223 protein-coding genes, 5 tRNA genes and 1 pseudogene (2 of these 229 only partly in view) are annotated in these 227041 nt (G+C 56.3%); 89 read left to right on the forward strand and 140 right to left on the reverse strand.

Features of this window, described 5'->3' with window-relative positions; translation table 11 throughout:
- From CU100_RS11335 to CU100_RS11350, 5 genes and pseudogenes are all read left to right on the forward strand, one after another.
- Positions 1-579 carry the 3' portion of a VOC family protein gene (locus tag CU100_RS11335; protein ID WP_106716676.1) on the forward strand. It extends 9 nt beyond the left edge of the window, so 579 of the gene's 588 nt are visible here — the last part of the coding sequence; the start codon falls outside the window, past its left edge; its stop codon occupies positions 577-579.
- 153 nt (positions 580-732) lie between these two features.
- A complete protein-coding gene (locus CU100_RS11340; protein WP_106716677.1) occupies positions 733-1443 on the forward strand; it encodes an SDR family NAD(P)-dependent oxidoreductase in 711 nt (236 codons plus the stop codon).
- 11 nt (positions 1444-1454) lie between these two features.
- Positions 1455-1694: a tautomerase family protein gene (locus CU100_RS11345; RefSeq protein WP_106716678.1), complete on the forward strand. Its 240-nt coding sequence runs from the start codon at positions 1455-1457 to the stop codon at positions 1692-1694.
- Between the two features lie 149 nt (positions 1695-1843).
- Positions 1844-1966, forward strand: a complete 123-nt coding sequence (locus CU100_RS27490; RefSeq protein WP_280951597.1) for a hypothetical protein — start codon at positions 1844-1846, stop codon at positions 1964-1966.
- Positions 1967-2079: 113 nt separating this feature from the next.
- Positions 2080-3874 (forward strand): annotated as a pseudogene (locus CU100_RS11350) (chloride channel protein).
- A gap of 32 nt (positions 3875-3906) precedes the next feature.
- Here CU100_RS11350 and CU100_RS11355 read toward each other — a convergent pair.
- The 5 genes from CU100_RS11355 to CU100_RS11375 all read right to left on the reverse strand — a co-directional run bounded on the left by CU100_RS11355 (position 3907) and on the right by CU100_RS11375 (position 6463).
- The gene (locus tag CU100_RS11355) at positions 3907-4548 is read right to left on the reverse strand and encodes a dihydrofolate reductase family protein (RefSeq protein WP_106717233.1); all 642 of its coding nucleotides are present in this window, start codon (positions 4546-4548) and stop codon (positions 3907-3909) included.
- Between the two features lie 94 nt (positions 4549-4642).
- On the reverse strand, positions 4643-4984 hold the full coding sequence (locus CU100_RS11360; protein WP_245418990.1) for a hypothetical protein: 342 nt from the start codon (positions 4982-4984) through the stop codon (positions 4643-4645).
- A 13-nt stretch (positions 4985-4997) separates the two neighbouring features.
- Positions 4998-5303 (reverse strand): DUF982 domain-containing protein, encoded by a 306-nt coding sequence (locus CU100_RS11365; protein ID WP_106716679.1) that lies wholly within the window; start codon positions 5301-5303, stop codon positions 4998-5000.
- Positions 5304-5409: 106 nt separating this feature from the next.
- Positions 5410-5913 (reverse strand): Hsp20/alpha crystallin family protein, encoded by a 504-nt coding sequence (locus tag CU100_RS11370; RefSeq protein WP_106716680.1) that lies wholly within the window; start codon positions 5911-5913, stop codon positions 5410-5412.
- Between the two features lie 82 nt (positions 5914-5995).
- The gene (locus CU100_RS11375) at positions 5996-6463 is read right to left on the reverse strand and encodes an Hsp20 family protein (protein ID WP_106717234.1); all 468 of its coding nucleotides are present in this window, start codon (positions 6461-6463) and stop codon (positions 5996-5998) included.
- Positions 6464-6736: 273 nt separating this feature from the next.
- On the opposite strand from CU100_RS11375, the gene CU100_RS11380 reads away from it, so the two are divergent.
- Genes CU100_RS11380 through CU100_RS11390 form a run of 3 tightly spaced genes read left to right on the forward strand, consistent with a single transcriptional unit; the run spans position 6737 to position 10361 of the window.
- On the forward strand, positions 6737-7789 hold the full coding sequence (locus CU100_RS11380) for a glycosyltransferase family 4 protein (protein ID WP_106716681.1): 1053 nt from the start codon (positions 6737-6739) through the stop codon (positions 7787-7789).
- 41 nt (positions 7790-7830) lie between these two features.
- Complete coding sequence (locus CU100_RS11385) at positions 7831-10044, forward strand: amylo-alpha-1,6-glucosidase (RefSeq protein WP_106716682.1); 2214 nt, start codon at positions 7831-7833, stop codon at positions 10042-10044.
- A gap of 44 nt (positions 10045-10088) precedes the next feature.
- A complete protein-coding gene (locus CU100_RS11390) occupies positions 10089-10361 on the forward strand; it encodes a DUF982 domain-containing protein (RefSeq protein ID WP_106716683.1) in 273 nt (90 codons plus the stop codon).
- 36 nt (positions 10362-10397) lie between these two features.
- On the opposite strand, the gene CU100_RS11395 is transcribed toward CU100_RS11390, so the two are convergent.
- The gene (locus CU100_RS11395; protein WP_106716684.1) at positions 10398-10922 is read right to left on the reverse strand and encodes a sigma-70 family RNA polymerase sigma factor; all 525 of its coding nucleotides are present in this window, start codon (positions 10920-10922) and stop codon (positions 10398-10400) included.
- A 153-nt stretch (positions 10923-11075) separates the two neighbouring features.
- Between CU100_RS11395 and CU100_RS11400 the strand changes: the two genes are divergently transcribed.
- The 3 genes from CU100_RS11400 to CU100_RS11410 all read left to right on the forward strand — a co-directional run bounded on the left by CU100_RS11400 (position 11076) and on the right by CU100_RS11410 (position 12189).
- Positions 11076-11258 (forward strand): hypothetical protein, encoded by a 183-nt coding sequence (locus tag CU100_RS11400; protein ID WP_106716685.1) that lies wholly within the window; start codon positions 11076-11078, stop codon positions 11256-11258.
- Positions 11259-11303: 45 nt separating this feature from the next.
- Positions 11304-11795, forward strand: a complete 492-nt coding sequence (locus tag CU100_RS11405; RefSeq protein ID WP_106716686.1) for a DUF2243 domain-containing protein — start codon at positions 11304-11306, stop codon at positions 11793-11795.
- Between the two features lie 82 nt (positions 11796-11877).
- Positions 11878-12189, forward strand: coding sequence for a DUF982 domain-containing protein (locus tag CU100_RS11410; protein WP_106716687.1), 312 nt, complete (start codon positions 11878-11880; stop codon positions 12187-12189).
- A 36-nt stretch (positions 12190-12225) separates the two neighbouring features.
- Here CU100_RS11410 and CU100_RS11415 read toward each other — a convergent pair whose 3' ends face one another.
- Entirely contained in the window at positions 12226-12831 is a 606-nt protein-coding gene (locus CU100_RS11415) for a DUF4142 domain-containing protein (protein WP_106716688.1), read from the reverse strand.
- 24 nt (positions 12832-12855) lie between these two features.
- Positions 12856-14253: a cytochrome B6 gene (locus CU100_RS11420; protein WP_106716689.1), complete on the reverse strand. Its 1398-nt coding sequence runs from the start codon at positions 14251-14253 to the stop codon at positions 12856-12858.
- 199 nt (positions 14254-14452) lie between these two features.
- Between CU100_RS11420 and CU100_RS11425 the strand changes: the two genes are divergently transcribed.
- Together CU100_RS11425 and CU100_RS11430 are read left to right on the forward strand one after the other, a co-directional pair.
- A complete protein-coding gene (locus CU100_RS11425; RefSeq protein WP_106716690.1) occupies positions 14453-15742 on the forward strand; it encodes an SDR family oxidoreductase in 1290 nt (429 codons plus the stop codon).
- Positions 15742-16215, forward strand: a complete 474-nt coding sequence (locus CU100_RS11430) for a DUF2269 family protein (RefSeq protein WP_106716691.1) — start codon at positions 15742-15744, stop codon at positions 16213-16215. The genes CU100_RS11425 and CU100_RS11430 overlap by 1 nt, the downstream gene beginning before the upstream one ends.
- Here CU100_RS11430 and msuE read toward each other — a convergent pair.
- From msuE to CU100_RS11475, 9 genes are all read right to left on the reverse strand, one after another.
- Positions 16190-16789, reverse strand: a complete 600-nt coding sequence (gene msuE / locus CU100_RS11435) for an FMN reductase (RefSeq protein ID WP_106716692.1) — start codon at positions 16787-16789, stop codon at positions 16190-16192. The genes CU100_RS11430 and msuE overlap by 26 nt on opposite strands.
- A gap of 183 nt (positions 16790-16972) precedes the next feature.
- Entirely contained in the window at positions 16973-17851 is an 879-nt protein-coding gene (locus CU100_RS11440; RefSeq protein WP_106716693.1) for an SMP-30/gluconolactonase/LRE family protein, read from the reverse strand.
- A gap of 10 nt (positions 17852-17861) precedes the next feature.
- Positions 17862-18734, reverse strand: coding sequence for an SMP-30/gluconolactonase/LRE family protein (locus CU100_RS11445; RefSeq protein WP_245418991.1), 873 nt, complete (start codon positions 18732-18734; stop codon positions 17862-17864).
- A 9-nt stretch (positions 18735-18743) separates the two neighbouring features.
- The gene (locus tag CU100_RS11450) at positions 18744-19706 is read right to left on the reverse strand and encodes a BKACE family enzyme (protein ID WP_106716694.1); all 963 of its coding nucleotides are present in this window, start codon (positions 19704-19706) and stop codon (positions 18744-18746) included.
- Positions 19703-20650 carry a 3-hydroxyacyl-CoA dehydrogenase gene (locus tag CU100_RS11455; protein WP_106716695.1) on the reverse strand — a complete coding sequence of 316 codons (948 nt, stop codon included), beginning with the start codon at positions 20648-20650 and terminating at the stop codon, positions 19703-19705. The genes CU100_RS11450 and CU100_RS11455 overlap by 4 nt, the downstream gene beginning before the upstream one ends.
- Before the next feature lie 7 nt (positions 20651-20657).
- Entirely contained in the window at positions 20658-21464 is an 807-nt protein-coding gene (locus CU100_RS11460) for an SDR family oxidoreductase (protein WP_106716696.1), read from the reverse strand.
- 13 nt (positions 21465-21477) lie between these two features.
- Positions 21478-23538 (reverse strand): ABC transporter permease, encoded by a 2061-nt coding sequence (locus tag CU100_RS11465; protein WP_407070329.1) that lies wholly within the window; start codon positions 23536-23538, stop codon positions 21478-21480.
- A 5-nt stretch (positions 23539-23543) separates the two neighbouring features.
- Positions 23544-25085, reverse strand: a complete 1542-nt coding sequence (locus CU100_RS11470; protein WP_106716698.1) for a sugar ABC transporter ATP-binding protein — start codon at positions 25083-25085, stop codon at positions 23544-23546.
- 72 nt (positions 25086-25157) lie between these two features.
- On the reverse strand, positions 25158-26285 hold the full coding sequence (locus tag CU100_RS11475; RefSeq protein ID WP_106716699.1) for a sugar ABC transporter substrate-binding protein: 1128 nt from the start codon (positions 26283-26285) through the stop codon (positions 25158-25160).
- Positions 26286-26498: 213 nt separating this feature from the next.
- Here CU100_RS11475 and CU100_RS11480 point away from each other — a divergent pair, with 213 nt between their 5' ends.
- Both CU100_RS11480 and CU100_RS11485 read left to right on the forward strand, forming a co-directional pair.
- Positions 26499-27179 carry a GntR family transcriptional regulator gene (locus CU100_RS11480; RefSeq protein WP_106716700.1) on the forward strand — a complete coding sequence of 227 codons (681 nt, stop codon included), beginning with the start codon at positions 26499-26501 and terminating at the stop codon, positions 27177-27179.
- A gap of 131 nt (positions 27180-27310) precedes the next feature.
- Positions 27311-28444, forward strand: coding sequence for an LCP family protein (locus CU100_RS11485; protein WP_210204084.1), 1134 nt, complete (start codon positions 27311-27313; stop codon positions 28442-28444).
- Positions 28445-28464: 20 nt separating this feature from the next.
- Here CU100_RS11485 and CU100_RS11490 read toward each other — a convergent pair whose 3' ends face one another.
- On the reverse strand, positions 28465-29370 hold the full coding sequence (locus CU100_RS11490) for a S1C family serine protease (protein ID WP_106717237.1): 906 nt from the start codon (positions 29368-29370) through the stop codon (positions 28465-28467).
- 587 nt (positions 29371-29957) lie between these two features.
- Between CU100_RS11490 and CU100_RS11495 the strand changes: the two genes are divergently transcribed.
- Positions 29958-30263, forward strand: coding sequence for a hypothetical protein (locus CU100_RS11495; RefSeq protein WP_106716701.1), 306 nt, complete (start codon positions 29958-29960; stop codon positions 30261-30263).
- A gap of 21 nt (positions 30264-30284) precedes the next feature.
- Here CU100_RS11495 and CU100_RS11500 read toward each other — a convergent pair whose 3' ends face one another.
- The 3 genes from CU100_RS11500 to CU100_RS11510 all read right to left on the reverse strand — a co-directional run bounded on the left by CU100_RS11500 (position 30285) and on the right by CU100_RS11510 (position 33624).
- Positions 30285-30956: a pentapeptide repeat-containing protein gene (locus CU100_RS11500; protein ID WP_106716702.1), complete on the reverse strand. Its 672-nt coding sequence runs from the start codon at positions 30954-30956 to the stop codon at positions 30285-30287.
- Positions 30957-31087: 131 nt separating this feature from the next.
- Positions 31088-32023: a dimethylarginine dimethylaminohydrolase family protein gene (locus CU100_RS11505; protein ID WP_106716703.1), complete on the reverse strand. Its 936-nt coding sequence runs from the start codon at positions 32021-32023 to the stop codon at positions 31088-31090.
- 11 nt (positions 32024-32034) lie between these two features.
- A complete protein-coding gene (locus CU100_RS11510) occupies positions 32035-33624 on the reverse strand; it encodes a zinc-binding metallopeptidase family protein (RefSeq protein WP_106716704.1) in 1590 nt (529 codons plus the stop codon).
- Positions 33625-33731: 107 nt separating this feature from the next.
- On the opposite strand from CU100_RS11510, the gene CU100_RS11515 reads away from it, so the two are divergent.
- The 6 genes from CU100_RS11515 to CU100_RS11540 all read left to right on the forward strand — a co-directional run bounded on the left by CU100_RS11515 (position 33732) and on the right by CU100_RS11540 (position 40116).
- Positions 33732-34622, forward strand: coding sequence for a LysR substrate-binding domain-containing protein (locus tag CU100_RS11515; RefSeq protein WP_106716705.1), 891 nt, complete (start codon positions 33732-33734; stop codon positions 34620-34622).
- 122 nt (positions 34623-34744) lie between these two features.
- Entirely contained in the window at positions 34745-35851 is a 1107-nt protein-coding gene (locus CU100_RS11520; protein WP_106716706.1) for an ABC transporter ATP-binding protein, read from the forward strand.
- Positions 35852-35894: 43 nt separating this feature from the next.
- Positions 35895-37010: an ABC transporter substrate-binding protein gene (locus CU100_RS11525; RefSeq protein WP_106716707.1), complete on the forward strand. Its 1116-nt coding sequence runs from the start codon at positions 35895-35897 to the stop codon at positions 37008-37010.
- Between the two features lie 64 nt (positions 37011-37074).
- Entirely contained in the window at positions 37075-37902 is an 828-nt protein-coding gene (locus tag CU100_RS11530; protein ID WP_106716708.1) for an ABC transporter permease, read from the forward strand.
- Position 37903: 1 nt separating this feature from the next.
- Positions 37904-38716 (forward strand): ABC transporter permease, encoded by an 813-nt coding sequence (locus tag CU100_RS11535; RefSeq protein ID WP_106716709.1) that lies wholly within the window; start codon positions 37904-37906, stop codon positions 38714-38716.
- Complete coding sequence (locus CU100_RS11540; protein WP_106716710.1) at positions 38713-40116, forward strand: FAD-binding oxidoreductase; 1404 nt, start codon at positions 38713-38715, stop codon at positions 40114-40116. Before CU100_RS11535 ends, CU100_RS11540 begins: the two co-directional genes overlap by 4 nt.
- On the opposite strand, the gene CU100_RS11545 is transcribed toward CU100_RS11540, so the two are convergent.
- From CU100_RS11545 to CU100_RS11555, 3 genes are all read right to left on the reverse strand, one after another.
- Complete coding sequence (locus tag CU100_RS11545; RefSeq protein WP_106717238.1) at positions 40097-41551, reverse strand: DHA2 family efflux MFS transporter permease subunit; 1455 nt, start codon at positions 41549-41551, stop codon at positions 40097-40099. The two genes, CU100_RS11540 and CU100_RS11545, sit on opposite strands and share 20 nt — an antisense overlap.
- Before the next feature lie 219 nt (positions 41552-41770).
- Complete coding sequence (locus CU100_RS11550; RefSeq protein ID WP_106716711.1) at positions 41771-42196, reverse strand: OsmC family protein; 426 nt, start codon at positions 42194-42196, stop codon at positions 41771-41773.
- Positions 42197-42241: 45 nt separating this feature from the next.
- Positions 42242-42577, reverse strand: coding sequence for a hypothetical protein (locus CU100_RS11555; RefSeq protein ID WP_106716712.1), 336 nt, complete (start codon positions 42575-42577; stop codon positions 42242-42244).
- A 277-nt stretch (positions 42578-42854) separates the two neighbouring features.
- Here CU100_RS11555 and CU100_RS11560 point away from each other — a divergent pair, with 277 nt between their 5' ends.
- From CU100_RS11560 to CU100_RS11570, 3 genes are all read left to right on the forward strand, one after another.
- Entirely contained in the window at positions 42855-43394 is a 540-nt protein-coding gene (locus CU100_RS11560; protein WP_106716713.1) for a tetratricopeptide repeat protein, read from the forward strand.
- A 102-nt stretch (positions 43395-43496) separates the two neighbouring features.
- On the forward strand, positions 43497-44075 hold the full coding sequence (locus tag CU100_RS11565; protein ID WP_245419021.1) for an RNA polymerase sigma factor: 579 nt from the start codon (positions 43497-43499) through the stop codon (positions 44073-44075).
- Entirely contained in the window at positions 44075-44872 is a 798-nt protein-coding gene (locus tag CU100_RS11570) for an anti-sigma factor family protein (RefSeq protein WP_183635452.1), read from the forward strand. The genes CU100_RS11565 and CU100_RS11570 overlap by 1 nt, the downstream gene beginning before the upstream one ends.
- Positions 44873-44904: 32 nt before the next feature.
- On the opposite strand, the gene CU100_RS11575 is transcribed toward CU100_RS11570, so the two are convergent.
- Together CU100_RS11575 and CU100_RS11580 are read right to left on the reverse strand one after the other, a co-directional pair.
- The gene (locus CU100_RS11575; RefSeq protein ID WP_106716715.1) at positions 44905-45753 is read right to left on the reverse strand and encodes an alpha/beta fold hydrolase; all 849 of its coding nucleotides are present in this window, start codon (positions 45751-45753) and stop codon (positions 44905-44907) included.
- Positions 45754-45884: 131 nt separating this feature from the next.
- Positions 45885-46256, reverse strand: a complete 372-nt coding sequence (locus tag CU100_RS11580; RefSeq protein ID WP_106716716.1) for a COG4315 family predicted lipoprotein — start codon at positions 46254-46256, stop codon at positions 45885-45887.
- Positions 46257-46439: 183 nt separating this feature from the next.
- On the opposite strand from CU100_RS11580, the gene CU100_RS11585 reads away from it, so the two are divergent.
- Positions 46440-46880 (forward strand): GFA family protein, encoded by a 441-nt coding sequence (locus tag CU100_RS11585; protein WP_106716717.1) that lies wholly within the window; start codon positions 46440-46442, stop codon positions 46878-46880.
- Here CU100_RS11585 and CU100_RS11590 read toward each other — a convergent pair whose 3' ends face one another.
- Positions 46881-49553 (reverse strand): autotransporter family protein, encoded by a 2673-nt coding sequence (locus tag CU100_RS11590; RefSeq protein ID WP_106716718.1) that lies wholly within the window; start codon positions 49551-49553, stop codon positions 46881-46883.
- A gap of 365 nt (positions 49554-49918) precedes the next feature.
- Here CU100_RS11590 and CU100_RS11595 point away from each other — a divergent pair, with 365 nt between their 5' ends.
- The 3 genes from CU100_RS11595 (at position 49919) to CU100_RS26855 (ending at position 50889) form a co-directional block, all read left to right on the forward strand.
- On the forward strand, positions 49919-50164 hold the full coding sequence (locus CU100_RS11595) for a hypothetical protein (protein ID WP_106716719.1): 246 nt from the start codon (positions 49919-49921) through the stop codon (positions 50162-50164).
- A 200-nt stretch (positions 50165-50364) separates the two neighbouring features.
- Positions 50365-50508, forward strand: coding sequence for a hypothetical protein (locus CU100_RS26850; protein WP_170113802.1), 144 nt, complete (start codon positions 50365-50367; stop codon positions 50506-50508).
- Between the two features lie 222 nt (positions 50509-50730).
- Positions 50731-50889, forward strand: a complete 159-nt coding sequence (locus CU100_RS26855) for a hypothetical protein (RefSeq protein ID WP_170113803.1) — start codon at positions 50731-50733, stop codon at positions 50887-50889.
- Positions 50890-51100: 211 nt separating this feature from the next.
- Here the strand turns inward: CU100_RS26855 and CU100_RS11600 are convergent, their stop codons facing one another.
- Together CU100_RS11600 and CU100_RS11605 are read right to left on the reverse strand one after the other, a co-directional pair.
- Positions 51101-51676, reverse strand: coding sequence for a host attachment family protein (locus tag CU100_RS11600; RefSeq protein WP_342588304.1), 576 nt, complete (start codon positions 51674-51676; stop codon positions 51101-51103).
- 19 nt (positions 51677-51695) lie between these two features.
- Complete coding sequence (locus tag CU100_RS11605; protein WP_245418992.1) at positions 51696-51911, reverse strand: hypothetical protein; 216 nt, start codon at positions 51909-51911, stop codon at positions 51696-51698.
- Positions 51912-52043: 132 nt separating this feature from the next.
- On the opposite strand from CU100_RS11605, the gene CU100_RS11610 reads away from it, so the two are divergent.
- From CU100_RS11610 to bfr, 7 genes are all read left to right on the forward strand, one after another.
- Positions 52044-52409: a putative quinol monooxygenase gene (locus CU100_RS11610; protein ID WP_106716721.1), complete on the forward strand. Its 366-nt coding sequence runs from the start codon at positions 52044-52046 to the stop codon at positions 52407-52409.
- A gap of 43 nt (positions 52410-52452) precedes the next feature.
- Entirely contained in the window at positions 52453-52683 is a 231-nt protein-coding gene (locus CU100_RS11615; RefSeq protein ID WP_106716722.1) for a hypothetical protein, read from the forward strand.
- Between the two features lie 109 nt (positions 52684-52792).
- Positions 52793-53098, forward strand: a complete 306-nt coding sequence (locus tag CU100_RS11620; protein ID WP_106716723.1) for a hypothetical protein — start codon at positions 52793-52795, stop codon at positions 53096-53098.
- A 278-nt stretch (positions 53099-53376) separates the two neighbouring features.
- Positions 53377-53622 carry a hypothetical protein gene (locus CU100_RS11625; RefSeq protein ID WP_106716724.1) on the forward strand — a complete coding sequence of 82 codons (246 nt, stop codon included), beginning with the start codon at positions 53377-53379 and terminating at the stop codon, positions 53620-53622.
- Between the two features lie 144 nt (positions 53623-53766).
- Positions 53767-54228 (forward strand): iron-responsive transcriptional regulator RirA, encoded by a 462-nt coding sequence (gene rirA / locus CU100_RS11630; RefSeq protein ID WP_106716725.1) that lies wholly within the window; start codon positions 53767-53769, stop codon positions 54226-54228.
- A gap of 588 nt (positions 54229-54816) precedes the next feature.
- On the forward strand, positions 54817-55128 hold the full coding sequence (locus CU100_RS11635) for a (2Fe-2S)-binding protein (RefSeq protein WP_106716726.1): 312 nt from the start codon (positions 54817-54819) through the stop codon (positions 55126-55128).
- The gene (bfr, locus tag CU100_RS11640; RefSeq protein ID WP_106716727.1) at positions 55094-55579 is read left to right on the forward strand and encodes a bacterioferritin; all 486 of its coding nucleotides are present in this window, start codon (positions 55094-55096) and stop codon (positions 55577-55579) included. Before CU100_RS11635 ends, bfr begins: the two co-directional genes overlap by 35 nt.
- Before the next feature lie 68 nt (positions 55580-55647).
- Here bfr and CU100_RS11645 read toward each other — a convergent pair whose 3' ends face one another.
- The 6 genes from CU100_RS11645 to pcsA all read right to left on the reverse strand — a co-directional run bounded on the left by CU100_RS11645 (position 55648) and on the right by pcsA (position 62462).
- Positions 55648-56715 (reverse strand): BMP family ABC transporter substrate-binding protein, encoded by a 1068-nt coding sequence (locus tag CU100_RS11645; protein WP_106716728.1) that lies wholly within the window; start codon positions 56713-56715, stop codon positions 55648-55650.
- A gap of 51 nt (positions 56716-56766) precedes the next feature.
- Positions 56767-57687 (reverse strand): ABC transporter permease, encoded by a 921-nt coding sequence (locus tag CU100_RS11650; RefSeq protein ID WP_183635454.1) that lies wholly within the window; start codon positions 57685-57687, stop codon positions 56767-56769.
- Between the two features lie 272 nt (positions 57688-57959).
- Positions 57960-59051, reverse strand: a complete 1092-nt coding sequence (locus CU100_RS11655; protein WP_106716730.1) for an ABC transporter permease — start codon at positions 59049-59051, stop codon at positions 57960-57962.
- A complete protein-coding gene (locus CU100_RS11660) occupies positions 59051-60616 on the reverse strand; it encodes an ABC transporter ATP-binding protein (protein ID WP_106716731.1) in 1566 nt (521 codons plus the stop codon). Before CU100_RS11660 ends, CU100_RS11655 begins: the two co-directional genes overlap by 1 nt.
- Before the next feature lie 116 nt (positions 60617-60732).
- Positions 60733-61710 carry a quinone oxidoreductase family protein gene (locus CU100_RS11665; protein WP_106716732.1) on the reverse strand — a complete coding sequence of 326 codons (978 nt, stop codon included), beginning with the start codon at positions 61708-61710 and terminating at the stop codon, positions 60733-60735.
- Complete coding sequence (gene pcsA / locus CU100_RS11670; RefSeq protein WP_106716733.1) at positions 61707-62462, reverse strand: phosphatidylcholine synthase; 756 nt, start codon at positions 62460-62462, stop codon at positions 61707-61709. The genes CU100_RS11665 and pcsA overlap by 4 nt, the downstream gene beginning before the upstream one ends.
- 152 nt (positions 62463-62614) lie before the next feature.
- Here pcsA and CU100_RS11675 point away from each other — a divergent pair, with 152 nt between their 5' ends.
- Entirely contained in the window at positions 62615-63814 is a 1200-nt protein-coding gene (locus CU100_RS11675; protein ID WP_106716734.1) for a UbiH/UbiF family hydroxylase, read from the forward strand.
- A 1-nt stretch (position 63815) separates the two neighbouring features.
- Here CU100_RS11675 and CU100_RS11680 read toward each other — a convergent pair whose 3' ends face one another.
- Both CU100_RS11680 and CU100_RS11685 read right to left on the reverse strand, forming a co-directional pair.
- Entirely contained in the window at positions 63816-65162 is a 1347-nt protein-coding gene (locus CU100_RS11680; RefSeq protein ID WP_106716735.1) for an Nramp family divalent metal transporter, read from the reverse strand.
- A gap of 137 nt (positions 65163-65299) precedes the next feature.
- A complete protein-coding gene (locus tag CU100_RS11685) occupies positions 65300-66244 on the reverse strand; it encodes an AEC family transporter (protein ID WP_106717241.1) in 945 nt (314 codons plus the stop codon).
- A gap of 98 nt (positions 66245-66342) precedes the next feature.
- Here CU100_RS11685 and hspQ point away from each other — a divergent pair, with 98 nt between their 5' ends.
- On the forward strand, positions 66343-66675 hold the full coding sequence (gene hspQ, locus CU100_RS11690; RefSeq protein ID WP_106717242.1) for a heat shock protein HspQ: 333 nt from the start codon (positions 66343-66345) through the stop codon (positions 66673-66675).
- A gap of 66 nt (positions 66676-66741) precedes the next feature.
- Here hspQ and CU100_RS11695 read toward each other — a convergent pair whose 3' ends face one another.
- Entirely contained in the window at positions 66742-67359 is a 618-nt protein-coding gene (locus tag CU100_RS11695; RefSeq protein ID WP_106716736.1) for an invasion associated locus B family protein, read from the reverse strand.
- 283 nt (positions 67360-67642) lie between these two features.
- Between CU100_RS11695 and CU100_RS11700 the strand changes: the two genes are divergently transcribed.
- Both CU100_RS11700 and CU100_RS11705 read left to right on the forward strand, forming a co-directional pair.
- Positions 67643-69460, forward strand: a complete 1818-nt coding sequence (locus CU100_RS11700) for an extracellular solute-binding protein (protein WP_106716737.1) — start codon at positions 67643-67645, stop codon at positions 69458-69460.
- 10 nt (positions 69461-69470) lie between these two features.
- Positions 69471-70136: a DsbA family oxidoreductase gene (locus tag CU100_RS11705; RefSeq protein ID WP_106716738.1), complete on the forward strand. Its 666-nt coding sequence runs from the start codon at positions 69471-69473 to the stop codon at positions 70134-70136.
- 33 nt (positions 70137-70169) lie between these two features.
- On the opposite strand, the gene mfd is transcribed toward CU100_RS11705, so the two are convergent.
- A complete protein-coding gene (gene mfd, locus CU100_RS11710) occupies positions 70170-73667 on the reverse strand; it encodes a transcription-repair coupling factor (RefSeq protein ID WP_106716739.1) in 3498 nt (1165 codons plus the stop codon).
- Between the two features lie 7 nt (positions 73668-73674).
- Positions 73675-73965: an FAD assembly factor SdhE gene (locus tag CU100_RS11715; protein ID WP_106716740.1), complete on the reverse strand. Its 291-nt coding sequence runs from the start codon at positions 73963-73965 to the stop codon at positions 73675-73677.
- Positions 73966-74080: 115 nt separating this feature from the next.
- Between CU100_RS11715 and recG the strand changes: the two genes are divergently transcribed.
- The gene (gene recG / locus CU100_RS11720; protein ID WP_106716741.1) at positions 74081-76186 is read left to right on the forward strand and encodes an ATP-dependent DNA helicase RecG; all 2106 of its coding nucleotides are present in this window, start codon (positions 74081-74083) and stop codon (positions 76184-76186) included.
- Here recG and glmS read toward each other — a convergent pair whose 3' ends face one another.
- From glmS to CU100_RS11735, 3 genes are all read right to left on the reverse strand, one after another.
- Entirely contained in the window at positions 76187-78010 is a 1824-nt protein-coding gene (gene glmS, locus CU100_RS11725; protein WP_106716742.1) for a glutamine--fructose-6-phosphate transaminase (isomerizing), read from the reverse strand.
- An 89-nt stretch (positions 78011-78099) separates the two neighbouring features.
- Entirely contained in the window at positions 78100-79461 is a 1362-nt protein-coding gene (gene glmU / locus CU100_RS11730; RefSeq protein WP_106716743.1) for a bifunctional UDP-N-acetylglucosamine diphosphorylase/glucosamine-1-phosphate N-acetyltransferase GlmU, read from the reverse strand.
- 87 nt (positions 79462-79548) lie between these two features.
- Positions 79549-80295, reverse strand: a complete 747-nt coding sequence (locus CU100_RS11735) for a cytochrome c biogenesis CcdA family protein (RefSeq protein ID WP_106716744.1) — start codon at positions 80293-80295, stop codon at positions 79549-79551.
- A gap of 279 nt (positions 80296-80574) precedes the next feature.
- Here CU100_RS11735 and CU100_RS11740 point away from each other — a divergent pair.
- The 7 genes from CU100_RS11740 to CU100_RS11770 all read left to right on the forward strand — a co-directional run bounded on the left by CU100_RS11740 (position 80575) and on the right by CU100_RS11770 (position 88215).
- Positions 80575-80650, forward strand: a tRNA-Lys gene (locus CU100_RS11740).
- A 258-nt stretch (positions 80651-80908) separates the two neighbouring features.
- Entirely contained in the window at positions 80909-81556 is a 648-nt protein-coding gene (locus tag CU100_RS11745) for a hypothetical protein (RefSeq protein ID WP_106716745.1), read from the forward strand.
- A gap of 308 nt (positions 81557-81864) precedes the next feature.
- A complete protein-coding gene (locus CU100_RS11750; protein ID WP_146141835.1) occupies positions 81865-82359 on the forward strand; it encodes a hypothetical protein in 495 nt (164 codons plus the stop codon).
- Positions 82360-82487: 128 nt separating this feature from the next.
- The gene (locus tag CU100_RS11755) at positions 82488-84323 is read left to right on the forward strand and encodes a type I secretion system permease/ATPase (RefSeq protein ID WP_106716747.1); all 1836 of its coding nucleotides are present in this window, start codon (positions 82488-82490) and stop codon (positions 84321-84323) included.
- Positions 84320-86038: an HlyD family type I secretion periplasmic adaptor subunit gene (locus CU100_RS11760; protein ID WP_245418993.1), complete on the forward strand. Its 1719-nt coding sequence runs from the start codon at positions 84320-84322 to the stop codon at positions 86036-86038. The genes CU100_RS11755 and CU100_RS11760 overlap by 4 nt, the downstream gene beginning before the upstream one ends.
- A gap of 74 nt (positions 86039-86112) precedes the next feature.
- Positions 86113-87168, forward strand: a complete 1056-nt coding sequence (locus CU100_RS11765) for a hypothetical protein (RefSeq protein ID WP_106716748.1) — start codon at positions 86113-86115, stop codon at positions 87166-87168.
- Positions 87169-87363: 195 nt separating this feature from the next.
- Positions 87364-88215: a response regulator transcription factor gene (locus tag CU100_RS11770; protein WP_106716749.1), complete on the forward strand. Its 852-nt coding sequence runs from the start codon at positions 87364-87366 to the stop codon at positions 88213-88215.
- A 35-nt stretch (positions 88216-88250) separates the two neighbouring features.
- Here the strand turns inward: CU100_RS11770 and CU100_RS11775 are convergent, their stop codons facing one another.
- From CU100_RS11775 to CU100_RS11795, 5 genes are all read right to left on the reverse strand, one after another.
- Complete coding sequence (locus tag CU100_RS11775; RefSeq protein ID WP_106717244.1) at positions 88251-89246, reverse strand: YihY/virulence factor BrkB family protein; 996 nt, start codon at positions 89244-89246, stop codon at positions 88251-88253.
- An 803-nt stretch (positions 89247-90049) separates the two neighbouring features.
- Positions 90050-91144, reverse strand: coding sequence for an alcohol dehydrogenase family protein (locus tag CU100_RS11780; RefSeq protein WP_106716750.1), 1095 nt, complete (start codon positions 91142-91144; stop codon positions 90050-90052).
- Between the two features lie 11 nt (positions 91145-91155).
- Positions 91156-92535, reverse strand: a complete 1380-nt coding sequence (locus CU100_RS11785; protein ID WP_106717245.1) for an aspartate aminotransferase family protein — start codon at positions 92533-92535, stop codon at positions 91156-91158.
- A gap of 17 nt (positions 92536-92552) precedes the next feature.
- Positions 92553-94046, reverse strand: a complete 1494-nt coding sequence (locus CU100_RS11790) for an NAD-dependent succinate-semialdehyde dehydrogenase (protein WP_106716751.1) — start codon at positions 94044-94046, stop codon at positions 92553-92555.
- Between the two features lie 118 nt (positions 94047-94164).
- Positions 94165-94662 (reverse strand): Lrp/AsnC family transcriptional regulator, encoded by a 498-nt coding sequence (locus CU100_RS11795; RefSeq protein WP_106716752.1) that lies wholly within the window; start codon positions 94660-94662, stop codon positions 94165-94167.
- Between the two features lie 83 nt (positions 94663-94745).
- On the opposite strand from CU100_RS11795, the gene ehuR reads away from it, so the two are divergent.
- The 10 genes from ehuR (at position 94746) to doeB (ending at position 104360) form a co-directional block, all read left to right on the forward strand.
- Entirely contained in the window at positions 94746-96131 is a 1386-nt protein-coding gene (gene ehuR / locus CU100_RS11800) for a MocR-like ectoine utilization transcription factor EhuR (protein ID WP_106716753.1), read from the forward strand.
- A 125-nt stretch (positions 96132-96256) separates the two neighbouring features.
- Positions 96257-97054: an ectoine/hydroxyectoine ABC transporter ATP-binding protein EhuA gene (gene ehuA, locus CU100_RS11805; RefSeq protein WP_106716754.1), complete on the forward strand. Its 798-nt coding sequence runs from the start codon at positions 96257-96259 to the stop codon at positions 97052-97054.
- 53 nt (positions 97055-97107) lie between these two features.
- Positions 97108-97956, forward strand: a complete 849-nt coding sequence (ehuB, locus tag CU100_RS11810) for an ectoine/hydroxyectoine ABC transporter substrate-binding protein EhuB (protein WP_106716755.1) — start codon at positions 97108-97110, stop codon at positions 97954-97956.
- 78 nt (positions 97957-98034) lie between these two features.
- Positions 98035-98694 carry an ectoine/hydroxyectoine ABC transporter permease subunit EhuC gene (gene ehuC / locus CU100_RS11815; RefSeq protein WP_106716756.1) on the forward strand — a complete coding sequence of 220 codons (660 nt, stop codon included), beginning with the start codon at positions 98035-98037 and terminating at the stop codon, positions 98692-98694.
- 9 nt (positions 98695-98703) lie between these two features.
- A complete protein-coding gene (ehuD, locus tag CU100_RS11820; protein ID WP_106716757.1) occupies positions 98704-99360 on the forward strand; it encodes an ectoine/hydroxyectoine ABC transporter permease subunit EhuD in 657 nt (218 codons plus the stop codon).
- A 10-nt stretch (positions 99361-99370) separates the two neighbouring features.
- The gene (eutA, locus tag CU100_RS11825; protein ID WP_106717246.1) at positions 99371-100150 is read left to right on the forward strand and encodes an ectoine utilization protein EutA; all 780 of its coding nucleotides are present in this window, start codon (positions 99371-99373) and stop codon (positions 100148-100150) included.
- Between the two features lie 3 nt (positions 100151-100153).
- Positions 100154-101155 (forward strand): hydroxyectoine utilization dehydratase EutB, encoded by a 1002-nt coding sequence (gene eutB, locus CU100_RS11830; RefSeq protein ID WP_106716758.1) that lies wholly within the window; start codon positions 100154-100156, stop codon positions 101153-101155.
- Entirely contained in the window at positions 101143-102135 is a 993-nt protein-coding gene (eutC, locus tag CU100_RS11835) for an ectoine utilization protein EutC (RefSeq protein ID WP_106716759.1), read from the forward strand. The genes eutB and eutC overlap by 13 nt, the downstream gene beginning before the upstream one ends.
- A gap of 31 nt (positions 102136-102166) precedes the next feature.
- Entirely contained in the window at positions 102167-103348 is a 1182-nt protein-coding gene (gene doeA, locus CU100_RS11840) for an ectoine hydrolase DoeA (RefSeq protein ID WP_106716760.1), read from the forward strand.
- 7 nt (positions 103349-103355) lie between these two features.
- On the forward strand, positions 103356-104360 hold the full coding sequence (gene doeB / locus CU100_RS11845) for a N(2)-acetyl-L-2,4-diaminobutanoate deacetylase DoeB (RefSeq protein ID WP_106716761.1): 1005 nt from the start codon (positions 103356-103358) through the stop codon (positions 104358-104360).
- 17 nt (positions 104361-104377) lie between these two features.
- Here doeB and CU100_RS11850 read toward each other — a convergent pair whose 3' ends face one another.
- Together CU100_RS11850 and CU100_RS11855 are read right to left on the reverse strand one after the other, a co-directional pair.
- Complete coding sequence (locus tag CU100_RS11850) at positions 104378-105790, reverse strand: ATP-binding protein (RefSeq protein WP_106716762.1); 1413 nt, start codon at positions 105788-105790, stop codon at positions 104378-104380.
- Positions 105787-106503: a response regulator gene (locus CU100_RS11855; protein ID WP_106716763.1), complete on the reverse strand. Its 717-nt coding sequence runs from the start codon at positions 106501-106503 to the stop codon at positions 105787-105789. The genes CU100_RS11850 and CU100_RS11855 overlap by 4 nt, the downstream gene beginning before the upstream one ends.
- A gap of 282 nt (positions 106504-106785) precedes the next feature.
- On the opposite strand from CU100_RS11855, the gene CU100_RS11860 reads away from it, so the two are divergent.
- The 3 genes from CU100_RS11860 (at position 106786) to CU100_RS11870 (ending at position 107904) form a co-directional block, all read left to right on the forward strand.
- Positions 106786-107085 (forward strand): FKBP-type peptidyl-prolyl cis-trans isomerase N-terminal domain-containing protein, encoded by a 300-nt coding sequence (locus CU100_RS11860; RefSeq protein WP_106716764.1) that lies wholly within the window; start codon positions 106786-106788, stop codon positions 107083-107085.
- A 42-nt stretch (positions 107086-107127) separates the two neighbouring features.
- Complete coding sequence (locus tag CU100_RS11865) at positions 107128-107367, forward strand: hypothetical protein (RefSeq protein ID WP_106716765.1); 240 nt, start codon at positions 107128-107130, stop codon at positions 107365-107367.
- A gap of 282 nt (positions 107368-107649) precedes the next feature.
- Complete coding sequence (locus CU100_RS11870; protein WP_106716766.1) at positions 107650-107904, forward strand: GlsB/YeaQ/YmgE family stress response membrane protein; 255 nt, start codon at positions 107650-107652, stop codon at positions 107902-107904.
- Between the two features lie 68 nt (positions 107905-107972).
- On the opposite strand, the gene CU100_RS11875 is transcribed toward CU100_RS11870, so the two are convergent.
- Positions 107973-111062: an efflux RND transporter permease subunit gene (locus tag CU100_RS11875; protein ID WP_106716767.1), complete on the reverse strand. Its 3090-nt coding sequence runs from the start codon at positions 111060-111062 to the stop codon at positions 107973-107975.
- Positions 111059-112261, reverse strand: a complete 1203-nt coding sequence (locus CU100_RS11880; RefSeq protein WP_106717247.1) for an efflux RND transporter periplasmic adaptor subunit — start codon at positions 112259-112261, stop codon at positions 111059-111061. The genes CU100_RS11875 and CU100_RS11880 overlap by 4 nt, the downstream gene beginning before the upstream one ends.
- A 333-nt stretch (positions 112262-112594) precedes the next feature.
- On the opposite strand from CU100_RS11880, the gene CU100_RS11885 reads away from it, so the two are divergent.
- The gene (locus CU100_RS11885; protein WP_106716768.1) at positions 112595-113173 is read left to right on the forward strand and encodes a TetR/AcrR family transcriptional regulator; all 579 of its coding nucleotides are present in this window, start codon (positions 112595-112597) and stop codon (positions 113171-113173) included.
- On the opposite strand, the gene tgt is transcribed toward CU100_RS11885, so the two are convergent.
- Genes tgt through coaD form a run of 5 tightly spaced genes read right to left on the reverse strand, consistent with a single transcriptional unit; the run spans position 113174 to position 117036 of the window.
- Positions 113174-114307: a tRNA guanosine(34) transglycosylase Tgt gene (tgt, locus tag CU100_RS11890; RefSeq protein WP_106717248.1), complete on the reverse strand. Its 1134-nt coding sequence runs from the start codon at positions 114305-114307 to the stop codon at positions 113174-113176.
- The gene (gene queA, locus CU100_RS11895) at positions 114304-115383 is read right to left on the reverse strand and encodes a tRNA preQ1(34) S-adenosylmethionine ribosyltransferase-isomerase QueA (protein WP_106716769.1); all 1080 of its coding nucleotides are present in this window, start codon (positions 115381-115383) and stop codon (positions 114304-114306) included. The genes tgt and queA overlap by 4 nt, the downstream gene beginning before the upstream one ends.
- 17 nt (positions 115384-115400) lie before the next feature.
- The gene (locus tag CU100_RS11900; RefSeq protein WP_106716770.1) at positions 115401-115910 is read right to left on the reverse strand and encodes a peptidylprolyl isomerase; all 510 of its coding nucleotides are present in this window, start codon (positions 115908-115910) and stop codon (positions 115401-115403) included.
- 32 nt (positions 115911-115942) lie between these two features.
- Positions 115943-116527, reverse strand: a complete 585-nt coding sequence (locus CU100_RS11905; protein WP_106716771.1) for a peptidylprolyl isomerase — start codon at positions 116525-116527, stop codon at positions 115943-115945.
- Between the two features lie 14 nt (positions 116528-116541).
- Positions 116542-117036 carry a pantetheine-phosphate adenylyltransferase gene (gene coaD, locus CU100_RS11910; protein ID WP_106716772.1) on the reverse strand — a complete coding sequence of 165 codons (495 nt, stop codon included), beginning with the start codon at positions 117034-117036 and terminating at the stop codon, positions 116542-116544.
- A 182-nt stretch (positions 117037-117218) separates the two neighbouring features.
- Between coaD and CU100_RS26860 the strand changes: the two genes are divergently transcribed.
- Positions 117219-117362, forward strand: coding sequence for a hypothetical protein (locus CU100_RS26860; protein WP_170113804.1), 144 nt, complete (start codon positions 117219-117221; stop codon positions 117360-117362).
- Between the two features lie 12 nt (positions 117363-117374).
- Here CU100_RS26860 and gyrA read toward each other — a convergent pair whose 3' ends face one another.
- Positions 117375-120170, reverse strand: coding sequence for a DNA gyrase subunit A (gene gyrA / locus CU100_RS11915; protein WP_106716773.1), 2796 nt, complete (start codon positions 120168-120170; stop codon positions 117375-117377).
- 295 nt (positions 120171-120465) lie between these two features.
- Between gyrA and CU100_RS11920 the strand changes: the two genes are divergently transcribed.
- Positions 120466-121053, forward strand: a complete 588-nt coding sequence (locus CU100_RS11920) for a MarC family protein (RefSeq protein ID WP_210280612.1) — start codon at positions 120466-120468, stop codon at positions 121051-121053.
- 7 nt (positions 121054-121060) lie between these two features.
- Here the strand turns inward: CU100_RS11920 and CU100_RS11925 are convergent, their stop codons facing one another.
- From CU100_RS11925 to CU100_RS11935, 3 genes are all read right to left on the reverse strand, one after another.
- Positions 121061-121465, reverse strand: a complete 405-nt coding sequence (locus CU100_RS11925) for a hypothetical protein (protein WP_106716775.1) — start codon at positions 121463-121465, stop codon at positions 121061-121063.
- Complete coding sequence (locus CU100_RS11930) at positions 121462-122769, reverse strand: NAD(P)/FAD-dependent oxidoreductase (protein ID WP_106716776.1); 1308 nt, start codon at positions 122767-122769, stop codon at positions 121462-121464. The genes CU100_RS11925 and CU100_RS11930 overlap by 4 nt, the downstream gene beginning before the upstream one ends.
- A gap of 99 nt (positions 122770-122868) precedes the next feature.
- Positions 122869-123735, reverse strand: a complete 867-nt coding sequence (locus CU100_RS11935; protein WP_245418994.1) for an AraC family transcriptional regulator — start codon at positions 123733-123735, stop codon at positions 122869-122871.
- Between the two features lie 37 nt (positions 123736-123772).
- On the opposite strand from CU100_RS11935, the gene CU100_RS11940 reads away from it, so the two are divergent.
- Positions 123773-124180 carry a DUF2000 family protein gene (locus CU100_RS11940; RefSeq protein ID WP_106716778.1) on the forward strand — a complete coding sequence of 136 codons (408 nt, stop codon included), beginning with the start codon at positions 123773-123775 and terminating at the stop codon, positions 124178-124180.
- A gap of 6 nt (positions 124181-124186) precedes the next feature.
- Here CU100_RS11940 and CU100_RS11945 read toward each other — a convergent pair whose 3' ends face one another.
- Positions 124187-124624 carry a YqaA family protein gene (locus CU100_RS11945; RefSeq protein WP_106716779.1) on the reverse strand — a complete coding sequence of 146 codons (438 nt, stop codon included), beginning with the start codon at positions 124622-124624 and terminating at the stop codon, positions 124187-124189.
- Between the two features lie 27 nt (positions 124625-124651).
- Positions 124652-125170: a single-stranded DNA-binding protein gene (locus tag CU100_RS11950; protein WP_106716780.1), complete on the reverse strand. Its 519-nt coding sequence runs from the start codon at positions 125168-125170 to the stop codon at positions 124652-124654.
- 414 nt (positions 125171-125584) lie between these two features.
- Here CU100_RS11950 and uvrA point away from each other — a divergent pair, with 414 nt between their 5' ends.
- The 4 genes from uvrA (at position 125585) to glnA (ending at position 131404) form a co-directional block, all read left to right on the forward strand.
- The gene (gene uvrA / locus CU100_RS11955) at positions 125585-128506 is read left to right on the forward strand and encodes an excinuclease ABC subunit UvrA (RefSeq protein ID WP_106716781.1); all 2922 of its coding nucleotides are present in this window, start codon (positions 125585-125587) and stop codon (positions 128504-128506) included.
- Positions 128507-128531: 25 nt separating this feature from the next.
- Positions 128532-129335, forward strand: coding sequence for a DUF72 domain-containing protein (locus tag CU100_RS11960; RefSeq protein WP_106717249.1), 804 nt, complete (start codon positions 128532-128534; stop codon positions 129333-129335).
- A gap of 240 nt (positions 129336-129575) precedes the next feature.
- Positions 129576-129914 carry a P-II family nitrogen regulator gene (locus CU100_RS11965; RefSeq protein WP_106716782.1) on the forward strand — a complete coding sequence of 113 codons (339 nt, stop codon included), beginning with the start codon at positions 129576-129578 and terminating at the stop codon, positions 129912-129914.
- Between the two features lie 80 nt (positions 129915-129994).
- Positions 129995-131404 carry a type I glutamate--ammonia ligase gene (gene glnA / locus CU100_RS11970; protein WP_106716783.1) on the forward strand — a complete coding sequence of 470 codons (1410 nt, stop codon included), beginning with the start codon at positions 129995-129997 and terminating at the stop codon, positions 131402-131404.
- A 64-nt stretch (positions 131405-131468) separates the two neighbouring features.
- Here glnA and CU100_RS11975 read toward each other — a convergent pair whose 3' ends face one another.
- The 5 genes from CU100_RS11975 to crcB all read right to left on the reverse strand — a co-directional run bounded on the left by CU100_RS11975 (position 131469) and on the right by crcB (position 136921).
- Positions 131469-133988, reverse strand: coding sequence for a M10 family metallopeptidase C-terminal domain-containing protein (locus CU100_RS11975; RefSeq protein ID WP_170113805.1), 2520 nt, complete (start codon positions 133986-133988; stop codon positions 131469-131471).
- A 75-nt stretch (positions 133989-134063) separates the two neighbouring features.
- A complete protein-coding gene (locus CU100_RS26575) occupies positions 134064-134282 on the reverse strand; it encodes a hypothetical protein (protein WP_146141836.1) in 219 nt (72 codons plus the stop codon).
- A gap of 429 nt (positions 134283-134711) precedes the next feature.
- The gene (locus CU100_RS11980; protein ID WP_106716785.1) at positions 134712-135506 is read right to left on the reverse strand and encodes an ATP12 family chaperone protein; all 795 of its coding nucleotides are present in this window, start codon (positions 135504-135506) and stop codon (positions 134712-134714) included.
- Between the two features lie 16 nt (positions 135507-135522).
- Positions 135523-136509: an RluA family pseudouridine synthase gene (locus CU100_RS11985; protein WP_106717250.1), complete on the reverse strand. Its 987-nt coding sequence runs from the start codon at positions 136507-136509 to the stop codon at positions 135523-135525.
- A gap of 34 nt (positions 136510-136543) precedes the next feature.
- Positions 136544-136921 (reverse strand): fluoride efflux transporter CrcB, encoded by a 378-nt coding sequence (crcB, locus tag CU100_RS11990; RefSeq protein ID WP_106716786.1) that lies wholly within the window; start codon positions 136919-136921, stop codon positions 136544-136546.
- A 201-nt stretch (positions 136922-137122) separates the two neighbouring features.
- Here crcB and CU100_RS11995 point away from each other — a divergent pair, with 201 nt between their 5' ends.
- Positions 137123-138898 carry a glucan ABC transporter ATP-binding protein/ permease gene (locus CU100_RS11995; RefSeq protein WP_106716787.1) on the forward strand — a complete coding sequence of 592 codons (1776 nt, stop codon included), beginning with the start codon at positions 137123-137125 and terminating at the stop codon, positions 138896-138898.
- A 45-nt stretch (positions 138899-138943) separates the two neighbouring features.
- Here the strand turns inward: CU100_RS11995 and CU100_RS12000 are convergent, their stop codons facing one another.
- Both CU100_RS12000 and CU100_RS12005 read right to left on the reverse strand, forming a co-directional pair.
- Entirely contained in the window at positions 138944-140257 is a 1314-nt protein-coding gene (locus CU100_RS12000) for a replication-associated recombination protein A (RefSeq protein WP_106716788.1), read from the reverse strand.
- Between the two features lie 145 nt (positions 140258-140402).
- Positions 140403-141827, reverse strand: coding sequence for a DegQ family serine endoprotease (locus tag CU100_RS12005; protein WP_407070320.1), 1425 nt, complete (start codon positions 141825-141827; stop codon positions 140403-140405).
- Between the two features lie 192 nt (positions 141828-142019).
- Here CU100_RS12005 and CU100_RS12010 point away from each other — a divergent pair, with 192 nt between their 5' ends.
- A complete protein-coding gene (locus CU100_RS12010) occupies positions 142020-142826 on the forward strand; it encodes an AraC family transcriptional regulator (protein ID WP_106716789.1) in 807 nt (268 codons plus the stop codon).
- Between the two features lie 89 nt (positions 142827-142915).
- On the forward strand, positions 142916-143527 hold the full coding sequence (locus CU100_RS12015; RefSeq protein ID WP_106716790.1) for a LysE family translocator: 612 nt from the start codon (positions 142916-142918) through the stop codon (positions 143525-143527).
- Between the two features lie 28 nt (positions 143528-143555).
- Here CU100_RS12015 and CU100_RS12020 read toward each other — a convergent pair whose 3' ends face one another.
- The 32 genes from CU100_RS12020 to rpsL all read right to left on the reverse strand — a co-directional run bounded on the left by CU100_RS12020 (position 143556) and on the right by rpsL (position 163062).
- A complete protein-coding gene (locus CU100_RS12020) occupies positions 143556-143837 on the reverse strand; it encodes a type II toxin-antitoxin system Phd/YefM family antitoxin (protein WP_106716791.1) in 282 nt (93 codons plus the stop codon).
- Positions 143838-143964: 127 nt separating this feature from the next.
- Positions 143965-144393 (reverse strand): 50S ribosomal protein L17, encoded by a 429-nt coding sequence (gene rplQ, locus CU100_RS12025; protein WP_106716792.1) that lies wholly within the window; start codon positions 144391-144393, stop codon positions 143965-143967.
- A gap of 125 nt (positions 144394-144518) precedes the next feature.
- Positions 144519-145532, reverse strand: coding sequence for a DNA-directed RNA polymerase subunit alpha (locus tag CU100_RS12030; RefSeq protein ID WP_106716793.1), 1014 nt, complete (start codon positions 145530-145532; stop codon positions 144519-144521).
- Between the two features lie 126 nt (positions 145533-145658).
- Entirely contained in the window at positions 145659-146048 is a 390-nt protein-coding gene (gene rpsK, locus CU100_RS12035) for a 30S ribosomal protein S11 (protein WP_008124952.1), read from the reverse strand.
- A 132-nt stretch (positions 146049-146180) separates the two neighbouring features.
- Positions 146181-146549 carry a 30S ribosomal protein S13 gene (gene rpsM / locus CU100_RS12040; RefSeq protein WP_008124949.1) on the reverse strand — a complete coding sequence of 123 codons (369 nt, stop codon included), beginning with the start codon at positions 146547-146549 and terminating at the stop codon, positions 146181-146183.
- Positions 146550-146755: 206 nt separating this feature from the next.
- Positions 146756-147412, reverse strand: a complete 657-nt coding sequence (locus CU100_RS12050) for an adenylate kinase (RefSeq protein ID WP_106716795.1) — start codon at positions 147410-147412, stop codon at positions 146756-146758.
- Positions 147409-148749 (reverse strand): preprotein translocase subunit SecY, encoded by a 1341-nt coding sequence (gene secY / locus CU100_RS12055; protein ID WP_106716796.1) that lies wholly within the window; start codon positions 148747-148749, stop codon positions 147409-147411. The genes CU100_RS12050 and secY overlap by 4 nt, the downstream gene beginning before the upstream one ends.
- A gap of 242 nt (positions 148750-148991) precedes the next feature.
- Positions 148992-149468, reverse strand: coding sequence for a 50S ribosomal protein L15 (gene rplO / locus CU100_RS12060; protein ID WP_106716797.1), 477 nt, complete (start codon positions 149466-149468; stop codon positions 148992-148994).
- Positions 149469-149485: 17 nt separating this feature from the next.
- A complete protein-coding gene (gene rpmD, locus CU100_RS12065) occupies positions 149486-149686 on the reverse strand; it encodes a 50S ribosomal protein L30 (RefSeq protein WP_106663217.1) in 201 nt (66 codons plus the stop codon).
- A gap of 67 nt (positions 149687-149753) precedes the next feature.
- Positions 149754-150317 carry a 30S ribosomal protein S5 gene (gene rpsE / locus CU100_RS12070; protein WP_106716798.1) on the reverse strand — a complete coding sequence of 188 codons (564 nt, stop codon included), beginning with the start codon at positions 150315-150317 and terminating at the stop codon, positions 149754-149756.
- A 254-nt stretch (positions 150318-150571) separates the two neighbouring features.
- On the reverse strand, positions 150572-150934 hold the full coding sequence (rplR, locus tag CU100_RS12075; RefSeq protein WP_106716799.1) for a 50S ribosomal protein L18: 363 nt from the start codon (positions 150932-150934) through the stop codon (positions 150572-150574).
- A gap of 12 nt (positions 150935-150946) precedes the next feature.
- Positions 150947-151480 (reverse strand): 50S ribosomal protein L6, encoded by a 534-nt coding sequence (rplF, locus tag CU100_RS12080; RefSeq protein ID WP_106716800.1) that lies wholly within the window; start codon positions 151478-151480, stop codon positions 150947-150949.
- Between the two features lie 25 nt (positions 151481-151505).
- On the reverse strand, positions 151506-151904 hold the full coding sequence (gene rpsH, locus CU100_RS12085; RefSeq protein ID WP_106716801.1) for a 30S ribosomal protein S8: 399 nt from the start codon (positions 151902-151904) through the stop codon (positions 151506-151508).
- A 12-nt stretch (positions 151905-151916) separates the two neighbouring features.
- On the reverse strand, positions 151917-152222 hold the full coding sequence (rpsN, locus tag CU100_RS12090) for a 30S ribosomal protein S14 (RefSeq protein ID WP_106716802.1): 306 nt from the start codon (positions 152220-152222) through the stop codon (positions 151917-151919).
- 25 nt (positions 152223-152247) lie between these two features.
- Positions 152248-152805 carry a 50S ribosomal protein L5 gene (rplE, locus tag CU100_RS12095; protein ID WP_106716803.1) on the reverse strand — a complete coding sequence of 186 codons (558 nt, stop codon included), beginning with the start codon at positions 152803-152805 and terminating at the stop codon, positions 152248-152250.
- On the reverse strand, positions 152798-153109 hold the full coding sequence (gene rplX, locus CU100_RS12100; protein WP_106716804.1) for a 50S ribosomal protein L24: 312 nt from the start codon (positions 153107-153109) through the stop codon (positions 152798-152800). Before rplX ends, rplE begins: the two co-directional genes overlap by 8 nt.
- A gap of 10 nt (positions 153110-153119) precedes the next feature.
- Positions 153120-153488 (reverse strand): 50S ribosomal protein L14, encoded by a 369-nt coding sequence (rplN, locus tag CU100_RS12105; protein WP_008124924.1) that lies wholly within the window; start codon positions 153486-153488, stop codon positions 153120-153122.
- 79 nt (positions 153489-153567) lie between these two features.
- On the reverse strand, positions 153568-153810 hold the full coding sequence (rpsQ, locus tag CU100_RS12110; protein ID WP_106716805.1) for a 30S ribosomal protein S17: 243 nt from the start codon (positions 153808-153810) through the stop codon (positions 153568-153570).
- An 11-nt stretch (positions 153811-153821) separates the two neighbouring features.
- Entirely contained in the window at positions 153822-154022 is a 201-nt protein-coding gene (gene rpmC, locus CU100_RS12115; RefSeq protein ID WP_008124920.1) for a 50S ribosomal protein L29, read from the reverse strand.
- Between the two features lie 12 nt (positions 154023-154034).
- Positions 154035-154448 carry a 50S ribosomal protein L16 gene (gene rplP, locus CU100_RS12120; RefSeq protein WP_106716806.1) on the reverse strand — a complete coding sequence of 138 codons (414 nt, stop codon included), beginning with the start codon at positions 154446-154448 and terminating at the stop codon, positions 154035-154037.
- Positions 154449-154488: 40 nt separating this feature from the next.
- Entirely contained in the window at positions 154489-155199 is a 711-nt protein-coding gene (gene rpsC / locus CU100_RS12125; RefSeq protein WP_099999161.1) for a 30S ribosomal protein S3, read from the reverse strand.
- Positions 155199-155588, reverse strand: a complete 390-nt coding sequence (gene rplV, locus CU100_RS12130; RefSeq protein ID WP_106716807.1) for a 50S ribosomal protein L22 — start codon at positions 155586-155588, stop codon at positions 155199-155201. Before rplV ends, rpsC begins: the two co-directional genes overlap by 1 nt.
- A 2-nt stretch (positions 155589-155590) precedes the next feature.
- Positions 155591-155869 (reverse strand): 30S ribosomal protein S19, encoded by a 279-nt coding sequence (rpsS, locus tag CU100_RS12135; protein ID WP_106716808.1) that lies wholly within the window; start codon positions 155867-155869, stop codon positions 155591-155593.
- Between the two features lie 15 nt (positions 155870-155884).
- The gene (rplB, locus tag CU100_RS12140; protein WP_106716809.1) at positions 155885-156718 is read right to left on the reverse strand and encodes a 50S ribosomal protein L2; all 834 of its coding nucleotides are present in this window, start codon (positions 156716-156718) and stop codon (positions 155885-155887) included.
- Positions 156719-156738: 20 nt separating this feature from the next.
- Positions 156739-157032, reverse strand: a complete 294-nt coding sequence (locus CU100_RS12145) for a 50S ribosomal protein L23 (protein ID WP_106716810.1) — start codon at positions 157030-157032, stop codon at positions 156739-156741.
- Complete coding sequence (gene rplD, locus CU100_RS12150) at positions 157029-157649, reverse strand: 50S ribosomal protein L4 (RefSeq protein ID WP_106716811.1); 621 nt, start codon at positions 157647-157649, stop codon at positions 157029-157031. The genes CU100_RS12145 and rplD overlap by 4 nt, the downstream gene beginning before the upstream one ends.
- Entirely contained in the window at positions 157649-158398 is a 750-nt protein-coding gene (gene rplC, locus CU100_RS12155) for a 50S ribosomal protein L3 (RefSeq protein WP_106716812.1), read from the reverse strand. Before rplC ends, rplD begins: the two co-directional genes overlap by 1 nt.
- Positions 158399-158423: 25 nt before the next feature.
- Positions 158424-158732 (reverse strand): 30S ribosomal protein S10, encoded by a 309-nt coding sequence (gene rpsJ, locus CU100_RS12160; protein ID WP_008124902.1) that lies wholly within the window; start codon positions 158730-158732, stop codon positions 158424-158426.
- Between the two features lie 64 nt (positions 158733-158796).
- Positions 158797-159972 carry an elongation factor Tu gene (gene tuf, locus CU100_RS12165; RefSeq protein ID WP_106716813.1) on the reverse strand — a complete coding sequence of 392 codons (1176 nt, stop codon included), beginning with the start codon at positions 159970-159972 and terminating at the stop codon, positions 158797-158799.
- A 65-nt stretch (positions 159973-160037) separates the two neighbouring features.
- Positions 160038-162125, reverse strand: coding sequence for an elongation factor G (gene fusA, locus CU100_RS12170; protein ID WP_106716814.1), 2088 nt, complete (start codon positions 162123-162125; stop codon positions 160038-160040).
- Positions 162126-162159: 34 nt separating this feature from the next.
- Positions 162160-162630 (reverse strand): 30S ribosomal protein S7, encoded by a 471-nt coding sequence (gene rpsG / locus CU100_RS12175; protein WP_008121762.1) that lies wholly within the window; start codon positions 162628-162630, stop codon positions 162160-162162.
- Positions 162631-162690: 60 nt separating this feature from the next.
- The gene (rpsL, locus tag CU100_RS12180; protein ID WP_008121760.1) at positions 162691-163062 is read right to left on the reverse strand and encodes a 30S ribosomal protein S12; all 372 of its coding nucleotides are present in this window, start codon (positions 163060-163062) and stop codon (positions 162691-162693) included.
- A 500-nt stretch (positions 163063-163562) separates the two neighbouring features.
- Between rpsL and CU100_RS12185 the strand changes: the two genes are divergently transcribed.
- A complete protein-coding gene (locus CU100_RS12185) occupies positions 163563-163844 on the forward strand; it encodes a hypothetical protein (RefSeq protein WP_106716815.1) in 282 nt (93 codons plus the stop codon).
- A 384-nt stretch (positions 163845-164228) separates the two neighbouring features.
- Here the strand turns inward: CU100_RS12185 and rpoC are convergent, their stop codons facing one another.
- The 12 genes from rpoC to CU100_RS12245 form a co-directional block, all read right to left on the reverse strand.
- A complete protein-coding gene (gene rpoC, locus CU100_RS12190) occupies positions 164229-168437 on the reverse strand; it encodes a DNA-directed RNA polymerase subunit beta' (protein WP_106716816.1) in 4209 nt (1402 codons plus the stop codon).
- 141 nt (positions 168438-168578) lie between these two features.
- Positions 168579-172733, reverse strand: a complete 4155-nt coding sequence (rpoB, locus tag CU100_RS12195) for a DNA-directed RNA polymerase subunit beta (RefSeq protein ID WP_106716817.1) — start codon at positions 172731-172733, stop codon at positions 168579-168581.
- A gap of 235 nt (positions 172734-172968) precedes the next feature.
- On the reverse strand, positions 172969-173346 hold the full coding sequence (gene rplL / locus CU100_RS12200) for a 50S ribosomal protein L7/L12 (RefSeq protein ID WP_106716818.1): 378 nt from the start codon (positions 173344-173346) through the stop codon (positions 172969-172971).
- 47 nt (positions 173347-173393) lie between these two features.
- Complete coding sequence (rplJ, locus tag CU100_RS12205; protein ID WP_106716819.1) at positions 173394-173912, reverse strand: 50S ribosomal protein L10; 519 nt, start codon at positions 173910-173912, stop codon at positions 173394-173396.
- A 343-nt stretch (positions 173913-174255) separates the two neighbouring features.
- A complete protein-coding gene (gene rplA, locus CU100_RS12210) occupies positions 174256-174954 on the reverse strand; it encodes a 50S ribosomal protein L1 (RefSeq protein ID WP_106716820.1) in 699 nt (232 codons plus the stop codon).
- Positions 174955-174958: 4 nt separating this feature from the next.
- On the reverse strand, positions 174959-175387 hold the full coding sequence (rplK, locus tag CU100_RS12215) for a 50S ribosomal protein L11 (protein ID WP_106716821.1): 429 nt from the start codon (positions 175385-175387) through the stop codon (positions 174959-174961).
- Positions 175388-175529: 142 nt separating this feature from the next.
- Positions 175530-176060: a transcription termination/antitermination protein NusG gene (nusG, locus tag CU100_RS12220; RefSeq protein WP_008121728.1), complete on the reverse strand. Its 531-nt coding sequence runs from the start codon at positions 176058-176060 to the stop codon at positions 175530-175532.
- A gap of 37 nt (positions 176061-176097) precedes the next feature.
- Complete coding sequence (gene secE, locus CU100_RS12225) at positions 176098-176298, reverse strand: preprotein translocase subunit SecE (protein ID WP_106716822.1); 201 nt, start codon at positions 176296-176298, stop codon at positions 176098-176100.
- Between the two features lie 228 nt (positions 176299-176526).
- Positions 176527-176602 (reverse strand) — tRNA-Trp (locus tag CU100_RS12230).
- A gap of 433 nt (positions 176603-177035) precedes the next feature.
- Positions 177036-178211, reverse strand: a complete 1176-nt coding sequence (gene tuf / locus CU100_RS12235; RefSeq protein WP_106716813.1) for an elongation factor Tu — start codon at positions 178209-178211, stop codon at positions 177036-177038.
- Positions 178212-178455: 244 nt separating this feature from the next.
- Positions 178456-178529, reverse strand: a tRNA-Gly gene (locus tag CU100_RS12240).
- A gap of 114 nt (positions 178530-178643) precedes the next feature.
- Positions 178644-178728 (reverse strand) — tRNA-Tyr (locus tag CU100_RS12245).
- 237 nt (positions 178729-178965) lie between these two features.
- Between CU100_RS12245 and CU100_RS12250 the strand changes: the two genes are divergently transcribed.
- From CU100_RS12250 to CU100_RS12270, 5 genes are all read left to right on the forward strand, one after another.
- Complete coding sequence (locus CU100_RS12250; protein ID WP_106716823.1) at positions 178966-179829, forward strand: TrmH family RNA methyltransferase; 864 nt, start codon at positions 178966-178968, stop codon at positions 179827-179829.
- 91 nt (positions 179830-179920) lie between these two features.
- Positions 179921-180514, forward strand: coding sequence for a cytochrome b (locus CU100_RS12255; protein ID WP_106716824.1), 594 nt, complete (start codon positions 179921-179923; stop codon positions 180512-180514).
- The gene (locus tag CU100_RS12260; RefSeq protein ID WP_170113806.1) at positions 180511-181104 is read left to right on the forward strand and encodes a YceI family protein; all 594 of its coding nucleotides are present in this window, start codon (positions 180511-180513) and stop codon (positions 181102-181104) included. Before CU100_RS12255 ends, CU100_RS12260 begins: the two co-directional genes overlap by 4 nt.
- A 116-nt stretch (positions 181105-181220) precedes the next feature.
- Positions 181221-181499 (forward strand): DUF2277 domain-containing protein, encoded by a 279-nt coding sequence (locus tag CU100_RS12265; RefSeq protein ID WP_106716826.1) that lies wholly within the window; start codon positions 181221-181223, stop codon positions 181497-181499.
- A 36-nt stretch (positions 181500-181535) separates the two neighbouring features.
- Positions 181536-182156 carry a YdeI/OmpD-associated family protein gene (locus tag CU100_RS12270; RefSeq protein ID WP_106717252.1) on the forward strand — a complete coding sequence of 207 codons (621 nt, stop codon included), beginning with the start codon at positions 181536-181538 and terminating at the stop codon, positions 182154-182156.
- Between the two features lie 34 nt (positions 182157-182190).
- Here CU100_RS12270 and CU100_RS12275 read toward each other — a convergent pair whose 3' ends face one another.
- From CU100_RS12275 to CU100_RS12285, 3 genes are all read right to left on the reverse strand, one after another.
- Complete coding sequence (locus CU100_RS12275) at positions 182191-183162, reverse strand: GDP-mannose 4,6-dehydratase (protein ID WP_106716827.1); 972 nt, start codon at positions 183160-183162, stop codon at positions 182191-182193.
- A gap of 28 nt (positions 183163-183190) precedes the next feature.
- On the reverse strand, positions 183191-184165 hold the full coding sequence (gene gmd, locus CU100_RS12280; protein ID WP_106716828.1) for a GDP-mannose 4,6-dehydratase: 975 nt from the start codon (positions 184163-184165) through the stop codon (positions 183191-183193).
- An 83-nt stretch (positions 184166-184248) separates the two neighbouring features.
- Positions 184249-185667, reverse strand: coding sequence for a mannose-1-phosphate guanylyltransferase/mannose-6-phosphate isomerase (locus CU100_RS12285; protein WP_106716829.1), 1419 nt, complete (start codon positions 185665-185667; stop codon positions 184249-184251).
- Between the two features lie 1002 nt (positions 185668-186669).
- Between CU100_RS12285 and CU100_RS12290 the strand changes: the two genes are divergently transcribed.
- Positions 186670-187953: a glycosyltransferase family 4 protein gene (locus CU100_RS12290; RefSeq protein ID WP_106716830.1), complete on the forward strand. Its 1284-nt coding sequence runs from the start codon at positions 186670-186672 to the stop codon at positions 187951-187953.
- A 13-nt stretch (positions 187954-187966) separates the two neighbouring features.
- Here the strand turns inward: CU100_RS12290 and CU100_RS12295 are convergent, their stop codons facing one another.
- The 10 genes from CU100_RS12295 to CU100_RS12340 all read right to left on the reverse strand — a co-directional run bounded on the left by CU100_RS12295 (position 187967) and on the right by CU100_RS12340 (position 202285).
- Positions 187967-190858 (reverse strand): glycosyltransferase family 4 protein, encoded by a 2892-nt coding sequence (locus CU100_RS12295; protein WP_170113807.1) that lies wholly within the window; start codon positions 190856-190858, stop codon positions 187967-187969.
- On the reverse strand, positions 190855-191121 hold the full coding sequence (locus CU100_RS12300; protein WP_106716832.1) for a hypothetical protein: 267 nt from the start codon (positions 191119-191121) through the stop codon (positions 190855-190857). Before CU100_RS12300 ends, CU100_RS12295 begins: the two co-directional genes overlap by 4 nt.
- A gap of 360 nt (positions 191122-191481) precedes the next feature.
- Complete coding sequence (locus CU100_RS12305) at positions 191482-193626, reverse strand: DUF6311 domain-containing protein (RefSeq protein ID WP_106716833.1); 2145 nt, start codon at positions 193624-193626, stop codon at positions 191482-191484.
- Positions 193627-193702: 76 nt separating this feature from the next.
- Positions 193703-195784, reverse strand: coding sequence for a DUF6311 domain-containing protein (locus CU100_RS12310; RefSeq protein ID WP_106716834.1), 2082 nt, complete (start codon positions 195782-195784; stop codon positions 193703-193705).
- Between the two features lie 92 nt (positions 195785-195876).
- Positions 195877-197160 carry a glycosyltransferase family 4 protein gene (locus CU100_RS12315; protein ID WP_106716835.1) on the reverse strand — a complete coding sequence of 428 codons (1284 nt, stop codon included), beginning with the start codon at positions 197158-197160 and terminating at the stop codon, positions 195877-195879.
- Positions 197157-198170: a glycosyltransferase family 4 protein gene (locus tag CU100_RS12320; protein ID WP_210204086.1), complete on the reverse strand. Its 1014-nt coding sequence runs from the start codon at positions 198168-198170 to the stop codon at positions 197157-197159. The genes CU100_RS12315 and CU100_RS12320 overlap by 4 nt, the downstream gene beginning before the upstream one ends.
- A gap of 20 nt (positions 198171-198190) precedes the next feature.
- The gene (locus CU100_RS12325) at positions 198191-199321 is read right to left on the reverse strand and encodes a glycosyltransferase family 4 protein (protein WP_210204087.1); all 1131 of its coding nucleotides are present in this window, start codon (positions 199319-199321) and stop codon (positions 198191-198193) included.
- A complete protein-coding gene (locus tag CU100_RS12330) occupies positions 199219-200325 on the reverse strand; it encodes a DegT/DnrJ/EryC1/StrS family aminotransferase (RefSeq protein ID WP_106716838.1) in 1107 nt (368 codons plus the stop codon). Before CU100_RS12330 ends, CU100_RS12325 begins: the two co-directional genes overlap by 103 nt.
- 17 nt (positions 200326-200342) lie before the next feature.
- The gene (locus CU100_RS12335; protein ID WP_210204088.1) at positions 200343-200948 is read right to left on the reverse strand and encodes an acetyltransferase; all 606 of its coding nucleotides are present in this window, start codon (positions 200946-200948) and stop codon (positions 200343-200345) included.
- Between the two features lie 20 nt (positions 200949-200968).
- Positions 200969-202285 carry an FkbM family methyltransferase gene (locus CU100_RS12340; protein WP_106716840.1) on the reverse strand — a complete coding sequence of 439 codons (1317 nt, stop codon included), beginning with the start codon at positions 202283-202285 and terminating at the stop codon, positions 200969-200971.
- Positions 202286-202804: 519 nt separating this feature from the next.
- On the opposite strand from CU100_RS12340, the gene CU100_RS12345 reads away from it, so the two are divergent.
- On the forward strand, positions 202805-203362 hold the full coding sequence (locus CU100_RS12345) for an NUDIX hydrolase (protein ID WP_245419023.1): 558 nt from the start codon (positions 202805-202807) through the stop codon (positions 203360-203362).
- Between the two features lie 313 nt (positions 203363-203675).
- Positions 203676-205082: a tyrosine-type recombinase/integrase gene (locus tag CU100_RS12350; RefSeq protein WP_106716842.1), complete on the forward strand. Its 1407-nt coding sequence runs from the start codon at positions 203676-203678 to the stop codon at positions 205080-205082.
- Positions 205083-205909: 827 nt separating this feature from the next.
- Here the strand turns inward: CU100_RS12350 and CU100_RS12355 are convergent.
- Entirely contained in the window at positions 205910-209761 is a 3852-nt protein-coding gene (locus CU100_RS12355; protein ID WP_106716843.1) for an NACHT domain-containing protein, read from the reverse strand.
- 577 nt (positions 209762-210338) lie between these two features.
- Between CU100_RS12355 and CU100_RS12360 the strand changes: the two genes are divergently transcribed.
- The gene (locus CU100_RS12360; RefSeq protein WP_106716844.1) at positions 210339-211421 is read left to right on the forward strand and encodes an AAA family ATPase; all 1083 of its coding nucleotides are present in this window, start codon (positions 210339-210341) and stop codon (positions 211419-211421) included.
- Positions 211422-211501: 80 nt separating this feature from the next.
- Here CU100_RS12360 and CU100_RS12365 read toward each other — a convergent pair whose 3' ends face one another.
- Positions 211502-211789, reverse strand: coding sequence for a hypothetical protein (locus CU100_RS12365; RefSeq protein WP_106716845.1), 288 nt, complete (start codon positions 211787-211789; stop codon positions 211502-211504).
- A 433-nt stretch (positions 211790-212222) separates the two neighbouring features.
- Between CU100_RS12365 and CU100_RS26865 the strand changes: the two genes are divergently transcribed.
- Positions 212223-212369, forward strand: a complete 147-nt coding sequence (locus CU100_RS26865; RefSeq protein ID WP_170113809.1) for a hypothetical protein — start codon at positions 212223-212225, stop codon at positions 212367-212369.
- Between the two features lie 210 nt (positions 212370-212579).
- Here the strand turns inward: CU100_RS26865 and CU100_RS12370 are convergent, their stop codons facing one another.
- Positions 212580-213053, reverse strand: coding sequence for a hypothetical protein (locus CU100_RS12370; RefSeq protein ID WP_106716846.1), 474 nt, complete (start codon positions 213051-213053; stop codon positions 212580-212582).
- A gap of 1526 nt (positions 213054-214579) precedes the next feature.
- Here CU100_RS12370 and CU100_RS12380 point away from each other — a divergent pair.
- A complete protein-coding gene (locus tag CU100_RS12380; RefSeq protein WP_106716848.1) occupies positions 214580-214864 on the forward strand; it encodes a helix-turn-helix transcriptional regulator in 285 nt (94 codons plus the stop codon).
- A gap of 132 nt (positions 214865-214996) precedes the next feature.
- Here CU100_RS12380 and CU100_RS12385 read toward each other — a convergent pair.
- Positions 214997-215072: transfer RNA gene (locus tag CU100_RS12385), tRNA-Thr, on the reverse strand.
- A gap of 243 nt (positions 215073-215315) precedes the next feature.
- Here CU100_RS12385 and CU100_RS12390 point away from each other — a divergent pair.
- The 3 genes from CU100_RS12390 (at position 215316) to CU100_RS12400 (ending at position 218261) form a co-directional block, all read left to right on the forward strand.
- Positions 215316-215546, forward strand: coding sequence for a hypothetical protein (locus CU100_RS12390; protein ID WP_146141839.1), 231 nt, complete (start codon positions 215316-215318; stop codon positions 215544-215546).
- 137 nt (positions 215547-215683) lie between these two features.
- Positions 215684-216457: an NAD kinase gene (locus CU100_RS12395; protein ID WP_106716850.1), complete on the forward strand. Its 774-nt coding sequence runs from the start codon at positions 215684-215686 to the stop codon at positions 216455-216457.
- Between the two features lie 292 nt (positions 216458-216749).
- Positions 216750-218261 (forward strand): DEAD/DEAH box helicase, encoded by a 1512-nt coding sequence (locus tag CU100_RS12400; protein ID WP_106716851.1) that lies wholly within the window; start codon positions 216750-216752, stop codon positions 218259-218261.
- A gap of 16 nt (positions 218262-218277) precedes the next feature.
- Here the strand turns inward: CU100_RS12400 and CU100_RS12405 are convergent, their stop codons facing one another.
- A complete protein-coding gene (locus tag CU100_RS12405) occupies positions 218278-218601 on the reverse strand; it encodes a TfoX/Sxy family protein (protein ID WP_106716852.1) in 324 nt (107 codons plus the stop codon).
- A 10-nt stretch (positions 218602-218611) separates the two neighbouring features.
- Positions 218612-218986, reverse strand: coding sequence for a Fe-S cluster assembly scaffold SufA (gene sufA / locus CU100_RS12410; protein WP_106716853.1), 375 nt, complete (start codon positions 218984-218986; stop codon positions 218612-218614).
- A gap of 128 nt (positions 218987-219114) precedes the next feature.
- Between sufA and CU100_RS12415 the strand changes: the two genes are divergently transcribed.
- Positions 219115-219687, forward strand: coding sequence for a hypothetical protein (locus CU100_RS12415; RefSeq protein WP_146141840.1), 573 nt, complete (start codon positions 219115-219117; stop codon positions 219685-219687).
- An 80-nt stretch (positions 219688-219767) separates the two neighbouring features.
- Here the strand turns inward: CU100_RS12415 and CU100_RS12420 are convergent, their stop codons facing one another.
- From CU100_RS12420 to CU100_RS12450, 7 genes are all read right to left on the reverse strand, one after another.
- Positions 219768-220184: an SUF system Fe-S cluster assembly protein gene (locus tag CU100_RS12420; RefSeq protein ID WP_106717253.1), complete on the reverse strand. Its 417-nt coding sequence runs from the start codon at positions 220182-220184 to the stop codon at positions 219768-219770.
- A gap of 5 nt (positions 220185-220189) precedes the next feature.
- The gene (locus CU100_RS12425; RefSeq protein WP_106716855.1) at positions 220190-221431 is read right to left on the reverse strand and encodes a cysteine desulfurase; all 1242 of its coding nucleotides are present in this window, start codon (positions 221429-221431) and stop codon (positions 220190-220192) included.
- 28 nt (positions 221432-221459) lie between these two features.
- Complete coding sequence (sufD, locus tag CU100_RS12430; protein WP_106716856.1) at positions 221460-222731, reverse strand: Fe-S cluster assembly protein SufD; 1272 nt, start codon at positions 222729-222731, stop codon at positions 221460-221462.
- Between the two features lie 11 nt (positions 222732-222742).
- Positions 222743-223498: a Fe-S cluster assembly ATPase SufC gene (gene sufC, locus CU100_RS12435; protein ID WP_106717254.1), complete on the reverse strand. Its 756-nt coding sequence runs from the start codon at positions 223496-223498 to the stop codon at positions 222743-222745.
- Positions 223499-223578: 80 nt separating this feature from the next.
- Entirely contained in the window at positions 223579-223785 is a 207-nt protein-coding gene (locus tag CU100_RS12440) for a hypothetical protein (protein ID WP_106716857.1), read from the reverse strand.
- Positions 223785-225317, reverse strand: coding sequence for a Fe-S cluster assembly protein SufB (gene sufB / locus CU100_RS12445; RefSeq protein WP_106716858.1), 1533 nt, complete (start codon positions 225315-225317; stop codon positions 223785-223787). The genes CU100_RS12440 and sufB overlap by 1 nt, the downstream gene beginning before the upstream one ends.
- Positions 225318-225482: 165 nt before the next feature.
- Positions 225483-226658: a cysteine desulfurase family protein gene (locus tag CU100_RS12450; RefSeq protein ID WP_106716859.1), complete on the reverse strand. Its 1176-nt coding sequence runs from the start codon at positions 226656-226658 to the stop codon at positions 225483-225485.
- Positions 226659-226852: 194 nt separating this feature from the next.
- Between CU100_RS12450 and CU100_RS12455 the strand changes: the two genes are divergently transcribed.
- A protein-coding gene (locus CU100_RS12455) for an alpha/beta hydrolase (protein ID WP_027231414.1) crosses the window boundary here: on the forward strand, positions 226853-227041 show its beginning. It continues 486 nt past the right edge of the window; the window shows 189 of its 675 coding nt (coding positions 1-189); the start codon lies at positions 226853-226855; the stop codon falls past the right edge of the window.

The following is a 227041-nucleotide window of genomic DNA, read 5'->3' on the forward strand; positions in this document are numbered from 1 at the left end:
GCACAAGCAGATCTGAAACTCGAAGTGGCCGTTATCCCCGTTTCGGATGTCGATCGATCCAAGCGTTTTTATGAAAGCCTGGGTTGGAGGTTGGATGCAGATTTCGTCCGGGGCGACGGGTCCCGCGCCGTCCAGCTTACACCCCCGGGCTCGCCTTGCTCGATACATCTTGGTGTCCAGCCGAACTTGTTCCTCGTGGTATCGGACATCGATGCGGCGCGCGCGGAGCTCGTCGAGCGTGGCGTGAACGTTAGTGAAGTGTTCCATCCCGGAGATGGGCCAGACAAGGTCGAGGGTCCCGATCCGCAGCGGCGCAGTTACGCGTCTTACGCTTCCTTCACCGATCCGGACAACAATAGCTGGCTCCTGCAGGAAGTGACCACCAGGTTGCCCGGTCGTGTAGATCCCGGCAGCACTGCGTTCAAATCATCGAGTGACCTTGCATCGGCATTGCGCCGTGCTGCGGCGGCACACGGCGAGCACGAGAAACGCGCTGGCGGTCAGCATGACGAGAACTGGCCTGATTGGTATGCCGAATACATTGTCCGCGAACAGGCCGGCGAGGAATTGCCATCCTGAAAGCTCGCCGGATCAAACGTCAGAGGCGCTGAACGGGAAGTTCGGCAGGGGCAGAAAAATTCATTGAATACCGTGAAGGCAGGGTCATGCCCGCCTTGGTGCTGAACATCGGCAGCAATTCCGCTCGCCCTTGGTTATCATGGAGTGTCTGTTATGAATAACGAACGCAAAGTCGCGATCATCACCGGCGGATCGCAAGGAATTGGTGCCGGACTGGTAGGGGCATACCGCGAGCGCGGCTACCGGGTTGTAGCAACCTCGCGGTCGATAAAGCCCGGTGCTGACGACGATATCATTTCTATTGCAGGCGATATCAGCGACCCTGAAACGGCCGGACGTATCGTGCGCGAGACAATAGCGCGCTATGGCCGGATCGACACGCTCGTCAACAATGCGGGTATTTTCATCGCCAAGCCCTTCACCGAGTACACCGTCGAGGACTTCGCGTCGAAGATTGCGACAAACGTCGCAGGCTTCTTCTACATCACGCAACGCGTCGTACCCGAGATGCTCAAGCAAGGCTCGGGACACGTTGTCAGCATCACGACGAGCTTGACCGATCAGCCTATTGATGGTCTTCCCTCGGTACTCGCCAATCTGACCAAGGGCGGCATCAACTCGGCAACCAAGTCTCTCGCCATAGAGTATGCGACGCGGGGAATACGGGTAAACGCCGTCTCGCCCGGCGTGATCAGTACCCCGATGCATCCTGTCGAGACGCACGCGTTTCTCTCAGGAATTCACCCGGTCAAGCGAATGGGGAACATTCGCGACGTCGTCGAAGCAGTCCTCTATCTGGAGTCCGCACCGTTTGTCACGGGCGAGATCCTGCATGTAGACGGCGGCCAGAGCGCAGGTCATTAAGGAGATATCCAATGCCCATCGTCACAATAAAAATAACACGGGAAGGGTCTGGTTCGGGCCGCGATCGCGCGACGCGCGAGGAGAAAGCATCCTTGATCGCGGGGGTCAGCCAGTTGTTGCTTGACGTCCTCAACAAGCCTCTTGCGTCCACCTTCGTTGTCATCGAGGAGGTTGAACTGGAGAATTGGGGTTGGGGCGGCCTGCCCGTCCCGGAATACCGAAAGAAGATCGCTAAAGGCGGCGATCTCTAATCGGATTGTGGCCGGGGCCCCGGCGTTACTGTCCACCGCCAGACACACCATTGAACGCATTCGGATAAAGTCTTAATGACCTTGTTTAAGTCCTGTTGGTGGCGCCCCTTCGGGGGCACGACGTCAGATCATTCGAGGGAGTTGATCCGATGCAAATTGACTTCGATGACGATCCCGAAGGCCGCCCGAGCAAACTGGCCGTATCGATCTCGATCGCTGTCTTTTTCGGATGGCTTATGCTGGCGGCTCAGGTCGGGGGCTACCTGTGGTGAAATCCCGGTCAGATCAAACGAAAGTTTCCCGGCGAACGTCATAGGATTTTGACGGCATGCGCCGATGCGTATAACTCTTGCTGCATCAAGCAATCCCGCAAGACCAGTGCAGCATGTCCCGCAAATTCATAATACGCCGCCTTGGTGTCTTTTCGATATTTCTTGAGCCATCCCGTCTGAGGGCGTTCGCCCGCAGCAGTGAACTCGGTCTCATATTCGCTGCCGCAGTGGTCGGTGTCGTTTCCGGGTGCGTCGTAACCGGCATGAGCCTGATCTCGCAGGCGATGCATCGAAGCATATTCCAGCTGGACGATGGAGTGCGACTGTCGTCCATAGCGGCAGCAGACTGGACCCTTCTGTTTCTCGCACCCATAGCTGGCGGAGCTGTCCTCGGATTGCTGCTGTTCGTGCTGACGCGTTACCGCAAGAAGCCGATGGTGGATCCGATCGAGGCCAACGCCCTGCATGGCGGCCGATTATCGCTCAATGACAGTTTGATCGTCGCCGCTCAAAATCTCATATCCAATGGGTTTGGCGCATCTGTAGGCCTTGAAGCTGGGTATACCCAGCTCGCTTCAGGTTTCGCATCGAAGATCGGATTGTTGCTGCAACTGCGCAGAGCAGATCTTCGAATTCTTGTGGGATGCGGTGCGTCTGGCGCGATTGCAGCCGCTTTCAATGCGCCACTGACCGGTTCCTTCTATGCGTTCGAGCTTATCATCGGCTCATATGCGATCGTCAGCCTTGCACCTGTTATTGTAGCTGCACTGATATCCAACCTCGTTGCGAGGGCATTCGCAGCCGACAATTTCCTCATCGAAATCGGCAATTTCGGCTCTGTCATTCCAGCAGATTATATTCCCGCTCTGATGCTCGGGTTTTTGTGCGCCGGCGCAGGCATTCTCCTCATGAAGGGTGTCGCCTTCGTTGAGGAGACGGCGCGGAAAAGCTTCATTCCACCCTATTTGCGGCCCCTTATCGGAGGTGCGCTTGTTGGCGGTCTTGCGCTCGTCACTCCGCAGGTCCTTTCCGGTGGTCATGGCGCACTGCATCTCAATCTCGACCAACAGGGCACGATGATGGCGGTGCTTGGCATACTGCTCCTGAAGGCCTTGGCGTCTGCCATATCGATCGGTTCTGGCTTCAGGGGTGGTCTGTTTTTTGGTTCACTTTTCATGGGCGCGCTCCTTGGCAAGCTATTCGCCTTCTTTGCGACTTTGGTATTCGCCCACACAACCTTTACACCGGTTACCTACGCTCTTGTGGGAATGAGTGCGCTCGCCGTATCGGTTATTGGCGGCCCGCTGACGATGACGTTTTTGGCACTTGAGATTACCGGCGACTTTCCGATCATGGTCCTCGTTCTGGCCGCCGTAATCACTGCGTCAGTGACGGTACGCAACACCTTCGGTTATTCATTCGCCACCTGGCGCTTTCACCTCAGGGGTGAAAGCATCCGCAGCGCGCATGACGTTGGCCTGGATACGCAATTTAACCGTCGGAAAACTGATGCGTGCGGATGTGCGGACAGCATCTGTCCACACGTCCGTCAAGCAGTTCCGCCAAGATTTTCCGCTCGGCTCCAGCCAGCGTGTGATCATCCTTGACGACAATGGCAAATATGTCGGAATTGTTCTGGTTCCCGAAGCTCACGCGGGAGTTACGGAGAATTCAGACGAAGATAAATTGATCACGGACCTGATCCGGTACCAGAACGACTTCCTCCAGCCGGAGATGAACGCCAAGCAAGCTGCTCGTCTGTTCGACGAGACGGAAAGCGAAGCCTTGGCCGTAGTCAATGACTTTATCGAACGGCGTGTTGTGGGACTGCTTACCGAGAGTCATACGCTTCGCCGCTACAGCGAAGAGCTTGATCGCCAGCGCCGTAGTGCGGCGGGCGAAATCTGACGTCTAGGTCTGCAACGCCTCTTGCCCCTCTTCTATTTGGCCAACACGACATGGGTTGCAAACTCGGTTGCAACATGTTCGACCACCTGAAAGCCCAGAGCGGGCAGATCGATACCGTCAAACATCGCTTCCCCGCGTCCGAGGATTATCGGTGCCACGGCAAAATGCAGCTCGTCAACCAGTCCCGCCTGCAAATATTGGCGCACGGTACTCACACCCCCGCCAATCCTGATATCCTTACTGCCCGCCACTTTCCTGGCTTTGTCGAGTGCGGCCTCGATGCCATCGGTGACGAAGTAGAAGGTCGTGCCGCCCTCCATGGGAATTGGCTCGCGCGGGTAATGAGTGAGGATGAAAGTCGGTGTATGATAAGGCGGATTATCGCCCCACCAGCCCTTCCACGACTCGTCAGGCCAGTCCCCGCGGATGGGTCCAAACATGTTGCGCCCGAGAATGAATGCGCCCATCCCAGCCATGGCGCGGCTCGCGTAGCTCTCGTCTATGCCCTGCGTTCCTCCGGCTTTGCCCATCATGGCGTTCATCGTCCGCGTGCCGAAAAACCAACGATGCAGTTCCATGCCCCCTTTGCCCAAGGGATCATTCAGGCTCTGGTCTGGCCCAGCGCCGAAACCGTCAATGGAAATCGAAAAACCCGCTACTTTCACCTTCGACACGACAACTCCTCCCGCCTGCGACTTGCGACTTTTAACCGCATAATCGCCGGTAGTGAAGACACGGGCCGCAATCTCACTGTAGATCGCGTTCTGTTCACCGAAGCTGCAAATGTCCAAAGGCTTCCTGGGGCCAGTCTCCCTCCCGTTCGTTTGCCACTACTTCGCCAGCTACGGCGTCCAGATGGCGCAGCGCGTTCATTATGGCGTCGAAGCTGACCGGTTGCGATGTGCCCGGCGGCTGGCGCAACGCCGGCATCGACTCCACAGCACATGCATCTGACGCCCAAGAGGCGAGGATGGCGCGTTTTTCCTGGAGATCCAGCGTGCCATCGCGGAGGATATCCTCAGGACGAGCGAAATGCTGCGATGGATTCAGCAGGCGATCGATGAATGGATTGTCGTTCCGAAAAGCAATCGTCGGAGGCATTAGATCCATGGCGGTCCTCCGTTCAACTTGCCCTTGGTGCATTGCCCGGCGTCTTGAGGGCATTGGACGCAATGGCAGCAGTCACATCGGGTGCCAGAAGGTCATTTTTACGGGCGAAGGCAACGAAGGCATCCCGGGCAGTCTCGGCGTCGATCTCACCCGCAAAGGCCGCCCGGCAAGCGGTCAGCGCCAGTGAATGCAACGCGTTGGGGCGAGGCTGCGTCCAATCGTTGAGAAACGAATAGGCATCCAGGACCGTTGAGATCCGTGCCGGGTACCCGAGTCCGGCAACGATATGAACGGGCTTTCTGAACATATGTACTTTCATTGGTTCTCCTTCCCTGAACTTTAACCAGAAGGCAGCGGCTGCCCCTACACCGAGCACGGAGCGCGCCGAGGGCTGTGCAAATGCACAAGCCCTCGCCCGCGTTCCCTCAGCTGTTGATGGCAATGCGCTTGACCTGCGATTGCGCTCTTTCCGTTTTCGGCAGAGTCACCGTAAGCAAGCCATTGTTGAAGCGGGCATTTACGCCGTTCTCGTCAACCTCGTACCCGAGCGGTATTCTCCGCTCGAATTGGCCATAGTAGCGCTCGGAGAACTTGCGATCTCTGTCCTCGGTTTCGGCGCGCTTTTCACCTCGCAACGTCAGCACGCCGTCGGTAAGAAGAACCTCGATGTCCTTCTGTTCGAGGCCAGGCACCTCGGCAGTGATCTTTAGCTCCTTTTCTCCATCAGACACTTCGACCTTTGGCCAGCCGGCACCCCGGGAGCCAAATCCGCCGAAGGTTGGAAGTTGGCTGTCGAAGCCACGGAAGACGTCGTCGAACAGCCGATTGACTTCCCTGTGCAATGACAGGAACGGGTCTCGTACATCGTCTTTATAGAGGGATGGAGTTTGGTTGCTCCGCCCCCATGGGATCAGATCCTTTACACTCATTGTCCTATCTCCTCTGGATCGTGTGGTAGCACTTCCGGTGCCGATCTACGTCCGGCACCGGAACTCCTGGACGCTCATGGCTTCAGGCGGCGTGCTTTTCCGCCTCGATCTGCGTTGGCTTCCCCTTGCCGGCGCCGGCAATCTCGATCCGGCGTGGCTTCATCTCTTCGGGGATTTCGCGCTTGAGCTCGATCGTCAGCATGCCGTTCTCGAGCTTCGCACCTGCTACCTTGACGTGGTCGGCAAGCTCGAACCGGCGCTGGAACGAACGCCCGGCGATGCCGTGGTGCAGATATTGTCCGCTTTCCTCGCCGGACTTTTGTCCGCTGACCATCAGCATGTTGCGTTCAAGGGTGATGTCGATCTCGTCTTGACCGAAACCCGCCAGCGCCATGCTGATGCGATAGTCGTCCTCGCCCAATTTGGCGATGTCGTAGGGCGGGAAGTTGTCGGCGGCGTCTACGCGGCTTGCGCTTTCAAGCAAGTCGATCATTCGGTCAAAGCCGATACTTGACCGGAACAGGGGAGAGAAATCGAAGTTTGTCCTCATGGCCATATCCTCCTTGTGAGCAATATGAACGCCAGAGAGTGCCAAAGAGCCGGCGCCCCCTGACTGGCCGAATCCTCTATGGGCTTTCGGCAACAAATTATTTGGTTTGTCGATTATCTGCGTCAAGAGTTGCGCCGAAAAATTTTTGGACATGCGTCTTTTGGTTTCGGAACCAAGAAAAGGGCGCCGCAGTTTCGTCCCAAATGCCCGGGGGCTCAATGTAAAACGTTGCGATTGAAGTTTTCGTGGCGAGAGACAAGAGAAGGGTGTCAAATGAAAATTGCTCAAATCGCCCCGCTTGCCGAACGGGTTCCGCCGAAGCTTTACGGGGGAACAGAGCGAATAGTATCTTACCTGACAGAAGAATTCGTCCGGGACGGTCACGACGTGACCTTGTTCGCCAGTGGCGATTCAATGACCAGTGCAAAGCTCGTTGCTTGCTCGGACGTTGCACTGAGGCTAAATCCCGCAGTCCAGGATCCTATTCCGCATCAGGTTCTGATGCTTGAGGAAGTTCGGCAGCGCGCGCACGAATTCGATGTGCTTCATTTTCATGTAGATGTCCTGCATTTTCCGATAATCCGGGACTTCGCCGCAAGAACGGTAACCACCCTGCATGGGCGCCTGGACCTTGCAGATCTCCAGCCGTTCTACAGGGCATTTCCGGATATACCCCTGGTCTCGATCTCGGATAGCCAGCGCCAGCCTATGCCGCCGGTAAACTGGCGCGGAACCGTGTATCATGGTCTTCCGATAAGCTTGCTGCCATTTACAGAAAAGCCGCAGAATCCCTACCTTGCCTTCCTTGGCCGGATCTCACCGGAGAAACGTCCGGATCGGGCCATAGAAATTGCCTTGAGAACCGGTCTTCCACTCAAGATTGCCGCAAAGGTGGACAAGATCGATGAGACATACTGGCTCAACGTCATCAAGCCATTGATAATGAGCAATCAGAACGTCGAGTTCATCGGCGAAATTGCAGAGCACGAGAAGCCGGATTTTCTCGGTAATGCAAGTGCCCTCCTCTTTCCGATAGACTGGCCGGAACCCTTCGGTCTGGCAATGATCGAAGCAATGGCGTGCGGGACACCGACGCTCGCTTTCCGCTGCGGGTCTGCTCCGGAGGTGGTGGATGACGGTATTTCTGGTATCCTCGTCGATAGCATGAGTCAGGCAGTCGCGAGTATCGGAGAGGTGATCGGCCTCGACCGCCGAAAGGTCAGAGCAACCTTCGAGCAGCGGTTCACCGTGCAGCGGATGGCGATGGATTATCTGGATATCTACCGCAGTCTGCCCGACTCCAATGCTCACTGGGCGGCGGAGTAATTGTCCGCCAAGAGTCACCTGATAGCTAAAAGGGGAAACTCATGTCCACTGCCAATGCTGAACCCCGTGTTGAGACGCTTGGCGTGTCGGCTATCGATGCGCCAGCCACCCCGTTTTACATCCCGGCTGCGGAATCTCTCCAGGAGCGGCGTCCGCGAACCTTGAAACATGGCGATACGTTCGGGGTCTTCGATCACAATGGCGATGCCCGCGTTGGTTCTGGTATGCCCGAGGGGCTTTTCCATCGTGATACCCGGCACTTGTCGCATTTATCCCTGAGCATAAACGGCGCGCGGCCAATGCTTCTGTCGTCGACGTTGCGCGATGATAATGCAACGCTTACTTGCGACCTGACCAACCCCGACATTTTTGACGCCGGCAACCGCCTGACGCTTGCGCATGATCTGGTTCATATTCGCCGCTCGCGTTTTCTGTGGAAGGAGAGTTGCTTTGAGCGCCTGACCGTTCGCAATTTCAGCGACGAACCGCAGGACATCACTATCGCGATAGCTTTTGCAGCCGATTTCAGCGATCTGTTTGAAGTACGCGGTACACAAAGGGTCCGCAAAGGCGAGCTTCATGCACCTGAGGTCGGCAAAGGCGACGTCGTGCTGAGCTATACCGGGCTGGACAAGCGGCAATGTACCACGAGACTGTCATTCGATCCGGCGCCCACGCGCCTCGACGGCCGTTCTGCGACATACCGGCTTGCGCTTGGCCCGCATGAAGGCCAGTCGCTATTCATCGCGATCAATTGCAACCACCAGCCATCGGACATTCTAGTCCGGCGTGCATTCTACATCGCATTGCGCGATGCAAGGCGGGCATTGCGTTCATCCTCCTCCCGCGCGGCAGCGATCGTCACCTCCAACGACATCTTCAATGAAGTTGTGCGAAGAAGCATTTCAGATATCTACATGCTTATAACCGATACTCCGGAGGGTCCCTACCCCTATGCCGGCATTCCGTGGTTCAGTGCTGCATTTGGCCGGGACGCGATCATCACAGCTCTTGAGATGTTGTGGGTCGATCCAGCAATTGCCCGCGGCGTGCTCGGTCATCTGGCGGCGAATCAGGCTGAGGTACTGGATCCGTCGGCAGACGCTGAGCCCGGCAAGATATTGCACGAGGTGCGCTATGGCGAGATGGCCGAACTGGGCGAAGTTCCATTCCGGCGTTACTATGGCAGTGTCGATTCAACACCCCTCTTCGTTATGCTTGCGGGGAAGTATCTTGGACGGACGGGTGACCTTGCGTCCATCAGGGAGCTTTGGCCCAGCATTGAAGCCGCGCTGGCGTGGATCGACGCCTATGGAGACCGCGACGGCGATGGTTTTGTCGAGTATGGAAGGCGCACTGGCGAAGGTTTGATCAATCAGGGCTGGAAAGATAGCCACGACTCTATTTTCCACGCTGATGGCTCCCTTGCCCACGGCCCGATCGCGCTGGCTGAAGTTCAGGCCTACGTCTATGGCGCGTGGCAAGCCGCCGCTGACATCCTGCGTCAACTCGGTGAGCCTGGCCGTGCCGTCGCATTCGAGGCGCGGGCGGAGGTGCTGCGGCGCGCATTCGATGTGCAGTTTTTCGATGACGAACTCGGAACCTATGTTCTGGCGCTTGACGGTGACAAGCGCCAATGCCGAGTCCGTTCGTCCAATGCGGGACATGCTCTGTTTGCGGGACTCGCCTATCAGGAACGCGCTGCGTCCATCGTCGAGAGCTTGATGGGGGCTTCCTCTTTCTCCGGGTGGGGCGTTCGGACGATTCCTTCCACAGAAGCCCGTTACAATCCCATGAGCTATCATAATGGTTCGGTTTGGCCGCACGACAACGCGTTGATCGCGATGGGCATGGCGCAATATGGCTATAGACGTGAAGCAGCACGCATTTTCGAAGGTGTTTTTGCTGCCTCGACCTACATTGATCTGCGCAGACTGCCTGAACTGATCTGCGGCTTTCCAAGAAAACGCGCACAGGGCCCGACCTTCTATCCGGTTGCCTGCGCGCCGCAGGCCTGGGCAGCCGCCGCACCTCTGGCGCTGATTCAGGCATGCGTCGGTTTGGAGTTTCATCCTGATGAACAGCAGATCAGCTTTGACGAACCCCTACTTCCGCCATCACTGAATGAAGTTGTTTTCAACCGGCTGACTGCGGGGAAAGGATCTGCCAGTGTGTCACTGCGTCGTTCTGGCCAGCAGACCGTCGTTGATGTGCTCGAGCGGCAGGGCGACATGCGCGTCATGATCAAGGTCTGAGCTGTAGTTGATTGCGATTACTTTGACACCTAAGGAACAGCAGCATGTGCCGCGCGTTGATGCGCATGCGCAAGTTCTCATTCCCTTTTGTCACTGTCACCGACCAATTTGGTGAGGTGAAGAACATAGGGTCTGTCGGGGAAGCTGCGGTCTGGCTCGTGGCCCATTGGCCTATTACCTCAAGCGAAAAACTCACGGCAGCAAAACAGGCTTGCCTCGATGCTCTCGATGGCAAGGTTGCATCCACGACCTGTAGAGACGCTTTCGTCGAAGCTGCGAAGGAGGCTCGCATCTACGTGACCCACAAACAGCATTGAAGGCGAATGCACTCCTGCCCAGGCGAGATCGCCTGACTAGGCTTCCAGTATGGTCGTGTTGCTCGTATCGCCGAGAAATTCCAAAAGATGCTTCTTGCCCCGGTTCAACCTGCTCTTGATTGTGCCTACCGGGCAGCCACAAATTTCAGACGCTTCTTCATACGAAACGCCGGCGACGCAGACGAGCATGATCGGCTCGCGGAACTCCGGTGCGAGCGCATGCAGGGCATCCTCGAGTTCCGATCCCCTCAACGACCACTCCTGGCTGGGGGGCAACCCGACAACGGTGCCGGCTACATCCGCGGTCGCGCCGGTAGGCTCACGCTTTCTTCTCCGGTACGATGTGTTGAAGCTGTTGCGCATGATTGTGAACATCCAGTTCTTCAGGCTAGTGCCGGGCCTGAATGAATGAAGAGCGCCAAGCGCTTTTTGTAAAGTTTCCTGCACGAGATCATCCGCGTCGTCAGGATTACGATGAAACCCTCGGGAAAACGCTCTCAGTGCGGGAAGTAGCATGACCATCTCGTCGTGCAGGCTTGATCTACTATCGTCGTAGAGCATTCCAATCTCCCTTCCGAAGAAAAATGAATGCCGAACTCAAGCGTTCCACCAAAACAGGAAACTGTCCGGTAAAAGACAAACGCAACCATTGGTAGCAGTGGAACGATCGCACTTCAGCATGGTTGGGTCGCGTGTATTGGAAACAGGTGGGACATGAATAACGTGATAAAATTCGAAGAAGCGCTGCGCGGGTATGTTTACCTGATTGCCCAGATGCCCCCCTCACCCTCAACGATACAGATCTGGCGCGACCTCCAGCGCGAACTTCTGAGTTTGGGTGAGGAAATCCGGCCTTGGCAACATGCCAACGACAATATGCGGCCCGGGCATTCCTGATACTCATGAAGTACTACGCGTTGAGTTCATCGGAGACATAGAGTCATGAGCGACAATGTCACGGCCAGGAGAAAGTTTCCCGTTTCGGCAGGAATTCTGCTGGGGCTAGGTCTCGGCGGATTTTTCGACGGGATCGTTCTGCACCAGATTCTGCAGTGGCACCACATGGCAACCAACGCCGGCTACCCCGCCGACAATCTCGGGAACCTTGAATTCAACACGACACTCGACGGTCTTTTCCATGCCGCCACTTACCTGTTTACCGCCTCGGGCCTTGTCCTCTTGTGGAATACCGCACGCAAGCCTCACTTCTGGTGGTCGGCAAGAATGCTCTTTTCTACGATGTTGATCGGCTTCGGCTTGTTCAACGTCGTCGAAGGGATAGTTGATCATCATCTGCTTGAACTCCACCACGTCAACGAGACTGTCGCGCGTGAGTATTGGATTTACTGGGACCTGGGGTTCCTGATCTGGGGCGCTGCGATGCTCATCGTAGGACTGGCACTGTTCCGCCGGGCTCGGCACGCTCATCCCTAGACCCCCTTTCTCCACCTCCAGGCATCATCAAAAACGAGGAACTTTTGAAGGCTTTTCAGGTTCGATCAGCGAAAGGAGTTCAATGATGTTCAAGCCTGTAAAAGTGCGTACGCCCGACGGCGGTTCTCCCAAGCGAATTGTTTCCCTGGCCGAAGCTACCGAATTCATACTACTGGAATGGCCCCCTAGCGACAGCATGACACTGGAACATGCCCGCCAGGCATGCCTCGATGCAATATCGGGCAAGGTTCCCGTTGAGACCGCACGCGCCGCATTCATCGCGGCTGCCAAGGAAAGCGGCATTTATGTTCGCCGGTCGAAGTTGAAGAAACTGGTCCGTCTCGTCACCGATACGGCTACACCTTCAAATGCCGCGGATCCCTCGGCCGCCTGAAAATCAACGCCGCAGTCAGAACGATTCTGCAACGATCTATTTCTTGGTCTGGCTCGCGACAACCTCGCGCGAGCCCTGCCCGGTCAGTTCTGATGCGATATTTTGCGCCATTCGCAGGTGATGCATCACCTTGGGCAACGTCGCCGCTGCATACCGCTGCATCTCGGCGTCCTCGCCTGAATTGAGTTCCCAAGCGAGCAGCTGCGCCATCTTCTGGTGGTCGATGATCTGGCTACGCATATAGGCGATATCGAAAGCCTTGCCTTCCGCCTTCTCCAGGTCTTGCCTGATCACCCTGTGATCAGCATCCAGTGTGTCTGGCAAGGGGATCTTCGCAGCGTCGGCAAGCTCCTTCAGCTTGCTGTTGGCGTCCGTGTGGTCATTGACCATGGCTTGTGCAAACTCTTTGACGCTCGCCGTAGTGGCTTTGGTCGAGGCGAATTTTCCGAACTCAACCTCCGCCAGCCCGCCTGCAGCCGCGAGCTGAGCGAAGAGCCTGTCCTGATTGTTTGTCTGGTGTGGTGCAGGAACGCCTGGCTCCTGCATCTTGGTATCTGGCGCAAGACCGGCAGGATTGCCGATCTGGGCGAAAGCCGGGGAGCCGATCATCAAGGCTAAAGCAACGGGCAGAAATCTGTTCATCTTGTCCTCCTCGATTACCCAACGTCAAAGGGTCAGCATATAGGCAACAAGCGCGTTCTTCTCGTCCTGCGTAAGCTTCACGCCAAGAACAAGATTGAAGTATTCGACCGTATCGGCAAGCGTCAGCAATCGCCCGTCGTGCAGGTAAGGCGGGGTATCCTTGATGCCTCTCAGCGTGAACGTCTTTATCGGCCCGTCAGGAATGGCGACCTGATCGTTGGCGCTATATCCGACGTTGTAGAAGCGCTCTAGCCTCAGATCATGCATGTTGTTATCGAGGAACGACGTCTGCGGGATATGACACTCGCCGCAACGACCCTTCCCGAGGAACACGCGCTCCCCCATCAGCTCCTGTTCGCTCGCCTTGGCGGGGTCCAGCCTACCCAGCGGGTCAAGTTTCGGAGCAGGCGGAAAATCGATGATATTCTGCATCTGCGCCATCATCGCGACCTGGTTTGGCCGATCCGGTAGGTTCACTCCCTTGCGCGTGGCACTGACGTGATCGCCGTTGAAGTAAGCAGTACGTTGTTCGAACTCGGTGAAGTCCTCCACTGAGCGCAGCGAGCGTTTCGATCCATGGATCTGCTGGTTGAACATGCCGCGAAGACTCGTCGTGTCGAGGCGGAAACGTGATGCCTGCGGCCGGACGTCGGGTGTCAGGTGGAACGCCGCATTCGTGTTGAAGTTGGAATGACAGTCAAGGCACGCAACGCCCATGCTCTGCTGTGCGACCTTGCGATCTTCCGTCTGGTTGAATTCCTCCTGGGGAAACGGCGTCAGGAGAAGGCGCAGGCCTTCCATTTGAACCGGTGTGATAATGCCGTTCATGTACTCGTAAAAATTCCTGATTGTCAGGAGTTGCCCGCGTGAGACATCGCCAAGTTCCGGGTGTGTCGTAAGAAAGATCGGTGGGGGAAATTCTGGCGTCAGGTGATCTGGAAGGTCAAAGTCGACGTCGAAGCGCTTCAGATCACGCGCTTCCTGTTTGCCGATTTCGTCGATTTGCTTTTGAGGGAAAACCTGACCGCCAGTAGCCTGCTTCACATGCGGCAAAGGCTTGAAACCGTCAGGCAGAAGGTTCTTGTCGCGGATCTCATCCGGGCTCATGTCAGCCAGGGACTCCCACGTCACGCCATCCGGCAGTTTCACACGCACGCCCTCCTGCACTTTCTTCATGCCGCCCGACATGCTGACGTTGGACATGGCCTTGTCGGAGAGATCGTAGCGCTGGTTAAGAAGGGTTTGCTGGCGTTCCATGACCTTGGGCTTTTGCGCCTCGTCATTTGCCTTCACGCTGGAGAAAGGTTGCGTAGGCAGCGGCCGGTAGGTCAGGTCGGGAGGAAGCGGATCCGAAAAAGCCGCCAGGCTGACGGCACTGGCGGTGACCAGACAGGAAAGAGCGATCAGTTTCAACGGGGACATTGCCGATCTCCAACAACGCGAGGATGTGTCCGAACCGAGATGAAAACATTTTGTTCCCCATGCGGCTAAATCATATCGCGATCACGAGCTCGCCGCAGAGCCCAGCCAGCTACTTTTCGGAACATTCATCCTGTCTTGGTGTTTCGCTCCAAGATCCAAAGCCGCAAAGGAACGCAACACTTAAGATGCGAGATGCAACATGAAGGTTCTCGTGCTTGGCGCGACTGGTCTTATAGGTTCGGCAGTCTGTGCAAGGCTCACGGCCGATGGTCATCAGGTCGTGGCCGCCGCACGCTCCACGTCAGGTCCACGGCCTCTTTCCCCAAGAGAGTTTGTTGCCATCGACATGGCAAGGCTGGTCACGCCTCAGATGTGGCAGCCGCTTCTCGAGGGAATGGAGATCGTCGTCAACTGTGCAGGAACTCTGCAGGATGGTCCGCGCGAGAATGTCAGGGGCGTACACGCGCAGGGACCCGCAGCGCTTTTCCTCGCCTGTGAACGGGCCGGAGTGCGAAGGGTCATCCACTTTTCCGCGATGGGTGTCGAGAGGATGCAACCATCCGATTTCTCCCGCACCAAGCTCGAAGGCGATCAGTCTCTGATGGCCAGCGAGCTCGACTGGGTGATACTGCGGCCTTCGGTCGTGCTTGGAGAGGGCGCCTTCGGCGCCAGCGCGCTGTTTCGGGCATTGGCGGTCTTTCCGTGGCTACCCGTCATGCCATCGACGGGCAACCTTCAAGTCGTGCAGCTCGATGATGTCGTTACTACTGTCGCGTATTTCGCCTCGCCAGACGCTCCCGGGAAGGTCGCTCTCGATCTTGCCGGTCCGCAGGAATTGACTTTCAACGAGGTGGTAGCGTCTTACCGGAAATGGTTTGGCTGGCCGCCCGCCAGACCGGTGAAGTTGCCCCTGTTCGTCTCCCGCATCCTCTACTGGCTCGGTGATGCGGCGGGTCAACTCGGTTGGCGTCCGCCAATGCGCACCACCGCCGCGAAGGAAATTGTAAGAGGCGCAACCGGCGATCCGCGGGAGTGGATGGAGCGCACTGGAGTCCGGCCCGCCAGTCTCGAGATGGCGCTTTCCTCCCGCCCCGTCACAGTACAGGAGCGATGGTTCGCGAAGCTCTATTTTCTCAAAGCGCTCACTTTCATCGTTCTTCCCCTCTTCTGGATCGCCACGGGTGTTATTTCCCTGACCGTTGGCTATCAGATCGGCATCGACCTCATGCACCGGGGTGGCGCCGGCATTCTTGCCGCCCCCGCGGTGATTGCGGGAGCCTTGGCAGACATTGCCGTAGGTGTTTGCATCGCATATCGCCCCCTGTCGAGATGGGGACTTTGTGGCGCAATATTCCTGTGTCTCTTCTACGCATTGGCCGGAACGATCATCCTGCCTGAATTGTGGAACGAGCCCTTGGGGCCGCTCTTGAAAATATGGCCAATTCTGGTCCTGCATCTGATCGCCCTCGCGATCCTGAAGGAACGGTGATGGAATATTTCATACTGAAATATCTCCACATCATGGGTGCATCCGTGCTGCTCGGCACCGGGGCGGGTATTGCGTTCTTCCTGCTCGTCGCTCACCGCACCGGCAATTCGGCGAGTGTTGCGGCTGTTGCACGCATCGTCGTCATCGCGGATTTTGTATTCACGGCTACCGCTGTCGTCGTCCAGCCGATTACCGGAATAGCGCTCGCCTGGAACGCAGGCTATTCACTCTCCGAAGGATGGATCCTGTTGTCGATAGCTCTCTATCTCGTGACAGGCGCGTTCTGGCTGCCCGTCGTGTGGATGCAAATGGAGATGCGAAACCTTGCGATCATCGCGGCCAAGGACAATAGACCCCTGCCTCCACGTTATCACCGGCTCTTCAGGTTGTGGTTTGCGTTCGGATTCCCGGCATTCGGTGCGGTTCTGGCGATCTTCTGGCTGATGATCACGAGACCGGCGTTGCAATTTTGAGTGCCGGCGCTGGCCTCGGTGACATCGCCGCGGGGATTTGATCCACCTGTACAAATTGCCCGACGTCACCCACAGCCTGGGAAATACGCGCGTGGAGATGGTCGCTCGATACTTCATACTCGCGAAAGTCACGATCGACAGCGAAAACTCCGGTTGGCAACGTATGGGCCATGAAGAAGCCGAACAGCGGCCGAAGCTGGTGCTCGATGATCAACGCATGCCGGTCACTGCCCCCCGTTGCAGTTAGAAGAATGGGCTTGCTCTGCAGCGCCAATGGATCAAGCAAATCGATGAAGTGCTTGAATAGTCCGGTGTAACTGCCTTTGTAGGTTGGGGTTCCCACGACAATGACGTCCGCCGCGAGGAACTTTTCGGCAATTTGCCTTGAACGATCGTTCAAGTCCCTGAAAGATCGGGCTGCGCCAAGGCTTTCACCAAAATCCTCCAGGTCGAAGACGTCGGAATCAAGTCCATACTGATGGCTGATGCGGCTGACGATATTGGCAACGAGCGATCTGGTTTTCGACGGGCGGTGGAAATTGCCGGAAAGGCCGACGACGGTCCGATTGGACATGGAGGATCCTTTGAAACATAGCGGCGACCATGCCGCCGCGTAGGAACACTAGCAAGAGCGGTCGGATTGAGAAGAAAATCAAACCCCATCTTCCACGCGATTCCGACAAATTATTCTCAATGCGTACACTCTTGTGCAATCAGCGGTGGAGGCCGACGTGTTATCTCCCGATGCGATCCGGCTTCAACCTGCAAAGCGCGGCTCCGGAACTCCCTTGATACCAAGTCCCGTGATTGCAAAGAGACTGCCGCGTAAAACTCCGTCACCCGGGAATCTGGGAAGGGGCGGCTTTGCCATCGAAGTCACGTAGATGATGTCGAGTTCCGGGCCGCCGAACATGACACTCGTGACCTTTTTCACCGGCATATCAATGACGCGGTCCACCGTTCCATCGGGCCTGTAGCGGACAAGCTGGCCATCATAGACTTGTGCATTCCAGAGGCAGCCCTCCGCGTCCACTGTCGAGCCGTCGGCAGCACCGCCTCTTGACGTATCGATCTTGGTAAACGTCCGGCGATTTGCAACATTTCCCGTCGCCTGATCATAGTCATAGACCCAGATTTCGCCTGACCATGAATCGGCGAAATAGAACAGGCTGCCATCCGGGCTCCAGCATGGACCATTGGAAACAATGATCCCATCATCAAGTTTATGAACGCTGAGGTCAGGATCAACGCGATAAAGTGCGCCGTTCGGACCGCTCTCCATCGTGTCCATCGAGCCTGCGATGAACCTCCCCTGCTTGTCGACCTTGCCGTCATTGATGCGGTTTTCAGCTTGGTCCGGTTCGGGATCGTGGATAAGCTCGACATCGCCGGTCTTGAAATCCAGCAGATGAAATCCGCGTGCCAGGGATACGATGGCACCATTTCCGCCCTTGCGCAGCGCCATCGAGCCGATCTTCATCGGAACGTCCCAGGAGCGGATCTCACGCCCATCGGCGGTGGCGCGAAATACGCGGCCGTCGAAACTGTCGATCCAGTAGAGCCGCTGCTGTTCGACGTCCCAAAGCGGACCCTCGCCAAGCGTCGTCTTTACATCCACCACCACATCGATTTTCATGTTTCCTCCCTCATCCCTTGAAACGCGGTTCCGGCAGACCACGCACGCCGAGTCCATAGATCGCAAACATGCAGCCCGCCTCGCGTTCGCGGTGATATTCATTGTTGAATGGCCGCGCCATTGATGTAACGAACGCGATGTCGAGATCAGGGCCGCCGAAGGTGATGCTCGTTGTCGATTGCACAGGCAGGCCGACAATCCGGTCAATCACACCATTTGGATCGAAGCGGATAAGCCGTCCGGAATAGACCTCGACACTCCAGACATATCCGTCCGCATCGACGGTCGCCCCGTCGGGATAGCCGCGCAATCCCTCAAAACTTGTGAACACGCGCCGCGACCCAACCGTGCCGGAACTGGTGTCATAGCTATACGCGTAGATCGCCTTCTTATGGCTGTCGGCAAAATAGAGCGTCGAACCATCGGGGCTGAAACATGGTCCATTCGAGCAGATTATGCCCGTATCCAGCGTGTGCAGAGAAAGGTCCGGGTCAAGACGAAAGAGCCTGCCTACCGGATCGCGCTCTTCGAAATCCATCGAACCGGCAATGAAGCGGCCTTGTCGGTCCACCTTTCCGTCATTGAGACGCGGGCGGAGCTCGCCCGGGTGGGTCTCATGCAAAAGTTCGACGCGGCCCGTTTCGAAATCCAGGGTATGAAATCCATTTCTCAACGAGACGATGGCGCCTCCTTTTTCGCGCAACGCCAGCGAACCGACAGGCTCCGGCAATTTCCAGCTTTTGCGGTCGCCGCCTCTTGCATCGCAGGAATAGACCGCAGGCGCATAGGAATCGATCCAGTATAGCCGTTGCTCCTCAACGTCCCAGAGCGGTCCCTCACCGAGCTGATTTCGATCTTCGCTGAAAACCTCTATGCGCAGCATTTCGCCCTCCTAGAACGCGACCTTGTCGCCGCCCTTGAGTTGCAGGATCGCGCGTGCCTCATCTGGGGTAGCCACTTCCATGCCGAGCCCCTCGATGATCTTGCGTGCAAGCAGGACCTGATCCGCGTTCGACTTTGCCAGCTTGCCCTTACCTGCCCACAGACTGTCTTCGAGGCCAACACGGATATTGCCGCCGAGTGCCGCTGCCTGAGCGGCAATGCGAAGCTGGCTCGATCCGGCGCCGAGCACCGACCAGCGATAACTGTCACCGAAAAGCCGGTCGGCCGTGCGCTTCATATGCGCGACGTCTTCGGGGTGCGTGCCGATTGCGCCGAGAAGCCCGAAAACCGACTGCACGAAGAATGGCGGCTTTACCAGACCACGCTCGGCGAAATGCGCGAGGTTATAGAGATGCGCGATGTCGTAGCACTCGAACTCGAATCGCGTACCGTTGTCGTAGCAGGTCGCAAGAATATACTCGATGTCCTTGAAACTGTTGCGGAATACCAGATCGCGGGTAGCTTCGAGATGAGGTTTCTCCCAATCGAACTTGAACTCCTTGTATTTGTCGACAAGGTGATAGAGCCCGAAATTGATCGAACCCATGTTGAGGGAAGCAACTTCCGGCTTGAATGTTGCTGCAGGCTTCACCCGTTCCTCGACCTTCATGTAAGGGCTGCCGCCGGTGGTGATGTTGATCGCCGCATTCGTGTTCTGCTTGATCCGCGGCAAAAACTTCGCGAATGCCTCCGGCGTTTGGTCCGGCTTGCCGGTTTCCGGATCGCGCGCGTGAAGATGCAGGATCGCAGCGCCAGCCTCGGCTGCGGCGAGCGCTTCCTTCGCAATCTCATCGGGCGTAATCGGCAGATAGGGCGACATGGTCGGCGTATGGATCGCACCGGTAATTGCGCACGTTATGATGACCTTGCCCTTTGTGCTCGAACCGCTTGTCACCCGTGTCGTCTCGCTCATTGTCCGAACTCCTGCGTTGATTTCTTCTTGTGCGCCGCAAGCGCCATGAGGCGGCGATCACGCCAGACCTGACGCTCGACAAGCTTGTCTTCGGGCAGCCTTTCGCGCCGCCCGGCCTCCACGGTTTCGAGCACCTCGCCTGCCCAGTCGACGCGGTGCTGCATCTGCGGAAACAGCCGCTCGTAGATGATCTGATAGCGCTCGACATAGTCGCGCACCCCGCCCGGCGCATTGAGGTCGATTGTCTCGAACGGCCCCATGAACGACCAGCGGAGCGCAAGCCCGTCACGGATGCCGATATCGACATCTTCGACCGTCGCATACCCTTCCGCCACCAGCCGGAACGCTTCCTCCAGAAGAGCGCCCTGCATGCGGTTCATGATGAATCCGTCGAGTTCGCGCTTCATGACCAGCGGCGCGTGGCCTGCAGCAACCAAAAACGCGCGGGTGCGTTCGACGACCTCGCCCGAGGTCCATGGCGCCGGAACAATCTCGGCGGCAGGAATGAGATACGGGGGATTGATCGGGTGAACGACGAGACAACGCTGCCGGTTTTTCAGATGCTCGGTGAATTTCGATGGCAGCAAGGCTGAAGTCGAACTGGCGATAACGGCCGAAGCATCCGCTGCCTCATCGAGGAGCGAGAACACCTTGATCTTGGTGTCGAGATTTTCGGGCGTATTCTCCTGGATATGAAGCGCACCTTCCAGCGCCTTTGCGAGGTCCGTTTCGGCAACAATGCGCGACAATACGGTTTCGGGAGAATTGCCGTTGAGCAGGTCGTTCCGCTCAAGATCGGCGAGTACATCGGCAATATAGCCGCGCGCTTTTGCGACTGCGTCTGGTGCCTGATCCCACAGGCTCACCTGATAGCCCGCGCGGGCAAAACTGATGGCCCAAGCCCTGCCGATGAAACCACTGCCGATGATCGCTGTCTTTTGCATCGCTACCTCACAGGGTTTCTACATTGCCATCGACGCCAAGCGACTGGCCCGAGACATTGATACCGGCATTCGAAAGCAGGAAGGCCACCATCGTCGCGACGTCGTAGGGGCTGACCATCCGTCGCAGCGAAACGTTCTCCAGATAGCGCTCTGTCATTTCCTCGTGCGAAATGCCCAATTGCTTGGCCCGGTTGCTAATGACGTTTTCAATGCGCGGCCCCTCGACAATGCCCGGTAGTATGGCGTTGACCCGGATCGCATGCGGCCCAAGCTCCTTGGCGAGGCTCTGGGTAAAGCCAATCACCCCAAACTTGGCCGCAGAATACGGCGTTCGAAAAGCATAACCGTGCTTGCCGGCGGCAGATGACATATTGACGATCGAGCCGCCTCCGGAAGCCTTGAGCATGGGTACGGCGCGCCGCGCGCAAAGGAACTGCCCGGTCAGGCAGATGTCGATGCAACGGCGCCAATCCTCGGTACTGATCTCATCCACGCCGCCCGTCGGACCGGCTATGCCTGCATTGTTGATGAGCGCGTCGAGACCGCCAAGCGACGAGGCAAGTTCGTCGAACATGCGGTCGACATCGTCTTCACGCGATACGTCGGCCAGCGTCGCGTGGGCCGGTGAGATGGCGTTTGCCGCTTCGTCCAGCAGTGATTGGGATATATCGCAAATCGCAACGCGGGCGCCGAGCCGCGACAGCGTCGCGGCAATTGCGTAGCCGATGCCTGAGGCCCCTGCGGTAACCAGTACCCTCTGGTCGCGCAGACCGCCCAGGAACTCTTCTGCAGATGCCGGAGCCATCCTGTTCATAATTCACCCTTTCCTAAGCTCGCTTCTCACGAAGCGCCATAACCGCACCAAGCACCACAAGACCAAAGAGGATCGCGCGGGTTGCATAGGGCAACGTCGTTCCCGCCAGGAACATCTGCAGCGCGGTGAGCAGCAGGACCCCGCCCAACATGCCGAGATAGTGACCGCGTCCGCCGGTGATGAGCGCTCCACCGACCACGACCACGGCGATAGACGGCAGCAGATAATCGTCGCCCATGCCGAGACTTGCTTGTCCCGAGAACCCGGTGAGCAAGACCCCGACAAGCCCGGCGCAAAGGCCGGAAAGCACATAGACGAGAATGAGCGTTCGCCCGACGGCGATGCCTGAGAGCTGCGCCGCGCGTAGTCCATTGCCGATGCCGTAGACCCTGCGGCCGAAGGCTGTCCTGCCGAGCAACAACACGGCAGCGACGACGAACAGCACCATGAATGGGACGACGGGCGTTACAGTCCAGAGCTTGCCCGTCATGAACCAGCGAAGCATCGGCGAAGCAAATCCGGCTGGCGTTCCCTGCGAATAAACGAGGGCGAAACCCTGAAGAATGCCATTCATTGCCAGCGTCATCACGATGGGCGATATGCCGAGAACGACGATTCCTATGCCGTTGATAAGACCGATCACGCAGGCGATCAGAAGAACAGCGGGCAGCGCATAGATGAGAGCCGCGTCCGAACCGTTGACGATACCTGCGAGCAGGATGCCCGATATGCCGATGGTCCAGGGAACCGAGAGATCAAGGCCACCGGTCAGGATCACAGTACCCTGCCCCAGTGCCAGAATGGCGAGAAAAGTCGACAGGACAGCCAGCGAATTCCAGTAGGTTGGATTGAGGATTGCCCGGCCTAGCCAGAATTGGGTTACGACGATGACGGCAATCAGGCACAGATAGGCCGGCAGTGCGTAGCGAATGGTTTCGCTGTTGCGGGACAGGAACGATGCTGCCACTGCCGGCTTGCCTGCGGCAAGCGATGGCATCTTCATCCGCCGGTCAGTGCGGTCAAGCTGCGAGGGAAGCAGGCCCTGGCGCCATGCGCTGAACTGAGCCTGCGCGCCGCGCAATTGCCTGGCAAACGTCGAACTGTACGAAATGGATCCCGCCAGGACAGCAAGGATCAGGATGGTTCCTTCGGCGATGGTCGAATAATAGGCCGAGACATTCAAGACCAGCAGAATGTTCACCACCATCATCAGAATGTACGCACCGAAGACGGTGCCAAGCGGACCACCGCGTCCGCCGCCGAGACGCGTACCGCCAACGACCACGGCCGCGAACATTGACAGGAGCAGCGGATTGCCGACCAGTGGATCGGCGCTGCCGGTCTGTGCGCTGATGAAGACGCCAGCGAGGCCATAGCAGCCACCTGCGATGACATAGACCAGGAATTTGGTGATCTTGACCCTGACGCCAATGGCGGCAGCCGCGTCCGGATCGCTTCCGACCGCATAGATCGCCGTACCGAACCGCGTATTCTTCAGCCAGAGCCAGGCGAGAAGTACGACACCTATCACCACCAGCGGCATCGGCAGCCAGCCGGGTATCGCGTCACCGAGATAAAACGTTCCAAGGTCGGGAGCGACGAAACCGCCGGGCTTGTCCATCACCAGCAATGTCAGACCCTGGATGATGAACATCGTGGACAACGTGACCACGATGGGCTGCAACCGGAAGAAAGCGATGAAAACGCCGTTGAAAGCGCCGGTCAGCATGCCGACACCGATGCCTACGCACGTCCAGTAGAGCACGCTCGTCTGCGCCGCAGCCGGGTCCATGCCCTGCGCGAGAACGACGTTGACCAGAGAAATCACCGCGCCTGCCGACAGGTCGAACCCGCCAGAGAGAATGACGATCGTTTGGCCGATTGCCGCAATTGCCGACGTTGCGCCGCCGCTCGACAGGAAGGAAATATCGAAATAGCTGAGCGGTCCGCTGCTGATGAAGTCCACCACGGCAAGCAGGCCAAGAAAAACGCCGATGGCGATAAGAACGCTGCGCCGCTCGGGTGACATGCTGAACAGTGAAGTCCAATGGCGGCTTGTTGCGCTTGAGGTCATCATTGTCATTCGGCAGCCTCTTTCGCTGCACTGTCATGGCCCAGTGCTGGCCGCATGATCGCCGCTTCCGTCAGTTGATCGCGCGAAAGCTGTGCGGCGATGCGCCCGTCATAGAGAACGAGAACCCTGTCGCACAGGTGAACGAGTTCGGGAATCTCGGTCGAGTGCAACAGTATCGATCCGCCCGCATCCGTGAAATTGCGCATCATGACGTAGAGTTCATGCTTTGTGCCGACATCGATGCCGCGAGTGGGATCGAACAACAGGAGAATGCGGCTTTCGGCGACGAGCCATTTGGCTATGGCTATTTTCTGCTGGTTTCCGCCCGAAAAGGCTCCTGCCCTCGTCCACAGCGCTCGCTGGTCAATCTCGACGGTGCCGAAGGCGGCGCGTACGGCTTGGCGTTCAAGGTCGTTCTGGATCAATCCAAATCGTGAAAACCTGTCGATTACCGGCAGGGACGCATTGTGCGTTCCGCTCAGCTTGAGGAACAGGCCCTCCGTCTTTCGATCCTCCGGTACCAAGCCGATGGCGATATTGGGCTTGAGTGCATCGGAAGGCGAAGCAAAGCGAACCCTGCGTCCATCGACAAGGACATCGCCCCGGATCACCTGCGTCATGCCGAAACAAGTCAGGAACAGATCGAGCTGGCCCATGCCCTGCAAGCCGGCAACGCCCAGGATCTCACCTTTTCGCAAATCGAAACTCGCGTCCCGCAGCTTGTGACCCGCTTGCAAGTTGCGGACACCCAGCACCGGAGCACCGAAGGCGGCTTCGCTTTTTGGCCTCGCGGGAAAAGTCTGGGCAATCGACCGTCCAACAATACTTTCAATGACTTGCGCGTCAGTGATGGAGGCAACCGAACAGGTGGTGATGTGCCGGCCGTTGCGCAAAATGGTCAGCGTGTCGCAGAAGGCGCGCACTTCACGCATGCGGTGCGTGATGAAAACGATGGTCGTCCCCGCCGCTTTGAGTTTCGCAATGATGCTACCGAGCCATTCGACATCGCTGCCAGCAAGCGTCGACGTCGGCTCATCCAGCAGAAGAACCCGTGGTTTGCGATAAAGAGCCCGGGCGATCTCGATCTTCTGCTGAATGGCAAGGTCCAATGTGCCGACTTCGGCATCGAGATCCACTGAAAATTCGATATCCTGCAAATGCTGCTCGATAGCACGGCGCGCCGAAGCGCGGCGGACCAGTCCGGTGATCCCCATCGGCGCATAGGGCATCAGCATATTGTCGAGCACCGTCAAATCCTTGACCAGTGTCATTTCCTGGAACGCGGTCTGGACACCAAGCGTGTGCGCTGCCCGTGGTGCGTTCAGCGCCGCTCTTTGGCCGAATACCGTTATGTGTCCGTCGTCGGGACGCAGGAGTCCCGATAGTAATTTGACGATCGTCGACTTGCCGGCACCGTTTTCCCCCAGCAAGGCGTGGGTGCTTCCGGGCTGGATGCGGAAGGATACGCCATCCACGGCAACCGTGGCGCCAAACGCCTTGCGAATATCGGTTACTTCAATGGCGGATTGTTCGAATGGAGAATTCATGCCACCGGCCCTGCTCAATTCAACGAAATAGCCGATTGCGCGGAGCGGCTATCGCTCCACGCACTCCGACCCTCAGTTTTCGGGTTGGCCGACCAATGCTGCGTTGAGACCGATCTCGGGTGTCTTGTCCGAGAAGATCGAGGCAAACCAGCCCGGATTGGAGACAATGGAGGGTTTGAACGCGTTGCAGCCATCCTTCATTTCCTGCCATGTCCCTTCCTGGCAGAGCTTGATGGTTTCGTTCGTAACCAGAGGCAGCGGCAACACCGTCTTCTTCGCCACGTCCTTGCCTTCGATCGCATCGACTGCGAGCTTCAGCGCGAGGGCGCCGGAATATGGCGGAGACGCATAGGAAATGCGTGGCGCGCCTAGCGGGGCATAGGGTGAAGTTGCGCCCTCGGCTTCGGTACCAGCGGGCAGCATCTGGATACGGCCTCCGTTCGAACCTTCGCCTGCGCATGGGAGAAGCTGTTCCGGCTTCTTTCCTGCTTCAAGTTGCATGGAATTGGCTGTAAAGCAGCCGACCTGCATCCAAAGCCCGTTGATATCGTCCCAATTGCGGGTCGCCAGTATTTTCGAGAGTTCTGTGCGCGCGACCGCCTGGCTCCACATGCCTACCGCTTCACCGACAATCTTTATGTCGGGATGTTTGGCGAATACTTCCTTCGCAGCCTTGGTGCGCAAATTGTCGACGGACGTGCCGGGCACGCCGGTTATCGCGATGATATTGCCCTTGCCATTGAGCTTCTTGACCAGCCATTCCGCGGTCACGCGGCCGGCTTCTTCCTGATCGATCGCTATGTTGTAGGCGCATGGTTCGGTGATCTCGCCATCATAGGCGAAAACCTTGACGCCCTTGTCACAGGCGTTTTTGACAACCTGGTTGAGCGCGGTCGGTGAAATCGGAAAAATGACTATGGCTTCCGCCCCGGCTTGCACCATGGCGTTGATCTGCTGGATCTGGCGCTGCGCATTGGGTCCGGCAACCTGTACCTGCAGGTCGATCTTGTCCGCGTAGTTCTTGTGAGCGGCCATTGCCTTGACCATGTTGGCGGCTTCGGCCTGCCAGTCATTGCCGATGAAGCTCATGCTGAGAAAAATCTTGTGCTTTTCCGCTGCGTCGGCGTGGCTGATCATAGCCATGCTTGACGCAAGACAAGCGAAGGCGGTTGCGCGCCGGATGGTCGTTGCAATTCCCATTATAGTTCCTCCCTCACACAGGAAAACATCTCCGAGCGGGCTCCTCTTCCCTCTCGTCGTTCCTTGGCATCAACCGTACCAGCATTTGATCAAAGATCAATGATGAAACAGCATTGATCGCACTTAAAATTTGTAAGATAAGGAGATGGTCTTGACGCGCTGCAGTGGAGTCTGCATTCCACGCTCGATGTTGCGATGCTGAAAAGGTGAACAATGGCTGAAGCCGGGTACAGGAGACCAGGTGTTGAGATTCTCCCGCTTTCCAAGGAGACGCTGCAGGACCGTGTCTATCGCCAGATCGCGAGCCTGATCCTCGAGGGAGGCATCGTCCCGGGCGAAATGGTCCCGGTGCAAAGTCTTGCGGATGCCTTTGGTGTAAGCGCGATGCCGGTCCGGGAAGCCTTGCGGCGCCTGACGGCGGCCAATGCTTTGACAGTGGTATCCGGGCGCTCCATCGGGATACCACGCTTGAGCCGTGCCAAACTGACTGATCTGCGGAACGTGCGCATCGAAATCGAAGCGCTTGCCGGCAAATGGGCTGCCGAGCGCATCGAGGAGAAGGAAATAGAGGAGCTTCGTTCACTTCTCAAAGACCTCGAGGAGGCAAACGCGTCGGGCGACATCAAGTCATATCTTCGTGCAAACTACGCGTTCCATTTCTCGATCTATCGGGCAGCAGGGTCGGAAAGCATACTCAATATAATAGAGAACCTTTGGCTGCAGGTCAGTCCATACTTCAATATGCTGCATGATTCAGGCAATTACACAAAGGCGAACGAACACCATCAGTCGATGCTGGCTGCACTTTGCGCGCACGATGGCAAGGCGATAGAAAAAGCCGTAAAGGCGGATATTGATGCCGCTTATGATGTACTTGTGGAGTTGGTCACCTGAGCCTCGCGATTTCGCGCATGTAGTCTCTTGCGCTTTGCACGGGTACGATTACGCTCCTGATTTGGCAGGATTTCTTGCGGTTGCAAGCCCCCTGCAAGGGTTCGTCTATACAGCCGTTCGTGGAGCAATATTTGACTGAGTTGATCGATGAGCCAAAGGCTGCCGGTGACAAGCCGCCACCGTGGTGGCGGCGGCACAACCGGCTCTTCTGGATTCTCATCAGCGTAACCGCAGCGGCAGTGATACTGTGCTGCACGTACATCTATCTGATCGGCAATGTCAGGCAAATCGAAGTTACCCCCGAATATCTTGGCGGCGCGCGCCCTCCGAAAGGATCAACCGGCGCTCTCAACATTCTGCTGGTCGGGTCGGACCAGCAGGAGATCAAGAACGGCGGCAATGCCGGAGAACGCACGGACACGATCATGCTTGTGCACCTGTCTGCGGACAGGAACGAGGCAGCCATTGTCAGTTTTCCCCGCGATTCGATGGTTCGGCTTCCCGCTTGCCGCTCGCGCGAGGGGTTCCCGGGGCAGCGGCCGCATGTTGGAATGATAAACTCGTCGTTCAATTACGGCATCGGCTGCACCTGGAAGACCATCGAATCTCTTACTGGCATTCATATCGACCATTTCGTCCAACTCGACTTCGGCGGATTCAGGGGAATCGTGGACGCCATAGGCGGCGTGGACATCTGCATCCCCGAGCCGATCCAGGACAGGTACGCCCAGTTGAACGTTCCGGCAGGCTGGCAGACACTGCACGGGGAACAGGCCCTCGCCTACGTCCGGGCCCGCCACAGCATAGGCGACGGGACTGACATCGGACGTATCCAGCGCCAGCAATACTTTATCTCCGCAATGGCAAGGAAAGCCGTGGGTCGTGAGATATTGCTCCACCCCGCGCGGCTGCTCGGCCTGCTGAACGCCGCCACCAGATCATTCACCACTGATGCCGGCCTGACCCCGGCCGTCATGCGAGACCTGGCGCTCGCCGCCATTCGCCTGTCATTTGACGATATTCGCTTCTTTACCACGCCCTGGCGCTATTCGATCACCAGCCCGGGCCGGGTCGAGTGGCGCCAGGGATCGGCACGCAAGCTCTTCCGGTTGATCGCAGCCGACCAGCCGCTCACGGATTTTGATGTTGGTTCCGTGGAGCCGGTTGCGCTCGGCCCTGCCGTTTCGGACAAGCCGGGCGGCACAACTTCACAGGTCCAAACCGCCACTTGTAGCGTCGGCGTCCAGGTCGGCGCAAACCAATGACCTGTCGTCGGTCCCCCAGCTTATTGAAGGTGCGGTTTCTTGAGAAAGCTGTTCCGGTCGCCCGACTTCACGCGCAGCCAAGCTTCACGGCCATTGCGAATGACCCGCATCGGGATTTCGGCTCCGGCCGGTCCGCTTGCCCATACTTTCCGGTAGAAATCGGCCAGCCCTTCGATTTCCTTGCCTCGGACCTCTGAAATGACATCGCCCGGCCGGAGGCCGGCCTGGACGGCCGGGCTCCCTTCCGCAACGCTCATCACGATCACCTTGCCGTTGTTCTCGGCGGAGAACGCGCCCAGCCAGGGCCGCGGCGGCTTGTTGACACGTCCGCGGCTGACGAGATCGGCAAGGATCGGCGTGAGCAGATCGATCGGTACGACCATGTTCACGTCTGCAATCGCTCCACTCCTGTTCATTTGCAGATGGAGGGAGCCTATACCCAGAAGCTTGCCATCCGATCCGATCAGTGCGGCGCCGCCCCATGCCGGATGGGCGGGCGCTACGAAAATCGCTTCATCCAGCGCATATTCCCAGTAGCCCGCAAACTCCTGCTTGGCGACGATATTTGCCCGGACCGCCCGGCCGGAACCGTCGGCCAAGACTACGGGATCGCCGATTTTGGCGTGGGCGGCCTTGCCGAAGCTCAAGGCCGGGAGGTCAAGCGAGCCAAGCGCCTGTACGAGACCGAAACCGGTCTCCTGGTCGTATGCGAGCGCATGACCGGCAAGCACTTGCCCGTCATGGCGTGTCAGCCAGACCTCCTCCGCCTCTGTGATAAGATAACCGATCGTAAGCACCAGCCCGTCTTCCCGGATCACGACGCCGCTGCCTTCCCTCAAGGTGCCGAGCGCCGTTGCCGTGAACGCATCATCCGGAATTACGGACCGTACGGCTACGATTGATTGAGATGCCTTGTCGATATTCATGACCATTTATCCTGCGAGCAACACACCTGCATTCGGGCAGAGTTCAAGCTATAGCTATGAAGGCGACCGGCTTTGCGCAAGGGCAGGACAGGATTGCGCGTCGCCTATTCGCAGCGCACTCTGCGGCGCGACGGATTAGCTAAGAGTGATTATTTGACAGTCGGTCGGTGCAGGAGCAATTTGAAGTCTGTTGTATGTCTGGAACCTTGCAACAGAGGCCCGGCGCCCCGGCCACCCTTCGAAAAAGTTGTCGCTGCCGGGCCTCCCCAGTTCCAAGGTTCAAACCAGTCGCCTTGGCAATTTTCGCACGCGCGACCACACAAAAATCCTCGCAAAGTTGCAGTGTTTTTCCTCGCGCCAGCTTTGGAACTATCGGGCACATGGCGCGTTCCCTTAGTGCGAGGATGGCATTGAACAGGTTTCAAAAAGTATCCTGGCAGGAGGCCCAGTATAGTCCAGCAAACCGGACTATCTGGGCCTCACCTGCATCCGGGGCCGCCACGCTTCACGAAGGTTAATGCCGGCGGGTGATATCCGGCCCTACCGGCCCGGAAATTTGAGCGAAATCGAACAGGAGGACACCAGCTATGAATGCGGCCAACCTGCAAATTGAAGGTCTCTGTCTCGCCCTTGCATCGATAAACCGGCTGCTCGTGGCCAAGGGGCTCGTTTCGCAAGAAGAACTGGACGTGGCATTTCAAAAGGCCGAAGCGACGGCGCACGGCGACAATCGTTTTGCGGAGGACCTGTCGCCTTCCAACAGGGATGCCGTATGTTTCCCCATCAGGGTCCTGCAGGTGGCAAATGACACCGGAGCCGAGAAACCGTGGTCGTTTTCGGAACTCGCCAAGCTCGTCGGCGAGACGAAAGAGCCGTATAACGACCAGCGCTGACTCGGATCATCCGCAACGCCCCTAATCGGACGCGCAGGGCCAGTTCTTTGGTGGGGTCAACCCGGCCGGCAGCTTCGTCGACCCGTCACCGCAGGCCAGGTCAATCTGCGGCTGTATCAATCCTTGGGCGGCAGATAGGTCGACCCCTTCGATCCGGGTCCGAAACATGAACGCACGGTCAAACACCGGCTTGCCGTCAAGCATGGCACCCGTAAGGTCGGCGCGCGAAAGATTGGCGAGCGAAAATCGCGCGTCAGTCAGCAGCGATTTCTGGAAATTCACCCGTCCGAGTTCTGCCTTTTCAAAATTGGCCTTTTTCAGGCTTGCACCACTTAGATCGGCGCGCTGCAATTCTGCGCTCGCGAAAATGGCGCCATCGGCGGAAATCGTGGCGAAGTTTGCCCTATATGCCTCGATCCTCGAAAAGTTCGCGCCTGCGGCTTTGGCTCCGGCGAGAGATGCCCGCATCAAACCTGCTTTTTCCAGGTTTGCGGACTGCAGGACGGAATTTCCGAGATCTGTCCCGGTAAAATCGGTTCCCGCAAGGTTGGCTCCCTCGAGATTGCTTCCCGGAATGATGATGCTCTTCTTGGAGCACTCACTCCAGTCCAGTCCCGGTTGAGCCATGCTGTCACAATCGCCAGCGATTGCCGCGCCGCCTGTCAACGCGGAGACGGAAATGGGAAAAGCCATAAAAAGGGCCAGGGTTAATCGTCGTCGCATTGCATGAGAACTCCTTCAAACAGGAGAATGGCTCCTTACTGACGCAATTTCAATTCAGATAAATCGCGGCCTCGATTTTGTGCGTGTGGGTTGCTGCCAATCTATTCCGGTGAACGTAATAGCGCTTGCGCCATGCAATGAATGCCGCCTCCCGTTTTGGAGATTTCGCTCATATCGACCGCCGCAACATCAAACCCGGTTGCCTTCAGCTTATCGATGAGTGTCTTGCTCGATGTGGGTGCAATGATGCGATCTTTGCCAAGTGACATGAAGTTGCATCCGAGATTCATCGTGTCCTGAAATGGCACATCGATAATTTCGTGACCTTTGCCTTTCAGCCAGTCGACGATGGCCGGTTCGGTGCAGGCAAGACATACGGCCGTCAGTTTCGGCGCAATCGGGACCACCATCAGGTCGATATGGACATAATACTCGTCGATGAAGGCGAGTCGCGTCTCCCAGCCCTCCTTGCGGAACCATTCTTCCACCTGGCGTGCGCCCTCTTCCTGCGTACGTGCGCCGCCGCAGCCGATCAGCACGCAACCTTCTTCAATCACATTGAAGTCGCCGCCCTCGAAGGTTCCCGCGGTCACCATGTCATAGATCGGGATGCCCAGCCGCTCGTAAGTGCGGATGGCAGCATAGTTTTCGCCCCGCCGCCACCAGTTCGCCATAGCGGTGATGATTGCGCCATAGGGCGTCATGACGCTGGAATCACGGGAATAGACCTGCATCGGCAGCTCGGGCGATGGCTCGTGCCAGTGGATGTTCACGCCAAAATGCTCGTAAGCCGCGACCAGCTCCTTATGCTGGGCCTGAGCCGTCTGAATATTGCATGGCGCCTCCCGCAAATGTTTGCGCGAGAGCGAACTTGTCGCCATATGCCTCAAAAAGGCAGGCGAGCCGAGAAGCACATCGGTAAGGGGATCGGTTTCGTTGCGAAACCCCCAGCCGTTCAGCGGCTTGGTGCCGCCGTTCGGGTTTCGCCGCTTCAGCGTGAATGCATTCGCCTCAAAGCCCTGTTCATGACGTGTCATCGGACTGTCTCCTATTGTGGCGCGTTTGGTATCCACCACTCGCGACCGCGCGCAGTTGTTATATATTCCGGCCAGCGGAAATGGATCGGTGGCTCGTAGTCGCAAAGCGGCGCAATCCATTTTGCGCCGCCGATACCGCCGCCTGTCCGCTCGATGAATTCTTGCCTGGCCTTGCCTCGCGCGGCCTCGTCCTCGAAGAGCCGCAGAGCTGTAAGAGCGATAGTCCTGGCGGCGCAGTTGACCATCGGATCGATCGTTTCAGGAAGGCCGCCAAGCGCATTCATCACCCAGCCCGGGTAAGCGAAGCCCTTTGGAGCCTTCAGAGCCGGCCGCGCCACGTAGAAACGGACTGTCGGCGCATGCCAGGTCATGTCGGTATAGTCATCCGAGGTGGAATTGATCTGCGACGGCGGCAGGTCGCGGCGCAAGATTGCCTCGGCCTCGTGCGGCGATATCAATCGCTCGCATTCGTCGATGAATGGGTGCTCCATTGCTTCAATGTCCGCATTCAGCTGTATCTCTCGTGCAATTGTCTTGGCCCCGTCGCTCCAATGCGGCGGGCCGACGATGTTGAGTGCGTCCCATGTGATTTCAGCCATGGCGTGATTGGCGAGCCCCGGGCGGGACTTGCAGACCCAATGCCGTTCGACCCTGCAGCCCGTCATTGCCGCAGCGTGCTCGGCATTTCGGTCCAGCGCTTCGGTCACCTGCTCGGCCATGGCAATCGTCGGCACCCGCATCATGTACTGGATTTCGGCCAGTCCTGCTGGAAGATTGTCGGCAGTCGCCTGCCCCGCCGTGAGTATGGCCTCGCTGATCGACCAGCCGCCTTGATGGGGCAGCATGGAATCGCGCAATGCTTTCGATGCCATGTACATCATCATCAACGCATCGTTGGCGCCGGGTGCACGAACCGCTGAGTGCGACTGCGGGATAGGCGCGCCGTCACTCAGACCCCAGCGCTCCGGCTGGTCGCAGATGAACCGGTAAATCATCGAATAGGCTGCACCGCAATGCGTATCCCAGCGCACGGTGTTGCACAGCGGCAGCATGTAGAACGGATGGAACGATATCATCCCATCCAGCCCGTCATAGTAACCCTTGGCGGCATGGATCGGCTTCGAGCCGCGCACTTTTTCGGCCGGCTCGCCTGTAAAGCGCAATGTACCGGCGATACCATGCTTCTCCATGGCGGCCTTGGTCGCGAGCAATCCGCCCAGACTTGATATGCCGAGACCGGAATGCGGATCAGTGTGGCCGCCAGCGTGCTCGTTCAATCCGGGTCGCGGCCGTTTGACTGTCGATGCGTCCTGGCAGTTGCCGGGCACGGCGTCATATTCCGCATACATGCCGACGACAGGCGAATTGCCGCTCATACCAGCCTTGTTCGTCCAGTGAGCACAGAACGCCGTCGGCATCCCACCTGAGCCGGTCTCGACGTCGAAACCTTCCTGCCGCAGCCGCGTCACATACCAATCCGCCGATTGATATTCCCGCCATGCCGTTTCACCGAAATCAAAAATCGTGCGGGTCCAGGAAGACAGATCCGCCCTGTGCGCTTCAATGAATCCGAGTGCCGAGGTTGCAGCTGCCGTAACCAAATTCTGTCTCCCGCTGTGGGCAGATAATCATCTGGAAGACAATACAAAAAGTGATATGTTTTTTCAAAACGTGCAAATTCTATTCACCCCTCTTTCAAGGATCAGGCATGCGAATACCGTCCACCCAGGCACTTCGCGCGCTGGAGAGCTTTGCGAGACATGGTAGCGTCTGGCGGTCGGCCGAGGAGCTGAACCTGACGCGTAGCGCTGTCAGTCACCAGTTGCGCTTGCTCGAACGGGATCTGGGTTTCGAATTGCTGCAACGGGACGGCAAGGGGGTTACGCTGACACCGCGCGGGCGAAAATACGCCAATGACGTTCGTAACGCCCTCATTGTCATCGACGATGCCGGCGGGCGGCAAACCCCTGCAGGCACTGGCGGATCCTTGTGCATCAGCTGCACAGCCGGTTTCGCGTCTCTCTGGTTATGCACCCATATCGCCGAGTTTCAGGAAAAATACCCGGACGTTGCATTGCGCATTCTAACGCCTCGCAGATTAGATGACGTGAGCGATGCCAGCGTCGATCTTTTCATCGCGTTCGGCGACGGCAACTGGCCCAATCGATCCGTCGAGCTTCTATGCGAGGTGGAATTTACGCCATTGTGCAGTCCGGTCCTGCTCAACAATCTCGGCGGTATCGCCGAGCCCAAGGATATCTTGCGCGCGCCGTTGCTGCACCTCGGGGATTTTGACGACTGGACCCGCTGGCTCGCTCTCGCCAACGTGCATAATCCGGATTCAGAGCGCGGAATCGTGTTTTCCGACATGAATCTCGTATACTCGGCGGCAATTACTGCTCAAGGTATTGCCATGGGTGATGAACTCACCTGCCGCAAGGCCATGAGGGCGGGACAACTGATCCGGCCGTTCGATCTCAGCATCAAATCTCCAAAATCATACTTCCTCGTCACCGATTTTGCGAGAATGGATCATCCCGCCCAGCTTGCATTCACGGAATGGCTGAAGTCCCGACTGTCGCAAACCCGCAATGCCTGAGCCGCAGGAGGGCGTCCGGGCGATGGCGTGAATTTCATTCACGTGTCGCGGCAATATAATTCAATTGTCGTGACGGCGGATTGTGCCTAGGCTTTCTGTAAAAGCAGGGGAAAGAGGTCTCAATGCCTCAAAGCATGCAACCGGGCGATGCGAAAGCCGCCGAGATCAAGGCCGTGTCGATCGGTAAGACATTCGGTGCGTTTCATGCGCTGAAGAACCTTTCGCTCGATATAGGCCGAGGCGAGTTTCTCACGCTTCTCGGGCCGTCTGGATCTGGCAAGACAACATTCCTCATGATCCTCGCCGGTTTTACGGCCCCGACCACCGGCCGCCTGATGATGGACGGCAGGGATATTACCGATGTCCCGGCCGAAGATCGCTCGTACGGAATGGTGTTTCAGGGCTACGCGCTGTTTCCACACCTTACCGTTGAGCAGAACATCGCCTTCCCCTTGAAGGTTCGCGGACGCTCGTCTGCGGACATCAAGCGAAAAGTGGGCGACATGATAACTCGGGTCGGGCTCGGCGGACACGAGAAGAAGCTTCCTGCAAAACTCTCGGGCGGCCAGCAACAGCGCGTCGCCCTCGCCCGCGCTCTGGTGTTCGAACCCTCGGTTCTCCTGCTCGATGAACCATTTTCCGCACTCGACAAGAACCTGCGTGAAATGATGCAGCAGGAAGTCAAGCGTTTGCACGAAGAGACCGGCACGACATTCGTCTTCGTCACCCATGACCAATCGGAAGCGCTTGCCCTATCCTCGCGTGTCGCCATTTTCAACCAGGGCGAACTGTTGCAGGTCGGCAAGCCTCAGGACGTCTATGAGCGGCCCACGAACCGTTTCGTTGCCGAATTTCTGGGTGAAATCAATCTTCTCCCGCTCGAAAAAGTGGAAGTGAATGGCGAACGGGCTGCCGGCAAGTTTGAGGATCGGACGATCATCGTCAACCAGTCCATTGCTCTTGCGGGCAAGACAGCTGTCGCCGCGGTACGTCCCGAGCACATGTTCATTTCGGCAGCGCCGCAAGCCTCGGACTGCAACGCAATCACCTGCCGCGTCGAAGGCGCCACATATTTCGGCGCGTCGACCAAATATCACTTGCGCACGCGCAGTGGCATGAGTCTTGCCGTCTCGATGCCGACGGCACTGGCGTCGCCCATCGCGCACCAATCCGACGTGTGGGTATCGTGGCCGGTGCACCAGGGCTTTTTGTTGCCTGACGCGGGTTAGGCGGCATCAGGAATGTAACCATAATAATCCAGAGGGAAACAAAATGGATAATGCATTTCAAAAGGACTGCCTCGAAATACTTGCCGCCAAAGTCGAGAATGGCGAGATAAGCCGCCGCAGGTTTACCCAGATGGCAGCCATGCTGCTCGCGGGTGCACCGGCGCTGCTGCGTTCAACCGGTTCCTACGCTCAGGCCAAGGAGCTCGTTCTGGTCAATTGGGGCGGCGATGCGGTCACGGCCTATGACAAGGCTTACGGTCAGCCTTTCACCAAGGAAACGGGCGTGACCGTCAAGATGGACGGCTCGGGGCCAACGGAAGGCGCCATCACCGCACAGTTCAAGAGCGGCAAGCCCACCTGGGATCTGGTGGATATCGACCCGTTCTCCGGTATTTCTCTCGGCAAGCAGGGCATGCTCGAGGAGATCGATTACAATATCGTCGACAAGAACAAGATGCGGCCCGGCTTCGGATGGGATCATGCTGCGTCCACCTATTTCTTCTCCTATATCATCGCCTATGACTCGTCGAAGTTCGGCGATCAGGCGCCAACCGGCATGGCCGATTTCTTCGACGTCAAGAAATTCCCCGGCAAACGCTCGCTGTACAAGTGGGGCTCGGCCATGTGGGAAGCGGCTCTGCTCGCCGATGGCGTTGCACCCGAGAAACTATATCCGCTCGATCTCAAGCGCGCTCATGACAAGATCGCCGCGTTCAAGGAAAATGTCGTCGCATACTGGGGGGGTGGGGCGGAAAGCCAGTCGGTCCTGATGGACGGCGAAGCGTCGATGGCTCTTATCTGGTCGACGCGCGCCTCATTGCTCGAGCAGGATTCCGGCGGCAATATCAAGTTCATCTGGGATCAGGGGCTGATTTCGCCCGGCGCGCTCGGTGTCATGAAAGGCAATCCCGGCGGCAAGGACAACGCGATGAAGTTCATCGCCAGCGCGCAGACGCCCGAGCGCCAGCTTGAGATGTTCAACATGCTTGGCCAGGGCCCGGCAAATCCCGCCACCGACGCACTGATCCCGGCCGACAAGAAGCGTATCAATCCGGTCGACCCGGCCAATATGTCGAAGCAGGTCCCGCTTGACATGGAGTGGTATGCGGAAAACTACGGCAAGGCGTTCGACGAGTATACCAAGGTCATCTCGGCCTGATTGCCCTTGGCGCGGAAGTTGAACCTTCCGCGCCAAGCAATTGATCTGTAAGCAGGAAGAGTGAATGCAGTCAGCCACATCAAGAAAACTTCTGCTGCTGGCGCCGCTCCTGCTGTTCCTTGGGCTTGCCTATGTCGTTCCGTTCCTCGGGGTCGTCCGCTGGAGTTTTACCATGCCGGAAGTTGGCCTCGGCCAATATCGGGCGCTTTTGACGGACCCGCTTGTTCAGTCTGTCTTCACGCGTACGCTGCGGATCTGCCTCATCGTAACTGCGGCGGTGCTCGTGACAGCCTATGCGATCGCCTATGTGTGGGTGCGGGGCAGTTCGGTTCAACGCATGCTTGCGGAGTTCTGCATACTGGTCCCATTCTGGATATCGGTGCTGACGCGCGCCTTTGGCTGGCTCGCGATGCTGTCCAATCGCGGCCTGATCAACACCTGGTTGCAATCGGCCGGGATCATAAGCGAGCCGCTGGCGCTGGCGCGCAACGAACTTGGCGTCATCATCGGCATGACGCACTTCCTCATTCCCTTCGCAGTCTTCCCGATCGCCTCGGCAATGCGCAGCATCGATGAGCGTGTCCTGCTCGCCGCCCGTGGCATGGGTGCCTCGCGTACGCGCACTTTCTGGACCGTATTCGTGCCGCTTACCTATGGCGGCCTGGCTGGCGCGGCACTGATCGTCTTCGTTTTTGCACTTGGTTTCTTCGTGACCCCGGCAATCCTCGGCGGCGGTCGCAGCGTCATGGTGGCTGAACTGGTTTACCTGCGCATCTTCCAAAGCCCGGACTGGGGCCTGGGTTCGGCGATCAGCGTCGTGCTCGTGCTGTTCATCGGTATCCTTCTTGCGCTCATGCGGCGCTTTATCAAACCCGCGCATCTGGTTGGATAACATGACTTCATCCCGCCCCGGTCCCGTCATACTGATCGTTGCGACAGCGGTAGCTCTCTTCCTGCTGATGCCTTTGATCGCAGTCGTTCCGGTGTCGTTCACGCCGGCGCGCTTTCTCTCGATGCCCTCCGACACGCTGTCCCTGCGGCACTATCAGGCGCTGTTGGACAATCCGGCCTGGGGACAGAGTATCCTGCTCAGCCTGCGCATCGGCGTCTTGTCCAGCGCTATCGCAACCGTACTTGCCACCATGTTCGGGCTTGGCATCTGGATGTTCCAGCCTCGCTTCTCGGCGTTGCTGATCGGCTTCGTCCTTTTGCCATTGGTGGTGCCACCCGTCGTTTCGGCCATGACCCTCTATTTCCTAATGACTACCCTGTCAGGTTTCAACAACTGGATTGGCTACGACACCTGGCTCGGGGTCGCGCTCGCCCATGCGGTGATGATCACGCCCTTCGCGGTTGTGCTCATTCTCGTCGCGCTATTTCAGGTCGACCGGCGCATTGATCTTGCCGCACGCGGACTTGGTGCCAATCTGGCCACGCGCGCCTTCAAGATCATCATTCCGAACATCAAGTTTGGCATCGCGACCGCTGCGCTCCTTTCTTTCGTGCTGTCCTGGGAGGAAATCGGCGTCACGCTGTTCATCACCAGCGTCAATGCGATTACCCTGCCCCGCCTCATGTGGATGGGACTGCGTGACAATATCGATCCGGCGATCGCCGCGATCTCGGTTCTGCTGATCGCTATCACGGCGCTCATCCTCGCCTTCAGAATTTACATCGACCGGCGCAGGACGACGGATCCGCAATGATTGAGCATGGCATCCTCGACGAATTGCGCTCGATCGTCGGCATAGGCGGCGTCAGGACCGGCGAGGCATTGAGCCTCATTCATCCCGGGTCCGACGAACGCAACCTCCATGCGGGCGTCCTGGTGACGCCTGGAACTACCGAAGAGGTCGCCGCCGTGCTTCGCCTCTGCAACGAGCGCGGTATTGCCGTCGTGCCGCATGGCGGTCGAACCGGACTGGTGGGAGGCGGCGTCTCCAGCTCTGGGCAGATCGTCCTTTCACTTGGCGCCATGAACCGTATCCTGTCCCTGTCTGCCGATGGCGCGATTGCCACGGTCGAAGGCGGCGTGACGCTCCAGTCTCTCCAGGAAGCTGCAGCACGGGTAAACCTTTCTACCGGCATCGATATTGCCTCGCGTGGGAGTGCCAGCATCGCCGGCATGATCTCCACCAATGCCGGCGGCATGGAAGCCTTCCGCTACGGCGTCATGCGCCACCGGGTCCTTGGTCTCGAAGTCGCACTACCCGATGGCAGGATCATGAGCGACATGGCGCAGGTGACGAAATCCAACGAGGGTTACGACCTGAAGCAATTGTTCATCGGAGCGGAAGGCACTCTCGGCATCGTCACCCGGGCAGTTATCAGGCTGGCACCGGCTGACCCGTTCACCGCCACCGCTCTCGTCGCCTGCCCCGCGGCAACCGATGCCATCGCGCTTTTTCGTCTCTTGCACGGCAGCCTCGATCTTCTTCGTGCGGAGTTCATGGCGCGCAATTATTTCGCGCTCGCTTCGGCAAACCTCGGCCCGGCCGCTCTTGCGGCTTTCACCGAAGCACCTTGTTACCTGATCGTCGAGACCGGCGCCGCCGACCAGCGATCCGCCCGGTCAGCCTTGGAAGATGCGTTGGCGCGCGCCATAGAACAAGGGCTTGTCGTCGACGCAATCCTTGCTCAGAGCGAAAAGGAGCGGAGCGAAATCTGGAACATCCGTGAGGACAGCAGCATCGTCGACCGTGTTCATCCTGACGGCCACTGGTTCGACATCTCCGTTCCGCTGCAGGCACTCGAAACGTGGTTGGCACAGTTTAATGAAGGCATTGCCGCATTTGGCCCCGACGTTCGAGGCTTTGTGTTCGGACATTTGGGCGATGGCAACCTGCACGTGGGCGTCGCTGGTCTGAAAGTGAACAAGGATGCCGCCAAGGCAATCGTCTACGCGAACCTGCGTGAACTTGGGGGGTCGTTCTCGGCAGAACATGGGGTCGGACTCGACAAGCGCCAGGAACTCGACGCCTTTGCTGATCCCGTCAAACTCGAGCTCATGCACTCTATCAAGAACCTGCTCGACCCGAATGGCATCATGAATCCGGGCAAATTGCTCGGCCGAAAAGGTGCAACGCCTATCCCTGGTGCCCACTGATGTCGGAACCCGCCGAGGGAGAGAACCGCATGTTCCAGATCGTAGCGGTCAGGGAGATCGCCGTGACGACGAGGAACGCCACCGAAAAGTCACCAAGCCTGGGGTTTGCGTGATCCTGTGCAACCATTGAAATATTCAGCGCAAGTGCTCCAACACAGATGCCGAGCGATAGCATCAACTGTTGAAAGGTCGTGTAAAAGCTTGTTGCCGAACTCATGCGATCCCGTTCGATCTTGTCGAAAGCGACGATGTTGTATGCGGTGAATTGAAACGACATGAAGAACCCGCAGAAGAACAGGATCGTAAAGATAAGCCAGATCGGCCATTCCGGGCGGAAGAATGCGCACAAGGCATAGCCCAGCGTCGAGATCCACCCGATGACGACGAGGCTGTTGCGGAAACCGTATCGCTTGAGGATCTTGCCCGCCGTCGCCTTCATCGTCATGGATCCGAGCGCCGTCGCGACGACAATCCCGCCGGCGGCGGCGGCCGACAGACCGAACTCAAGCTGGAGCATCAGAGGCAACAGAAATGGTTGCGCTCCCTGCGTGATTCTCGTCAGCGATCCGGCCATGACGGACTCGTTGAAGCTCGGTACCCGCATCAGGGAAAAATCGAGTATCGGCGACGGATGGCCCCGGGCATGACGCAGATAGGCCGCACCAAAGACCAGCCCGACGCCAATCAGAAGAATGGAGGTTACCGCCTCGCCGCTTCGGCTCGACATCTCGAAGCCGAACAGGAAGGAACCAAGCGAGACGCCTGAAAGAACCAACCCTATCGTGTCGAACCGGCCCCTCGTTTCACCCTTGAACTCTTCGATGAACATGGAGACGAGAATGAAGCCAAGGATGCCGATCGGGACATTGATGTAAAAAATCCAGCGCCAGTCGAGATATGTGACGATCAGGCCGCCGACGGGCGGGCCGAGGATCGGACCGATGAGTGCGGGCACGAGCAGCCACGACATGGCCGCAACGAAGTCCTTGCGCTGGACGCTGCGCATGAGAACCAGACGCCCGACCGGCATCATCATTGCGCCGCCCAGCCCCTGGATCAGACGTGCGAGCACCAGGAATGTCAGGTTGGGCGCTTGCGCACAGAGAATCGAGCCGAGCGTGAATACTGCGATGGCCGTGCGGAATACGGTGCGGGACCCGAACCGGTCGGCCACCCAGCCGCTGGCCGGGATGAAGATCGCCAGGCTCAGTAGATACGAGGTAAGCGCGATGCTCATCGAAGGTGCATTCACGCCGAAATCCCGCGCCATCGTCGGCAGAGCAGTCGCCAGCACGGTCGCGTCCAGTTGCTCCATGAACATGGCGCTTGCGATAATCAGGGCGATGAGGCGAAAATTCGGTGCAGTTGGTTTGAGCGTCACGTCTTCAGGCGCACTGGGTTCGCCTGCTTCGACCTGACAAGTCTGGTCTGACATCGCTGACATAGCTCTCGATGGCACGGCTGAGGTCGAAAGGACAGGAACCGCAGATTTGACAAGCGTCGCCGCTTGGGATTGAGGCGGATATAGTCCCCGGCGCTCGCGATAGCCATACGTTAGGTCGAGTTTTTGCGTCGCGCGGCTAAAATGCCTCAGGTTGGCTCAAACAAGGTCCACGATCCCGGCCTTGCGTGCGCCAAAAATCCGGTCAGCTTATTAATCCGCCAGGTTCGTGACAAAGTCCGCGTTGCCGCGCAATGTATTGCTGACCGTGCAGATTTCCTCGGCAGCTTCGACAATCTGCCGCTTCGTCGCGATATCGAGGTTGCCGTCGATCTCGATGGAAATGTCGAAGCGTGCAATCCGGGAAGGTCCGTCATGTGCCTTCTCGCCCGTCACATGGACCCTGACCTCACCAAGTTCGCCGGCAACGCCAAGACGGCTGGCGGCAATGCGGGCGCTCAATACGATGCAGGCTGAAAGTGAGCTATAGAGCAAATCAAGGGGATTGAAACCCGGCTCGGACACCGAGGTAACGATGCCGATCGTACCACCCGTCTCGGACGTCACCTGCGGCAACTCCTTCGGCCGCATGACGGAAGTAGCGCCTACGGCGCGGGTCCTGATCTTGAGTTCAGACATTCGGACGTTTCCTGGTGTTGATGGGTGCCTGGAATCGTAGGCTAATCAGCGCAACCGTGAATGGCTACTGCTTTGTAGGGCTTCAAGCGCCCGCATGGCCTCGAACAGCCTCTCCCTGTCGCGCTGGTGCGCGTCAAACAGCGCGACGAAGGCCGGGTTGGTGATCTCGTGCGGCTTCGGAGCTGCCTTTGCACGGTCAAGGCTGTTGTCCGCGGCCAGCCTCGCAGCGGCGATCCGCTGTTTTGCGGCTTCGACCGGCGAGACGATCGACTGACGCCTGCCGCCTGCCGACGCGGTTGATCCCGCTTCGGTTCCTGCAACGATTGATTGCAAAAACTGTCCGCTGGCCTCATCCGCCCGTTCGACTGGTCTACCGTTCATGTCATGTGCTTTTCGTTCGCAAGGTCACCTTGTGAAGCATAAATCCTTGCTCCCCCTGACAGAACGCACCGGGGCTCAAAATACTTCAGGATATGAGAAAACAATTCCGCTTTCCGGCCGCTTCTGGAATATCGATTGCAGCATGTCGTCCCACTGCCCGTGGCAGCGCGACTCCTTCCACGGCTGTAGACGCTTCGAAATATTCGGTCAGCCGCCGAATAAATCGGTGCGCGGCGTGTTCTCAACCCGTCAGATTGTCATTCGGAGAGAGAAACCCATGAAACATTCGATCGCGTCGGCCCTGTTCGGGGCAAGCTTCGCCCTGGCTGCTTTTTCCGTGCCGGCCTTTGCTGCCGGCGGTGGCAACAGCGATGATGCCGCCACCACTCCGACCTGCCCCAAGGGCCAGGTTTGGGATTCAAAGTCCAGGAAATGCGTCAAGAAAACTAGCAGCGCCGTCCCCGACAAGGATCGCACCGAATATGCCTATACACTAGCCAAGGCCGGCCGCTACCAAGAGGCGCTGGAAATGCTCGATACGTTGAAGAACCCGAATACCAAGGAAGCTCTGAACTACCGTGGGTACGCTACCCGCAAGCTTGGTCGCACGGATGAGGGTATCTCCTGGTACAAGAAGTCAGTCGCGCTCGATCCAAAATACGCGAAGGTTCGCGAGTATCTTGGCGAGGCCTATGTCATCAAGGGCCAGCTCGATCTCGCCAGGGATCAGTTGATGACAATCAAGTCGATCTGCGGGACCACCTGCGAGGAATACCGCGATCTCCACGAAGCAATCGAGAAGCCATCGAAGATTTGACGCCGCTTGGGTTTGGACGCGAGGCGATGGTGACTTGTTCACGAAGAAGGGATGAAAGTGGCCATCGCTCGCCTCCAACTTTCTGTCTATAGTCAGACGACGCTGTCGTCAGCGCCGGATGTCCGCAGTGGACTTGTCCGTACGGAGGCAACGACCATCGCGAGCGAACACGAAATCCGGGCTAGTCTTGCCCAGTACCTGGGCCGGCTGTGGCGATACGGCGTCGTACTGTCCCATCAGCGGGATGTAGCCGATGACCTTGTTCAGGCTACCTGCGTTCGCGCACTGGAGCGCGCAAGCCAGTTTACGAGCGGAACGAGGCTTGACCGCTGGCTCTTCTCCATCCTGCATTCCATCTGGCTCAATGAGGTGCGTTCGCGCCGTATCCGCATGGGCAATGGGTTCGTCGATGCCGATGTCACGCTCTCGTTCGACGGGGAACATGAGACTGAAACGCATGTCATGGCAAACCAGGTCTTGCGCCAGGTGCATGAATTGCCGGAGGCGCAGCGGATTGCGGTGTTTCTCGCCTATGTCGAGGGTCTTTCCTACCAGGAGGTAGCGCAAGTGCTCGACGTGCCTATAGGCACTGTCATGAGCCGCCTTGCCGCAGCGCGAGCCAAACTGGCTGAAAATGCCGGAGCGGATATGCCGGTAAAACAGATGAAGGGAGGGATATGATGAGCGATTCGAAATTCGCGGAAATGCCCTCCGACGAACTGCTGGTGGCATATCTGGATGGTGAGCTTGCAGGCACGGAGCGCGCGCGCATCGAAAGCCTGATCGAGACCGATGATGCAGTCGCTGCGCGATACGAATTTCTCTCGCGCAGTGAAATGGCTTTTTACGATGCGTTCGAACCACTCCTGGCAAATGCGCCCACGGCGAAGCTCGAAGCTATCTTGAGCGGCCTCGATAGTCCGGTCGCCGCGGAACCCGCCTCGCGAGGCTGGAGCCGCCGCGGTTTCATGGCGGCAGCCGTCGGGCTGTTCTTTGTCGGCGTCGCTGCCGATCGGGGCTTCTTGGCACTCAAGCAAGCGTCGGGGGACCATGCTGGTGACTGGCGGGCTGTCGTCGCCGAGTATCTTTCGCTTTACACGCCCGATACGCTTGCCAACCTCGCCAGCGACGAACAATCGCAAAGCGCGCAACTGAAAACCGTCGGCGACAGGCTTGGCATCTCCCTGCCCCTGGAGGCCGTATCTCTGCCGGGCATCGCACTCAAGCGCGCGCAGGTGCTCCAGTACGACGACAAGCCTTTGGGTCAGATTGCCTATCTCGATCCAGAACATGGTCCCATGGCGCTTTGCATAGTCCAATCATCGAGCGGCCCCCATTCCCCCGAGACCGAGCGGCGGCACGGGATGAATGTGGTCTATTGGTCGGACGAAGCGCATGGATATATGTTGATCGGGCGAAATCCCACTGATCGTTTGAAGGATCTGGCCGAAGGAGTTCGCGCTGCACTCGCTGCCTAGAGCAAGCCTTGTGTCTTCCGAGCCGGTCTGGATCAATTGTCGATGAAGTCCCGAACGGCTTTGTTATAGCCCTCCGGATCCTGCAACATGGCGAAATGGCTCGTGTCCTTGAGAATAATGAGTTCGGCGCCTGGTATCGTCTTTGCCATATATTCCGTATGCGCCCGGGTAATCGCCTCATCATGATCGCCGAGGACGATCGCCACGGGCGTCTTGATCTTCTTCAGGTCCTCGTCGCTCCAGTTGGGCTGACTTGCCCACATTCCGCTGATCTGCTCGACGAAGGCGTCATACTGGTCAGGTGTGGGTGAGATATTCTTGTAGACCTCTCCTGATTTATCAATGTAAGCGGAGAACACCTTGTTTTTCATGACGTTTGGATCAACACCCTCGACTTTGGTGTTGGCGGCGTGGGCGAAAACCTTCGTCAGCCTTTCCGGATGCTTCATTGCAATGTCGAGCCCGATTATGCCGCCATCGCTCCAGCCCACGAGAGCGGTCTTGTCGACCTTCAGGTAGTCGAGGAGCGCCAGATAGTCGGAGGCCATGAGATCATAGCTGAATGGTTCGGCGTTACGCGTCGAGCGGCCGTGGCCGCGGCTGTCTGCGACGATGACCATGTGATCCTTCGCAAGGTCGGTCACCTGCGCGCCCCAGATATCGGCGTAGCCGAGCCCGCCATGGATAAGCAGCACCGGTGGTCCTTCCCCGTAGACCGCATAGTACATTTCGATGCCATTGACCGAAGCCATGCCGCCTTTTGCGGCTGCGGGCAAGGGTGACGGCGGAGGAAGTGTCTCCCACCGCTCGGCGGCCCCCGCGTTCGAAACAGCCAATGCAAACAAGAGCACGAGCGAACAGGCAAGGGACTTCAGGATCATGACGTCTTCCTCCGCGATTAAACTGGATGCGCTATACCGTATCCTAGCGAAGATCGTTCCCTTTGGCGAATGTTTGCGCGTCCGCCACATGGCTAGGCCGCCCGCCAGGAGCCGGCTCGGCTTGACGTTGCCTATTTCACAACGTGCCAGACGCCGCCGACATTGTCGCCGGTCGTATCGCCTTCCTTCTTGTCCTTGACGAACGTATAGAGAGGCTTGCCCTTATAGGCCCACATGTCCTTTCCGGCACTGTCCTTCACGAGCGTCCACTCGCCTTCCGGCTTGGCACCTTGGCTTGCATGAAACGCAGGCCAGTTCTTCAGGCATTTCTCGTCACAATTGGACTTGCCATCCTGATCCTTGTCGAAAGTGTAAAGCGTCATGCCCTCTTCCGTCGCAAGGACCTTCCCCATCTTCGTATCCACCATTTTCGCCGGTTCTGCGGCGAAGGCGGACAGGCTGGTCGCGGCGAATATTCCCATTGCAATCAACATCGTTCTCATGGATTTCACTCCCTTTTTTGGGATTGCCAGCGCTGGTCTGACAGTGCCCGTTATCTGGAACGCGAACTACTGCATTCGCATCGATGAACATTGCGCTACATTCTGATCCGAATTGAGGCAACCACCGGTTGATATCTGGCGTTTGTAAGGTGCATGCTCATGGACAGGCCGACAGGAGAAACCATGAATCTCGATATCGAGGAAGCCGATGGCGCTTGCCACTGCGGGTCAGTGCGTTTTCATGTCAGGCTGATGGATGGCTTGCGGACGGCACGGCGCTGCGACTGCAGCTTTTGCCGGATGCGCGGGGCTGTTGCCGTCTCGGCGAAGGTCGGCGACCTGAACATGCTCGCCGGTGAAGACAAGCTCAGCACCTACCAGTTCAATACGCGCACCGCGAAGCACTATTTCTGTTCCGTATGCGGGATCTATACCCATCACCGGCGCCGCTCCAATCCGGAGGAATACGGCGTCAACGCCGCGTGCCTCGAAGGGATCAGCCCCTTCGACTTCGACGAAGTTCCCGTGAGCGACGGTGTTCACCATCCCTCGGACGATGAGAGCGCCAGCAAGGACGGTCCGGTCGGCTATCTCCGATTTGTCCGTGCTGATCCTGGCGCCTGATCACCATTTTACGCTCAAGCCGATATTGCCTTCGAATATTTTCTGGTTGGCGCCGTCGACATCGAATGTGTAGTCCGCAACCGCATAGGCGCTGAGCTTGTCCGTAAAATCATGCACGACGCCTGCCCCGAGTTCCAGCGAGGTGGACTCGCCCTCGGTCGTGATGGCGTCGGGGCCGAAGAGCACTGAATCCGTCGTGCTGAACCCATGCCAAAGATTGGCTTTGACATAGGGCTGGAACAGGCCGGCAGAGGTCTGATATTTGCCCTGTACCCTCACGCCCAGCCTGCCCGTAAAGCCGTCATCATTGTCGAACGCCACGTCAGAAAATGCGTCCGATTGGTCGTCCAGCGATATGTTCTGCCAGATCAGTTGCGCCTGAGGTTCGATGCTCCAGCTTTCGGAAAGCGCAATCGGATACCCGCCCTCCAGCGATGCGGTGATCCCTGTGCCGTCCACATCGATACCGACGCCGCGATCGGAGGTCGCATCGCCGCCAAACCACGACCCCATGAGCACAGCATCAACGTACCAGCCACCCGGGCCGACATGCGTCCAGTAACCGCCGAAGCTGGTCGTATCCAGATTCAAGGTGCCGACATCCAGACCGTTCCACCCGAGCGCCTGCCCCTTTATGTCGGCGTCGAGATTGGAATAGCCGAAGAACAGACCGGCTATGTCGCGGTGGCCATTGTCGTGTTCCCAGCCCAGCACGTCGAGACCGGCCTGTATCCCGTAGAGATTGCCGTCGATGGAAGGATCCACCGTTCCGTCCCAGCTTTGCTCCGTCGACTGGCCGAAGGCCCTGCCCCATGCTGCCGAGAAATTCTCACCCGGGTTGACGATACCCTGTATGCCGCGCCTCTCGTGAAACGTGCCGAGCGTCGCCAGCGCGGTTTGACGCGCCGCCGGCCCCACAACCGAATAGGTGGGAACCTCGATGCGATACAGTGCCACATTATCCCCCTCGACAGGTGTCGCTCCCCGGTTTGGCGGTGCCGAATAGCCCGGGAGCGGTGGCGCAACAAGGCTGCCAAATTCAGGATTGTCCGGCGCATCGGCTGCTGCGGCTTGGGGTGGCGCAGGAGGGCCAACTGGTGCGGGAGCGCCTGCCAATACTGGCGGCTCGACGATGCCCGACCCCTCCGGCGGGGTTTCAGGCGGCGGCGTCCCTCCGGGAGGAGGCGCAGGAGGTTCCGCCTCCGGCGCTTCGGGCTGCACGACTGGATTCGAATCGGCCTGTTCGGCCGCTGCGGTTGCTCCCGATGATGTGTTGATCGTCGAGCGCAGATACCAGTTCTGCGCTGTTCCCGCCGTAACGCCGCCCTTGAAGAGAAAGTACTCGTAAGCGCCCGCTGCGACAGGGTCGTTGAGCGAAAAGGTGCCCGACCCGGTATTGGCGCCATTGATCCCCTCAACCACAAGAATACCGTTCTGCGTTGTAAGGTCGCCCGTGCCGCCCTGATTAATAATGCTGACACCCGTAGTGCCGCTGGCCGTACCGCCGGAAATGACAAGCTTGTCGGAGGCGGACGCGTCGTCACCGAGCACCGTATCGAGGAAGAGCAGCCCGTTATTGCCGCTATAATTGCCGGCGATGGTGAAACTGTCGGCTTCACTGTCATTGCCGTTGGATAGATCGATACGGCCGGAATTGACGACATTCACCAATTGTCCAGCTGTAAACGCGTGAACGCCGGTATCTGTGCTGCCGGCAAAAACCGTGCTCGTTGCATCGATGCTGAACGTTCCCGTGCCGGTCCCGGCATCGCCGAGCGCGAGATTACCTTCGAATCTCAGTTCCGTGTCGTTTGTTGCTGCAACGGATTCCCAATTGTCGAACCGTGTTACACTGTCGATGGACACGTTGCTGAAAGTCAGGCGATCTGTCCCGGTTCCACCGGAAAGCAGCGTCATCGCGCCCATATTGCCGTTGGTGAGGTTTGTCAGCGTCGCGGTGTCATTACCACCCTCGAGCTGAATGGCGTTGTAGATGATGCCGCCACTCCAGGCGAAGGTATCATTACCCTCACCCGTCTTGACACCATTGCCGATGCTGCCGCCGCTGACTGTGACACTGTCCACGCCGCTGCTGGTGCTGATGTTGCCGCCGATAGTCCCACCCGAGATTATAATCGTATCGCGGCCAAGGCCGGTTACGACATTCCGGTCAACCGTCCCGCCGGACATGTTGTAGTAGTTATCATCGAGTTTCATGTTGACGCGGCCGATACGGCCTCCCGTCATTACAGCGTTGTCACCATCCTCGAAGAAATCGATTATGTGACCGCTCGACATGGTGAATGTATCGAGTCCGTCGCCCTGGCTTAGCGAACCGATGGTCCCGCCCGTCATCCTGTAATCGTCTATTCCGCCGCCTTGCTGGACTGTCCCGCCAATTGTGCCGGATTGCACGACGACGCTGTCCGTTCCCGCGCCAAACGTGACATTGCCGGTGATCTGCCCGGTCCCGCCGGCAGGTAGCGACAGCGAGTTGTTTCCGCTCGCGTCGGTCAAGGATGCGGCTGTTCCGCTGTCGCAGACATATGAATCGTCACCGGCAGTCGGTGCGAAACTGCAAGCTGCGGATGCGAATTGGGCGGTGGTGAGAAGGGAAATCAAAGAAACAGAAGAAAGGCACACGATGCGTGCAAAGCCAATGGTCGACTTCATGCAGTACCCCCTACGGCATAAACGGGTGAGGAATTGCCTTGGAAATCTTCGCAATTCCGCGATCAGGCTAGAGATATTGGCGAAAGGGAGGCTAAATTGTGTTTCTGACTTACGCAACCGAAGGTTTAACTTATACATCATCAAATTTACTGGTGTGGTAAATCTGTCGCAGTAACATACGTCGGCTTATTTTAATCTTATCGCTCGTCAAGGAAACACGCGTGGTAAGTCGCGGCAGATGCCCCCGGCGGTAGAGGCGTTAGTCAGTCTTTGGGTGCTTTTTGTCGTTCATTCTTCCTGAACAGCATTTGACTGGTCGTGGAATTCCGTTGTAATCGAAAATCACGACTGCCGGAGAGTGCAAGATGGACCGTTATGAGACATTCGCTACCTGGATATTTATAGTCTTTGGCGCGCTTATCATTGCTGGCCTGATGGCGTTTGCGATCACTACCGTCGACAAGCCAGCTTTTCTTTTCTCGTTTGCGTCCGCATGTGCTGCATTTTTTCTTGGCTTTGCAGTTATCTTCGATCAGCCGCGCCTATATGGCCTTATCCTGTTCGCATCGGTGGCATTGATCGCAGCCTCTATCACAGCGATCGTTACCTGAGAGCCTGGGGCTGCGATCCCCGAACAAACCTCGCCGGGTGACATGCTTCGGGTTCCACCAGTTTCGGGAATATCATTCCATATGATGATGGAGCGACGCAAAACATTACCCGCTGGACGCGGGTAATTGTAATCTCTATCGTTTTAATCGTGTATGGAATATCAGAAGATCAAGCCACTGGAAACGAGAGACAGAACCTGATGGCTTCAACCGACTGCACGAACGACCGCAGCCCTGCCCGGAGTCTGAACCGCGCCGTCAAAGGCCGTGTCCTAGGAGCCGCGCTGTTTGTCACTGCCTTCGCGTTTCACGTCGCACTTCTCTTCGACCTCCTGCCATCCTGATGCCGTCTCGGATTTAGAATGTAACGTCGAACGGGCTCCCGCCGCCTCGGCAGAAAATTTGCCTTCTCATCCGGAACCATTTGGCGCCAGAAACATTGTAGTGTCACTGGTTCCCCCAAACCAGTTCTGGCTAACCCACAAGCCAACAATGACCCAATCCTCATGCCCCTTGAGGATTGGGTTTTCCGTATTGGCGACTAGCAATTGTGAGTGGAGAGAACGATGTCGATTGAAGATGCCAAACACGCGATCGAAGCAGCCATTCATAGCGGAGATTTCAAGAGCATGGGCGTTGCTGTCTTCAAGGCGATCAATGCCTTGGAAGCACGTATCAAACGACTTGAAGAAGATAACGAGCGCGCGAAACCAAAGTTGAAGTAGACTTTCGCTCGACGAACCTTGAATTCGAGGCTGGTTGTGGTAGCATTCCGCCAGGTTGAGTGTAGCGGTTTCTTGAGCCTGAGCCGCACTGAAACGATGCGCGATATTCTTATCCAGAGTCCAGTTTGCTAGAGCCAAATCAAGCCTCAACTCGCGAAACCCCTACCGGTCCGGCAGGGGTTTTGCTTGTGTAGTCAACCTTGGCCGGCCATCAGCTTTCCTCGACAATCGCCTGGATGTCGCTCATCGAATGGTTGGTTAGAGTCTTCGGTATCTCGCTGACGATTTTATCCAGTACTTCCTTGTGAAGTTCCTGGCGCAGTTCGCCCAGAATTGTCGGCGGCGCGACTAAGACAAGCCGCTCGAACTTGCGTTTGTGCGCATGAACATAGAGCTCGTCCGCAATTTCTTTTGCAAAACGGCGTTTTGAGATCTCGTGCCAGTCCGTGTCGTCCATGGCGCTTCTATGCGCCCCTACCCCATCGGAAAAGCGCCCGGGCTTGTCGCTCCCTTGCTCACGCGTTGCCGGGTTCTGCTGATGCATTTGGTGAATGGTACTGAGTTGCGCATGCGTCGCGCTGTTTTCGTTGCGTAGAAACAAAGCCTTTTCTCCATCGGCAACAACGACCCAGGTATGGCGATTGAGTACAGTATTAGGCATTGCCAGCTCCCCTGCCAGAGCAAGTATGATGGGCTTTTTCCATGGGAATTCCTTCCGTTTTTTACCTTGGGGGCGATCACCGGGACGAGGGTCATCGCTACGGATACGGTAAAAAAACGTCGTCAATACAGAGAGGTTCCGAGATTTATGACCGGCGCTGCTTTCGGGCGTAGTAGAGGAGTGCCGCCCCGACGGCCATAGTCAACATGCCAATGGCGATCCATTGCGTCTGGCCGACCATGAAGCTCCCGCCGATGAGGCTCAGCCCCTGGAGCACCCATACTGCGCCCATGATGACAAGAAGCACAGCGACGATAGACAGAATGAGTTTCATGTTGAACTGTCCCGTTTGTTTGTTCATCAAAAGCATTCTTGCACCTTCTTGACGCGGATGGAAACAAACCAGGAAGTACGTGGTTTCGTTCATGATTATGTGGATTTGTCCCATGGGGGCTGATAGACCTCGCTGACCCAAGAGGGAGATTGCCTATTCATGACCGCTTTGACGATTATTGTTGAGTTCGAGACCCACGAAGGGCGCGAGGAAGAGTTTACCGCGCTTATCCGGGAGCACGCGCGCAAAACTTTGGAAGAAGAGCCAGGGTGCCTCCGATTTGAGGTTATCAAGCCCATCGAGCGCGATGGCACGCCCATTCCCAACAAGGTGATGGTCAACGAACTTTATGCGAACGAAGCTGCTGTTACCGCTCATGAGAACAATCCGCGCCTGACGAGGGTGCGCGCTGCCAATGCACCACTGCTCAAATCCAGCCGGCTGATCCTCGCCCGATCGTTGTCGGCGAAAACCACCGATCAAGGCTTGACGCCGCAGCAGTTAAACGCCAGCAATGATGATTAAGGCGAGATCCGACCGGTGGCGATTAACTGAAAGGCCAGCAGCGATGAAGATATGGGCCGTGGCTTTTCTGCTGCCTTGCATACTCGGCACGTCGGGCTGCGGTTCAATGCGCTGGATGAGTGAAAAAACGGCTCATACGTCCAGTTGTGCTGGCTGGAACAAGATCCGGATCCGGCCGGAAACTGCTCTATACCTTGCGAAGAACGACTTCTCCGCTGGTATCGACATCGACTCCCACAATCTCAATGGCCAGAATAATGGCTGCTGGAAGTAGATTGAGTGGCCTTGCACTCAACCGCCACCGGCCCGGACAGGCCGTGAATCGGAACCAAACCGCGTAGTTGACGTTCCCTCTTTCTCTACATGTGGAAAGGATTAGTGGGATGGCAACGACAACCAAGGTTCAAGATATGGCGGAAACCGATCTGGAAAATCAGATCGCCGAACTTCGCGAACAGCTGACGACGATCAGCAGATCGCTGTCGGAGCAGGGTTACGAACTTTTCGAGAATGGCGGATCTGCATTCGACTCCATGAGGCGGAGCACCCGGAGAGCTGCACGCTTCGTTGGCGAAGAAGCTCAACTGGTCACCGAGAAAGCTCGTGAAAATCCAATGACCGCAGTTGCGATCGTTTCTGCTGTGGCTGGTCTCGGCCTTTTGGCTGGATTGAGTGCCTATCGGCGCTGACACTTGAAAACAGCTTGAGCACTGTCTATATCAGTCGCATAAATTCCTCTCCGCCTTTGACCACGGATGTACTGGCAGTGGCGTCGAGGGGAGTTGAGAAGGTCGGGAACTCCCCGGCCTTTTTTGTTGCCTATTGCACACATGACCGGGTCCAAGTGGCTCGGTGCCGCGTCTCAGGTTGCTTTCCCCGCCGCGAACAGTCTATGTAAGTCCTGCCAGCCTGATCGTTGATCGGGCCGCGGACTTTCGCATGTGGGTTCTGAGAGTGAGCTGTCTGAATGGACAATTTTGAAAAGTACGCCCTGGCTTTGATGGTCGTATTTGGCGCCCTTATCATTGGCGGTCTGATGGCCGTCAATATTGCATGGGCGCACAAGGCGGGTTTCCTCTATGCACTTGGCGCTGCGGTGGTCGTATGGTCCGCCGGCTTTGCCGTGCTCTTTGACAAACCGAGGGTATATGGCCTGCTTCTCCTATGCGCGATCGCGTTGATAACAGCCTCTGTGGTTGTTATCGTTAGATAATTTTTCGTTGTTGATAGGTTCATGCGCAGCTGCGGAAATATGAAACCAGCTTTCATATTATCATTTACTTTATCAAGAATAATTCTAAACTGCGGCCAGATTTGAATGCAGAACCTGTTTTCAGGTTGAGAAGAGATATTTCCCATGCGACTGACAAGACAGACGAACTACGCCATCCGTATCCTAATGTATTGCGCCGCCAATGAAGGCAATCTCAGCAGAATCGGCGAGATCGCCCAGGCCTACACGGTATCCGAACTTTTCCTTTTCAAGATCCTTCAACCCTTGGTCGAGAATGGTTTCATCGAAACCGTGCGCGGCCGGAACGGCGGCGTGAAGCTCGGCAAGCCGGCAGCCGATATCACCCTGTTCGACGTGGTCCGCGTGACTGAAGAAAATTTCGCCATGGCGGAATGTTTCGAAAACGATGCAGCCGATTGCCCGTTGATTGACAGTTGTGGTTTGAACGCAGCTCTGCGCAAGGCTCTCAACGCGTTCTTCGAAGTTCTAGCCCAGTACTCGATCGAGGATATTGTCGACAAGCGCGACGTGCGGATTTTGCTCGGCATTGACGTTCTCACGCCGCGCCTCGCAACAGCCGGCTGACAGCGGCCTTCGTTCGAAATTCCGCTGAACGAACCGAGGTGGCAAGGGTAATTGGGACGTTCGAAATCAAAAAATCCCGTTCCCGCACGAAAAAGGCCATTTTTGGTGCCGTAATTTAAACTGCGCGTTGCATATTAGTTGTAGGCGATTGCAGCGTCGCGGCTGCCTGACCCTTCGATCTTCCATCTGGGACGTTTTGACACACGCTAAATTTCAGCGAAATTATTGGCAATCCAAACCCCGAAATACCAAACCTGATTGAATTGGTTATATTATTTGGCTAGTTTAGAATTATTCTAACTAATTGAAATCACGACATAATATCACCATATCCGTTTGACAGGTTCACAACAACACGGCTTTATAGCCGAAGCGTTGATGAGCGCATGACCTTTAATGTTTGGGCCTTGAACCCTTGCGATTGGAGGAACCATTGTCTGGTTCGGAAATAATACCCGTTTGCGGGATAGTATCTTGCGGCTTTTGCGCACCGGTTTTCGCCGGATCATCAGTTGGTCCAAGTCAAATTGCATTTATGGCAAAAGATGTTTCGCTGTCCTGTTCTCGTAGATGCGGCGATGACATCAAATGCTAGTTTGTCATTGCAACATCATTACTCAGAAAGAGATCGAGAATTCTATCATTGAACTTCTCGATGCTGATCCTTGGCAGCTGGTTGTCCCGGCCAAGGTTTACCATGCGATGAAAAAGCGCGGCCGCTGCTGTGGTTGCTTCCCAAATGTCGTTGAAACCATCATAAGAGTGACGGAAGAATATCACCTCCGGAACGGCTCGAGCGATTCTGAAGCAGTTTCGTTCATAGACCGCGTCCGGGCATTGCGTCACGAATACGGGAGTTCACGACATGAAGGGCGAACCAAAGGTCATCGAGCGGCTTAACGAGGCATTGTTTCTCGAATTAGGCGCCGTCAATCAATATTGGCTGCATTATCGCCTTCTGGACGATTGGGGCTTCACGAAGCTGGCCAAGAAGGAACGCGCCGAATCCATCGAAGAGATGCATCACGCCGACAAGATCATCCAGCGCATCATCTTCCTCGAAGGTCATCCAAATCTGCAGTCCGTCGGTGCCTTGCGCATTGGTCAGAACGTCAAGGAAGTGCTCGAAGCGGATCTCGCCGGCGAATATGATGCGGTGAAATCCTACAAGCTTTCCCGTGAGATTTGCGACCAGCTTGGTGATTACGTCTCCAAGGAATTGTTCGACGAACTGCTCAAGGACGAGGAGGGTCATGTCGACTTCCTCGAGACGCAGATTGATCTGCTCAATTCCATCGGCGCAGAGCGCTATGGTCTGTTGAATGCCGGGTCTGCTGACGAAGCGGACTGATCCTCCCGATCCATACAACAAAAAGGGCGCCGTTTTGGCGCCCTTTCTTGTTCAAGGCAGTCTTGTGCTCATTTCGGCAGCTTGTCGTCCACGCCGGCGACGTAGAAGTTCATGCTGAGGATGGTCTTGTCGTCAGCTGTCTCGCCGGCTTTCAGCCATTCGGAACCATCCTGCTTCTTGATGGGGCCAGTGAAAGGTTTCAGCTCGCCTGAGGTGATCTTGGCCTGCGTTTCTTCGGCTAGCTTCTTCACATCATCCGGCATGTTCGTGTAAGGCGCCATCACGACGAGCCCTTCCTTCATGCCTTCGAACACATTGTGCGACTTCCAGGTGCCATCGAGTACAGCCTTGGCGCGCTCGATATAGTACGGACCCCAATTATCGACAATCGATGTCAGCTGTGTCTCCGGGCCGAACTTGATCATGTCCGAGGCCTGACCGAAGGCCTTGATCTTGCGCTCGGCTGCGACTTGCATGGGAGCCGTCGAATCCGTGTGCTGGGTGATGATGTCTACGCCCTGATCGATCAAGGCCTTTGCGGCATCAGCCTCCTTGGCGGGGTCAAACCAGGAATTGGCCCATATGACCTTCACCTTGAAGGCGGGATTGACGGATTGCGCGCCGAGCATGAAGGAGTTGATGCCCTGGACCACCTCTGGGATCGGGAACGAGCCGATATATCCAGCGACGCCGGCCTTCGACATCTTCGCCGCGATGACGCCCTGTATATAGCGGCCTTCGTAGAAGCGGGAATTGTAGACAGCAACGTTCTCCGCCGTCTTGTAGCCTGTCGCGTGTTCGAACTTCACATCGGGAAATTTCTGCGCAACCTTGATCGTCGCATCCATATAGCCGAACGACGTGGTGAAGATGAGCTTGTTGCCAGCTCGAGCAAGTCGCTCGATCGAGCGTTCCGCGTCGGCTCCCTCCGGCACGTTTTCAAGGAATGTCGTTTCTACCTTGTCACCAAGAGCCTTCTCGAGCTCCTTGCGTCCCTGGTCATGCTGGTATGTCCATCCGAAATCACCGGGCGGTCCGATATAGATGAAGCCGACCTTCAGCTTGTCCGCAGCGTAGGCGGGGCCGGCGACGGCAAAGCTGGCAGCTATCGTTAGCGCCATCATCAGTTTTTTCATTAGGTTCACCTCTCTGTTAAGTATCTGCTTTTCGTTCAGCCGGAGTCTGGTTCAGCGGTCAGGCACGAAGGGTTTGCCGAGAGACGTCGGCGTATTCATCAATGTCAGGCGCTTGTTGCGCGAAATCAGCACGAGCACGATGATCGTTGCAAGATAGGGCAGCGAAGACATGAATTGTGACGGAACTCCGATACCAAGTGCCTGTGCATGAAGCTGCCCGATCGTCACGGCGCCGAAGAGGTAAGCGCCGGCAAGGATACGCCATGGACGCCAGGAAGCAAAAACAACGAGAGCCAGGGCGATCCAGCCGCGTCCGGACGTCATATTCTCCACCCATTGCGGCACGTAAACGAGCGAAAGCTGAGCACCTGCCAGGCCGGCGCAGGCACCGCCGAAGATCACGGCAAGATAGCGAATGCGGACGACGGGCACGCCCAAAGCGTGTGCCGATGTATGGTTGTCACCGACTGCGCGCAGCGTCAAACCCGCACGTGTCCTGAAGAGAAACCATGCGACACCAATGGTCAAAAGGATGGAAATATAGAAGATGGGATCTTGGCCAAACAAGACCCTGCCGACATAGGGCATGTCCGTAAGCCCCTGAATGTGCAGGGAATCCATTCTCACTCCCGGGAGACCGACGAAGCTTTCGCCGATCATGGCCGAAGCGCCGAGGCCGAGCAGCGTGAGCGCGAGGCCTGTCGCCACCTGGTTGGTGATCAGCGTCAGCGTCAGGAAGCCGAACAGCAATGAAAAGCCAGCGCCCGCGAGTATGGCCGCAAACATGCCAAGCCAGGCTGAACCGGTATATTGCGCAACCGCGAACCCGGTGACGGCGCCCATAAGCATCATGCCTTCGACGCCAAGATTGAGGACGCCGGACCGCTCGACGACCAGTTCCCCAAGGGCAGCAATCAGCAACGGCGTCGCCGCTGTAGCCACTGTCAGGAGTATCGCCTCGAACATCGTCATTTCATGCGCCCCAGAGCGTGGTAAGGCCATATGGAATCCGTTCTGTTTCCCGGATGGCGAGACAATCCATTAGGAAGGTGGCGAGGTCGATGTGGTTCATCGGACGAAGCCTCCTGACAAAGTGGTTGGCCGCTAGCCGGAAACCCGAAGGGCCGGGACAATTCGGAACAAATTCTTCGGGCTTCGGCTTCGTCCGATGGGCAAACATCGGCCTCGCCAAACCCCTCGACCTTATCCGCGAATTCCCTCCGGCAGAACGCTTCCATATGGCCTTACCTCGCTCTATACGCTGCGTCACCCAAGCGCGACACAATCCGGATGCGATAATAGATCAGGCTGTCACAGGCGAGGACAAAAAACAGGATGATGCCTTGGAAGATACGAGCTGATTTCTCCGAAATACCCAATGAAATCTGTGCTGCCTCGCCTCCCAAATAAGAAAGGGCAAGCACCAGCCCCGCAGCAATTATCCCCATCGGATTTAGCCTTCCCAGGAAGGCGACGATAATTGCGGTGAAGCCGTAGCCCGGCGAAATACTCGTCCGGAGTTGTCCAACAGCACCGGAGACCTCGGCGATTCCGGCCAGTCCGGCGAGCGCACCTGACACCATGAACGCGAAAAACGTCAGCCTTCCAGCACTGAAACCGGCGAAGCGCCCTGCCCTTGAACTGCGGCCAAGTACCTTGATTTCAAAGCCATTCAACGTGCGCGACAACATGAACCAGACCACCATGGCAGCGATCAGTGCAAGGATAAATCCCCAGTGCGCCCGGCCTGAGTCCGGGAATATCGCCGGAAGGATCGCGCTATTGCTGAACTGCACCGTTTCGGGAAAGTTGTAGCCCTGCGGGTTGCGCCAGGGACCCCGAACCAGCCAATCGAGAAAAAGCTGAGCGATATAGACCAGCATCAGACTCGTCAGGATCTCGTTGGTATTGAACCGCACCTTCAGATATGCCGGGATTGTCGCATATGCCATGCCCCCGACCATTCCCAGAAGAAGCATGATTGGCAGCACGTACCATCCTTGGAATTCCGGAAACACGACGGGCAGTATCGATCCGAAAATTCCACCGATGATGAACTGTCCCTCGGCCCCGATATTCCAGTTGTTTGACAAAAAACAAACAGAAAGCCCGACCGCGATGAGGATCAGCGGTGCCGCCTTCACCAGCAGTTCGTGGATCGACCAAACTTCGGTCAGCGGCTCGACGAAATAGGAATATAGCGCGGAGATCGGGTTCTTGCCGAGGATGGAAAAGAGGATGGCTCCCGCGATCAATGTCAGGAGCAGCGCGATAAATGGCGACAGCGCACTGAACAATGCCGAATGCTGCGGGCGTTTGATGATTTCGACGCGCATCAAGCCGCCCCTGAGGTGGCGTCGGCGCCACCCATCATCAATCCGATGCGCTCCATCGACATTGCCTCGATGGGCACGGATTCCGACAAACGGCCATGTACCATCGCTGCGACGCGGTCGGAGATTTCAAACAACTCGTCAAGATCCTGACTGATGACGATCACCGCGGAACCGCTCCGCGCAAGATCAACCAGAGCCTGGCGGATATGCGCAGCCGCCCCGGCATCGACGCCCCAGGTGGGCTGGTTGACGACTATTACAGAAGGATTGCGATCGAGTTCTCGCCCGATGAGAAACTTCTGGAGGTTTCCCCCGGAAAGCGCGGATGCGTCGGGGTTTTCAGAGCTTTTACGAACATCCATCTGCGTGATGATGCGTTTTGACGCTGATGCAAGGCTGGCGTTCGATACAAGCCGCAAGGCGCCGCCCTTCAGGAAGACCTTGCGATCCGTTGAATGGCGGGACAGGAGCAGATTGTGGGTCAGGGACATGTCGGGAACTGCGCCGTGACCAAGCCTCTCCTCGGGCACGAAGGCGGCACCGAGTTTGCGCCGGGCGGATATGCCCATCCGGCCAGCATCCGTGCCGCGTATACGGACGATTTCGGGACGCTCCTGCAGTACTTCGCCGGAGATTGCCTCGAAAAGCTCACCCTGTCCGTTACCGGCAACCCCTGCGATGCCAAGGATTTCCCCGCCGTTTATCGACAGGCGAATATCATGCAGCGATACCGAGAAAGGACCACGCGGCCTCTGTGACAGCCCGTTTACTACAATGAGCGGTATCTGCTCCGCCTCCTGCGCCGGGAGCCTTTCGATGACGTGGATGTCGCTGCCCACCATCATCCGAGCCAATGAAGCGGCAGTTTGAACGCGCGGGTCACAATGACCGACAACCTTGCCGTGCCTGAGTACCGTTGCGCGGTCGCATAGCCTGCGCACCTCTTCCAGCCGGTGACTGATGTAAAGAATGGATTTTCCTTCCGAGCGCAAACGCTCCAGCGTCACAAAGAGCAAATCCGCCTCTTGCGGCGTCAACACCGAAGTCGGTTCGTCCAATATGATCAGATCGGGGTTCTGCAAAAGACATCGAATTATCTCGATGCGCTGGCGCTCGCCCACGGAAAGGTCGCCGACGAGTGCGTCCGGGTCCACGGGGAGTCCATACGCCTGGCCGATTTCGCGCGCACGAGTTGCAATCGCATCGATGCGAGTCTTCTGGTCCAGAGATAGCGCAATATTCTCGGCTGCCGTCAGGGCGTCGAATAGCGAAAAATGCTGGAAGACCATCCCGATACCGAGCGATCTTCCCATTGCAGGGCTGGCGACAGTGACGGCTTCACCCTTCCACACCATGCCTCCGGATGTTGGCTGCAATGCGCCAAACAACATCTTCACCAATGTGGATTTGCCCGCGCCGTTTTCTCCGAGGATCGCGTGAATCTCGCCGCGCCCAATCTTCAAATCGATGCCGTCGCAGGCTCTTAGTGTACCGAAAACCTTGGTGAGCTTTTCAGCTTCCAGTAGCGGTTGCTCAGTGCCGTCTTTTGTTGTTGTGCCTGTCATATTTCCCCGCGGCCAAGACCGTTTTCGATCCTATGTCAGGCTCATCAAACTTGGAAAGCGTAAAACGCCAGGTTGCGGCCATTTGCGCACAATAATCAAGCATCGGTTGAGACGGCTCAAGGAATGAGCACCGTCGTGCCGGTCGTTTTCCGCGCTTCCAGATCACGATGCGCAGTAGCTGCGTCCTTCAGCGCATAGGTTTGCCCGATTTTTATCGACACCGCACCAGTGGCAACGATGTCGAATAGTTCATTCGCCGACCGTTCGAGCGCCTCACGTCCTGCGATATAGGTGAAAAGCGTCGGCCGGGTCAGGTAAAGCGAACCTTTTCGCGACAGAACGCCGAGGTCAAATGGCGGAACCGGCCCGGAAGACTGGCCGAAACAGACGATCATTCCCCGGGGCCGCAAGCAGTTGAGCGACCCTTCAAACGTGTCCTTGCCAACGGAATCATAAACCACGTCGACGCCCTTGCCGCCGGTGAGGTCCTTCACCCGTTCAACGAAGTTCTCTTTGTTGTAGTTGATGACGTGATGGAACCCATGTTCAAGCGCCAGGCTGACCTTCTCGTCCGAACCTGCAGTACCAATGATCGTCGCACCGATATGCTTGGCCCATTGACCGGCAATGAGCCCGACACCACCGGCGGCAGCGTGGAAAAGAATCGTGTCGCCCTTCTTCACTGCAAAGGTTTGGCGCAACAAATATTGTGCGGTCATGCCTTTCAGCATCATGGACGCCGCTTGCTGCAACGGAATTGCGTCAGGGACCTTGACGAGACGGTCCGCGGGTATAAGCCGCTCCTCCGCGTATGCGCCTATAGGATCGGCATAGGCGACCCGGTCGCCTACGTTTAATCCCCTGACCCCGGGTCCAAGCGCCAATACAACACCCGCGCCCTCGTGGCCGGGTGTAAGCGGCAGTCCGTTCGGCGCCGGATAGAGACCTGTACGAAAATAAACGTCAAGGAAATTCAAACCGATAGCCTCGTTCCGGATATGAACTTCGCCGCGGCCAGGTGTGCCGATTGAGACATCCTCATATGTCAGAACTTCCGGTCCGCCGTGTTGAAGAACCCGAACAGCCTTGGTCATTGTGCTTTCTCCGTTCGTCCTAGATTGGGAAATGCCTGCATCACAGCACCAATGCAGAAGAGGTAAACGCCGGTGACGGAAATGCCGACACGCACCCAGAGTGGCGAGTCCAATTCCTGAAACAATGAAAATGCACCGAAAGCACACCACAGGAAGAAGATAGCGAGATTGAGTGGCCGCAATCGCTCCACGCGCACAGGGTGCAGGAAATAGATCGGCAGGAAAGAGACGATGGCCGAGACGAGAACGATGGCAAACGCCACCCACTCTCCGGGGCGCACGATGAACAACGTGAAGACAATCATGTTCCAGACGACCGGAAAGCCTTTGAAAAAGTTTTCCTTGGTCTTCATCCCCGTGTCGGCATAGTAGATTGCGCTTGAAACAACGATGATCGCAGCTGCAAGAAACGACAAGCCCTCGCCCATGAAGCCGCGCTGGTAGAGCGCAAATGCCGGTATCAGCACGTAGGTCATGTAGTCGATGATGTTGTCGAGAAGTTCGCCGGACCAGTTTGGCAGAACGTATTTCACGTCAAGCTTGCGTGCGATCGGTCCGTCAATTCCGTCGACGAAAAGCGCCAGTCCGAGCCACCAGAACATTGCTGTCCAGCTTTCCTCGCTCGCAGCAACCACAGAGAGAAATGCCAGGAAGGAACCCGAGGCCGTGAGCAGATGAACGGAAAACGCCTTGGCTTGAGGAGCCGTTACTTTCTTGGGCGTGATGCCCTTGGGCAATGTCGGTTTTTTCAAGGTCCGTGCCAATCTGCTGCATGATGATAGCTCGTTCGCTGTTGTATCCTATCAATGGCGAACGATTTATGAGCAGCTTTTCTTGAAAACGACCCAAAGCGCAAGCAATTAGAGTGATATAAGCTGTTGAAAGCTCGAAGCGGAGACAAACTATGACCAGCACCAGAACCGATCCTATTATTGTTGCCGGTGCCGGTCACGTCGGGTTGATTGCGGCAATCGCCCTTTCCCGGAACTTTGAGAACGTCATCAGTCTCGGTGTCGTTCCGGGCCCTTCCGACAGCCGGACGACCGCTCTAATGGTGCCGGCGATCAAGTTTCTCAGGCAGATCGGCCTTTGGGGAAGCATAGAACCCCACGCGGCTCCTCTCGCCACAATGCGTATTCTGGACGGTACAAATCGGCTGATCCGCAGCCCGGCAGTAACCTTCGATGCCTTCGAGATCGATGAAACTGCTTTTGGCTATAACATTCCCAACGTTACGCTGACATCCGTTCTGGTCGCCGCTTTGCAACAGTCGACGGCCAGGCATGTTCCTGCGTCTGCGGTCCATTACACGCCGGGTAATGATGCCATCAGCGTAGAGGCCAACGACGGAACGACATTCAATGGCAATATCGTTGTTGCCGCTGATGGCCGTTCTTCGCTGGCACGCGAGGCGGCAGGTATTTCCGCGCGGACCTGGAGCTACAATCAGACGGCTATCGTCCTGAGCTTCGGCCACACGCGCGATCACAATGATATTTCGACGGAATTTCATACCGAACATGGGCCGTTCACCCAAGTCCCCCTGCCTGGCAAGCGATCAAGTCTGGTCTGGGTAACCACACCGGCCAAGGCCGCGGAATTGTTGGATCTCACCCGGGATCAGCTCTCGATGCGGGTCGAAGAACGCATGCAGTCCTTGCTTGGTGCAGTGACCGTTGACACAGAGCCCCAAAGCTGGCCGCTGTCGGGACTCGTACCCACCTCGTTTGCCCGCAACCGCGTCTATCTTGCCGGCGAGTCGGCCCACGTGTTTCCTCCGATCGGTGCACAGGGTCTCAACCTCGGCGTTCGCGACGTCGAAACCTTGCTGGAAACTCTGCCAAGAGACGGCATGGACCTTGGAGCGGCCAGCGTCATAGCCACTTATAACCGCAGGCGTAGTCCGGACATCATCGCACGCACGGGCGCTGTCGATGCGCTTAACCGCTCCCTGCTGTCGGATTTTCTCCCCGTGCAAATGGTTCGCAGCGGTGGCCTTGAACTCCTGAGGACGTTCTCGCCTTTGCGGAGCTTCCTGATGCGCGAAGGCTTGCGACCCGGCAGCAGCTTTGGTTTTCCACGCAAGCCGGCCGGGCACGCGTAAGTTACGCCAGGACGAAATCGCTCAGCAATTTCACGTTCAACAGGGCTATGACCACAGCGATGAACATCGCAAATGCTGAAAGCCATCTAGGCGACACAAGACCACCCATTTTCGCCTTGCTCATGGTAAACATCACCAGCGGGAACACGGCGAAAGACAGCTGAAGGCTCAAGACCACTTGCGTCAAGACAAGCAGCTTGGCCGTACCGCTTTCGCCGTACCAGATGGTAACGATCGAAGCTGGAATGATAGCGATACCACGTGTGATCAGCCGGCGCAGCCAAGGCGCAAGCTTGATGTGAAGGAACCCTTCCATCACAATCTGCCCGGCAAGCGTCGCTGTGACGGTAGAATTGATTCCGCAACAGAGCAACGCGATGCCGAACAACGTTGGGGCTATTGCCAGCCCGAGCAGCGGTGCAAGCAGAGAATGCGCTTCGCCAAGTTCCGCAACCTCGGTTTGGCCGGTCTTGTGAAAGGTCGCTGCAGCGAGAATGAGGATCGACGCGTTGATAAGAAGCGCAAACATCAATGCGACCGTGGAATCGATGGTCGCGTATTTCAGCGCCTGCCGCTTCTCCGGCAACGTGTGACCATAGTCGCGCGTTTGGACGATGCCGGAGTGCAGATAGAGATTGTGCGGCATAACCGTTGCGCCGAGAATGCCAAGTGCGAGATAGAGCATTTCCGGGTTAGTCACAATTTCCGTTGTCGGTGCAAACCCTTTGATCACCGCGCCCCATTCCGGATCTGCCATGAAAATCTGGATAGCGAAACAGACCGCAATGACACCTAGCAGCGTGATAATGAGCGCCTCGACCCAGCGGAACCCCAGTTTTTGCAGATACAGGATGAGGAATACGTCGAGTGCGGTAATCAGCACGCCGATTTCGAGAGGTATTCCGAAGATGAGATTGAGGCCAATCGCAGTGCCGATAACCTCGGCAATGTCAGTGGCGATAATGGCGATTTCCGCCAGCAGCCATAATATGTAGGCAACTGGCTTTGGAAAGGCATCGCGGCAGGCCTGCGCCAGGTCCCTGCCCGAGCCGATGGCGAGACGCGCGCATAACGACTGGAGTACGATTGCCATGATGTTGGAGACAAGCGCCACAACCAGCAGTGTATAGCCGAACTTCGACCCGCCTGCGAGCGATGTCGCCCAGTTGCCCGGGTCCATATAGCCCACGGCCACCAGGTATCCCGGACCAACGAAGGCCGCGGCGCGACGCCAGCCCGCCGCACCAGTCCGCACGGCAATGGTTCGATGAACGTCCGATAGCGATGCCTCACCTCTCGCACGCCGCCAACCCTTAGTCGTCTCTGTCGCCTGTCGCAACTGATCCATCAGGTTCCCTTATTCGCAATTGCAAATCATTCGCAACTATATATGGAAAAGGACTTGTCGCAATAGCCCTCGCCGTATCAAACGCGCAAAGACCACGGGTTGTGGGTAACAAACCCGTGCAACCGGCTGAGCTCAAGTCAGGGAACGAGGTCATGCGTCATCAGATAAAGCCACATTGTCAGCGTCGCGATTGAAAAGACTGTTGTTGCCAGGACACTGCTTGATGCCCGCTCGACCCACACCCCATATTGCTGGGCGATAACAAAAACATTGGTGGCGGTTGGCAGAGCGGCCATAAGCATAGCCGTATAAATCCACACGGGCGGGAAGGTTCCTGCCATATTGAGGACACCATAGATCAGCAGGGGCTCAATCAGCAGCTTGACTGGAACGATCAGGTAAAGCTCCTTCGGCACCCGCCGCAACGGGCGCAAGGCCAGCGTCGCTCCCATGGCGAAGAGCGCGCATGGTGCTGCCGCCTTGGCCAGAAGGTCGATCATGCGTTCGATGGCCACGGGAGGTTCGATCCCGAAGATCGCGGCACCAACGCCAAGGATTGTTGCGATAATGAACGGGTGGCCGAATATCCGGCGAAGCACGCTAAATGCCAGATCAAGCGGCTCGCGCTTGTCATTGCCGGAAACCGCCATCAGAAACGGCGTCATGACGAAATGCAGCGTATTGTCGAAACAGAATATCAGTGCAACCGGCACGGCCGCAGGCGCGCCAAAGGCGAGGATTGCGAGCGCCGGGCCCATATACCCGATGTTTCCATACGCTGCCGCAAGTCCCTGGATGGTGCTTTCGTCGATTCTTCGCGTCCGGCTGAACGCTATGAAAAACATCGACGCAAAAACAAGGAAAGTCGAGGCTGTGCAGCCAATGATAAAACCCCATTGCGTAAGTTCCGCGACTGGCGTTTTCGAAAGTATCTGGAAAAATAGAGCGGGCAGCGCCACATAGATGATGAATGTGTTCATCCATCCCAGTGCTTCCAATGGCTGGCGGTTTATACGTGCCACGAAAAAGCCCAGGAAAATCAGTCCAAAGAATGGAAGTACAAGATTCAAGACACTGAGCATGACGGACTTTATGAATTTATGGCGGGATTGAGTGATCGCCGGAACCATTTAGGCTCGCGAGCTTTGACGGAAACAGACAGCTACAACGAATGACAGTGATGACACAGATACGCCATGCAAAATTTCAGATCGGCCAAGTGGTCAGCCACCGAATCTTTGCATTCCGGGGTGTTATCTTCGATGTGGACCCGGAATTCAGCAATACCGAAGAATGGTACAGGTCGATTCCGGAGGACATAAGGCCGCGTCGTGACCAGCCCTTTTATCACCTGTTTGCCGAGAACTCCGAAAGTGAATATGTCGCCTACGTATCGGAACAGAACCTTGTTCCCGATACGACTGGCGTGCCGTTGAGACACCCACAGATCAAGAACATGTTCGAGACGCAGGAAAACGGCGTCTATCGGGTGAAAAAACCGCACGTCAACTAAGGCACTCAGCAATACCGCAATAAAAAAGGACGCCTGAAGCGTCCTTTTTCTTCAATTGTGAGCCGATCAGTTGCCTGTCTTGGCCTTCTGCTGTTCCGCCTTCATCTTTTCCTCGAACTCCTTTTGACGCTTCTGCACTTCTTCCTGAAGTGTCTTCTGGCGCTGTTCAAGTTCATTCTGTTGCAGACCAGGACCTTCATAGGCCTGAGTGAAGCCTGTCAGGGCGACATTTATCGGATTCGGCTTGTTCTGGAAGTTGACAGAAGTCATCGTCAGCTGATTGCCCTTCTTGAAGGCAGCAAGCAGTTCGTCGGACAAGGCGACTTCAGAAATGCAACGATCCGGGAAACAAATGGCGTAATCGACCTTCTGCGTCTTTCCACCGTTGATCTGCAGGCCAACACCCGGAGCGATCAGTCGGCCCGTCGGTACCGAGACCTGGAATATCTTGCGGTTGATCTTGCCTTTGATCTCGATAAGGTTGACTGCCGTCAAAAGCTGTCCGCTATCGGCCGTGACAATGTTCTGCGTGTTGCAGATGTCGTTGTCTTCCTGCTTGGAGCAAACCTTGAACCAGCCCTGCGGCGCTCTCTGCTGGGCTGAAGCTGGCATTGCCGCGGCGGCAAGTAGTGCAACAGCACCTGCGATGGATGCGGTTGCAGCGAAAGTCTTTGGGGTGGACATTGTCAACTTTGTTCCTTTCAGCGCACTTAACCGAAGTGTGGCTTGATCACTTTAACTGTTGTCTGGCTTTGGTCACTAAATGCGGCAACAGAGTGACCCCGGAGCGAGATGCGGTTTTCGAACGCCGTGTTACACTGCATGCACCAGCAAATCCAGACTACTTTTGGCCATATAGAGAAATCCCTCTCATCTTAGCACGTCTTCCGCCGCAGAATCGTCTTCAAATGGTAGTCTGTGACACGAATCAGGGTGAATCGCGCCCGAAAGGCGCAGGGTTGGGTCTATGTTGAAGAGAAGTTTGCAGATTTTGGCGCTGCTCCTGGCGACATGTTCGGCAACGGGTACTTCCCACGCGGAGCCCACATACGGGCTTGCGATGCATGGTGAGCCGGCGCTGGCGGCAGACTACAAGGCATTTCCATACGTCAATCCCGACGCACCGAAAGAGGGCTCAATCACCTATGGCGTGGTCGGTACGTTCGAAAGTCTCAATCCCTTCCTGATCAAAAGCATGCGGACGACAGCCCGCGGCATGTTCGGCGATTCGGAGTTCGGCAATCTCGTCTACGAATCTCTCATGCAGCGCACTGCCGATGAACCCTTCACAGTTTACGGCCTCCTGGCCGAGAAGGTTGAAACCAACGACGAGCGCACCTGGGTCGAATTCACGCTGAATCCAAAGGCCAGATGGTCAGACGGCCAGCCGGTGACGCCGGATGACGTGATCTTCACCTTCGATCTGCTGACGAAAAAAGGTCGGCCGCCTTTTAGCAACCGCATGAAACTCATCTCCAAGATCGAGAAAATCGGCGAGCGAGGAATAAGATTCACGTTCAACGAGCAGGCCAACAGGGAGTTTCCCCTTGTGCTGGCCCTGATGCCGGTCCTTCCAAAACATGCCATCGACAGCGATAAGTTTGACGCCTCTCCGCTTGCCATTCCAGTTGGCAGCGGACCTTACATCGTCTCAAAAGTGCAACCGGGGCAGCGAATCATCCTCAAGCGAAATCCTGACTATTGGGCGTCGGAGCTGCCGAGCAGAGTCGGTTTCAACAATTTCGATACGATAACAGTTGAGTATTTTCGCAACGATCAGGCGCAATTCGAAGCGTTCAAGAAGGGCGTATTCGACGTCTTCATGGAAGGAGATCCAAACAAATGGGCAACCTCCTATGACTTTCCAGCGGTCAAAGATGGCCGTGTGATCAAGGAATCCTTTCGATCAAGGTCGCCTGCGAACATGTTCGGATTTGTTTTCAACACGAGGCGTCCCTTGTTCCAAAACAAGGATGTGCGGGAAGCACTCGCGCTCATGTTTGATTTCGAATGGACGAACCGCAATCTATATGCCGGCCGCTACCAGCGCTTGGGCAGCTATTGGCAAGGCTCGGAACTGTCGGCACTCGGCAAACCGGCTGATGCGACCGAGCGCGCATTATTGTCTCCCTACCCCGGCTCCGTGCCTCCGGATGTAATGGACGGCACGTATGAGCCTGCCAGGACCGACGGCACAGGACGCGACCGCAAGGAAATGAAACGCGCCTATGACATTCTTGTCAGTCAAGGTTACAGGATTCAGAACGAGCAATTGCTTGATCCACGCGGGATACCCTTGGCTTTTGAGATCCTGACCCGTTCGGTCGGAGAGGAGCGCCTCGGTCTCGCCTATAAGCGCACTCTCGAGCGCTTGGGTATAGCCGTCAACATCCGCACTGTTGACGACGCGCAATATCAAAAACGCCTGCAGACGTTTGATTACGACGTTATCCTCGGGGCTTATTCCAGCTCGCTTTCCCCCGGCTACGAACAGTTCAGCCGCTGGGGCAGCCAATCGAAGGAAGTCGAAGGCAGCTTCAATTTCGCCGGGGTAGCCGATCCCGTGATCGACATGCTTCTGGACAAGATGCTGTCGGCACGCGGAAATGAGGAATTTACCAGCGTCGTTCGTGCCCTCGACAGGGTGCTGATCTCCGGTCATTATATGGTTCCGATCTATTACCAGCCCGAGCAATGGGTTGCCCGATGGGCGCATTTACAACATCCGGACAAGACTTCGCTGATCGGAAACCAGCTCAACACCTGGTGGTCCGGCAAACGGTAGGTTCTGAGCAATGACTGACAAGAAATTCACGATCGACGTAGTGTCGGATGTCGTTTGTCCCTGGTGTTTCCTCGGACGCAAGCGCCTGGAAAGCGCACTCGCCCTCAATCCCGACCTCGAGGTAATCGTGAATTGGCGGCCTTTCCAGCTGGATCCGACAATTCCACCCGGCGGTAAGGATCGCAATCGCTATATGCAGGAGAAGTTCGGCAGCTCTGACAAGATCTTCGAGATTCACCAGCAGCTTATCGAGCTTGGCAAGGAAGCCGGCATTGAATTTGACTTTGAGGCAATCGAAGTTAGCCCCAATACGTTGGATGCGCATCGACTTATCCGCTGGGCATCACAGGCCTCGCCCAACGTGCAGGACGAAATGGTAGGCATACTTTTCTCCTACTATTTCGAGCAGGGGAAGAATATCGGCGATCATCAAATTCTGTTGGAGGCCGCCCAGGAAGCAGGGATGGACGTAGCTATCGTCGCAAGCTTGTTGCCAACCGATGCCGACACGTTAGGCGTGCGCCAGGAAATCGATACTGCCAATCAAATTGGCGTGCGCGGCGTTCCCTGCTTTATTCTGGATCAGAAATACGCCGTTATGGGTGCGCAGTCGGCAGAGGCTTTGGCAGATGCCATCCGCCAGGCTGCGGATGGCTTTGAGCCCCGTCCGGTTTAAGTCAAGCCACACGCCGGAAGATTGCCGCGGGTTCTATGCGGCTTCCGCCAGTTTGGCCAGTTGGGTCATGACAGACGCTGCGCCGTTTAACCGTTTCTCAGGTGTTGGCCAGTCGCGCACCAGAACAATGCTCTGATCCGGCCGAATCTTCGCCATGGAGCCCTGTTCGCCGATCATTCTGACCAAAGCTGCCGGATTGTTGAATGTCTTGTTGCGGAACTGAATGACAATGCCCTTCGGACCGGCGTCGAGCTTGTCTACATTGGCGCGGCGGCACAGCGCCTTGATATAAACGATCTTCAAGAGGTGCTGAACTTCCTCTGGCAATGGACCGAAACGATCGATCAGCTCGGCGCCAAAACCGTCGATCTCCTGCAAATCTTCCAGATCGGCCAGCCTGCGATAAAGGCCGAGACGCAATTGCAGGTCTGGAACATAGGACTCGGGGATCATGACCGCTGTTCCGATCGCAATCTGCGGCGACCAGTGACCATCTTCGATCTCGCCGGTGCCCTTGATCTCTGCAACTGCCTCTTCCAGCATCTGCTGATAGAGTTCGAAACCGACTTCGCGAATGTGCCCCGACTGTTCCTCGCCCAGAAGGTTGCCGGCACCACGGATATCCATGTCGTGGCTTGCCAATTGGAAACCGGCCCCAAGTGTATCCAGGGACTGGAGCACCTTAAGCCTGCGCTCGGCCGTCTGCGTCAGAAGTTTGTTGGCGGGAAGCGTGAATAATGCATATGCGCGCTGCTTGGATCTCCCAACGCGTCCGCGCAACTGATAGAGCTGCGATAGGCCGAACATATCGGCGCGATGGATGATGAGTGTGTTGGCAGTCGGAATATCAAGGCCGGACTCGACGATGGTGGTGGAAAGCAAAACGTCGTACTGGCCGTCGTAGAATGCGTTCATGATGTCATCGAGTTCACCCGGCGCCATCTGGCCATGCGCTACCGCGACCTTGAGCTCCGGCACCTGAGCGTCGAGAAATTCCTTGATGTCGCTCAAGTCGGAAATGCGCGGGCAAACATAAAAGCTCTGCCCACCGCGATAACGCTCACGCAGCAGCGTTTCGCGGATCACAAGCGCATCGAACGGTGAGACGAAGGTGCGTACGGCCATTCGGTCGACCGGCGGGGTCGTGATCAGCGACAACTCGCGCACGCCCGTCAAGGCAAGTTGCAAGGTCCGCGGGATCGGCGTGGCTGACAGAGTCAGGACGTGAACATCGGACTTCAGCTCCTTTAGACGTTCCTTGTGCTTGACGCCGAAATGCTGCTCTTCGTCGATGATCAGCAAGCCGAGGTTCTTGAACGTTATGCCTTGCCCGAGAAGGGCGTGCGTGCCGATGGCGATGTCCACCTGCCCCTCGGCGATGCCCTTCTTGTTCTCGGCGAGTTCCTTCGAACCGACAAGACGTGAGGCCTGTGCCACGTTGACGGGCAAGCCCTGAAACCGTTGGCTGAATGTTTTGAAGTGTTGGCGGGACAAGAGTGTCGTCGGCACGACGACGGCGACCTGCACGCCATTGAGCGCCGCAACAAAGGCAGCCCGCAAGGCCACTTCAGTCTTGCCAAAGCCAACGTCGCCGCAGATCAACCGGTCCATTGGCTTGCCGAGTGCGAGGTCGTCGATGACCGCGCCGATGGCACGATCCTGATCTTCGGTCTCGTCATAGGGAAAACGCGCGGCGAATTCGCCATATAGACCTTCCGGTGGCAACAGGATGGGAGCGCCGCGCATCTGGCGTTCAGCAGCGATACGGATAAGATGCCCGGCAATATCAAGCAGGCGCTTCTTGAGCTTGGCCTTACGAGCCTGCCAGGCACCGCCGCCGAGCTTGTCTAACACAGCAGTTGAGGTTTCCGATCCAAACCGCGATAAAAGCTCGATATTTTCGACCGGAAGGAACAGACGGTCATCGCCTGCGTAGTGCAGTTCCAGACAGTCATGCGGCGCACCTGCCGCGGTGATTGTGCGCAGCCCGATGAACCGGCCAATGCCGTGATCCACGTGGACGACAATATCACCCGCATTCAGCGCAGCAACTTCGCTGATGAAATCACGATCACGTTTTCGCCGCTTCGAATGACGTATTAGCCGGTCGCCAAGAATATCCTGTTCGGCGACAACGACGAGATCCCCGGCATCAAAGCCAGTCTCAAGCGAAAGCACGCCTGCAGTAATCTTGTCTCGAGCGAGTGCCTTGACCGTGCGCAGGTCCTCTACGAGTTCAATCTTTTCAAGGCCGTGTTCGTTCAGAACCTGCACCAGCCGATCGCGTGTTCCCTCACTCCACGCCGCCAGCAGCACCTTCTTGCCCGCAGCGCGCTCATCGGAAATGTGTTTGACTACACTGTCGAAAACATTGGCGTCCTTGGCAGTCCGTTCCTCGACGAATGTACGTCCTCGACGAACACCCGCGTGAATAGTCGCTCGTCCGGTGACGAATGGAGCATCGAACGGCGTGAAATCGATGCGCATGCCTGAATTCAGCGCGGCCGCTTCGACCTGCTCGGGCGTCAGATAGAGCGAACCGGGCTCCACAGGCTTGTATGGAATGGTGTCGCCGGGCTCCTTGCCATCTGATTGCCGCCGGCGCGCCTCGTAATGATCGAGCACCATTTTGTGTCGCTCGGCCATGGACTCGTGCGCAAGGTGATCGAACACCACGGGCATGTTTCCGGCGTGCTCGAATACCGTTTCCAACCGGTCGTAGAAGAGCGGCAGCCAATGCTCCATGCCGGCAAATCGGCGTCCTTCGGAGATTGACTGGTAAAGAGCATCATCGCGCGAGGGAGCCCCGAATTTCAGCACGTATTGTGAACGGAAGTGGCTGATGATCCCAGGTGAGAGCGTGATCTCGCTCATCGGCTGCATCGAGAATTCTTTTTTCTGGCTCGACGTGCGCTGTGACGCAGGGTCAAAGGTGCGGATCGTTTCCAGTGTGTCCCCAAAGAAGTCGAGGCGGAGCGGTTCCTCGGCACCAGGGGCGAAGAGATCAAGAATACCGCCGCGAACTGCATATTCGCCAACGTCGCGCACTGTTGGAACTCGCTCGAACCCATTGCTTTCAAGACGTTGCACCAGTGCGTTCATGTCAATGCGATTGCCGGGCCTCGCCATGAATAACTGTTCTGCCAAGACACTGCTTGGAGGTAGTTTCTGGAGCACGGCATTGGCTGTCGCCAGAATTACACCCGGATGTCTTCGCTCTCGCAGGGAGGCGAGACCCGCCAGCGCAGCCAGACGGCGCGCGGCTGTGTCTGCGCCCGGAGATACGCGATCATAGGGAAGGCAATCCCAGGCCGGCAGTTGCAGCACAGGCAAATCCGGCTGAACGAAGTTTAAGACCTGTTCTATATCGGCCAGCCGATTGCCGTCCCGCGCTATAAACAGGACGGGACCACCTGCCCCTGCCTCTGACACCACTTTTGCCAAAGCAAATGCTTCATAGCCATCGACAACGCCATCAATTACAACGTGGCCAAAGTCAGATTTTAGTCCAAGTTTCGTGAAGGCAGTCATTTCGTTTTCAAGATTTATTCGTTTGCTGGCGGGACGCGACGACCTTGTGGAAGATCGGCGTGTCGAATTCGGGAGGAACGGCAGACTCTCCCGTAACCCACTTCAACAGGTCGCGGTCCAGAGCCTCCATGAGTGCTTCATATTGGTCAAGTTCGCTGCCGGACAAGGTGTCAATGTAAGTGTCGGCGAACTGCCCCAGAATCAGATCCATTTCGCGCATGCCGCGATGCCAGGAGCGAAACAGGATTTTTCGCTGTCTAATCGGCAGATCGGCAGTGGTGCGACTGCTTCCGGTCATGGAATAACTCCGTCTTGTCAATGGAACGTAGTAGCTTTGATATGCGGCTGGGTATAGCCTGCCTTGTGCCGCGTGTCAGCCTTGCAACGCACATCGAACGCGTTAAACGTTATGCATGCGCCCGTCATTGCTTGACCCCCTCTTCGCCTCCGTTCGCTCGCTTTCCGGCATAGGACCGAAAGTGACGGGCCTGCTTGGCACGCTGCTGGGAGCCCAACCGGGTGTCGAGCCCAGGGTTGGCAATCTGATTTATTTGCCGCCGCACAGTGTGATCGATCGGCGCAATCGCCCGGGCATAGCGTACGCGCCGGAAGGCGCGATCGTCACGTTGGAGGTTCGTGTGGACCGCCACCAGCCATCGCCCGGTGGACGGAGCAACGTTCCCCATCGTGTTTTCGCTCATGACGATACCGGAGAAATCGGCCTCACCTTCTTCCATGCCAAGCAGGCGTGGCTGGAAAAAGTCATGCCGGTCGGGGAGACAGTCATTATCTCTGGAACCATGGAATGGTTCAACGGAAGGCCGACTATGGTTCATCCAGATCATATCGCCAGCCTGGAAGATGCGTCTGCCTTGCCGCTGGTCGAGCCCGTCTATCCCCTTACGGCCGGTCTTTCGCCGAAAGTCCTCGCGCGGGGTGTTCAGGAGGCACTCGCCAAAGCGCCTGACTTTCCGGAATGGATTGATTTGCCAGTACTCGAAAAATATGGGCTGCCGTCCCATCGTCAGGCGCTTGACATCCTGCACAATCCGAAAGACCCGGGCGATATCGCTCTCGATCACCCTGCCCGTCAGCGACTCGCCTACGACGAATTCCTTGCGGGACAATTGGCTTTGGCGCTCGTCCGCCTGAAAACGCGCCGCCTCTCTGGTCGCGGCCTTGAAGGTGACGGCAGCTTGAAGAAGAAAATCATAGCGGCACTGCCCTATTCGCTGACGGCAAGCCAGACCCAGGCAATCAAGGAAATCATCGCCGACCTGCGCAAGGCCGACCGGATGCTGCGACTGCTGCAGGGCGACGTTGGTTCCGGCAAGACCGTAGTCGGGCTGCTGGCGATGGCGCACGCCGCCGAGGCCGGCGGTCAATCTGCGCTGATGGTTCCGACAGAAGTGCTGGCGCGCCAGCATTTTGCTACTATCGCCCCCTTGGCCGAGAAGGCAGGGCTGCGCACCGCCCTGCTCACCGGACGTGAGAAAGGCCGTGAACGCGAGGATATTCTTGACGGCCTGAGGACCGGCGCTATCCACATTATCATCGGCACGCATGCGCTCTTCCAGGAGAAGGTCAGTTACCGGGATCTTGTTCTCGTTATCGTCGACGAGCAACACCGTTTCGGTGTCCATCAACGGCTACTCCTGACCTCGAAAGGCGCAGCGCCCGACATGCTAGTGATGACCGCCACGCCCATCCCTCGGACACTGGTCTTGACGGCGTTTGGTGACATGGACGTTTCGAAACTGACGGAAAAGCCCGCGGGCCGGCGCCCTATCACCACCGCCATTCTACCAATGGAAAGGCTGAGCGGACTGGTCGACCGGATGCGAACCGCCATCGATGAGGGGCAGAAAGTCTATTGGATTTGCCCATTGGTGGAAGAATCCGAACTGGTCGATCTCGTTTCGGCGGAAGAGCGCTTCGAATCATTGAGCCCAATGTTTGATAACCGGATAGGCCTTGTCCATGGACGCATGAGCGGGCCTGAAAAGGACGCAGCCATGCTCGCGTTCAAGACCGGCGAGACAAGGCTGTTGGTGGCGACCACGGTCATTGAAGTCGGGGTCGACGTTCCCGATGCGACGATAATCGTCATCGAGCACGCTGAACGTTTCGGCCTGGCTCAGTTGCATCAGCTACGTGGCCGGGTCGGACGTGGTGACAGGCAATCCACTTGTCTGTTGGTCTACAAGGGTCCGCTGGGCGAAGTGGCGCAGGCACGTCTCAAGATCATGCGAGAAACCGAAGACGGTTTCCGCATCGCCGAAGAGGACCTGAAACTGCGGGGAGAAGGCGAACTTCTCGGCACACGCCAGTCCGGCACCCCGGGCTTTCGCCTCGCTAATATCGAGGCTCACCAGGAGTTTCTGGAAGTAGCCCGGCAGGACGCGCGCTACATTCTGGGACGTGATCCCGAGCTACAAAGCCCGCGCGGGGAAGCATTGCGAATCCTGCTCTATCTTTTCGAGCGGGATGAAGCTGTGCGCCTGCTTCGTGCCGGCTGACTATTCCACAGTCACAGACTTTGCGAGATTGCGTGGCTGATCCACGTCGGTGCCCATGAACACCGCGGTATGATATGCCAGCATCTGGATCGGCAAGGTGTAGACGATCGGCGTAATTATCTCGGGCATATCAGGCAGGAGGATCGTATGCCAGGTTTTCAGCGTGCTGGCTGCCGCACCTTTTTCGTCAGTGATAAGGATGATCTTGCCGCCTCGAGCCGCAGCCTCCTGCATGTTCGATATGGTTTTTTCGAACCAGCGGTCATGCGGAGCGATGACGATCACCGGCATCGATTCATCAATCAACGCAATCGGCCCGTGCTTCAACTCACCGGCCGCGTAGCCTTCCGCGTGTATGTAGGAGATTTCCTTGAGTTTCAGCGCTCCTTCGAGAGCGAGCGGGTAACTCGTCCCGCGTCCCAGATAAAGGACATGCTTCACCTGGCTCAGCTCCCGGCTTATCGCCTCGATCTGGGCTTCGAGCTTCAGCGCTTGCGTGGCGTAGCGTGGAATTTCCGATAGCTCACGGACGAGTTGGCGCTCTTCTTCCTCGTTGATGGTACCGCGCATCTTGCCCGCTGAGACGGCCAGCGACGCAAGAACGGATAATTGACAGGTAAAGGCTTTCGTTGAAGCCACACCGACTTCAGGACCTGCAAGCGTAGGAAACACGGTGTTCGACTCCCGCGCCATGGTGGATTCCCGGACGTTGACGATAGTGCCAATGCTGAGCCCCTGCTGTTTGCAGTAGCGCAACGACGCCAGCGTATCGGCAGTCTCCCCTGACTGTGACACGAAGAGGGCCAGACTGTCCTTGGACAGAGGCATTTCGCGATACCGGAACTCCGACGCAACGTCGATATCGACCGGCAGCCGCGCAATGTGCTCGAACCAATACTTTCCCACCAGCCCCGCATAAAACGCAGTGCCGCAGGCAGAAGCGGCGATACGGTCAACTTTGGCGAAATCTACCGGGGCTGCATCAGGACGTACCCTGCCCTTGGAAAAGTCGAGATAATTGGCGAGCGTGTGCGAGATGACTTCTGGCTGTTCATGGATTTCCTTCTCCATGAAATGCCGATGATTGCCTTTGCTCACCAGAAAAGCCGTGCCCGCCGATTTCTGCACAGGGCGGTCCACGACCGCGCCGGTTTCATCATATATGATGACACCGCCTCGCGTGAGCACGGCCCAATCACCATCCTCAAGGTAAGACAGATTATCGGTGAAAGGTGCCAGTGCGATTGCATCGGAGCCCAGGTACATCTCGCCTTCGCCGTAACCAACAGCAAGCGGCGGTCCGTTGCGGGCAGCGATCAAGAGATTGTCTTCGCCCTTGAACATGATTGCGATGGCAAAGGCGCCTCGCAGTTGCGGCAAAGTCTGACGTACAGCCTCTACGGGCGCGAGACCCCTGTCGAGAGCGCGCGTGACAAGATGTGCGACTGTTTCCGTGTCTGTCTCCGTCTCGAAAACGTAACCATCCTTTTCCAGCATGGCGCGCAATTCAGCGAAATTCTCGATGATTCCGTTGTGAATTACTGCCAGCCGTGGCGTCGTGTGCGGGTGCGCGTTGCGAACGGTGGGTGCACCATGGGTCGCCCAGCGCGTATGGCCGAGCCCGATGGTTCCACCAAGCGGATAATCCTTGAGGAGCTTGTCGAGATTGCCGAGTTTACCCTCAGCGCGGCGCCGGTCGAGAACACCATCGTCCAAAGTTGCAACACCGGCGGAATCGTAGCCGCGATATTCAAGTCGCTTCAATGCATCCACGAGCAGCGGCGCCACCTGTTCGCGTCCGATAATTCCGACAATCCCGCACATAAATAATTCCAATCCCCGCTTCTCTGCTCGTGACTCAAATACAAAACACCACTTTTCCGTTCAAAATCCTATACGAACAAAAGGCGTGCCTATTCAGCCTTCTTGGCTAGTTTCTGCGCAGCGTAGCGTGCCCGCAATTGCACCGCCCGTCCCTCTTTCACTTCCTGCCGTGCTCTGCCGAATGCAAGAGAATCGGCAGGAACATCGGCTGTAATCACACTTCCGGAAGCGATATATGCGTTATCACCGATGGAGACCGGCGCTACTAGTGAACTGTTCGAGCCGATGAATACGTTGGCACCGATTTCAGTCAAATGCTTGTTATAGCCATCGTAGTTGCAGGTGATGGCGCCGGCTCCAATGTTGGCCGCCGCACCCACCGTCGCATCCCCGATATAGGTCAGGTGATTTACTTTCGCGCCGACACCCACCTTGGCGTTCTTCACCTCGACGAAGTTTCCGACCTTGGATTTGGCCGCCAGTTCCGCACCGGGTCGCAGCCGAGCGAAGGGCCCGACATTGGCGTTCGGACCAACCTTCGCTCCTTCGAAGTAAGAGAAGGCATGTATCACTGCGCCCCCGGCTATCGAAACGCCAGGGCCAAAGATGATGTTCGGTTCGAGGATGGCATCGGCCTCGACGACCGTATCGTGCGCGAAAAACACGGTTTCCGGCGCCTGCATGGTGACGCCGGCGAGCATCATGTCACGGCGCTTGCGCGTCTGCCAGATTGCCTCGGCCTCGGCAAGCTCGACGCGAGTGTTGATACCGATCACATTGTCGGCTGAAATTTCGATGGCCACGACAGATCTGCCATCGGCGTTGGCTATCTCGACGACATCGGTGAGATAGAACTCCCGGTTGGCATTGTCATTGGTGATCTTGTCCAGCAGCGCGAGCGCATTGTTGCCTCGGAGCGCCATCAATCCCCCATTGCAGAACCCGATCCTGCGCTCAGCCTCGCTGGCATCCTTTTCCTCACGAATGGCGATCAGACGGCCCTCGCGCTCGATAAGTCGACCGTAACCGTTTGGCGAGGCCGGGCGGAAGCCCATGACCACAACGTCCGCCCCCTCGGCGAGCCGGTCGCGCGCCTCGTCAAGTGCAGCCGTTTCGATCAAGGGAGTGTCACCGAAAACGACAAGAACATCATCATAGCCGCGGGCGATGCTGGCACGCGCTGCAAGCACAGCGTGGGCTGTTCCAAGCCGCTCCGTCTGTTCGTGCACGGTGACGCTGGAAACGATGGAACGTACGGCAGCCTCGACTTGGTCGCCTCCTTTGCCCACGACCAATGCGATATCGCTGACGCCGGCGCCATGCACGGCCTTGGCCACGTGGGCCACGATAGGCAGGCCCGCGATGGTGTGGAGTACTTTCGGCAGGGCGGATTTCATCCGCGTGCCCTCACCGGCAGCGAGGATAACCGTGAGGCAGGAACGTGATGTCATGTCGGACTTCCAGATGATTTGGACTAAAGTCAATATCGTGGCGGATCATGACACGCTATTGGTTTCCAACATGGAAACTCCGTCTGTTTAACCGAGTTGTCCGAGGATGGGAAATGTTTCGAGGAGCCAGAACGAGAATGTCTGCAAGCCGCCGGTAAGAAACAGGATGCCGGTCAAGACCAGCAGGCCACCCATCACCTTTTCCACTTTGCCAAGGTGTATGCGGAACCGCGCCAGGAACCTCATGAAAACGCCGGAAAATAATGCGGCAATGATGAACGGTATGCCGAGGCCAAGCGAATATACCGCCAGTAGCAGCGCGCCGTCGGCAACCGTGTCACGGGCTCCGGCAAGCGCCAGTATTGGTCCTAGCACCGGGCCGATGCATGGCGTCCATCCAAATGCGAAGGCGAGGCCCATTACATAAGCGGCATAGGGATTGGCCGGGCGACCTTGCGCCTGAAATCTGGCCTCCCGCGAAAGGAAGGCAAGGCGAAATATTCCGAGAAAGTTCAACCCCATCAGAATGATGACGATGCCCGCGATAATTGCGATCTCCTGCTGCCACATGCGCAGGAAACCGCCGATCGTTGACGCCCCTGCACCGAGCAGCACGAATACAGTTGAGAAGCCAAGCACAAAGCACAGTGATGACAAGAGCAGTGCCTGCCGTACCGGCGATATGCGCGCGATTGCGGTGTCCGAACGAAAATCCTCAACCGTGACGCCAGCCATGTAGCAGAGATACGGGGGCACCAGTGGCAGGACGCAGGGAGAAAGGAACGACAGGGCGCCGGCGCCGGCAGCAGTCAGGTATGAAACGTCAAGCGCCATTCGCGCTCCTTCGCAGGCATTTAGGTTGTGTTGATGAGCTAAGCCGAATCTCTTTCAAACACCAATCACCTTTTCGCAAGTCTGATCAATAACGTTCCAATTCCATCCGAATTCTTTCTGCCGCTACCAGGAGACGACCAACTGCCGCAACAAAAATGACGTGAACAATGGAAAACCACGTATTTGTTGCAAATACACAGCACATTAGTTGTTGACCCATCGGCAAGTCGCACCTATGTTCCGCCGCACTTCCCGAGGCCACCAAGTTGGCTTCGTTGGGAGCGCGTAGCTCAGCCGGTAGAGCAACTGACTTTTAATCAGTAGGTCCGGGGTTCGAACCCCCGCGCGCTCACCACGAACTCCCAGCCTACGTCCAGTTTTGCTTTCAGCCGCATGCGGGCAAGCAGGCTGGAACAGCCGCGGCCACCGGATAATCTCGCCCGATAAGCAGTCGATGCCAATGAGTTGCACGATTTAACCCATCTCGACTAATTCGCGGCGGTTCAGCCCAGCGGTTTGCGGCACCCGTCATCGCCCGTCTTGGCGTCTATGTTTGTCCTTCGAAAGATGAAATTCTGCTCGCAAGGCTGATGGCCAGCGAGGGAGACGCACGATGGAACCCCAAGACGCAGATACCGACACTGAAACCGAGATCGAGAGCAAGGAACTCGAAATTGACGTGGAGCAAAACTCGGACATCGATGATGATGTAGATACGTCAGTGACCGTCGTTGGTTCGGGACCCGTCATAGTGGAGCTCGACGAGGAGATCGATCAGGATGGCGAACTTGATCAGGATGCCGACGTCGAGACCGATACGGCTGGCTCTGGCGGGCGCGAAATCGACGTCGGCATCGCTCAAAGGCCAGAAGTGGACGAGCGGATCGACCTTGATGTCGAAATCAGCAAGGCAGACAACGGAACCATCCTCGTCGAGATCGGTCTGGACGTGGAAGACGATATCGAAATCGAGAGCGATGCCGATATCGATGTGGACGATGCCGACGAAGATAGTATTGACACTGCAATCGAGCAGGACATGGAGAACGACAGCAATATCGACGTCGACGTGGAAATCCGGGATGATATCGAGGCCGAGGTCGATGTCGACATCGCCTCGCTTGTCGCGACATTGGTAGCAGGTATCGTTGACCTTGAGGATAGTGCGGACCTGGCCAGGCTGGCCGTAGACCTCGACGAAGCAGCCACGATCGATAGCGATATCGATGTGATCGTGGACCTTGGCGAACTGATCGCCTGATCTTCATCCATACGGCAGGGCAGATTAGGCGCCGCATCCTGAAGGAGCGCGCTTGACCATGCTCGTAGCAGACACCCGAACCGGTGAACCAGTTCGGGTTAAACGTCACCCATTTAGATAAGCCCAAGCGGCAGAGATCATCGCCTGTTCCGGTTGCATGCCAATTGGCAGCTATTTTCCGCAATCCCGAACGGACATGCTTTGAACATCGATGGGAACGCCGGAAACGCATGGAAGGGCGAGCCATCGATCCGTTCCACGTGATGGATCGCTGGGGCGGCTTTCCTCTAATGTGGGAGTGTAAGCTCATGGACGAATTCGAAGACAACGACTTTGACATAGACATAACTGCCGACATCGACCAGGACCTCGATCAAGATCAGGACCAGGACGTCGATGTAGATACCGATCAGGATTCCGACGTCGGTATCGACAATGACAATGACTCGGATATCGACAACGATTCCGATCAGGACGCTGACACGGACAATGACGCCGATGCCGATGCTGACTCAGATGCAGACACCGACAACGACGCCGATGCTGACGCGGATGCGGACGATGACGGCGATGCGGATGCCGATGCTGACGCCGATGGCGATGCTGATTCAGATGCCACTGCTGATGCGGACGCCGATGGTGATGCCGACAATGACAATGACACTGACAATACCGTCGCGCAAACCAATGACAATGACGTGGATGTTGATCAGGAACAGGACGTCGACGTAGACGTCGATCAAGTCCAGGACGCTGAGCAAAACGCAGATATCGACATCGATTTCGACTTCGACTTCGGTTGATGCTTTTTCTCGTCGAAGCTGCGCCCGGCGCGCCCGGGCGCAGCTTCTCACGTTGCCCTTCAGCGAACTATACAGCGATCGGCGGATGCCTCCTTTATCGCTGCAAACCACATGGAGACATTTAGCTCATGGCTCTCACCTGGATGAAAACACGCGCGACCACGGAGATAGAGCGCGCATTCAATCTGTGCAAACCGTCGCTGTTCTTGGTGTTTATACTAAGCTTTTTCGTCAACCTTCTGGCGCTCACCGTACCGCTATATCTCCTGCAGATTTATGATCATGTCCTGTCGAGCCGCAGCCTTGATACACTGACAATGCTGACGATGATCGTGATCGTGGCTTTGGCAGTGAATGCCACGCTCGATGCGCTCCGCCGCTCGATGCTTAGCCGGATAGGATCATGGCTGGATGATCGTCTTCAGGCTCCCGTGCTCATCGCTGCCGTACAATCCGCTCTTCGAGGAGATTCAGCGGCCGCCGCTCAAGCATGGCGTGACATCGGCGGGCTGCGCGGTTTTTTTGCAGGCACGGCGTGTACCGCCTTGTTCGATCTTCCATGGACACCGATTTTCATCCTCGCGATGCTCCTCGTGCATCCCCTCCTCGGCATAATCGGACTTGCAGCCTCTGTTGTCCTGATCGGATTGGCGCTGCTCAATGAAATGATGACCCGCAAACTCTTTGCGCGATCGAGCGCGACATGGGTGGAAAGCCAGCACCGGTTTGGTTCGCTCTTGCGCAATGTGGAGGCGATTAGTGCGATGGGGATGTTGCCGGGCATCGCCCGCCTTTTGCACGACGAGCAGACCCAGGCGAAGGAGGCTCAACTCGCCGCGACCGCGCGCGCCACAGTGATCCAGGCAATTGCCCGGTTCGTGCGGCTCCTCGCCCAGGTCATTGTCATGGCTTGTGCCGCCTGGCTTGTTATCTTGCATGACATCAGCCCGGCAGCAATTTTCGCGACTTCCATTCTTCTTGGCCGTTCGCTCGGACCGGTTGAAGGCGCAATCAACACCTGGAAGGCAGTCACGAGTGCACGCCTGAGTTTTGATCGACTCAGGAGGATATTGGCATCCGCACCGAAATCGAGAAAGACAATGCAACTGCCCCGGCCAAATGGGCAGCTATCGGTCGAGCAGCTCACATTCATGCCTCAGGGTGCAGAAGCTCCAGCGTTGCGCCGGCTGACATTCGTGATCAATCCCGGCGAAGTCCTCGGCGTCGTCGGCTCGTCCGGGGCGGGAAAATCGACGCTCGGACGTCTCATAGCAGGGACAATTGCACCCACCGCGGGGCATGTCCGGCTGGACAATGCCGATGTCGGGATTTGGCTTGCCTCCGGTGGTCACCGGTACTTCGGCTACCTTCCGCAAGACATCGAACTGATTGGTGGCACTGTGCGCGAGAATATTTCCCGCCTTCAGGAAGCCCAGCCCGACGAGGTCATCGCGGCTGCATCGCTGGTCGGAATGCATGACATGATAATGAGACTTCCTCGCGGTTATGAAACAGACATCGGCGATGGCGGCGTTCGGTTGTCAGGAGGGCTTCGGCAGCGCCTTGGCCTGGCACGGGCCTTTTTCGGACACCCGCGCCTGATCGTGCTCGACGAGCCCAATGCCAGCCTCGATGCCGAAGGCGAGGATGCTCTGCGGCAGGCAATCCAGGAAATGCGCAACCGCGGTTCCACGGTCATCGTCATCGCTCAGCGCCTGGGCATACTCAACATGGCGGACAAGGTGCTGGTGCTCGATAACGGTAGCATCAATGCCTTCGGCAATCGCCGGGACATTGCAGAAAAGATCAGAAACGGCCGAACCAGCATCCCGGTCAGACGGCAGCGGCTTACAACTGCTGCACGCAGCATCAAGCGGCTGAGTTCCAAAGCTAGTTCGGAGCAACCTGACGTTGCCGCCAAAAACGCTTCTGTCAAGGAAAAGACCGAGGGGAACGCCTCATGACCAGACTCGACAATCTTGTGGTGAATTCCACTTCAGCAGCCCCCTCGCGACGCCGCGAAAGCGCGCTCCATCGATCATCCACCTGTGCCAGATCCCTATGTTCAGCGGCAGTTGCAATCATATCAGGCGCTGCGACGGCTACCGACCGGGGATTGGCATTCGTGCTCACAAAGCTGCGGCTGGGGCTACTCCAACCCCTTGCGCTTCTCACATCGCATTCTAGGGCTGCGATGATCGGCTTTGTCAGAAAACTCGGGACCGCGATCAGGCGCTGCCAGGCATTGCAGTTCGCGCCGGCGACACGAACACCGACCGCCCGGCGGCACCTTCTGAACGGCGACACGTTCTATAGCGCCGGCACGATCGGGGCCGGCGTGCCACTTGCCGCCCGCCAAGTCTCAGCGAAGCCAAAGCTTAACTCGACGCCGTTTCACCAGTTGCGTTTTCTTGCCGTCGGAGCCTTCGCACTTGTTGGCATATTTGTGGTTGGGTTCGGCGTCTGGTCAGTTTACGCGCCGCTGGAGAGTGCGGCGATCGCGGGCGGCGCGATCGAAGCCGAATCCAGCCGGAAAACCATACAACATCTGGAAGGAGGTATTGTCGGCCGTATCCTCGTGAATGACGGTGACGAGGTCGTTCCGGGTCAGCCGCTCATCCAACTTGACGACATGAGAGCGCAAGCAAATGTCCTGGTGCTGCAAATGCAGCTATGGGAGGCACAAGCGTTGGAGGCACGACTACTGGCCGAACGCGACGGACGCGAGCACATCAAATTCCCTCGTCCCTCTGGACAAGTTACCGAGAGCAATCCGGAATTCGCAACGATCATGGCCGGGCAGACGAAGATCTTCGATACCCGTCGCAACTTCATGGCATCCCAGATCGAGGTGATTGAACAGCGCAAGGCGCAGACAGAGCAGGAAATCGAAGGATTGCGCTCGCAGAAGGCCGCGACCGCCAAACGCGCGGAAATCATCAAGAAGGAAGTTGCCGGAGTCGCACCTCTTGTCGCCAAGGGGCTTCAAACCCGCGGCAGGCTTCTGCGCCTCGAACGGGAGCAAGCCGAAATCGATGGGCGTTCCGGCGATCTCCAGGCCAAGATATCGCAAGCGGAGCAGTCGATCGGTGAATCGCAGGCCATGATTTTCAAGCTGGAGAGCGACCATTATAGCGAGATAGCGCAGAGCATGCGCGAAACACAGGCGCTGATATCTCAACTGACGGAGCGTATCCAGGCTGCCAACGACGTCCTTGCCAGAACAGTCATCCGCGCACCCGAGGCTGGTACGGTGACGGACCTGCGCATTCACACGCCAGGCGGGGTCGTTGCAGCGGGTGAACCTCTGCTCGACCTCGTGCCGCGTCAGGACCGCCTCATCGTCCGGGCACTCGTCAAGCCTGAGGATATAGATCTTGTTCGCTCCGGTCTTGAAGCGCGTGTGCGGCTTCTTTCCTACAAGCATCGCCGGGTACCCCCGGTAGATGGGGTTTTAACCTATGTGTCGGCCGATAGCCTCGTCGACAAGGAAACGCAGAGGCCCTATTACACCGCGCGCGTTCGTATTGACGAGGCGTCACTGAACAATTTGCCGGAGGTGGAGATCATGCCCGGCATGCCTGTAGAAGTGATGATCAAAACCGGGGAGTTCACTGTCGCGCATTACATGTTGCGGCCTGTTCTGGATAGCTTCAACAGGGCGTTTCGCGAGGATTGATGAGAACATGAATTCGCCTCGGGACCATACGTCGACGGACCTCACTCTTTCGCTTGGCCAACAGGAGGGCTCCGATGTTCGCTCCTGACAAGGGTACACGCGACTTGTTGCCGGTCATCGAACCTCATCCGGACGATGCCGCACACCTGATGTCCGGATATGACGGCAACCCTGTACCTCTGGACGAGGTCGAGTTTGCAGTTTCAAAGACCGCCCAACCGCCCTCGTCCAACCAGGCTGCCGCAGAAGAACCCGACGAACCCGCCGAGACACCCTCGCCCGAGGATGAGGTATCCTCGTCTGCAAGCACATCTATCCCGAGCCCAGGCTCCGGTGGCGGCAGCGTCCTTGCGGAGATTGACATACCTCTTGGTCAAAGCTTCTTCGCAGGCGGAGGTTCTGCATCATTCACCTACCGGGGCTCAACGGGCGAACTCGTACGCCAAGACGCCGTTGTTGGTGGTGCGAACGGTCAGACAGGAGAAGCAGTATCTTCTCCTCCGGATGCGGGCCATGCTGTCGTCCCTCCGACAGGGGAACTTGACGATGCTCATAGCATCAATGTCAGCCAGATCGCCGAAGTGGATCAGGATGCCAACATTTTTGTCACCGGCTATGTCGGCGAGGTTGTGGCGCGCCTGTACATCGATCAGGACCTATTCATGGAACAGGACGTCGATATTGCTTTTACCATCGATGGCGACGGCCATTTTATGGTTCAACTCGACCAGGAGACGCGTATCGACCAGGATATCTGGGTCGATCTTAAAATATATGATGAGGACGGAACACTTTACGTGGACGTTTACTTGCGAGACTCCATAGATATCGAGCAAGACACTTCCATTCAGTTGCAGATCGGAGATGGGCGGCTCGGCGGCTCCGTTGATGTGAACCAGATCATTGAGCTTTCCCAGGATGTCGATGTTCAAATCGACATCGAAGACGAGCTTGAGCAACGGTATATCGTCAACGCCGGCGTCGAGATCCGCCAGACCGCAGTCGTGGACCACGACGCGATCGTGGGAATTTTGGACCGCAATGGAGAAATCGATTTGGACATTGATGCCGCGCAGATTGCGCAGATCGATCAGGAAACCACGGTGCATGCCGATTTTGTCCTGATTTAGAACGGGGCAGAAGGAGAACGATTGTAGCTCCTTCGGATTATAAACAGCGAAAATCGACCAAAAATGGCCTAAAATTGGCATGTTATCGCGATTTTCGGCAACTCTAAGTAGCGCATCACGTGCAAATTGTTTATGATCTAATCAAAACTATAAGCAGTGTATTTTGTAAGGAGTAGTCTGGGTTAGGGGGAACCAATGTCAGTCTCATTTGCCGCCGAAGTGCACGGCTTCAATGACGTGCATAGCATTGCCAACGACCATACTTCCATTGTCATCATCGATTGCCAGACGCTGTCCCGAAGTTGCCTTATCAGGATCTTGCGCGGGGAACTTCCTGAGGTCGCCATCTACGATATACCGACATCCGATGGTCTGGTCGGCATCATGGAAAAAAACATTCGCCTCGCGGTTCTGAACATCGAAAACAGCAACCTGACCGACGATTGGGTGTCGATGAACCTTGCCTGCATCCGCCAATTGAGGCCCGAGACATCACTGATGCTATTGACCCAGCTCGACGAGGCCTCGATTACGGACGTTACAGCTTCGGAGGTCGCCACCTGGGGCGTTCAGGGCTATACGACCAATTCGGCTCCCGTGGAAGTTGTCCTGGCTGCGATACGGCTGATTCTGGCGGGAGGAACTTACTATCCGCGGTCCATGGTTGCCAGTGAAGGAAGCGCACCCAAACCGGTTCCCGGGCCGATCGATGCGGTTCCCTCAACACCATTGTTGGCTAATGGCAGATCCGACCACTCGTTTGAGCCCAGTGAGACATCGCGCATTGCCTTTACTGAACGCGAGAGACAGGTTCTCGCAACTCTGCGGCGGGGCCTACCTAACAAGATCATCGCCAGCGAACTCGATCTGTCGGAAAATACGATCAAGGTTCACATCTCTCATATCATGCGAAAGCTCAATGCCACGAACCGAACCGAAGCGGTGGTTTTCTCACAACAGTTTGCGTCAGGTGGCCCGAAAACGAATGGCGCGGCCTTGCGTGCGGTGCCGAAGCCTAGTCCGACTGGAGCCTATTTCGCGTCCTGACACTGGCAGCCTTTCTGAATTGAAACTTGCAGCGTTCAATCGGAGGATTCGCCTAGAGTATCAGCGACGACCGCACTTCGGTGCCCCATGGGACGAGCTCGCCCTGTCGTCGTATCGACAGTCGTCTGATGCTCGAGCTCGGCATTCAGCTCGGCCCCTAAAATAAGTATCGTGACGGAGATCCACATCCAGATCATCAGTCCCGCAACTGCGCCCAAAGCTCCATAAGTAGCATTATAGTCGCTGAAGTTGCTCAGGTAGAAAGTGAAGGCCGCCGATGCTATGACCCATGCCAGAATGGCGAAGGCGGCTCCCCAAGACACCCATCGCCATTGGGCTGCTTCGCGGTCCGGACCGATCCTGTACGCTATCGAGATCCCTGCGCCTACAAGCAACAGCATCACGGGCCATCGCAATATCCTTATCGAAGTCGTGAGCCACCCACCTGCCCCCATTCTGTCAAGCAGCGGTGGAAGGCCGGCCAGCACGCTCAACAGGATAGCACCCGCAAGCATCACCCCCAACGTAAAAGCTAGAGATACGAGGTTGAGCTTTATGAAGCTCCGTTTCTCAGTCTCTCCGTAAGCAACATTCAACGCTTCGAATATTGCCTTGGATCCATTGTTGGCGCTCCACAAAGCAATGGCAAGTCCAACGACAAAGCTCACGCTGAGTGCTTTCGTGTCTTGCGTGGCGAGCGATTCAAGCTGAGTACGAATCAAGTTGATCGAATCGTCTGGCAAGACGCCCGCCAGCGAAGACATGTTTGCCGCCACCGATGCGCGGTCGGCAAAAAAGCCGTAGATTGAGACAAAAGCTGCGAGACCGGGAAACAGCGCAAGCAGAAGATAGAACGAGGCGCCGGCTGCAATCAGCGTGACACGGTCTTGCTGCACCGAGAGATAAACGCGGTAAAGAATATCCTTCCAGCCCTTGGCTGGCATCTCGGACGGTGCATGTGCTTTGCGCCCGCGGGGGTCAGCCCCCGTTCTATCCTGTTCAGAGTAGCCGTTCGTTTCACTCGTCGTCATAAAAATCAGAACCCAGAATATTGCATTTGCCGCAGGAAACATCGGCGACCCGCAATTGTTCCTGGGTGCGCGAGGTTCTTCTGCCTGACAAGGTCGCGTCTATACCGGAAGACAACCCTCGCGCAGTCCTGAAAGCCAAGGAAAAAGATATGAAATCGGAGTGACACCCATGCAGGGTCCTAGGACACAAGGAGCACTTTATGCCCTATAAATCACGTGCCTTTGGTCCATAGTTAGACCTCGAAAATTGGCGTATGTTGAATCGTGTCGGCAGCCCCCGCGCCGGCAGGGTCGAGCAAAGAATGCTTCTTTTTCACAGCAGGCCCAATGAGGCTCGAACCTCCGCAATCAGCATTTCGGGGGCTCGAGCTTTGGCGTTGATAGTCGTCCCTCGTTCAAGTGACCGAAGGCGCTGTCGACGCCAATTTCGTATGCTTTTTTCGCCAGCTTCTTCTTGAAAAATTTTCTGTAGAAACCAAATATCCGGCACATTTTTTCAGAGCTGCCTTCGCGACACGAAGGTCGGATTTCTTTTTCTTGAGGAGCGGGACGATGAGGGAGACAGTCGTATTCAGACACACGCCGAACAATGTGGCACCGGGGGAGCTTTTGCGGAGGTTGCGTGAGCAGGAGCAAAGGGAAAGGAGCGACAGACCTCTTGCGATCAATGAGATTCTACGACGGTCGAAGGGAGGCTTCCTACGCCGTCGCTTCAAAGCGGGCGATTAGCAACGGCGCTTGATTGCAAATCGAAGCACACGATCGACAACAGAGACGGCCTCGCCTTCCGATTGTCCCGCACCCTATGCTTCTGAAAATCTTGAATCCGGCACTACCACGAGCTTGCCGACGAAGTGCTTATCCATGAATGCGGTCTGCGCCTTCAGGAATTCAGACAGGCGATAGACGCCGCCGACCAGTGGTTTGATTTTGCCCTCTTCGATGTAGCTAACGATGCGAAGGAAATCTCCTCTCGTACCCTGCGAAGAGCCATGCAAAGCCAGTTGCTTCAGATACATCGTGCGCAAGTCGAGCTGCACCACCGGACCGCCGATGGCCCCCGCAGTCGTATAGCGGCCTTCCGGCCGCAAAATGCGCAGTAGATCGTTGAACATCGAACCACCAACAAGATCGGCCACGACGTCGATAGGCTTGCCTCCCGTGGCAGCACCCACGGCCGCGACGAGGTCCTTCGTGCCCCGCGTAACCACGGCTTCCGCTCCGATATCGAGTAGTGCCTGTTCCTTGCCCTTGCCGACAAGCGCATAGGGTATCGCGCCACGCGCCCGTGCGAGCTGAACAATGCCGGACCCGACTCCCCCGGACGCGCCTGTGACGAGTATTCGCTCGCCACTTTTCAGTCCTGCGCGCTCCAGCATCTGTTCGCCGGTCAGGTATGCACAACAGAACGTAGCGAGTTCGATATCGCTCATATCGGTGTTCACCACGTGGGCATTCTCGGCGGGTACCGCAACATATTCCGCATACCCACCATCGCGGCCATGGCCAATGTAGTCGATGTCAGCGAGACTATCATCCTCGCGATTATAGATGGAGAAATCCACCATGACGCGCTGGCCGATGCGGTCCGGTGAAACACCTTCGCCAACCGCAGCGACACTGCCGACGATGTCGGTTCCCTGGATACGCGGGAAGGTCAATGTCGGCTCTTGCCTGCGCCACGTCGATACGGCACCCGCATCTTCCTCTGTACCGTAAGCGCCTTCCCGAACCCATACATCGGTATTGTTCATCCCGCAGGCCGTGACTGCAACCAGCACTTCGCCCTCTGCGGGCACCGGAACAGCTACGTTTTCGCTATAGACCAGCTTGTCGAGCCCGCCGTGTCCGACGAGTTGGACTGCGGCCATGGTTTTGGGAAAATCTTCATGCTTCATGGCGGAAATCCTCAGAGGGTCTTGGCTACTGCTTCGACGGCACCGGCTGCAGCTTTGACAACTATGTCGGCCTCGTCGCGTGTCAGGCAAAGTGGTGGTGCGAATCCGAGAATGTCGCCCTGTGGCATGGCGCGGCCGATAACACCGCGCTCTGCCAACGCGGTTGCAATGCGCGGCCCTACTTTTAGTGCCGGATCGAAGAATTTGCGGTCGTCCTTGTTCGCGACGAACTCCACTGCAGCCAACATGCCGTCGCCGCGCACATCGCCGACTATTGGATGACTTCCCAGCGCCTGGGCCAATTGTGCGCGGAAATAAGCACCCGTCTGACCTGCATTCGTAACGAGATCGAGCTTGTCGATCAATTCGAGGTTGGCAACGCCGGCAGCCGTGCAAATCGGATGGGCCGAATAGGTCCAGCCATGACCAAGCGCGCCCAGCATATCCGAACCTTGCACCAGCACCTGCCAGACCTTGTCGGAGACGATGACGCCCGATAGCGGCGCATAGGCGGAGGTCAGACCCTTGGCAATGGTGATCAGGTCCGGTTTGATCCCGTAATGATCGGAACCAAACATGCTGCCCAGACGGCCAAAGCCCGTCACGACCTCATCGGCGATCAAGAGGATGTCGTATTTACTGAGGACAGCCTGGATTTTTTGCCAGTATTGCTCCGGCGGCGGGACAATTCCGCCTGTTCCAAGAATTGGCTCGCCGATGAAGGCGGCAATTGTCTCCGGACCTTCGGCCAATATCATCTCCTCCAGCTTGTCGGCGCAATGCTGGGAGAACTGCTCTTCGCTCATCGAACGATCTTCGCGCCGGAAGTAGTACGGCGCTTCCGTGTGCAGTATTGGCGCGCGCGGCAGGTCGAAGGCATTGTGGAACAGTTCGAGGCCGGTCAGACTGCCGGTCATAACACCGGAGCCGTGATAACCGCGCCAGCGCGAGATGATCTTCTTCTTTTCCGGCCGGCCGAGCACATTGTTATAGTACCAGACCAGTTTGATGTTGGTCTCGTTTGCGTCCGAACCCGACAGTCCGAAATACACGCGGCTCATACCTGCCGGCGCGCGATCGATGATCATCTTGGCCAAAGTGATCGAAGCATCCGTCCCGTGACCGACATAGGCATGATAATAGGCGAGTTCCTTGGCCTGCTTGGCAATCGCGTCGGCGATTTCCGTCCGTCCGTAGCCGACATTGACGCAGTAAAGCCCCGCAAATGCGTCGATGCTGCTTCGGCCGGTACTGTCGGTAATATGTACGCCCTCACCGCCCCTGATCACGCGGGTTGGTGTTTCGCCGCGTGCATGAGTCCCCATATGCGTCGAGGGGTGAAAGAAATGGTCCCGGTCCCACGCGTTCAGTTCATTCGAGCGATCAAGCATGATGATATCCTTTGAATTCACTGTGTATCTATGCAGAGATATTTGAGTTCCGTGAAAGCCTCGATCCCGTGGCGTGAACCTTCTCTGCCGAGACCCGACTGTTTGATGCCGCCGAACGGAATTGGCGCCCCGGTGATCTTGACGCGATTGATCGCGACCATGCCGTACTCGAGTTTACGAGCGAGACGGAGCATACGCGCGCCATCCTTCGTGACGGCATAGGCAACGAGGCCGTATTCAGTCGCATTAGCCCGCGCGATAACCTCCTCCTCGCTGTCGAATGACACGATCGCCGCAACGGGACCGAACGTCTCTTCGCGCATGATCAGTGCGTCGTCAGGAACGTTGGTCAGCAGTGTCGGCTCGTAAAACAACGGACCGGCCTGGTGGCGTTTACCGCCTGCAAGGCAGGTCGAGCCACGCGCCAGGGCATCGGCCACTTGCTCCTCAACCTTATTCACTGCACGCTCGTGCATCAGGGGACCAATGACAGCGCCATCGGTTAGACCAGGCGCGACTTTTAGCGCGGCAATGCGCTTGGCAAAGGCTGAGCTAAAGGCGTCGTGCACGGCCCGCTCCACGTAAATCCGGTTGGCAGCGAGACAATCCTGACCGGACGTCGCGAACTTTGCGTCGATGGCGATGTCAACGGCTCGGTCGATATCGGCATCCGCAAACACGATCAACGGCGCGTGTCCGCCTAATTCCATGATCAGGTTTTTCATTGTCGGGGCGCATTGCGCTGCAATCAAACGCCCAATCTCAGTTGAACCGGTAAAACTCAACGCGCGAACCCGGGTATCTTCACAAAGACGACCGACAATAGTGGCTGCGTCGCCTGTAACAACGTTGAAAACGCCTGCCGGAAGACCCGCACGGTCGGCAAGTTCGGCCAATGCCAGCGCAGAAAACGGCGTCTCGGACGAGGGATGGGCGACAATCGTGCAACCGGCTGCCAATGCTGCGGCGGCCTTTCGCGTCAGCATCGCCGATGGAAAATTCCAGGGTGTCGCGACGCCAACCACGCCCAGAGGCTCCCGGCGAACAAACATTTCGGCATGAGGTAAATGGCTCGTCACGCTCTCGGCGTTCAGCCGTTTAGCCTCCTCCGCGTACCATTCGATGAAGGAAGCCGCATATCGTATTTCACCACGCGACTCGGCTAATGGCTTTCCCTGTTCAAGCGTCATGATCAGGGCCAGATCGTCACTGGCCTCCAATATCAGCTCATACCACCGACGGAGCTTGGCCGAGCGTTCCTGCGGCAGCAGGTCTCGCCACAGCGGAAATGCTTTGGCGGCAGCGTCGATCGCCGTCGAGGTTTGATCAGCACTGAGCTTTGACACCCGGCCGATTGAGGTACCGGACGCCGGGTCGCTGACGTTGAATGTCTGGCCGGCATCGCCAGCGGTCCAATGGCCATCGACATAAGCCAACTCGCGCAGCATGCGGCGGTCTTGCAGGCCCTCAAGGGCGTGATGGCGATCTTGTCGTGCAAAATGGGCGGACATGCGGTTCTCCCAAGAATGTTCACGACAAGGGTCGCACAATCAACTGGAGATACAGACCGTTCCCCGCACATCTGGAAGAGAGATTGTCCTTATCGGGCCCGATATCGAGAGAGAATGACTAGGTCGGCTCACTCGCCGTAACGAGGTCCGCCACTGGCAAAACCGCATTGTCCTTGACAGTCTTGGTGACTATATACGTGAAATACCGGTCAATTCCGATCTCACGCTGCAACAGCCCATCGACCAGCCTTTGATAGGCGTCGATGTCACGCGCCATGACTTTCAGCACGTAGTCCACGCCGCCGCCGACTGACCAGCATGCCACAACTTCCGGTATTGTCTTGATGGCTCGTTCGAACCGGTCGAAATCCGCTTGTCTGTGGGCACCCAAGGTCACTTCCATGAGCACGGTTGACAGGGGCGTCAGCAGCCGCAGTGCGATACGAGCATGATAACCCGTGATAATTCCGGCCTTCTCCAGTCGTCGCAGGCGTGTCCAGCAAGGCGTCGGCGATATCCCGACGCGTTCCGCCAGCGCAAGTTTGGTTATCCGGCCCTCGCGTTGGATCTCATCGAGAATGCGAATATCGATCGGATCGAGCTTGAATGGTGCCATGTCCTGCCTGCTAATGTGTCTAATTACCATGACGTTGTGATTTTTCGATTGTCAATTGCACTGACTTGCATCACTTATAAATCATGACATTGTGGCGCCCCGATCCTACTACTCTCCGCCGCCCGGCCTATCTTTCCCTGGCGGAACAGATTGCACGAGCGATCGCCGATGGCAAACTTGAGAGCGGGGCGCGTCTGCAGACGCATCGCCAAATGGCCGACGACCTGCGCCTTTCAGTACAAACCGTGAGCCGTGCCTATGAGGAACTCATTCGCCGCAACCTGATTTCCGGTGAAACCGGACGCGGCACGTTCGTCCGATCGCTACGCCGGGAGCCGGATCCTCCCTATCTGCCGGAACGTCTCGGAGAAGTGATCGATCTCTCGATCCTGAAGCCGATTTGCGAACCGCTTCACCTCGATCGCATGAAAAAGGCTCTTGGATGGCTCGCCGAAAACCTGCCGGCCAGTTCAGCTCTGTCCTTCCGACCCAATGTTGTATTTCCAAGGCACCGGGCCATTGCAGTCGATTGGCTCCGAACCTGCGGACTCGATGTATCGGCGACGAATGTCAGCCTGACCAACGGAGCTACGGCGGCAATGACCGTTGCTCTCATGAGCGTCGCCCCACCCGGATCGAAGGTCGCCACAGAAGGAATCGGCCATCACACACTGACGCCGCTCGCTTCCTATCTGGGTCTGAATCTTGAAGGTCTGGCGATCGATGATCAGGGGATCATACCTGAAGCACTGGACGCCTGCTGCCGCGAAAGCGGGATTCGAGCGGTCTTCGTGCAGCCATCCGTTATTAATCCCATGGCTACGCTGATGGGCATTGAGAGACGCGCTGCCATCGTCGAGATTGCGCGCCGCCATGACATTGCAATCATCGAGAGCGACATACTGGGGCCACTCGTCGAGGACCGCCCGCCTCCCATTGCATCGTTGGCGCCAGAACGCACGCTCTACTTCACCAGCTTTACCAAGATCGTCGTTCCCGGCTTGCGCATTGGCTATCTCGTCGCGCCAGACCGTTATGTGGCGGCGGTCGCCAATCGCCATCTCGTGTCTAACTGGATGGCAACGCCAATCATTGCGGAAATTGCAACACGCTGGGTTTCCGATGGCACAGCCTTGGAACTGGTGAACTGGCAGCGGGAAGCGCTTCGAACCAGGCACGCTACTGCGGCGGAAGTCCTATCCGGAATCCCGTTTCTGTCGCATCCCCAGAGCCTTCACATATGGTTGCCACTAACTGGAGAAAGAACCGAAGAAGCGTTCGTCGCACATGCAAGGCTGCAAGGTGTGGCAATCGCAACCGGCACTTCGTTTCGCATCTCCAATCACCCATGGCATCCTGCGGTGCGCATTTCACTCGGTTCAACAACTGAGGCTGAATTGCGCTCGGGTCTTGGTGTTGTTGCCAATTTGCTGCGCGGCGACCTTGAACATCTGCTGCTCGCGATTTGATCGCGCTGCTTCAAATTTCAGCACGATCGCCTATATTGTCATGATTTGATTTTTACAATTGACATGATTTCGTAAGTCTCCCATCGTTAGGGGCATGAGGCTGTCTCAACCAGAAGGAGACATGCATGCCCCCAACGAATACCGCGCCCATTATCGAGATCAATGGCATCAACAAAAGCTTTGGCGCGTTCAAAGTTCTGAACGATCTGTCGTTCAGCGTTGCACCACGCGAAAAACTGGCGCTGATCGGTCCATCGGGTTCTGGCAAGACGACGATCCTGCGCATTCTGATGACGCTGGAGGGTATCGACAGCGGCGAGATCATCGTCGATGGCGAGAGCCTCTATCAAATGCAACGCAACGGGAAGTTGCAACCGGCCGACGATACGCATCTGCACAAGATGCGGGAGAAAATCGGCATGGTGTTTCAGCTATTCAATCTCTTCCCTCATAAATGTGTGCTCGACAATGTAACGCTTGCACCGATGCTGACGAAAGGCGTGGCACGCAAGGATGCAGAGCGCCATGCGATGGAATTGCTCGATATGGTAGGGCTCGCCGACAAGGCGAAGTCCATGCCTTCGCAATTGTCCGGCGGACAGAAGCAGCGCGTCGCCATTGCCCGCGCGCTCGCACTCAAACCGAAGATAATGCTCTTCGATGAGGTCACCTCCGCGCTCGATCCTGAATTGGTCGAGGAAGTCCTTAACGTTCTTTGGAAGCTTTGCCGGGAGACCGACATGACAATGCTTCTGGTGACCCACGAAATGGGCTTTGCCCATGATTTTGCCGACCGTGTTCTTTTCTTTGATCGCGGGCGCATCGTCGAGGACGGCAAACCGGACGAAATCTTCCGCCATCCCAAACAGGAAAGGACACAGGCCTTCCTGAAAAAGATCATCGCCGCCGGTCACCGCGTCTGAAGACGGGAACCCTGGCGATTTGCAACACAAGAAAAACCAAAGGAGTTGGGAACATGACTAAACTATTGACCATCAACGCATTGCTTGGGGCGGTGGCACTTTCTGCCGTCGTTTCGTCCTCGCCCGCCAAAGCGGACGAAGCACTCGACAAGCTGAAGGCGCAGGGTTTCGCCCGTATCGCCATTGCCAACGAACCCCCATTCACGGCCGTCAAGGCTGATGGCACCGTTTCGGGTGCTGCTCCCGACGTTGCGCGTGCAGTATTCAAGAAGCTCGGCGTCAACGATGTGGTCGCCTCGATTTCGGAATATGGCGCAATGATCCCGGGCCTTCAGGCCGGGCGTCATGATGTTGTCACTGCCGGTCTCTTCATGAAGCCGGAGCGCTGCAATGCCGTGGCCTATTCCGAGCCGATCCTTTGCGATGCGGAAGCGTTCCTTGTCAAAAAGGGCAACCCGAAGGGCTTCAAGAGCTATGCCGATATAGCCAAGGACGAGAAGGCAACCATCGGCGCACCAGGCGGGGGCACCGAAGAGCGTCTTGCACTCGAGGCCGGTGTGCCGCGTGAGCGCGTGATTGTTGTACCGGACGGTCAAAGCGGCCTGAAGATGCTGCAGGACGGCCGTATCGATACTTATTCGCTGCCTGTGCTTTCGATCAACGACCTCGTCAAGAAAGCCAATGATCCCAATCTTGAGGTCGTTGCTCCCGTTCAGGGTGCTCCGGTCTATTGCGATGGCGCAGCCTTCAGAAAGGGCGACACGGCGCTTCGCGATGAGTTCGACAAGGTTCTCGCCGAAATGAAGACGTCGGGCGAGTTCGCCAAGATCATCGAGCCCTATGGCTTCTCGGCGCAGGCAGCAATGTCGACCACCCGCGAAAAGCTTTGTGCCGCGAAATAGTCGAGCGACGCTTCGACCGCTTCGCATGCCAGCGAAGCGGTCGCATGTTCAGTGAATTCTAGCAAAGGTGGCGTAGCGATGGGCCAATGGGCCGGCTATTTGCAACTCATTCTCGATGGTGCCGTCGTGACCATCAAGCTGACGCTGATGGGTTCGGCGCTGGCGCTCGTGATGGCATTCCTGGCGGGTCTCGGCAGGCTGTCGCATATTGCGCCTGTGCGCTGGCTGGCGACAGCCTATATCGAGTTTTTCCGGGGAACGTCGATTTTCGTCCAGCTCTTCTGGGCTTATTTCGTGCTCCCGCTTTTCGGCTTCACACTGACACCCTTGCAGGCTGGCGTTCTCGCACTCGGCCTCAATGTTGGGGCCTACGCTGCGGAAGTCGTGCGCGGCGCCATCAAATCCATTGGCAAAGAACAATACGAGGCCTGCACTGCGCTCAATTTCAATCGCTGGCAGGGTCTTCGCCACGTTATTCTGCCGCAGGCGTTCGTGCTGATGCTGCCTACCTTTGGCAACAATGCTATCGAACTTCTCAAAGCATCGGCAGTGGTTTCTCTCATCTCGTTATCGGACATGACGTTTCAGGCCCAAGTCGTCCGGGCACAGACTGGCAGCACGCTGTTTCCGTTCCTGACAATTCTCATTCTCTATTTTGCCATCGCCTGCGTCATCTCCTTTGCCATCCGGGGCCTCGAGCGTCGTCTGACGCGCGGCCTTGACGGCATGAGAACATAGGGGGCCGCGATGGAATGGGATTGGGCCTTCGTCATTCAAATACTTCCGACCCTGGTTGAGGGCGTGAAGATCACGATTCTCGCGACGGTACTTGGATATGTACTGGCCGCAATCGTCGGGCTGGCCATCGCCATCATCCGGCGATCGAAGAACAAGCTGATCGCGAGGCCGATGGGCTTCGTCGCTGAATTTATCCGCGGCACGCCCTTGCTCGTCCAGCTCTATTTCATTTTCTACGTGCTACCCGACCTCGGAATCACGCTGTCGCCGCTCGTGGCGGGCGTTATCGGTCTCGGACTTCACTATGGAACCTATACAGCGGAAGTATATCGCGCGGGTATCGACAATGTTGCGCGCGGCCAATGGGAAGCTGCGAGAGCATGCAACCTCAGTTCCACGCAAACATGGACGCAGATCATCCTGCCGCAAGCACTGCCGCCCATGATCCCTGCCCTCGCCAATTACTTCATCGCCATGTTCAAGGAGACACCGCTTCTGTCTGCGATCACGGTGCTTGAATTGATGAATCAGGCGCGAAGCATCGCCAACTACAACTACCGCTACATTGAACCGATCACGCTCGTCGGAGCGTTCTTCCTCGTCATCAGCCTGATCTCCGTCGTTGGGCTGCGCTGGCTGGAACGCCGATACGGCAGGATCGATTGAGGACACAATGATGGATGCTTTTCCTGCGATCCGCCAAACCGCCATGGCACTGGATTTTGATGACCGTCCTTTAGCCAAGCGTGTCGGACTGGTCATTCTCGCCACCGATCACACGACCGAACCGGACTTCCAGCGCATGGTGGCCAGCAAACGCGTCGGCGTTTATACGGCGCGGGTCCCCTATGCGAACCCGACCACACCCGAAAATCTGCGGCGAATGCAGCCTGCTCTCACCGATTGCGCGAGCTTGATCCTGCCGGACGAAGACCTCGATGTCATCTGCTATTCCTGCACGTCGGCTTCGGTGGTCATTGGAGATGACGAGATAGAAGCTGCGATCAACCGCGCCAAGCCTGCCGTCCCTGTCGTGACACCGCCGCTGGCAGCCGTGCGCGGGCTGCAGGCCCTCGATGCGAAGCGCATCAGCATTCTCACACCGTATACAATAGAAACAAGCACGCCTATGGCGAACTACTTCGCAGCCAAGGGTTTCGACATTGCGAGCTTTACCTGTTTTGGCCTCGATGATGATCGGGAGATGGCCCGCATCAGCCCTCAATCGCTGATTTCCGCTGCGAGGGAGGTTACGGCAATCGACGCGGACGCACTGTTCATTTCATGCACGGCGTTGCGGGCAGCGGGCATTGCACTCGCAATCGAACAGGCGATTGGAAAACCGGTTGTCAGTAGCAATCTTGCGACTGCATGGGCGACGTTGCGCATATGCGACGATCTCGCACCTCGTCCGGAATGGGGCAGCCTGATGACCCAGTCAATGGCCGGTTGGTAAGTCATGACTGACCGATTGGTGACCATTGCCGATATAGAGAAGGCACGCCATGCGCTTGAAGGCAAGATCGTGGCAACGCCGATGGTCCACTCATCATCCCTGTCGGAGAAGTTCGGACAACCGGTCTACCTCAAGCTCGAACATCGCCAGACTACGGGCAGTTTCAAGCTGCGCGGCGCGACAAATGCACTAAGCCATCTTTCTGCCGCGGAAAAGCAGCGCGGGGTGATCGCAGCTTCTACTGGAAATCATGGGCGCGCGCTCGCCTACGCCGCTCGTCTGGAAGGAATCCGTGCGGTGATCTGTATGTCGCGCCTCGTTCCGGAAAACAAGATCGCAGAAATAAGCCGCCTTGGCGCCGATATCCGCATCATCGGCAAATCGCAGGATGATGCTCAGGAGGAAGTCGATAGGCTTGTACGGGAAGCCGGGCTGATCATGTTGCCGCCATTTGACGATGCCGCAATCATTGCCGGACAGGGTACCCTTGGCCTTGAGATTATCGAAGACGTCGAGGACCTCGAAGCGGTCCTCGTTCCAGTATCGGGTGGCGGTCTGGCCTCGGGCGTTGCGGCGGCAATCAAGGCCAGACGGCCGGCTACGAAGATCATTGGTGTATCAATGGATCGCGGCGCAGCGATGCGCGCCAGCCTCGACGCGGGTAAGCCTGTAATCGTCGAGGAAAGCGAGAGCCTGGCGGACTCCCTGGGCGGAGGGATCGGTCTCGAAAACCAATTCACTTTCGCGATGGTCCGCGACCTGCTCGACGATGTGATCCTGCTCTCCGAGGACGAAATCGCTGCCGGCATGGCTCACGCCTATATGCAGGAGCGCGAGGTCATCGAAGGTGCCGCGGCCGTTGGCATCGGCGCCCTGCTGGCGGGGAAGGTGCAGGCAAGGGGCCCAGTCGTCGCCGTTCTCAGCGGTCGTAATGTCGATATGAATCAGCACCGGCGCATTGTCTGCGCAGGCATCAACGCAAAGGCCATCCCATGCCCCGCATGACCATTTTGACGGAAGCGGAATTGCGCAGCGTCGTGACCCTCGACCTTGATGCCGTTGCATGCGTCGAGACTGCATTCCACGCACTGGCGACCAAAGCCGTAGCCATGCCACCGATCATGCGGCTCGATATCCCGGAATATCGCGGCGAGGTCGATGTGAAAACCGCCTATGTTCCCGGTATCGACGGCTTTGCCATCAAGATCAGCCCGGGCTTCTTCAATAACCCCAAACTGGGACTGCCGAGTGTCAATGGCATGATGGTTCTGCTCAGCAGTCGTACCGGTCTGGTCGAAGCGTTGCTGCTCGACAATGGCTATCTTACCGATGTTCGGACGGCAGCGGCGGGCGCGGTTGCGGCAAAACATCTGTCGCGACCCTCATCCAGTGTCGCTGCTATATTCGGGGCCGGCGTTCAGGCGCGCCTGCAGCTTGAGGCCTTGACACTCATCCGCCCCATCACGGAAGCCCGCATTTGGGCGCGCGATAGCGACAAAGCTCGAGGGGCAGCGCACGAATTGACGAAGAAGCTCGGCTTCCTGGTGACCCCTGTGGTTGACCCCGAACATGCGGTCCGCGGCGCAGATATCATCGTGACGACCACCCCTTCATCCGAGCCAATCCTGAAATCGACCTGGCTGCAGCCTGGTCAGCATATCACCGCCATGGGTTCAGATGCCGAGCACAAGAACGAGCTCGACCCCGCCATCATCGCCCAAGCTGATCTCTACGTCGCTGACAGTCTGAGCCAAACGCGGAAACTCGGCGAACTGCATCATGCGATCGAATCCGGTCTGGTAAAGACCGACGCGATCTTCTCCGAACTCGGCTTCATCATCGCCGGTTCGGCAAAAGGCAGGCCGTCAGCAGAGGCGATCACGATTGCCGACCTGACCGGAACCGGGGTTCAGGATACCGCCATCGCCACCCTCGCCCGTGATCGCGCTCGAGAAGCGAATGCCGGGACAAATTTCGAAAGTTGATACGGGCGCTGCCCCAGCATGAGGAAACATTATGACTGAGCCGAATCTCAAGTTCACCCGGCAGGAATTTGCCGAAAGATTGTTGAAGACCCGCGCGGCAATGCAGAAGCGTGGCATTGATCTTCTGATTTGCAGCGATCCGTCCAATATGGCCTGGCTGACGGGATATGATGGCTGGTCCTTCTATGTGCACCAGGCCGTGATGATACCGCCGGAAGGCGAACCGATCTGGTATGGCCGCGGCCAGGATGCCAACGGCGCGAAGCGCACGGCTTATCTCTCCAATGACAACATCATCGGTTACCCGGATAATTATGTTCAGTCCACCGAACGCCATCCGATGGACTATCTGTCGAAGATCATTGCCGAGCGCGGTTGGGACAAACTCACCATTGCCGTCGAGATGGATAATTACTGGTTCTCAGCCGCTGCTTTCGCGTCGCTGCAGAAGCATCTGCCGAACGCCCGTTTCGTTGATGGTACAGCCTTGGTAAACTGGCAGCGTGCAGTGAAAAGCCCGACTGAAATCGAGTACATGCGCAAGGCCGCGCGCATCGTCGAGCTCATGCATCAACGTATCGTCGACAAGATCGAGCCGGGCATGCGCAAATGCGATCTGGTTGCCGAGATTTATGACGCAGGAATTCGAGGAACAGAAAATTTTGGCGGCGATTATCCCGCAATCGTGCCGCTTCTTCCATCTGGTGCGGACGCATCAGCCCCACACCTTACGTGGGATGACAAGCCGATGAAGGTCGGTGAAGGCACTTTCTTCGAGATTGCAGGCTGCTACAACCGCTATCACGTTCCACTCTCGCGCACAGTGTTTCTTGGCAAGCCCACTCAGGAATTTCTCGACGCGGAGAAAGCCACTCTCGAAGGCATGGAAGCCGGTCTTGCCGCCGCAAAACCCGGTAATGCCTGCGAGGATATCGCCAACGCCTTCTTCGGCGTTCTCAAAAAATATGGCATCGTAAAGGATAACCGTACGGGCTATCCAATCGGCATCTCCTATCCGCCTGACTGGGGCGAACGCACCATGAGCCTGCGCCCCGGTGACAAGACCGAGCTTAAGCCGGGAATGACCTTCCACTTCATGACGGGCCTCTGGCTTGAAACCATGGGACTGGAAATCACGGAAAGTATTTTGATCACGGACACTGGCGTCGAATGCCTTGCCAACGTGCCGCGCAAGCTGTTCGTCAAGAACTGAGGCCGCCATGCAATCAGATAAACTTCGGCCCTCGCCAATTGTGCCGACTATCGACCTGGACAAACAGGGTGTTCAGCACGGATTTTTGCGCCTGCCCTACAGTCGCGACGATTCTGCCTGGGGTTCTGTGATGATCCCCATCGCGGTCGTCCGCAATGGCACTGGGCCGACTGCGCTTCTCACGGGCGGCAACCACGGCGATGAATACGAGGGCCCGATTGCATTGTTCGACCTTGCCAGGACGCTGGACCCCGGCAATGTCAGCGGCACGGTGATCATTGTGCCGGCGATGAACTATCCGGCATTTCGCGCCGGAACGCGCACATCGCCGATCGACAAGGGCAATATGAATCGCAGCTATCCCGGCAGGCCGGATGGCACGGTAACCGAGAAGATCGCCGACTACTTCACCCGTGAACTGCTACCGCGCGCTGATGTTGTCCTCGATTTCCATTCTGGTGGCAAAACTCTGGATTTCGTGCCCTTTGCCGCGGCCCATATTCTGCCAAACAAGGTGCAGGAGGCGAAGGGCTTCGATGCCGTCAGAGCGTTCTCGGCACCCTGGTCGATGCGCATGCTGGAGATCGATGCAGTTGGCATGTACGACACAACTGTCGAAGAATTGGGCAAGGTCTTCGTCACCACGGAACTAGGCGGCGGCGGTACCGCCCGGGCGGAAACCGTGGCAATCGCAAAGCGCGGCGCAATGAATGTGCTGCGGCATGCCGGAATCGTTGGCGGCCGGATCGAGCACCGCGAAACGCGCTGGCTCGATATGCCGTCAGGCGATTGCTTCTCCTTTGCCGAGGATGAAGGAATGATAGAAACAATGATTGATCTTGGTCAAAGTGTCGCCGAGGGGCAGGTTATCGCCCGAATTCACCCCATAGGCCGCACCGGTATTGCACCCGTTGAAATCCCGGCAAGGATGAACGGGCTCCTCGCCGCACGGCATTTTCCCGGGCTGGTCAAGCCGGGTGACTGCGTGGCAGTCGTCGGTACCGTCGACTGAAGTTTTGCCCACGGGACTCAAGCTGCGAGCGGTATGCGCAATTCTGCTCTCAGCCCACCTTCCGGCTCATTGCAAAGCGTGATGTCTCCTCCACTGCGCCGTGCGATGTTGCGGGCAATTGTCAGTCCGAGGCCAAAGCCTCCCGTCTGACGATTGCGTGAATCATCGACGCGCCGGAACGGCTGGAACACCTGGTTCAGTTTCGCCTGAGGAATCCCTGGCCCTTGGTCACGAATAGTAAGCAAAATGTCGGCACCGCTTTTTTTAAGACTGATATGGGCCCTCTCGCCATAGGTCACCGCGTTGTTTACGAGGTTGGTGACACACCGCCGTAGAGCAATCGGACGACCCACACAGATCAGTCCGCGCAACGCTTGGGCCGTCCCGTCAAACGATGCTTGCGGGAAACCATCGGCAATCGAGTCGACCAACGACCAGAAGTCGATCCTTTCCTGCTCTTCATCAACAATTTCGTACGTGGCGAAATCGATAACGGACCGGGATATGGCTTCGATATCGTTGAGATCATGGGTAAGCGACTGACGCAGCGGGGATTTTCGCAACAGTTCGAGACGCAGGCGAATTCGGGTTAGCGGCGTGCGCAGGTCATGGGCGAGCGCCGCGGCCAGCTGCTCGCGGTCCGCTACATATTCTCTGAGTTGCAATTGCATGGCGTTTACTGCACGCGCGGCCAATCTATATTCGCTGCTGCCGAACTCGGGAAGGAGTGGCGATTTCACATCCTCGCCTATACGCTTGACCGCTCTTTCGAGGGCACGATAAGGCGCCGTCAATCGGCGCGTTGCCCAGATCGACATTGCGATTACCACCAACGCAACCGCGCCAAACAATGGCACCGTCTGCACGGTGAAGATTGGTGGCTCCGGCGCTATAGAAGTCGAGAAGTTCAGCCATTGATTGTCCTTGAACTTGATCGAGGCCGTGAGTCCGGCGCTCTGACTGAAGTTCTCGGCAATGTCAGAAAGCTGCCGCTCTACAATTCCGACATCCGGATCAGGTGCGCTGGGGCTCTTTTCCGGACCGCTGGATATCCGGTTCGACACGCGGCGAATGCGGGCGTCAGTGACACCGAATGCGGACAATCGCGCCACCAGCACATCTTCAAGCTCGGCCAAACTATCGTCGGATGCTATAGCCGATGTTACGGTGGGCTCGTCGGACATGGAAAGTGGATTTGCAGTGTTAGACAGCGCGCTCGCAAGAAGCAGGCGGTCGGATGGCGCTGCCGCATGAAGAACCTTGACGAGCGTATAGGCTCGCTCGCTCAGCCGAAATAATTCGAGTACATCGTTGTTTTCGGTTCGATCGCGAGAGACGATCGATAGTGTCGCGATCTGCGTGGTAAGCAGACCGGCAATCAGGATGAGCAAGATCCAGCTCGGCAGCGACTGAGGCAGCAACCGTTTCATTCGGTGCTGACTTCGGGAAGGAACTGATATCCGCCGCCACGGATCGTCGAGATCAGTTTTGGCGACCTGGAATCATCTTCCATCTTCCGGCGAAGGCGGCTGATCAAAATGTCGATACTTCGATCATAACCATAGGCGGCGCTATTGCCCACGAGTTCCAGCAGTTGGTCGCGGCTCAACATGCGCTGTGTGCTCTTGACCAACGTCTCCAGGAGATTGAACTCGGCCGTTGTCAGTTCGACGCGCACCGCGTCTGGAGATACAAGCCGGCGCCGCGAGCAGTCCATCGTCCAACCGGCGAAATGGTAGACCGAGGGCTCAAGGCGGCGCTCGGCGCTCGATGTATCGAGCCGGCGCAGCACTGCGCGAATACGCGCCAGCAACTCCCTTGGGTCGAAGGGCTTTGACACATAGTCGTCCGCACCCATTTCGAGCCCGACCACCCTATCGGTGGTTTCCGTGACCGCCGTCAGCATGATGATGGGGATGCGGGAGTGCTTTCGAATGTCCCTGCAGATTTCCATCCCGCTCTTTCCCGGAAGCATCACATCCAGGATGAGAAGATCAATGGGCGTGCGAGAAAGAACTTCCTGCATTTCGTCATCGTCGCGCGCGACCGAAACATGCATTCCCCGCTTCTTCAGAAAGTCGTGCAGCAAATCTCGAATCGCTTGGTCGTCGTCGACGATCAGAATATGCGCTTCCGATTTCATGCTCATTCCTGACACCAATCGAAGTGCAGCAAACCAGTCCGCACGTTCTACTGATTGTTCTAATGCATGAACCACCTTGGAAAGCCACGCAATTCTTCGGGATTTGAACGCTGGCCCCACAAAATTCAATGACCCGGCCATGCGGCAAAATTCTGTCGCCCCGGCCTTGTTACAGAGGAGAAACAAAACACCACAAGCCAGAAAAACGCGGGCAACACTCATGCCAGATACATGGGGGGCCAAAGACACTGGCTGGTCTAATCAGGATTTATCGAAACTCAAATGGCTCTCAAGCGAAATATATCGGCCATTTCGGCAATAGTCCTGACGAGCGCAACGCTCGTTATCGCAGCAGTCGAACCGTCGATGGCCGAGGAGACGCTTACCCGCGCAGAACTATGCGGCAAGCTCCAGCAACAGGTTCAACACGCGATTACCGAACACGCCGAGGCGAAACGGGCAGCCAAGGCGAAAGCACTTCAGAAAACGGGAACGAGATTCTGCGCAAGCAACAAACAGGCGCAGGGGATCAGATCGTATGCCCAGGCTTTGAAGCTGCTTGGTGTGCAGCCGGTCGATTGACTGGCGTTATCCGATAGGCCCGCATCGAAAGGAAACTGATCAATGAAAAAGTCCCTCTATACAGCTCTCGGCCTTGCCGTTGCCATGGCTGTCTCGGCTCCAGTTGTCGCTTCCACCGCAAGTGCCGCCCCTGCAGCAACAGCGACCTCCCCCGAAGCGACTGCAACAACCATGAAAAAGTCTCCGAAACATGTGAAGAAGGTGCACAAGATGTCGGCCAAGAAGAAGGCTGTGAAACAGCCGGATACTTCTGCTCCAGCTTCTCCCGCACCTGCAGAATAACTGCAGGACAACTATCATTCATCGAACTATGCCGGCCGTGGGAAACTGCAGCCGGTGTAGTTTTGAACATCGCTAGTCCATAATCCCATTTGCGAACTTTCGTTATTCGAATCCAACATCGCGTCGTAACATCAGTCGGGTGATTCTCTTGGCCAGTGCATCGATCAGCAACCCGGGCCGGTGAAGCATCTACTGCGCCGTGCGTTCTATGAACGCATAAAAGTCGAATGGACATAGTCCACTTGGATATGTTCCAGCAAACCGGTTTGTGGAGAACTAGCTATGGGCGGAGAAAGTCTTATTGTTTTTCTTCTGGTGGGATTGGTAGCGGGATGGCTTGCAAGCCAGCTCGTTCGAGGAGGCGGGTTTGGCCTCGTCGGAGATCTGGTGGTCGGCGTTATCGGTGCCTTCATCGCGGGTTACCTTTTTCCGAGGCTGGGTATCTCGCTCGGCAGCGGCATCCTCGGCGCAATTATTGCCGCAACGATCGGAGCGGTCATTCTTCTTGTTGTGCTTCGCGCCGTCAAACGAGCCTGACTTTGACGTAACAAAAAAGCCCCCGAGCCATCAGGTTCGGGGGCTTTCGTTTGGCTATATGGACCAAGTTATGTGTGGCTCACCTGTGGCGTCGCGCCTCCCGCATCGGGAATCTGCCGCGTCGCTTCGACCATTTCATCCTTCTTGGAGATGAATGTGTAGAACATCGGCACCACAAAGAGGGTAAAGATTGTTCCGACAATGATCCCGGAGAAGATCACCAGTCCGATCGAATAGCGCGCCGCAGCGCCCGCACCAGTTGCCGTAATAAGAGGTATGACACCAAGTGCCATAGCCGCGGTCGTCATCAGGATTGGGCGTAGCCGCGTTTTTGCCGCCAGGATAATCGCGTCATGCCGCGATACTCCGTGCAACTCACGCTGCTGATTGGCAAATTCCACCATCAGGATACCGTGTTTGGTGATCAGCCCCACGAGTGTGATCAGACCAACTTGGGTATAGATGTTGAGAGTCCCCAACCCGAGGTTCAGCGGTACGATCGCACCGAAGATCGACAACGGCACCGACATCATGATGATGAACGGATCGCGAAAGCTTTCGAACTGCGCGGCCAACACCAGGTAGATCACGACAACGGCCAGCATGAATGCGATCAGGATCGTGCTTCCCTGCTCGATTTCCAACCGCGATTGGCCGGAATAGTCCATGAAGAACCCGTCCGGCATCAAGGGACGCGCCGTATCTATGACTGTTTGCAGACCTTGGCCCGTAGTAACGCCGGGCAGCGGCAGGGCCGAAATCGTCGCCGAATTCAGCTGGTTGAACTGCTCGATGGCGGCTGGCGAAGCATTCTGCGTAACCTTGATGACGGCAGACAGCGGAACCATCTCGCCAGATGCACTCTTGACGAAATACTGGCCGAGATTTTCAGGATTTGACCTATAGTCCTGCGGCACTTGGGGAATGATGTCGTAGCTGTTGGAATCTCGATCGAACTTCGAGATCTTGCCCCCGCCGACCAGCAGTCCAAGCGTCTGCCCGATATCGCTGACAGGCACACCCAGCGCCGACGCACGGTCACGATCGATTGTGACAGTTACCTGCGGCGCATTGAACGATAGGGAGTTCTGCACGATGATGAACTGTCCCGAGGCTTGAGCCTTGTTCTTGATCTCTTCCGCAACCTCGAACACCTTGTCGGCTGGTCCAGTCGACTGGATAATGATCGAGATCGGCAGTCCGCCTCCGGTACCCGGCAAGTCAGGAGGCGCGAAAATGAAGGCCTCGACACCGGCAAGCGGTCCGATCATGCCTTGCAGTTCCTCTTTGAGCTGCGCCTGCGACTTGGTGCGTTCCGACCAGTCCTTGAACACCCAGATGGCGAAGGCAGAGTTGGTCGTGCCGAAGCCCAGGATGTTGAAGCGGGTTTTCAGCTCCGGCAAATCCTTGGTCAAGGCATCGATCTGATCCGCATAGAGCTTGGTGTACTGTGATGTCGCGTATTGCGGACCGTTGACGATAGCGAACAAGGCGCCTGAATCTTCTTCAGGAGCAAGCTCGGAGTTTGTCTTCGTAAGCAGGAATCCAGTCAAGGCGACAAGCGCAATCACGGTGAACAATGTTACGAAGCGGAAGTTCAAGGAGCCCGCAACACGCCTTTCGTAAGCGCCTTCCAGCCAGCCGAAGCTCCGGTCGACGATGCGTTGAAAACGGCTGTGACCGCCTGACCGCAGCAACAGCGCGCACATCATGGGTGAGACGGTCAAGGCTGCGACACCGGAGATGATCACCGCGCCGGCAAGCGTGAAAGCGAATTCGCGGAACAGTGAGCCGGTCAAACCACCAGTAAATCCGAGCGGCGCGAACACTGCTGCAAGCGTGATGGTCATGGCCACGATCGGACCGGTGATTTCCCTCATGCCTTTCAGCGCGGCATCAAACGGTTTCAACCCCTCCTCGATATGACGGTGGATATTTTCCAGAACCACGATCGCGTCGTCGACGACGAGACCGATGGCGAGGACCATCGCGAGAAGCGAGAGCAGATTGATTGAATATCCGAGCAGGAACAGGAAGAAGCAGACACCAATCAGAGAGATCGGGATGGTGACGACCGGAATGATAACCGACCTGAAAGACCCGAGGAAGAGCAGGATAACGGCAACGACGATGAGTACCGCCTCGCCGATGGTCTTGAACACTTCCTCGATCGACGAGCTGATCTGTTCGGTCGAGTCGTAAACCATGTAGAGCCGCATGCCTTCGGGGAGGCTTGCCTGAATTGAAGGCAATTCCTTGCGAACTGCAGCGGTCATGTCGATAGGATTGGCGGCAGGCGTCGGGAAGATACCAAGGAATGTACCGCTGGACCCGTTGAAGCTGACGATTGTGTCCTTGTTGACAGCACCGAGCTCAACCCGGGCAACGTCACGCAGACGAATGATGTTGTCGCCATCGGACTTGATTGGCATCGCGCCGAAGGCCTCGGGCGTCTGCAGCGTTGTCTTCAACGTGATTGGAGAGGCATTGTAGAGATTCTCGATCTTGCCGGGCGCCGAAAGGAAATTCGACTGGTTGATCGCCGTGAGAACTTCAGACGCAGTCGTCTTGCGGGCAGCAAGCTTGATCGGATCGATCCACACGCGCATCGAGAACACCTGACCGCCCAATATCTGGGCGTCGGCAACACCTTGGATCGTCGACATGCGCGGTTGAATGACGCGTTCCAGGTATTCGGTAATCTGCTCGCTGGTCATGTTCGGGTTCTGGACAGCCAGGTACATGGTCGCGAAATCCTGCCCCGTGCCCTTGGTGATCACGGGATCGTCGGCTTCTTCAGGGAGATCGCCACGCACCTGGTTGACCTTCGAAATGACCTCGGTCAATGCGGCATCCGGGTTTGCACCCAGCTTCATCTGCACCGTCACCGTGCTCGATGACGGTGCGGAAGAGGACGTCACATAATCGATGTTCTCCGTCGTGGTCACAGCCTTTGCGATCGGGGCAGAAATGAATCCCTGCATCAGGTCGGCGCTGGCCCCCGCATAGGCGGTTTTGATGGTGATGACCGTCTCTTCCACCTTTGGATACTGACGCACGGAAAGGTTCACCAGCCCCTGCGCACCAAGCAAGATGATCATCAGAGCGACAACCGTCGACAGAACAGGACGGCGAATGAATATGTCCGAGAAGTTCATTTTGTTGGCAGTCCTGATTCTGTTTTATTGGCGGGGTTCACGTCATTGGCGATCTTGACCGCTGCACCGGGGCTCAAGCGGTTTTGACCCGCTGTCACGACAATGTCGCCATCCTTGAGGCCCTTGGTTATTTCCACAACCAGACCGGAACGGCGTCCCGGCGTGACGAACACCTGCGCCACTGTGAGCTTCTCTTCCTTTTTGTCGCCATTCGCCGGCTGCTCGGCCGCTTTCGTCTCGGCGGGTTTAGCGGCGTCGGCAGTGTTTGCCGCATCTGCCGGCTTATCCTCGGCGGGAGCAGGACGAACGACAAAGACGTAGTCGCCATAGAGGCTCGAAACGAGCGCCGTTTGCGGCAGCGTGAAGACATTCTCTTCTCTCGGCAGTGTTACCCGCACCTGCGAGAACTGACCTGGGCGAAGCTCCCCTTCGGAATTGTCTACCTGCGCACGAACCGAGACGAGCCGGGTCGCCGGGTCTATTCTGGGTTCGATCGCTGTAATCTTGCCGTCATAGTTGATGTCGCTGTCCGTCAGGCCAAGCTTGATGGGCTGGCCGATCCTGACCTGGTTGAGGACCTGTTCCGTCACGGTAAAGTCGACGCGCATCGTCGTGAGATCCTGCAAGGATACGACCACCGTTCCTATGGGCAGATATTGGCCAAGTTCGATGCGCGGAATGCCGACAGTGCCCCTGAACGGCGCCTTCAACAGTTTCTGGTCCATGACAGCCTGCAACTTGGCGATTTCGGCCTTTTTCGCCAATGATGCAGATTGCGCTTCGTCGACTGCGGATACGGCACCTACACCCCGTGTATTCAGCGTGCGGGCACGTGCCAGCGTCTGATCCATGAGTACATCCTGCGCGCGGGCGGCAACGATGTCCGCCTTCTCGATAGCATCGTCGAGCTGCAGGAGCGGCGCGTCCTTTTCCACGATCTGGTTGGCCTTGAACGGAATGTCCTTGACGATACCGGCAACCTCTACGGACAGTTCGACACCCTGGATCGCGCTTAGCGTACCAATCGCCTCGATCTCAGGCATCCATTCACCCGGCTTGACCGTGTATGTCGAGACGGGCGCTGCAGGCTGCTGCATCGTCGCAAAGAACTGCTTGATCATCGAGTCCCTGAAGAAGTTGAACCACACCAGCCCGCCAGCAACAGCCACGACGAGGATGAGAATGATCGCAGGCATCATGTAGCGCTTGATCTTGGGGAACAGCAGCCAGATCAATCCAACGAACACCAGGATGCCGGCCGCGGTGGGCAGCACGTAACCCTTGAACTCCGGAGCTTTTGTCCACACCAGTCCACCGAGCACAACGACCAGGACCAGAACGATTAGGGGTGCAATGTAGCGCTTAATCATGGAAAGACGGCTCCGAAACAAAACAATGGCCAGCAAAGAAGTCTGCCAGCCTGTCAGATGAAGTTAAATCGTGTGGACTTGATGGCCACGCGCAATGTACTGTACCGTCCGGACGGTAATGTCAATATGGACTGATAGTTCCCTTACACCGAAAGCGCTAGAATGACGACTGATACCCTTTCTACAAAAGACAAGATTTTGCAGGCGGCAGCCGAAATCGCCAAGGAAGTGGGCCCTGTTCACCTCTCCCTTGATGCAGTGGCGCGGCGAGCGGGTCTGTCGAAAGGGGGATTGCTATATACGTTTCCGACCAAGGCCAAATTGCTCGAAGCACTGGTGGAGCAGCATGTTTCGGAATTCGACGAATCGCTTCGCAGAGAGGAAGCGGCTCGTAACCACGGGCCCAATAGCGTCGTTCTTGCCTGTATCGCTGTCTATCGGGCGGAGTTCGTTTGCAATGAACCGGAGCCTTCCGGCATTCTTGCAGCCATCGCGAACGATCCGGGCTTTCTCGAGCCAATCCGCCGGTATAACAAGCAGCTCCTGCAGCGTATGCGCGACAACGCGGAAGACCCGACACTTGCGATGATGGTGTTTCTGACGATCGAAGGACTGCGCAGCTTGAAACTGTTCGAAATGGGTCTGCTCAGCAAGGCCGAGCAGATTGCCGCAATTGACCGGTTGAAGAACCTGTTTGAACCAGCCGATCCAGAAATGGCCGACGTGCCTGTCCCTGCCTGATCAGGCGTAGCGAGCTATGTCTCCCTGCTCCCACGCCGCTTGCGTTTCTCCCGCGAAACCATTGAAATTACCGGCTTCAATCGCGCTGCGAATGCCTTGCATCAGGTGCTGATAGTAAGAAAGGTTGTTCCACGTCAGCAGCATTGCGCCAAGCGATTCTCCTGATTTGACCAGGTGGTGCAGATAGGCCCGGCTGTAATCTCGAGCTGCGGGACAGGTGGACTCTTCGTCGAGCGGACGCGGATCGTCCGCGTGCCGCGCGTTTCGCAGGTTAACCTTGCCGCGGCGCGTGAAGGCAAGTCCGTGCCGCCCTGCCCGCGTCGGCATCACGCAATCGAACATGTCGATGCCCCTCGCCACGGATTTAAGGATATCGTCAGGCGTGCCGACCCCCATGAGGTAGCGCGGTTTGTCGCCGGGAAGCTCTGGACAGGTCGCGTCCAGCATTTCCAGCATGATTTCCTGCGGCTCACCCACCGCGAGCCCGCCAACGGCATAGCCTTTCAGATCCATATTCTTGAGAGCTTGCGCGGAGCGAATACGCAGGTCAGCAATGTCGCCTCCCTGTACGATGCCAAACATGGCCTTGCCCGGCTGGTTGCCGAAGGCCGCTTTGCAGCGTTCCGCCCAGCGCAGCGACAATTCCATTGCGCGTTGAATGTCTGCGGGCGTCGATGGCAAGGCAACGCACTCGTCGAGTTGCATCTGAATATCGGAATCAAGCAGGCCCTGGATTTCGATCGAGCGTTCCGGCGTCATCTCGTAGGCGCGGCCGTCGATATGGGAGCGGAACGTGACACCACTTTCGGTCAGTTTGCGCAGTTGGGCCAGCGACATGACCTGAAATCCGCCGGAATCGGTCAGGATCGGGCCCGGCCAGCGGGCGAAGTCGTGCAAACCGCCCAGTTTCGCTACGCGTTCAGCCCCTGGGCGCAGCATCAGGTGATATGTGTTCCCAAGAATGATGTCGGCGCCGAGGTCACGCACCTGATCCATATACATCGCCTTCACGGTTCCGCCGGTGCCCACCGGCATGAAGGCCGGTGTGCGCACGGTGCCGCGCGGCATCGTGATTTCACCGCGGCGGGCCTTGCCGTCAGTGGCAATCAGTTTGAATTGGAAATTCTCGTTCATGATGTGGATCGCCATAACAGGCTTGCATCGCCGTAGGAATAGAACCTGTAATGATTTTTAACGGCGTATTCGTAAGCCGCGTGCATGCGCTCAAACCCGCTGAAGGCGGAGACAAGCATGAACAGCGTGGAGCGTGGCAGATGAAAATTCGTCATCAGCATATCCACCGCACGAAATTTGTACCCGGGCGTAATGAAAATATCCGTCGCACCCGACCATCGCCGGATCACGCCGCTTTCGTCAGTTGCACTTTCAAGTAGACGCAATGACGTCGTCCCCACAGAAACGATCCGTCCACCGCGCGCTTTCACTTCATTGAGCGCATCTGCGGTGAATTGGTCGACTATGCCGATCTCCGCATGCATCTTGTGATCGGCGGTGTCATCCGCTTTGACGGGAAGAAATGTACCCGCGCCCACATGCAGCGTCACAAAATGCTCTTCGATCCCCCGCTTCTTCAGATCATCCAGCAATTCGGGCGTGAAATGCAGGCCTGCAGTCGGAGCGGCGACAGCCCCCTCTTCCTTCGCGTAGACAGTCTGATAGTCCTCGCGATCACGAACATCATCCGCACGCTTTGAAGCGATGTAAGGCGGAAGTGGAATATGTCCCACGGCAGCAATCGCCTGGTCGAGGTCAGCACCGCTGAAATCGAAGACCAGCAGCGCTTCCCCCGCATCGCCCTTCTCGGCAACCGTCGCCTGCAGAGAGCCGAGAAGGCACGCATTGTTGCCATGGCCAAAATCGATCCGTTCGCCTTCCTTCACGCGCTTTGCCGGGCGCAGGAAGGCTTTCCAGCGGTCCGGTCCCGCCCGCATGTGAAGGGTCGCGCTGATCTGTGCCTTCACCCCATCACGTTCACGAAACCCTTCAAGCTGAGCCGGTATCACTTTGGTATCGTTGAAGACCAACGCGTCGCCTGGTCGCAAAAAATCACCCAGGTTGCGAACTGTGCTGTCCTTGAAATCGGCACCATCCGCGCGCACAAGTAAAAGCCGCGCTGAATCGCGCGGCTCTGCTGGTCTCAATGCGATGTTCTCTTCCGGCAGATCGAAGTCGAAAAGATCAACGCGCATGATGTCTTGTTACGACCCTATTCGGCGTCTGCGGCAACGCGCATAGAAACGATGGAATCCGGGTCCTGGACAGGCTCGCCGCGCTTGATCTTGTCGACGTTGTCCATTCCCTCGATCACCTGTCCCCACACCGTATACTGGCGGTTGAGGAACGCCGCGTCGTCGAAGCAGATGAAAAATTGCGAATTGGCGGAGTTGGGGCTCTGCGAACGCGCCATTGAACAGGCACCGCGGCCATGGTTCGCATTTGAAAATTCGGCCTTGAGATCAGGCTTTTCAGAACCGCCCATTCCGGCGCGAGCCGGATTGAAAGAACTGCCGCCCTGCTTGCCAAACTTGACATCGCCTGTCTGCGCCATAAACCCATCGATCACGCGGTGGAAAACCACGCCATCATAGGCGCCCTCCCGTGCAAGCTCCTTGATACGCTGGACATGGCCGGGCGCCAGATCCGGGTAAAGCTCTATCACGACACTACCCTTTGTCGTTTCAAGCAGGATGGTATTTTCTGGGTCTTTGTAGGCCATTTTCGGCGATCTCCTATTTCCTGAGTGCGTAATTACTTTTTTGCCCCAACGGTGACTTTGAGCATTTTGTCAGGGTTCTCGACCGCGCCATTGTCTGCTTCCGAACCCTTCTTGATCTTGTCGACGATATCCATACCGCTCGTGACCTTGCCAACGACGGTATATTGGCCATTCAGCGAAGGATACTCGGTGAACATGATGAAAAACTGCGAATTGGCAGAATTCGGGCTTTGTGCACGCGCCATGCCAACCGTTCCGCGCACGAAAGGTTCCTTTGAAAACTCGGCGGGCAAATCCGGGCGCGTTGAACCACCCGTTCCTGCAGCCTGCGCATTGAATCCCTTTTCCGTGTTGCCGTACTGAACGTCGCCAGTCTGCGCCATAAACCCAGGAATGACCCGGTGGAACACAACATTGTCGTATGCTCCTTCCTTGGCGAGAGCCTTTATCTGCTCGACATGCTTCGGCGCGAGATCAGGAAGCAATTCGACTTTCACCTCTCCGTCCTTGAGCTTGATCGTCATTGTGTTCGCATCGTCGGCCCAACTCACGTTGAGCGTGGCCAACGACAAGGATGAAACGGCAGCAACCATCAGTGCTGTGCGGAATATGGACATGAGCGTCTCCGGAATCAGGATTTGAATTTGGTTTTGAGCGCATCTGCGACAAGGGCGGGAACGAAATGCCGGACATCGCCGCCCATTGCTGCAATCTGGCGGACCAATGTGGCAGTAATGGTGCGAACCGCGGGATCGGCCGGCAAGAACACCGTCTGGAGCTCTGGCGCCATCTTGCCGTTCATTCCCGCCATCTGCATCTCGTAGTCAAGATCAGTGCCGTCGCGCAGTCCCCGGACCATCAGCGACGCCTCGACCTCGCGCGCAGCGTCTATCAGCAAACCGTCGAACGAGATTACCTTGATCCGCTTGCCATCATTGCCGAAGACCTCGTCGGCAACGCGTTCGATGAGTTCAACGCGTTCTTCGAAGGAAAACAAGGGCGCCTTACCCGGATGCACGCCGATCGCGACGAATACGGTATCGGCAAGCCGGAGCGAGCCCTGCAATACATCGATGTGACCGTTTGTGATGGGATCGAAGGATCCAGCATAGATCGCGATTGTCATGAGCGTGTCCTAGCCCTTTTGCTGCGGGCTTTCAATGGCCGGAAATTCATTCCCTGAACGGCAGATGAACAAGAAGCTCACCAAGCATTCAGGCGCCTTCATCTAATCAGGACATGAAAAAGATGAAACCATTTACAGACTAGCTCGTTGCTGATCATGGAAACTTATAAGCGAAGGGATCAATGATGTTTATCCTTCTAAGCATTGCGATGATGGTTGCCATGATCATTTCAGCCCTGATCATGATCATCGAAGAAAACAAAAAACGGGAATCCCCGTTTGAGGCTTCCCGTTTTGGGGTTTATCACCCGCGCCGCCATCACTGACGGCAGCCACGACTAGTTGCCGTCAGGCGTCGCTACCTCAGGTGAGGCGGTTTCGTCGTCAGGTGAAGCTTCAACTTCATCGGTTTCAGTCTCCGATATCCGCTCGACCGACACGACTTTTTCTCCATCGGCAGTATTGAAGATGGTCACGCCCTTCGTGGAGCGCCCTGCAATACGGATGCCGTTGACCGGCACGCGGATCAATTGTCCCCCATCGGAGACAAGTAGAATCTGATCCGAAGCTTCCACGGGGAAAAGCGAAACGAGCTTGCCGATTTCATCCGTCTTCGATGTATCGGTGGCGCGTATTCCTTTGCCACCACGCCCCGACACGCGGAATTCATACGACGAAGATCGCTTGCCATATCCATATTCGCTAACTGTAAGAACCGTCTGTTCACGTTGGCGTAGTTCAGCATAGCGTTCAGGAGTAAGTTCTGCTGCATCGGTAGCCTCTTCGCCAACGAGTGCGATTTCCTCGACATCGTCAGCGCCCTGGGCGCGCCGTTCTGCGGCAGCTTGCTTGAGATAGGTCGAGCGCTCTGCAGGGCTCGCATCCACGTGGCCAAGAATAGCCATGGAGATAATCCTATCGCCCGGCGCCAAGGTAATGCCGCGGACGCCGATCGAGTTGCGACTGGCGAAGACGCGGACGTCTGTCACAGGGAAACGAATGCACTGACCACCGGCGGCAGTGAGCAAGACGTCATCGAATTCATCGCACGTATCGACGCTGAGAATCTCGTCGCCCTCCTCCTCCAGCTTCATCGCGATTTTACCGTTGCGATTGACCTGAACGAAGTCGGACAGTTTGTTGCGGCGAACTGTTCCGCGCGTCGTGGCAAACATGACATCAAGGTTTGCCCAGCTTGCCTCGTCCTCGGGCAACGGCATGATCGTTGTGATGCGTTCGCCTTGTTCCAGCGGCAGCATGTTGATCAGAGCCTTGCCGCGCGATTGCGGAGTTCCGATCGGCAGGCGCCAGACCTTTTCCTTGTAGACGATACCCCGCGAGGAAAAGAACAACATCGGCGTGTGCGTATTGGCGACAAACAGCCGTGTGACGAAATCCTCGTCTTTCATCGAAACGCCGGAACGGCCCTTGCCGCCGCGCCGTTGCGCCCGATAGGTCGCCAAAGGCACGCGTTTGATATAACCGGCGTGACTTACCGTCACCACCATGTCTTCACGGGCGATGAGGTCTTCATCGTCCATATCCGCACCACCATCGGTAAGCACACTGCGGCGCGGCGTACCAAATTCATCACGAATGGCTGCCAACTCATCTTTGACGATACCCATGATGCGTGTACGGGAAGCGAGAATTTCAAGATAGTCTGCGATCTCAACGCCGATTTTGTTGAGTTCGTCGGCGATCTCATCCCGTCCGAGCGCGGTCAGGCGCTGCAGGCGAAGGTCCAGGATGGCGCGGGCCTGTTCCTCTGAAAGATTGTACGTATTGTCCTCGTTCAGCTTGTGACGAGGATCGGCGATCAACAGGATCAAGGGAGCGACGTCGCTCGCGGGCCAGCGCCGTTCCATCAACTGATCACGTGCCGTCTGCGGATCCGGCGCGCGGCGTATCAAGGCAATGATCTCGTCAATATTCGCGACGGCGATTGCAAGGCCGACCAACACATGGGCGCGGTCACGCGCCTTGCGCAGCAGGAATTTCGTGCGGCGGCTTACGACTTCCTCGCGGAAACTGACGAAGGCCCGCAGGATATCGAGCAGGTTCAAAAGACCTGGCTTACCGCCGTTGAGCGCCACCATGTTGGCTCCGAACGACGACTGCAGTGGCGTGAAACGATAAAGCTGGTTGATAATCACGTCAGCGACGGCATCGCGCTTCAGTTCGACCACGACACGATAACCGTCACGATCGGATTCATCGCGAATATCGGAAATGCCTTCGATGCGCTTGTCACGCACCAGATCGGCCATCTTCTCGATCATCGTCGCCTTGTTGACCTGATACGGCACCTCGGTGATGACGATAGCCTCGCGGTCACCGCGCATGCTTTCGACAGCGACCTTACCGCGCATCAGAATCGAGCCGCGGCCCGTGCTGTAAGCCGAGTAGATACCGGAACGGCCAAGGATCAGGCCCCCGGTCGGGAAATCCGGTCCTGGAATGTGTTCCATCATTTCCGGCAGTTCTATAGCCGGATTGTCGATCAGCGCTATGCAACCGTTGATGACCTCTGCGAGGTTGTGTGGTGGCACGTTTGTCGCCATACCGACGGCAATGCCGCCAGAACCATTGACGAGCAGGTTCGGGAAACCCGCCGGCAAAACCGTAGGCTCCTGCTCGCGGCCGTCGTAATTATCCTGAAAGTCGACCGTTTCCTTGTCGATATCGGCGAGCAAGGATTCCGTGACCTTTTCCAGACGGCATTCGGTGTACCGCATCGCCGCCGGCGAATCGCCGTCGATTGAACCAAAGTTTCCCTGACCGTCAACCAAAGGATCACGCAGCGACCAGTCCTGCGCCATGCGAACCAGCGCATCATAAATCGAAGCGTCTCCGTGCGGGTGGTACTTACCCATCACTTCACCGACGACACCGGCTGACTTGCGGTAGGACCGGTTCCACGACAGGCCCATTTCATTCATCGCGTGCAGGATGCGACGGTGAACGGGTTTCAAGCCATCGCGCACATCGGGCAGAGCACGGCTGACGATGACACTCATCGCATAGTCGAGATAAGAGCGCTGCATTTCCTCGATGATGGAAATCGGCTCAATTCCGAAGGAAGGGCCGGATTTATCGTCTTCGGAGCCAGGAGGTGGAGTTAAATCAGACACGAGGCACTCATCTTTCGCATAGAATCAATCTTTGATCTTATAGAGGCTTTTCAAGTCAAAAGCCAACAAACGGCACGGTAATACACAGCTGAAAACCCTTTTATATCAATGGGATAAAATAGAACTTCTCATGCGGTGAAAAACTTCGCAGCCGAATTGCAGTTTTCTCGACGTTGGGTACCGAATCCGGTAGGTTGGATCAGCTATAACGACAGGGTCGGTGCAGCTTTAAACAGAAAAGAAAAGCAAAATCGTGGCATACTCTGACACCGTCCTCAATGCTTTCGTGACGCTCATGGTCACCATTGATCCGCCGGGTCTTGCACCATTGTTTCTGGCACTTACCACCGGCATGAACCGAGCCGAACGCAGCCAGGTCGCCCTGCGCTCGAGCCTCACGGCATTCATTGTTCTCACCGTTTTTGCAGTTGCCGGTGCGCAAATCCTGGCGCTGTTCGGTATCACGCTGGGCGCTTTCCGCATCGCGGGCGGCCTGCTTCTGTTCTGGATTGCCTTCGAGATGATCTTCGAGAGGCGCAACGAGCGCAAGGAGAAAAGTGCCGAGGTTGCGATTACGAAAGATCACATCCGCAACATTGCCGCCTTCCCCTTGGCAATACCCTTGATAGCCGGTCCTGGCGCGATTTCCGCGACCATCCTGCTTGCAGGGACGCTGGCGGATGCCACCTCGCGCCTCGTGCTGATCGCCATCATCCTGGTCTGCATTGCCTCCTGCTATGCGGTATTCTTTCTCGCGGAACGAATCGATCGCTTTCTTGGCGAAACGGGGCGTTCGATACTGACCAGGCTCCTGGGGGTCATTCTTGCCGCACTCGCTGTTCAGTTCGTGGCAGACGGTATCAGAACCCTGGTAAACGGCTGATCGACCGCTAATATCCCGAACTTATGCGAACATCGACGCCGTCGCTGAAAATCACGGTCAAGGGCTTACCCGCGATGATCTCACCAAGCTCGGGTGAAATGGCCAGGGGGACGGCTTTGTTGACCGTCTCCATGGCTGAAGAAACGAACGCCTCTTTCACCACCCTGTCGCCACCCGGCGTTCTATAGGTCACGCGCGGTGACGCTATGACAGTACCGTCCCGGCGCAAGGCAAAGCGCAGCGTCACGCCCATGTCGTCAGCCCCGTGCGGCCGTAGCCAGCAAGCCAGCAGCGCCTCTCCGATTGCTCGCGTCGAGAATATCGGTTCGCTCTTGCCGCATGTCTCTTCCGCTGCCAAGGCAGGTGAGACGATCAGACAACCGAGTAAAGCAAGACAGCGCAATTGGCTCAATTTGCACTCGCCTCCGCGGTGATTTCCTCTGCAATATCCCTCTGGGTGATCAACCGGGCACTGCGCACACCACTCACGGAAATCCACAACCAACTCAATGCTACGGCCAAACGGTTGCGGACACCTATGAGGAAATAGATATGTGCAAGGCCCCAGAGCCACCAGGCCAGATAGCCTTTGAGCTTGATCCAGCCAAAATCGGTGACCGCCGCGCGCTTGCCGATCGTAGCGAGATCGCCGGCGTGACGATATACAAACGGTCTTGGCGTCTCGTCGCCGTCCAGCCTTGCCTTGATCGTAGTGGCAATATGCTGGCCCTGCTGCTTGGCCGCGGGTGCAATTCCCGGCACGGTTCCCTTGCCGCCGTTCGCAACGGTTGCCGTGTCGCCGATCACGAATATCTCCGGATGATCCGGCGCCGTCAGATCGGCATTGACGACCACGCGGCCAGCTCGATCAGACGGTGCACCTAGCCACTTGGCTGCCGGCGATGCCTGCACGCCAGCCGCCCAGATAATGGTTTTGGCACGCAACGATCGACCTCCGAACTCGACACCATCCGCATGACATTCGGTGACCGGACTGCCGAGATGCACCGTCACACCGAGCCTTTCGAGAGCACTTTTCGCATAGGCGGACAGGTCTTCACTGAAGGCAGCCAGGACCCGAGGTCCCCCCTCGATGAGTACGACACGCGTCGTCGCCGGATCGATCATGCGGAAATCGCCTTTCAACGTGTCGCGAGCAAGGTCGGCAATCGTTCCGGCAATCTCCACTCCGGTCGGACCACCGCCAATGATCACCAGGGTCAGATATTCCTCGCGCTTGGCGGGGTCTGGTTCACGCTCTGCCTTCTCGAACGCGGTCAGAATGCGTCTGCGAATCATTGTGGCGTCTTCCAGCGTCTTGAGACCCGGCGCATACGGCTCCCAGTCGTCATGACCGAAATAGGCGTGGCGTGCGCCGGTCGCCAACACCAGTGTGTCGTAAGGAATGACTTCGCCATCGGTCGTCAAGACGGTGCGGGCGGTCGTATCGACGCCTTCGACAGTGCCGAGTAAGGTCTTGACGTTCTTGTACTTCCGCACGAGGTGCCTGATCGGCCAGGCAATCTCGGATGTGGCCAATGTCGACGTTGCCACCTGATAGAGCAGCGGCTGGAAAAGATGGTGGTTGCGCTGATCGATAATCGTGATGTCGAGGTCGACATTGCGGAGACTGTAAACAGTCTCCAGGCCGCCGAACCCTCCTCCTACGACGACAAGGCGGTGTTTAGCGCGAGGTGTTGTCTGGATTTTTGACATTGCGAGGCTCCGATGCACAGACCAGAACCTGTCTAACAGACCAATCACACTGCTACAATTGCGCCAGTTGCCGCTCCGGGATGACTTGTCGGGGTATCTCTAGAGTTCGACGCCTGTCAGCGCCGCCCAACGCCCCGGGGTTACGCCGAAGGCTTTCTTGAACTGCCGGTTCAAATGGCTTTGATCGGCGAAACCAGTCTCCATGGCAATCCCCGCAAGCGACTCACCCTTCATGATCAACTCTCGTGCGCGTTGCAAACGACGCATCAACAAGAAGCGGTGTGGGCTGGTCGCGTAGAGCCTGCGGAAATGACGGGATAAAGCGTAGCGATCAAGCCCGCTTACAGCTTCGAGTTCGTCCGATCTCACAAGCCGCAGCGCATGTTCTTCCAGATACTCGCGCGCCAATTGTGTTTGCCGCATGGCCGGAGCGTCCAAAGATCTGACGGGTTGCCCGGCATGCCGCGCCAGGCCTTGCGTCAGTTGCGACACGACATCGTCTACCAGCAATTCGTCCAAATGGTCTTCCAAGTTGCCAAGAACTGCCGCCAGGGCACCATATAGCGCCGGGTCTGCAATGACCGGATTGGCAACGAATGGCAGCGCGTCTTGGCGGCGGCCCAGCGACTCCAGCGCCAGAGCCGGTTGCAGATAGAGCATCCGGTACCGCAAGCCATCATCGGTGCCCGCAGCGCCATCATGAATCTCATCGGGATGAATCGCGATGATATTCCCGGGCATGCTATGGCGCCGCTCCCCGCGATACCAGAACGTCTGCACGCCGTGCAATGTCACACCGATTGCATAGGTGTCGTGCCGGTGCAGATCGTAAGCGTTGCCGGCAAATCGCGCTTCGATGCGCTCCAATCCAGGATGGGGCGGCGCCGAGAGTATCGCATCTCGCACAGGACGCTCGCACAAACGTCCAAGACCACGAGCAGCCTCTTCACCTAAAACGTCTTGCATAGGTTCAGTATTCCCTGACAGACGGAGATCCATATCAATGTTCGATACTAAAATTGCAATCGTGTTGCGAGATGACATGGCCACGTGGCAAGCTTTGAACGTGACTGCATTTCTGACAAGCGGCATTGTTGCCCAGTCGCCTGACGTGATCGGCGAGCCTTATCGCGATCGGGCTGAAAACGTTTATAACCCACTTTCCATCCAGCCTGTGATCATGCTGGCTGCCGATCAAGGGACACTTTCCACCATTCATCGCCGTTCCCTCGAACGGGGCGTCAGAACATGCCTCTATATCGAGGAAATGTTTTCAACCGGCCACGACGCTGCCAATCGGGCAGTCTTTGCACAATTCGCACCGGACGATGCAAAGGTCGTAGGCATCGCCATGCGCGCCGATAAAAAGCTCGTCGACAAGATTACCAAGGGTGCAAGAATGCATCCTTGAAAGCAGTCAAAAGCCCGACGTGACGGCAAACACCACGAGGTAGCGGGCAATCTTGGCAATTGCCACAAGTATCACGAAACTGAGCAGCGGCTCCCGCAAGGCACCTGCGATCAATGTCAGCGGATCGCCGATGATCGGTGCCCAGCTCAACAGCAGCGTCCACTTGCCATAGCGGTGATACCAGGATGCGGCGCGATCAAGCTGCGCCTGACTTGCCGGAAACCACCTGCGGTCGCGAAACCTGTCTATGCCGCGGCCGAGAAGCCAATTGACGATGGAACCCAGCACGTTGCCCACGCTGGCGATAGCGATCAGCATGACCGGTGAGTAGGAGCCACTAAGCAGAAGTCCTGCCAGCGCGGCTTCCGACTGCATGGGCAAAATGGTTGCGGCTATAAAAGCAACCATGAAAAGCCCGGCATAGACGCCCAGATCACCCGTCATTACCAGGCGTTGCAATATTCAACGAGGTCAGAACGGAATTTCGTCGTCGAGATCGCGCGAAAAATTGCCGCCTGCACTCGACGAACTGCTCGACGATGCGCTGGACCGGCCGAAGTCGGACCCGTAATCATTGTCGGAGACCTGGCCGCGGCTTGAATTGTTGTCGAATGAACGTCCGCCGCCGGCATTGTCGCCGCGAGAATCGAGCATCTGAAGCTCGCCGCGGAATTTCTGCAGCACGATTTCCGTAGAATAGCGGTCATTACCGGTCTGGTCCTGCCATTTGCGGGTCTGCAACGCACCTTCGATATAAACTTTTGCGCCCTTTTTCAGGTACTGCTCGGCAACTTTGGCCAAGCCGTCGTTGAAGATGACGACGCTATGCCATTCGGTCTTTTCCTTGCGCTCGCCACTATTCTTGTCGCGCCAGCTTTCGGAGGTCGCAATACGAAGATTCACGACCGGGTCACCCGAACCAAGCCGCCGAACTTCCGGATCAGCGCCAAGATTTCCAACTAGAATGACCTTGTTGACACTGCCTGCCATGATCTAAACTCCACAAATCCCGTTCTCAAAATTTTCGCTATCATATAGAAGCCGCAGCCATGTCGGGCAACTGATTGCCCGCTATCCACAATATACACCCCCGACCGTCTTCTGCCCGGGCGAAGTCCAACAACACTCCTGCCAGATTTGTCAGCAGTGTTCTCACGTCTTCTGGACACTGCCGAGTGCAGTTGTACCTGTCTCACGGTGCCTTGCGGTACATCATCGGAGCGCTATATAACCGCGCAATTTGTTCTTTCTTTGTTCTATCACTTGCTCTAGCAATGTCAACATGGCTATGGTGATTCAACACAGCGGTCTCGTAAAACGCACGAAACACACTAAATAGGGAACAGTCTCTCGCGAGAGAGTATTCCCCCTCCCAAACGGCTGCCCTCTCGAAGGCGAATAGTGATGAGCGATCAGAAATACATTTCCATTCGCGGTGCTCGCGAACACAACTTGAAGAATATTGATCTCGACCTGCCCCGGGACAAGCTAATTGTCATGACCGGCCTGTCCGGCTCGGGCAAGTCGTCGCTCGCTTTCGATACGATCTATGCTGAAGGACAAAGGCGCTATGTCGAGAGCCTGTCTGCCTATGCACGGCAGTTTCTCGAGATGATGCAGAAGCCCGACGTTGACCAGATCGACGGTCTTTCGCCGGCAATTTCTATCGAGCAAAAGACAACCAGCCGCAATCCAAGGTCGACTGTCGGCACCGTCACCGAAATATACGATTATCTGCGCCTGCTCTTTGCGCGCGTCGGGGTTCCATATTCTCCCGCCACAGGTCTGCCCATCGAGAGCCAGACGGTGAGCCAGATGGTTGATCGCGTGCTGGCTCTTGAAGAAGGCACCCGGCTTTTCATCCTTGCGCCAATTGTACGTGGCCGGAAAGGCGAATACCGCAAGGAACTCGCCGATCTGCAGAAGCGCGGCTTCCAGCGCGTCAAGGTCGACGGCATTTTTTACGAGATCGCCGATGTTCCGGCGCTCGACAAGAAGTACAAGCATGACATCGATGTTGTGGTCGACCGCATTGTGGTGCGTGCGGATATATCCGCTCGTCTTGCCGACAGTCTGGAGACCTGCCTCAAGCTTGCCGACGGTATCGCGGTTGCGGAATTTGCCGACAAGCCGCTGCCGGGAGATGAAACTGCCAGTGAATCAGCCAACAAGTCCAAGAATGATACTCACGAGCGCCTGATGTTCTCGGAGAAGTTTGCGTGCCCGGTTTCAGGCTTCACCATTTCCGAGATAGAGCCGCGCCTGTTTTCGTTTAACAATCCCTTCGGCGCCTGCCCTACCTGCGATGGTCTCGGCACACAGAAGGCTATCGACCCGACCATGATCGTGCCGGACGAAAGCCTGACGTTGAAAAGTGGCGCTATTGCCCCGTGGGCCAAGTCGAGTTCGCCTTATTATAACCAGACACTGGATGCGCTGGGCGCCGCCTATGGCTTCAAGCTTGCTGACCGCTGGAGCGATCTGAGCGACGAAGCGCGGACAGCCATCCTCTACGGGACGGGCAGCCGTGAGGTGCAGTTCTCCTATGATGACGGCTTGCGTTCCTATCGCACCACGAAGCCATTCGAGGGGGTCATTCCCAATCTGGAGCGCCGCTGGAAAGAAACCGACTCTGCCTGGTCGCGGGAAGAGATAGAACGTTTCATGTCCGGCACGCCCTGCCCGGCCTGCAATGGTTACCGGCTGAAGCCCGAGGCGCTCGCGGTGAAGATTGGCGGCCTCCATGTCGGTCAGGTCACCGAGAAATCCATACGTCACGCGGATGCGTGGTTCCGCGATATCGACCAGTCGTTCAACGAAAAACAAACGGAGATTGCCGCGCGCATTCTCAAGGAAATCCGCGAGCGCCTGCGCTTCCTCAATGATGTGGGGCTCGATTATCTGGCGCTGTCGCGCAATTCCGGGACGCTGTCCGGAGGCGAGAGCCAGCGAATTCGCCTTGCCTCGCAGATCGGTTCCGGCCTTACAGGCGTGCTATACGTTCTGGATGAGCCATCCATCGGCCTGCATCAGCGCGACAATGAGCAATTGCTGAAAACCCTCCGCCACCTGCGTGATCTCGGCAATACCGTCATCGTCGTTGAACACGATGAGGATGCGATTCTGACCGCGGACTATGTCGTCGATATTGGCCCGGCTGCGGGTATCCATGGCGGCGAGATCATCGCTCAGGGAACGCCGGCGGATATCATGGCCAGTCCGAAATCGCTCACCGGCAAGTATCTGTCCGGCGAAATCGAAGTTGCGGTGCCGTCCGAGCGCCGCAAGATCAACAAGAAGCGCATCAAGATCGTCGGTGCGCGCGGCAATAATCTCAAGAATGTATCCGCTGAAATTCCGCTTGGCACTTTCACCGCCGTTACGGGCGTGTCCGGTGGCGGCAAGTCCACGTTCCTGATCGAAACGCTGTTCAAGGCGGCGTCGCGGCGCATCATGGGTTCGCGCGAGCATCCAGCAGATCATGATCGCATCGACGGCCTGGAATTTCTCGACAAGGTCATCGACATAGACCAGTCGCCGATCGGCCGCACGCCTCGATCCAACCCCGCAACTTACACGGGGGCGTTTACCCCGATCCGCGACTGGTTTGCCGGGCTGCCGGAGGCGAAGGCGCGTGGCTATCAGCCGGGACGTTTCTCATTCAACGTGAAGGGTGGACGCTGCGAGGCCTGCCAGGGCGACGGCGTGATCAAGATCGAGATGCACTTCCTGCCGGATGTCTATGTCACCTGCGATGTCTGTCACGGCAAGCGGTACAATCGCGAGACGCTGGAAGTTCTGTTTAAAGGCAAGTCGATTGCGGATGTACTCGACATGACCGTCGAGGAAGGTGCCGAGTTCTTCTCCGCCGTTCCGGCCGTGCGCGACAAGCTGCAAACGCTTGCAAAGGTCGGCCTCGGCTATATCCATGTCGGCCAACAGGCGAATACATTGTCAGGCGGCGAGGCCCAGCGCATCAAGCTCGCCAAAGAGTTGTCCCGCAAGGCAACCGGCCGCACGCTCTATATTCTCGATGAGCCAACAACCGGCTTGCATTTCCACGACGTAGCCAAGCTTCTTGAAGTGCTGCACGAACTCGTCGACCAGGGTAACACGGTGGTTGTGATCGAGCACAATCTTGAGGTCATCAAAACGGCGGACTGGGTGATCGACCTCGGACCCCATGGCGGCGATGGTGGCGGCGAGATCGTGGCTATTGGCCGGCCGGAGGATATTGTCGGGGCCGAGCGCTCCTATACAGGTCAATTCCTCAGGGAACTCCTGCGACGTCGTCCTGGACACAAGGCGCAGGCCGCAGCCGAATAGTCAAAAATCTGGGGAGGAGATGGAGATGACTGGCGGAACCATAAGGGCGGGGATAGGCGGCTGGATTTTCGAAGCCTGGCGCGGAACCTTCTATCCTGAGGGTCTCGCCAAGACCAAGGAGTTGGAGTATGCGGGCCGGCATCTGCAGACGATCGAGATCAACAGTACCTATTACGGCACGCAGAAACCGGCCACGTTCGCCAAATGGGCAAGCCAGGTGCCGGATGGCTTTGTCTTTTCGGTAAAAGGCAATCGCTTCGTCACCAATCGCCGGGTTCTCGCGGAAGCTGCGGAATCGATAGAATACTTCGTCAAGTCCGGTATCGTCGAACTTGGCGATCGCCTCGGCCCGATCGTGTGGCAGTTTGCACCCACCAAGAAATTCGATGCCGAGGATTTCGGCGCTTTTCTGCAGCTTCTCCCGATGAAGCATGAAGGTGTACCGCTCCGCCATGCTGTCGAGGTTCGCAATTCCTCCTTCATTGATCCTGGGTTTGTTGCGCTGGCGCGTAGTAACGGCGTTGCGGTGGTCTATGCGGAGCACTTCGAATATCCCGAGATCGCCGATGTCACCGCCGATTTCATCTATGCCCGGCTTCAGAAGGGTGACGACTCGATCGAAACTGCCTATCCTGCCGAAGCGCTGGATCAGTGGGCGGACCGCACAAGGACTTGGGCCAAGGGGGGTGTACCGGTTGACTTGCCTCTGGCATCTCCCGACGATCAGACCAAGAAACAGCCGCGCGACGTGTTCGTCTATTTCATCCACGAAGGCAAAGTGCACGCTCCGCAGGCAGCGCAGGCACTGGCGCAACGATTGAAGTCATAATCCGAACCACATGTGCACAATAAATGTGCTTTATGCCTAATTTCTGTGCCGCTGTGATGGCGCTTGGATATTGGATATGGCGAAGGAACCCAGGAAGACGGTAAAAAGCACGTCCGCACGCTGGAAAGTTCAGGTGTTGGAAATATTTGATTTCATTCAATGGACTTGGCATGGTTCCTGCTTTTTGCTGTACAAGCGGGCAACAGGTCCGTTTGTTAGGAATAGGGAGATTGTTCTCTGATGAAGAAAATCGAAGCCATCATCAAGCCATTCAAACTGGATGAGGTGAAAGAGGCGCTGCAGGAGGTAGGGCTTCAGGGTATCACGGTAACCGAAGCCAAGGGCTTCGGGCGGCAAAAAGGCCATACGGAACTATACCGCGGCGCCGAATATGTCGTCGACTTCCTGCCAAAGGTCAAGGTCGAGATCGTACTTGGCGACGAGGCTGTCGAGGCAGCCATCGAGGCCATACGCAAAGCCGCGCAGACCGGCCGTATCGGCGACGGAAAAATTTTCGTATCCAACATCGAAGAAGTCGTTCGCATCCGTACTGGCGAGTCGGGTATCGACGCCATCTGACATTCTGATCCGTTCCTTCCTCCACTGGCCATTCGCGCCGGGTAATTGCCCATCATCGTCGCTGAACAAGGAAAATCGATATGACGACCGCAAAAGACATTCTGAAACAGATCAAGGACAACGACGTAAAGTTCCTTGACCTCCGCTTCACCGATCCCAAGGGGAAGTTGCAGCACGTGACGATGGACATTGCCGAAGTTGATGAAGACATGTTCGCCGATGGCGTCATGTTCGACGGATCCTCCATTGCGGGCTGGAAAGCCATCAATGAATCCGACATGGTGCTGATGCCGGACACCGATACAGTACATATGGATCCGTTTTTCGCGCAGTCGACAATGGTCATCCTTTGCGACATTCTCGATCCGATCTCGGGCGAGTCCTACAACCGCGATCCGCGCGGCACAGCCAAGAAAGCCGAAGCCTATATGCGGGCCGAGGGCATTGGCGATACCATTTTCGTCGGTCCGGAAGCCGAGTTCTTCGTATTCGATGACGTCAAGTACAAGGCCGATCCCTACAACACCGGCTTCAAGCTTGACTCGACGGAACTTCCATCCAACGACGACACCGATTATGAAACGGGCAATCTCGGCCATCGCCCTCGCGTCAAAGGCGGCTATTTCCCGGTTCCGCCCATCGATAGCGCGCAGGATATGCGCTCCGAGATGCTCACCGTGCTGACCGAAATGGGCGTGCGCGTGGAGAAGCACCATCACGAGGTGGCCGCCGCCCAGCACGAGCTGGGAATCAAGTTCGACGCCCTCACCCGCAACGCCGACAAGATGCTGATTTACAAGTACGTCGTGCATCAGGTCGCCAATGCCTATGGCAAGACCGCAACCTTCATGCCGAAGCCGATATTTGGCGACAATGGCTCGGGCATGCACGTTCACATGTCGATCTGGAAGGAAGGCAAGCCCACATTCGCCGGCAACGAATATGCCGGTTTGTCGGAAAGCTGCCTCTTCTTCATCGGCGGCATCATCAAGCATGCCAAGGCGATCAACGCCTTCACCAATCCGTCCACCAACTCCTACAAGCGTCTGGTGCCCGGCTACGAAGCTCCGGTGCTTCTCGCCTATTCGGCTCGTAACCGGTCTGCTTCCTGCCGCATTCCTTTCGGCTCATCGCCAAAGTCCAAGCGCGTTGAAATCCGCTTCCCGGATCCGACGGCCAATCCTTATCTTGGCTTCGCCGCCATGCTGATGGCCGGTCTGGATGGTATCAAGAACAAGATCCATCCTGGCCAGCCAATGGACAAGGATCTCTACGACCTGCCTGCCAAGGAGCTCAAGAAGATCCCCACCGTTTGCGGTTCGCTGCGTGAAGCACTGCAGAGCCTCGACAAGGATCGTGGCTTCCTCAAAGCCGGCGGTGTGTTCGACGACGATCAGATCGACAGTTTCATCGAACTGAAGATGGCTGAAGTCATGCGCTACGAAATGACCCCGCATCCAGTCGAATATGACATGTACTATTCGGTCTGATCCTGCGGACAGCTACGAAAAAACCCGGCTCTCGCCGGGTTTTTCTCGTTCTGGGGACATGACATCAGGCGACTTGAAAATTGCCGCTCGTTAGCGACAGTCCACCGTTCAGGCTGGCGAACTGGACAGCCGCATATCCGCCGGCACCGTCCTGGTCGTATGAAAGCGCCCCGGTGCCGCTATTATAGATTATGCGGTCAGAGGTGTCGCCCGCCGCTGCGCCGATGCAGAATGCATCTCCGGACAGTGGGCCTCCGGGGCTGAGCGCCGTGAATATCGAAGCGTCCAGCAGGATACGGTCGGTGGCCGCGCCAAAATCCATGATCGTGTCGACATTGAAGGCTGCGCTCAGCAGGTCCTTGAAGACAAATGTGTCGGCGCCGCCATTGCCGGTAAGGACGTTTCGCACGCTATTGCCGGCCAGGACGTCATCGCCGCTGCCACCGATCGCGTTTTCGATTGTGGCATTGAAGGCAATGGATACATTTCCCGTCAGTCCGCCTATGTCGGAGAATGTGCCGTCATGCAGGTTGATCTTCTGGTTTTGACCAAAGCCGGATGCATTGATCGTATCGCTGCCGCCCGCATCCCAGATACTCAAGGCCGGCGTGGTGTTTACGGCAAAGTCGTAGATCGAACCGGCATTCGTGTTGAATCCATAAACTGTGTCGCCGGAGCGAGTGGACATATTGGCGCCATAGAGCTGCTGCACCGCGAGTATGTCGTACAACATCAACGTGTCTGGATAGCTATTATACGATCCCGTCGTGCTTGACTCATCGAAATAGCTCATCACTGAATATTGGTGATCATCCTGAACGCTTGCGGCGCTGTTTGCATAGTTGAATACAACGCCAGCCGCCGCATTATAGTCTCCCGGATGGGCAAGACCTATTGCATGACCGAGCTCGTGCAGGACGGCAAAATAACTGTAGCTTCCCTGCGGCAGCGAGGTGGTCGAGACACTCATATTGTTCAGGTTGATGTCTCCGGCGGCGGCTGCTGGTCCGGGATATATGGCGTAGGCGCCCGCCCCATCCGCATTGCTGGAATAAGCTCCCGCCAGGATGGTTGCATTGTCGGTCGTTCCGCCGGGATTGACTTGAGTGAACGCTATGTTCGCAACGTCGGAAAACTGGCCGAGGCTTCCCTGAACCGCCGCAATCTGTGCTGCCGTCAACGGGATAAATGCCGTAGGATTGCCGTCAGCATCCGTGGCGTTGGGGTTCGTGGCGCGAACGCCCCATGTCACATTGGCGGCGGTGCCCGGCGCGCTCCATGACGTGCCAGGCCTTGTCAAGGCAGCCGCCCCCATGAGTTCGTCGTAGGAGGCCTTGTTGCCTGCAGTTGCAGAGAGCCCATATTGTCCGGGCGACGTGTTGTTGTACGATCCGGCAGCAAGATAGAACTCGCCGGATGAAGTCGCCGTATAGGTGATCGTGGAATTGCTGCCTGGGCCAGTATCGTCATCGAAAATGATCTCGGCTCCTGTGCTGTTGCGCAGGCTGAGATAGGTATCGTTGACCCTTACGCCGACATTGCCCGTGGCAACCATGGCGAACGTATAGGTTTGTCCTGCAATGAGGTTTATCCTGAACCAGTCCACGTCTCCCGCAGCCGACAGCTGGCCTTGAGCAGTCTTGCCTATGGCGAGTGTATAGCTGGTGGTGACAGCCGCGGCGGCATCTGCAGTTTCGACAAGGCGCGCTGGCGTGAGAGCGACGGCCGGCGGTTCCGGGGCAACAGGTGGCTGCACCGTTCCTGTCTGACCGGAAACGGTCAGGTCGTATTGCCCGGCATAAGCATCGTTGTAGGCGCCTGCATCGAGGTAGTACGTTCCGGATGTGGTTGCGGTAAATATCAAGGTTGAATTGTTGCCGGCACCACTGTCGTCGTCATAGGCTATCTGTGTGCCAGCGCTATCGCGCAATCGCAGATAAGTGTCGTAAATGGCTGCTGCGCCCGTACCCGTCATTGAAAAACTATAGGTCTGACCCGCAACAAGCTCGATCCTTACCCAGTCATGATCACCATTGGAACCAAGAGTACCGCGAAGCGTCTCACCCCCGGCCAGTGCATAGGTTGTGGCCGTGTTCGCCGCTGCGTCTGCAGCCTCGCTCACCGTCGGATCTGTTTGAGAATTTGCCTGCGTGAAAGACAGAGCGTATTGACCTGTTGCCGCATCGTTGTAGGCGCCGGCATTGACGAAGAATACTCCGCTCGCGGCCGCGGTGAAGACCAGGGATGAACTGGCGCCCACGCCACTGTCGTCATCGAAGGCTATCTGATTGCCATTTGCATCATGCAGTCGCAAATAGGTGTCGACGACAGGCGTGTTGCCACTCCCCGCCAGATTGAATGTATAGGTTTGCCCCGCCACCAGGTTGACGCGGTACCAATCGTGATCCCCCAGAACAGAAAGATCTCCCTGTGCAGTTTCACCGGCTCCCAACGCGTATGCGGTGGTCGTATCGGCCGCGGCATCAGGGGCCTCCGTGAACCTTGCCGAAGCGAGGATCGTCGCTGCCGGAGCAACTTCCTCCGCCGGGTTGATTTGATTGATGTATGAGCAATATCTGCACATGGCTTCTCCCATCTTGCGAGAGGTCCCGCAAACTAGATTAAAAATACTGTTGGATTTTTTGCTGAGGTATTGTCTTTAAAGCTTCATCGAACACAGCCGCTCCGCCGTTGCTACGGCTTCGCGAAGGACTCGTTTATTTTCTTCCGGTGAAATTAATGGATTTTCTCTAGCTGCCTCCTCAACACGTGCCAATGCTTCGTCGCACGTAGTGGGGTTTAGCGGTCGTTCTGGGTTGCGGGGCAAAGAAGGCGCAGCTTGCCCCGCCAATTGGGCAGAAATGATCGTCAGGCTCATCAGATTGTCTCGAAGGATCATCAACCAGCTCCACTTCCGGCCAAGTCGTCATTTCTGGCGATGCGGTATGCACAACTAACGTATGATAGACTTTGGTATAAATCAAACGAATTAGTGGTTAGTGGACGAAATAATCTAACAGAATCAACTTATAACCAGAAAAATGCAACTATTAATTGAGCTTGTGAATAGATATACTACTGTCCACAACAGGACACTCTGACTTTCGGTTGCATTCGGTTGTAATGTGAAGCGTGTTGCTTCGCAGACTTGCGCTTTATGAACAGGTCGAGCTATCCGACGCCGCCAATCCTCGACGCCTGCATATCTTCGAGGCGCTGAATGGGCTTGCAATAGACAGCAAGCAGCTGAAGGCTGCTCCTGTCGAGGACAACCGTCAATCGTCGCGAGGCTCTGTGAAGCAACCGACTAAATTGGTGAAACGGCCTTGAGGATGGCAACCGCCGCAAGCATTTCACGCTTCCGGATCAACCTGCGCGCAGATGCTTCTGCGTCTTCTCCCCACTGCTCGATGGTCCAGTCTTCCTCGACATGGCCAAGCTTCCAGGCTTCCTCGCCGGAAATCTCGTCCTTGGCCACCGCGAGCGCCAGAATGGCCGAGCCCGTCAACGTCGTGATCGTGTGGAGTGCCGCGACGGCGAACGGATCCTTGATCTGCCCGAGATGGACACTGAACGCGCTGAGCGCTTCGCGGGGCTGTTCGACGGGCATCACACCTTCGGCCAGTACGAAGCGTGCGCCGAGATCAGATGCGGCCCAATCGATTATCGGATCCCACAATGCGGTTTGCCGGTCGACAAGCCGCTGCGGCGAACCGGCGCGGTAGCACAGCATGTCCGATGAGGCGAAGCGCAACACATCTTCCAACACTGCCTGCGGATCATTTGCAACGCCATCGATTGCGGTATTGGCCAGCCGCGTAGTTGGCATTCGCGCAGGATCGATGTCTTTTTCCTGGGCGGAGAATTCGTCAGCAATCAGCTGTGCCGCCGCTCTCGTGGGCAGTGCAAGGGTCTGCCTTGCGGGCGTCTTGACTACCCTGCCATCCAGTTCGACAGTGAACTTGCCATCGTGCTCGCCGACCGCGGCTTCTTTATAGAAGCGCTTTGGCAAGGGCAGTTTCGATTGGATTTGGGCCCGGCGAACCGGGTCCGGATCAGAAAGATCCTGCTTTGCATCCATATTGAAGAGATCGTTACCCATGGTGACAGTCCATCGCTTAATTGTCTTCGTCGCCGTCGCTTTCATCCAGGCCCAGAAGGTTCCATGTCTGTACCATATGGGGTGGCAAGGGCGCGGTTACATCAATGACACCGCCGGCGGGATTTGGAATACGAATCCGGCGCGCATGGAGATGCAGGCGGTTCTGTATGCCGCCCGGGAAAGACCAGTTGGTATCCGCTTCGAAATATTTGGGATCGCCGATAATCGGGCAGCCCATATAGGCCGCGTGCACGCGTAGCTGATGCGTGCGCCCGGTATATGGCTCCATTTCAAGCCAGGTCAGTACCTGGCCAGCCGATTCAACTACGCGATAATAAGAGACAGCGTGATCTGAATCCGGCTCGCCATGCTGGGCTACACGCATTCGGTCGCCGTCTGGTGTCGTTTCCTTTACCAGCCAGGTGGCGATCTTGTCCTCGCGCTTGCGCGGGATGCCCTTCACCAGCGCCCAATAGGTTTTCTTCGTCTCACGCTCGCGGAATGCGGCAGTCAGCGCCTGGGCTGCGCCACGGGTGCGAGCAACCACAAGCACGCCCGATGTATCGCGGTCAAGCCGGTGAACGAGCCTTGGCTTTTCACCTTTTTTGTTGCGCCAGGCCTCCAGCATGTCGTCGACGTGCCGATTGACGCCGGATCCGCCCTGCACCGCCAGACCGGCCGGCTTGTTGAACACGAAAACCTTCGGATCCTCGTATAGCAGCATTTGCTTCAGGGCGTCTCCGTCCTCGCGCCCGCGGATGCTCTTGCCGGTCAGATGGCCTTCCGCCTTGGAGTCTACCGGCAGCGGGGGTACGCGAACGGTCTGTCCGGCCTGCAGCCTTGTATCTGATTTTGCTCGCGATCCGTCGATCCGGATCTGACCCGAGCGCAGGAGCTTCTGCAGGTGCCCAAAACCCAAACCCGGATAATGTACCTTGAACCAGCGGTCGAGGCGCATTTCTGCCTCACCCGTGTCCACTGTCTTTTGTTCTACTGCCGCCATCAACTCTGCCTTTCGATCAGGCATGCGCATAACACTAAGCGGCAATCCTTGCGAGCCATAATCCAAAAAACAGGGCGCCAATGCTCAATATCACGCTCGCCAGCACATAAAAGAAGGCGGTTGCGAGTTCACCCCGCTCCCACAACACCGCCGCGTCGAGAGAAAAAGAAGAAAATGTGGTGAAACCGCCCAGAATGCCCACCGCCACAAACAATCTGAGATCCATCGATGCGTTGAACCATCGGGCCAATACCTCGATGAAGAACCCCATCAGGAAACCGCCGACGACGTTCACCGTCAGCGTTCCATAAGGAAAGTTCATGCCTAACGCACGCGTCATCGCGAGGCCGACAAGATAGCGGGCAACGGAGCCCATCGCGCCACCTGAAGCCACAAGTAATATCGCGTTCATTTTACATTCAGCCTGTCGAGTTTATGTTGCGAACTCAAATTGTTGAATCATCACGGGACGTTACGCGACGTAGAAAAATGTTCCATACTGGAACAGGGAACTATGAGAACTTTAGAGCATTGAATATTGCGGTGCACAAGAGTCTCATGCAATGTCATTTCTACAGCGTTGAGTAGCGAGCCCCAGCAGCGGAGTGGCGAAGTGTCATTGTTAAGCATCTATTGGAAATCTCTCCAATATCTCGGCGCTGAAAAGCGTGCGACTGTGTTTATCTGTGTCGTCAATGTCGCGTTGGCTCTGACCATGCTTTTCGAGCCTGTACTTGTCGGGCTCGTCATCCAGGCGATCTCAGTCAAATCGGCCATATGGATACCTCTCAGCCAGCTGGCAGCCGTCGGATTGTTCCATATCGGTGCAAACGTCCTCGTCTCCAGAGAAGCTGATCGCCTCGCGCACCGCCGCAAGCTTGCGGTCCTCACCGAATCCTACAACCGCGTGATAAGCATGCCGCTTTCCTGGCACCATCAGCGCGGCACGTCGAACGCCATGCATACGCTGCTGCGCGCGATCGAGACATTGTTCGGTCTTTGGCTGGAGTTCATGCGCACTCACCTTGCCACCGCTGTGGCGCTCATTGGCCTGGTTCCACTTGCCTTGGTTCAGGACTGGCGTCTCGCTTCGGTTCTGGCTGTGCTGGGCGTGATCTACGTCATCGTAAGCCGCGTCGTGACAACAAAAACGAAGGATGGCCAGGCCCAGGTAGAACGCCATCATATCAAGGCCTTCAGCCACGTCACGGACTCCATGGGCAATATCTCGGTGCTCCAGAGCTACAACCGGGTCGAGGAAGAAACTCGCGCGCTGCAGACCTATGCAAAGCAACTCCTCGACTCGCAATATCCGGTTCTTAACTGGTGGGCCTTGGCCAGCGGCATCAATCGTATGGCTGCGACCATTTCGATGATCGTTGTCCTGTTCCTGGGCTCCTATTTCGTCACGCACGGCGAAATGAATGTCGGCCAGGTTGTTGCGTTCACCGGGTTTGCCGCCCTGCTCATCGGTCGCCTGGATCAACTCACCGCGTTCGTGAACCAGATATTTGCGGCACGCGCCAAGCTCGAAGACTTTTTCGAAATGGAAGCGTCTGCTGCATATGAGGTAGAGCCGAAGACCGCCCATGATATCGACAATGTCAGCGGCGATGTCGAGTTCGAGAACGTATCGTTCGAGTTCGCCAATTCGACTCAGGGCCTGAAGAACGTTTCGTTCAAGGCCAAGGCCGGTCAGACTGTCGCCATCGTCGGCCCGACCGGTGCGGGCAAGACGACGCTCATCAACCTCCTGCAACGCGTCTATGATCCGAAGGAAGGCCGCATTCTGGTCGATGGTATCGACACCCGTACCGTGAGCCGCCGCTCGCTGCGCAATGCGATCGCCACCGTGTTCCAGGACGCCGGCATGTTCAACCGCTCGATTGAAGACAATATTCGCGTCGGCCGTCCCAAGGCGAGCGATGAGGATGTCCTTGCTGCGGCCGAAGCTGCCGACGCCAGCGACTTCATTCTCGCTAAGTCCGCCGGATACGGTACAGTTGTCGGCGAACGCGGCTCTCAGCTTTCAGGCGGCGAACGTCAGCGCGTTGCGATCGCCCGCGCTATCCTCAAGGATGCACCGATCCTGGTGCTTGACGAAGCGACGAGCGCTCTCGATGTCGAAACCGAAGCGCGCGTGAAAGTCGCCGTGGACAAGCTATGCCAGAACCGCACGACGTTCATTATCGCCCACCGGCTCTCGACGGTCCGCGATGCCGATATCGTGCTGTTCATGGATCAGGGTGAAATCATCGAGTCCGGCAGCTTCGACGAACTCGCCCGCCAGAATGGCCGCTTCACCTCGCTTCTGAAGGCGGGCGGCCTGAAGCTCGACGATGATACGGCCAATGTTACGCCGTTCCCGCGCAAGCCCGAAGCTGCCTGACGAACGACGATCACGCGAAGAAGGGCCGCTTTTCAGCGGCCCTTCTTATTTCTCCCCGCGCTCGTGGCGCAGCTTGTTCCAGTAGTCGATGCGCTTGCGGATTTCCCGCTCGAAGCCACGATCTGGCGGATCGTAGAACGTCTGCCTGCCCAGCGCTTCCGGAAAATAGTTCTGTCCTGAAAACGCCTCGGGCTCGTCATGATCATACGCATAGCCCTTGCCGTAACCCTCCCCCTTCATCAATTTCGTCGGGGCGTTGAGTATGTGTTTCGGCGGCACGAGCGAACCGTTTTCCTTTGCTGCCCGGGTTGCAGCCTTGAAGGCGGTATAGATCGCGTTGGATTTCGGTGCGGTGGCGAGATAAACGCAGGCCTGTGCCAACGCTAGTTCGCCCTCGGGCGAACCGAGGTAATCATAGGCATCCTTGGCGGCATTGCAGATCACGAGCGCCTGCGGATCGGCCATCCCGATATCCTCGCTTGCCATCCGCACGAGCCGCCGCCCGAGGTAGAGCGGGTCCTCTCCCGCGTCGAACATCCGGCAAAGATAGTAGAGCGCCGCGTCGGGATCCGAACCACGCACCGACTTGTGCAGCGCCGAGATCAGGTTGTAATGGCCGTCCTGCCCCTTGTCATAAATGGGAGCGCGCCGCTGCACGATCTGCTGCACGCGCTCTGCATCGAACACCTCTCCCTCACGCGCCGCGCGCCAGACTTCCTCTGCAAGTGTGAGGATAGCCCGGCCGTCACCATCGGCCATTCTAACGAGGCTCGAGCGCGCCTCGTCGTTTAGCGGCAGAGGCCTGCCCTCATGACCTTCCGCGCGTTCGAGCAACGCAATGAGGCTGGCTTCATCGAGCGGATGGAACACCAGCACCCGTGCACGCGACAGCAAGGCGGCGTTCAGTTCGAATGACGGATTTTCGGTGGTGGCGCCGACGAGGACGATCGTACCATCTTCCATCACGGGCAGAAACGAATCCTGCTGTGCCCGATTGAAGCGGTGTATTTCGTCAACGAACAACAATGTCTGGCGGCCCGACATCTTGCGGGACCGCGCCATCTCGAACACCTTCTTCAGGTCGGCCACGCCGGAAAATATCGCCGATATCTGCTCGAATGCGAGGCTCGTTTCGTGCGCGAGCAATCGCGCCACGGTTGTCTTTCCTGTCCCAGGTGGTCCCCAGAAAATCATGGAGCCCAGCGAGCCGGAGGCGATCATCCTCGTCAAGGCGCCTTCCGGCCCGGTCAGGTGTTCCTGCCCCGCAACTTCCGCGAGCGATTTCGGCCGCAACCGGTCCGCAAGCGGCCGGCTCCTGTCCATTGCTGGATCGTCATTGACCGAAAACAGGTCCGTCATATTCTGTCGCCTCCACCGATGCCGCTTTATCTCCTTTCTCGTGGGAGAGAAACGATTTTCTTGAGACTGGCGGCGTCGCCAGACTTTGGAAAATCCAGGTGAGCGGCTTTGCCTCCGCAGCACCCACTCGAGCGCAAGGCTTATATCAGCGAATGATCTGCCGGATTATGGCACCGCCACGTTCGAAATCGAAGCGCCAAAGCGCAGGATCACTCGACATAGCCTTGCTGAGATCAGCGATCGAAGCGATCTCGGCGCCATTGACACCGCGGATGATGTCTCCGGGCCGCAACCCGATGCGGGCAGCCGGCGAGTTTCGCGTCACCTTGTCGACCGCTACGCCCTCAGTTTCCCGTGGTAGTTGCAGGCGTGCCGCGCTGCTTGGCGTCAGTTCGAGAACAAGTGCACCGGAAAGCGGGTTCCTGCCCTGGATCATCAACTGATTATCCGGCGAGTCGGCGCGTGGCTTTTCCAGGGAGACCGTGATTGTCTTTTCGGTGGATCGGCTAAGAACGCCGAGCTTCACGGCCTTGCCTATCCCTGCTGTCGTCAAGCGGTAACCCAGGCCGTCAGGATTCTCTATCCGCACATCGTCAACGGTGAGAACCACATCGCCAACCTGCAGACCGCCGCGCTCCGCCGGGCTGCCTTTCGTGATGTTGGTAACCAGGGCGCCGTAGGGTTGCTTCATTCCCAGGCCCTCGGCGACATCGGGCGTCACGTTCTGAAAGGAAGCCCCGATATAGGGGCGTTGAAACCTGTCTGCGCCGCCCTTGGCCGTGTCGACAACCGCGCGCACCATATTGGCAGGGATCGCAAAACCGATACCGACCGATCCGCCGGAGCGTGAGAAAATCGCCGTGTTGATCCCGATCAGCCTGCCATCCATGCCGATCAGCGCGCCACCGGAATTGCCCGGGTTGATCGCCGCATCCGTCTGAATGAAGAAGTCAAAATCTGAAATACCCACCCGCGTGCGAGCCTGTGCGGAGACGATGCCACTCGTCACGGTCTGACCAACACCGAACGGGTTGCCGATGGCCAGCACCAGGTCACCCACCTCTACCTTGTCGGAATCACCCAGCGCCAAGGCCGGCAGCGGCTCGCCGGCGTCGATTTTCAGGATCGCAAGATCAGTGGATTCGTCCTTGAGCAGAACCTTCGACTCGAACTCCCGCCCGTCCGACAGTGCAACCTTCACCATGTCGGCATCGCGTATGACGTGGTTGTTGGTCACGATGATCCCAGTTGGATCGATGATGACGCCCGAGCCGAGCGAGGATTGTACGCGCGGAGGTCCGTTGAATTGCCTGCCGCCGAAAAACTGTTCGAAAAACGGGTCGCCTGCAAAGGGCGAGCGGGTTTGCACCTCGTGAGCCGCGTAGACATTGACCACGGCGCCAGAAGTCTGCTTCACCAGTGGTGCAAAGGACAGTTGCAACTCGCTCCGCGTGGCCGGCAATTGTTTCGCATCATTCGCGGTTTGCGCATGTAGCGGCATCACCAATCCGGAAAACATGGCGGTGCAAAGGACGAACGCCCGCGCCGATGCGGCGGCTTTGAAATTCATATCAATCTCCAGGTACGTGATGAATCAATTCGGCTGTCCGGCCCAATGTGGTGATTTTGAACCGAGATACCAGCGAAGAAACAAAGCAAATTTGAGACATAAGGTTCCAGCCGAGATGTGCATGCGACCATCTTCATGCATCGCCATATCTGGGATAAGAATAGAAAGACGGTGTCTTAGGAGACTGAGGACATGCCGAAAGGCCAGTTCAAGATATTTCCATGCGAAGTGGCAGGCATCGAGATCGTCGAGGCCGCAACGGCCCACGCTTTTCCGCGCCACTGGCACGAGCAATATGGAATCGGCGTCATTCATCAAGGCGCACAGAAATCCCATAGCGGCCGCGGGATGGTGGAGGCGGGTGCCGGCGACGTCATCACCGTAAATCCGGGCGAGGTTCATGACGGCATGCCGATCGGCGATGCCGGACGTTCATGGCGCATGCTCTATTTCGATCCATCGATCATCAGCGAAGCCGTTGACGACATGAATGAAGGCACCATCAGGACCCGCGAGTTCATCCGGCCTGTGATGAGCGACGCAAATGTCGCGACTGTTTTCCAGCGCCTCTTCTCGATTATGACAACGGCCAATTCGCCTGAACTCCAACGCGAAGAACTGTTGTTGCAATTGCTCCCGACGATCACCCGCGAACGCCATGAACAAGATGGTTCAAGCCGGGCGTCCGCAGCTATCTACCGCGCTAGGAATTTGATCGATGATGAGCCGACCTTTCCAGTAACGCTTGCCGATCTTGCGCGAACAAGTGGATTGAGCCGATTTCAGGTTCTGCGCGGCTTTGTCAAGGCGACCGGCTTCACACCGCACGCCTATCTCATGCAACGCCGCCTCGATCTCGCCCGGCGTCTCATAGCGAAGGGAACTGCGTTGGCCGATGCGGCCGCTACGAGCGGTTTCGCTGATCAAAGCCACATGACTCGCCTGTTCGTGCGCAAATATGGAATTTCTCCGGGCGCTTACGCCGCCGCCTGTGCCTGACTTTTCTCCTTCGGCTGCAATCCTGTTCAAGACGTATGAATGCGGATCGGCTTCAATCCGGCCACAGAAATATCGTCAGGAGAAACATCATGGGACCCGAATTCCTCTTAACGTCTTTGATCATCGTCGTGTCGCCGGGTACCGGCGTTGTCTATACGCTTGCCACAGGTCTTGCGCGCGGCGCCCGCGCCAGCCTCGCAGCTGCATTCGGCTGCACCATTGGCATTATTCCGCATATGGCCGCTGCTGTCTTCGGATTGGCCGCCATCCTCCACACGAGCGCCCTAGCCTTCCATACTTTTAAATATGCCGGCGTCGTCTATCTGCTTTACATGGCTTGGAATGCCTTGCGGGAGAATGGCTCGCTGAATGTGGATAGCCAGGCGGTCGAAAAGTCGATGGCTCAGGTCACGATCACCGCGATCCTGATCAATATCCTCAATCCGAAATTGTCGATCTTCTTTCTCGCGTTCCTGCCGCAGTTCGTCAGCGCCGACGAAACACACCCGCTGCAACATATGCTCTTGCTAAGTTGCGCCTTCATGCTGATGACATTCGTCGTATTCGCCATCTACGGCTTCTGCGCCGCCGCCGTCCGCGATCAGGTCATATCCCGCCCGCTTGTGTTGACATGGATGCGCCGCGGCTTTGCAGCTGCGTTTGTTGCGCTTGGCGCGAAGCTGGCGCTGACAGACCGGTAATGGGCAGTTTGTAAACTTGCACAGACTGTTATTCTGACGATTGACAACTTGATGCCGAAATCTGCACTCCCTTGAACAAAATACAGCGGGGTCGCAATCGAGGAATTCCTTGGGATTCTGCCTGTACCGGCAACCCCTGTGTCAGTTTACGCAAAGCCTCGATATCGATTGGTTTGCGCGGGGTCTCTGCCGGTACCATCCGGGCGACCAGTTTGCCACGGCGCAGAAAATCCATGGTTTCACCGGCTTCCACCTGCCCGACCAATTCACTCAAATGAGCTTTCGCATCGGCGATATTAACCGTGGCCATTTTCAGCTCCTGACCATTCAACTAGTCATATGGCCTAGGCCGGACCGAAGCTAACGCTCACATCAAGACAAACGAAAAAAGGGAGCGCGAGCTCCCTTTCAATTCTCAGCAGTGGACGAAGCTGTTATTACGCTGCTTCGGCTTCGGTTTCGCGTTCGGCTTCAACGCGGGCCAAATCCTTGGAGCCCTTGGCGCTGACATCGCGGTCGACGAATTCGACAACTGCGAGCGGTGCATTGTCACCGGCGCGGAAGCCCGCCTTCATGATACGGATGTAGCCGCCATTGCGCTGGCCATAGCGCGGCGCAAGCGTATCGAACAGCTTGGCAACGAGCTTGGCATCGCGGATGGCCGAAATGGCCTGACGACGAGCGTGCAGATCACCGCGCTTGCCGAGCGTGACAAGCTTTTCGACGATGGGACGAATTTCCTTGGCCTTGGGCAGCGTTGTCACGATCTGCTCATGCTCGATCAGTGATGCAGCCATATTGGCAAACATCGCCTTGCGATGGCTGGCAGTCCGGTTAAGCTTGCGGCCTGAATTACCGTGGCGCATGAGCCTTCTCCTTAGTTTCTCTTTTTCGGGCTCATGGCCCGGGCTTTAATTTCGGGCAGGGCCCGGGTGGTTTATGTTGTCGCAATTCCTGGCGGAAAACCGGCGTCCAGTCTTCCTGGAATTGCTTAATACTGGTCTTCGTAACGCTTCGCGAGATCTTCGATGTTCTCTGGCGGCCATGAAGGAACTTCCATACCGAGATGGAGACCCATGGAAGCGAGAACTTCCTTGATTTCGTTCAGCGACTTGCGGCCGAAGTTCGGTGTACGCAGCATTTCTGCTTCTGTCTTCTGGATAAGATCGCCGATATAGACGATGTTATCATTCTTCAGGCAGTTTGCCGAACGAACCGAAAGTTCGAGTTCATCGACCTTCTTGAGCAATGCAGGGTTGAACGCGAGTTCCGTAACCTGTTCCTGCTGAACTTCCTTCTGCGGCTCGTCGAAGTTGACGAAGATCGCGAGCTGGTCCTGAAGAATGCGAGCTGCATAGGCAACTGCATCTTCACCGGAGATCGAACCATCGGTCTCGATCGAGAGGATCAGCTTGTCATAATCGAGAACCTGGCCCTCGCGGGTGTTCTCGATCTTGTAGGAAACCTTGCGAACCGGAGAATAGAGGCTATCGACCGGAATCAAGCCGATCGGTGCGTCTTCTGCGCGGTTGCGGTCAGCCGGAACGTAGCCCTTGCCGGTGTTGACGGTGAATTCCATGCGGATTTCAGCGCCTTCATCGAGCGTGCAGATAACGTGATCCGGATTGAGGATCTCGATATCGCCGACCGTCTGGATATCGCCAGCCGTAACGACGCCCGGGCCTTCCTTGCGGACGACCATGCGCTTCGGCCCATCGCTTTCCATGTGGATAGCGATTTCCTTGATGTTGAGGACGATGTCCGTCACATCTTCACGCACGCCGGGGATCGACGAGAATTCATGCAGAACGCCATCGATCTGTACAGCTGTCACGGCAGCGCCGCGCAGCGAGGACAGGAGCACACGGCGCAAGGCGTTGCCGAGCGTCAAGCCATAGCCGCGTTCAAGCGGTTCGGCGACGACGGTTGCCTTGGTCTTCGAGCCGGAGGTCTGGAACTCGACCTTGTTCGGCTTGATCAATTCTTGCCAGTTCTTCTGGATCATCTATTTTTCCTTCATCCTTGCCTTTACCACCATCCAATCGTGGCATTGAGGCGTGGAAACCCCCACTGGGTTTGAAACCGGGGAGCTGAAAGCCAGCTCTTGCGGCCTATGCTTGTCGCACCAAAACTATACGCGGCGACGCTTGCGCGGGCGGCAGCCATTGTGCGGGATCGGCGTTACATCGCGGATCGATGTAATCGTGAAACCGGCAGCCTGCAGTGCGCGCAATGCTGATTCACGGCCGGAACCCGGTCCGCAAACCTCGACTTCGAGCGAACGCATGCCATGTTCCTGCGCCTTCTTGGCGCAATCTTCAGCAGCCATCTGTGCGGCGAACGGCGTGGACTTGCGTGAGCCCTTGAAGCCCTGTGCACCAGCGGAAGACCAGGCAATCGCATTGCCCTGTGCATCCGTGATGGTGATCATTGTATTGTTGAATGTAGAATTGACGTGGGCAACGCCCGACGAAATATTCTTGCGCTCGCGACGGCGAACGCGCGTGGCTTCCTTGGCCATGGTAGTCCTTTCAGTTGATCTCGACGCCTCCGTATTTCCAGAGGCTCCACCGCGGTCTCAGTTAAAGTGCGAGACCAGCACGACCCGCCTCAAAAGGCAGAACCGGCGCAGCGAACCGCGCCGGAAAATTTCTTACTTCTTCTTGCCGGCAATCGCCTTGGCAGGACCCTTGCGGGTGCGCGCATTGGTATGCGTGCGCTGGCCGCGAACCGGCAGCGAGCGGCGATGGCGCAGGCCGCGGTAGCAGCCCAGATCCATCAGACGCTTGATGTTCATGGAAACTTCACGACGCAGATCACCTTCAACATGGTAATCGCGGTCGATCGTCTCACGAATCTGCAAGACTTCCGCATCGGTCAACTGGTTGACGCGACGCTCTGCAGGAATGCCGACTTTCTCGACGATTTCCTGAGCAAACTTTTGACCAATCCCGTGAATGTACTGAAGCGCGATAACCACGCGCTTGTTCGTCGGGATGTTGACGCCAGCGATACGAGCCACGTCTGTTCTCCTTGTTGACCGGCAGAGCTGGATAACCAATGCGGCAGCCAGATGACGGGATGAAAATTATATTCGGGGACAAACACAAACGATCAGCCCCGAACCTCTCTTACCGGATCGGCGCCGACCGCTTTATATTCCCAAGCGAATTTGCGCCGTACTTGAAGGAATCGCTGTCAAAAGTCAACTCCTTCGATAAAATTATGTCAGTCTTGTAATTCCGACAGTATTTTCTCGATCGATGCGGTGACGTCGTCCATGTCAGCCATGCCATCGACCTTCCTCAGCTTGCCCTTGGCATAATAGTAGCCAATCAAGGGAGAGGTCTGCTTGTAATAAGCCTCGAGGCGGGTCCGCACCGTTTCCGCATTGTCGTCGGGACGCCGCTTGAATTCGGTCGAACCGCACTTGTCGCACACACCCGCGACATGCGGCTTCTTGTTGGTATCGTGATAACCGGTTCCGCATTTCGCGCAGGAATAGCGGCCGGATATGCGCTCGACGAGCACATTGTCATCGACTTCGAGTTCGATCACGCAATCGAGCTCAAGGCCCTTGTCGGCCAGCATCTGTTCGACCGCGTCCGCCTGGATCAATGTTCTCGGGTACCCATCGAGAATAAACCCGTTGACCGCATCCGGCTGGTCGATGCGTTCCGAGACGATCGCGTTGACGATCTCGTCCGACACCAGCTTGCCGGCATCCATGACGGCCTTGGCGCGCAAACCGACATCGGTTCCGGCCCTCACCGCGTCACGCAGCATGTCCCCCGTGGAGAGCTGCGGTACGCCAAATTTTTCTACCAAGCGCTGAGACTGAGTTCCCTTACCTGCCCCCGGTGGTCCGAGAAGTATTAATCTCATCTGTTGCGTTTCCCTCCCCGGAGCTTCGACTTCTTGATCAGCCCTTCATACTGGTGCGCAATCAGGTGCCCCTGGATCTGCGCAACCGTATCGAGCGTAACGCTCACGACAATCAACAGCGATGTACCGCCGAGATAGAAGGGAACGCCGGCCCAGGAGATCAGGAACTCCGGCAGCATGCAGATCACGACGAGGTAAATCGCGCCGAGAACGGTGACACGTGTCAGAACGTAGTCGATATACTCGGCCGTGCGTTCGCCAGGGCGAATACCGGGAATGAAGCCGGAATGCTTTTTCAATTGGTCGGCCGTATCCTTCGGATTGAAGACAAGCGCCGTATAGAAGAAGGCAAAGAACACGATCATCGCCGCGTAGAGGAACATATAGGCAGGCTGGCCATGACCGAGCGACGACAGGATAGTCGTTGCCCAGGCTGGCATCTGATGGCTCTGGGCGAACCCGGCGATGGTTGCCGGCAGGAGCAGCAGCGACGAGGCGAAGATCGGCGGAATGACACCGGCCGTATTCAGCTTCAGTGGCAGATGCGATGTGTCGCCCTGGAACATGCGATTGCCGACCTGGCGCTTGGGATACTGGATCAGAAGGCGGCGCTGTGCGCGTTCAACGAAAACGATGATCCCGATGACGACGACCGTCAGAACGATGATTGCGAGGATAATGCCGGTCGACAACGCACCCGTGCGGCCGAGTTCCAGCGTTCCGGAAATAGCCTGCGGCAGGTTGGCCACGATGCCGGAGAAAATGATGAGCGAAATGCCGTTGCCGATGCCGCGCGCGGTGATCTGCTCGCCCAGCCACATCAGGAACATCGTTCCGCCGACCAGGGTAATCACGGTCGAAAACAGGAAGAACGGGCCTGGATCGGTAACGATGCCCTGGCTGCCCTGGAGGCCCACAGCGATCGCGTAGGCCTGAACCGTCGCCAGAAGCACGGTGCCATAGCGCGTATACTGATTGATGACCTTGCGGCCCTGCTCGCCATCCTTCTTCAGCTGTTCAAGCGCCGGAACAACCGACGTCATCAGCTGGACAATGATCGATGCCGAGATATAGGGCATGATTCCAAGCGCAAAGATCGCCATACGCTCGACTGCGCCCCCAGCGAACATGTTGAACATGCCGAGAATGCCCTGCGCCTGATTGTTGAAGGCTTGAGCGAAAGCACCAAGATTGATGCCGGGCAGCGGGATATAGGTGCCAAGCCGGTAAACGAGCAATGCGCCAAGGGTAAACCAGATGCGCTTCTTCAGCTCATCGGCCTTCGAGAAAGCAGAGAAATTGAGATTTGACGCTAGCTGTTCAGCGGCTGAAGCCATTATAGTCTCCGGTCTGTGCCCTTAAGGGCTCCATCATCCACCCGAAGCGGGTATCGACGGTCCTACCCAGATATGTGCACTACTGCGCCATGCGTCCACTTGGGGCGCATAAAGGACGCAGTAGCAATCAAAGCTACGCATCATATCTGACAAAAAAATCGATTAGCTTTTTTTGTTACATATGATGCGGGAAGAAAAGGTACAAGCGGCGATCACGATGAACGCCGCTTGTATGGTCATTTTTACTCGGCGGCTTCAGGAGTAGCAGGAAGCTTGACGCTACCACCGGCCTTTTCGATCTTTTCGATCGCGGCCTTGGATGCGCCGGAAACCTCGAACGTTACGGCTGTCGTGATCTCGCCATCCGAAAGAAGACGGACGCCGTCCTTGGCGCGGCGGATAACCCCGGCTGCCTTGAGGGATTCGATCGTGACCGGTGCCTTGGTATCCAACTTCTTCGCATCGATGGCGGCCTGGATACGGCCAACCGAGACGGTGTTGAAGTTCTTCGAGAAGATGTTGGTAAAACCGCGCTTTGGCAAGCGGCGATAAACCGGCATCTGTCCGCCTTCGAAACCGTTGATAGCAACGCCCGAACGCGACTTCTGTCCCTTGACACCGCGGCCGGCAGTCTTGCCGGAACCGGAACCGATACCACGGCCAACACGCTTGCGTGCCTTGGTGGCGCCTGGATTTTCACTCAGATCATTGAGTTTCATTTGTCTAATCTCCGGTATCAAGCCTCGTCCACGACGCGGACGAGATGTTGAACCTTTGCAATCATGCCGCGAATTGAAGGCGTATCTTCAAGCGTACGGCGACGATGCATCTTATTGAGGCCCAGGCCGATCAGCGTTGCGCGCTGTTCTGCCGGACGGCGGATAGGGCTGCCGATCTGTTCGACCGTAACCGTCTTACCCTTCTTCTTCTCAACCATGACTTTGTCCTTTAGTCTCTACAGTGAGCAGAACCCGGAGGCCCTGCCCTGCTGCGCCATTTATGGCCTATTCTTCCGAACCGACCACATCGCGGCGGCGAGCCTGCAGTGTCGAATACTTGATACCGCGCTGGGCAGCGATGTCCTTCGGGTGCATCTGATGCTTCAAGGCATCGAATGTCGCACGAACCATGTTGTATGGGTTCGACGAACCGAGCGACTTTGCGACAACGTCCTGGACGCCAAGCGTCTCGAAAACGGCGCGCATCGGACCACCGGCGATGATACCTGTACCAGCTGTTGCTGCGCGAAGCAGAACCTTGCCGGCGCCGTGGCGGCCATGAACATCATGGTGAAGCGTACGGCCTGAACGCAGCGGTACGAAAATCATCTCGCGCTTGGCAGCTTCGGTCGCCTTGCGGATGGCTTCCGGAACTTCGCGGGCCTTACCGTGACCAAAACCGACGCGGCCCTTCTGATCGCCAACAACGACGAGAGCAGCAAAGCCGAAACGACGGCCGCCCTTGACGACCTTGGCGACACGGTTGATGTGTACGAGCTTGTCAACGAATTCGCTGTCGCGCTCTTCGTTGCGGCCGCGATCTTCGCGGCTTCTCTTTTCCTGTGCCATGCTCCTAATTCCTTTTTCTTTTCCGGTAGCACGAATGTTTTTACTGCGCCGTGCATCCATTTGGATCCACATAGGCTGCAGTAACGGTCCTTGTTGCGCAGAATTCCCGCGAACCGTCCGGTTCAGGGGGGCTTATGCGCTATCGAAGTCCGGCTTGCAAGAGGCGAGCCCCTGCAGTTCCGGACTTCGAAACTTTTACCCTAAAACCATCTTAGGGTTATGGTAGCGTTTGCAGTCCGCTTGGCGCGAACAGACTAGAAGCTGAGACCTGCTTCGCGGGCAGCTTCAGCAAGCGCCTTGACCCGGCCGTGGTAAATATATGCGCCACGATCGAAGACAACTTCCTTGATGCCGGCTTTGACAGCACGCTCTGCAACGAGCTTGCCGATCAATGCCGCTGCGTCCGAATCTGCACCGGTCTTCAGCTGGCCCTTGAGGTCGGCTTCGAGAGTGGATGCGGATGCGATTGTGTGACCACGCGCATCATCGATGACCTGCGCATAGATATTCTTCGAAGAACGGTGGACGCTGAGCCGCGGACGGTCACCGGCAACCGCCTTGAGTTGGCGGCGAACACGCGAAGCGCGACGCTGAATGATTTCTTTCGGCGATGCCATGACACGAGTTCCTTACTTCTTCTTGCCTTCTTTACGAACGATCTTCTCGCCCGCATATTTCACACCCTTGCCCTTGTAAGGCTCCGGGCTACGATATTCGCGAATCTCAGCTGCGACCTGACCGACCTGCTGCTTGTCGATACCCGTCACGACGATTTCCGTCGGCTTCGGTACAGCAACAGTGATGCCCTCGGGCACCTGGTAGACAACTTCGTGGCTGAAACCGAGCGACAGCTGCAGGTTCTTGCCCTGCATTGCCGCACGATAACCAACGCCGCTGATTTCAAGGCGCTTCTCGAAGCCGTCTTTGACACCCGTGAAGATGTTGACGACCATGGTGCGGCTCATGCCCCACTTCGAGCGAGCAATCTTGGTGTTGTCGCGCGGGTTGACGCTGACGGCGCCATCCTCGAACTTGACCACGACGTCGTCGTTCGCAACGAAGCTGAGTTCACCCTTGGGGCCTTTGGCCTTGATGGTCTGGCCGTCTACGCTGGCTGTTACGCCTTGCGGGACTGCCACTGGTTTTTTACCGATACGAGACATTTTTCAAACCTTTTCAAGCCGGTGCTTAGAATATACGGCAGAGCAGTTCGCCGCCGACATTCTGTTCACGTGCCTCGTGGTCTGCCATAACGCCCTTCGGCGTGGACAGGATCGAAATACCAAGACCGTTCGCAACCTGCGGGATCGACTTGACCGAAACGTAAACGCGACGGCCAGGCTTCGAAATACGGGTAATCTCGCGGATCACCGGTACATTCTCAAAATACTTCAGTTCGATTTCGATCTCGGACTTGCCGTTGTCGAAATCAACCTGGCTATATCCGCGGATGTAGCCTTCTGCCTGAAGGACATCCAGAACGCGGGCGCGCAGCTTGGAGGCAGGCGTGGAAACCTTGCCCTTCTTGCGCATTGTTGCGTTGCGGATGCGTGTCAGCATATCGCCGAGAGGATCTGTCATTGACATCTGTCTTCTCCCTTACCAGCTCGACTTCACGATGCCAGGCACCTGGCCGAGCGAACCCAGCTGGCGCAATGCGATACGCGACATTTTGATCTTGCGGTAATAACCGCGCGGACGGCCCGAAACTTCGCAACGGTTGCGAATACGAACCTTGGCGGAATTGCGTGGCAGCTCTGCCAGCTGGATGGTGGCGCGGAAGCGCTCATCCAGAGGAAGCGACTGATTCATCACGACAGCCTTCAGGCGGGAACGCTTTGCAGCGAAACGCTTTACCAGAAGACCGCGGCGCTTGTTCTTTTCGACTGCGCTCGTCTTTGCCATTTCAAATACCTCGCTACGCTTGCCGTTACTGGCGGAAAGGGAAGTTGAAGGCGCGCAAAAGAGCGCGTGCTTCATCATCCGTTTTTGCAGTCGTACAAACGATGATGTCCATGCCCCAGATCTGATCAACCTTGTCGTAGTTGATTTCCGGGAACACAATGTGCTCCTTGATGCCCATGGCGAAGTTGCCACGACCGTCAAAGCTCTTCGGGTTCAGACCGCGGAAATCTCGAACGCGCGGCAGCGCGATGTTGATCAGGCGATCGATGAATTCATACATGCGCTCTTTACGAAGGGTGACCTTCGTTCCGATCGGCATATTCTCACGTACCTTGAAGGTAGCGATCGAATTGCGCGCACGGGTAATAACCGCCTTCTGGCCGGCAATCAATGCCAGATCTTCAGCTGCGACAGTTGGCTTCTTGGAGTCGGCAGTCGCCTCGCCCACACCCATGTTGAGAACAACCTTGGTGATGCGCGGGATCTGCATCTCGTTGTCATATTTGAACTCCTCGAGAAGCGCTTTACGTACCACTTCCTGGTACTGCTTCTTCAGACGGGGTTCGATCTTTGCATCAGCCATCGATCAGATCTCCTGAACGCTTTGCTACACGTACCTTCTTGCCGTCCTCGAGGATCTTGAAGCCAACGCGGGTCGGCTTTCCATCCTTGTCGGCGATAGCAATGTTCGACAGATGGAGCGGCGCTTCTTTCGAAATGATGCCGGCTTCCTGGGTCTGTGTCTGCTTCTGGTGACGCTTTACAAGATTAACGCCGCGAACGAGCGCCTGCTCATCCTTTGGCAAAACTTTGATTACTTCGCCGGTACGGCCCTTGTCCTTACCAGCAAGAACGACAACGCGGTCGCCTTTACGGATCTTCTGCATCGTCTGCTCCTTACAATACTTCTGGAGCCAGCGAGATGATCTTCATGTGGCTCTTTGCGCGAAGTTCGCGCGGAACCGGTCCGAAGATACGCGTGCCGATAGGCTCTTTCTTGTTGTCGATCAGGACGGCAGCGTTCTTGTCGAAACGAATAACACTGCCATCTGCGCGACGGATATCCTTGGCGGTGCGAACAACCACCGCCTTCATCACGTCGCCTTTTTTCACACGGCCGCGCGGAATTGCTTCCTTGATCGAAACGACAATAATGTCGCCGACCGAAGCATATTTCCGCTTCGAGCCGCCCAGCACCTTGATGCACATGACACGACGTGCGCCGGAATTATCCGCGACGTCGAGGTTTGTTTGCATCTGAATCATGACTAGCCGCCTTCTTCTTGTTCAACCGGACTGGGCTTTCCTTGCCCCTCGCGATTGCTGCGTACTTACCTACAGATTATTAACTTGCGGGGGCGTCGGTTACGACAACCCAGCACTTGTCCTTCGAAATCGGCTTGGATTCCTCGATGGAAACCATATCGCCAACCTTGAACTGGTTGCTCTCATCGTGCGCCTTGTACTTCTTTGACTGGCGCACAGTCTTCTGGAGGAGCGGGTGCGAATAGCGCCGCTCGACCTTGACCACAACAGTCTTGTCGTTTTTGTCGCTCACGACAACGCCCTGCAGAATGCGTTTAGGCATGGTTTTCTTCCTTAAGCCTTGCTCTCGACCGCTTTTTGGCGGGCGACAGTCTTGATGCGCGCAATATCCCGGCGAATCTGCCGGACGCGAGCGGTTTTTTCCAACTGGCCGGTTGCCTTCTGGAAGCGCAGGTTGAACTGCTCTTTCTTCAGGGAACCCAATTCTTCATTCAACTGATCGAGGCTCAAGGCCCGGACTTCTGCGGATTTCATGACATCCACCCCTTATTCTGCGATGCGCTGAATAAAGCGCGTCTTGACCGAAAGCTTGGCCGCTCCGAGACGGAGGGCTTCACGAGCAGTTTCTTCCGAAACGCCGTCGAGCTCGAACATGACACGGCCTGGTGCGACACGGGATGCCCAATAATCGACCGAACCCTTACCTTTACCCATGCGGACTTCGGTAGGCTTCGATGTGACCGGAACATCCGGAAAAATCCGGATCCACACACGACCGGCACGTTTCATGTGACGGGTAATTGCACGGCGAGCGGCTTCGATCTCACGCGCGGTAACGCGGTTCGGCTCGAGGGCCTTCAGGCCGAAAGCACCAAAATTAAGGTCCGTGCCGCCTTTCGATGCGCCGTGGATACGGCCCTTGAACTGCTTGCGGAACTTTGTGCGCTTAGGCTGCAGCATTGTTCTCTACTCCAAAATTCTCGTTTCCGAAAGACGCTATTTAAGCGTTTTCGCGGCGACGGCCCGAACCCTGATGGCTGGCATCACCTTCAACAGCGCGGCGTTCGGAAGCCATTGGATCGTGTTCAAGGATTTCGCCCTTGAAGACCCAGACCTTCACGCCGCAAATGCCGTAGGCAGTGTGTGCTTCAGCAGTTCCGTAATCGATATCGGCACGCAGTGTATGCAACGGCACGCGGCCTTCGCGGTACCACTCCATACGCGCAATTTCCGCGCCGCCAAGACGGCCCGAGCAATTGATGCGAATGCCTTCTGCACCAAGACGCATCGCCGACTGAACGGCGCGCTTCATGGCACGGCGGAATGCAACGCGGCGTTCCAGCTGCTGCGCGATCGACTGCGCAACGAGAACTGCGTCTGTTTCCGGCTTGCGGACTTCGACGATATTGAGCGCGGCGTCCGCATTGGTCATTTCTGACAGCTTGCGGCGCAACTTCTCGATATCGGCGCCCTTCTTGCCGATGATCAGACCCGGACGAGCAGCATGGATCGTGACGCGGCACTTCTTGTGCGGACGCTCGATAACCACTTTGGAGATGGCGGCCTGCTTCAGTTCGTCCATCAGATACTTGCGGATCTTCAGGTCTTCGTGCAGCAGTTTGCCGTACTCACCCGTATTCGCGTACCAACGCGAATCCCAGGTACGATTGATGCCCAGGCGGAAGCCAATCGGATTAATCTTCTGGCCCATTATGCGGCCTCCCCTTTTTCCTCAGCTTCGCGAACGACGATCGTCAGATGCGAGAATGGCTTCTCGATCCGGCTTGCACGACCGCGACCACGAACATGGAAGCGCTTCATCACGATTGACTTGCCTACATAGGCTTCGGCAACAACCAGCGTATCAACATCCAGGTCATGGTTGTTTTCTGCGTTGGCGATAGCCGATTCGAGAGTCTTTTTCACCGTGCCTGCAATGCGCTTGCGCGAAAATTCCAGGTCGGCAAGAGCGGCGTTGACCTTCTTGCCACGGATCAGAGCAGCCACCAGATTTAGCTTCTGAGGGCTGATGCGGAGCGTGCGGGCAACGGCTTTCGCCTCGTTGTCCTTAAGCTGGCGCGGAGCCTTAGCCTTGCCCATCGTTATTTCCTCTTCGCCTTCTTGTCCGCGCCGTGCCCGTAATAGGTACGCGTCGGAGCGAATTCACCAAACTTGTGTCCGATCATCTCTTCGTTGACCGAAACCGGAATGTGCTTGTTACCATTGTACACGCCGAAGGTCAGACCGACGAACTGCGGCAGGATCGTGGAGCGCCGGCTCCAGATCTTGATAACTTCACTGCGACCGCCCTCACGTACCTTCTCAGCCTTCTTGAGAAGATAGCCATCGATGAACGGGCCTTTCCAAACTGAACGAGCCATTTCAGACTACCTCTCTTACTTCTTGCGCTGATGACGCGAACGAGCGATGAACTTGTCCGTCGACTTGTTGGAGCGCGTCTTCTTTCCCTTCGTGGGCTTGCCCCACGGAGTAACCGGATGACGTCCGCCTGACGTACGGCCTTCACCACCACCGTGGGGGTGATCGACCGGGTTCATGGTGACGCCGCGATTGTGCGGACGCTGACCGAGCCAACGGCTGCGGCCTGCCTTGCCAAGGTTGATATTGCCATGGTCAGGGTTCGATACCGCACCGACCGTCGCAAAGCACGAACCGTGGACGAGGCGCTGTTCACCCGAGTTCAGGCGAAGGATCGCCATTCCCTGGTCGCGGCCGACGAGCTGCGCATAGGTACCGGCGGAGCGAGCGATCTGACCGCCCTTGCCCGGCTTCATCTCCACATTGTGGATGATGGTGCCGACCGGCATTGCCTGCAGAGGCATCGCGTTGCCTGGCTTCACGTCCGTCTGCGCGCCAGCAATGACGCTGTCGCCGACTGCCAGACGCTGCGGAGCCAGGATATAGCTCAGTTCGCCGTCCTCATAGCGGATGAGCGCGATGAATGCGGTCCGGTTCGGATCGTATTCAAGCCGCTCGACCTTGGCTGCCACGTCATGCTTGCGACGCTTGAAGTCAACGAAGCGGTATGTACGCTTGTGACCGCCACCCTGGAAGCGCACGGTGATGCGACCGGTGTTGTTGCGACCACCCTTCGACGACAGACCTTCGGTCAAGGCCTTGACAGGCTTGCCCTTGTAAAGCTCCGAGCGGTCCACGATCACCAGCTGACGCTGGCTTGGTGTGGTTGGATTATAATGTTTGAGTGCCATTGTCTTTACTCCACGGCCCCTCAGAGACCAGTCGAAACATCGATCGACTGCCCTTCGGCAAGCGTCACGACTGCTTTCTTGACATCACTCTGGCGCCCGACGATGCCGCGGAACCGCTTCACCTTGCCCTTGCGCACAGCTGTATTGACTGCAGTAACCTTCACGCGAAACAGCGCTTCGACTGCGGCCTTGATTTCCGGCTTCGTTGCCTTCTTGGCCACGTTGAAGACGACCTGGTTATGTTCGGAAACCAGGGTCGACTTCTCGGTGATGACCGGGCTGACGATCACGTCGTAATGGCGAAGATCAGTCATTTGAAACGCTCCTCGAGAGCTTCGACTGCTGCCTTGGAAAGCACGAGCTTGCCCCGGCGCAGGATGTCGTAAACATTGATGCCCTGAATTGGCAGAACATCGATGTTCGGGATGTTCGAAGCGGCACGGCGGAAATTCGCATCGATCTCGGCACCGCCGATGAGAAGCGCATTTTCGAGGCCAAGCTTGGCGAACTGCGAAACGAGTACCTTGGTCTTGGCTTCAGCCGACAGAAGATCATCGATGATGATCAGGTCGGAAGCCTTTACCTTGGCCGACAGGGCATGACGAAGTGCAAGAGCGCGCACCTTCTTCGGCAGGTCATGATCATGGCTGTGAACAACCGGACCGTGAGCCTTGCCGCCGCCGCGGAACTGCGGGGCACGTGCCGAGTGGTGACGGGCGCGGCCCGTACCCTTCTGCTTGTACATCTTGGCGCCGGTCCGGGCGATTTCCGAACGGCCCTTTGCCTTGTGCGTGCCCTGCTGCTTGCGAGCAAGCTGATAACGGACCATGCGCTGAAGGATATCGTCGCGCGGCTCAAGACCGAAAATCTCCTCGGAGAGTTTCACCTTGCCGGCTTCCTTGCCTTCAAGTGTTGTAATCGAAAGGTCCATTATTCGGCTCCCCCGGTTGTCTCTGCAACATCGGCCTGTGCGACTTGTGCATCGGCCACTGCTGCTTCAATGTTTGCCGCCCGGAGACCGGCTGGCTTCGGAGCGTTATCCGGCAGCGCTACCTTCATGGCATCGCGTACGAGGATCCACGCACCCTTGGAACCAGGAACAGCACCGCGAACCAGAATAAGGCCACGATCGAGGTCAGTCGAAACGACTTCGATGTTCTGTGTGGTGATACGGGTCTGACCCATATGACCGGCCATCTTCTTGCCCTTGAACACTTTGCCCGGGTCCTGACGCTGACCGGTAGAACCGTGAGCGCGGTGGGTGACCGAGTTACCGTGCGTCGCGCGGTGGCCGCCGAAGTTATGGCGCTTCATAGAACCGGCAAAACCCTTGCCGATAGAAGTACCGGTCACATCGACCTTCTGGCCGGCAACGTAATGTTCGGCCGTGATCTCGACGCCGACATCGAGAAGATTGTCGGCAGAGACGCGGAACTCCGCGACCTTGGCCTTTGGCTCGACTGAAGCCGCCGCGAAATGACCGCGCAAGCTCTTCGTCGTATTCTTTACCTTGGCAAGGCCTACACCGAGCTGAACGGCAGTGTAGCCATTCTTCTCGACTGTACGCTGAGCCACAACCTGACAATTCTCCATCCGGAGTACTGTCACCGGCACATGCTCACCTGCGTCGTTGTAGACGCGAGTCATGCCCAGCTTCTGTGCAATTACACCTGAACGCATCGGTTCGTCCTTCCGTCCTCAAGCCTTACAGCTTGATCTCGACATCAACACCAGCGGAAAGATCGAGCTTCATCAGCGCGTCAACAGTCTGCGGGGTTGGGTCTACGATATCGAGAAGACGCTTATGAGTGCGCATCTCGAACTGTTCGCGGCTTTTCTTGTCGATATGCGGCGAGCGGTTAACCGTGAACTTCTCGATCCGCGTAGGAAGCGGGATCGGTCCGCGCACATTGGCACCGGTACGCTTGGCAGTCGACACGATCTCCCGCGTCGAATCGTCAAGGATCCGATGATCAAACGCCTTGAGGCGAATGCGGATGTTTTGACCGTTCATTTCATCTTTTCCTTGTTTAGCGGAGACGCCTTATAGCGGGCGTCTTCCGCATAAAACCTTAATATTACTCGATAATCGAAGAAACGATACCGGCACCGACGGTGCGGCCGCCTTCACGGATAGCAAAGCGCAGCTTCTCTTCCATGGCGATCGGCACGATCAGCGTCACATCGACTGCGATGTTGTCGCCGGGCATGACCATCTCCGTGCCTTCCGGCAGCGTTACCACACCCGTCACGTCGGTCGTGCGGAAGTAGAACTGCGGACGGTAGTTGGAGAAGAACGGCGTATGACGGCCACCTTCGTCCTTCGTCAGGATATAGGCTTCCGCCTTGAACTTCGTGTGCGGCTTGACCGAACCCGGCTTGGCCAGGATCTGGCCGCGCTCGACGTCTTCACGGCCGATGCCGCGGATCAGCGCGCCGATATTGTCGCCGGCCTGGCCCTGGTCGAGCAGCTTGCGGAACATCTCGACGCCGGTCACCGTCGTCTTCGTCGTCGGCTTGATGCCGATGATCTCGACTTCCTCGCCAACCTTGACGATACCGCGTTCAACACGGCCCGTCACAACCGTACCACGGCCAGAGATCGAGAAAACGTCTTCGATCGGCATCAGGAACGGCAGGTTGATCGGACGCTCAGGCGTCGGAATGTACTTGTCGACTTCAGCCATCAGCGCGCGCACCGCGTCTTCGCCGATTTCCTTGTTTGAATCTTCAAGCGCAGCCAAAGCCGAACCCTTGACGATCGGAATGTCGTCGCCGGGGAAATCATACTTCGACAAAAGCTCGCGAACCTCGAGCTCGACCAGTTCGAGAAGCTCGGCATCGTCAACCTGGTCGACCTTGTTCAGGAACACGACAATCGCAGGAACGCCAACCTGGCGGGCAAGCAGGATGTGCTCGCGCGTCTGCGGCATCGGGCCGTCGGCAGCCGAAACCACCAGGATCGCGCCGTCCATCTGCGCCGCACCGGTGATCATGTTCTTCACATAATCCGCGTGGCCCGGGCAATCGACATGGGCATAGTGGCGGGCAGGCGTCTCATACTCGACGTGCGCCGTCGAAATCGTGATGCCGCGCGCCTTTTCTTCCGGCGCCGCGTCGATCTGGTCGTACGGCTTGTACTCACCAAAATACTTCGTAATCGCCGCCGTCAAAGACGTCTTGCCATGGTCAACGTGACCAATCGTGCCAATGTTGACGTGCGGCTTGTTACGTTCAAACTTGCTCTTAGCCATCTGAGCTCTCCGTTATATGTTCGCCTGCTCAGGCTTAACTTCAACTGTCACGCGCAACCTTATGGTTACGCAAACTTCTTCTGAATTTCCTGTGCGACTGCTGCCGGTACAGGATCATAGTGGTCGAACTGCATGGTGTACTGCGCGCGGCCCTGGCTCATCGAACGCAGGTTGCTCACGTAACCAAACATGTTGGCCAGTGGCACCAGCGCATTGATGACTGTCGCAATGCCGCGGGCTTCCGTACCCAGGATCTGACCACGACGTGAGTTCAGATCCCCGATCACGTCACCGACGTAATCTTCAGGCGTAACGACTTCGACCTTCATGATCGGCTCGAGCAGCTGGGCACCAGCCTTCTGCGCGCCTTCGCGGAACGCAGCACGTGCCGCGATTTCGAAAGCGAGAACCGACGAGTCGACGTCGTGGTATGCACCGTCTATCAGCGTGGCTTTCACGCCAAGCATCGGGAAGCCTGCGAGCGGACCCGCACCCATGACGCTCTGAATGCCCTTCTCGACACCCGGGATGTATTCCTTCGGAACAGCACCGCCGACGATCTTCGATTCGAAGATGAAGTCGTCGCCATCATGCGGCTCGAAGATAACCTTGATGCGAGCGAACTGGCCCGAACCACCCGACTGCTTCTTGTGCGTGTAGTCGATCTCTGCCTTGCGGGTGATCGATTCACGATAGGCAACCTGCGGGTTACCGACATTCGCCTCAACCTTGAACTCACGGCGCATACGGTCCACGAGAATGTCGAGATGAAGTTCGCCCATGCCTGAGATAATGGTCTGGCCCGATTCTTCGTCCGACTTGACCCGGAACGAAGGGTCTTCAGCAGCAAGACGATTGAGCGCGAGACCCATCTTTTCCTGGTCAGCCTTGGTCTTTGGCTCGATTGCAATCGAGATAACTGGCTCCGGGAACACCATGCGCTCCAGAATGACCGGCTTCAAAGGATCGCAAAGAGTATCACCCGTTGTCGTTTCCTTCAGGCCTGCAAGAGCAACGATGTCGCCAGCGAAGGCTTCTTCGATGTCTTCACGCGAGTTGGAATGCATCTGCAGCATGCGGCCGATGCGCTCGCGCTTTGCCTTGACCGTATTGTCGAGCGAAATGCCTTTTGTAAGCTTGCCCGAATAGATGCGGCAGAAAGTCAGCGAACCAACGAAAGGATCGTTCATGATCTTGAACGCGAGCATGGAAAGCGGCTCTTCGTCGGATGACTTGCGCACGGTTTCCGCGTCGGTCTTCGGATCGATGCCCTTGATGGCGGGAACGTCTACCGGCGACGGCAGGTATTCAACGACACCGTCAAGCAAAGGCTGCACACCCTTGTTCTTGAACGCCGAACCGCAGAATACCGGATGGAAATCAACGCGGCATGTACCAATGCGGATAAGGGCACGCAGAGCATCGTTGTCCGGCATGTTGCCTTCGAGGTAGGATTCGGTCGCAGCCTCGTCGACTTCGACAGCGGTCTCGATCAGCTTTTCGCGGTATTCTTCAGCCTGGTCCTTGAGATCGGCAGGGATTTCAACAACGTCCCACTGCGCACCGAGCTGTTCGTCGCGCCATACAAGCGCCTTCATCTCGATCAGGTCGACAACGCCCTTGAACTCAGTCTCAGCGCCGATCGGCAGCTGCATGACGAGTGCCTTGGCACCGAGACGCGTCTTGACCATGTCGACGCAGCGGTAGAAGTCGGCGCCGGTCTTGTCCATCTTGTTGACGAAGATCATGCGTGGAACATTGTACTTTTCAGCCTGGCGCCAAACGGTCTCGGTCTGAGGCTCAACACCGGCATTTGCATCGAGAAGCGCAATCGCGCCATCGAGAACGCGCAGCGAACGCTCTACTTCAATCGTAAAGTCGACGTGGCCAGGCGTATCGATGATGTTGAAACGGCGCATCTTGCCGTCGCGGCCCTTCCAGAACGTCGTGGTCGCAGCGGACGTGATCGTGATGCCACGCTCCTGCTCCTGCTCCATCCAATCCATGGTTGCAGCACCATCATGGACTTCACCGATCTTGTGCGACTTGCCGGTGTAATAAAGAATACGCTCGGTAGTCGTGGTCTTGCCGGCGTCGATATGCGCCATGATACCGAAATTCCGGTAGTCTTCGATTTTATATTCGCGAGCCATGATATGGTGCCTCTAAGAATAGATGTTTTCGCAATTACCAGCGGTAATGCGAGAATGCGCGGTTGGCTTCAGCCATGCGATGCGTGTCTTCACGCTTCTTGACAGCCGAACCACGGTTGTTTGCCGCATCGAGTAGCTCACCGGACAGGCGATCGACCATCGTCGTCTCATTGCGGCCACGGGCTGCGTTGATCAACCAGCGGATAGCAAGAGCCTGACGACGCTCCGGACGAACATCGACCGGAACCTGATACGTTGCACCGCCGACGCGGCGCGAACGCACTTCGACGTGCGGCGCTACATTGTCGAGAGCCTGATGGAACAGGGCAACCGGCTCCTGCTTGCTTTTGGCTTCGACCGACTCAAGCGCACCGTAAACGATACGTTCGGCAATCGACTTCTTGCCATGATGCATGACTGCATTCATGAACTTCGTCAGAACGAGGTCACCGAACTTTGGATCCGGGTTGATCTCACGCTTTTCTGCACTATGGCGTCTGGACATATTCTTTGTCTCTTATCTGCATCGGGTTGACCTACCTGGTGGCCAAAGTCCCGGAAAATCTTACTTCGGACGCTTCGCACCGTACTTGGAACGGCGCTGCTTGCGGTTCTTGACGCCCTGGGTATCCAGAACACCGCGGATGATGTGGTAACGAACACCCGGCAAATCCTTTACACGGCCGCCGCGGATCATCACGACGGAGTGCTCCTGAAGGTTATGCCCCTCACCCGGAATATATCCGATGACTTCAAATCCGTTCGTCAGACGCACCTTGGCAACCTTACGCAGAGCCGAGTTCGGCTTCTTCGGGGTCGTCGTGTAGACGCGAGTGCAAACGCCGCGCTTCTGCGGGTTTTCCTGCAGAGCTGGTACTTTATTGCGCTTTACCGGCGCAGTGCGCGGCTTGCGGATCAACTGGTTTACGGTAGGCATTCAACCTTCCCTCTTTGTAATGCGGTCGAAGCGGCAAGCACTTCAGCCAAATCTCGTATCTTCGCCCGTCAGGGCCGTTTCAGCGCCATGCTCATGCACGAATTCGGGCAACTAAACCACCCATCTGGGTGGTTGCCCGAATAAAAGCAGAGGAAGCCCAAGTGGCTTCATGCGAGCGGCAAATTGCATTTCGTTCGTAAAACGAACCCTGTTTGAGATGAACTCCAGAGCGTGTCGCTCCGAAACGGCCAATCTCACATCGGCTCAGATGGGCTGCTGATACTTGTGTTCCGGGCTTTCGTCAAGCCTGAACCCCAAATATTATTAAGGTTTGCAGCGTTTGCGGGCACCAGTGGTCCCCGATGCAAGATAGTTTCGCCGAATGCGCTTTAATTCAAGCAATATTTCGCGTCTTGCACAGCGATGTCGCAGAGTTCGGTGACTTGGCATGTGCGTTTGGCTATTCTCCACTTCAAATCGTAGAATCAGGAAACAGTTTCATGTCGAGTTCATCAGGCGCGCCAAAGACAGTTCATCTCATCGTTGCCGATGTCTGGAAGGACAAGGACGAAGAACCGCGCCAGGTTCACCTGCTGCTGATGAATGATGATGCTGACGGGCTGGTAGAACTGGCGTTGAAGATTCTCGCCAATTCCGGTTACGAAGAAGCCGAGTTGCTCGAGATCGGAACCCTCACCGAGGAGCCTGAGGAAGAACCACATCTCTCCGCCTGGAAAACTGCACTGACCGGCCAAGCGGCTCTCATCGAATTCAACGAATAGGATGCGGTCCATCTCGCACACTTTATTTTTCCAAAGTGCGAAGACGAGCAAGCTTCTCGTTTCAAGTTATTTGACGCCTAGTGCCACCCGCGGTTGTGAAAACTGGAATGCGGTGCCCGCCGGCACGACTCCGCGCGTGACGCAATCCATCGCGATGTCGAGTGGTAGGAGCTTTGAATTGAAATAGATGAATCCGGCGTGGCTTGCGAACGCAAATGTTCGGATCCGATGCAAGAAATGCCGTGACCTGCACAAGAATCGGTGATTTTGGCAGAAGAACTTCTACCCTAAGCCGCAAATTGGTTGTACTCGGTTGAGACCGACATGAAAAAGCCGCCCGGGATTGCTCCAGGGCGGCTTTTTTGTTCGGGTTAGGCAGCCGGTTTACTCGGCCGGCTGACCTGTCATGTCTGTCAGCATCGGCCCAGCTTTTGCAGCACTTGCCCCGGCTTCCTTGCGGCGCTCGTCGATGATCAGTTCGTCGCGAGCTCCGGCAATGCGGCGGATCTGCTTGACCGTTCCGCCGGTACCTGCCGGGATCAGACGTCCAACGATGACGTTCTCCTTGAGACCCTGCAGAGCATCCATTTTGCCGGCGACAGCAGCTTCGGTGAGGACGCGTGTCGTCTCCTGGAAGGAGGCCGCGGAGATGAACGACGGCGTCTGCAGCGAGGCTTTGGTGATGCCGAGCAGCACCGGAGTGCCGTAGCCTGGCTTCTTGCCATCCTCTTCCAGACGTTCGTTGATCTCGTCCAGCTCGATCCGGTCGACGTGATCGCCGGGGATGAACCCGGTATCGCCAGACTCGGTGATCTCCACCTTCTGCAGCATCTGACGAACAATCACTTCGATGTGCTTGTCGTTGATCAGAACGCCTTGCAAACGATAGACTTCCTGGATTTCGTTGACGAGGTAGGAAGCCAGAGCCTCCACGCCCTTGATCGCCAGGATGTCGTGCGGCGCAGGATTGCCATCGAGAATATAGTCACCCTTTTCAATGGCATCGCCGTCCTGAAGGTGGAAAGGCTTGCCCTTGGGGATCAGATATTCGACTGGCTCTACAGTTTCGTCGTTCGGTTCGATGACGATGCGGCGCTTGTTCTTGTAGTCGCGGCCAAAACGAACCGTACCATCGATCTCAGCGATAATGGCGTGATCCTTGGGGCGACGCGCTTCGAACAATTCCGCAACGCGCGGCAGACCACCGGTAATATCCTTCGTCTTGGCGCTTTCCATCGGAATACGGGCAAGTACGTCACCCGCCTTCACGTGGGAGCCCGGCTCGACCGAGAGGATCGATTCCACCGACAGCTGGAAGCGGGCATCGCCACCCTTTGCCAGTTTCAGAACCTTGCCGTTCTTGTCCTTGACGACAATCGCAGGCTTCAGATCCGAACCGCGCGGGGTCGAGCGCCAGTCGATGACAACGCGCTTGGTGATACCAGTGGACTCGTCCGTCGTTTCCGTAACCGAAAGACCATCGACCATGTCTTCGAATTCAACATGACCTTCGACTTCCGTCATGACCGGACGGGTATAGGGATCCCACTCGGCAATACGCTGGCCGCGCTTAACATTGTCGCCATCATCGACGTAGATGCGCGAACCGTAGGTGACGCGGTGTGTGGCGCGTTCCTTGCCGGTCGCATCGACGATGACAACGGCCATGTTGCGGCCCATGACGACCAGATGGCCATCCGAGTTGCGCACGACATTGCGGTTGCGGATCTGCACCGTGCCTTCATAGCTGGCTTCGAGGAACGACTGATCGACAACCTGCGCCGTACCGCCAAGGTGGAACGTACGCATCGTCAACTGCGTGCCTGGCTCACCAATCGACTGAGCGGCGATAACGCCGACAGCTTCACCCTGGTTGACCGGGGTACCACGGGCCAGATCGCGGCCGTAGCACTTGGCGCAGATGCCGCCACGGGTCTCGCAGGTGAGAGCCGAACGGATACGGATCGACTGAACGCCAGCCTTTTCGATGGCATCGATATCGAACTCATCGATGATGTTGCCACCCTTGACGAGAACGTCACCCGAGACTGGATGAAGGATGTCTTCAAGTGCCGTACGGCCCAGGACACGCTGACCAATCGTTGCAACGACCTGACCGGCATCGACGATCGGCTGCATTGTGAGACCTGTTGTGGTGCCGCAATCCACCGAGATGACGATGCAATCCTGCGCGACGTCAACGAGACGGCGTGTCAGATAACCGGAGTTGGCCGTCTTCAAGGCGGTGTCGGCAAGACCCTTGCGGGCACCGTGCGTCGAGTTGAAGTACTCGTTCACGGTCAGGCCTTCCTTGAAGTTCGAAATGATCGGCGTTTCGATGATCTCGCCCGAAGGCTTGGCCATCAGACCGCGCATGCCGCCCAGCTGGCGCATCTGGTTCGGAGAACCGCGAGCACCCGAATGGGACATCATGTAGATCGAGTTCATCTGCTTCTGGCGGCCAGTAAGCGGATCGAACTCGACGGCCTTGATGCGCGCCATCATTTCGTCAGCGACCTTCTCGGTGCACTTGCCCCAGGCGTCAACGACCTTGTTGTACTTCTCGCCCTGGGTGATCAGGCCGTCATTGTACTGCTGTTCGTATTCGGTCGCCAATGCTTCGGTCTCGGCAACCAGCTTGGCTTTGGTTTCCGGAATGACCATGTCATCCTTGCCGAACGAAATTCCGGCGCGGCAAGCATGGCCGAAGCCGAGCTGCATGATGCGATCGCAGAAAATCACCGTCTCCTTCTGACCGCAATGGCGATAGACCGTGTCGATCATCTTGGAGATGTTCTTCTTGGTCATTTCCTGATTGCAGATGTCGAAGGGCACATTGTGATGCTTCGGCAGAAGCTCACCGATGATCATGCGGCCAGGTGTCGTCTCGAAAATCTTCGAGGTCGGCTTGCCGTCCGCGTCGATGCTCTTGAAGCGGCCCTTGATCTTTGTATGCAGCGTCACGACACCGCTGCCGATGGCATGGTGCAGTTCACCCATGTCGGCAAAGGCCATGCCTTCGCCAGGCTCCTTCGCCGCAACGATCGACAAATAGTACAGGCCAAGCACCATGTCCTGCGACGGAACGATGACCGGCAGGCCGTTGGCAGGATGCAGGATGTTGTTCGTCGACATCATCAGAACACGGGCTTCAAGCTGCGCTTCCAGGGAAAGCGGAACGTGAACAGCCATCTGGTCACCGTCGAAATCGGCGTTGAACGCGGTACAGACAAGCGGATGCAGCTGGATCGCCTTGCCTTCGATCAGGATCGGCTCGAACGCCTGGATGCCAAGACGGTGCAACGTCGGAGCACGGTTCAACAGGACCGGATGCTCGCGGATGACCTCGTCGAGAATATCCCAGACTTCCGGCTTTTCTTTCTCAACCAGCTTCTTCGCCTGCTTGACGGTGGAGGAATAACCCTTTGCGTCGAGACGGGCATAGATGAACGGCTTGAAAAGCTCGAGCGCCATCTTCTTTGGCAGACCGCACTGATGCAGCTTCAACTCTGGACCGGTCACGATGACCGAACGGCCGGAATAGTCGACGCGCTTGCCGAGCAGGTTCTGCCGGAACCGGCCCTGCTTGCCCTTGAGCATGTCGGACAGCGACTTCAGCGGACGCTTGTTGGCACCGGTGATGACACGGCCACGACGGCCGTTATCAAACAACGCATCAACCGATTCCTGAAGCATGCGCTTTTCGTTGCGGATGATGATGCCAGGAGCGCGCAGTTCGATCAGGCGCTTCAGGCGGTTGTTACGGTTGATGACGCGACGATATAGATCGTTGAGATCGGACGTCGCAAAACGTCCGCCATCCAGCGGAACCAACGGGCGCAGGTCCGGCGGAATGACCGGAACGATCTTCATGATCATCCATTCCGGACGGTTACCCGATTCCAGGAAGTTCTCGACGATCTTCAGACGCTTCATCAGCTTCTTCTGCTTCAGGTCCGACGTGGTCGTCGCCAGCTCTTCGCGAAGATCGCCAGCTATCTTCTCCAGATCCATCGAGGCCAGAAGTTCATGAATAGCCTCGGCGCCGATCAGTGCGGTGAAGGAATCCTCACCATACTCATCGACCGCGATCATATACTCTTCTTCCGAAAGAAGCTGATGCTCCTTCAGCGCGGTTAGCCCGGGCTCGGTCACGATATAGTTCTCAAAATAGAGAACGCGCTCGATACCCTTGAGGGTCATGTCGAGCAATGTACCGATACGGCTTGGCAGGGACTTGAGGAACCAGATATGCGCAACCGGGGCTGCGAGTTCGATATGGCCCATGCGCTCACGGCGAACGCGTGACAGCGTGACTTCCACACCGCACTTCTCGCAGATGATGCCCTTGTACTTCATGCGCTTGTACTTGCCGCACAAGCATTCATAGTCCTTGATCGGCCCGAAGATCCGAGCACAGAAGAGACCATCCCGCTCAGGCTTGAAAGTGCGGTAATTGATCGTCTCCGGCTTCTTGATCTCACCGTATGACCAGGACAGAATCTTCTCAGGGCTGGCGATCGATATCCGGATGGAATCGAATGCCTGCACAGGCACCTGAGGATTGAAAAGATTCATGACCTCTTGGTTCATGCCGTTTCTCCATGGGGCAAAGCGTGCCCTCTACTTGCGATGAATATCCGCCACCGCGGTCCATCTAGATCAAATGCCGCTTCAGCAGCAGCTCGAAACAAACCGGTCGGGTGCGCAGCAAAACCGCGCACCCTTCCCCTTTTACTCTGCAGCGTCAGGCAGGGCCTGTTGCTGCTCCAGCTGTCTTGTATCGTCCAGCTCGACGTTGAGACCCAGCGAACGCATTTCCTTGACGAGAACGTTGAAGCTCTCTGGAATGCCGGCCTCGAACGTGTCGTCACCACGGACGATCGCCTCATAGACCTTCGTACGACCGGCGACATCGTCGGACTTGACCGTAAGCATCTCCTGCAGCGTGTAAGCCGCCCCGTATGCTTCAAGCGCCCAGACCTCCATTTCACCGAAGCGCTGACCGCCGAACTGGGCTTTACCACCCAGAGGCTGCTGCGTAACGAGCGAGTAAGGTCCGATCGAACGGGCGTGGATCTTGTCGTCGACCAGATGGTGCAGCTTCAGCATGTAGATATAGCCGACAGTCACCTGACGATCGAAAGTCTCACCCGTACGTCCGTCATAGAGCGTCGACTGACCCGAAGAATGCAGACCCGCCTGTTCCAGCATCACATTGATGTCCGGTTCATGCGCACCGTCAAACACCGGTGTTGCAATCGACACGCCGCGCTTCATCTGTTCGCCGAGACGAATGATGCTCTCATCGTCATAGTTGCGAACGGGTTCGTTGCGGTCGTTGTCCGGAATGATCGATTCAATCGTCATTCTCAGCGGAGCAATGTCGCCCTGCTCACCCTGTGCGTGCTGTGCCTTGTAGGCGTCGATCAGTTCCCCGATCTTCCTGCCCATTCCGGCGCAAGCCCATCCCAGATGCGTCTCGAGAATCTGCCCGACATTCATGCGGCTCGGCACACCAAGCGGATTGAGCACGATGTCGACATGCGTTCCGTCTTCAAGGAACGGCATATCCTCAACAGCGGCAATACGCGAAACAACGCCCTTGTTGCCATGACGGCCAGCCATCTTGTCGCCTGGCTGGATCTTGCGCTTCACAGCGACGAAGACCTTGACCATCTTCATGACGCCTGGAGGCATCTCGTCGCCGCGCTGGACCTTTTCGACCTTGTCCATGAAGCGCTGCTCGAGCAACTTCTTGCTTTCGTCGTACTGGTTGCGCAGAGCTTCGATTTCGCCCTGGATCTTCTCGTCCTCGACAGCGAACTGCCACCACTGGGAACGTGGGAATTCACCCATGACTTCCTGTGTAACGACGGTACCCTTCTTGAACGCCTTGGGTCCGGCAACGGCTGATTTCCCATTGAGGACGTCAGCCAGACGGCCGTAGACGTTCCGATCGAGGATCGCCTGTTCGTCATCACGATCCTTGGCCAAACGCTCGATTTCCTCGCGTTCGATAGCCATGGCGCGCTCGTCCTTTTCAACGCCGTGGCGATTGAAGACGCGAACTTCCACAACCGTACCGTAGGTCCCGGGCGGCATGCGCATCGAGGTGTCACGTACATCCGAAGCCTTTTCACCGAAGATGGCGCGCAGAAGCTTCTCTTCCGGCGTCATCGGGCTTTCGCCCTTCGGTGTGATCTTGCCGACGAGAATATCACCAGGCTGAACTTCAGCGCCGATATAGACGATGCCGGCTTCGTCCAGGTTCTTCAGCGCCTCTTCCGAAACATTCGGGATGTCACGCGTGATTTCTTCTGGTCCGAGCTTCGTGTCACGGGCCATGACTTCGAACTCCTCGATATGGATCGAGGTGAAGACATCATCCGAAACGATCTTCTCAGACAGCAGGATGGAATCTTCGTAGTTGTAGCCATTCCACGGCATGAAGGCGACGAGCACGTTGCGGCCGAGCGCCAGATCGCCCAGATCCGTTGAAGGACCATCAGCGATGATGTCACCCTTTTCGATCCTGTCGCCGACACGAACCAGCGGACGCTGGTTGATGCAGGTGTTCTGGTTCGAACGCTGGAACTTCATCAGGCGGTAGATGTCGACACCCGACTTGCCCGGTACGAGATCTTCCGTCGCACGGATAACGATACGGGTTGCATCCACCTGATCCACGATGCCCGTACGGCGTGCACCGATGGCAGCACCGCTATCACGAGCAACGACCGGCTCCATACCGGTTCCAACAAACGGCGCTTCGGCACGAACCAGAGGAACGGCCTGACGCTGCATGTTCGAGCCCATCAGAGCGCGGTTGGCGTCGTCGTTTTCCAGGAATGGAATGAGCGCCGCGGCAACCGATACGAGCTGTTTTGGCGATACGTCCATCAGGTCCACGTTTTCGCGCGGAGCCATCAGAACTTCACCGGCATGACGGCAGACGACGAACTCATCCGTGAATGCGCCGGAAGCATCCAGTTCCACATTGGCCTGCGCCACGTGATACTTTGCCTCTTCCATTGCCGACAGATAGACGACTTCGTCCGTAACCTTGCCGTCGATGATCTTGCGGTACGGGCTTTCGATAAAGCCGTACTTGTTGACCCGTGCAAAGGTTGCGAGCGAGTTGATCAGACCGATATTCGGACCTTCCGGCGTTTCAATCGGGCAGATACGGCCGTAGTGCGTCGGATGAACGTCGCGGACTTCGAAGCCGGCGCGCTCGCGGGTCAGACCGCCAGGTCCCAATGCCGAAAGACGACGCTTGTGCGTAATCTCGGACAGCGGGTTGGTCTGATCCATGAACTGCGACAGCTGCGAGGAACCGAAGAACTCGCGAACGGCAGCTGCTGCCGGCTTCGCGTTGATCAGGTCCTGCGGCATGACTGTGTCGATTTCGATGGACGACATGCGTTCCTTGATGGCGCGCTCCATGCGGAGCAGGCCAACACGGTATTGGTTTTCCATCAATTCGCCGACCGAACGCACACGGCGGTTGCCGAGATTGTCGATGTCGTCGATTTCGCCGCGGCCATCACGCAGATCGACCAGCATCTTGACGACAGCCAGGATGTCTTCCTTGCGCAGGATGCGAACAGTATCTTCCGCATCAAGGTCGAGACGCATGTTCATCTTCACGCGACCGACTGCCGAGAGATCATAACGCTCGCTGTCGAAGAACAGCGACTTGAACATCGCCTCGGCCGAATCGATCGTTGGCGGTTCACCCGGACGCATGACGCGGTAGATGTCGAACAGTGCGTCCTGACGGTTCTCGTTCTTGTCGACCGCAAGGGTGTTGCGGATATACGGTCCGATGTTGACATGATCGATATCGAGAATGTTGATCTCGGAAACGCCCGTGTCGAGCAGAACCTTGAGCGTCTTCTCGTCGAGTTCGTCACCGGCTTCGAGATAGACTTCACCCGTCTCCATATTGACGATATCTTCGGCGAGATAAGAGCCGAGCAGATCGTCTTCTGTCGCCTTGATGAACTTCAAGCCCTTTTCGGCGAGCTGCTTGGCACTGCGTGCCGTCAGCTTCTTGCCGGTTTCAAGAACAACCTCGCCCGTGTCGGCGTCCACGACGTCCGTCGTCGCCTTGAAGCCGCGGAAGCGATCCACGGAGAAGGGAATCCGCCAGGTATCGCCATCGCGATTGAATGTGAGCGTGTTGTAGAAAGTCGACAGGATTTCTTCCGAATCCATGCCAAGCGCCATCAGCAGCGACGTCGCAGGGATCTTGCGGCGGCGGTCGATACGCGCATAGACAACGTCCTTGGCATCGAATTCGATATCGAGCCAGGAACCGCGGTAAGGGATGACACGTGCAGCGAACAGAAGCTTGCCGGACGAATGCGTCTTGCCCTTGTCGTGATCGAAGAATACGCCGGGCGAACGATGCATCTGCGATACGATCACGCGCTCGGTGCCGTTCACAATGAACGTGCCGTTATCGGTCATGAGCGGCATGTCGCCCATGTAAACGTCCTGCTCCTTGATGTCCTTGATCGACTTCGCGCCAGTGTCTTCATCAATATCGAACACGATGAGACGCAGCGTCACTTTCAGCGGCGCAGCATAAGTCAAATCGCGCTGACGGCATTCGTCAACGTCGAACTTTGGAGCTTCGAACTCGTACTTGACGAATTCGAGCATGGAAGCACCCGAAAAATCCGAAATCGGGAATACAGACTTGAACACCGCCTGCAGGCCTTCATCCAAACGCCCGCCCTTGGGCTCTTCCACCATCAGAAACTGATCGTAGGAAGCTTTCTGAACCTCGATGAGGTTCGGCATCTCTGCGACTTCCGGAATCTTACCGAAAAACTTGCGTACGCGCCTACGACCATTGAAAGAATGGGTCTGAGCCATCGTCGCTCCTCGTCTTTATGCCAGAATCTGGCCTGTTTCTTAAAACCGCTTATGCGGCCCCGTGAACGGGACAAAACCCGTTTCCTGAGAGCACTGAATTGCCATCAGGAAAAGGGTTGAGTACCGGATCTCCCGAAGGAGGTATTCCTGGTGCTCCAGCGTCCTTGTTCGTCTTGACTGACACGCGGCGCAGGAGTGGCGGACAGGTCACCCTGCCCGCCAAGTATTGCAAGGCTTACTTGAGTTCGACCTTGGCGCCAGCAGCTTCGAGCTGTGCCTTGATCTTGTCGGCTTCGTCCTTGGTCGCACCTTCTTTAACTGCCTTTGGAGCAGCTTCAACGAGGTCCTTGGCTTCCTTGAGGCCGAGACCGGTGATAGCGCGGACTTCCTTGATCACGTTGATCTTGTTAGCACCGGCTTCGGTCAGAACGACGTCGAATTCAGTCTTTTCTTCAACTGCAGCAGCAACTGCACCACCACCGGCAGCGGCAGCAGCAGCAACGGGAGCAGCAGCAGAAACGCCCCACTTCTCTTCCAAAAGCTTCGAAAGTTCAGCAGCTTCAAGAACAGTCAGGTTGGACAGGTCGTCTACGATCTTTGCGAGATCAGTCATTTTTGTATTCCTTTACAAGGTTCGATATATTGACAGCGAGAACGGCCTTATGCCGCTTCGTCCTTCCGGGCATAGGCGCCGAAAACGCGGGCAAGCTGACCTGCCGGTGCGTTGACGATCTGAGCAATGCGGGTAGCCGGTGTCTGGATCATACCAACCAGCTTTGCGCGCAACTCGTCGAGAGACGGAAGTGCGGCAAGAGCCTTTACACCGTCCGGGTCGAGAGTTGTTGCTCCCATCGAGCCACCGAGGATAACGAGCTTTTCGTTACCCTTGGCAAATTCAATGGCGATCTTTGGTGCCGCTATCGGATCGTTGGAATAGGCAACGAGTGTCTGACCTGTGAACAGGTCAGCGATGCCTTCCGAATCCGTGCCCTGAAGAGCGATCTTGGCAAGGCGGTTCTTCGCGACTTTAACGGTGCCACCAGCATCACGCATCTTCGAGCGAAGATCGCTCAGTTGCGCAACGGTGAGACCGGTATAGTGGGCCACGACAACTGAACCAGAGTCCTTGAAGACCCCATTCAGCCACGCGACGAATTCGCGCTTTTCCGCTTTTTCCACTGTCTCTCTCCATTTGGCAGAAACGCGAGATTGCGTAACTGCCGGGTTGCCTTTTGCTGCAAAGCTCCAATCCGGAGATTGAAACCAAACAACACTTGAGGATCCTGTCCCCCCTGCTTCGCCGAAATCGGCGTTGAGCGAAAGGCAACTACGGTTCGAACCTTGTTCTTTGGGCAAAGCCCGCTAAGCAAAGTTTTTCCACGTCTCATGCGGGTTCTGACGAATTAAGGCGAACCACCCGCAATCTCGGACAGGATAACCGGATTTTGGTCCGGTTATCCAGGCCCCGAAGGGCCTGGAATTCTTATCTGTCTCAAACACTTACGTTTGAGACTTAGATCGATTATGCAACTCGAACGGTCGCTGGATCGATCTTGACGCCTGCGCCCATCGTCGACGAAATCGCGACGCGCTTGACGTAATCACCCTTGGCGCCAGTCGGCTTTGCCTTGGTGACTGCATCAGCGAACGCCTTGATGTTCTCTTCGAGAGCCTTGGCATCGAAGGAAGCCTTGCCAACGCCGGCATGCACGATCCCGGCCTTTTCGACGCGGAACTCCACGGCACCGCCCTTAGAAGCCTTGACGGCAGCAGCAACATCAGTCGTAACGGTGCCGACCTTCGGGTTGGGCATCATGCCGCGCGGTCCGAGGACCTTGCCAAGACGACCAACAAGCGGCATCATGTCGGGAGTGGCAATGCAGCGATCGAAGTCGATCTTGCCGCCATTGACTATCTCGAACAGATCTTCCGCACCAACGATATCCGCACCGGCAGCCTTGGCTTCATCAGCCTTGGGACCACGAGCAAACACAGCAACCCGCACTGTGCGGCCCGTGCCATTCGGCAGATTGACGACACCGCGAACCATCTGGTCCGCATGGCGAGGATCAACACCAAGATTCATGGCAACTTCGATCGTTTCGTCGAATTTGGCGATCGCACGCTCCTTGACCATGGCAATTGCCGAAGTCAGATCATAGAGCTTGTTGCGGTCAACGCCTTCACGAACCTTCGCTACACGCTTTGATACTTTTGCCATCGTCTCAGCCCACCACTTCCAGGCCCATCGAGCGGGCAGAACCTTCAACCATCCGCATGGCGGCTTCGACGTCCGCTGCGTTCAGGTCTTTCATCTTCGCCTGAGCGATTTCACGCACCTTGTCGCGCGAGATATTGCCGGCAACGATCTTGCCAGGCTCCTTCGAGCCAGACTTCAGGTTTGCAGCCTTCTTCAAAAAGTAAGACACCGGCGGCGTCTTCATTGCGAAAGTGAAGGACTTGTCCTGATAATACGTAATGACGACCGGAATGGGCGAACCCTTCTCCAGTTCCTGCGTAGCCGCATTGAAGGCCTTGCAGAATTCCATGATGTTGATGCCACGCTGACCAAGCGCCGGTCCGATTGGCGGGGACGGTGTTGCCGATCCTGCCGAAACCTGCAGCTTGAGCTGGCCTGCTACTTTTTTAGCCATAACTTTCTGCCTTTTATACTATGCCGGCGAAACCGGCGGTTGCAGTTCGGTGGTGCGGCTCGAATGCCCGGCTAAGGCCATTTCACCTCCCACCATCTTGCTGCTGACGCAGCAAGGCGGCTCTGACGAGCCACCCGGTTGATCAGACCTTCTCGACCTGACCAAATTCAAGATCGACCGGCGTGGCGCGGCCGAAGATTGATACTTCCACCTTGAGGCGCGAACGCTCTTCATCGACTTCCTGCACCGTGCCGTTGAACGAAGCAAACGGACCATCGGCAACGCGAACACTTTCACCAATCTCGAACGAGATCGATGCCTTCGGGCGCTCGACGCCTTCCTGGACTTGGGTCAGGATGCGCTCGGCTTCCTTGTCCGAGATGGCAATCGGTTTGTTATCCGACCCCAGGAACCCGGTCACCTTCGGCGTATTCTTGATCAGATGATAAGCATCATCCGTCAAATCTGCGCGAACCATGACGTAACCCGGAAAGAACTTGCGCTCGGCATCGACCTTGCGGCCACGGCGCACTTCGACAACCTTTTCGGTCGGCACGAGAATTTTTTCGAACAGGTGCGAAAGACCCTTCTGCCGCGCCTTTTCTTCGATCGACTCTGCGACCTTCTTCTCAAAATTCGAATAGGCGTGAACGATATACCAGCGCGCGGTCATTGCTATTTCCCAATCCCGATTTTCTTGTCAGCCTGCGTTAACGACCAAGACCGAGAATCATATCGATTCCGTATGCCATCAACTGATCAGCTGCGAAAAAGAAAATCGCAGCAAAAAACGCCATAACCATCACCATGGCGGTGGAAATGAGCGTTTCGCGACGCGAAGGCCAAGTGACCTTTGCGGTTTCAGCGCGCACTTGCTGAAAAAAAGTTATTGGATTCGTTTTGGATGCCATTTACCGCTCGTGCGTGTCATGTTGCTGTAAACATGCTGTGTTGCAATCGAAACAACACCATCTGTTCACACCATTGCGGCCCGTAAAGCTGATCGTTCAGCTCCACGCACCGCGTGTCTGTTGATGTTACATAGAACCGATTCCGGTAAAACACAAGGCCCCCGGATTCGTTTCTTTCCAAACATCTGCCTGTTGCACCATCCAATCGTGCACGAGCAGACTATGTGCTGGCAGGGGAGACAGGATTCGAACCTGCGACCTACGGTTTTGGAGACCGCCGCTCTACCAACTGAGCTACTCCCCTATCTTCGGGGCGTACATTCCACAAAGCGGAGAGCATTTCAAGTCCCAAAGGTATGATCGCGGTGTCATTGATAAACTTCTCTGACCCGATCCCACTGCCGAGACGTACGATACCTGCTAAATGGGTTACGAACGCGGCCAATTCAATGCAGATCTCAGCTTTTCGCTCTTGTGCGCACGTGCTCGCTGCAATCGCCACTTCTCTATATATCGCAGGACGGTGGATGGCCGGTTTCCAACGCACGATAGCGAATCGCATCGTCAGAGAAGCAGGTAGCGATTTCTCGGGCTTCGCCTGAGCCAAACATACGGACTGGCCATGCATCAATGTTACCAGAGCTGTAGCGGAGAGAAGCTCGGTCAAGGTTTCAGGGCCAACGTAAAAAAGGGCGGCCCGGTGGACCGCCCTTCCCGATTTTGATGGCCGAAACCTATTACTCGATAATCGAAGAAACGATACCGGCACCGACGGTGCGGCCGCCTTCACGGATAGCGAAGCGCAGCTTCTCTTCCATGGCGATCGGCACGATCAGCGTCACATCGACTGCGATGTTGTCGCCGGGCATGACCATCTCCGTGCCTTCCGGCAGCGTTACCACACCCGTCACGTCGGTCGTGCGGAAGTAGAACTGCGGACGGTAGTTGGAGAAGAACGGCGTATGACGGCCACCTTCGTCCTTCGTCAGGATATAGGCTTCCGCCTTGAACTTCGTGTGCGGCTTGACCGAACCCGGCTTGGCCAGGATCTGGCCGCGCTCGACGTCTTCACGGCCGATGCCGCGGATCAGCGCGCCGATATTGTCGCCGGCCTGGCCCTGGTCGAGCAGCTTGCGGAACATCTCGACGCCGGTCACCGTCGTCTTCGTCGTCGGCTTGATGCCGATGATCTCGACTTCCTCGCCAACCTTGACGATACCGCGTTCAACACGGCCCGTCACAACCGTACCACGGCCAGAGATCGAGAAAACGTCTTCGATCGGCATCAGGAACGGCAGGTTGATCGGACGCTCAGGCGTCGGAATGTACTTGTCGACTTCAGCCATCAGCGCGCGCACCGCGTCTTCGCCGATTTCCTTGTTTGAATCTTCAAGCGCAGCCAAAGCCGAACCCTTGACGATCGGAATGTCGTCGCCGGGGAAATCATACTTCGACAAAAGCTCGCGAACCTCGAGCTCGACCAGTTCGAGAAGCTCGGCATCGTCAACCTGGTCGACCTTGTTCAGGAACACGACAATCGCAGGAACGCCAACCTGGCGGGCAAGCAGGATGTGCTCGCGCGTCTGCGGCATCGGGCCGTCGGCAGCCGAAACCACCAGGATCGCGCCGTCCATCTGCGCCGCACCGGTGATCATGTTCTTCACATAATCCGCGTGGCCCGGGCAATCGACATGGGCATAGTGGCGGGCAGGCGTCTCATACTCGACGTGCGCCGTCGAAATCGTGATGCCGCGCGCCTTTTCTTCCGGCGCCGCGTCGATCTGGTCGTACGGCTTGTACTCACCAAAATACTTCGTAATCGCCGCCGTCAAAGACGTCTTGCCATGGTCAACGTGACCAATCGTGCCAATGTTGACGTGCGGCTTGTTACGTTCAAACTTGCTCTTAGCCATAGTCGTCGTTCTCTCGTCATCACAACCGGTCTCGAGGCCGGCACCATGTTTGCAGTCAGACGAGACAGCGAACCGTCCGTCAGCACAGTCTCCCGTCCGCTCGCATTCGACCGGATCAGGTTGGATTCGTCTTGTTCAAGCTCGTCCATATGGGGGGCACATGAGCGGCGTACAAGCTCAAGACAAAGCCGAAGAGCACCTACGATACGCGCGCGTGCGTATACGCGGTGCTCATCTTCGAATTTGGAGCGGGTAGCGGGAATCGAACCCGCATATTCAGCTTGGAAGGCTGCTGCTCTACCACTGAGCTATACCCGCACATTTCACTGCGTGCTTTGTGGACGCACACACAGTAACACTTAATGAGTGTACAATTCCATTCAAACCGGAATCCGGTCTTGGCATCGCACACCAGGCGGTCGGTTCCGGCAGTGGTGGAGGAGGTTGGATTCGAACCAACGTAAGCCAAGCTAACGGATTTACAGTCCGTCCCCTTTAACCACTCGGGCACTCCTCCGGTCACTACCGACAGAACCGCGCCTTTAGGCACTCTTGCAAACAACATCCGAACGCATATTCGGTTTGCTTGCGGAGGGCCTTATGCCGACTAGCCTACGTGGTGTCAACACTTGCGTGGAGAAAATGAGCCACCTGTGGAAATAGCAGAAGGAATATCGCGGTTTAGTAGTCAGCATCGGCAAAATCGCTGGCCATCATGTATCGCCTTCGGCCATGAAAGGGTATATGTCGCACCATGACCGATCAAAAACCCTCCCGTACGCCCAAAGATTCACATTACGCGACATTGCGCCGGCAGTATCGCGACCAAAAGGCCGGCGGTCCGCCGCAGCAGACGGTGCGCGCCTCGCGTCCGGCAGTGGAAGGCACTCAGGCGCCAGAAGGTCTTGTCCGGCTTTACGGCCTGCATACGGTGCGTGCAGCGCTCGACAATCCTGCCCGCCAGATCAAACGCATGCTCGTGACCAGGAACGCTCTAGACAGGCTTGAAATTGCCGACGTGAGCGCCCTGCCCTTCGACGTGGATATCGTCGAGCCTCGCGCAATAGACAGGGAGACCGGCTCGGAAGCGGTTCATCAGGGCGTGATGCTTGAAACGAAGCCGCTCAAGCCACAACCACTGAAGTCGCTGCAGGAAAGTCGTCTGCTGCTCATTCTGGATCAGGTAACCGATCCGCATAATGTCGGAGCGATCATGCGCTCCGCCGTGGCTTTTGGCGCCGGCGCTATCATAACCACCGCTCGCCATAGCCCGCAGGAGTCCGGCGTGCTTGCCAAGGCTGCGTCCGGGGCGCTCGAGCTCATTTCCCATATCGAAGTGCGTAATCTCGCCGATGCTATCGGTGAACTTCATGACCTCGGTTTCACGACAATAGGTCTCGATTCGGAGGGGCCACTCGAACTCGAAAAGACCTTTGCTCCCGGCAAGCTCGCACTGGTTCTCGGGGCCGAAGGCAAGGGACTGCGCCAGAAGACACGCGAAACAGTCACGCATCTCGCGCGGCTTGATATGCCCGGCGCGATCAAATCCCTCAACGTGTCAAACGCCGCGGCTATCTCGCTCTACGCGGCACAGCGGTTCCTGAGCGCCAAAGATTAAATAAAAGACACGTTCGAATATTTCTCGACCGAGCAGTGTTCATCTCGCATCGGGTCAGATCATCGGATCAGGCCTGTCACGGAGTGCACAGATGCTGCGCAACAGCAGAGATTCGTTCGGTCTTATATCGATACTCTTCCATTGGATTATCGCACTGATATTCATCGGGCAGATCCCACTTGGCTACTGGATGGTCAGGACTAGCGATTTCGCGCTGCAATTCAGCCTCTACCAGTGGCACAAGTCCTTCGGGTTTCTGGTCCTTGGTCTTTCAGCGCTTCGCCTCGTATGGAAATTCGCCAACACGCGTCCAGCCGATCCTTCGGCAATGGCCACTTGGGAACGCATAGGGTCTCACGTGGCCCATGTCCTGCTTTACCTCAGCCTGTTTGCCATCCCGCTGACCGGCTGGGCCATTGCCTCGAGTTCACCCCTGCAGATACCGTCATTCATGTTCAATTTCGTGGTCATTCCGCCACTCCCGCTGACGATATCCGACAGCGCCGAGGCATTCTGGACAGCCAGCCACGCATGGCTCGCCTACGTCTCTGCGGTCGTTGCCGCCTGCCACATACTTGCGGCGCTGCACCATCATTTCTGGAAGAGGGACTCAATCTTAACGCGAATGCTCGATCCCCGCCGCAAGGCGCCGGAGCGAGCACCAACTCAGGACGTCATTCCATGACAATGCCCACTCACTTCATAGCCGCTGCCGCCCGCCTCGGAATTGCCATCGCCCTCGCCTTCACCCCACTTGCGGCAAACGCAGATACGCTTTCCCAGGTTGCCGGCAGCTACAAGATACAGCCCTCCTCGCGAATTGGATTCTCCGTCGGACAGGTCGGCGGTGGCGGGATCAATGGTGATTTCAAGAAATTCTCTGGTATCTTCAAACTCAACCCTGCGGATATAGGGCGATCAACAATCTCTTTCACGCTCTATCCGGAGAGTGTTTCCACGGGCCAGGCGCGCATCGAGAATTTCTTGCGATCCGACGCAGTCTTTGATTCGGCCAACTTTCCCACCATCACATTCAAGTCTACGCAGATCACTCAAACGAGCCCGAACACCGCGGACGTGGCAGGTATGCTGACAGCGCGCGGCAAGACCAGCCAGGCGACTTTTCAGGCAAGTCTGTCCGATCACGGAAAAAACTCGATCACCTTCCACGTGGAAGGCAAGATACTTCGCTCGCGCTACGGCATGGACGTGGGCACACCCATCTATTCCAACGTGGTGCAGTTCGACATGCTCATCCAGGGGCAGCGTAGCTGATCGATATCCCTTCGAGATGGCAATGCCTCGGGCTCCGCTCTGCGGGGTCTGTTGCAACGACTGGAACTCGCCCACTAACATGGCTATGCTCATGTGAAACAACAGGGAGACGAGCCATGTGTCGAAACATCAAGACATTGTTCAACTTCGATCCGCCAGCAACCGAGGACGAAATTCATGCCTCATCGCTGCAATTTGTCCGCAAGCTCTCAGGCTTCAACAAGCCATCTCAGGCAAATGCCGAAGCGTTCGATCGTGCCGTGGGCGAAGTTTCCGAGGCTGCCCGGAGACTTCTTGCTTCCTTGCATACGCATGCCCCGGCCCGCGATCGCATCGAGGAGGCGGAAAAGGCTCGCGAAAGGTCAAAAGCGCGGTTCGCCCGCGAGTTCGGCTGAGAATCAAGCTATACTAACGGAAGCCCGGCAATGGAAATGATCACGGATATCGAGGACTTCTTCACGATCGGATGCGGCCGTTGCGAGCGGTTCGCAACCCCGGATTGCTCAACGCGGCAATGGGCGCAGGGATTAAGCGATCTTCGCCGCATCTGCCGCGCGTCAGGGCTTGTCGAGAAGGTCAAGTGGGCGCATCCCTGCTACATGCACGAAGGACGCAATATCGTGATCTTCGGTGCCTTCCGCGGCGATTTTCGCCTGACCTTCTTCAATGCCGCACTGATGAAGGACCCTGAAAGTATACTCGAGAAGCAGGGACCGAACACCCGGAACCCCGACATGATCCGCTTTGTCGACAATGCACAAGTCGCGGAGATGGAGCCGGTCATTGTGTCCTATTTGAAGGAGGCGATGGGGTATGCGGAGGCCGGAATCAAGCCGCCGAAAGAGGAACGCGAGATCGAACTGCCGGATGAATTGGTAGAGGCGCTGGATTCCGATCCCGAGCTTGCAGAGGCTTTTCACAACCTGACGCCGGGCAGACAGAACAGCTATCTGTTCAACCTCAACTCGGCCAAGAAGCCTGAAACGCGAATTTCCCGCATTGCGAGCTTCCGCGACAAGATCCTTGCTGGGAGGGGCGCCACGGAGCGATAGCTTCCTCGGCGCTTATAATGACAACGACTACTCGCTATGAGTCCGTCACGCGCGCTTTCCAATACTCGAACACATCGGCCAATGTTTTTTCAAACGAAATCTCTGGCTTCCAGCCCATTGCCCGATAGACGGCAGTCGCATTGCCGGAAGCGCTTGCGACTGCGCTGGGGCGCAAACGTTGCGGGTCGACCTGGACATCGATTTTCTGACCCGAAAGGCGGATCAACGTATCAAGAATATCCTGTATTTGTAGAGTTCTGCCCGATGCAAGATTGAAAACTTGCCCCCGAGTTGAGGGGAAATCCAGAAGAGCACTGTCGGCATAAGCTCGAACCACATCGCGCACATCCAAAAAATCGCGATGTGCCAGGAGGTTGCCTACGCTCATAACCGGGGGACGTAAGCCAATAGATATTTCCGCCAGCTGTTTGGCAAAAGCAGCCACGACGTAGGCGTCGGTCTGACCCGGCCCAGTATGATTGAACGGCCGAAACCTGATTGTATTCAACCCATCATGGGCAAGTTGGCCCACTAGCACATCGGCCGCCGCCTTGCTGGCGCCGTACGCATTCATCGGCTTGAGCACAACATTCTCGCCGACAGGCTCTCCCATGAATTCGTTGAAGGACGCCCCGTACGTTTCTGAACTGCTCACAAAGATGAACTTGGCGGCGGGCGCCGCTTCCATGGTCGCATACGCCATGTTCATCGTGCCGGTGACATTTATATCCCAAGCCACCCGCGGAATCTTGTGCGCTTCGGTGGGCGCGGCCATGGCGGCCAAATGAATGATTGATGTTGGCCGGCACTCATGCACCACATCAACGATGTCGTCATACTCTCTGACATCCAACGTCCTGCCCTCGGTCGTACTGTAACCGACCGGGAAGATGGTTATGTCATGCTCACGCTGTCGCGTTTTGAATTCTTCCTGAAGCCAATACCCAACAAATCCATTGGCACCTGTGATGAGAATACGGTGCTCGAATGACGTGTCTAATGTCATCTTTGAACACTTTTCGACAAAGCTTCACTCATCTGCTCAGCCGCTTCAGGTCCGCGTCGACCATCTCGGTAATCATTTCCTCGAGCGAAATTTTCGGTTCCCAGCCAAACTTGTCCTTCGCTTTTTTCGGATTACCCAAGAGAACATCGACTTCCGCCGGCCGGAACAACGTAGGGTCGATGATCAGATAGTCGTCGATATTCAAGCCGGCGTGGCTGAACGCAATTTCGCACATATGGCGCACCGTCGTAGTGCGTCCAGTCGCAATGACATAATCGTCCGCAACGTCCTGTTGCACCATCATCCACATGGCACGAACATAATCCTTGGAGTGGCCCCAATCGCGTTTCGCATCGATATTTCCGAGGCGAAGTTCCTTGGCCAGTCCAAGCTTGATACGCGCCACCGCGTTGGTCACCTTGCGCGTGACAAACTCGATCCCTCGCAATGGTGACTCGTGATTGAACAATATGCCACTCGACGCATGAAGACCGAAACTTTCACGGTAATTCACCGTCAGCCAGTGTCCATAGAGCTTGGCTACCGCATAGGGTGACCGCGGGTAGAAAGGCGTGGTCTCGGATTGCATGGGTTCTTGGATAAGTCCGTACATCTCCGAAGAGGAGGCCTGGTAAAAACGGGCGTCAGGCTTTTCGAGGCGCACCGCCTCAAGTACGTTGGTGACGCCAAGAGCGGTAACCTGGCCTGTCAAGAACGGCTGCTGCCAGGACGATTTGACAAACGACTGAGCGGCAAGATTGTAAACCTCGTCAGGTTCGACGTCCTTCATCGTTCGAATGAGGCCAGAGAGGTCCAGCAAATTGCCATCGATGATGCGGACGTCGTTCTCGATACCCAGCCATTCGAGCCGGGTCAAATTAACGTCTGAGGTACTGGAACGTCGTGCTAGACCGTGAACTTCATAGCCTTTTTCAAGCAGGAATTGTGCGAGATATGCGCCATCTTGCCCGGTGATCCCTGTTACCAACGCTTTCTTAGCCAAACGAATTCTCCTGAATCAATATACTTTTAAGTCAATGACGTCTTGTCAGCTCTTGCAGCAGCCAGAGCCGCTCCAGTCGGACCCTATTGGCGCCCATACACATCGTCGAATCGCACAATGTCATCTTCACCAAGATAATCCCCGCTCTGCACCTCTATCATAACAAGTCGCATGATTCCGGGATTTTCAAGCCGATGTTTATGCCCGCAAGGGATATAAGTCGATTCATTCGTATTAAGAATGAGTTCCTGTTCGCCATTGACGACCTTCGCTGTCCCACTGACAACCACCCAATGCTCGGACCTGTGATGGTGCATTTGAAGGCTCAAGCTCGCACCCGGCTTGACCTCGATACGCTTGATCTTGAATCTCGGACCTTCTTCAAGAGTGGTATAGGTACCCCACGGACGATGGACCGTTCGATGCAAACTGTGCGCCTCATGACCGTTCGCCTTCAACTGCGTGAAAAGTTGCTTTACATCCTGGGCGCGATCTTTGTGGGCAACCAGAACCGCATCAGCCGAATCAACAATCACGAGATCCTGAACACCGACGGTACCGACAAGACGGTCGCCGCTACTTTGAATGAAGCAATTTTCGGTTCCAACAAGAACAGTGTCGCCATTGATCCGGTTTCCTGACCCGTCGGGTTCGATCAGGTCGGACAGAGCATTCCAGGAGCCGATGTCGGTCCAACCGATATTGCAGCCTATCATTGCAACATTTTCGGCTTTTTCGAGTATCGCGTAGTCAATGGAATTCTTGGGCACCAAGGCGAACGACTCGCGATCGAGCGTTAGTTGGGTGCCACTTGCTACATTTGACTGGTGAGCTTCAACCAGGCTCCTGCGGCATTGGTCAAGGATGTCCGGGCAATGCTGTTGCATCAGGCCGATCATTGTTCCCGCTGAAAAGCAGAACATTCCGGAGTTCCAATAAAATCGACCCGCCGCAATATATTCCTTTGCCTTGGCAAGGTCCGGTTTTTCGACGAAGCGAAGGACATTCTGCCCGTCAGCTTCGATGTAGCCATAACCGGTTTCGGGATATTCAGGATCGATGCCAAAGGTAACCAGGCGTCCGCGCGAAGCAAGTTCGATCGCCTGCACGCCGGCAGCACGAAAGGCGTCAAGATCGCTGATCATGTGATCTGCCGGAAAAAGCAGAATGATGGCATCGTCGCCGTAGATCTGCTGAACATAGAGAGCGGCAATCGCTGTCGCAGCTGCCGTATCGCGCCCCATCGGCTCAAGCAGGTAAGTGCAACCCACGCCTGATGCATTGACTTCGCTGTACTCATCCTCTGATTTGAAGAAAAGCTCGCGATTGGTAATCGTCAGGATCTGCTCTACCCCTGGCAGCAAAGCCGCTCGTAGAAACGCGTGCTGCAGCAAGCTTTTGCCATCAGCAAGTTTGATGAACGGTTTTGGATGGGCTTCGCGTGATACCGGCCATAACCGCGCACCAGCGCCGCCGCTCATAATGGTGGGAATTATCTTCATTATTCTTCAACTCCAGGATATTCTCGGCCGGCACACCAAAAAAGGTTGGCAAATCGCATCGGTCAGTTCGGAAACCGGGCTGCGAAAGCCGCTAAGCTCGAATTTTGAGTACTCATCGTCTGTTCACCAATGTGCAAGTCTTCCCAGCGAAAACTTTCGCCGGCGGCGTCCCCTCGGCAGCCGACATTGTGGATCGTTTAGTAGTTTTGAAAGGACGTGACAACCATCGGCGAAGTTTTCGCATGCGCAACGTTCGGCGACGTCTCGCCGACTGCTGAAAGGGATTGTCCAAAAGGTGCAGGGTCTAAGCCGATCTGATGCCGACGCTACAGTGGACTCGTCGTTTCCGTTGTGTTCTCCTGTGACCACAATAACAAGGCTCTAGAGTCAGAGGAGTCGTCATGGCAAACGCGATTGAACTGGAAACGACGGAAGCGGTCAGAATCCATAGAGAAAGAGACCGTCAGACTTCCAAGACCACAAAACCCGAGAATCTACGGCCGGCCGATCAGATAAATTATGATCTGGCGCCGCTGGAGGGACCCGTGATCTATTTAACGCATATAGTAAGCAACTGACGGGCTACACTTGAATAGCGTGTTGCCGAGTGATCACTAGGCGATATCACGACTGTTGAGACCGACAAGTTCACAGCCCGGAACTCACCGCTGAATGCATGATCTATGCGCCGGCACCTCCTGCCATCACCTGAAAGAACCACTAGCTGGTTGATGTTTTGCATCCCTCTCCTTTCGAAGGCTAGCCAAGAAGCAAGGCTTCGTCTCCGGCAGAATTGATGTGGAGGCATCTATTGACATACGGGATACAGTCGATCACCTAGCGGCATGGCTTGCCGCGTAGACATCCATGATGACACGTTGCGCACATTGAGTGATGAGGCGTACAGATTTGCTAGAAGTAATGGGGTCCTGAACTGCCATTGATCGTTTCTCCAGCACGCTCGTTGGGCATTACTCGCAAGAAAAGAAGCATTTGATCCGTATGCTGAAACGTCCGGCAAATTCGCTCAAGACAACCTTGAAAGAGCGTGACCCCGTTGGCAAATGGAGCCGAGCGACTTCGTCTGCCAAATTTCGGGTGTGGAAAATAAGCCAAACACTTCTGCAAAAATACAGGCAGCACTTACTTCAGCCTTTCAGACCTTTCCCCAATAAAAGGGGTATTCTGTTTATAGGGTACGTGCAAGCAGGTTTGGGTCTCGGTGAATCCTTGCGTGGCATGATTAAAGCTGCGGCACATCGAGGTTTGAAGTTCGGTGTCTATCCTTATCGCGTAGGCGTGGAAACACGCATCATCGGTGAGTTTATGCCCGAGCGGTATGATCGCCAGCATCGCTACGATTTCAACATGATCGAGGTCGCTGCAGACCAGGTACCCGCCGTGTTCAGAACTGTGGACCCTCGGCACATCGCCGGCAGCTACAACATTCTCCGGACCTACTGGGAGCTCGCGAAAGCTCCTCGCGAATGGGAGCCGATGCTGGACGGGATTGATGAAATTTGGGTACCCAATCAATTCGTTCACGACGCATTCAGGCGCATTTTTGCCGGCCCAATTACCATTATTCCTCCGTGTGTTGTTATCGAGGACACTGAATATCCAGACCGCGCCGCTTTGGGGCTGGAAAGCAATCAATTCTACTTCCTCTTTTCATTCGACTACTACTCGTCCCCTCATCGAAAAAATCCACTGGGCGTTCTCGACGCGTTTCTGGCAGCCTTTCCCCATCACAATGAAAACGTCAGCTTGGTAATCAAGTCTACGGGATCTGAGTTGCATCACCCGGACATAAAGGAAAAAATCCGGGTTGCAGCGGAGGCAGATCCACGAATTCAGCTTATCGACAAGACCTTGTCACGCAAGGAAGTACTGGGCCTCATCCGAGCCTGCGATTGCTATGTCTCCCTACACCGCGCCGAGGGCTTCGGACTTGGTATGGTGGAGGCGATGAGCTTTGGAAAGATCGTCATTGGGACGGACTATTCCGGGAGCACAGATTTTCTTTCTGAGGATACCGGCTATCCCGTGGCATATAATTTGATTCCGGTTGAGCCAAATGAATATACTTGGTCGTCGGACCAGGTTTGGGCAGAGCCGGATCTGGAGGCTGCGGTCAAAGCGTTCAAGCTTGCTTTTTCAGATCGCGATTCAAGCCGGCGCAAAGCGGCAGCAGGAAAAATGCTGGTCGATCGCAAGTATGGTGTGGCGTCAGTCGGTGCTGAAATCGAGCGGCGCATCGATGAACTCGAACTTGGACGAGCATGATCATCCTGCCACGTTATAGACTGACACGCAGCGGAGTGCCCAACCAGTTTGAATTTCCTTGCACAAGTTCGATGTCCGCAAAGCTCGCGCCTTGCTCCACCAGATCGGTCGGCACTTTCAGCGCCATGTATATCGTGTCGCCCGGCGCCAGGACGAACGGTATGGGCGTATATGCATTCTTGACCTGAAGATCTCGGCCCGCACGATCGAGTAAGTGGTAGCTAAGGGTTACCCCGCCCTCGTTTGCCGAGCCCAAGCTCGACCATACTTTGTCGGTCAGGTTGGTAGCGGCGACAACTATCTTGCGGGTTCGACCATCGTCAGTGGGGTAAGGCCCCTCAACAACATCGAGCCGATGAGCACGTTGCGTTTCATCCAATTGGCCACTCATTTGTGTGTGACCAATGTCTGTAATCGAACCCCGCGAATTTTGCGCGTCCGGCTCATATGTCCTATACCAGTTCTGACCCAGGACGACCTCCTTGAGTTGGGCAGCACTCTCCGCCCAACTCGGCCAATGACCGCCGCTCATCGAAGGATCAGCCTTGTCATTCGAGCGGATAAACTGGTTGACCGCGTCGGCCAGGGCGGCAGGATCGCCAACTGTAAAGAAATGCGCAACGGACGTGCCTTTTGCCACTTCACGGAATACTGGAATGTCGCTCGCCAGGACTGGTTTGCCGAAATGTCCCGCCTCGACGATCGGCAGCCCAAAGCCCTCCGCGAAGGAAGCCGCTATCAATGCATCGCACTGCGCATAAAGCCTGCCCAATTCGTCATCGTTTACAGTTTCATGCCACTGTAGACGTTTACCGTATTCCGGATGATTGCGGATGCGCTCCACCAAATGGGTGACCTCCCAGCCAGTCTTCCCGACCAGGACGAGCTCGGCATCGACACCATCACTCCACAAAGTCTCAAACGCATCCAGCGCCACCCGATGGCCCTTGCGTGGTTCTAAAGTACCCACCATAAGGAATCGAGGTCTTGGCGATGTCGCGAGCGTACCCACGGTCTCGCCGGCAGCGCTCGCGCCACTAAAGTCAGCGCCAAGTTGCCAATATCCTACGTTCATCCTGCGCGGAAATTCGATTGCCTCAAGCAGTGCAAGGAGTTCATCGGCCACGGCTCGCGAAATGCAGACGAACCCCGTGGAATACATCAGTGCAGACCGCAGCCATTTACTGAACATGACAGGCATGTTGGGGTCGCAGAAGGCAGCCGACCGGATAGGAACAGTGTCGTAGAGGCATGTTATCACCTCCCCCCCACGTAATCGGCAGGCACGAAGGTGGGGTTGGTGCAATTCAAATAGATGCCACGAACTATCCAACATCAACAATGTGTCACTGCCGATGACAACCTTGTTGGCCGGTTCTTTCTCCGGCCGTTCTAGCGTTCGTCCGTCCATTGCAAACCAGCCACTCGGGTCATCGCAAAGCACGAACTGAATTTGCTCAACACTGCGCACCTGATCGTTCGCGATGGATTCGCAGATTTTTTTAACGACGCGCTGAATTCCGGTCTTGTGAGTGACCAGACCGGTGAACGTCGCGTCGATCAGCAGGCGGCGCTGAGACGACAAGGGTTCGGCTAGCGCCAGGGTCCGTGCGGCAACTGCGGTGTCAAGTCCATGTAGATCGATCAACGGTGCAATTTGGCTTCGCGAACTCAAAACGTCTCGTCCGGTATCGCGTCTGTCAAGTTTGCTGAGCCGCTCAATCGCTGTTTTCGCGCTGCGCTTCCAGGTGAACTGTTCAGCATGCATTCGCATTTGCTTCTGCAGATCACGCGACCAGCCAGGATTATCGAGGAGCCGTGCGATGACGCTGGCAAGCTCCTTTGGAGATGACGGATCGAACAGCAGGTCGTCTATTCCAACTACCTCAGGCAAAGCTCCAGCACGAGCGGCCACGACGGGCGTTCCGCAATGAATTGCCTCAAGCGCGGTAAGTCCGAAACCTTCCATGAAAGATGGTTGGACCAAGACCTTTGCCTGTTTGTAGAGGGATACCAACTCGGCGTCAGAAACATGCCCGAGGCAGATCAGACGTTCGGATGACAGACCAAGTCTGCCCCAGCTTGCTTTGACGCTGTTGAGGAGGGAGCTCTGGACATCGCCCGCAATGACTAACTTCAAGCCGTTAGCAGGAAGAATGCCGTCGATATGAACAAAGGATTCAATAACAGCATTTACGTTTTTATGGCCGACTAGTGAACCAACATATAATATGAATTCTCCCAATCCTTGTTTTACTTCCTTAGCTTCTCTTTCTATTTGGATGAATTCGTTGGAGATGCCCGCCGAAATGTTCACGGCACTTATAGAATTATGAATTGACTTGAGTTCCGAGGTAGAAAACTCTGATATGCACAGATTGTCGGCGAAGCCTGTGTAAGAATTCAGCCTCCGCTGGTAATAATCCCTCATCAACTTGGTATCGAGGTACCGCTTGTATCGGTAGGGTATCGCGTCGTAAAAAATGGAAGTCGTTGGAATGACGCAACCACGCTCCGGCAATAATGGTACCGCAATGTCTACCGATCCTTCGAACGGGCTTGCCGACAGGGCTATGTCAGGTGCCAGACAATTGACATGATGCGAAATGGCCAACTCGCTCAGACGCCGCTGTGGCGTATATCCTTCTATCGCCTCACCCGCCTGCGCCGCGCCGTGCCAAACGTGAATGTTGGCGGGCCGGACGAGAAAACGGACAGCCTCGCGGGCGATCAAGGCTTCGCTCGGCATGGCCGCATTGAACGAGATCGATAAGTCCACTTCAGGGTGGTTGTCGGCAATCGCCCCGATAAAATCCATTACATAACGGCCGATGCCCCGAAAGCGGCTGGCCGTTTGCAAACATTGCCCGTCGATCCAGAGACGCATTTGAACACTGTCCTTCATGATTCCGCTCGATCGTCGAGAAGCCTTTGCCATTCGTCCAACGTTGTTTGTTCCGGTTCCAGCGTCCAACCTGCGCTCAATCCGCTGCCCCGCGATTGTGCAAAGGTGAATAATCGGCGCTGAAGGGCCGGTATGGCACGCAGCGAGCGCAGCACGAGTGCCTTGGCGCGTGGACTATGGCGCAGCCATAGAAGCCCGCGCTCCAGAACAAAACGCGCAATCGTCTTTGACCACGTTGCCAGAGCGAGAGTTCTGGTATTCATGCCGTAAACCGCCGCGACGTCGAGGTCCGGGTGCTTCCTGGTTGCTCGTTGAAATTGGCCTGGTTGCAGGCACTCTGCGGTGCATGAACGACCGTCAGTTCAGCGGGGGCTCTGGGCGATACTGTATCCACTTGTCGATCATACACTTTCGTTGCTCCGGACTTGTGGCGGTGCGCCCCGCGAGAGGCTACATTGATCGCCAACAAGCCTGATGACTCTTTTCAGATTGCTTCTGCGCCAGCAAGCATGTTTGCCCGCAATGGCGCCCAATCATGTCCGCTTTCAGGCCGACGTCATCGAAAGTCGTGCCTGGCACCCGGGCCAGCACGGGTTTACGGGCGCGATACCTCATCGGCAACCCTAATCGCCAGTGAACTTATACCACTTGAACGCGAGGGATAGTCTTCGTGTGTCTCCGCTCATGCCAAGATCCTCAGGTGATTTCAAAGAGTCAAACTTCAATTCCACGTTGACGTTTTTCACGCAGTTTCCTCCCAAGTCAAACGTATAACTGAGAACACCATCTGCAGAGCTGATCGTCGAAGGTCTGCCATAGTCTTTGCCATTCAACGCCAATATCGGTTCGCCAACGCTGTATCCTCCGAAAGCCAGGGGCATCGCTTTGGCCTGGAAAGTCAGACTGTTGCAGACGGGGTTCACAAGATCGCCGACAATCGCGCTGGTGTCACCTTCCGCCCACCGTATCGCTGGCTCGGGGATTGACCAGCCGGACGCCAGGAATCCCACGCCGGCATCATCGCCGAGCACACTCAGCTCCATACCGAGTGGGATCACCGGGTCGGTGACCGCCTCGCCAATATGTTGAATGGTCGCGCTGTTCGTCTCTCTTGCGCAGACAAACGCGTACGGAAGCTCCCGGCAATCGAAACCTTTGGCAGCATCTGTTTTCAACAACTGGCGACTGGATCTCTTGTTGAATATGACCACCAATGGATCTGCCGTAGTCGCCAACTCGCTCAATGAGCGGACGGGAAATCTTGTGCTGCAATCGGGAGACTTGCGGTTGATGTATACCGCATTCACTGGAAGGTGGTTACGAACCGCCAGGAATTGCAACTGCGTTACCAGTGAATGTTTCGCAGGATCGATACAGTAGTAGTCGGGGTGAATCGTAACCTCTGTATGGCTGCTGACGGCACTGCTCCAGAGATTTATGTCGAGAGCGTCGACTTCGGATGAATTGGCAATCTGTGTTCGCCGGATGTTTGGCCACTGATCATAGGCCTGCAGGCAGAGTGCGATCGCCAAGACCGCCGCTAGATGCGACCTCTTCATCTGGCGGGCGATAACGACAATGGACACGATTGCCACTAGATACGAGACGGGCCAGAAAAACCGTCCGCTCGACCTGAAAATAGATGTCAGTGAACTCAGCACGGGCAAATCCTGGTATGGAAGCCGGACTATCAGCTGCGTTCCTACAAAGATTCTGTTGGACAGCGCGAAGAGCGTAAGTGCCACCACACCAAGTACAAGGAACATATGGTTGTAATGTCGCGAGTGTCGCTTCTTCACGAGAATCAGGGTCGCGGCAGCGAGAAGAACAAGTATGCCAGCCCCAAGATAGTTGAAGCCTTCATATTGTCCGCCCGTGACGTCCAGGATGTAATTGCCATTCCCTTGTAGATTGCTCAGCTGCGGAACAAAGGGAGACAACAGATTCATCGAGTAAAGGCCGAAACCGCCTACTGAAGGTACGCCGCTGTCCTGGCCGACAATGCCAAAGATGATGGCCAGAGCGGCGGTGACGCTCGATGTGATCGCGATCGAAGCTCCAGCGAACCGCCATGAAAACCGTCCACGATAGGCAGCATCCAATACTCCCGCGAAAAATATCGTGGCCGACATGGCGAGCAGATATGGATTGACCAGGATATAGCAACCAATAGCGATGGCTTCCCATACCACTTCTTTGGCCGATGCTACGGTGGTCGTCCTGATATAGAAGAGGATCGACGCCAGAACGAGAAAATGCGCGACAAGCCCGATATGGGCGAACCTGAACATAAACGAGGGCATCAGCAGAATGATCGCGGCACCAATCAACGCCGAGATCCGCGAAAGCCCCAACTGCCGGAATATCAGCGCGGCAATCAGAGATTGCATGACATAGGAAAATAGAATCCATTTTCCCATGTACAAAGGCACCTGCCCGGTCAAGTTGTAGACGCCTTTCCCCACCAGTGCGAGGACCGGCACCAGGTCTGTATAGATGACGTTCACACCCTGCGGGGGATCCAGTCTCACCGTATGAAATATCGGCCACCGCCAATCATCTACAGCAAACGCGAAATATCCGATCAGTCCCGCCGCCATGTCGCCAGCCGATCGCTGCCACCAGATCCACATGTCCAGTAATTGTTCGACGGGAAACAGACAGAAGGCGAAAGCGGCCCCCAAGATCGCGGCGCTGGCGATGAATGAAAGGTCGGCGCTCCGCGGAGTCGTTCCAAATGTCCCTGTGGAATTCGCGGTTCCTGCCATAGTGCCTCATGTCCCCGGACGCGAATCCGCTCTGTCCAAGTGTTATCGATCTGTTGTGGTAAGTTCCCGGGCTCCTCTAGTAAACATGCTGGAAGGAGAAAGATTGCAAACCCCAGCTTATTCGCCTTGGATCGTCATTGAATCCGAGATCATGGGGTGATTTCAGGTCGAAGAACCTGAGTGAAAGCTTGAGCGAGTTGGTACACCTGACGATTGGAATCGGGATGGTGACGACCTGTTCACCCGGTTGCTCAATCGAGAACGATACAGATGGACCGGAATCCGATGTGACTTGGACCTCCTTCACGAGATAAGCCGCCAATTCAAATGGCTTTATCTTGGCCCTGAATGCAAGGTTTCCGCATACTTCCTTTTCAAATGCTACGAGAAACACACTTTCCGGGCCAAGGCCCCAAACACCCCATTGAGAGGGGGCACTCCAGCCGGCCGCCAGAAACGGCAACCCTTCTCCTCCCTCGGCGACACTATGTTCCTCACCAATCCGGATCGTTGAGAGGCTGCCGAGCTCGGGTCCAATATTAGCGATAGAGGAATCGTTGGGAGAGCAGACATAAGCGAAACTAGTCTCTCGGCAGGCAAGGCTACTTTGCCCAAGCGCCATCGCATTTCTGGAGAAAGCGTCCTTGAATGCGATAATCAAGGGGTTATCGCGCACTGCTGCCGCTTTTAGGTCTTTGAATGAAGCCAACCTCTCCGCCGCACAGTCGACATCGGAACGGTTGATTATGGCGGAGTTCGTCGGCAGCCCGCTTCTCGCTGCAAGCTGGCCGAAATCGTAGGCATACTTTCGATTGTTCCTACTCATGCACAAGAACTGAGGAAGCAGAAGTATTTCATTGTGGGCGCGAGCGATCTCCGACCACTGCAACGCATCGAGATTGTGGGGAGCCTTAAGCGCTCGTTCACTCACGCTGGAGATGAGCGGACGGACATCTCCTATTTGGACGGCGAGCGCAGATGTAGCAATCAACGCAAATTTGTTTGCACCAAACCGCATGTAGATTGCATAGATTGCACAGGTAAGGATGAGGTATCCCATAGGCCAGAAGAACCGTCCACTGGATCGGAACATACCTGCGAACTTGGCAAATGGCTCAAATTGATCGAGTGCAAGAGAGGCTAAGAGTTTGTCGCCGAGGTATATCTGGGTAGATAACGCATAAATCCCCATTAAACCCGCGAAGATAAATAACGCAGGCGAACGTCTTATAAAGTCCTTGGCGGGTTGCCAGGCAAACAATGCTGCTATCAAGATGAGCCCGAGAATACCGCCGCCGAGATAATTATATCCTTCGTATTGACCCCGGGTGGCATCGAGGATGAACTTTTCATGGCCGGGCCACGTGCTCAATTGAGGCATGATGGGAGATAGCAGGTTCATCGAATACCTGCCGAAGCCACCCCCGGCCGTTGGCCTTCCAATCTCCACGAATCCGAAGAGAAACGCTGTGCCGACTATACTCATGGCAAGCGCGACGCAGACTGCTGCAGCCTGAAGAACCGGAATTCTCCTGCTGAACGCTCCATCCACGAGTGCCGCGCAGTAGATCGCGATCGCCATGACCAGGAGGTAGGGGTTGATCAGAATTATCGAAAAGGTAAATGCCGCTCCACCATAGATGGCTGCCCTACTCCCGCCCTGAGCCACGAAATAGTATACCAACAGAGAGGCGAGCAGTATCCAATGTCCCAAAAGCGAAAAATGGCCGTACCTGAAGATGAATGCGGGCACAAACAGAAAGAACAATGCTCCTAAAAAAGCGGAGACCTTGGTTAGGGAAAGTCTTCTCAGGAGATAGTATGCCACTGCTGGCTGAAGTGCGTAGGCAAAGAGTAGCCATGGTCCGAAATAGTTCGGCAACCAGCCCGTGGCCTTAAGCGTCAACTTCCCCAGAAGTGCCAGTCCGGGGATCGGATCGGTGAAGAGGACGTTGACGCCCTCGGGCGGGGATAGGAGGGTTGTCTTGAAGATTGGCCAATGCCACGTATCGCGTGCGAAAGCCTCATAGCCAATCCAATTAGCCGCATTGTCGCCCTGAACATTATCCCAATATGGAGAGATCCCCACTACAAGATCATGTGGGAAGATCAAGAACGCCAGCGCTAATCCCAAGATCGCAGCTATTACCGGGTACATGCACGTGCTCATTGCAAGAGGAATACTACATGGTCAAGCGAAACCTACGTAGTCCTCGACCATTTGTTGTATGATCAGGATCGTTGCTGGGGTTAGAAAACCTTCAGCGGTGACAATGTTTCTTCAAGTGACATGATCTTTTCGCCGCCACCCCATCCTCTGACAATGGCTGAAAAGGTATTCGCCATTGAAATCAACGGGTCCGCGGCGTTGGCGAGTTCCGAGGTCTCCACCAACCTGGCGGCATAATTATCTGAAGAGAATGTTTTGGAAGCCCATTTTTGAGCGCAACTTCCCACCGAGACCCGGAGGTCGTCTTCCTGTAATAGACGCTCCAGTGCATATTGCAGGGACGCGATCTCGTCAGCTGGATCTATCTTCATCGTGCAATTGTCAGGAATTTCCTGGTAAAAACCAGAATTGGTAACCACCGTGGGTTTGCCATAGAGCATGGCTTCTATCGCCGACGCGGATGCGGCTTCGAGCACCGGTGATCGGAGGCAGCTGATAACATCAGCCTCCAACATTGCTTTCCTCAACTCGGTGTCATCGATTTGCCCAGAAATGCGGAGGGTCACACCATGTTCGCTCGCCAGACGGCTCAGCTTTTCGCGTATCTCCGGCCGAACTGCGCCCACCAGACGATAGATCGTATGATCACGGAGTATGGAGCTTCTTCCGATTGACGTGATGACCGACTCGACACGCTTGTTGAAATTCACATTTCCGACAGTCAGGAGTTTGAATTTTTCCTTGTCCAGGTCAGGCCCCGCTGCATCGAAGTTTTCCGCGTCATATGCAAGCGGCACGACCTTTACCGGCCCGGGGCAAGATTTCAACACGCGGTCGACGCCCCAACTACTATGTGTGACAACCCCGGAGGCCATGGAGCAAATCCACTCGGTCAGGGGCGATGTTTCCCTCGTTCCCTCGATAAAATCGTCGATGTTCCCAAATCCGGAGAAGGCATTTGCTGCTGCGGATCCATACCAACCAGTCAATATGGCCGAAGATTCCGGAACATTTTTCTCTCGCCAGCCGAGAAACAGATTGCCCAGAAAAAAATCATGGAGGCAAACGACACCGCGGAAGCGCGGCATCCATTCAATGCACCCTTTGTGATAGGAATAATTGTCTCCGACGTGATAGACAACGGCATCCGCTTGGCCTTGCAACACATCGTTCACTTGCGCGTGGTCATTCCAGGCGATCGGTGGACTGGGAAAATCATGAGTCTCATGTTCCAGCAATTCCTCACTTTGGGAACTGATGGTGACCACATCGTGCCCTTGTGCGACCAGCGAGCGTGCAACGAGGCTGGCGACACGACCGATCGCTGAAATCTTCAATGTAGGGGTTAAGACGGCCAGCTTCATCTCATCAAACTCGCAACGGTAGCGGGCCAATCTATCCCCAGGCTGTTCCAATACTCTCTCGCAGCGGCTCCAAGCTCCTTTGAGCGCGTCGGGTTTTCACAGGCCATGGACAGCACCTCCCCGAGAGAAGCAGGATTGGGCTCGGCTATCCAGCCGGTCAGTTCGGGAATGACCAATCCGGTTACACCACCGCTGTCTGACGTGGTAATGAGAGCCTTGCCGGCTAAAGCGCCTTCCATTGTCACGTAGCCGAGGGAATCTTCGTCGAAAGGCATATATGCGACTGCCAATGAATTTCGCATGTAGTCGGCATAAGTCGATCGCGGCAGCATGCGAAGGTCCAGCCTGATCCGGTCGCCCAATCCCGATTGCTCAACCATCCGCTCGAGTTTGGCTCCATCTGCTGGCGTGTCCGGAGGCCCTGCGACGACCAATTTGACGTCGCGGGTCGCATATTTCATCGCTTCTATCAAAACGTGCTGGCGCTTCATGTCATTTATTCTGCCCCCGGCAAAAACATAATCACCCGTGCCTGAGCTATGAAAAATTTCCGGGTCATTGATAGGGGGAAGCAAGATCTCGGATGCAAATCCGTTATACTTCATGAGGCGCTGCTGCGTTACGATGGAATTCGTGAAGATTTTCCTGCTTTCGGAAAAAGTCTCATCGTCGGCATTCCTGATCAAATTTCGTATGTCGTTTCCCAGTTCACCTTCGGGCAAATTGGTTTGGCCAACGTCAAACAGGTCATAAGCCTGCCGATACTGGTGCAGAAGCCACAACGACTTGTTAGGGTGGCGTATCAGATAGGCCGGGAATTTGAGGGCGATCACCTTGTCGACATTATCGAGTTCGAACGCTCGCGCCATCATCATCTGCGACGGAATTCGCGTCGCCGGTTCCCATTGAAATGGAATGCGAAGTATCTCCGCCTCATGACCGGAAAGAATGAGATTCTTTTGGAGGTTGACGGCGAGTTCCTCGGCTCCACCCCAAACAAAAGGGGCCATATTATTTACAATGAGCACCTTCATGAAAGCAGCCGATCGAGAACATGCGACCAGGATATATTGAGATCGCCAAGTCGAACGGCGCTGTTCTTACCCATGCGCTTGGCTAGAGCGCGGTCCATGTAGAGTCGATCCATCGCATCCGCCAATGCCTGCGGTGTCGGTTCCGATACAAGACCGTTGAATCCGTCTTCAATCAATTCCAGAACACCGCCGGAATCCCATGTTGTTAAGATGGCCTTGTTTGCGTGACTTGCTTCGACGCTGGGGTAGCCATAGGAGTCCTCGTCCAGGGGAATGTAGGCGGCAGCCAGACAATCTGCCAAGAGATCCACCTTCTCCTCTTCGCTTATCCACCTGTTATCCAATATAATACGGTCGCCGAGGTTTCGTTCGCCAATGATCCGGCGCAGATAGTCGGGGTAGCCCATGGCGCTGCCTGCACCGCATAGTCGCAATCGGACCGGAGATTTCGTGAGCGGCAAGGCTTCAATCAACAAGTGCTGCCTTTTGTGATGTTCCAGCCTGCAGATACAGACGATCTCATCATTGAATTCCCGGCTGTGATACCTGTCAGCGTTGAAAACAGGAGGGTACAAGACCTCACTATCGACGCCGTTGAATGTCTCCAGGCGCTTCGCAACAACCTTGGAATTGGTGAAAATGCTACGCGCTTCCCGCAGGGCATTATTGTCGACGGCCAGGAGGGCGCTTTTTATTCCCCGGTTCGCGGCGTTATCTTCCAATCCATATTCTGTGCCCCACAGATCATAGAAGGGCCGAATGTGATGAATAAACCACAATACCTTGTTCGGATGGGGAATCAGATGCGATTGAGGCCGGAAACAGATTATCCTGTCTGCTGCTTCAAGATCGATCCATCGAAAAGCAGCTAACTGTTTGAACAATAACTGAGGCGAGTCCAGCTCGGGCAGGTAGATGCGCTCTACCTGATGACCGTCCCGTTCGAGCATTGCCTGGAGCCATTCGACAATATTTCTTGCCCCGCCAGAAACGAATGGGACAATGGTCGAGCACAGCGCGATTCTCATATTCTTTCGAGTACTTGTTTCAGGCCATCCGCCACACGGTGCACGTCGCGGTGGGTCAACTCTTGATAGGTCGGCAAATTGATACCACGTGGTGACCATAGATCGGCGACGGGATAGGAATTCTGTTCCTGATAGGGCGGAAGTACATGCATGGGGTAGAAAACGGGGCGCGTTTCAATGCCCAGATCGTCGAGCTCGCGCATGACAGCATCTCGCCGCTCTCCACTCCCCTCCCGCAGGAAGACAGTGTACATCCAGAAAACCGGTTCGGCCCAGTTGTGCTGCAGCGGTAAAACAATCTTGTCGGTCATATCTCCCAATGCTTGGTCATACCAGCAAGCAATTTTCTTTCTGTCGGAGAGCGCTTGTTCAATCGTCTCCAGTTGGGCCAAACCGATGGCTGCTTGAATGTTCGTCATGCGGTAGTTGTACCCGACGACGGGAAACCAGTAGCGACGCTTCAAATCCATGCCCTGCCCGCGCAACAGTCTAAGCCTGTCTGCCAGTTCATCGTCATCCGTCGTCACCATTCCGCCTTCGCCGGTGGTAATGATTTTGTTGCCAAAGAAGCTGAACGTTGCACAGTTTCCGTGTCCACCCACTTTGCGGCCGTATACTTTTGCGCCGTGTGCCTCGGCAGCGTCTTCAACGACAAAGAGACTGTGTCGATCGGCAATCTCCCTTACAGCCTTCATATCTGCAGGGTGCCCGTAGAGATGGACCGGAATAATGCCCTTGGTCCGGGGCGAGATTTTTCGTTCGATGTCGCTTGGGTCGATGTTCATCGTGATCGGATCGACATCGACCAACACAGGTTTAGCACCACAATATTGAACAGCGTTTGCAGTCGCGATATAGGTCACCGTAGGGACGATTACTTCGTCACCAGGCTGGACACCTAGCGCCACCAAGGCTAAATGCAACGCAGTCGTACCATTGTTGGTCGAAATTGCATGTTTCACGCCGCAGAATTTTGCGAATTCCTCTTCGAAAGCCCCGATATACTTGCCTACTGAAGATATCCAATTTGAATCGAGGCAATCGAGAACATACTCCCGCTCTTTGCCTCCAAGCTTTGGTTGAGCAACTGGAATGCGATTCATCTGTATCCTCACAAGACTTATTTTAGCCTCGAACGGGCCGGCACGCCGAGTGCCGTAACCCCTCGGCCGATATTCGATATGACGACACTTCCCGCGCCGACGATTGAATCAGATTCGACGATCACATTCGGTATAACCTTTGTACCGATACCAAGGAAGGTCCGCTCGCCGATCAGCACATTGCCTGCCAACGCGCATTGCGGTGCCAAATGAGCTGCCCTTCCAATCCGACAATCATGATCCACGGTTGTACCTGTATTGATGATGGCCAAGTCTGCGATCGTCGAATCGGCGTTGATAACCGCTCCGGCCATAATGGCAACACCAGACCCAACACTTGCCGTCGGCGAGATCGTCGCATTCGGGCTAATGGCGTTCACCAGGATGTAACCTTGCTCCGTCGCCAGACCCGCCAACTTCTCCCTTAGTGAGTTCGATCCCACTGCAATAAATACACTTGTGTAGCCTTCACTGCGTAATCGGGCCAGGTTTGCGTCGCCGGCAAGGATCGGGACGCCTACGCACTCGCCCGAGTCGACGTCAGCGCCAATAGCAAAATCGACCTGCTTACCTGAAGCTCGAAGCAGTTCTATGCACACCTTGGCATGACCGCCAGCGCCCATGACTATGACTGGGGTCCTGGTCATATTGCGCGGGCCCTTTCGTTCAGGGGAGATCCGGCGCGGGCAAAGAAAAGATTGACTGAGTCCTGAGCTTCCATTTGCGCTATGCTAAGATACTCGAGCAACCCGGTTTGAGGATGTATCGCCATATAATCGAAGCCCATCTCGCGGAACTTCGATATCCAGCCAACCGAAGTGTGGCCGGCTCGTTTGAGATGGGATGGTCCAAATTCCACGATCAAACCAATATCCGGGTTGTTTCTGATGATCGATTGCGCACCTTGTATTACCTCAAGCTCCGCACCCTCGACATCGATTTTTATCAAATCGACAGATTTGCCCTCATCGAGGACCTCGTCCAAAGTAACGATTCGTACTTCGGCCGTGGTTTCGGTTAGATGTTCTGGCACGTCAATGGCCGTGAGCGAATGATGTCCACTGGTTGGGCCCAGAAACAGATTGGCTGATCCCGAACGATTTGACACTGCCGCCTCATGGACCTTTGTCATTGACGAAAACCCATTCATCCACAACGTTCTATCAAGCAGTTGCTTTGTTGGGCCGAATGGTTCAAACGCGACGATCTCGCCTTTTCCCTCCATGGTTCGGGCTGCCCCAAGTGTGTGCAAGCCGACATTTGCGCCGACATCCACGAACGTATCGCCAGGCTTCAACAGACGTTCGATAAGCAGGCGCGTGCCCGTCTCCAGTTCCCCGGCCTCGATCAATGAAGTTACCAGGGCATGATCAGAGGATGGGCAAAGCACATATCCGACGACGGTCCTGACGATCACATCGGGACCGGAGTTCAACGCGAATCTCCGGGCAATCAGGGCACTATAATCTTCAACTCGCTCCAGGCGGGCGTTCAAGGCACTATAATCTTCATGGCCTTGCGTAAGAGGGCTTTGGGAGAGAAAACCCAGACTGTTTGCGATCTCGGCACTTATGTTAGCCGACGTGGCATCCAGTCTACGCTGCACCCCCACGAATATCTGTTCAGATGCACTTCGCATCTCGCCAAGCGACTCCCTATGCATATTATCGAGATCTCTGCGGAGTTCGTCGAGAAAATAACGTCTCAAGCGAAAGAGGATCGGTCGGACAATGGGCCTTGCCAATCGGGCAGATATCCGCAGGACTGGCCGTAGAAGGCTCCGGATATTGTTCTTGACGCTTGAGTCCGGAATATGACTACTAACTTCCGGCCCTATATTTGCCGGCTCCGGTACTGCATTTGTTGGCTCCTGTACTGCGCTGGGGATCGGAGTTTGGCGCTTCATCGCCGATTCAAATGCCACTTTGACGTCGATCTTTTCACGATAGGTTTTATCCATTCGCCGGTTCTCCGCAAATATATACCGGTTACCCCGTTCCGCGTTCTATGGAAGCGAACTTCCATTTCCTGCCAAAACAGCTCTGTTCCGCCCGCGCCTTATACCCACTCTGTTGCACGCAGGCATGACGGGAACCCAATATCCGGCAAACCGGAAGATTGGGATGCCAAGTTCCAACGTCGAAACTTGAGAAATCCAATCGAAAGCCAATCCTCCAACCATCTCGCGCCAAAAGGGCATAGAGCGGAGAAAGCTGGCTCTATATGTTCATTTCATCGCTCGGTTTGCGATCTTGTACCAATGGTTCACCTGTTTCCTGGATTTGACAATTTTGATCCATTCTCCGGTAACTTCGGGTGGCGCGAGTGTCCATGACCTTGCTGGAAACTACCCTTGTGCTCGGGTGCTTCGTGGTCGATACCTTTGGAAATGTCAATAAGTGGGCCCGGCTTTTGCCGGAAACTCGGGCCTAGCCAAATGCGATTCCAACTATCGATTGGGGTAAGGAGATCGAGCTTGATGATTAAACCCTGGGAAGTGCTTTCGAGCAAAATTGAGCTCGAAGATCGCTGGATAAAAGTGCGTGCTGACGATTGTCAACGCAGCGACGGGCTCATCATCAAGCCTTACTATGTTCTCGAATATGCCGACTGGGTTTGCGTTTTAGCAATCACACCCGATGGCAATGTCGTACTGACGACGGAATACCGACATGGGGTGCGTTCGATCGTCACTGGCCTGCCCAGCGGCGTTGTGGACAAAGAAGATTCTGGGCCGGAGGGGACTGCACGACGAGAACTGCTGGAGGAGACAGGCTATACCAGCGAGCACATGGTGCCCCTTGGTTCACTCTATGCAAATTGCACAAATCAGCCCAATTTGGTTCACTACTTCCTTGCGCGGGATGCTGAACTTACCGGTACCCCTGCCCTCGATGCGAATGAGCAGATCGACGTCGAACTTGTCCCATGGGAGCAAGTCCGTTCAACCCCGTTTTTGCGCCAAAGTCATCACGTCGCGTGCCTCCACCTGGCAGAAAAGTATTTCGATGTATGTTCTCCGGCCACCATCGTTTGAATGCGAGCTCGACTACTACGTCGTCAAGTTGCCACCATTCGAGGCGTGCGCATCTGGAAGGCTTTTGCGCCCTGCGCTTGGATATTCAATCTCGTCTTGATTTTTGTGGTGCCCCCGGAGAGACTCGAACTCCCGACCCTCTGATTACAAATCGCCGTTTTAGCCTTATCACGGCCTCTCATTTCCTAACCTAAGCCCTTGTGTCACTTGCGCTTTTTACCAAGCGAGCCCACATTGAGCGAACAGGGGATAACATCCATTATCGCGGTTTCAGTATCCCTTGAGAGATACCTTCACAGAGGAGAAAAGGGCAATGGAACGGCTGTCACAAGCGCAAATTCTTGCAAAGATCAAAGACAAGGGGTTAACCGATAAGGGCATAGAATCGATAATCGCTGATCCCGAAAAGCGACTGGAAATATCTGATGGGGCCAAACAAACTGGCCTCTATCTGTTCGTCTATCAGTCGGGCGAACGGGGCTTCGTTCACAAGTACAAGCCCACCGGGAGCAAGAACACCACGAAGATATATCTCGGCCTCTATCCCACCGTCTCGCTTGATGAAGCCCGGGATGCTGTGAAGGCGGCGAACAAGCTCCGGAACAATGCGGACGTCTCGGCTCGGGTCGATCCCAAGGAGCACCGCAAGGAGCTCCTACGCAAGCAAGCTAACAAAGATAAGATGCTCTTTCAGCCCATGGTGGAAAGGTATCTGAAGGAACACGCGTCCAAGCTGCGCAGCTATAAGACGATATCCGACGCCCTCGGCCTGAAAATGGACAAGGAGGGAAATTGGCAGGTCATGCCCGGGACCCCTGTCGCTCTGTGGGGCAAATATCCAATTGACCGTGATCCGATGGAATGGAGGACAGACATCCGTTCCCATGACGCGAAGTTGATCGCCGAAGGCCACAACGCCAAGGCCAAAAACGTTTTTGCCTACGTCCGCCATTTCTTCAACTGGCTTTCCGAGAATGACATTCTGATCCATTCGCCGCTGGAAAAAGTCAAATCTAAATCTACCGTGTTGCCCCGCAAGCGTGTCCTGCTAGCCCGGCGCAAGGTCAAAGGCTCATCCGACGATGAATTGCGCTGGCTGATTAGGGCAGCGGACGCGGAAGGCTATCCATTCGGGCCATTCCTGAAAATGATCATCCTGACAGCCTCACGCCGTGAGGAACTAGCCACGATGCAATGGGAGCATATCGACCGCGAGAAGCGCGAATGGTTCGTCCCGGCTGAGGCAATGAAGAATGCCATTGATCACTGGGTTCCGCTGTCAGATGCCGCTATGGAGGTTCTGGACAGCCTGCCCACGTCCAAAGGGTACGTTTTCACCACGACCGGGGACACACCAATTTCCGGCTTCTCAAAGATGAAGAAGCGTTTAAATGCGGCAATGCAGAAGATTGCGACCGAGGAGCGTGGCGAGCCTGTGGTAATTCCCAATTTTTGGCTACATGACCTCAGAAGGAGCGCTTCTACTGGGATGCAGAAGCTTGGTGTTCAGTCCGAAGTCATTGAGGCCGTTCTGTCGCACAAGAGTGCGGAGAAGGCCAACAGCCTCAAAGATGTGTATCAGGTGGATGACTACGCGGACGAACAGGAAGAGGCTTTGCAGGCTTGGGGTGAGGCAGTGGTGCGGCTCGCGGGGGGTGGCCCTCTTAAACCAAGGCCGGTTAGCAATGTTGTGCTGTTCCCTCACGCACAACACGCTTAACGTGCCCGGAGATTGCGTGATTGTAATAGCCTGAGTTCCACCCGGATGGGCCCTCGGATGTAAACAGAGTTTTCCCGTGAGCACGACGGCAGAGTTTTGCCCTAGGAATAAGTTATCAGCCAGCGCTGACAGGGCTTTGCCTTGGCGATCCCGAAGCCTTGGCTATTTATCGGCTTCCAAATCTCGTATTTTTCTGGGAAGGCACCCCCTAAGAAGGAGAAGCAGCCGCTCCGCTCTGGCCATTACATCGGGAGATGGGTCTCTCGACCAAGGCATGGACCTTGCCGTCGACTTGGAGGTGATCAAGATGCTTCTCCCCACTTAAGGTCCCACTCAATTTGGACCCGGCTCGACACTGACAATCCGAGTTCAATTCGTTTTCTGCGGACGCAGGACGGCCGTAAGCTCGTCTTCCCGCAAGGATTGATCGCAAGACCAAAGCAGATGAGCGTAATTCCGAGCCACACGCCTAGAATCTCAGACGCGGGTTCAGCTCCCCTAGACACATCGGGGCGGAACGAGACTCCCCATCGGACTTTAACTCGCGGACAGTATACTAGGTAGCCTTAGCCTGTCCAAATGCACTAATTCCACAGCATTTACTAATATTGATAAGGAAGTAGCAGGCAGACGAATATTCTATCTCCAAGATGCCAACTGCTCCGTTAAACACTCACCTCGCCAAAGGCCCGAACTGCAGGTGCGGAAACAGACCAGCCGTAGCGACCGAACCGCGGACGCTTACGGGCGGAGTTAGTCAGCCTTTGCGGCCGCCGAACGCCGTACACGTCTCCGTGTATTAGGGAAAATACAATTCCACACAAAGCTTAGAATGTAATGTCATCCAAGCCGGCCCTATAGTGGTAGTGAACCCTTCTAAATGCAGTCGGGTTAAAAAGGGTAACGCCGTCGGAATACCATTGGTCCAAAAGCAATTGATGATTACGCATCCATGGGGGAAATGTATTTTTCTGAACGATCTTTGGAAGAAGATTTTCTGGTATGCTAACTTTGTCGCTGGAAGGCATGAGCCAAACCTTCTCAAGTTTGGGTAGATCACTCAAGAACGACAAATCTGTCAAGGTCTCGCAAGCAAGAAACGTAATCGTTTTTAGCTCGGTCAATGTCGAAAGAACTTTGAAGTTAGAAATGCTATCCGTCGAATGGAGACGTAATTCTTCGATAGATAGTCCCTCGAGAAAGTCGAGGCTTTCTAGACTATCACAATTTTCCAAAACGAACGAAGTGAGGTCCGTAAGGCCTCTAATAAAATCCAGATTCTCTACCTTGGGTAGCGCCGATATTGCGAGACTTTGAATTTTTGTACACGCGGATAGTGGCGATAAGTCGCGTAGCTTAGGGCATCTGCTGAGCTCTACCACTCTCACATTTTTCGAGATGTCTTCTAGCGTTTCATCAACAACGCTCGGCATCAAAGATAGCTGAAACAGTTCCAAGTTTCTAAAGGGCTTCAGTTTCAAGGGTAGATTTGGCCTAAGATTACTGAGTGACAGTTTACGAAGTCCTGATAACGCTTCTAAGGAAGTGATCGACTTTAAGTCGGTACATGAGGCGAGCGCCAACTCCTCCATGGATTCAGCCTGCGAGATAAATTCAAGGTCAGTCATGTCACTGACGCCATATGCACCGAAGTCCTTAAGTGCTGACCGGGAAGTAAACCTGGGCGGTTGTTGGGGAGCGAAATCGGAACCCACGATTGTCAGCTTGCTTAAATTCGCAATCTCTCCAACAGCTGAAAAACTTCGCACCCCCTTCAGATCTTCGATGTGAATCGATGCCAGATTTTCAAGGGGGGCCAAGGGTGCAAGGGTAGTGGGACCCCGTATTCCAATGAGGCTTAGATGTCTCAGGTCTCCTAGGGAGCTCAGAGGCTGCAAATTAGGAATTTTTTGGCCGAACAAAGTGAGCCGGGTTAAATGTGGAGCGGTGTCAACAAAGTCCAAGCTGGACGGGTTGCCTTGCCCCATAATGGTAAGATCAGTCAGTGAACTAATTCTGCTCAACCAATCAAATTCTTTTCCCTCGAAGCGTATAAGAGTCAGGTCTTCGGTCGAGGGCGGTATCAACCTGAGCTCTGGTGCATCGCTCTTTGCTCGTTCGATGGATAACTTTTTTAGACCTTCCAATTCTTCAAGCCTGTGAAGTTCTTTTGTCTCAAGGAAATCGATGCTTAAATCTCTCAGTCCTTCAACATTGACGTATAGCGTGACGTTCGAAGGAGGTGCAAAATTTGGGAGCCTACCGTTGGCCTTAACATACTTTAATACTAACGGGATTACAGCATAGTCGATTAAGCCGGTCCTACAAACTTCGCTAACTACCGCCTCTCTGGAATCTTGAACATAGCCACGTTCCAAAGCCTTTAGAGCTTCAGTTGTTCCAATGAGACGAAGAGCGCGGGTACATGCGGCGACAGTAGCAGTATTTTCATCTTTCCACATCGAATACGCCAGTTGTGGTACCGCAGCATCTCCAGCAACGGATAGTATTCTAGCATCTGTTTCATTGCGAGGCGGCACGAGTTCGCCCAAATTTGAAAGCACCCGCTGTCTTAGTTGCGGGTCCTGTTGTTTTATGTTTTCAAGGCAGCCTAAAGCCAACGCGAAAGAAGTTTTGCGAATTTGCTGCTGTTTCTTGCGAAGGCTTTTATGTCGTTCGCCACGCCCTATCAGTGCCTCGATCAGTTTGCGCCCGAATCCTACACCGCCCGTGGTTGTTCCTGCTGCTAGCATTATTGTTTCATGCCATTGGTCGTCGTCAGCTTTTCTCGCTAGCATCTCCTCTTGACTATCTGCCCCCGCAGCGCAGGCAGCGAGGTATTCTTGGAACGTCCTATGCGGAAAATCTATCAAGTCAGTTGCTGGCTCTCGCAACAGACCGGTACGTTCGATAAGAAAGTCAAGTACGTCGACAGCCCGGGCTTCTCTTGCTGTGGCGCTCTGAAAGCTAGGAATTCTTGGTACGATCCACGCGATCGCTTTTTCTCTGGAGATTTCAATTCGGTAGGCGTCATCTCCCGCGACATCGCCATCCTGTCGATTGTGCATCATTTCGATAGCAAGTCTTTGAAGTACCATCTCCTTGTCATTCTTCGACAATGCGGCAAGAGGGCCCGGAGGCGGTTCCACACCGCGCTTTAGATCACGCGCCTCGATGAGCATGTCACAGCACTTGTCATAAAGGTCGACACGGTATCTTGGAAGATAGCCCTCTTCGCGCCAATGCAGCACGCATACCATCGCGCAGAGAAGCGGTGTATTGCAGAGTTCTCGAATTCGCCTATTAGCTGCGTCTTCGAGTTTGAGAGGAAGGCTATTACGCGCTTCTTCAAGACTCGATTGTTCTTGGCGATCTAATTTTGATGTGTCTACGGCATCATGCCAATGATGTACAAATTTGGTTACGTCGGCGTTCGACATATCCTGAAGTTGCGCTTCTACAAAGCCCGACGGAGGATTCCACTGTTCCGTAAGCGCACCTTCAACCGGACTTCCTGGCAAGGCGCGCGATGTAACTATGATCCTGTTGCCGGGATATTCGGTTTGCACAGACTGTAGCCAATTCCAGAACTCTGGTCGCCTAGAAGCGGGCAGTTCATCGACGCCGTCAATCATGAGTACGGCACGCTTTTGTTTGCGCAGCACGTTTTCAATCCAGTTTTTCGGAGCTTTTCGAGTCCAAACTTTTTCGTCGACCGAGTAGTCGATTAAACGCTCTAGTGTTGGTGCACCAGAGTCTATGCGTGCTACTTTTCGCAACGGAACGAAGAACGGTACAAGCCCGCTCCAGTCACTCGCCTCTTCTCGCGAATCAATTTCGGCACATCGGGTGACTATCCAACTTAGCAACGTTGTTTTACCCGACCCCGCTGGACCGCGGATCACGACGTGTGGGTTTTGGCTTAGAAATTGTTCCGCGCGGACGGGCTCCCCCGCTGCTCCGGATTTAAGATTTAAGGAAATGTACGCAATGCTCAGCGATTGACCGAGACCGTGAAGTTCTCGGGCTCCGGGCGTCGTGACTTTTTGAAAACGACTATTTAGGTGTTCCAAATACCTTTTTTCAAACTCGACAACTTGGGCCTCCGCGGGTCCTGCCATGGAACTAGAGATGATTCTTGGCAGCCCAGTTCTTATTTCCTCCACGGACAGATGTATTTTGGATAGCGCCGAGCGTTGATCAGCGAGCGCATTTGCCAGCCATATAATTCCGTCATCGGCGTCTGAGGCGAATATGCTCATTAACTGCTCAATAAAACCGCCAACAAAGCGGAATGGGTCTATCTGATTCGGCCATGCTTCTGGCGCGTCCGTAAGTGGCACGCCGACGTAACTTGACATTCTTTCCGCCAAGCTGGGAACGTCGATAGGTTTTCCTTCCAGAAGAAAGCCGCCAAGCGCACGACTAAGCGTGCGACTCTGTAAAAACGAGTGGACCTCAACAATGTTGAAGCTGCTGTCCTCGGCCAGATAGCGTTCCGTTGCGAGCTTTATAGCGGCCTCGAGCCTTTGGGCAAATCCTGCTTTTAGCAAACCAGCGCGTGCGAGTAATTTGCCCATCTTGGTGTCGCGGATCGTACCGGCATGATGTTGTACAATGTTCGTAGCTAGGTTGCCTGCAACACCGAGTATCAGACTGCTTGTAATTGGCTCAGGCACTTGGCGAACTCCAGTTTTGTTCCGGTGAGCTATATTGGGTTTGAATGATCAATGCCAGACCTCCCTCCGTCTAGTGAGAAACATCTCGATGTCCCATATTGCGCATTGAGAAAAGTGCTGAAAGCTGAACTTTATGCGGAGCGAATGCGCTCCTTACATGGTTGCGGCCTGAATGCGATACGATACCGGGACTTCGGCAGCTACGGCATCTCATCGATAAGTTTGGGATCTCTTCAGACCGTTCTCTCTAACACATTGTTGTAAAGGGCTAGACGATTGCCCGCTCGGTTGATCATCAGTCCCAGCAGGAGACATCGCCCTCGCACAAGAGGTAAAACCCTACATACTCCATCGCAAAAAATGCCCGTACCTTGTTTGCTGCGTCAATGGTCGACACACTCTCGGTCAACTTGAAGCAAAGATAGAAGCCAATTTGTATGTGATGTATTGGCGCATTACATAAGCATGAGGGGCCGGTGACGAGCCGACCCTTAACGACGAGAGAGACAGTTGGAGAACTGGAGATTACCGGCCCTGTACGAGAAGGGCCTTAACCAACGATGCATAAGGACCAGTTATGAATACGTCTAGACATATAAATACGTTTGATGGATTGAAAAGTCAAGGGCTGCAAGCTCTTAGCAATTCCTCGAATGTCGTTCGCCTCCACACGGCGACAGCGAAAAACAGAGCGCTACTCAAGCTTTGGACTACCGAGGAACTGGAAGCGCTCACCGATCCCGAATGGCTCATAGCGGACATTCTGCCCGAGAATGGCTTTGCAGTTATCTTCGGCCCGCCCGGCAGCAAAAAGTCCTTCATCGCACTCGACTGGGCAAGCTGCATCGCAAGCGGTCAGTCGTGGAATGGCCGCGAAGTCAAACAGGGCGACGTGGTGTATATCTATGCTGAGGGCAAATCCGCATTGAAGTTGCGCAACGCCGCTTGGCGCGAGCACCACAAGGTAGAGCCCGAGGGCCTTCGGTTTATCAATCAAGCAGTCAATGTTTCTGATCCAAACAAGGTCAAACACCTGATCGCATCAATTCGAGCCGGTGGCGTTAATCCGCAATTCCTGATCATTGACACCTTGGCCCGAAATTTCGGTAACGGAGACGAGAACAGCGCAAAGGATATGAACGCCTTTGTCGCTGGTGCCGACGCCCTGCGAGAGGCCTTTCCCGGCTGCACGGTTCTGGTAGTCCATCACACCGGCAAGGATGCTCGCCATGGTGCACGTGGATCATCAGTGCTCAATGGTGCGGAGGATACGGCAATCGAAGCCGTTAGCGGTGCAGACGCCAAACAAGGCCATATCAATTGCAAAAAGCAGAAAGACGCCGATTGCTTTGCCACGATGGGATTTCGTCTTCTTCCGGTAGGTAAGTCCGCAGTCTTAGATTGGTCTACCGTGACCTCCGCAGGTGCAGCCAGTGGTGCAGTGCAGGTGAGGATAACTCAATCAGACATCGCCATTCTTAAGGCGATTTTGGCCTTCCCCGATGGTGTTACTTTCACCGAACTCCGCAGCCACTCAAAGGTTACCGACCGCACCTTTGCCGATGCTGTTAAGCGGCTGAAGGAACAGGGGAAACTACTCTACGACGACGTTTCAAAGCTCTATAGTGCAGGTCCAGACCGCAGTGCGGAACCGCACTAACTTGGTTTACCGCAGTGCGGTGGTGCAGGTGCGGAGGTGTGTCTTTAGACACCCGCAGCAACCGCAGTAACTTGAGAGAGTTAGAGATCAACGCTGAGCCGGAGCAGCCAATTGATCGCCCACACGATCCACACGAGTGGCAGCAGCAGAAAGGGATAGGCGAGCCAGACGGCTAAGGCGAAAGGAAAACGGTGCCGGTAAATCGGGTAGCTCCATACGAGGCCCGCCGCCGCGAACAGGTAGATGATGGCTAAGTGCTGCCACTTGCTTGACGTAACGGCAATGCCAACGAGATAACCGAGTACCATCATCCAACTCGGTGAGATGACCTTTATCACGTCGAGAGCCAGCGTCTTCTTCGAACCCATGCTAGGGCTTCCAGTTTCTTGTCTTGCCCATTACTGTAAGAGACCAGCAACCACGGCTAATATTGGTATGAGGAAGAAGACCGATGCAACTAGCCACGTTGTTGCAGTGAAGTGAGGTTGCGCATTAATAGTCTCGCGATAATAGATTTTGCCGAAGGTCATGCAGATTACGGCCACCAACATAATTGCCAAAACTTGGCGAACAACATCCAACCAATCACTGAGCCAGTGATAAGGCCCCACATCGGAGCGAGGACTTTTAGTACGTCGATGAAGGTCTTCTTTGTTTCCATGCCGGAAGAACTATCAGCCCGGATTTAAACCGGCGTCAAAATCTTCCTTAAGGTTTTACCCATCCACGACCTCAGGTCTTGTCCGGATTTCCCCACCTTCAAAGTTTTGCTAAATTTCTCGCCCGAACGGAGGTAGTTCCATGAGCAACAACGAGGGGAAGAATGATGAGGAGGACAAGGCGGCTGAACCACAAAAGCCTAAGGGCAAGCGCCCCTCGGGGCTGGTGGCGTCACCTAAAGAAGACCGTGGCCCGTGGCTTGGGCTGGCGCAGCTTACGCGGAACTAGGGGAATTTCCTCATTGCTGGTCGATTAGCGCTAAACGCGTGGTGGGCCCGGCCGTTCACCCCTCTGCCTCTGCCTCTGCCTCTGCCTGACCCTGTGACGTTTTACTAAATAGGGGTTCTCTTATTAGACAAACATCACACCCCCAGAGGGGCAAGCAGCTGAGGATAATAGGATAGGTCTCAGTCAGCCGCATCACAGGTAGGGGGACGATCAGCCATCTCCAAGTATGATTTGTAGCGGGATCAGGCTTGGCGGGGGCAACAGCTTCGGGTCCACCGGAGACCGCTGAACGCAGATCGGCGCGTCCTCCCGCAGGCACAATGTCATATCAACGGTGAAGCTGGCCCAGATAATCCAGAAGGTCACTAGGACGTTGAACACCAGAAAGACTGAAGCCCACACGTCCAAGTAAAGCGACGGGTCTCGGGTCTCGGCCTCAGAGCACCACAAGTCCAGTACCCAGTGCGTCACCAGCATCGCGGTTCCGCCCGTGAAAGCCACGAACGCCATCTGTCCATAGACTAGTCGGGGATAGGGAAATTCCCAAAGTTGCGAGACGGCAGTTAGGCCCACAAGCCCCATTGCGCCATACAGGACAGCGACCCTAAGAAAGACCGCTGAGGAGTGCTTGATCACCCGAACATCCCTCAGTACAAAAAATAGCCTGCTCTTTCGCCGTTCCATGACCTGTCCCCCGCTCCGACGCGATTGTTATCCGCAGGCCGGTCGGGAGTCTATGTGAGGGGTCTGGTCAAGATTAACGTGGATAATGTGGATAAGTGGGTACAATGCGTGAACACACGCTCGCGTCCTCATCAGAAATCCCGTAAGTATCAAAGTGGCCGATTTATCGCAGGGCCAAACGACCGGAAAAACGCCCCCCCGCAGCAGGGCGCAATCCGGCGTTCTGGGACCACCGGAGTTTAACCGGCAGCGATAGAAGGACAACGACATGCCTCAAACATGTTCGTGGCCCAAAGGTGTACACGTCACATTCTATTGGCGTGTACGAAACGGACGGCTCGAATTCGTCCGTGAGCATTGCAGAAGCTACCCGACATAGTCGGCCAACTCTTGCGAAACTGGGACCTCGCCTCACGGCGGGGTCTTTCTTCTGCAAGGGCACCGTGCTCTTATTTGGGCACAGTGTGCAAGAAGATTATATCCGATTTTCACAAGTTAATGCGACGCTCGGTCGGATTTTTATTCCTAGCGCCATCCGCCGGGCTGAGGGCCGATCTCAATCCGAGCCTCGCCCAGACTTTCACAGCATGAGCAACGGAACTTCTTCTCAAGGTCTGCCACGGTCATTGTGAGCGGACGGCGAGCGGCAAGGCAGATGGATTTAGGGTAGAGCAGGACGGCGTTATTGCAGCGCGTACAGGTGACGCGGAGCACTTGCCAATCGGAGAAATCGGAAAGACGCATTGCGAGCGTGGTCCTCGGTTAAACATTGGCAGGCAGCAAAGGCAGAATATCGTCATCAGGGAGAAAGCGCAGATTAATCCAATATCTTAGGGCGATTGGCCCTTTCGCTACAACTTTCGGCGAAATCTCGGATTTTCGAGACTGAAAAGTTGTTTTGTCCGCTAAGCCATTGTTTTTATTTTTTATTTTTCCCGACCTTTGGAAATAGCTTCGCTCGTCAGGGTTTTGGGGCCCCAGTTCGTCCCTCGCGCTTCGGCACGCCCCCTGGGGAAACCCTGCCACCTCCACGGCTCTCACTTTGAGCAGATGGCTCCCGGGGGTGGCATCCTCTAAAGGTCCCCTCATGGTATCCCCTACCTGCAAACATGCCTCGCGTGGTGGCGCAAGCTAATGTTATTGTTGACGTTCCCTCCACCCGCTCCTCTGATCTCATATCCTCGGCTCGGCTTTAGGCCGCCAATCCTGGGACCCGTGGTGCCTGTCGTTCTGTCATTCACTGAGCAATCCTGAGCATCACTGTTAATTCCCCCGCTTTAGTTTTGGGGTGACAGGATGGGGAGTTGCTGCAGTCGGATCAGGCTTTCAGCGTCCGGCCCTGTCAGACAGATACGCCTTCTAGAATAGATGCTTATCGTGATAATTAATTGTGCCCACCTCTGCTTCTGTCTCATGGTTTAAACGAGCCGTATGACCCTCATTATCGTTCTGCTTGTAATGTTATCACACCATACCAATCTCAGCGGAACGGGCGCAATTCCGCGTTCTGAGATACGGAGACTTGAATGGAAACAACATCAGAAAAAGGCGCTGGGTTTAGGGCTCGGTCTGCCTTTGCAAATAACACTCGCCGACCCGTGGAACGGGAATGGCTCACCCAGAAAGAAGTTGCGAATTACATTGGCGTGAAGGTGATGACTGTCTGGCGCTACGAGCACGGCTATACGGATGAGCGTGGCCAATATCATCCGCCCCGGGACGGCTACCCAAAAGCCTCAACCGCACTTGGCCGCAAGAAGTGGCGGAAAGCCGATATAGAGGCGTTCATGGCCTCCCAGATAGCCGCTTAGGGAGATTTCCGCGAAAGCGGCCCAGTATCCTCCACAAAGTACCCCTGCGACAGAATGTCCCCTAGGGTACCCTTGAGAGCAAAAGGGAGGCCGTGAAGACCTCCCAAAATACAGCTAAGTGCTTGAAATCTATGGTGCCCCCGGAGAGACTCGAACTCCCGACCCTCTGATTACAAATCAGATGCTCTACCAACTGAGCTACAAGGGCAGCGGCGTCCGATTAGCACAAACGTTCGATCTGTAAAACGAAAAAACGGCGGCGAACGTCTTTTTCACGTATTCGCCGTTTCGTCGCGCTCGTATCTCCTGCTAACCGGACACAAGATTGGTGGTTGCCGCGCAAAAAATAGTGGTTCTTGCCCCTATGGACCTACTATGGGTTGATTTTCTACCGCCGAATCAGGTCAAATCGTCGAAGATGGCAGCAAGTGCGGCTAGAAGGATGAAGAACATGGCCATGAGCTTCGAGGAGTTTCAGGGTTCGCGTGATTACAGTGACGATCTCCATGCGATCGGATTATGCGAGGGCGAGGGTTTCGTTTATGCAGACGGTCTTTGCTGCATCGAAAAGAGCGGCGCAGTCTATCTGCTTCATAGCGGCGAGCGAACGCTCGTAGATACCGATCTCGCCAGGCTGGAGCACGAGTTGTACCAGAGGCTTTATCTAGCTGCGGCGGCGTAACACGTTCGGACCAAGAATAAATGGCGGCGCTAAGAGCCCTGCGGCGAGTGGTGCAACTCCAAAAATGTCCTGGCCGTTTTGCCAGATGCCTCGCGTCGTGTTAGGCACGTCGCAGTCATTCTGATATACGGGCAGCCATGAACCGGAAAATCGAAACCTTTGCTTTTCTTTCCTCCGGAACGCCAGACTCCGAAGGGGCCATGCACGATCTGATCAAGATTTATGGTCAGGCCGAAGCAAGGGACGCCGATGTCATCATTGCTTTGGGCGGCGATGGCTTCATGCTGCAAACGCTGCAAAATTACATGAACCAGAGCAAGATGATCTATGGGATGAACCGCGGATCCGTCGGTTTCCTGATGAATGAGTTCAGCGACATCGATCTGAAGGAAAGGGTCGAGGCGGCCCAGGCCGAGACCATCCGGCCGCTGAAAATGATCACTGAATCCGCCGAAGACGGCACGTTCACGGCCTTCGCGCTGAATGAGGTGTCTCTGCTGCGTCAGTCCTATCAAGCGGCCAAGATCAAGATCACCGTCGATGACAAGGTCCGGCTGGAAGAACTGATCTGTGACGGGGTCATGGTGGCGACGCCGGCGGGATCGACCGCCTACAATCTGTCCGCGCAAGGTCCGATCCTGCCGCTTGATGCAAGGCTCCTCGCCCTCACTCCCGTGTCGGCCTTTCGTCCGCGACGATGGCGCGGCGCATTGCTGCCGAACAAGGTGACCGTGCGGTTCGATATACTGGAACCGGAAAAGCGCCCGGTGAACGCCGTAGCTGATCACACGGAAGTAAAGTCCGTCCTATCGGTCACGGTTGAGGAAGCATCTCAACTCAGGGCAACCATTCTGTTTGACAAGAACCATTCGTGGAATGAACGAATTCTCAAGGAACAGTTCCTTTATTGACGATATCAGAATAAAATGACGCATAATTGTAACGAACTCTTAAATCTCAGCTGGTGCAAGAGTTGACTTTTGCTGGTATGCACCGTAACGCCATTGTCAGCAAACGCTGTGCAAATCGAGCGTCCGATGCTTTTATGCAGATGGCGCCCTGAGAGTCGGTTTTGAAAATCGTTGTGACGAGGCAATTGGTGGTTTTCACACCAGATGACAGTAGCAGCAGAGTTTTGAAACGGGCTTGAAGCCGATAACAGGCATGCATGGCATAGACTGCAGATAGAAAGTTAAATCTCCATTGACCACCTTTGCTGATCTGGGCCTTTCACCGAAAGTGCTCGATGCTGTAGAAGCAGCAGGATATACAATACCAACACCGATCCAGCTTGGCGCGATCCCGCACGCGCTGCAGCGCAAGGATGTTCTGGGCATCGCCCAGACCGGAACCGGCAAGACCGCCTCGTTCGTTCTGCCGATGTTGACCTTGCTGGAACAGGGCCGCGCCCGTGCGCGTATGCCCCGCACGCTCATCCTGGAGCCGACGCGCGAACTCGCAGCGCAGGTCGAGGAGAACTTCGTCAAATATGGCAAGAACCATCGCCTCAACGTTGCGCTGCTGATCGGCGGCGTTTCTTTCGATGATCAGTTGCGCAAGCTTGAACGCGGCGCCGACGTGCTGATCGCGACACCTGGTCGTCTGCTCGATCATTTCGAGCGCGGGAAGCTGCTTTTGAGCGCTGTCGATATTCTCGTTATCGACGAAGCTGATCGTATGCTCGACATGGGATTCATTCCGGATATCGAACGCATCTGCAAGTTGATCCCCTTTACGCGGCAGACGCTGTTCTTCTCTGCGACGATGCCGCCGGAAATCACCAAGCTGACAGAGCAGTTCCTGCATTCTCCCGTTCGCATCGAGGTCGCCAAGGCGGCTACGACGGCGAAAACGGTCGAGCAGCAGCTCGTAAAGTCAGGCAAGAAGGATTGGGAGAAGCGCGCGGTGTTGCGCGATTTGATCCGCGCCGAGGCTGATGGCCTGAAAAACGCGATTATCTTCTGCAATCGCAAGAAGGATGTGTCCGAGCTGTTTCGCTCGCTGGTCAAGCATGATTTCGATGCTGGAGCCTTGCACGGCGACATGGATCAGCGCGCCCGCACGACCATGCTGGCGAACTTCAAGGACAACAAACTGAAGATACTTGTGGCGTCTGACGTGGCTGCCCGCGGGCTCGACATTCCGGATGTCAGCCACGTATTCAATTTCGATGTGCCTATCCATTCCGAGGACTATGTCCACCGCATCGGCCGCACTGGTCGCGCGGGTCGCTCCGGCAAGGCGTTTACCCTGGTCACGCCGGCGGACGTGAAATATCTCACGGCGATCGAAAAGCTGATCGGTGAGGACATCAACTGGTACGACGGCGACCTTTCCACTCTGCCAGTCTCGACCGAAACGGAAGAAGCGCCACGCCGCGGCCGAAACGGTCGTGACAAGAGCACACCGAAGCGCCGGCCCCGCAATGAGGGCCGAGAGCGCGAACGTCCGCAATCCGAGATTGACATCATCGCAGCGGCCGAAAAAGCCAGGGATGCCGATGTTCAGCCTGTTGTCGACGATCAGCCGACCCCGCGTAGCGCTGAGAAGCCGCAAAAGGCAGCAATCAAAGCCGAGAACGAGCAGCGCCGCGCCCGCGTTCCTCATGCGGAGCCACGCCGCGATCATCGGCGCGAGCGTGATGACATGGGTTCGGCACCAATCGGCTTCGGCGATGAAATCCCGGCGTTCATGCTGATCGATACGAAGTTCTAGGCCAGCTTCGAACGCATCATTTGGTGGCTGCGCGCAATGAAGCCTCATACGCGCGCTTTGCCCATTCCGACATGATGTCCGGATCGTCGAAGGCATCTGCCGGCACGGACCAATATGGCATCCCGACTGGTTTCCTGCCGTCGCGCTCGTAAGTCCACTGGCGGCAATTGGCTGCTTGAAACTCTGGCGCCGAGATTTTGTCTGCCTTCAGCAATATTTCGTCGGCCACTTCCAGCGCTATGATGAGGCCATTGAAGTAAATACCCTTGCCGCCGAACATGCGCTTGATCGTCACCGGGCCAAGTCCCGAAAACAAATCCTGAATTGCGTCATTGTCCACGACGGAAGGGTCAGGACGAGGCTGAGGCCAGCATTTCCGGCTTGGCCGGCGTCAGTTCAACAGACTCGCCGCAACCGCAGGCTGAGGTTTGGTTCGGATTGTTGAACACAAAGCCGGTGCGAAGCTTGGTCACTTCAAAATCCATTTGCGTGCCGAGAAGGTAGAGCACGGCCTCCGGGGCCACGAATACCTTGGCGCCGTCTTTCTCGACCACATCATCGCCCGCTTTCGCTTCGGTGACGAGATCGATCATATATTCCATGCCAGCGCAGCCGCCCTTCTTGATGCCGACGCGAATGCCGAGCGCACTGTCGCGCGTCGCCACGATTTCGCTCACGCGCTTCGCAGCAGCATCGGTCAATGTCATGACAGAAAAACGACCCATTTCTCATCTCTCTTGTTCGAGACCGCTGGAACGATCACTCGAATATCATAGTTAGTGTTACACAACCGTCACTGCAAGTGTTCAAACATCTCAAGGCCTATAAACACGATCGGCAGAGGCTGACAATCATGCATCATAGCCATCTCTTCCTTTGCAGCATTGCAGCGCTGGCCCTGAATCTGTCGCCTGTACTGGCTCAGGAAGCCAAACCGCCCGAAGCAACCGCGCCTGCTCCTGCGGAAACACCCGCGACAAAGCAGCAATCGGAGACTGGCACGCAGACCCCTCCGGAATATCTCGACGACCGGAGCAACCCCGAAGCCCTCATCAAGTCCTATTACAACGCCATAAACAGGCAGGAATATGCCCGCGCGTTCAGTTACTATGCCGCGGACAGCCAGCCGCAGCCATTTCCCCAATTTCAGGCGGGGTACGAAACAACCGAATCGGTAAGCGTGCTGTTCGGCAAGGCTGTCGGCGAAGGCGCGGCCGGTTCGGCCTACTGGAGCCAGCCGCTGGCGATCAGGTCCGAGGCCAAAGACGGCGCCGTAACGGTGTTCAATGGCTGCTATCGATTGAGATTGGCCAATCCGGCGATCCAGGGTGTGCCTTACGTGCCGCTGTCCATCCTTGATGGCACGCTGCAAAAATCGGAACAACCATTCGAACAGAGCGTACCTGAGGGCTGCGAAGCGCCTTGAATACAACAAGTTGCCTTGGTGCGTTGAGATTTGCGATCATGACCGTCTGCAAACGATGATTTTCAAGTAGCGGAGCGTTCTCAGTACCAGCCGACGGCAACCTGTGCCTCTTCCGACATGCGATCGGGTGTCCAGGGCGGATCGAAGGTCATGGTGACGTCAACGAAACTGACGCCTTCCACGGCACTGACCGCATCCTGCACCCACCCTGGCATTTCACCGGCGACCGGACAACCGGGCGCCGTCAGCGTCATCTCGATTTTGACGGACCGGTCGTCCTCGATGTCAATCTTGTAGACAAGGCCAAGCTCATAGATGTCAGCGGGAATTTCCGGGTCGTATACGGTTTTCAGGGCGCCAATGACATCATCGGTCAGGCGCGCCAGTTCGTCGGCAGGAATAGCCGACACAGGCGCGGCTTCGATCTCAGCCTTTGCAGAACCGGTCTCAACGTCCGGTGTCTCAGCTTTTTCCAGTGTCCCGGCTTTATCGGTCATTGTCATCACCCAAAGAATTTCCGCGCCTTTTCCAGCGCATCGGCGAGAACATCGATCTCGTCTCTCGTATTATACATCGCAAACGATGCACGGCATGTGGATGTTACGCCAAGGCGTTTCAATAGCGGCTGGGCGCAATGGGTGCCTGCCCGCACGGCAACGCCGGCGCGATCGATCACCATGGAAACGTCATGGGCATGGATACCCTGCAATTCGAAGGAAATGATGGCACCCTTGCCCTTGGCATCGCCAAAGATACGCAGCGAATTGATCTCGCGCAGACGCTGGTGTGCATAGTCGCGCAAATCTTCTTCGTGGGCGAGAATGGCGGCGCGGCCGATTTTCTCGACATACTCGATCGCCGCGCCAAGTCCGATCGCTTGGGCGATTGGTGGCGTGCCTGCCTCGAACCGGTGTGGCGGATGATTGTACGTGACGATTTCCTCCGTCACCTCCTCGATCATTTCGCCGCCGCCCTGAAAGGGGCGCATCGCTTCAAGCATCTCCTTGCGCCCATAAAGAACACCGATGCCCGACGGGCCGTAAATCTTGTGACCGGTGAAAATGTACCAGTCGCAACCGAGATCCTGAACGTCCACCGGCAGGTGCACCGCTCCTTGGCTGCCATCGACCAAAACCGGAATGCCTCGGGCATGGGCGATGCGGACGATTTCCTTGATTGGAGTCACCGTGCCGAGCACGTTCGACATATGGGTGATCGCGACGAGTTTGGTGCGATCAGTCAACCGATTCTCGAACTCCTCGATATGGAACGCACCCTGGTCATCGACCGGTACCCAGACCAGTTTGGCGCCCTGGCGCTCACGGATGAAATGCCACGGCACGATGTTCGAATGGTGCTCCATGATCGAAAGCACGATCTCTTCGCCCTCGCCGATATTTGGCATTCCATAGCCGTAGGCGACCGTATTGATGGCCTCGGTCGCCGATTTCGTGAAAACGATTTCATCGACCGAAGACGCATTGAGAAACCGCCGCACGCTTTCCCGCGCTTTCTCGTAGGCGTCGGTCGCCGCGTTCGACAGGAAATGCAAGCCGCGATGCACATTGGCGTATTCGTTCGAATAGGTGTGCGTCACCATATCGATCACGGCCTGCGGCTTCTGCGCCGAAGCACCATTGTCGAGATAGACCAGCGGCTTGCCGTAGACTTCTCGCGACAGGATAGGGAAATCCCGACGGATGGCCCCTACGTCGTAGCCGCTTTGGATGATCTTCGTGTCCATGAGCCTGTGCTTTCCAAGGTTCAGCCGGTCACACGTGTGCCGCCAGCCATTTGTCGAGAATGGCTTCAAGCGCCTCAACCAATGGTTCGTTCTCCAATTCCTCGACGATCTCGGCAACGAATGCCTTGATCAGAAGGCCGCGTGCTTCGTTCTCGGGAATTCCGCGTGCACGCAGATAGAACAGATGATTGTCATCGATCTCGGCTACCGTTGCACCATGACCACAAGCCACGTCATCCGCGAAAATTTCCAGTTCGGGCTTCGCATCGAACTCGCCTTCATCGGAAAGCAGCAATGTGTTGCAAGCCATGCGTGCGTCGGTTTTCTGGGCGATCCTGTTGACCTTGATCTGACCCTGGAAAACACCGCGCGCGCGATCTGTCACGACATTGCGGATGACCTGTACCGAGGTCGTATTCTCGACCAGATGACCGAGGGTCATTGTGACATCGGTATGGCTCTCGCCGCCGAGCAAATTCACTCCGCGCAACTGAAAGTCAGAGCCCTCGCCCTTTGCCAGCACATGCACTTCCTGACGGATCAGCTTGCCGCCGGCGTTGACGACATAGAGCGTCAGCCTGGCATTGGTTCCGAGCGTCGCGGTGAACTGAGCCAGCTGCGTGGCTTGAACCCCCTGCTCGCGGAGGATGATCCAGGTGATCCGGGCATCGTCGGCGATCGTCACGTTGCTGACACTCGTTGAGAAACCTTCGCCCTCGCCGCCGGTCTGGCGCTCGATGATCGTGGCCTTCACACCTTTGCCGAATTTGACCGGAAAGCGCACATGACCCTGGCCGCGAAGCTGCGCATTCTGCAATTCGACCGGGGTTTCAAGTTCAACACCGTCGGCGAACGTCACTGCCCATCCATCGCTGACATAGGCCGCATTGATCTGGCCGATCGCATCGTCACCGCCACGAATGGCAAGCTGCCGGATCGCGGAACCATCGGCAAGCTTCTCTTTCAACTTCGTGAACTCGATACCTTCAAGATGCGGAGACGTCAGCGCCACACCGTTGGAAACAGTCGCGATGGCAGAACCGGGGATAATCGCCGGAAGTGCGTTCGTCCCGCCGGTCTCGTCAAAAGCAGGTATGCCGCGCAGCAAAGTCCTCAAGTCGGTGTAATGCCACGCCTCGACGCGTCGCGACGGCAGGCCCTGGGTTTTCAGGGCTTCGATGGCATTGTCTCGCGCGCTTGCGATCTCGCCATCGCCCGGCAATTCACCCATCCGGTCGACGAAGCCATCGACCAGCGTGGATTCAGCAGGTGTGGGCTGGCGTCCTGTGTGAACATTCATGACATTCGTCCTCAGGCTGCCTCGCCGATAATATCGGCGTAGCCATTCTCTTCAAGCTCGAGTGCAAGGTTTTTATCGCCTGACTTGATCACCTGCCCCTTGTAGAGCACGTGCACCGTGTCCGGCACGATGTAGTCGAGCAGGCGCTGATAATGGGTGATGACGATTACGGCACGATCCGGCGAGCGTAAAGCATTGACACCGTCGGCAACGATCTTCAGTGCGTCGATATCAAGACCAGAATCGGTTTCGTCAAGTACGCAGAGCTTCGGCTCGAGCAGCTTCATCTGCAGGATTTCCGCGCGCTTCTTTTCACCGCCGGAAAAACCCACATTGAGCGGGCGCTTGAGCATGGCGATGTCCATGTCGAGCGATGCGGCCGCCGTCTTTACGCGTCCGATGAACTCGGGGATCTTCAGCGGCTCTTCACCGCGCGCCTTGCGCTGCGAGTTCATAGCCACTTTCAAAAACTCCATCGTCGCAACGCCGGGTATTTCCATAGGATACTGAAACGCCAGGAAAATGCCCTTGGCCGCACGTTCCGACGGATCGAGTTCCAGGATCGATTCTCCATTATAGAGAATGTCGCCTTCAGTGACCTCGTAGTCATCGCGACCCGCAAGAATATAGGACAGCGTCGATTTGCCGGAGCCGTTTGGCCCCATGATAGCCGCTACTTCGCCTGCCTTGACGGTAAGATTCAACCCACGGATGATCTCCGTGTCGGTATCTGCGATCTTCGCATGGAGATTTCTGATTTCCAGCATTTTCATTACCTTTTGAATTTCTGGGGATCAGCCTTGGCGATCCCGATGACAATCGTGTGCCTGTGAGCCGGCGGCACAGCCTATGAAGAACTCTCGCCGCTGAGGCTCCTGAGCCGCTCGACCACAGACGCGAGCTCCTTGCGTGCCCTGATCAGTTCTGGCTCGAGAACGCTCTCCGTCGCGGAAGACGAGCGAGCCATCGTATCGGTGAGTTCGTCGATCACTTCGCCAAGCTCTTCGTAGCGGCGGCGCAGCCTGTCGAGTGCGTCTTCGGTGACTGGTGCCATTATCCGACGCTCCCCTCCAGGCTGATACCGATGAGCTTTTGGGCCTCGACGGCAAACTCCATCGGCAGTTCCTGAATGACTTCCTTGACGAATCCATTGACGATGAGCGCGATTGCCTCTTCTTCCGGAATTCCGCGCTGCATCACATAGAACAGCGCATCTTCCGAAATCTTCGAGGTGGTCGCCTCATGCTCGAACTGCGCCGTCGCGTTCTTCGCCTCGATATAGGGGACCGTATGTGCACCGCAATCATTGCCGATCAGCAGCGAGTCGCATTGGGTGAAGTTTCGTGCGTTCTCGGCCTTGCGATGAGCAGAGACCTGACCGCGATAGGTATTGTTCGACTTGCCTGCCGAGATACCTTTGGAGATGATGCGGCTCGAGGTGTTCTTGCCGAGATGCAGCATCTTAGTCCCGCTATCGATCTGCTGGTGACCGTTGGAAACAGCAATCGAATAGAACTCACCGCGGGAATTATCGCCGCGCAGAATGACTGAAGGATATTTCCAGGTTATCGCCGACCCGGTCTCGACCTGCGTCCACGAAATCTTGGAATTGACCCCGCGGCAATCGCCGCGCTTGGTGACAAAATTGTAGATGCCGCCCTTGCCCTCCGCGTCGCCCGGGAACCAGTTTTGCACGGTCGAGTATTTGATCTCCGCATCGTCAAGCGCGATCAGCTCGACGACGGCGGCATGCAACTGGTTTTCGTCGCGCTGCGGCGCCGTGCAGCCTTCGAGGTAGGACACGTAAGCGCCTTCCTCGGCAATGATCAACGTCCGTTCGAACTGGCCCGTATCCCGCTCGTTGATGCGGAAATAGGTGGACAGCTCCATCGGGCAGCGCACGCCCTTCGGCACATAGACGAAGGATCCGTCCGTAAACACAGCAGAGTTCAGCGTCGCGTAGAAATTGTCCGAAACCGGCACAACCGTTGCAAGATATTTCTTCACGAGGTCCGGGTGTTCGCGAATTGCTTCGGAAATCGAGCAGAATATGACGCCGGCTTTCGCCAGTTCCGCCTTGAACGTCGTGACCACCGAGACACTGTCAAACACCGCATCGACCGCCACGCGTCCGGACTTGTAGACATTGTCGCTGGTTTCTTCTTCGTCGGCGTCCGTGGGGCTCGCTTCTCCCACCTTGCGTACGCCCGCGAGAATCTCCTGCTCTTTAAGAGGAATTCCCAGCTTCTCATAGGTGCGCAGAAGCTCCGGATCCACTTCCGCAAGAGAAGTCGGGCCGGTCTGGTTCTTCGGACCGGCGTAGTAGACCATGTCCTGGAAGTCGATCTTCGGGTAGTTTACGCGCGCCCAGGTAGGCTCCTCCATCGTCAGCCAGCGTTCATAAGCCTTCAGACGCCATTCAAGCATCCATTCAGGCTCGTTCTTCTTGGCAGAGATGAAGCGAATGATATCTGCGTTGAGGCCTTTAGGCGCCTTATCCATCTCGATAAGCGTTTCAAAGCCGTATTTGTACTGGTCCACGTCAAGCGTACGGACCCGGTCAATGGTTTCCTGCACGGCAGGCATTGGCGTTCTCCATCCACGCGGGGTTCAAGGTCCCGCAGTTGCAAACGTCAAGGCAGTATGTCGTCTTGAATATCTGCCTCTATGTAGTGCGCAATTGCACAATTTAACACCGGTATTCACCGGATTTTTACGCGTATCGGCGGTACACGCCCATAAGCGGGTTCGTCACGCCGCGTTTGCAGCCGATCTTGCCGAACGATCGCGCCTGGCGACGATATCCTTCAGCGCATTTAGAAAGAGCGCGATGTCGTCTTCGCCCGTTTCCGGCGCCGTGGAAACGCGAAGTCCCCCTGGTCCATCGCCGTGTCCCATCGCACCGAGCACGTGACTTGGTCCAACTTTCCCGGATGAACAGGCAGAACCAGCCGATAGCGCGATTCCGGCAAGATCGAAAGCGATCTGCACCGTTTCCGCTTTCGTGTCGGTCAGCGAGAACATTGTCGTGTTTGGCAGCCGGACCACGCCCTCGCCATAGATCGTTGCGTCAGGTGCAATGGTCCTGATGCCGCGTTCGATCGTGTCACGCATTTGCGTAGACCAGCCACCGGAATTCAGACGTTCCCTGGCAACCCGCGCGGCAGCCCCAAATCCGGCGATAATCGGCAAGGCCTCGGTGCCGCCGCGATGTCCCTTTTCCTGGCCGCCACCGCGGATGATGGATTTCGGCATCACCAGATCGGAAACCGCGACGAATGCACCGACGCCTTTCGGACCGCCGATCTTGTGTGATGACAGGATGAGGTAGTCCGCACAAGACCCTGTTATGTCAAGACGAACGCGGCCAGCTGCCTGCACCGCATCCACGACGAACAAACCTCCGAATTCCTTCACCAGGGCACCGATCTCTTGGATCGGTTGCAGGACACCGGTTTCATTGTTTGCGGCCTGCATGGCCACGAGCGGCAAGCCCTGACTGCGATCATGAGCGGCAAGAAACCCACGCAGCTCCTCGAGATCAATCAACCCGTTGCCGTCAACGCCAACCACCTCGACCTGCTCTGACGCAAATTGTCCGCCAGCAAGGATGCAGGGATGTTCGCTGGCGCCGACATAAAGCCGCGAGAGACGCAGCGGCGCGCGTCCCATCGTATAATGTGGCGTCAGAAGGGTTGAAGCCGCCTCGGTCGCACCCGATGTAAAGACCACATGATCAGGCTTGGCGTTGACCAGCGCGGCGACATCGCGTCGGGCAGCTTCCAGAATAGCCTTGGTCGCGCGGCCCTCCAGATGAACCGACGATGGATTGCCGGTCTGCATCATCGCATCGACCACAGCATCGCGCGCCGCAGCGATAAGCGGCGCACTGGCATTGTAGTCGAGATAGGCGCGATGGCGGGCCATGCTTCTCCTGATTCGTGTTCTTTTGGCAAAAAGCGCAATTTTCTTGAAATTGGGCCTCGGACAAGCCTATTAAGCCGGTTCGAGATAAAGTTCTACACCAGTTTTGAACGGTTCTAAACTGGTTTTATGGTCGCTGTTGACTGCCGTCAAGCCCGGCATACCAATAAGTGGCCACTGCGAAAACTGGAGTATACATGCCTGAAGTAATTTTCAATGGACCCGCGGGACGTCTTGAGGGCCGATATCAGCCTTCGACGGAGAAAAATGCCCCGATCGCGATTGTCCTGCATCCCCATCCGCAATTTGGCGGTACCATGAACAACAAGATCGTCTACGACCTGTTCTACATGTTCCAGCAGCGCGGCTTCACCACGTTGCGATTC

The sequence above is a fragment of the Phyllobacterium endophyticum genome (assembly GCF_003010935.1).
In the GTDB taxonomy this organism is placed as follows: Bacteria; Pseudomonadota; Alphaproteobacteria; order Rhizobiales; family Rhizobiaceae; genus Phyllobacterium; species Phyllobacterium endophyticum.

What these genes read in the sequence shown, in the direction of transcription:
- CU100_RS11340 (WP_106716677.1), top strand. Translation starts at nt 733, where the DNA reads ATGAATAACGAACGCAAAGTCGCGATCATCACCGGCGGATCGCAAGGA.
- CU100_RS11345 (WP_106716678.1), top strand. Translation starts at nt 1,455, where the DNA reads ATGCCCATCGTCACAATAAAAATAACACGGGAAGGGTCTGGTTCGGGC.
- CU100_RS27490 (WP_280951597.1), top strand. Translation starts at nt 1,844, where the DNA reads ATGCAAATTGACTTCGATGACGATCCCGAAGGCCGCCCGAGCAAACTG.
- CU100_RS11360 (WP_245418990.1), bottom strand. Translation starts at nt 4,984, where the DNA reads ATGGATCTAATGCCTCCGACGATTGCTTTTCGGAACGACAATCCATTC.
- CU100_RS11365 (WP_106716679.1), bottom strand. Translation starts at nt 5,303, where the DNA reads ATGAAAGTACATATGTTCAGAAAGCCCGTTCATATCGTTGCCGGACTC.
- CU100_RS11370 (WP_106716680.1), bottom strand. Translation starts at nt 5,913, where the DNA reads ATGAGTGTAAAGGATCTGATCCCATGGGGGCGGAGCAACCAAACTCCA.
- CU100_RS11375 (WP_106717234.1), bottom strand. Translation starts at nt 6,463, where the DNA reads ATGAGGACAAACTTCGATTTCTCTCCCCTGTTCCGGTCAAGTATCGGC.
- CU100_RS11380 (WP_106716681.1), top strand. Translation starts at nt 6,737, where the DNA reads ATGAAAATTGCTCAAATCGCCCCGCTTGCCGAACGGGTTCCGCCGAAG.
- CU100_RS11385 (WP_106716682.1), top strand. Translation starts at nt 7,831, where the DNA reads ATGTCCACTGCCAATGCTGAACCCCGTGTTGAGACGCTTGGCGTGTCG.
- CU100_RS11390 (WP_106716683.1), top strand. Translation starts at nt 10,089, where the DNA reads ATGTGCCGCGCGTTGATGCGCATGCGCAAGTTCTCATTCCCTTTTGTC.
- CU100_RS11395 (WP_106716684.1), bottom strand. Translation starts at nt 10,922, where the DNA reads ATGCTCTACGACGATAGTAGATCAAGCCTGCACGACGAGATGGTCATG.
- CU100_RS11400 (WP_106716685.1), top strand. Translation starts at nt 11,076, where the DNA reads ATGAATAACGTGATAAAATTCGAAGAAGCGCTGCGCGGGTATGTTTAC.
- CU100_RS11405 (WP_106716686.1), top strand. Translation starts at nt 11,304, where the DNA reads ATGAGCGACAATGTCACGGCCAGGAGAAAGTTTCCCGTTTCGGCAGGA.
- CU100_RS11410 (WP_106716687.1), top strand. Translation starts at nt 11,878, where the DNA reads ATGATGTTCAAGCCTGTAAAAGTGCGTACGCCCGACGGCGGTTCTCCC.
- CU100_RS11415 (WP_106716688.1), bottom strand. Translation starts at nt 12,831, where the DNA reads ATGAACAGATTTCTGCCCGTTGCTTTAGCCTTGATGATCGGCTCCCCG.
- CU100_RS11420 (WP_106716689.1), bottom strand. Translation starts at nt 14,253, where the DNA reads ATGTCCCCGTTGAAACTGATCGCTCTTTCCTGTCTGGTCACCGCCAGT.
- CU100_RS11425 (WP_106716690.1), top strand. Translation starts at nt 14,453, where the DNA reads ATGAAGGTTCTCGTGCTTGGCGCGACTGGTCTTATAGGTTCGGCAGTC.
- CU100_RS11430 (WP_106716691.1), top strand. Translation starts at nt 15,742, where the DNA reads ATGGAATATTTCATACTGAAATATCTCCACATCATGGGTGCATCCGTG.
- msuE (WP_106716692.1), bottom strand. Translation starts at nt 16,789, where the DNA reads ATGTCCAATCGGACCGTCGTCGGCCTTTCCGGCAATTTCCACCGCCCG.
- CU100_RS11440 (WP_106716693.1), bottom strand. Translation starts at nt 17,851, where the DNA reads ATGAAAATCGATGTGGTGGTGGATGTAAAGACGACGCTTGGCGAGGGT.
- CU100_RS11445 (WP_245418991.1), bottom strand. Translation starts at nt 18,734, where the DNA reads ATGCTGCGCATAGAGGTTTTCAGCGAAGATCGAAATCAGCTCGGTGAG.
- CU100_RS11450 (WP_106716694.1), bottom strand. Translation starts at nt 19,706, where the DNA reads ATGAGCGAGACGACACGGGTGACAAGCGGTTCGAGCACAAAGGGCAAG.
- CU100_RS11455 (WP_106716695.1), bottom strand. Translation starts at nt 20,650, where the DNA reads ATGCAAAAGACAGCGATCATCGGCAGTGGTTTCATCGGCAGGGCTTGG.
- CU100_RS11460 (WP_106716696.1), bottom strand. Translation starts at nt 21,464, where the DNA reads ATGAACAGGATGGCTCCGGCATCTGCAGAAGAGTTCCTGGGCGGTCTG.
- CU100_RS11465 (WP_407070329.1), bottom strand. Translation starts at nt 23,538, where the DNA reads ATGACCTCAAGCGCAACAAGCCGCCATTGGACTTCACTGTTCAGCATG.
- CU100_RS11470 (WP_106716698.1), bottom strand. Translation starts at nt 25,085, where the DNA reads ATGAATTCTCCATTCGAACAATCCGCCATTGAAGTAACCGATATTCGC.
- CU100_RS11475 (WP_106716699.1), bottom strand. Translation starts at nt 26,285, where the DNA reads ATGGGAATTGCAACGACCATCCGGCGCGCAACCGCCTTCGCTTGTCTT.
- CU100_RS11480 (WP_106716700.1), top strand. Translation starts at nt 26,499, where the DNA reads ATGGCTGAAGCCGGGTACAGGAGACCAGGTGTTGAGATTCTCCCGCTT.
- CU100_RS11490 (WP_106717237.1), bottom strand. Translation starts at nt 29,370, where the DNA reads ATGAATATCGACAAGGCATCTCAATCAATCGTAGCCGTACGGTCCGTA.
- CU100_RS11495 (WP_106716701.1), top strand. Translation starts at nt 29,958, where the DNA reads ATGAATGCGGCCAACCTGCAAATTGAAGGTCTCTGTCTCGCCCTTGCA.
- CU100_RS11500 (WP_106716702.1), bottom strand. Translation starts at nt 30,956, where the DNA reads ATGGCTTTTCCCATTTCCGTCTCCGCGTTGACAGGCGGCGCGGCAATC.
- CU100_RS11505 (WP_106716703.1), bottom strand. Translation starts at nt 32,023, where the DNA reads ATGACACGTCATGAACAGGGCTTTGAGGCGAATGCATTCACGCTGAAG.
- CU100_RS11515 (WP_106716705.1), top strand. Translation starts at nt 33,732, where the DNA reads ATGCGAATACCGTCCACCCAGGCACTTCGCGCGCTGGAGAGCTTTGCG.
- CU100_RS11520 (WP_106716706.1), top strand. Translation starts at nt 34,745, where the DNA reads ATGCCTCAAAGCATGCAACCGGGCGATGCGAAAGCCGCCGAGATCAAG.
- CU100_RS11525 (WP_106716707.1), top strand. Translation starts at nt 35,895, where the DNA reads ATGGATAATGCATTTCAAAAGGACTGCCTCGAAATACTTGCCGCCAAA.
- CU100_RS11530 (WP_106716708.1), top strand. Translation starts at nt 37,075, where the DNA reads ATGCAGTCAGCCACATCAAGAAAACTTCTGCTGCTGGCGCCGCTCCTG.
- CU100_RS11535 (WP_106716709.1), top strand. Translation starts at nt 37,904, where the DNA reads ATGACTTCATCCCGCCCCGGTCCCGTCATACTGATCGTTGCGACAGCG.
- CU100_RS11540 (WP_106716710.1), top strand. Translation starts at nt 38,713, where the DNA reads ATGATTGAGCATGGCATCCTCGACGAATTGCGCTCGATCGTCGGCATA.
- CU100_RS11545 (WP_106717238.1), bottom strand. Translation starts at nt 41,551, where the DNA reads ATGTCAGACCAGACTTGTCAGGTCGAAGCAGGCGAACCCAGTGCGCCT.
- CU100_RS11550 (WP_106716711.1), bottom strand. Translation starts at nt 42,196, where the DNA reads ATGTCTGAACTCAAGATCAGGACCCGCGCCGTAGGCGCTACTTCCGTC.
- CU100_RS11555 (WP_106716712.1), bottom strand. Translation starts at nt 42,577, where the DNA reads ATGAACGGTAGACCAGTCGAACGGGCGGATGAGGCCAGCGGACAGTTT.
- CU100_RS11560 (WP_106716713.1), top strand. Translation starts at nt 42,855, where the DNA reads ATGAAACATTCGATCGCGTCGGCCCTGTTCGGGGCAAGCTTCGCCCTG.
- CU100_RS11570 (WP_183635452.1), top strand. Translation starts at nt 44,075, where the DNA reads ATGAGCGATTCGAAATTCGCGGAAATGCCCTCCGACGAACTGCTGGTG.
- CU100_RS11575 (WP_106716715.1), bottom strand. Translation starts at nt 45,753, where the DNA reads ATGATCCTGAAGTCCCTTGCCTGTTCGCTCGTGCTCTTGTTTGCATTG.
- CU100_RS11580 (WP_106716716.1), bottom strand. Translation starts at nt 46,256, where the DNA reads ATGAGAACGATGTTGATTGCAATGGGAATATTCGCCGCGACCAGCCTG.
- CU100_RS11585 (WP_106716717.1), top strand. Translation starts at nt 46,440, where the DNA reads ATGAATCTCGATATCGAGGAAGCCGATGGCGCTTGCCACTGCGGGTCA.
- CU100_RS11590 (WP_106716718.1), bottom strand. Translation starts at nt 49,553, where the DNA reads ATGAAGTCGACCATTGGCTTTGCACGCATCGTGTGCCTTTCTTCTGTT.
- CU100_RS11595 (WP_106716719.1), top strand. Translation starts at nt 49,919, where the DNA reads ATGGACCGTTATGAGACATTCGCTACCTGGATATTTATAGTCTTTGGC.
- CU100_RS26850 (WP_170113802.1), top strand. Translation starts at nt 50,365, where the DNA reads ATGGCTTCAACCGACTGCACGAACGACCGCAGCCCTGCCCGGAGTCTG.
- CU100_RS26855 (WP_170113803.1), top strand. Translation starts at nt 50,731, where the DNA reads ATGTCGATTGAAGATGCCAAACACGCGATCGAAGCAGCCATTCATAGC.
- CU100_RS11605 (WP_245418992.1), bottom strand. Translation starts at nt 51,911, where the DNA reads ATGAACAAACAAACGGGACAGTTCAACATGAAACTCATTCTGTCTATC.
- CU100_RS11610 (WP_106716721.1), top strand. Translation starts at nt 52,044, where the DNA reads ATGACCGCTTTGACGATTATTGTTGAGTTCGAGACCCACGAAGGGCGC.
- CU100_RS11615 (WP_106716722.1), top strand. Translation starts at nt 52,453, where the DNA reads ATGAAGATATGGGCCGTGGCTTTTCTGCTGCCTTGCATACTCGGCACG.
- CU100_RS11620 (WP_106716723.1), top strand. Translation starts at nt 52,793, where the DNA reads ATGGCAACGACAACCAAGGTTCAAGATATGGCGGAAACCGATCTGGAA.
- CU100_RS11625 (WP_106716724.1), top strand. Translation starts at nt 53,377, where the DNA reads ATGGACAATTTTGAAAAGTACGCCCTGGCTTTGATGGTCGTATTTGGC.
- rirA (WP_106716725.1), top strand. Translation starts at nt 53,767, where the DNA reads ATGCGACTGACAAGACAGACGAACTACGCCATCCGTATCCTAATGTAT.
- CU100_RS11635 (WP_106716726.1), top strand. Translation starts at nt 54,817, where the DNA reads ATGCTAGTTTGTCATTGCAACATCATTACTCAGAAAGAGATCGAGAAT.
- bfr (WP_106716727.1), top strand. Translation starts at nt 55,094, where the DNA reads ATGAAGGGCGAACCAAAGGTCATCGAGCGGCTTAACGAGGCATTGTTT.
- CU100_RS11645 (WP_106716728.1), bottom strand. Translation starts at nt 56,715, where the DNA reads ATGAAAAAACTGATGATGGCGCTAACGATAGCTGCCAGCTTTGCCGTC.
- CU100_RS11650 (WP_183635454.1), bottom strand. Translation starts at nt 57,687, where the DNA reads ATGACGATGTTCGAGGCGATACTCCTGACAGTGGCTACAGCGGCGACG.
- CU100_RS11655 (WP_106716730.1), bottom strand. Translation starts at nt 59,051, where the DNA reads ATGCGCGTCGAAATCATCAAACGCCCGCAGCATTCGGCATTGTTCAGT.
- CU100_RS11660 (WP_106716731.1), bottom strand. Translation starts at nt 60,616, where the DNA reads ATGACAGGCACAACAACAAAAGACGGCACTGAGCAACCGCTACTGGAA.
- CU100_RS11665 (WP_106716732.1), bottom strand. Translation starts at nt 61,710, where the DNA reads ATGACCAAGGCTGTTCGGGTTCTTCAACACGGCGGACCGGAAGTTCTG.
- CU100_RS11675 (WP_106716734.1), top strand. Translation starts at nt 62,615, where the DNA reads ATGACCAGCACCAGAACCGATCCTATTATTGTTGCCGGTGCCGGTCAC.
- CU100_RS11680 (WP_106716735.1), bottom strand. Translation starts at nt 65,162, where the DNA reads ATGGATCAGTTGCGACAGGCGACAGAGACGACTAAGGGTTGGCGGCGT.
- CU100_RS11685 (WP_106717241.1), bottom strand. Translation starts at nt 66,244, where the DNA reads ATGCTCAGTGTCTTGAATCTTGTACTTCCATTCTTTGGACTGATTTTC.
- hspQ (WP_106717242.1), top strand. Translation starts at nt 66,343, where the DNA reads ATGACACAGATACGCCATGCAAAATTTCAGATCGGCCAAGTGGTCAGC.
- CU100_RS11695 (WP_106716736.1), bottom strand. Translation starts at nt 67,359, where the DNA reads ATGTCCACCCCAAAGACTTTCGCTGCAACCGCATCCATCGCAGGTGCT.
- CU100_RS11700 (WP_106716737.1), top strand. Translation starts at nt 67,643, where the DNA reads ATGTTGAAGAGAAGTTTGCAGATTTTGGCGCTGCTCCTGGCGACATGT.
- CU100_RS11705 (WP_106716738.1), top strand. Translation starts at nt 69,471, where the DNA reads ATGACTGACAAGAAATTCACGATCGACGTAGTGTCGGATGTCGTTTGT.
- mfd (WP_106716739.1), bottom strand. Translation starts at nt 73,667, where the DNA reads ATGACTGCCTTCACGAAACTTGGACTAAAATCTGACTTTGGCCACGTT.
- CU100_RS11715 (WP_106716740.1), bottom strand. Translation starts at nt 73,965, where the DNA reads ATGACCGGAAGCAGTCGCACCACTGCCGATCTGCCGATTAGACAGCGA.
- recG (WP_106716741.1), top strand. Translation starts at nt 74,081, where the DNA reads ATGCGCCCGTCATTGCTTGACCCCCTCTTCGCCTCCGTTCGCTCGCTT.
- glmS (WP_106716742.1), bottom strand. Translation starts at nt 78,010, where the DNA reads ATGTGCGGGATTGTCGGAATTATCGGACGCGAACAGGTGGCGCCGCTG.
- glmU (WP_106716743.1), bottom strand. Translation starts at nt 79,461, where the DNA reads ATGACATCACGTTCCTGCCTCACGGTTATCCTCGCTGCCGGTGAGGGC.
- CU100_RS11735 (WP_106716744.1), bottom strand. Translation starts at nt 80,295, where the DNA reads ATGGCGCTTGACGTTTCATACCTGACTGCTGCCGGCGCCGGCGCCCTG.
- CU100_RS11745 (WP_106716745.1), top strand. Translation starts at nt 80,909, where the DNA reads ATGGAACCCCAAGACGCAGATACCGACACTGAAACCGAGATCGAGAGC.
- CU100_RS11750 (WP_146141835.1), top strand. Translation starts at nt 81,865, where the DNA reads ATGGACGAATTCGAAGACAACGACTTTGACATAGACATAACTGCCGAC.
- CU100_RS11755 (WP_106716747.1), top strand. Translation starts at nt 82,488, where the DNA reads ATGGCTCTCACCTGGATGAAAACACGCGCGACCACGGAGATAGAGCGC.
- CU100_RS11760 (WP_245418993.1), top strand. Translation starts at nt 84,320, where the DNA reads ATGACCAGACTCGACAATCTTGTGGTGAATTCCACTTCAGCAGCCCCC.
- CU100_RS11765 (WP_106716748.1), top strand. Translation starts at nt 86,113, where the DNA reads ATGTTCGCTCCTGACAAGGGTACACGCGACTTGTTGCCGGTCATCGAA.
- CU100_RS11770 (WP_106716749.1), top strand. Translation starts at nt 87,364, where the DNA reads ATGTCAGTCTCATTTGCCGCCGAAGTGCACGGCTTCAATGACGTGCAT.
- CU100_RS11775 (WP_106717244.1), bottom strand. Translation starts at nt 89,246, where the DNA reads ATGACGACGAGTGAAACGAACGGCTACTCTGAACAGGATAGAACGGGG.
- CU100_RS11780 (WP_106716750.1), bottom strand. Translation starts at nt 91,144, where the DNA reads ATGAAGCATGAAGATTTTCCCAAAACCATGGCCGCAGTCCAACTCGTC.
- CU100_RS11785 (WP_106717245.1), bottom strand. Translation starts at nt 92,535, where the DNA reads ATGCTTGATCGCTCGAATGAACTGAACGCGTGGGACCGGGACCATTTC.
- CU100_RS11790 (WP_106716751.1), bottom strand. Translation starts at nt 94,046, where the DNA reads ATGTCCGCCCATTTTGCACGACAAGATCGCCATCACGCCCTTGAGGGC.
- CU100_RS11795 (WP_106716752.1), bottom strand. Translation starts at nt 94,662, where the DNA reads ATGGCACCATTCAAGCTCGATCCGATCGATATTCGCATTCTCGATGAG.
- ehuR (WP_106716753.1), top strand. Translation starts at nt 94,746, where the DNA reads ATGACATTGTGGCGCCCCGATCCTACTACTCTCCGCCGCCCGGCCTAT.
- ehuA (WP_106716754.1), top strand. Translation starts at nt 96,257, where the DNA reads ATGCCCCCAACGAATACCGCGCCCATTATCGAGATCAATGGCATCAAC.
- ehuB (WP_106716755.1), top strand. Translation starts at nt 97,108, where the DNA reads ATGACTAAACTATTGACCATCAACGCATTGCTTGGGGCGGTGGCACTT.
- ehuC (WP_106716756.1), top strand. Translation starts at nt 98,035, where the DNA reads ATGGGCCAATGGGCCGGCTATTTGCAACTCATTCTCGATGGTGCCGTC.
- ehuD (WP_106716757.1), top strand. Translation starts at nt 98,704, where the DNA reads ATGGAATGGGATTGGGCCTTCGTCATTCAAATACTTCCGACCCTGGTT.
- eutA (WP_106717246.1), top strand. Translation starts at nt 99,371, where the DNA reads ATGGATGCTTTTCCTGCGATCCGCCAAACCGCCATGGCACTGGATTTT.
- eutB (WP_106716758.1), top strand. Translation starts at nt 100,154, where the DNA reads ATGACTGACCGATTGGTGACCATTGCCGATATAGAGAAGGCACGCCAT.
- eutC (WP_106716759.1), top strand. Translation starts at nt 101,143, where the DNA reads ATGCCCCGCATGACCATTTTGACGGAAGCGGAATTGCGCAGCGTCGTG.
- doeA (WP_106716760.1), top strand. Translation starts at nt 102,167, where the DNA reads ATGACTGAGCCGAATCTCAAGTTCACCCGGCAGGAATTTGCCGAAAGA.
- doeB (WP_106716761.1), top strand. Translation starts at nt 103,356, where the DNA reads ATGCAATCAGATAAACTTCGGCCCTCGCCAATTGTGCCGACTATCGAC.
- CU100_RS11850 (WP_106716762.1), bottom strand. Translation starts at nt 105,790, where the DNA reads ATGAAACGGTTGCTGCCTCAGTCGCTGCCGAGCTGGATCTTGCTCATC.
- CU100_RS11855 (WP_106716763.1), bottom strand. Translation starts at nt 106,503, where the DNA reads ATGAAATCGGAAGCGCATATTCTGATCGTCGACGACGACCAAGCGATT.
- CU100_RS11860 (WP_106716764.1), top strand. Translation starts at nt 106,786, where the DNA reads ATGGCTCTCAAGCGAAATATATCGGCCATTTCGGCAATAGTCCTGACG.
- CU100_RS11865 (WP_106716765.1), top strand. Translation starts at nt 107,128, where the DNA reads ATGAAAAAGTCCCTCTATACAGCTCTCGGCCTTGCCGTTGCCATGGCT.
- CU100_RS11870 (WP_106716766.1), top strand. Translation starts at nt 107,650, where the DNA reads ATGGGCGGAGAAAGTCTTATTGTTTTTCTTCTGGTGGGATTGGTAGCG.
- CU100_RS11875 (WP_106716767.1), bottom strand. Translation starts at nt 111,062, where the DNA reads ATGAACTTCTCGGACATATTCATTCGCCGTCCTGTTCTGTCGACGGTT.
- CU100_RS11880 (WP_106717247.1), bottom strand. Translation starts at nt 112,261, where the DNA reads ATGATGCCTGCGATCATTCTCATCCTCGTCGTGGCTGTTGCTGGCGGG.
- CU100_RS11885 (WP_106716768.1), top strand. Translation starts at nt 112,595, where the DNA reads ATGACGACTGATACCCTTTCTACAAAAGACAAGATTTTGCAGGCGGCA.
- tgt (WP_106717248.1), bottom strand. Translation starts at nt 114,307, where the DNA reads ATGAACGAGAATTTCCAATTCAAACTGATTGCCACTGACGGCAAGGCC.
- queA (WP_106716769.1), bottom strand. Translation starts at nt 115,383, where the DNA reads ATGCGCGTTGATCTTTTCGACTTCGATCTGCCGGAAGAGAACATCGCA.
- CU100_RS11900 (WP_106716770.1), bottom strand. Translation starts at nt 115,910, where the DNA reads ATGGCCTACAAAGACCCAGAAAATACCATCCTGCTTGAAACGACAAAG.
- CU100_RS11905 (WP_106716771.1), bottom strand. Translation starts at nt 116,527, where the DNA reads ATGTCCATATTCCGCACAGCACTGATGGTTGCTGCCGTTTCATCCTTG.
- coaD (WP_106716772.1), bottom strand. Translation starts at nt 117,036, where the DNA reads ATGACAATCGCGATCTATGCTGGATCCTTCGATCCCATCACAAACGGT.
- CU100_RS26860 (WP_170113804.1), top strand. Translation starts at nt 117,219, where the DNA reads ATGATGTTTATCCTTCTAAGCATTGCGATGATGGTTGCCATGATCATT.
- CU100_RS11920 (WP_210280612.1), top strand. Translation starts at nt 120,466, where the DNA reads ATGGTCACCATTGATCCGCCGGGTCTTGCACCATTGTTTCTGGCACTT.
- CU100_RS11930 (WP_106716776.1), bottom strand. Translation starts at nt 122,769, where the DNA reads ATGTCAAAAATCCAGACAACACCTCGCGCTAAACACCGCCTTGTCGTC.
- CU100_RS11935 (WP_245418994.1), bottom strand. Translation starts at nt 123,735, where the DNA reads ATGCAAGACGTTTTAGGTGAAGAGGCTGCTCGTGGTCTTGGACGTTTG.
- CU100_RS11940 (WP_106716778.1), top strand. Translation starts at nt 123,773, where the DNA reads ATGTTCGATACTAAAATTGCAATCGTGTTGCGAGATGACATGGCCACG.
- CU100_RS11945 (WP_106716779.1), bottom strand. Translation starts at nt 124,624, where the DNA reads ATGACGGGTGATCTGGGCGTCTATGCCGGGCTTTTCATGGTTGCTTTT.
- CU100_RS11950 (WP_106716780.1), bottom strand. Translation starts at nt 125,170, where the DNA reads ATGGCAGGCAGTGTCAACAAGGTCATTCTAGTTGGAAATCTTGGCGCT.
- uvrA (WP_106716781.1), top strand. Translation starts at nt 125,585, where the DNA reads ATGAGCGATCAGAAATACATTTCCATTCGCGGTGCTCGCGAACACAAC.
- CU100_RS11960 (WP_106717249.1), top strand. Translation starts at nt 128,532, where the DNA reads ATGACTGGCGGAACCATAAGGGCGGGGATAGGCGGCTGGATTTTCGAA.
- CU100_RS11965 (WP_106716782.1), top strand. Translation starts at nt 129,576, where the DNA reads ATGAAGAAAATCGAAGCCATCATCAAGCCATTCAAACTGGATGAGGTG.
- glnA (WP_106716783.1), top strand. Translation starts at nt 129,995, where the DNA reads ATGACGACCGCAAAAGACATTCTGAAACAGATCAAGGACAACGACGTA.
- CU100_RS11975 (WP_170113805.1), bottom strand. Translation starts at nt 133,988, where the DNA reads ATGTGCAGATATTGCTCATACATCAATCAAATCAACCCGGCGGAGGAA.
- CU100_RS26575 (WP_146141836.1), bottom strand. Translation starts at nt 134,282, where the DNA reads ATGAGCCTGACGATCATTTCTGCCCAATTGGCGGGGCAAGCTGCGCCT.
- CU100_RS11980 (WP_106716785.1), bottom strand. Translation starts at nt 135,506, where the DNA reads ATGGGTAACGATCTCTTCAATATGGATGCAAAGCAGGATCTTTCTGAT.
- CU100_RS11985 (WP_106717250.1), bottom strand. Translation starts at nt 136,509, where the DNA reads ATGGCGGCAGTAGAACAAAAGACAGTGGACACGGGTGAGGCAGAAATG.
- crcB (WP_106716786.1), bottom strand. Translation starts at nt 136,921, where the DNA reads ATGAACGCGATATTACTTGTGGCTTCAGGTGGCGCGATGGGCTCCGTT.
- CU100_RS12000 (WP_106716788.1), bottom strand. Translation starts at nt 140,257, where the DNA reads ATGACGGACCTGTTTTCGGTCAATGACGATCCAGCAATGGACAGGAGC.
- CU100_RS12005 (WP_407070320.1), bottom strand. Translation starts at nt 141,827, where the DNA reads ATGAATTTCAAAGCCGCCGCATCGGCGCGGGCGTTCGTCCTTTGCACC.
- CU100_RS12010 (WP_106716789.1), top strand. Translation starts at nt 142,020, where the DNA reads ATGCCGAAAGGCCAGTTCAAGATATTTCCATGCGAAGTGGCAGGCATC.
- CU100_RS12015 (WP_106716790.1), top strand. Translation starts at nt 142,916, where the DNA reads ATGGGACCCGAATTCCTCTTAACGTCTTTGATCATCGTCGTGTCGCCG.
- CU100_RS12020 (WP_106716791.1), bottom strand. Translation starts at nt 143,837, where the DNA reads ATGGCCACGGTTAATATCGCCGATGCGAAAGCTCATTTGAGTGAATTG.
- rplQ (WP_106716792.1), bottom strand. Translation starts at nt 144,393, where the DNA reads ATGCGCCACGGTAATTCAGGCCGCAAGCTTAACCGGACTGCCAGCCAT.
- CU100_RS12030 (WP_106716793.1), bottom strand. Translation starts at nt 145,532, where the DNA reads ATGATCCAGAAGAACTGGCAAGAATTGATCAAGCCGAACAAGGTCGAG.
- rpsK (WP_008124952.1), bottom strand. Translation starts at nt 146,048, where the DNA reads ATGGCCAAGGAAGCCACGCGCGTTCGCCGTCGCGAGCGCAAGAATATT.
- CU100_RS12050 (WP_106716795.1), bottom strand. Translation starts at nt 147,412, where the DNA reads ATGAGATTAATACTTCTCGGACCACCGGGGGCAGGTAAGGGAACTCAG.
- secY (WP_106716796.1), bottom strand. Translation starts at nt 148,749, where the DNA reads ATGGCTTCAGCCGCTGAACAGCTAGCGTCAAATCTCAATTTCTCTGCT.
- rplO (WP_106716797.1), bottom strand. Translation starts at nt 149,468, where the DNA reads ATGAAACTCAATGATCTGAGTGAAAATCCAGGCGCCACCAAGGCACGC.
- rpmD (WP_106663217.1), bottom strand. Translation starts at nt 149,686, where the DNA reads ATGGTTGAGAAGAAGAAGGGTAAGACGGTTACGGTCGAACAGATCGGC.
- rpsE (WP_106716798.1), bottom strand. Translation starts at nt 150,317, where the DNA reads ATGGCACAGGAAAAGAGAAGCCGCGAAGATCGCGGCCGCAACGAAGAG.
- rplR (WP_106716799.1), bottom strand. Translation starts at nt 150,934, where the DNA reads ATGGCATCGCCGAAAGAAATCATTCAGCGTCGCGCTTCGCGTGTTCGC.
- rplF (WP_106716800.1), bottom strand. Translation starts at nt 151,480, where the DNA reads ATGTCTCGTATCGGTAAAAAACCAGTGGCAGTCCCGCAAGGCGTAACA.
- rpsH (WP_106716801.1), bottom strand. Translation starts at nt 151,904, where the DNA reads ATGTCAATGACAGATCCTCTCGGCGATATGCTGACACGCATCCGCAAC.
- rpsN (WP_106716802.1), bottom strand. Translation starts at nt 152,222, where the DNA reads ATGGCAAAGACGAGCGCAGTCGAAAAGAACAAGCGCCGCGGTCTTCTG.
- rplE (WP_106716803.1), bottom strand. Translation starts at nt 152,805, where the DNA reads ATGGCTGATGCAAAGATCGAACCCCGTCTGAAGAAGCAGTACCAGGAA.
- rplX (WP_106716804.1), bottom strand. Translation starts at nt 153,109, where the DNA reads ATGCAGAAGATCCGTAAAGGCGACCGCGTTGTCGTTCTTGCTGGTAAG.
- rplN (WP_008124924.1), bottom strand. Translation starts at nt 153,488, where the DNA reads ATGATTCAGATGCAAACAAACCTCGACGTCGCGGATAATTCCGGCGCA.
- rpsQ (WP_106716805.1), bottom strand. Translation starts at nt 153,810, where the DNA reads ATGCCTAAACGCATTCTGCAGGGCGTTGTCGTGAGCGACAAAAACGAC.
- rpmC (WP_008124920.1), bottom strand. Translation starts at nt 154,022, where the DNA reads ATGAAATCCGCAGAAGTCCGGGCCTTGAGCCTCGATCAGTTGAATGAA.
- rplP (WP_106716806.1), bottom strand. Translation starts at nt 154,448, where the DNA reads ATGCTGCAGCCTAAGCGCACAAAGTTCCGCAAGCAGTTCAAGGGCCGT.
- rpsC (WP_099999161.1), bottom strand. Translation starts at nt 155,199, where the DNA reads ATGGGCCAGAAGATTAATCCGATTGGCTTCCGCCTGGGCATCAATCGT.
- rplV (WP_106716807.1), bottom strand. Translation starts at nt 155,588, where the DNA reads ATGGGCAAGGCTAAGGCTCCGCGCCAGCTTAAGGACAACGAGGCGAAA.
- rpsS (WP_106716808.1), bottom strand. Translation starts at nt 155,869, where the DNA reads ATGGCTCGTTCAGTTTGGAAAGGCCCGTTCATCGATGGCTATCTTCTC.
- rplB (WP_106716809.1), bottom strand. Translation starts at nt 156,718, where the DNA reads ATGGCACTCAAACATTATAATCCAACCACACCAAGCCAGCGTCAGCTG.
- CU100_RS12145 (WP_106716810.1), bottom strand. Translation starts at nt 157,032, where the DNA reads ATGACTGATCTTCGCCATTACGACGTGATCGTCAGCCCGGTCATCACC.
- rplD (WP_106716811.1), bottom strand. Translation starts at nt 157,649, where the DNA reads ATGGACCTTTCGATTACAACACTTGAAGGCAAGGAAGCCGGCAAGGTG.
- rplC (WP_106716812.1), bottom strand. Translation starts at nt 158,398, where the DNA reads ATGCGTTCAGGTGTAATTGCACAGAAGCTGGGCATGACTCGCGTCTAC.
- rpsJ (WP_008124902.1), bottom strand. Translation starts at nt 158,732, where the DNA reads ATGAACGGTCAAAACATCCGCATTCGCCTCAAGGCGTTTGATCATCGG.
- tuf (WP_106716813.1), bottom strand. Translation starts at nt 159,972, where the DNA reads ATGGCTAAGAGCAAGTTTGAACGTAACAAGCCGCACGTCAACATTGGC.
- fusA (WP_106716814.1), bottom strand. Translation starts at nt 162,125, where the DNA reads ATGGCTCGCGAATATAAAATCGAAGACTACCGGAATTTCGGTATCATG.
- rpsG (WP_008121762.1), bottom strand. Translation starts at nt 162,630, where the DNA reads ATGTCCAGACGCCATAGTGCAGAAAAGCGTGAGATCAACCCGGATCCA.
- rpsL (WP_008121760.1), bottom strand. Translation starts at nt 163,062, where the DNA reads ATGCCTACCGTAAACCAGTTGATCCGCAAGCCGCGCACTGCGCCGGTA.
- CU100_RS12185 (WP_106716815.1), top strand. Translation starts at nt 163,563, where the DNA reads ATGTCGAGTTCATCAGGCGCGCCAAAGACAGTTCATCTCATCGTTGCC.
- rpoC (WP_106716816.1), bottom strand. Translation starts at nt 168,437, where the DNA reads ATGAACCAAGAGGTCATGAATCTTTTCAATCCTCAGGTGCCTGTGCAG.
- rpoB (WP_106716817.1), bottom strand. Translation starts at nt 172,733, where the DNA reads ATGGCTCAGACCCATTCTTTCAATGGTCGTAGGCGCGTACGCAAGTTT.
- rplL (WP_106716818.1), bottom strand. Translation starts at nt 173,346, where the DNA reads ATGACTGATCTCGCAAAGATCGTAGACGACCTGTCCAACCTGACTGTT.
- rplA (WP_106716820.1), bottom strand. Translation starts at nt 174,954, where the DNA reads ATGGCAAAAGTATCAAAGCGTGTAGCGAAGGTTCGTGAAGGCGTTGAC.
- rplK (WP_106716821.1), bottom strand. Translation starts at nt 175,387, where the DNA reads ATGGCTAAAAAAGTAGCAGGCCAGCTCAAGCTGCAGGTTTCGGCAGGA.
- nusG (WP_008121728.1), bottom strand. Translation starts at nt 176,060, where the DNA reads ATGACCGCGCGCTGGTATATCGTTCACGCCTATTCGAATTTTGAGAAG.
- secE (WP_106716822.1), bottom strand. Translation starts at nt 176,298, where the DNA reads ATGGCATCCAAAACGAATCCAATAACTTTTTTTCAGCAAGTGCGCGCT.
- tuf (WP_106716813.1), bottom strand. Translation starts at nt 178,211, where the DNA reads ATGGCTAAGAGCAAGTTTGAACGTAACAAGCCGCACGTCAACATTGGC.
- CU100_RS12250 (WP_106716823.1), top strand. Translation starts at nt 178,966, where the DNA reads ATGACCGATCAAAAACCCTCCCGTACGCCCAAAGATTCACATTACGCG.
- CU100_RS12255 (WP_106716824.1), top strand. Translation starts at nt 179,921, where the DNA reads ATGCTGCGCAACAGCAGAGATTCGTTCGGTCTTATATCGATACTCTTC.
- CU100_RS12260 (WP_170113806.1), top strand. Translation starts at nt 180,511, where the DNA reads ATGACAATGCCCACTCACTTCATAGCCGCTGCCGCCCGCCTCGGAATT.
- CU100_RS12265 (WP_106716826.1), top strand. Translation starts at nt 181,221, where the DNA reads ATGTGTCGAAACATCAAGACATTGTTCAACTTCGATCCGCCAGCAACC.
- CU100_RS12270 (WP_106717252.1), top strand. Translation starts at nt 181,536, where the DNA reads ATGATCACGGATATCGAGGACTTCTTCACGATCGGATGCGGCCGTTGC.
- CU100_RS12275 (WP_106716827.1), bottom strand. Translation starts at nt 183,162, where the DNA reads ATGACATTAGACACGTCATTCGAGCACCGTATTCTCATCACAGGTGCC.
- CU100_RS12285 (WP_106716829.1), bottom strand. Translation starts at nt 185,667, where the DNA reads ATGAAGATAATTCCCACCATTATGAGCGGCGGCGCTGGTGCGCGGTTA.
- CU100_RS12290 (WP_106716830.1), top strand. Translation starts at nt 186,670, where the DNA reads ATGCTGAAACGTCCGGCAAATTCGCTCAAGACAACCTTGAAAGAGCGT.
- CU100_RS12295 (WP_170113807.1), bottom strand. Translation starts at nt 190,858, where the DNA reads ATGAAGGACAGTGTTCAAATGCGTCTCTGGATCGACGGGCAATGTTTG.
- CU100_RS12300 (WP_106716832.1), bottom strand. Translation starts at nt 191,121, where the DNA reads ATGAATACCAGAACTCTCGCTCTGGCAACGTGGTCAAAGACGATTGCG.
- CU100_RS12305 (WP_106716833.1), bottom strand. Translation starts at nt 193,626, where the DNA reads ATGGCAGGAACCGCGAATTCCACAGGGACATTTGGAACGACTCCGCGG.
- CU100_RS12310 (WP_106716834.1), bottom strand. Translation starts at nt 195,784, where the DNA reads ATGTACCCGGTAATAGCTGCGATCTTGGGATTAGCGCTGGCGTTCTTG.
- CU100_RS12315 (WP_106716835.1), bottom strand. Translation starts at nt 197,160, where the DNA reads ATGAAGCTGGCCGTCTTAACCCCTACATTGAAGATTTCAGCGATCGGT.
- CU100_RS12320 (WP_210204086.1), bottom strand. Translation starts at nt 198,170, where the DNA reads ATGGCCCCTTTTGTTTGGGGTGGAGCCGAGGAACTCGCCGTCAACCTC.
- CU100_RS12325 (WP_210204087.1), bottom strand. Translation starts at nt 199,321, where the DNA reads ATGGTCACCACGTGGTATCAATTTGCCGACCTATCAAGAGTTGACCCA.
- CU100_RS12330 (WP_106716838.1), bottom strand. Translation starts at nt 200,325, where the DNA reads ATGAATCGCATTCCAGTTGCTCAACCAAAGCTTGGAGGCAAAGAGCGG.
- CU100_RS12335 (WP_210204088.1), bottom strand. Translation starts at nt 200,948, where the DNA reads ATGGGCGCTGGCGGTCATGCCAAGGTGTGCATAGAACTGCTTCGAGCT.
- CU100_RS12340 (WP_106716840.1), bottom strand. Translation starts at nt 202,285, where the DNA reads ATGGATAAAACCTATCGTGAAAAGATCGACGTCAAAGTGGCATTTGAA.
- CU100_RS12345 (WP_245419023.1), top strand. Translation starts at nt 202,805, where the DNA reads ATGATTAAACCCTGGGAAGTGCTTTCGAGCAAAATTGAGCTCGAAGAT.
- CU100_RS12350 (WP_106716842.1), top strand. Translation starts at nt 203,676, where the DNA reads ATGGAACGGCTGTCACAAGCGCAAATTCTTGCAAAGATCAAAGACAAG.
- CU100_RS12360 (WP_106716844.1), top strand. Translation starts at nt 210,339, where the DNA reads ATGAATACGTCTAGACATATAAATACGTTTGATGGATTGAAAAGTCAA.
- CU100_RS12365 (WP_106716845.1), bottom strand. Translation starts at nt 211,789, where the DNA reads ATGGGTTCGAAGAAGACGCTGGCTCTCGACGTGATAAAGGTCATCTCA.
- CU100_RS26865 (WP_170113809.1), top strand. Translation starts at nt 212,223, where the DNA reads ATGAGCAACAACGAGGGGAAGAATGATGAGGAGGACAAGGCGGCTGAA.
- CU100_RS12370 (WP_106716846.1), bottom strand. Translation starts at nt 213,053, where the DNA reads ATGGAACGGCGAAAGAGCAGGCTATTTTTTGTACTGAGGGATGTTCGG.
- CU100_RS12380 (WP_106716848.1), top strand. Translation starts at nt 214,580, where the DNA reads ATGGAAACAACATCAGAAAAAGGCGCTGGGTTTAGGGCTCGGTCTGCC.
- CU100_RS12390 (WP_146141839.1), top strand. Translation starts at nt 215,316, where the DNA reads ATGGCCATGAGCTTCGAGGAGTTTCAGGGTTCGCGTGATTACAGTGAC.
- CU100_RS12395 (WP_106716850.1), top strand. Translation starts at nt 215,684, where the DNA reads ATGAACCGGAAAATCGAAACCTTTGCTTTTCTTTCCTCCGGAACGCCA.
- sufA (WP_106716853.1), bottom strand. Translation starts at nt 218,986, where the DNA reads ATGGGTCGTTTTTCTGTCATGACATTGACCGATGCTGCTGCGAAGCGC.
- CU100_RS12415 (WP_146141840.1), top strand. Translation starts at nt 219,115, where the DNA reads ATGCATCATAGCCATCTCTTCCTTTGCAGCATTGCAGCGCTGGCCCTG.
- CU100_RS12420 (WP_106717253.1), bottom strand. Translation starts at nt 220,184, where the DNA reads ATGACCGATAAAGCCGGGACACTGGAAAAAGCTGAGACACCGGACGTT.
- CU100_RS12425 (WP_106716855.1), bottom strand. Translation starts at nt 221,431, where the DNA reads ATGGACACGAAGATCATCCAAAGCGGCTACGACGTAGGGGCCATCCGT.
- sufD (WP_106716856.1), bottom strand. Translation starts at nt 222,731, where the DNA reads ATGAATGTTCACACAGGACGCCAGCCCACACCTGCTGAATCCACGCTG.
- sufC (WP_106717254.1), bottom strand. Translation starts at nt 223,498, where the DNA reads ATGCTGGAAATCAGAAATCTCCATGCGAAGATCGCAGATACCGACACG.
- CU100_RS12440 (WP_106716857.1), bottom strand. Translation starts at nt 223,785, where the DNA reads ATGGCACCAGTCACCGAAGACGCACTCGACAGGCTGCGCCGCCGCTAC.
- sufB (WP_106716858.1), bottom strand. Translation starts at nt 225,317, where the DNA reads ATGCCTGCCGTGCAGGAAACCATTGACCGGGTCCGTACGCTTGACGTG.
- CU100_RS12450 (WP_106716859.1), bottom strand. Translation starts at nt 226,658, where the DNA reads ATGGCCCGCCATCGCGCCTATCTCGACTACAATGCCAGTGCGCCGCTT.